The sequence below is a fragment of the Desulfuromusa kysingii genome, assembly GCF_900107645.1.
Taxonomy (GTDB): Bacteria; Desulfobacterota; Desulfuromonadia; order Desulfuromonadales; family Geopsychrobacteraceae; genus Desulfuromusa; species Desulfuromusa kysingii.
This window is the reverse complement of sequence record NZ_FNQN01000003.1, coordinates 230,686-455,816: the sequence shown is the minus strand read 5'-3', so window position 1 is coordinate 455,816 and position 225,131 is coordinate 230,686. Positions and strand designations below refer to the sequence as shown.

The 225,131-nt window shown below is 45.2% G+C and carries 192 protein-coding genes, 6 tRNA genes, 1 other RNA gene, 6 pseudogenes and 1 riboswitch; of the genes and pseudogenes, 57 read left to right on the top strand and 148 right to left on the bottom strand.

Annotated features, from left to right (window positions below; all coding sequences use genetic code 11):
* From BLU87_RS07385 to BLU87_RS07295, 19 genes and pseudogenes are all read right to left on the bottom strand, one after another.
* The coding region (locus BLU87_RS07385; protein WP_175498293.1) for a transposase at positions 1-272 on the bottom strand (272 nt) is incomplete at its 3' end.
* A 253-nt stretch (positions 273-525) separates the two neighbouring features.
* Entirely contained in the window at positions 526-1,446 is a 921-nt protein-coding gene (locus BLU87_RS07380; protein WP_092346241.1) for a tetratricopeptide repeat protein, read from the bottom strand.
* Positions 1,447-1,649: 203 nt separating this feature from the next.
* Positions 1,650-2,645, bottom strand: coding sequence for a tetratricopeptide repeat protein (locus BLU87_RS07375; RefSeq protein ID WP_092346239.1), 996 nt, complete (start codon positions 2,643-2,645; stop codon positions 1,650-1,652).
* Between the two features lie 46 nt (positions 2,646-2,691).
* Entirely contained in the window at positions 2,692-3,195 is a 504-nt protein-coding gene (locus tag BLU87_RS07370) for a hypothetical protein (protein ID WP_092346237.1), read from the bottom strand.
* Positions 3,196-3,750: 555 nt separating this feature from the next.
* Entirely contained in the window at positions 3,751-4,017 is a 267-nt protein-coding gene (locus tag BLU87_RS07365; RefSeq protein WP_092346235.1) for a radical SAM protein, read from the bottom strand.
* Positions 4,018-4,100: 83 nt separating this feature from the next.
* A complete protein-coding gene (locus BLU87_RS07360) occupies positions 4,101-6,353 on the bottom strand; it encodes a PDDEXK family nuclease (protein WP_092346233.1) in 2,253 nt (750 codons plus the stop codon).
* A 92-nt stretch (positions 6,354-6,445) separates the two neighbouring features.
* Positions 6,446-7,645 carry a DUF3322 domain-containing protein gene (locus tag BLU87_RS07355; protein ID WP_092346231.1) on the bottom strand — a complete coding sequence of 400 codons (1,200 nt, stop codon included), beginning with the start codon at positions 7,643-7,645 and terminating at the stop codon, positions 6,446-6,448.
* Positions 7,642-11,013 carry an ATP-binding protein gene (locus BLU87_RS07350; RefSeq protein ID WP_175498292.1) on the bottom strand — a complete coding sequence of 1,124 codons (3,372 nt, stop codon included), beginning with the start codon at positions 11,011-11,013 and terminating at the stop codon, positions 7,642-7,644. Before BLU87_RS07350 ends, BLU87_RS07355 begins: the two co-directional genes overlap by 4 nt.
* Positions 10,994-11,575, bottom strand: a complete 582-nt coding sequence (locus BLU87_RS07345; RefSeq protein ID WP_092346227.1) for a DUF4194 domain-containing protein — start codon at positions 11,573-11,575, stop codon at positions 10,994-10,996. Before BLU87_RS07345 ends, BLU87_RS07350 begins: the two co-directional genes overlap by 20 nt.
* Before the next feature lie 12 nt (positions 11,576-11,587).
* Entirely contained in the window at positions 11,588-13,018 is a 1,431-nt protein-coding gene (locus BLU87_RS07340; protein ID WP_092346225.1) for a DUF3375 domain-containing protein, read from the bottom strand.
* Positions 13,019-13,350: 332 nt separating this feature from the next.
* Positions 13,351-14,037 carry a DUF6338 family protein gene (locus BLU87_RS07335; RefSeq protein ID WP_092346223.1) on the bottom strand — a complete coding sequence of 229 codons (687 nt, stop codon included), beginning with the start codon at positions 14,035-14,037 and terminating at the stop codon, positions 13,351-13,353.
* Positions 14,038-14,059: 22 nt separating this feature from the next.
* Entirely contained in the window at positions 14,060-16,498 is a 2,439-nt protein-coding gene (locus tag BLU87_RS07330) for an AAA family ATPase (RefSeq protein WP_092346221.1), read from the bottom strand.
* Positions 16,498-17,745 (bottom strand): metallophosphoesterase family protein, encoded by a 1,248-nt coding sequence (locus tag BLU87_RS07325; RefSeq protein WP_092346219.1) that lies wholly within the window; start codon positions 17,743-17,745, stop codon positions 16,498-16,500. Before BLU87_RS07325 ends, BLU87_RS07330 begins: the two co-directional genes overlap by 1 nt.
* A gap of 108 nt (positions 17,746-17,853) precedes the next feature.
* Complete coding sequence (locus BLU87_RS07320) at positions 17,854-18,066, bottom strand: KTSC domain-containing protein (RefSeq protein WP_092346217.1); 213 nt, start codon at positions 18,064-18,066, stop codon at positions 17,854-17,856.
* Between the two features lie 20 nt (positions 18,067-18,086).
* On the bottom strand, positions 18,087-19,862 hold the full coding sequence (locus tag BLU87_RS07315) for an ATP-binding protein (protein ID WP_092346215.1): 1,776 nt from the start codon (positions 19,860-19,862) through the stop codon (positions 18,087-18,089).
* Positions 19,863-19,866: 4 nt separating this feature from the next.
* Positions 19,867-21,054, bottom strand: a complete 1,188-nt coding sequence (locus BLU87_RS07310; RefSeq protein ID WP_092346213.1) for an SIR2 family protein — start codon at positions 21,052-21,054, stop codon at positions 19,867-19,869.
* 51 nt (positions 21,055-21,105) lie between these two features.
* Positions 21,106-22,578 (bottom strand): DUF2779 domain-containing protein, encoded by a 1,473-nt coding sequence (locus tag BLU87_RS07305; protein ID WP_092346211.1) that lies wholly within the window; start codon positions 22,576-22,578, stop codon positions 21,106-21,108.
* Between the two features lie 201 nt (positions 22,579-22,779).
* Positions 22,780-23,382: a hypothetical protein gene (locus tag BLU87_RS07300; RefSeq protein WP_092346209.1), complete on the bottom strand. Its 603-nt coding sequence runs from the start codon at positions 23,380-23,382 to the stop codon at positions 22,780-22,782.
* Positions 23,383-23,584: 202 nt separating this feature from the next.
* Positions 23,585-24,641: pseudogene (locus BLU87_RS07295) on the bottom strand (IS3 family transposase).
* Between the two features lie 389 nt (positions 24,642-25,030).
* Between BLU87_RS07295 and BLU87_RS07290 the strand changes: the two are divergent.
* The 5 genes and pseudogenes from BLU87_RS07290 to BLU87_RS07270 all read left to right on the top strand — a co-directional run.
* Positions 25,031-28,213 carry a P-loop domain-containing protein gene (locus BLU87_RS07290; protein WP_092346207.1) on the top strand — a complete coding sequence of 1,061 codons (3,183 nt, stop codon included), beginning with the start codon at positions 25,031-25,033 and terminating at the stop codon, positions 28,211-28,213.
* Positions 28,214-28,222: 9 nt separating this feature from the next.
* Positions 28,223-30,010 carry a hypothetical protein gene (locus BLU87_RS07285; RefSeq protein ID WP_092346205.1) on the top strand — a complete coding sequence of 596 codons (1,788 nt, stop codon included), beginning with the start codon at positions 28,223-28,225 and terminating at the stop codon, positions 30,008-30,010.
* A 9-nt stretch (positions 30,011-30,019) separates the two neighbouring features.
* Positions 30,020-30,445 carry a PGDYG domain-containing protein gene (locus BLU87_RS07280; protein WP_092346203.1) on the top strand — a complete coding sequence of 142 codons (426 nt, stop codon included), beginning with the start codon at positions 30,020-30,022 and terminating at the stop codon, positions 30,443-30,445.
* 93 nt (positions 30,446-30,538) lie between these two features.
* Complete coding sequence (locus tag BLU87_RS07275) at positions 30,539-31,033, top strand: class I SAM-dependent methyltransferase (protein ID WP_092346201.1); 495 nt, start codon at positions 30,539-30,541, stop codon at positions 31,031-31,033.
* A 216-nt stretch (positions 31,034-31,249) separates the two neighbouring features.
* Positions 31,250-32,320 (top strand): annotated as a pseudogene (locus BLU87_RS07270) (IS256 family transposase); the annotation flags it as partial.
* A 180-nt stretch (positions 32,321-32,500) separates the two neighbouring features.
* On the opposite strand, the gene BLU87_RS07265 reads toward BLU87_RS07270, so the two are convergent.
* Positions 32,501-33,091, bottom strand: a complete 591-nt coding sequence (locus BLU87_RS07265) for a hypothetical protein (RefSeq protein ID WP_092346199.1) — start codon at positions 33,089-33,091, stop codon at positions 32,501-32,503.
* 436 nt (positions 33,092-33,527) lie between these two features.
* Here BLU87_RS07265 and BLU87_RS07260 point away from each other — a divergent pair.
* Positions 33,528-33,992: pseudogene (locus BLU87_RS07260) on the top strand (transposase); the annotation flags it as partial.
* A 72-nt stretch (positions 33,993-34,064) separates the two neighbouring features.
* Here BLU87_RS07260 and BLU87_RS07255 read toward each other — a convergent pair.
* From BLU87_RS07255 to BLU87_RS07245, 3 genes are all read right to left on the bottom strand, one after another.
* A complete protein-coding gene (locus tag BLU87_RS07255) occupies positions 34,065-34,316 on the bottom strand; it encodes a hypothetical protein (protein ID WP_092346197.1) in 252 nt (83 codons plus the stop codon).
* An 89-nt stretch (positions 34,317-34,405) separates the two neighbouring features.
* Positions 34,406-35,293 carry an AbaSI family restriction endonuclease gene (locus tag BLU87_RS07250; RefSeq protein ID WP_092346195.1) on the bottom strand — a complete coding sequence of 296 codons (888 nt, stop codon included), beginning with the start codon at positions 35,291-35,293 and terminating at the stop codon, positions 34,406-34,408.
* Between the two features lie 16 nt (positions 35,294-35,309).
* On the bottom strand, positions 35,310-36,800 hold the full coding sequence (locus BLU87_RS07245) for a DUF2779 domain-containing protein (protein ID WP_092346193.1): 1,491 nt from the start codon (positions 36,798-36,800) through the stop codon (positions 35,310-35,312).
* Between the two features lie 1,297 nt (positions 36,801-38,097).
* On the opposite strand from BLU87_RS07245, the gene mobF reads away from it, so the two are divergent.
* Positions 38,098-41,214 (top strand): MobF family relaxase, encoded by a 3,117-nt coding sequence (mobF, locus tag BLU87_RS07235; protein WP_092346189.1) that lies wholly within the window; start codon positions 38,098-38,100, stop codon positions 41,212-41,214.
* A gap of 180 nt (positions 41,215-41,394) precedes the next feature.
* On the opposite strand, the gene BLU87_RS07230 is transcribed toward mobF, so the two are convergent.
* The 6 genes and pseudogenes from BLU87_RS07230 to BLU87_RS07205 form a co-directional block, all read right to left on the bottom strand.
* A complete protein-coding gene (locus BLU87_RS07230; protein ID WP_092346187.1) occupies positions 41,395-42,078 on the bottom strand; it encodes a M48 family metallopeptidase in 684 nt (227 codons plus the stop codon).
* The gene (locus BLU87_RS07225; RefSeq protein ID WP_092346185.1) at positions 42,078-45,314 is read right to left on the bottom strand and encodes a type I restriction endonuclease subunit R; all 3,237 of its coding nucleotides are present in this window, start codon (positions 45,312-45,314) and stop codon (positions 42,078-42,080) included. The genes BLU87_RS07230 and BLU87_RS07225 overlap by 1 nt, the downstream gene beginning before the upstream one ends.
* Positions 45,315-45,340: 26 nt before the next feature.
* Entirely contained in the window at positions 45,341-47,188 is a 1,848-nt protein-coding gene (locus BLU87_RS07220) for a DUF262 domain-containing protein (protein WP_092346183.1), read from the bottom strand.
* A gap of 30 nt (positions 47,189-47,218) precedes the next feature.
* Positions 47,219-48,514: a restriction endonuclease subunit S gene (locus BLU87_RS07215; protein WP_092346181.1), complete on the bottom strand. Its 1,296-nt coding sequence runs from the start codon at positions 48,512-48,514 to the stop codon at positions 47,219-47,221.
* Positions 48,507-51,059 carry a type I restriction-modification system subunit M gene (locus BLU87_RS07210; protein ID WP_092346179.1) on the bottom strand — a complete coding sequence of 851 codons (2,553 nt, stop codon included), beginning with the start codon at positions 51,057-51,059 and terminating at the stop codon, positions 48,507-48,509. The genes BLU87_RS07215 and BLU87_RS07210 overlap by 8 nt, the downstream gene beginning before the upstream one ends.
* Before the next feature lie 143 nt (positions 51,060-51,202).
* Positions 51,203-51,901, bottom strand: a pseudogene (locus BLU87_RS07205) (integrase core domain-containing protein).
* A 106-nt stretch (positions 51,902-52,007) separates the two neighbouring features.
* Between BLU87_RS07205 and BLU87_RS07200 the strand changes: the two are divergent.
* Positions 52,008-52,214: a hypothetical protein gene (locus BLU87_RS07200; RefSeq protein ID WP_092346177.1), complete on the top strand. Its 207-nt coding sequence runs from the start codon at positions 52,008-52,010 to the stop codon at positions 52,212-52,214.
* Between the two features lie 344 nt (positions 52,215-52,558).
* Here the strand turns inward: BLU87_RS07200 and BLU87_RS07195 are convergent, their stop codons facing one another.
* From BLU87_RS07195 to BLU87_RS07120, 16 genes and pseudogenes are all read right to left on the bottom strand, one after another.
* Complete coding sequence (locus BLU87_RS07195) at positions 52,559-53,044, bottom strand: hypothetical protein (RefSeq protein WP_092346175.1); 486 nt, start codon at positions 53,042-53,044, stop codon at positions 52,559-52,561.
* A gap of 117 nt (positions 53,045-53,161) precedes the next feature.
* Positions 53,162-54,028, bottom strand: a complete 867-nt coding sequence (locus tag BLU87_RS07190; RefSeq protein ID WP_092346173.1) for a hypothetical protein — start codon at positions 54,026-54,028, stop codon at positions 53,162-53,164.
* Positions 54,029-54,205: 177 nt separating this feature from the next.
* Positions 54,206-54,511, bottom strand: a pseudogene (locus BLU87_RS17940) (tyrosine-type recombinase/integrase); the annotation flags it as partial.
* A gap of 103 nt (positions 54,512-54,614) precedes the next feature.
* Positions 54,615-54,680 (bottom strand): annotated as a pseudogene (locus BLU87_RS17850) (hypothetical protein); the annotation flags it as partial.
* Between the two features lie 772 nt (positions 54,681-55,452).
* Positions 55,453-55,599 (bottom strand): recombinase family protein, encoded by a 147-nt coding sequence (locus BLU87_RS17935; RefSeq protein WP_092346275.1) that lies wholly within the window; start codon positions 55,597-55,599, stop codon positions 55,453-55,455.
* Positions 55,600-55,729: 130 nt separating this feature from the next.
* Positions 55,730-55,921 (bottom strand): hypothetical protein, encoded by a 192-nt coding sequence (locus tag BLU87_RS07170; RefSeq protein WP_092346171.1) that lies wholly within the window; start codon positions 55,919-55,921, stop codon positions 55,730-55,732.
* Positions 55,922-56,020: 99 nt separating this feature from the next.
* On the bottom strand, positions 56,021-56,272 hold the full coding sequence (locus BLU87_RS07165; RefSeq protein WP_092346169.1) for a hypothetical protein: 252 nt from the start codon (positions 56,270-56,272) through the stop codon (positions 56,021-56,023).
* A 33-nt stretch (positions 56,273-56,305) separates the two neighbouring features.
* The gene (locus BLU87_RS17280) at positions 56,306-56,455 is read right to left on the bottom strand and encodes a hypothetical protein (RefSeq protein WP_175498291.1); all 150 of its coding nucleotides are present in this window, start codon (positions 56,453-56,455) and stop codon (positions 56,306-56,308) included.
* Between the two features lie 385 nt (positions 56,456-56,840).
* Complete coding sequence (locus tag BLU87_RS07155) at positions 56,841-57,602, bottom strand: metallophosphoesterase (protein ID WP_092346165.1); 762 nt, start codon at positions 57,600-57,602, stop codon at positions 56,841-56,843.
* Positions 57,599-58,378: a serine/threonine protein phosphatase gene (locus BLU87_RS07150; RefSeq protein WP_092346163.1), complete on the bottom strand. Its 780-nt coding sequence runs from the start codon at positions 58,376-58,378 to the stop codon at positions 57,599-57,601. The genes BLU87_RS07155 and BLU87_RS07150 overlap by 4 nt, the downstream gene beginning before the upstream one ends.
* The gene (locus tag BLU87_RS07145) at positions 58,375-58,575 is read right to left on the bottom strand and encodes a hypothetical protein (RefSeq protein ID WP_092346161.1); all 201 of its coding nucleotides are present in this window, start codon (positions 58,573-58,575) and stop codon (positions 58,375-58,377) included. Before BLU87_RS07145 ends, BLU87_RS07150 begins: the two co-directional genes overlap by 4 nt.
* Positions 58,572-59,078 (bottom strand): hypothetical protein, encoded by a 507-nt coding sequence (locus BLU87_RS07140; protein WP_092346159.1) that lies wholly within the window; start codon positions 59,076-59,078, stop codon positions 58,572-58,574. Before BLU87_RS07140 ends, BLU87_RS07145 begins: the two co-directional genes overlap by 4 nt.
* A gap of 8 nt (positions 59,079-59,086) precedes the next feature.
* Positions 59,087-60,832, bottom strand: a complete 1,746-nt coding sequence (locus BLU87_RS07135; RefSeq protein ID WP_092346157.1) for an AAA family ATPase — start codon at positions 60,830-60,832, stop codon at positions 59,087-59,089.
* A 5-nt stretch (positions 60,833-60,837) separates the two neighbouring features.
* Entirely contained in the window at positions 60,838-61,104 is a 267-nt protein-coding gene (locus BLU87_RS07130) for a hypothetical protein (RefSeq protein WP_092346155.1), read from the bottom strand.
* Between the two features lie 84 nt (positions 61,105-61,188).
* Positions 61,189-61,419, bottom strand: a complete 231-nt coding sequence (locus BLU87_RS07125; RefSeq protein ID WP_092346153.1) for a hypothetical protein — start codon at positions 61,417-61,419, stop codon at positions 61,189-61,191.
* 848 nt (positions 61,420-62,267) lie between these two features.
* Positions 62,268-63,092 carry a DNA-binding protein gene (locus tag BLU87_RS07120; RefSeq protein WP_092346151.1) on the bottom strand — a complete coding sequence of 275 codons (825 nt, stop codon included), beginning with the start codon at positions 63,090-63,092 and terminating at the stop codon, positions 62,268-62,270.
* A 511-nt stretch (positions 63,093-63,603) separates the two neighbouring features.
* On the opposite strand from BLU87_RS07120, the gene BLU87_RS07115 reads away from it, so the two are divergent.
* A complete protein-coding gene (locus BLU87_RS07115) occupies positions 63,604-63,900 on the top strand; it encodes a helix-turn-helix domain-containing protein (RefSeq protein WP_092346149.1) in 297 nt (98 codons plus the stop codon).
* 64 nt (positions 63,901-63,964) lie between these two features.
* On the top strand, positions 63,965-65,260 hold the full coding sequence (locus BLU87_RS07110) for a tyrosine-type recombinase/integrase (protein WP_092346147.1): 1,296 nt from the start codon (positions 63,965-63,967) through the stop codon (positions 65,258-65,260).
* Positions 65,261-65,281: 21 nt separating this feature from the next.
* Here the strand turns inward: BLU87_RS07110 and ssrA are convergent.
* From ssrA to BLU87_RS07050, 12 genes are all read right to left on the bottom strand, one after another.
* Positions 65,282-65,632, bottom strand: a transfer-messenger RNA (tmRNA) gene (gene ssrA / locus BLU87_RS07105).
* Positions 65,633-65,706: 74 nt separating this feature from the next.
* Positions 65,707-66,162 carry an SsrA-binding protein SmpB gene (gene smpB, locus BLU87_RS07100; protein WP_092346145.1) on the bottom strand — a complete coding sequence of 152 codons (456 nt, stop codon included), beginning with the start codon at positions 66,160-66,162 and terminating at the stop codon, positions 65,707-65,709.
* A gap of 32 nt (positions 66,163-66,194) precedes the next feature.
* The gene (locus BLU87_RS07095) at positions 66,195-67,469 is read right to left on the bottom strand and encodes an amidohydrolase family protein (RefSeq protein WP_175498290.1); all 1,275 of its coding nucleotides are present in this window, start codon (positions 67,467-67,469) and stop codon (positions 66,195-66,197) included.
* Between the two features lie 17 nt (positions 67,470-67,486).
* Positions 67,487-69,115, bottom strand: a complete 1,629-nt coding sequence (gene panP / locus BLU87_RS07090) for a pyridoxal-dependent aspartate 1-decarboxylase PanP (RefSeq protein WP_092346141.1) — start codon at positions 69,113-69,115, stop codon at positions 67,487-67,489.
* Positions 69,108-69,962: a pantoate--beta-alanine ligase gene (gene panC, locus BLU87_RS07085; RefSeq protein ID WP_092346139.1), complete on the bottom strand. Its 855-nt coding sequence runs from the start codon at positions 69,960-69,962 to the stop codon at positions 69,108-69,110. The genes panP and panC overlap by 8 nt, the downstream gene beginning before the upstream one ends.
* A gap of 8 nt (positions 69,963-69,970) precedes the next feature.
* Positions 69,971-70,789, bottom strand: a complete 819-nt coding sequence (gene panB / locus BLU87_RS07080; RefSeq protein WP_281242515.1) for a 3-methyl-2-oxobutanoate hydroxymethyltransferase — start codon at positions 70,787-70,789, stop codon at positions 69,971-69,973.
* A gap of 288 nt (positions 70,790-71,077) precedes the next feature.
* A complete protein-coding gene (locus BLU87_RS07075) occupies positions 71,078-75,844 on the bottom strand; it encodes an NAD-glutamate dehydrogenase domain-containing protein (RefSeq protein WP_092346135.1) in 4,767 nt (1,588 codons plus the stop codon).
* Positions 75,845-75,976: 132 nt separating this feature from the next.
* The gene (gene rsmA, locus BLU87_RS07070) at positions 75,977-76,765 is read right to left on the bottom strand and encodes a 16S rRNA (adenine(1518)-N(6)/adenine(1519)-N(6))-dimethyltransferase RsmA (protein WP_092346133.1); all 789 of its coding nucleotides are present in this window, start codon (positions 76,763-76,765) and stop codon (positions 75,977-75,979) included.
* Positions 76,766-76,863: 98 nt separating this feature from the next.
* Positions 76,864-77,415 carry a DUF2062 domain-containing protein gene (locus BLU87_RS07065; RefSeq protein WP_245706404.1) on the bottom strand — a complete coding sequence of 184 codons (552 nt, stop codon included), beginning with the start codon at positions 77,413-77,415 and terminating at the stop codon, positions 76,864-76,866.
* Complete coding sequence (tsaD, locus tag BLU87_RS07060; RefSeq protein WP_092346129.1) at positions 77,372-78,388, bottom strand: tRNA (adenosine(37)-N6)-threonylcarbamoyltransferase complex transferase subunit TsaD; 1,017 nt, start codon at positions 78,386-78,388, stop codon at positions 77,372-77,374. Before tsaD ends, BLU87_RS07065 begins: the two co-directional genes overlap by 44 nt.
* A 20-nt stretch (positions 78,389-78,408) precedes the next feature.
* On the bottom strand, positions 78,409-79,725 hold the full coding sequence (locus BLU87_RS07055) for a PhoH family protein (RefSeq protein WP_092346127.1): 1,317 nt from the start codon (positions 79,723-79,725) through the stop codon (positions 78,409-78,411).
* Positions 79,726-79,782: 57 nt separating this feature from the next.
* Positions 79,783-80,934 (bottom strand): aminotransferase class V-fold PLP-dependent enzyme, encoded by a 1,152-nt coding sequence (locus BLU87_RS07050; RefSeq protein WP_245706403.1) that lies wholly within the window; start codon positions 80,932-80,934, stop codon positions 79,783-79,785.
* Between the two features lie 343 nt (positions 80,935-81,277).
* On the opposite strand from BLU87_RS07050, the gene BLU87_RS07045 reads away from it, so the two are divergent.
* The 8 genes from BLU87_RS07045 (at position 81,278) to BLU87_RS07010 (ending at position 91,763) form a co-directional block, all read left to right on the top strand.
* Positions 81,278-83,497, top strand: a complete 2,220-nt coding sequence (locus BLU87_RS07045) for a vitamin B12-dependent ribonucleotide reductase (RefSeq protein WP_092346125.1) — start codon at positions 81,278-81,280, stop codon at positions 83,495-83,497.
* Positions 83,498-83,500: 3 nt separating this feature from the next.
* A complete protein-coding gene (locus BLU87_RS17930) occupies positions 83,501-83,758 on the top strand; it encodes a YkgJ family cysteine cluster protein (protein ID WP_092346123.1) in 258 nt (85 codons plus the stop codon).
* 232 nt (positions 83,759-83,990) lie between these two features.
* Entirely contained in the window at positions 83,991-85,274 is a 1,284-nt protein-coding gene (locus BLU87_RS07035; RefSeq protein ID WP_175498289.1) for an MFS transporter, read from the top strand.
* A 138-nt stretch (positions 85,275-85,412) separates the two neighbouring features.
* Entirely contained in the window at positions 85,413-86,294 is an 882-nt protein-coding gene (locus BLU87_RS07030; RefSeq protein ID WP_092346119.1) for a DMT family transporter, read from the top strand.
* Positions 86,295-86,451: 157 nt separating this feature from the next.
* Positions 86,452-88,458 carry a sigma-54-dependent Fis family transcriptional regulator gene (locus BLU87_RS07025; RefSeq protein WP_092346117.1) on the top strand — a complete coding sequence of 669 codons (2,007 nt, stop codon included), beginning with the start codon at positions 86,452-86,454 and terminating at the stop codon, positions 88,456-88,458.
* A gap of 347 nt (positions 88,459-88,805) precedes the next feature.
* Entirely contained in the window at positions 88,806-90,281 is a 1,476-nt protein-coding gene (locus BLU87_RS07020) for an aldehyde dehydrogenase family protein (RefSeq protein ID WP_092346115.1), read from the top strand.
* A gap of 98 nt (positions 90,282-90,379) precedes the next feature.
* On the top strand, positions 90,380-90,589 hold the full coding sequence (locus BLU87_RS07015; protein ID WP_092346113.1) for a DUF1858 domain-containing protein: 210 nt from the start codon (positions 90,380-90,382) through the stop codon (positions 90,587-90,589).
* Positions 90,590-90,932: 343 nt separating this feature from the next.
* A complete protein-coding gene (locus BLU87_RS07010) occupies positions 90,933-91,763 on the top strand; it encodes a pyruvate, water dikinase regulatory protein (protein WP_092346111.1) in 831 nt (276 codons plus the stop codon).
* A gap of 59 nt (positions 91,764-91,822) precedes the next feature.
* On the opposite strand, the gene mtaB is transcribed toward BLU87_RS07010, so the two are convergent.
* From mtaB to cysE, 6 genes are all read right to left on the bottom strand, one after another.
* Positions 91,823-93,115: a tRNA (N(6)-L-threonylcarbamoyladenosine(37)-C(2))-methylthiotransferase MtaB gene (gene mtaB, locus BLU87_RS07005; RefSeq protein WP_092346109.1), complete on the bottom strand. Its 1,293-nt coding sequence runs from the start codon at positions 93,113-93,115 to the stop codon at positions 91,823-91,825.
* Positions 93,112-94,206: a tRNA 2-thiouridine(34) synthase MnmA gene (gene mnmA / locus BLU87_RS07000; protein ID WP_139167490.1), complete on the bottom strand. Its 1,095-nt coding sequence runs from the start codon at positions 94,204-94,206 to the stop codon at positions 93,112-93,114. Before mnmA ends, mtaB begins: the two co-directional genes overlap by 4 nt.
* A 68-nt stretch (positions 94,207-94,274) precedes the next feature.
* Positions 94,275-94,643, bottom strand: coding sequence for a Fe-S cluster assembly scaffold protein NifU (gene nifU, locus BLU87_RS06995; protein ID WP_092346107.1), 369 nt, complete (start codon positions 94,641-94,643; stop codon positions 94,275-94,277).
* 38 nt (positions 94,644-94,681) lie between these two features.
* Complete coding sequence (gene nifS, locus BLU87_RS06990; protein WP_092346105.1) at positions 94,682-95,905, bottom strand: cysteine desulfurase NifS; 1,224 nt, start codon at positions 95,903-95,905, stop codon at positions 94,682-94,684.
* Between the two features lie 27 nt (positions 95,906-95,932).
* On the bottom strand, positions 95,933-96,370 hold the full coding sequence (locus BLU87_RS06985) for an Rrf2 family transcriptional regulator (RefSeq protein ID WP_092346103.1): 438 nt from the start codon (positions 96,368-96,370) through the stop codon (positions 95,933-95,935).
* On the bottom strand, positions 96,370-97,083 hold the full coding sequence (gene cysE / locus BLU87_RS06980) for a serine O-acetyltransferase (protein WP_092346101.1): 714 nt from the start codon (positions 97,081-97,083) through the stop codon (positions 96,370-96,372). Before cysE ends, BLU87_RS06985 begins: the two co-directional genes overlap by 1 nt.
* Before the next feature lie 342 nt (positions 97,084-97,425).
* On the opposite strand from cysE, the gene BLU87_RS06975 reads away from it, so the two are divergent.
* The 5 genes from BLU87_RS06975 to cfa all read left to right on the top strand — a co-directional run bounded on the left by BLU87_RS06975 (position 97,426) and on the right by cfa (position 106,607).
* Complete coding sequence (locus tag BLU87_RS06975) at positions 97,426-99,045, top strand: fumarate hydratase (RefSeq protein WP_092346099.1); 1,620 nt, start codon at positions 97,426-97,428, stop codon at positions 99,043-99,045.
* A 140-nt stretch (positions 99,046-99,185) separates the two neighbouring features.
* A complete protein-coding gene (locus BLU87_RS06970) occupies positions 99,186-101,693 on the top strand; it encodes an efflux RND transporter permease subunit (RefSeq protein WP_092346098.1) in 2,508 nt (835 codons plus the stop codon).
* 99 nt (positions 101,694-101,792) lie between these two features.
* Positions 101,793-103,541, top strand: coding sequence for a DEAD/DEAH box helicase (locus tag BLU87_RS06965; RefSeq protein WP_092346097.1), 1,749 nt, complete (start codon positions 101,793-101,795; stop codon positions 103,539-103,541).
* Positions 103,542-103,708: 167 nt separating this feature from the next.
* Positions 103,709-105,214, top strand: a complete 1,506-nt coding sequence (locus tag BLU87_RS06960) for a phosphohexomutase domain-containing protein (RefSeq protein WP_092346095.1) — start codon at positions 103,709-103,711, stop codon at positions 105,212-105,214.
* Positions 105,215-105,488: 274 nt separating this feature from the next.
* Positions 105,489-106,607, top strand: coding sequence for a cyclopropane fatty acyl phospholipid synthase (gene cfa, locus BLU87_RS06955; RefSeq protein ID WP_092346093.1), 1,119 nt, complete (start codon positions 105,489-105,491; stop codon positions 106,605-106,607).
* A gap of 64 nt (positions 106,608-106,671) precedes the next feature.
* Here cfa and BLU87_RS06950 read toward each other — a convergent pair whose 3' ends face one another.
* The 5 genes from BLU87_RS06950 to BLU87_RS06930 form a co-directional block, all read right to left on the bottom strand.
* Positions 106,672-107,736, bottom strand: coding sequence for a M42 family metallopeptidase (locus BLU87_RS06950; RefSeq protein ID WP_092346091.1), 1,065 nt, complete (start codon positions 107,734-107,736; stop codon positions 106,672-106,674).
* Positions 107,737-108,390 carry a histidinol phosphate phosphatase domain-containing protein gene (locus BLU87_RS06945; protein ID WP_092346089.1) on the bottom strand — a complete coding sequence of 218 codons (654 nt, stop codon included), beginning with the start codon at positions 108,388-108,390 and terminating at the stop codon, positions 107,737-107,739.
* Between the two features lie 16 nt (positions 108,391-108,406).
* Positions 108,407-109,735 (bottom strand): tRNA (N6-isopentenyl adenosine(37)-C2)-methylthiotransferase MiaB, encoded by a 1,329-nt coding sequence (gene miaB / locus BLU87_RS06940; RefSeq protein WP_092346087.1) that lies wholly within the window; start codon positions 109,733-109,735, stop codon positions 108,407-108,409.
* An 80-nt stretch (positions 109,736-109,815) separates the two neighbouring features.
* Entirely contained in the window at positions 109,816-110,319 is a 504-nt protein-coding gene (locus BLU87_RS06935; protein ID WP_092346085.1) for a hypothetical protein, read from the bottom strand.
* On the bottom strand, positions 110,316-110,849 hold the full coding sequence (locus BLU87_RS06930) for a tetratricopeptide repeat protein (RefSeq protein WP_245706407.1): 534 nt from the start codon (positions 110,847-110,849) through the stop codon (positions 110,316-110,318). The genes BLU87_RS06935 and BLU87_RS06930 overlap by 4 nt, the downstream gene beginning before the upstream one ends.
* Before the next feature lie 207 nt (positions 110,850-111,056).
* Between BLU87_RS06930 and amrA the strand changes: the two genes are divergently transcribed.
* Entirely contained in the window at positions 111,057-111,596 is a 540-nt protein-coding gene (amrA, locus tag BLU87_RS06925) for an AmmeMemoRadiSam system protein A (RefSeq protein WP_092346081.1), read from the top strand.
* 26 nt (positions 111,597-111,622) lie between these two features.
* Here the strand turns inward: amrA and BLU87_RS06920 are convergent, their stop codons facing one another.
* On the bottom strand, positions 111,623-112,540 hold the full coding sequence (locus BLU87_RS06920) for a YeiH family protein (RefSeq protein WP_092346079.1): 918 nt from the start codon (positions 112,538-112,540) through the stop codon (positions 111,623-111,625).
* A gap of 120 nt (positions 112,541-112,660) precedes the next feature.
* Between BLU87_RS06920 and BLU87_RS06915 the strand changes: the two genes are divergently transcribed.
* Complete coding sequence (locus BLU87_RS06915) at positions 112,661-113,596, top strand: LysR substrate-binding domain-containing protein (RefSeq protein ID WP_092346077.1); 936 nt, start codon at positions 112,661-112,663, stop codon at positions 113,594-113,596.
* On the opposite strand, the gene BLU87_RS06910 is transcribed toward BLU87_RS06915, so the two are convergent.
* The 3 genes from BLU87_RS06910 to BLU87_RS06900 are packed head-to-tail and all read right to left on the bottom strand — an operon-like array spanning position 113,593 to position 117,134.
* On the bottom strand, positions 113,593-113,751 hold the full coding sequence (locus BLU87_RS06910) for a rubredoxin (RefSeq protein ID WP_092346075.1): 159 nt from the start codon (positions 113,749-113,751) through the stop codon (positions 113,593-113,595). The two genes, BLU87_RS06915 and BLU87_RS06910, sit on opposite strands and share 4 nt — an antisense overlap.
* A gap of 33 nt (positions 113,752-113,784) precedes the next feature.
* Positions 113,785-116,214 (bottom strand): methionine synthase, encoded by a 2,430-nt coding sequence (locus tag BLU87_RS06905; protein ID WP_092346073.1) that lies wholly within the window; start codon positions 116,212-116,214, stop codon positions 113,785-113,787.
* Positions 116,211-117,134 (bottom strand): homocysteine S-methyltransferase family protein, encoded by a 924-nt coding sequence (locus BLU87_RS06900; protein WP_092346071.1) that lies wholly within the window; start codon positions 117,132-117,134, stop codon positions 116,211-116,213. The genes BLU87_RS06905 and BLU87_RS06900 overlap by 4 nt, the downstream gene beginning before the upstream one ends.
* Positions 117,135-117,300: 166 nt before the next feature.
* Here BLU87_RS06900 and BLU87_RS06895 point away from each other — a divergent pair, with 166 nt between their 5' ends.
* From BLU87_RS06895 to BLU87_RS06865, 7 genes are all read left to right on the top strand, one after another.
* Positions 117,301-118,464 (top strand): cyclic di-GMP-binding domain-containing protein, MshE-related, encoded by a 1,164-nt coding sequence (locus BLU87_RS06895; RefSeq protein WP_092346069.1) that lies wholly within the window; start codon positions 117,301-117,303, stop codon positions 118,462-118,464.
* A 20-nt stretch (positions 118,465-118,484) separates the two neighbouring features.
* The gene (locus BLU87_RS06890) at positions 118,485-119,264 is read left to right on the top strand and encodes a hypothetical protein (RefSeq protein WP_245706402.1); all 780 of its coding nucleotides are present in this window, start codon (positions 118,485-118,487) and stop codon (positions 119,262-119,264) included.
* Between the two features lie 493 nt (positions 119,265-119,757).
* Positions 119,758-121,302 carry a sensor domain-containing diguanylate cyclase gene (locus tag BLU87_RS06885; RefSeq protein ID WP_092346065.1) on the top strand — a complete coding sequence of 515 codons (1,545 nt, stop codon included), beginning with the start codon at positions 119,758-119,760 and terminating at the stop codon, positions 121,300-121,302.
* A 90-nt stretch (positions 121,303-121,392) separates the two neighbouring features.
* Positions 121,393-122,538: an MlaE family ABC transporter permease gene (locus BLU87_RS06880; protein ID WP_217637447.1), complete on the top strand. Its 1,146-nt coding sequence runs from the start codon at positions 121,393-121,395 to the stop codon at positions 122,536-122,538.
* Between the two features lie 8 nt (positions 122,539-122,546).
* Complete coding sequence (locus BLU87_RS06875) at positions 122,547-123,290, top strand: ABC transporter ATP-binding protein (protein WP_217637452.1); 744 nt, start codon at positions 122,547-122,549, stop codon at positions 123,288-123,290.
* A gap of 40 nt (positions 123,291-123,330) precedes the next feature.
* On the top strand, positions 123,331-124,398 hold the full coding sequence (locus tag BLU87_RS06870; RefSeq protein WP_092346063.1) for an MlaD family protein: 1,068 nt from the start codon (positions 123,331-123,333) through the stop codon (positions 124,396-124,398).
* Positions 124,398-124,976, top strand: coding sequence for a PqiC family protein (locus BLU87_RS06865; protein ID WP_092346061.1), 579 nt, complete (start codon positions 124,398-124,400; stop codon positions 124,974-124,976). Before BLU87_RS06870 ends, BLU87_RS06865 begins: the two co-directional genes overlap by 1 nt.
* 118 nt (positions 124,977-125,094) lie before the next feature.
* Here BLU87_RS06865 and BLU87_RS06860 read toward each other — a convergent pair whose 3' ends face one another.
* Positions 125,095-126,516 (bottom strand): phosphoglucomutase/phosphomannomutase family protein, encoded by a 1,422-nt coding sequence (locus BLU87_RS06860; protein WP_092346059.1) that lies wholly within the window; start codon positions 126,514-126,516, stop codon positions 125,095-125,097.
* Between the two features lie 86 nt (positions 126,517-126,602).
* Positions 126,603-126,878, bottom strand: coding sequence for a YkgJ family cysteine cluster protein (locus BLU87_RS06855; protein ID WP_245706401.1), 276 nt, complete (start codon positions 126,876-126,878; stop codon positions 126,603-126,605).
* Positions 126,879-127,010: 132 nt separating this feature from the next.
* Between BLU87_RS06855 and BLU87_RS06850 the strand changes: the two genes are divergently transcribed.
* Positions 127,011-128,165 carry an MFS transporter gene (locus BLU87_RS06850; RefSeq protein WP_092346057.1) on the top strand — a complete coding sequence of 385 codons (1,155 nt, stop codon included), beginning with the start codon at positions 127,011-127,013 and terminating at the stop codon, positions 128,163-128,165.
* A 90-nt stretch (positions 128,166-128,255) separates the two neighbouring features.
* On the top strand, positions 128,256-128,546 hold the full coding sequence (locus tag BLU87_RS06845; RefSeq protein ID WP_092346055.1) for a PxxKW family cysteine-rich protein: 291 nt from the start codon (positions 128,256-128,258) through the stop codon (positions 128,544-128,546).
* A gap of 64 nt (positions 128,547-128,610) precedes the next feature.
* Here BLU87_RS06845 and BLU87_RS06840 read toward each other — a convergent pair whose 3' ends face one another.
* Genes BLU87_RS06840 through gloA form a run of 4 tightly spaced genes read right to left on the bottom strand, consistent with a single transcriptional unit; the run spans position 128,611 to position 132,641 of the window.
* Positions 128,611-130,563, bottom strand: a complete 1,953-nt coding sequence (locus tag BLU87_RS06840) for a monovalent cation:proton antiporter family protein (RefSeq protein WP_092346053.1) — start codon at positions 130,561-130,563, stop codon at positions 128,611-128,613.
* A gap of 11 nt (positions 130,564-130,574) precedes the next feature.
* Positions 130,575-131,420 (bottom strand): YitT family protein, encoded by an 846-nt coding sequence (locus BLU87_RS06835; RefSeq protein WP_092346051.1) that lies wholly within the window; start codon positions 131,418-131,420, stop codon positions 130,575-130,577.
* Positions 131,421-131,469: 49 nt separating this feature from the next.
* Positions 131,470-132,240, bottom strand: coding sequence for a tetratricopeptide repeat protein (locus BLU87_RS06830; protein ID WP_092346049.1), 771 nt, complete (start codon positions 132,238-132,240; stop codon positions 131,470-131,472).
* Positions 132,241-132,257: 17 nt separating this feature from the next.
* Positions 132,258-132,641, bottom strand: a complete 384-nt coding sequence (gene gloA / locus BLU87_RS06825; protein WP_092346047.1) for a lactoylglutathione lyase — start codon at positions 132,639-132,641, stop codon at positions 132,258-132,260.
* Between the two features lie 72 nt (positions 132,642-132,713).
* Here gloA and BLU87_RS06820 point away from each other — a divergent pair, with 72 nt between their 5' ends.
* Positions 132,714-133,412, top strand: coding sequence for a UDP-2,3-diacylglucosamine diphosphatase (locus BLU87_RS06820; RefSeq protein ID WP_092346045.1), 699 nt, complete (start codon positions 132,714-132,716; stop codon positions 133,410-133,412).
* Here the strand turns inward: BLU87_RS06820 and BLU87_RS06815 are convergent.
* Genes BLU87_RS06815 through BLU87_RS06805 form a run of 3 tightly spaced genes read right to left on the bottom strand, consistent with a single transcriptional unit; the run spans position 133,405 to position 137,706 of the window.
* Positions 133,405-134,784 carry a YhjD/YihY/BrkB family envelope integrity protein gene (locus BLU87_RS06815; protein ID WP_092346043.1) on the bottom strand — a complete coding sequence of 460 codons (1,380 nt, stop codon included), beginning with the start codon at positions 134,782-134,784 and terminating at the stop codon, positions 133,405-133,407. The two genes, BLU87_RS06820 and BLU87_RS06815, sit on opposite strands and share 8 nt — an antisense overlap.
* A gap of 22 nt (positions 134,785-134,806) precedes the next feature.
* On the bottom strand, positions 134,807-136,225 hold the full coding sequence (locus tag BLU87_RS06810; protein WP_092346041.1) for a M16 family metallopeptidase: 1,419 nt from the start codon (positions 136,223-136,225) through the stop codon (positions 134,807-134,809).
* Positions 136,225-137,706 carry a M16 family metallopeptidase gene (locus BLU87_RS06805; protein WP_092346039.1) on the bottom strand — a complete coding sequence of 494 codons (1,482 nt, stop codon included), beginning with the start codon at positions 137,704-137,706 and terminating at the stop codon, positions 136,225-136,227. The genes BLU87_RS06810 and BLU87_RS06805 overlap by 1 nt, the downstream gene beginning before the upstream one ends.
* Positions 137,707-137,819: 113 nt before the next feature.
* On the opposite strand from BLU87_RS06805, the gene pfkA reads away from it, so the two are divergent.
* Complete coding sequence (gene pfkA, locus BLU87_RS06800; RefSeq protein ID WP_092346037.1) at positions 137,820-138,782, top strand: 6-phosphofructokinase; 963 nt, start codon at positions 137,820-137,822, stop codon at positions 138,780-138,782.
* A 16-nt stretch (positions 138,783-138,798) separates the two neighbouring features.
* Here pfkA and BLU87_RS06795 read toward each other — a convergent pair whose 3' ends face one another.
* The gene (locus tag BLU87_RS06795; RefSeq protein ID WP_092346035.1) at positions 138,799-139,689 is read right to left on the bottom strand and encodes a patatin-like phospholipase family protein; all 891 of its coding nucleotides are present in this window, start codon (positions 139,687-139,689) and stop codon (positions 138,799-138,801) included.
* Between the two features lie 159 nt (positions 139,690-139,848).
* Here BLU87_RS06795 and purB point away from each other — a divergent pair, with 159 nt between their 5' ends.
* Positions 139,849-141,207 (top strand): adenylosuccinate lyase, encoded by a 1,359-nt coding sequence (purB, locus tag BLU87_RS06790; protein ID WP_092346033.1) that lies wholly within the window; start codon positions 139,849-139,851, stop codon positions 141,205-141,207.
* Between the two features lie 43 nt (positions 141,208-141,250).
* Here purB and BLU87_RS17275 read toward each other — a convergent pair whose 3' ends face one another.
* A complete protein-coding gene (locus BLU87_RS17275) occupies positions 141,251-141,421 on the bottom strand; it encodes a hypothetical protein (RefSeq protein WP_175498287.1) in 171 nt (56 codons plus the stop codon).
* A gap of 149 nt (positions 141,422-141,570) precedes the next feature.
* On the opposite strand from BLU87_RS17275, the gene BLU87_RS06785 reads away from it, so the two are divergent.
* Entirely contained in the window at positions 141,571-141,807 is a 237-nt protein-coding gene (locus tag BLU87_RS06785; protein ID WP_092346031.1) for a FeoA family protein, read from the top strand.
* Between the two features lies 1 nt (position 141,808).
* Positions 141,809-144,007 carry a ferrous iron transport protein B gene (feoB, locus tag BLU87_RS06780; RefSeq protein WP_092346029.1) on the top strand — a complete coding sequence of 733 codons (2,199 nt, stop codon included), beginning with the start codon at positions 141,809-141,811 and terminating at the stop codon, positions 144,005-144,007.
* Positions 144,008-144,253: 246 nt separating this feature from the next.
* Here the strand turns inward: feoB and BLU87_RS06770 are convergent, their stop codons facing one another.
* From BLU87_RS06770 to BLU87_RS06755, 4 genes are all read right to left on the bottom strand, one after another.
* Positions 144,254-145,621, bottom strand: a complete 1,368-nt coding sequence (locus tag BLU87_RS06770; protein ID WP_092346025.1) for a sigma-54-dependent transcriptional regulator — start codon at positions 145,619-145,621, stop codon at positions 144,254-144,256.
* 43 nt (positions 145,622-145,664) lie between these two features.
* Positions 145,665-148,175, bottom strand: a complete 2,511-nt coding sequence (locus tag BLU87_RS06765; protein ID WP_092346023.1) for a PAS domain-containing sensor histidine kinase — start codon at positions 148,173-148,175, stop codon at positions 145,665-145,667.
* A 75-nt stretch (positions 148,176-148,250) separates the two neighbouring features.
* Complete coding sequence (locus BLU87_RS06760; protein WP_092346021.1) at positions 148,251-149,219, bottom strand: polyprenyl synthetase family protein; 969 nt, start codon at positions 149,217-149,219, stop codon at positions 148,251-148,253.
* 112 nt (positions 149,220-149,331) lie between these two features.
* Positions 149,332-150,246 (bottom strand): helix-turn-helix transcriptional regulator, encoded by a 915-nt coding sequence (locus BLU87_RS06755; RefSeq protein WP_092346019.1) that lies wholly within the window; start codon positions 150,244-150,246, stop codon positions 149,332-149,334.
* A 244-nt stretch (positions 150,247-150,490) separates the two neighbouring features.
* Here BLU87_RS06755 and BLU87_RS06750 point away from each other — a divergent pair, with 244 nt between their 5' ends.
* Both BLU87_RS06750 and BLU87_RS06745 read left to right on the top strand, forming a co-directional pair.
* Positions 150,491-150,811 (top strand): cytochrome c3 family protein, encoded by a 321-nt coding sequence (locus BLU87_RS06750; RefSeq protein ID WP_092346017.1) that lies wholly within the window; start codon positions 150,491-150,493, stop codon positions 150,809-150,811.
* 294 nt (positions 150,812-151,105) lie between these two features.
* Entirely contained in the window at positions 151,106-153,136 is a 2,031-nt protein-coding gene (locus BLU87_RS06745) for a thioredoxin domain-containing protein (protein ID WP_092346015.1), read from the top strand.
* Here BLU87_RS06745 and BLU87_RS06740 read toward each other — a convergent pair.
* Positions 153,106-154,761 (bottom strand): putative manganese-dependent inorganic diphosphatase, encoded by a 1,656-nt coding sequence (locus BLU87_RS06740; protein WP_092346013.1) that lies wholly within the window; start codon positions 154,759-154,761, stop codon positions 153,106-153,108. The two genes, BLU87_RS06745 and BLU87_RS06740, sit on opposite strands and share 31 nt — an antisense overlap.
* A 12-nt stretch (positions 154,762-154,773) precedes the next feature.
* A complete protein-coding gene (locus BLU87_RS06735; RefSeq protein ID WP_092346011.1) occupies positions 154,774-155,580 on the bottom strand; it encodes a DUF3108 domain-containing protein in 807 nt (268 codons plus the stop codon).
* 132 nt (positions 155,581-155,712) lie between these two features.
* Here BLU87_RS06735 and BLU87_RS06730 point away from each other — a divergent pair, with 132 nt between their 5' ends.
* Complete coding sequence (locus BLU87_RS06730) at positions 155,713-156,030, top strand: ArsR/SmtB family transcription factor (protein ID WP_092346009.1); 318 nt, start codon at positions 155,713-155,715, stop codon at positions 156,028-156,030.
* A gap of 74 nt (positions 156,031-156,104) precedes the next feature.
* Here BLU87_RS06730 and BLU87_RS06725 read toward each other — a convergent pair whose 3' ends face one another.
* Complete coding sequence (locus tag BLU87_RS06725; RefSeq protein ID WP_092346007.1) at positions 156,105-156,302, bottom strand: tautomerase family protein; 198 nt, start codon at positions 156,300-156,302, stop codon at positions 156,105-156,107.
* A 157-nt stretch (positions 156,303-156,459) separates the two neighbouring features.
* Entirely contained in the window at positions 156,460-157,356 is an 897-nt protein-coding gene (locus BLU87_RS06720; RefSeq protein WP_092346005.1) for a class I SAM-dependent methyltransferase, read from the bottom strand.
* Between the two features lie 107 nt (positions 157,357-157,463).
* On the opposite strand from BLU87_RS06720, the gene BLU87_RS06715 reads away from it, so the two are divergent.
* A complete protein-coding gene (locus tag BLU87_RS06715; RefSeq protein ID WP_175498286.1) occupies positions 157,464-158,309 on the top strand; it encodes a DUF3014 domain-containing protein in 846 nt (281 codons plus the stop codon).
* A gap of 62 nt (positions 158,310-158,371) precedes the next feature.
* Here the strand turns inward: BLU87_RS06715 and BLU87_RS06710 are convergent, their stop codons facing one another.
* The 9 genes from BLU87_RS06710 to xseA all read right to left on the bottom strand — a co-directional run bounded on the left by BLU87_RS06710 (position 158,372) and on the right by xseA (position 165,519).
* Positions 158,372-158,563 carry a GSU3473 family protein gene (locus tag BLU87_RS06710; protein WP_092346001.1) on the bottom strand — a complete coding sequence of 64 codons (192 nt, stop codon included), beginning with the start codon at positions 158,561-158,563 and terminating at the stop codon, positions 158,372-158,374.
* A gap of 97 nt (positions 158,564-158,660) precedes the next feature.
* Positions 158,661-158,846, bottom strand: coding sequence for a GSU3473 family protein (locus tag BLU87_RS06705; RefSeq protein ID WP_092345999.1), 186 nt, complete (start codon positions 158,844-158,846; stop codon positions 158,661-158,663).
* Between the two features lie 38 nt (positions 158,847-158,884).
* On the bottom strand, positions 158,885-159,979 hold the full coding sequence (locus BLU87_RS06700) for an AAA family ATPase (protein WP_092345997.1): 1,095 nt from the start codon (positions 159,977-159,979) through the stop codon (positions 158,885-158,887).
* A gap of 353 nt (positions 159,980-160,332) precedes the next feature.
* A complete protein-coding gene (locus BLU87_RS06690) occupies positions 160,333-160,737 on the bottom strand; it encodes a NifB/NifX family molybdenum-iron cluster-binding protein (protein WP_092345993.1) in 405 nt (134 codons plus the stop codon).
* Between the two features lie 34 nt (positions 160,738-160,771).
* Positions 160,772-161,125 (bottom strand): TSUP family transporter, encoded by a 354-nt coding sequence (locus tag BLU87_RS06685; RefSeq protein WP_092345991.1) that lies wholly within the window; start codon positions 161,123-161,125, stop codon positions 160,772-160,774.
* A gap of 46 nt (positions 161,126-161,171) precedes the next feature.
* On the bottom strand, positions 161,172-163,073 hold the full coding sequence (gene dxs / locus BLU87_RS06680) for a 1-deoxy-D-xylulose-5-phosphate synthase (protein ID WP_092345990.1): 1,902 nt from the start codon (positions 163,071-163,073) through the stop codon (positions 161,172-161,174).
* Positions 163,074-163,104: 31 nt separating this feature from the next.
* Positions 163,105-164,010, bottom strand: coding sequence for a polyprenyl synthetase family protein (locus tag BLU87_RS06675; RefSeq protein WP_092345988.1), 906 nt, complete (start codon positions 164,008-164,010; stop codon positions 163,105-163,107).
* Positions 164,003-164,230, bottom strand: a complete 228-nt coding sequence (gene xseB / locus BLU87_RS06670; protein ID WP_092345986.1) for an exodeoxyribonuclease VII small subunit — start codon at positions 164,228-164,230, stop codon at positions 164,003-164,005. The genes BLU87_RS06675 and xseB overlap by 8 nt, the downstream gene beginning before the upstream one ends.
* Positions 164,231-164,307: 77 nt before the next feature.
* Positions 164,308-165,519 (bottom strand): exodeoxyribonuclease VII large subunit, encoded by a 1,212-nt coding sequence (gene xseA, locus BLU87_RS06665; protein ID WP_092345984.1) that lies wholly within the window; start codon positions 165,517-165,519, stop codon positions 164,308-164,310.
* 132 nt (positions 165,520-165,651) lie between these two features.
* On the opposite strand from xseA, the gene BLU87_RS06660 reads away from it, so the two are divergent.
* Entirely contained in the window at positions 165,652-167,049 is a 1,398-nt protein-coding gene (locus BLU87_RS06660) for a ParA family protein (protein ID WP_092345982.1), read from the top strand.
* 16 nt (positions 167,050-167,065) lie between these two features.
* Here BLU87_RS06660 and BLU87_RS06655 read toward each other — a convergent pair whose 3' ends face one another.
* The 6 genes from BLU87_RS06655 to pta all read right to left on the bottom strand — a co-directional run bounded on the left by BLU87_RS06655 (position 167,066) and on the right by pta (position 173,503).
* Positions 167,066-168,253, bottom strand: coding sequence for a divergent polysaccharide deacetylase family protein (locus BLU87_RS06655; RefSeq protein WP_092345980.1), 1,188 nt, complete (start codon positions 168,251-168,253; stop codon positions 167,066-167,068).
* 26 nt (positions 168,254-168,279) lie between these two features.
* A complete protein-coding gene (locus BLU87_RS06650) occupies positions 168,280-169,575 on the bottom strand; it encodes a S41 family peptidase (protein WP_092345978.1) in 1,296 nt (431 codons plus the stop codon).
* A 14-nt stretch (positions 169,576-169,589) separates the two neighbouring features.
* Positions 169,590-170,795 carry a murein hydrolase activator EnvC family protein gene (locus tag BLU87_RS06645; protein WP_092345976.1) on the bottom strand — a complete coding sequence of 402 codons (1,206 nt, stop codon included), beginning with the start codon at positions 170,793-170,795 and terminating at the stop codon, positions 169,590-169,592.
* The gene (gene ftsX, locus BLU87_RS06640) at positions 170,746-171,738 is read right to left on the bottom strand and encodes a permease-like cell division protein FtsX (protein ID WP_245706400.1); all 993 of its coding nucleotides are present in this window, start codon (positions 171,736-171,738) and stop codon (positions 170,746-170,748) included. Before ftsX ends, BLU87_RS06645 begins: the two co-directional genes overlap by 50 nt.
* Entirely contained in the window at positions 171,713-172,387 is a 675-nt protein-coding gene (gene ftsE / locus BLU87_RS06635; protein ID WP_092345974.1) for a cell division ATP-binding protein FtsE, read from the bottom strand. Before ftsE ends, ftsX begins: the two co-directional genes overlap by 26 nt.
* Before the next feature lie 114 nt (positions 172,388-172,501).
* On the bottom strand, positions 172,502-173,503 hold the full coding sequence (pta, locus tag BLU87_RS06630; RefSeq protein ID WP_092345972.1) for a phosphate acetyltransferase: 1,002 nt from the start codon (positions 173,501-173,503) through the stop codon (positions 172,502-172,504).
* 159 nt (positions 173,504-173,662) lie between these two features.
* On the opposite strand from pta, the gene BLU87_RS06625 reads away from it, so the two are divergent.
* Positions 173,663-174,661 (top strand): energy transducer TonB, encoded by a 999-nt coding sequence (locus BLU87_RS06625; RefSeq protein WP_092345970.1) that lies wholly within the window; start codon positions 173,663-173,665, stop codon positions 174,659-174,661.
* A 47-nt stretch (positions 174,662-174,708) separates the two neighbouring features.
* Here BLU87_RS06625 and gcvPB read toward each other — a convergent pair whose 3' ends face one another.
* The 8 genes from gcvPB to BLU87_RS06585 form a co-directional block, all read right to left on the bottom strand.
* Complete coding sequence (gene gcvPB, locus BLU87_RS06620) at positions 174,709-176,166, bottom strand: aminomethyl-transferring glycine dehydrogenase subunit GcvPB (protein WP_092345968.1); 1,458 nt, start codon at positions 176,164-176,166, stop codon at positions 174,709-174,711.
* Positions 176,163-177,518: an aminomethyl-transferring glycine dehydrogenase subunit GcvPA gene (gcvPA, locus tag BLU87_RS06615; RefSeq protein WP_139167484.1), complete on the bottom strand. Its 1,356-nt coding sequence runs from the start codon at positions 177,516-177,518 to the stop codon at positions 176,163-176,165. The genes gcvPB and gcvPA overlap by 4 nt, the downstream gene beginning before the upstream one ends.
* A 57-nt stretch (positions 177,519-177,575) precedes the next feature.
* A complete protein-coding gene (gcvH, locus tag BLU87_RS06610; protein WP_092345964.1) occupies positions 177,576-177,959 on the bottom strand; it encodes a glycine cleavage system protein GcvH in 384 nt (127 codons plus the stop codon).
* Between the two features lie 37 nt (positions 177,960-177,996).
* The gene (gene gcvT / locus BLU87_RS06605; RefSeq protein ID WP_092345962.1) at positions 177,997-179,085 is read right to left on the bottom strand and encodes a glycine cleavage system aminomethyltransferase GcvT; all 1,089 of its coding nucleotides are present in this window, start codon (positions 179,083-179,085) and stop codon (positions 177,997-177,999) included.
* A gap of 152 nt (positions 179,086-179,237) precedes the next feature.
* A complete protein-coding gene (gene folD, locus BLU87_RS06600) occupies positions 179,238-180,089 on the bottom strand; it encodes a bifunctional methylenetetrahydrofolate dehydrogenase/methenyltetrahydrofolate cyclohydrolase FolD (RefSeq protein WP_092345960.1) in 852 nt (283 codons plus the stop codon).
* Between the two features lie 156 nt (positions 180,090-180,245).
* Positions 180,246-180,500, bottom strand: a complete 255-nt coding sequence (locus BLU87_RS06595; protein WP_092345958.1) for an FmdB family zinc ribbon protein — start codon at positions 180,498-180,500, stop codon at positions 180,246-180,248.
* Positions 180,501-180,595: 95 nt separating this feature from the next.
* Positions 180,596-181,126: a DivIVA domain-containing protein gene (locus tag BLU87_RS06590; RefSeq protein WP_092345956.1), complete on the bottom strand. Its 531-nt coding sequence runs from the start codon at positions 181,124-181,126 to the stop codon at positions 180,596-180,598.
* A 25-nt stretch (positions 181,127-181,151) separates the two neighbouring features.
* Entirely contained in the window at positions 181,152-181,436 is a 285-nt protein-coding gene (locus BLU87_RS06585; protein ID WP_092345954.1) for a YggT family protein, read from the bottom strand.
* Between the two features lie 192 nt (positions 181,437-181,628).
* On the opposite strand from BLU87_RS06585, the gene BLU87_RS06580 reads away from it, so the two are divergent.
* A complete protein-coding gene (locus BLU87_RS06580; protein ID WP_092345952.1) occupies positions 181,629-182,678 on the top strand; it encodes a 3-deoxy-7-phosphoheptulonate synthase in 1,050 nt (349 codons plus the stop codon).
* Positions 182,679-182,698: 20 nt separating this feature from the next.
* Here BLU87_RS06580 and BLU87_RS06575 read toward each other — a convergent pair whose 3' ends face one another.
* Both BLU87_RS06575 and BLU87_RS06570 read right to left on the bottom strand, forming a co-directional pair.
* Entirely contained in the window at positions 182,699-182,998 is a 300-nt protein-coding gene (locus BLU87_RS06575; protein WP_092345950.1) for a DUF3467 domain-containing protein, read from the bottom strand.
* A gap of 68 nt (positions 182,999-183,066) precedes the next feature.
* On the bottom strand, positions 183,067-183,387 hold the full coding sequence (locus BLU87_RS06570; protein ID WP_092345948.1) for a hypothetical protein: 321 nt from the start codon (positions 183,385-183,387) through the stop codon (positions 183,067-183,069).
* Positions 183,388-183,526: 139 nt separating this feature from the next.
* Positions 183,527-183,633, top strand: a riboswitch (TPP riboswitch).
* Between the two features lie 57 nt (positions 183,634-183,690).
* Here BLU87_RS06570 and thiF point away from each other — a divergent pair.
* Genes thiF through thiE form a run of 5 tightly spaced genes read left to right on the top strand, consistent with a single transcriptional unit; the run spans position 183,691 to position 187,274 of the window.
* Positions 183,691-184,497: a sulfur carrier protein ThiS adenylyltransferase ThiF gene (thiF, locus tag BLU87_RS06565; RefSeq protein ID WP_092345946.1), complete on the top strand. Its 807-nt coding sequence runs from the start codon at positions 183,691-183,693 to the stop codon at positions 184,495-184,497.
* A 7-nt stretch (positions 184,498-184,504) separates the two neighbouring features.
* Positions 184,505-184,705, top strand: coding sequence for a sulfur carrier protein ThiS (gene thiS / locus BLU87_RS17270; protein ID WP_175498285.1), 201 nt, complete (start codon positions 184,505-184,507; stop codon positions 184,703-184,705).
* 30 nt (positions 184,706-184,735) lie between these two features.
* Positions 184,736-185,512, top strand: coding sequence for a thiazole synthase (locus BLU87_RS06555; protein ID WP_092345942.1), 777 nt, complete (start codon positions 184,736-184,738; stop codon positions 185,510-185,512).
* Positions 185,509-186,633, top strand: coding sequence for a 2-iminoacetate synthase ThiH (gene thiH / locus BLU87_RS06550; protein WP_092345940.1), 1,125 nt, complete (start codon positions 185,509-185,511; stop codon positions 186,631-186,633). Before BLU87_RS06555 ends, thiH begins: the two co-directional genes overlap by 4 nt.
* Positions 186,633-187,274: a thiamine phosphate synthase gene (gene thiE / locus BLU87_RS06545; protein ID WP_092345938.1), complete on the top strand. Its 642-nt coding sequence runs from the start codon at positions 186,633-186,635 to the stop codon at positions 187,272-187,274. Before thiH ends, thiE begins: the two co-directional genes overlap by 1 nt.
* Before the next feature lie 70 nt (positions 187,275-187,344).
* On the opposite strand, the gene BLU87_RS06540 is transcribed toward thiE, so the two are convergent.
* The 13 genes from BLU87_RS06540 to BLU87_RS06480 form a co-directional block, all read right to left on the bottom strand.
* A tRNA-Asp gene (locus tag BLU87_RS06540) sits at positions 187,345-187,421 on the bottom strand.
* A 54-nt stretch (positions 187,422-187,475) separates the two neighbouring features.
* A tRNA-Val gene (locus tag BLU87_RS06535) sits at positions 187,476-187,551 on the bottom strand.
* A gap of 16 nt (positions 187,552-187,567) precedes the next feature.
* Positions 187,568-187,644: transfer RNA gene (locus BLU87_RS06530), tRNA-Asp, on the bottom strand.
* A gap of 123 nt (positions 187,645-187,767) precedes the next feature.
* Positions 187,768-188,040 (bottom strand): HU family DNA-binding protein, encoded by a 273-nt coding sequence (locus BLU87_RS06525; RefSeq protein WP_092345936.1) that lies wholly within the window; start codon positions 188,038-188,040, stop codon positions 187,768-187,770.
* 129 nt (positions 188,041-188,169) lie between these two features.
* Positions 188,170-190,542: an endopeptidase La gene (gene lon / locus BLU87_RS06520; protein WP_092345934.1), complete on the bottom strand. Its 2,373-nt coding sequence runs from the start codon at positions 190,540-190,542 to the stop codon at positions 188,170-188,172.
* A gap of 82 nt (positions 190,543-190,624) precedes the next feature.
* Positions 190,625-191,872 (bottom strand): ATP-dependent Clp protease ATP-binding subunit ClpX, encoded by a 1,248-nt coding sequence (gene clpX / locus BLU87_RS06515; RefSeq protein ID WP_092345933.1) that lies wholly within the window; start codon positions 191,870-191,872, stop codon positions 190,625-190,627.
* A gap of 16 nt (positions 191,873-191,888) precedes the next feature.
* Positions 191,889-192,482: an ATP-dependent Clp endopeptidase proteolytic subunit ClpP gene (gene clpP / locus BLU87_RS06510; RefSeq protein ID WP_092345932.1), complete on the bottom strand. Its 594-nt coding sequence runs from the start codon at positions 192,480-192,482 to the stop codon at positions 191,889-191,891.
* A gap of 1 nt (position 192,483) precedes the next feature.
* Positions 192,484-193,827, bottom strand: coding sequence for a trigger factor (tig, locus tag BLU87_RS06505; RefSeq protein WP_092345930.1), 1,344 nt, complete (start codon positions 193,825-193,827; stop codon positions 192,484-192,486).
* Between the two features lie 101 nt (positions 193,828-193,928).
* Positions 193,929-194,013 (bottom strand) — tRNA-Leu (locus tag BLU87_RS06500).
* Between the two features lie 93 nt (positions 194,014-194,106).
* Positions 194,107-194,182, bottom strand: a tRNA-His gene (locus BLU87_RS06495).
* 52 nt (positions 194,183-194,234) lie between these two features.
* Positions 194,235-194,311: transfer RNA gene (locus BLU87_RS06490), tRNA-Arg, on the bottom strand.
* 179 nt (positions 194,312-194,490) lie between these two features.
* Complete coding sequence (locus BLU87_RS06485; protein WP_092345928.1) at positions 194,491-195,213, bottom strand: hypothetical protein; 723 nt, start codon at positions 195,211-195,213, stop codon at positions 194,491-194,493.
* 80 nt (positions 195,214-195,293) lie between these two features.
* Positions 195,294-196,100, bottom strand: a complete 807-nt coding sequence (locus BLU87_RS06480; protein WP_175498284.1) for an energy transducer TonB — start codon at positions 196,098-196,100, stop codon at positions 195,294-195,296.
* 233 nt (positions 196,101-196,333) lie between these two features.
* Between BLU87_RS06480 and BLU87_RS06475 the strand changes: the two genes are divergently transcribed.
* The gene (locus BLU87_RS06475; RefSeq protein ID WP_092345924.1) at positions 196,334-198,838 is read left to right on the top strand and encodes a TonB-dependent receptor plug domain-containing protein; all 2,505 of its coding nucleotides are present in this window, start codon (positions 196,334-196,336) and stop codon (positions 198,836-198,838) included.
* A 2-nt stretch (positions 198,839-198,840) separates the two neighbouring features.
* Here BLU87_RS06475 and BLU87_RS06470 read toward each other — a convergent pair whose 3' ends face one another.
* Complete coding sequence (locus BLU87_RS06470) at positions 198,841-200,961, bottom strand: LVIVD repeat-containing protein (protein WP_092345922.1); 2,121 nt, start codon at positions 200,959-200,961, stop codon at positions 198,841-198,843.
* Positions 200,961-202,550 carry an ATP-binding protein gene (locus BLU87_RS06465; RefSeq protein WP_092345920.1) on the bottom strand — a complete coding sequence of 530 codons (1,590 nt, stop codon included), beginning with the start codon at positions 202,548-202,550 and terminating at the stop codon, positions 200,961-200,963. Before BLU87_RS06465 ends, BLU87_RS06470 begins: the two co-directional genes overlap by 1 nt.
* Before the next feature lie 181 nt (positions 202,551-202,731).
* Here BLU87_RS06465 and BLU87_RS06460 point away from each other — a divergent pair, with 181 nt between their 5' ends.
* Together BLU87_RS06460 and BLU87_RS06455 are read left to right on the top strand one after the other, a co-directional pair.
* Entirely contained in the window at positions 202,732-204,411 is a 1,680-nt protein-coding gene (locus BLU87_RS06460) for a DUF6178 family protein (RefSeq protein ID WP_092345918.1), read from the top strand.
* A gap of 104 nt (positions 204,412-204,515) precedes the next feature.
* Positions 204,516-205,079, top strand: coding sequence for an outer membrane beta-barrel domain-containing protein (locus tag BLU87_RS06455; protein WP_092345916.1), 564 nt, complete (start codon positions 204,516-204,518; stop codon positions 205,077-205,079).
* Positions 205,080-205,246: 167 nt separating this feature from the next.
* Here the strand turns inward: BLU87_RS06455 and BLU87_RS06450 are convergent, their stop codons facing one another.
* Positions 205,247-206,926 carry a B12-binding domain-containing radical SAM protein gene (locus BLU87_RS06450; RefSeq protein ID WP_092345914.1) on the bottom strand — a complete coding sequence of 560 codons (1,680 nt, stop codon included), beginning with the start codon at positions 206,924-206,926 and terminating at the stop codon, positions 205,247-205,249.
* Positions 206,927-207,162: 236 nt separating this feature from the next.
* Here BLU87_RS06450 and BLU87_RS06445 point away from each other — a divergent pair, with 236 nt between their 5' ends.
* The 3 genes from BLU87_RS06445 to cysK all read left to right on the top strand — a co-directional run bounded on the left by BLU87_RS06445 (position 207,163) and on the right by cysK (position 210,430).
* A complete protein-coding gene (locus BLU87_RS06445) occupies positions 207,163-207,606 on the top strand; it encodes a DUF3783 domain-containing protein (RefSeq protein WP_092345912.1) in 444 nt (147 codons plus the stop codon).
* 114 nt (positions 207,607-207,720) lie between these two features.
* Positions 207,721-209,058 carry a radical SAM family protein gene (locus tag BLU87_RS06440; protein WP_092345910.1) on the top strand — a complete coding sequence of 446 codons (1,338 nt, stop codon included), beginning with the start codon at positions 207,721-207,723 and terminating at the stop codon, positions 209,056-209,058.
* Positions 209,059-209,473: 415 nt separating this feature from the next.
* Positions 209,474-210,430 carry a cysteine synthase A gene (gene cysK, locus BLU87_RS06435; RefSeq protein WP_092345908.1) on the top strand — a complete coding sequence of 319 codons (957 nt, stop codon included), beginning with the start codon at positions 209,474-209,476 and terminating at the stop codon, positions 210,428-210,430.
* 933 nt (positions 210,431-211,363) lie between these two features.
* Here cysK and BLU87_RS06425 read toward each other — a convergent pair.
* The 16 genes from BLU87_RS06425 to BLU87_RS06335 form a co-directional block, all read right to left on the bottom strand.
* Positions 211,364-212,335, bottom strand: coding sequence for an alpha/beta hydrolase (locus tag BLU87_RS06425; RefSeq protein ID WP_092345904.1), 972 nt, complete (start codon positions 212,333-212,335; stop codon positions 211,364-211,366).
* A gap of 141 nt (positions 212,336-212,476) precedes the next feature.
* The gene (locus tag BLU87_RS06420; protein WP_092345902.1) at positions 212,477-213,037 is read right to left on the bottom strand and encodes a dienelactone hydrolase family protein; all 561 of its coding nucleotides are present in this window, start codon (positions 213,035-213,037) and stop codon (positions 212,477-212,479) included.
* 127 nt (positions 213,038-213,164) lie between these two features.
* Complete coding sequence (locus BLU87_RS06415; protein ID WP_092345900.1) at positions 213,165-213,725, bottom strand: hypothetical protein; 561 nt, start codon at positions 213,723-213,725, stop codon at positions 213,165-213,167.
* A 100-nt stretch (positions 213,726-213,825) separates the two neighbouring features.
* A complete protein-coding gene (locus BLU87_RS06410; RefSeq protein WP_092345898.1) occupies positions 213,826-214,707 on the bottom strand; it encodes a DUF4268 domain-containing protein in 882 nt (293 codons plus the stop codon).
* Positions 214,708-214,837: 130 nt separating this feature from the next.
* On the bottom strand, positions 214,838-215,311 hold the full coding sequence (locus BLU87_RS06405) for a hypothetical protein (RefSeq protein ID WP_092345896.1): 474 nt from the start codon (positions 215,309-215,311) through the stop codon (positions 214,838-214,840).
* Positions 215,312-215,802: 491 nt separating this feature from the next.
* On the bottom strand, positions 215,803-216,168 hold the full coding sequence (locus BLU87_RS06400) for a hypothetical protein (protein WP_092345894.1): 366 nt from the start codon (positions 216,166-216,168) through the stop codon (positions 215,803-215,805).
* 356 nt (positions 216,169-216,524) lie between these two features.
* A complete protein-coding gene (locus tag BLU87_RS06390; RefSeq protein WP_092345890.1) occupies positions 216,525-217,031 on the bottom strand; it encodes a hypothetical protein in 507 nt (168 codons plus the stop codon).
* A 156-nt stretch (positions 217,032-217,187) separates the two neighbouring features.
* A complete protein-coding gene (locus BLU87_RS06385; RefSeq protein WP_092345888.1) occupies positions 217,188-217,550 on the bottom strand; it encodes a DUF805 domain-containing protein in 363 nt (120 codons plus the stop codon).
* Positions 217,551-217,784: 234 nt separating this feature from the next.
* Complete coding sequence (locus BLU87_RS06380; protein ID WP_092345886.1) at positions 217,785-218,105, bottom strand: type II toxin-antitoxin system PemK/MazF family toxin; 321 nt, start codon at positions 218,103-218,105, stop codon at positions 217,785-217,787.
* The gene (locus BLU87_RS06375) at positions 218,092-218,322 is read right to left on the bottom strand and encodes an addiction module antitoxin (RefSeq protein WP_092345884.1); all 231 of its coding nucleotides are present in this window, start codon (positions 218,320-218,322) and stop codon (positions 218,092-218,094) included. The genes BLU87_RS06380 and BLU87_RS06375 overlap by 14 nt, the downstream gene beginning before the upstream one ends.
* A gap of 897 nt (positions 218,323-219,219) precedes the next feature.
* A complete protein-coding gene (locus BLU87_RS06360) occupies positions 219,220-220,392 on the bottom strand; it encodes a TsoY family (seleno)protein (protein WP_092345878.1) in 1,173 nt (390 codons plus the stop codon).
* A gap of 102 nt (positions 220,393-220,494) precedes the next feature.
* Positions 220,495-221,181, bottom strand: coding sequence for a CAAX prenyl protease-related protein (locus tag BLU87_RS06355; RefSeq protein WP_092345876.1), 687 nt, complete (start codon positions 221,179-221,181; stop codon positions 220,495-220,497).
* Between the two features lie 18 nt (positions 221,182-221,199).
* Positions 221,200-221,784 carry an acyl carrier protein phosphodiesterase gene (locus BLU87_RS06350; RefSeq protein WP_092345875.1) on the bottom strand — a complete coding sequence of 195 codons (585 nt, stop codon included), beginning with the start codon at positions 221,782-221,784 and terminating at the stop codon, positions 221,200-221,202.
* 12 nt (positions 221,785-221,796) lie between these two features.
* Complete coding sequence (locus tag BLU87_RS06345; RefSeq protein WP_092345873.1) at positions 221,797-222,915, bottom strand: tetratricopeptide repeat protein; 1,119 nt, start codon at positions 222,913-222,915, stop codon at positions 221,797-221,799.
* A 77-nt stretch (positions 222,916-222,992) separates the two neighbouring features.
* Entirely contained in the window at positions 222,993-223,640 is a 648-nt protein-coding gene (locus BLU87_RS06340; protein ID WP_092345871.1) for an L-fuculose-phosphate aldolase, read from the bottom strand.
* A 25-nt stretch (positions 223,641-223,665) separates the two neighbouring features.
* Positions 223,666-225,015 carry a peptidoglycan DD-metalloendopeptidase family protein gene (locus BLU87_RS06335; protein WP_092345869.1) on the bottom strand — a complete coding sequence of 450 codons (1,350 nt, stop codon included), beginning with the start codon at positions 225,013-225,015 and terminating at the stop codon, positions 223,666-223,668.
* Positions 225,016-225,131 lie beyond the last annotated feature (116 nt).

The following is a 225,131-nucleotide window of genomic DNA, read 5'->3' as shown; positions in this document are numbered from 1 at the left end:
AAGCTGGAATCACGATCACGGGGAACGGCAATATCAAGCTCGCCGAACTCCCCTTTGATCTTCTTCTGGTAACTGCCGTTGCGAGCGTTACCAGCTTTATTGTTCGAAAGAGCGTTCTTCTCATAACCAAGATGATCGGTCATCTCAGCCTGCATTGCGCGCTCCAGCAGTTGCTTGGTTAGTTGCTTCAGCAGCCCGGTTTCTCCGATGAGATCTTCAGGATTCTTGTAGTCCTTCATCAGGGTATCGAGCAAGTCTTTCGGTATGGTCATTAGTGCCTCCAGTGGTTACGAGTTGTAACCGACTGTGACCATTTACACAAAGTTTTTTACACCCTCACCCCCAGACTCAACAAGACTGCGTATCAGAAGAGGCTGATAGATATGACTCATAGTCATCTTATTGGAGATAAACTCTTCAAGTTCTTCGTAGGTCATAATACAAGTCTCTGTTCTCTAAATACATCCTTGGCAGTCATTCTATAAAATGGAACAGTCGCATCTTTTCACTGGAGAAAGATGAAGGCTATTTAAATTCTTCGGCGATATATATCAATCTTTCTCCTTCTTGGATTTCAACACCTGGGTTTCCTTTGACGTTTGGATTATCAATAATAAAAATTCTTTCTTTATCATACTCAACCCACTTTAAAACACTTCCCCTCCAAACTTTAAATTTACCAGTGCATTTAATGGTCTGTTTTTGGTTGTAAGCGTTAGGGTAATTAAATAATACGTGATATTTTTTACTATCATTATCATCCCAGCCAATGCCGATGTGTTCTTCCGTGTGGACTACTTTCCAACTTTTTGGTGGGAAATCTTTACTTACAACCTCTTCTCCGAGGAGCTTTATTGCTCTTTCACGGTAATCGTCGAAATGCTTGTTCCCTTTATTCTCTCTTAGAACTTGCAGTATTACCGTTTCAAAGTCTTTACTGCTCTGCCCGAACTTCATTCCGTCAGCAACTGCATTAAAAACCGAAGAGTAATCTTGTTTTGAAACATGATAGTTAGCTACTACTAGGTAGTGATTGTATATTCTCGAAACAGCACTTGGTTTTCTGGAGGGGGCGTAGGCAAAGGCCATTTCAAACGCTCTTGATGCTGCGTAGGTATCATTTCTTTGTTCAAGGAGATTAAACCCCATGTTGTAATAGGGTTCAGCTACTTTGGGGCAGTAAGAGGGTTTAAGCTTACAAGCATTTTTCATAGCCAGATCAAAATCACTGGTCATTCCCAACTGACTGTAGACCAGACCTGCTTCGTAATGAACATCAGCATCCAGTGGATCATCGAGAATGGCTTGATTCAACAACTGTCTTGCTTCAGAGGTTTTCTCGATTTTGGCGTAGTCTCTGGCCTTGTCTATATTGCTTTTAGCAAAAGCTGTCTGGGGCAGAAGCAAGGTGATGGCACATAGAATGACAATGAGTAATCTGGTCATATTGAAACCTCCTTTAAAACAAATCTAGGGCAAGCCCCAACAACATCTTCGTGGGAATAAACTCTTCAAGCTCTTCGTAGGTCACAATTTACCTTTGTTAAAAAATTTCTGTGAATTGACTCTTGTCCTGTAGCAGGAACATTTATCAAATTGGTCCATGAAAAGATGTGACCCTGAAATTACAGTGTGCCGCAAAATTGTTTTCATTTTCTTTTAAACCTTGCTGTTAATTTTAAATTATCAGCAAGTGCAATGAACTTGAAATCACGATATTTATTGTCTGGCATTTTTTCTCCTTTAAGTGTGTTGAATTTTTTTCCATCCCTTGTCTTAATCTTATAAAAATTATTAGAGGTAATAGACAGTATTGTGTTTACACCATAGGGTGATCTAATCCAAATATTCGTTTCTTCCCCTTTGTTAAGATTTGGGAATGAATAATCTTCATCTGGTGCTAGCTCAATGAAGTCAGGCGGAAAATGTTCTGCCATTTGAGCATCAGTTAGATACTTACCCGCTTCCCTTTTAAGCTTTGCTCGCATGTCTTCAGAGAAAGAGTCATTCTTTGCAAGGGAAGCTAAATCATCTCCACTTTGTTTTTTAAACTGGCTCGAATAGCTATTAGCAAGAGCGTAGGCTTCGTAAGTCAAAGGAGGCGATGCGTTTTTACCTATTTCAAATGACGATGCTGCAATTTGGCTTCGGTATGAGTTGTCAAACTGAGTTAATAAGGAAAAATAGACATTTGCTTTCTGAATTTTATTGAAACTTAAATGCCTTTTCCCTATTTCAAATAGCCGATTTAATACCTGTGTCTTTTTAGCTGGTTGGTACTGAAAAACATTCTCGAAAGCACTTTTAGCGGCTCCCGTTGATCCTTGCGCCAAACGGCTGAAGCCTTGACTAAAATAAACATCTCCTATCTTTGGGCAGTAAGATGATTTTAGCTTGCAAGCATTCCCCATGGCTTTATCGAAATCACCTATATAGCCAATCTCAGCAAAGACCAACCCTGCATCATAATGAGTATCTCCATCCATGGGGTCTTCGAGTATTGCTTCTCTCAGGAGCTGGTACGCACTGCTTTTTTCTCCGATGGTAACGTAATCCTTGGCTTGTTCAATCTTTGACTTAGCAAAAGTCGTTTGAGGCAGGAACAATGCAATAGCACAAACAATAACGACTATGAATCTGGTCATATTAACCCTCCATGCTGAACGGATAAATGGGTATTTAATTGATCATTTAATAGGGATAATTCTTCCCCTGTAATTTCTCATCGTATGTAAAGCACTGTTCCGCCTTTTCTAAGACATCTTTCTGGAAGAACTCATCAATACTGCCCCCCCGATATTTATGCATCGGCATATCGCATTGGTGAACATAGGCTTTGAGTCTCAGGGTTTCTTTGAGCTTTAGATTCATCCCCTTATCCAGTTCAAGTTCAATGAGTCCCGCATCAATGCTATCTACGTGCAGCATATCTGCCTTCTGCCAGCCGTTCTGTTTAAATACGGAGACAAGCTTGGCTTGGGTTTGATAAGCCAGCAGAACGGAATCTTTTATTCTGTCGCCAGAAATGTCAGGGATTTCTGTTTGAAGGGTAATGGTGGCAACGACTTCATCGTTGGGGTAGCTGATCTTTTTGAAGCGTTTAGTCAGGGTGTCAGAAAGGGTGGTTGCACTGGCTAGAGAGACCGACAGGAGTAGAAACGTAATGGTACAGAGTGATGTAAAGCTTTTTAGCATGATCATCCCCTCCAATAACAAATCAATTCAATGCAATTAATCTACAATTCGATCATTTTTGAGTCAACACTTTCATTAGAGAAGTTCAGATCAGCCTCTAGTAAAAGTTGATTCACGCCTAATTTTAAGTGCAGTTTAAGTTCAGTTCTGGAGACAATCTGAGACAATCAAAAATCCCACAAACTGATGTGCAATTAATTGCAAGACCCTAAAAACAAATAAGAAAAGGCCAGTTCCTGGGAACTGACCTTTACTGTCAAATGGTGGAGGTGGCGGGAATCGAACCCTAAGCCTCAGCTTTAAGAACATAGACACAACATACTGTTAACACATAGTTTTCAACAACTTAACTGATTTTCGTTTTTCTGGGTCTGTCCATATAATTAGGTTTAAAACGTATTACTAGACTATTATCCGCGAAAGTTTGGCGAAAGTTCCCCCACTAGAAAGGTAGGAAAATATTGACAATAATGAACTTCTTAAAATTGATTTTTTAAGAATCACTCAAATCATTGGCAACCTTAAAGCAGCCCCCCTTTATCCCGCCGATTATACCTATTTCAAAAACCACTTTGCGTCAAGGTGATCAAAGTGGACGACATCGTACAGGTGCGGATACAGAAGTGGTTCGCCACCAACAAAGGTGATCTTTTCGATCCCTACATCGTGACATTCGTTGATGATGCGCTCCGTCTCATCCTGCGGCAACGCTTGCGCATGACCGGATGGGGCAAAACAGAACTTACAACCCATATTACATTCACTTGTCAGGAACAAATTGACAGACGGAACGACAGTATTGACGAGCTCTTGATAATTCATGAGAAACCTCCTTGCTCGGGTTATGGTTTTCTCATGGCAAAAACCGAGTCGACGGGGGAATCCTAAAATCTTTAAATTGTCGTCTAAACTGAGTAGTTCGCTATAACTTCTCCATCAATTATCAAGGGAGCGAATTTTTCGGTATCAGGCATTGGTGCTTGAAGCAAGTGATTCCAAACTGCTCCAGACTGAATTGCATCAGCAACTTCCTCGGCATTAGCCCCTCTTGTAACATTTCTGATAGTGGCATCATTCATTATTTTGTCATGATCAGCTTCTACGTTAATTTTGGACATTGCTTCCAATAATACGTTCCACTCTTTCTCGGATGCGTATCCCGTCGCAACCTTGTCATATAAATCTTGCGGCAAGGCCTCACACGCAACCTCCTTCATCTCAAGCCAAACCTTTAGAAAAGGTGTCGTTCCCTGCAACAACAATTGAAGTTCGAACAGACTGACTTTACGGAATCCATTAAAGAAATGATGGTCATATTCAAATGACGAAGATACAATCAGGGGGACGATTCTCAACTGGTTATAGGTTTCATCAATATCAAACCAATCGCACACCTTAGAATAATTCATTTCTAAAGCGGTCATTGCACGCTCTATCTGATTTCCTGCCTTCTCCAATTGTGGTAAATGATCATGTATCTCCTTAATCGAAGTCCTAAAGTATGTCAATTTTGTTTCAATTAGAAACAGAATTCCGTCCTTGTATGCGAGAACGTCAATTTCAGACAAACGGCCATATTTACCTCTCAGTTTTTTAGAACTGATTGCTTTCCAGCCACCAAGCTTGAAAATTTCGGCAATTTTATTCTCCTGAAAAGTTGAATACTCTTTATTGCCATGCCTATTCTGCCGGACAATTGCGTTAAAGAGTGCCGTCTTGATATCCGGATGAAAATAACGCATCAAAAGCAGATACCCGGTAGGAGTCTTTAAAAAGGCTTGATTATCAATCTTGACCGGATACTGGTTAATATTTGCACTCCCCAAGTCAAATATCTGTTTCATATCCTCAAGTGAGGTCTCAATGTGATTACTTCTGTTAATCTCAAGAATCTGATGAATAGTTCTTATCTCTAACGGAGTACGGTGAGAAGTAGACAAAACATTCATAATAGCAGTAGAAACATCAAACCCGTCACGTTTCTGCTTCGCCATTTCATGCTGATACTGCACCTCATAACAACCACTGAACCGGTTGAGGATGAAAAGCGCATCCGTTAGGTCAATCTGGCCACTTTCAACAAAAATTTTATCATCTATGCCTAATTCGTCCCCGATAAAACGCTCTCCGAAGTAAATTCGTCGAACAACTTCTTTTGATATTTGATTTGGTGCGCCTTTAGCCAATCTTTTCACAGCTAAGGTATCACTTGTATCGAATCCAGAATAGTAATCATGAAAAATGCGATACTTGTCCTCTGTTTGTTCCCAAGCGGCTCTCCACGCATCGTTTCGTGGTTTAACAGCGGGTATTACCTGAGAAAAGTCAACAAGCCAATCATGCCATTGGAACATCTGGAGCAGATATTTAAACTGAGCACGCTGATCGAATTCTCTTAGCAGAGGAAAAAGATCTGGTTCTCGACCGTCGTATAAAATTTTCGATTGTCGGATCAGTTCTTTGCCAAGCTGTTTTTCATCAGGCCATTTATGTGAACCTTCTTTTTCTCCTTTGAATTTCTCATTCAGGAGTTCCTCAAGCAGTGACAACAGTGTCGGTCGTTTAGCCATAAAGGCGGCATCTGTTGGTGTTGAAAAATATATTTGCTCTGAAATGAGTACGAATGCACAAAGAAGCTCAGCAACACTCGTAGTTTTGATCTCCCACAAAAATTTCTTTAGTGAATCATTCAGTTTCGATTTTAAATCCCGGAAGAAACCTGCACCGGCTAAAAACTCCCGGGATTGCTCATCACACATTCCTTCGATAAATGGGCGAAACGATTCCCAATGGCAATCTTGGAGAAACCCCCCATAGAACCTAAAATTTTTCAGTATTAACTCTGGTTTATTCGCAAATCCAGTCGAGACGAAATCAGAACAAAATCTAGCTTGACGGAAATACCCCTGCCAGAATTCGGGGGCATTTGGAGATTGGCAGACGATTTTCCACCCATATTTTGAAGGTAATTCTGACTGCCAAAATCTCTTTTGAAAGCTCTTGTTCTTAAGAACAAACAAAGGACGGATATTGTGCTTTTTATCTCCGGAAAAAAGAATTCGATTTGCCAAATCAAAATCATCGGCAAATAAATCATCGAGCAATGCAATTCTTTTTTTAGGAGTACTCGCGGCAGATATTTTTTTTAACAACTCCATAAACTCCAAATTTCCACATCAGACAAGTGGCTCATCAACAGAATATTTCAATAAGTAGCTACATATCAAAAAAAGCTGGTCACTGAATCATATCAGTGCCTGATTTCATCAAGTTTTTCCAGCAACAAATAATACGGCACCCTCTCCTGCTCAATACGGACACCTTCGCAATCCCCACCGGGTAAGAGTCTGAAATATGCAGACTCTTCATCGGGTGTAAGATTCTCTAAGTTATCCAACCGTCTGGTGCCATTCGGTTCCACGACAGCAGCATTCCTATTCAAGTCGATGTCCTGGCTGGTCATCAATATAGATTCAACATGTGGGAGCTTGCCTCTCAACATAGACAAGATTCCATACCCATGAGTGTCAATATCCCCCCAGTAAATAACTCTCTTATTTCTAAGCCATGTGGCCGTTGCAATATCGCCGATTCCATACCCTAGCCCGAAAACAACCACTCCACCTTTGAATGTCGGGAAGGCAAGGCCATTCACCTTGTTTTCCGTCACAAAGACAGTGTGGCACCCAGGAATATCGTGCTCAGCGAACTCACTCAACGGCATACTGAGATCTCGATAAAACGAACCTGCTAGGATTCCATCGTCGAGGATGCGATACCTGATAATTGCTTCATCATAAAGAAAACCAAAACGCCTTTCAAAACCATAGCGAGAGAGTCCTGTAATGGAAGCATCATAAGCATCAGCTGTGAGGAGACAAGTCAACACATCAGAAAGAATCGACCGTTTGGCCTCAAAGAATTTTGTATCGATTCCAGAGAGGGTTATCTGCCGCAGATAGATTCCCGGTTTAGGGCGGGATTGGACAAACTTGCAGACGTCCAATATTTTGTTCCAGTCATCCAAGTGTGGGACAACTTTCATGGGATTTTCTGTCATCCATAAAGCGACTTCAGAAATCCGCTTTTTCGTTGTTTCCAACGCTTTCAAAAAAGCAGTAAACTCTCTTTGTTTACCAATAAAACGCACCAAATCGTCAGGCGTGTCGAAGCGAATATCGCTGGGCAAACGTTGGCGGCCTAGCTTGCGATGATTTACCTCGGAAAACTCTACGGTGAACCCAAAACCTCCGAGTTTTTTTGAAGAAGCATTAAGTTCAGAAAGCCATTGCTGCACTTCAACCAACGAATCAACCACTTGCTGGCCACTGGCCTTTTTAAAGCGCAACCGTAATGGGAATTGTGGCTCACCCGTGGCGGCACTACGCAAAACATCCCCACGGCTCCAAGCTTTACGAGCAAAATCTTTAATTTCTGCAATGCCTTTCATGACACGTTCCGCATTGTGTTCTGATCCAGACGCTCCTGATTAAGTTCCTCAATTGTCATATTCCGGAGTACTGAACAAGACCCTTCAGCATTATTATGCACGAAATTGACCGAACTAATGTATTTCTCGATTACATTGATTTTCTGCAAAGGAGTCAGGACAAGAAGCTGAAGATTCAGCATTTCAAACAGTTCCATACCGAAGCGAGCGCTCTCCTCTGAACCACGTCCAAAAGCCTCATCGACAATGACAAAACGGAACGAGCGAGCCTTCTCTGCACCGAATTGATACGCTAGCGCCGAAGCCAAAATCGTGTATGCCAGCTTTTCCTTCTGCCCGCCGGATCGCCCACTGGAACCTTCATAGACACATTTGACTTCATTCGTTTCACGGAATTTTTCGTGGGCCATAAAATCGAACCATTGACGGACGTCTGTGACTTTGTTACGCCATTCCTTGTCGATCGATGTGAAATCCCCCCCTCTATTTTTCAAACGTTCGACGATCTGTTTAACCTGGAGAAATTTTTCCTCCGTATAGAGCGTCCTTTCATCAAGGATATTTGAAAAGCATGTCTTAAGGTCTGCTTGAAATTGTCTGATTTCCGGATCTGAAACTAATTTTGGAGCAATCTCGATGTAAGTGCCTTTGACATAATCGATTTTCCTTAAGGACCAGTTGATTTGACTAAGTCGATCTTCAATATTCTTCTTCTCACGCCCAAGGGACTCTTCTAGACTGACGAGGCCTTGGATCGTATGTTCACGCAGGAGTTCTCGAAAGCGCTCCTGATGTTTCGGAAGATCTTCTGTCACTAGGCTATGTAAGATTCTGCATAGCTCAGGAACGGATCTTACATCGATATCAATTTCCTGCCCTTCGACCGGAAAAGAATCTCGATATTTCCCGATAGATTTCAGCAAACGCCCTTTAGAGTCATCTGCCGACCTTTCGGCGGCCCGTCGATAATCGTCCATTCGCTTCCAAATCTCACCAGCGATTTTTGTCGCTGTGTTAATTGTGATCTGCTTGCGACTTTCTTCCCAGCGTTCAATCTCTTTTGCTAATTGCGTAAAAAGCTCTGACCTGCCAGCCTCGTCAATAGCACTCAACAACTCATGCATCTCGGGCAGTGTTTCCTCTCGACGCATTTGGATAGTCTTCTCGTTTCCTACAACTTCATCACGAAGCCCACCACGAACACCCTCATTTTTATCCAGGAGCCTGTTCGTCGAATCCAGCTCTTCGCGAAGCTGCCGCAATCGATCCGAACTCTCCTCAATACGCCGCTTCTCCTCGGTGAGATCATCGATGCGTTTGACATCACCTTTCCAGTCAAGCCGCTCAAAGCTGTCATAATCTGCTATTTTCCCGGCTACCGAGCGCTTTTCCCGATAGTTGTCCTCCTCGACTTCAACCTTCCTGATCTCATCAGAGATCTTTGCCAATTCCACCTTTGCCCTGGAAAGTTCCTGGGCCAGTGCGTCGATCTTCTTCTGATTATTCCAACCAAGAACATAAGTTGAACGATCGTCGATATGACGGCGATCATCCTTTTCATGGCGATCTCCCCGAGTCTTGGAGAGACCACTCTTCATAACAGCATCTTGCTGATTCCTAAACTCTTCGATGCTGTCGCAGCATGCAATATCAAAGCGCTTTCCAAGATGTCCATCCAACCATCCCTTAAACTCAGCCCCCGATTTAATATTGATCTTATTTGTCAGAGATTTCTCAACCAATCTGCTGCTTGCCGTTACATGAACCCTGGGGATCTTATAGAACACAACCCGTCCAGCCAAATGGGTCTTATCAATATAGAGGCAAGCTTCCCGATACAGATCCTCTGGAACCAGGATACTTAGCGCGAAGTTATGGAGGATACGCTCAACGGCGCCCTCCCAGGCACTTTCCTCTTCCTTGACTTCTAGCAGCTCGCCAACAAATGGGAGCCTTTCGACATCTGCACCCACCGCATTTGCAATACCTTGCCGAATGGCCAGACTTTTGAGAGGAATGTTGCTCCGTCGTTTACGTAGCGAATCAAGTTCTCTGTCAATCCCTGTGATTTTCTCATCTCGCAGCTTTTCCTGTTTGACACGAAGATCAATCCGGCACTCTTCAGCCTTTCGTTTCAGCTGGTCAAAGTCTGCGATAATTTTTGTTGAATTAGTGCGAACCTCACGGAAGTCTGTCTCTGTTTCAGGAGGGACCATGCCGAGGGATCCACAGTTTTTTGAAAATTCGGCGTAGGCATCTATTTTCTGCTGCTTTGAAAGAATCAGTCGTTCAAGCTCAGATTCGATTGCCGTAATCCGACCACCGCCAGCGTCAACAATCGAATTACGAATCTCTTCGGCCTTCTCTTTCAGATGCGCTGATTCTGCCAACAAACCAGAGAGTTTCACCCTAGAACGTGTATTCTCACTTTCGAGAACCTCAATCCGCTTCTCAATCAGCTCGATATTGAGTGAGGCATAATACGGTCTGACTGCCCCCAGCAATTTCGCTCTATACACTACAGTTTGAAGGTATTCCTGAAACTTGATCGCCTCTTGGTCAACCGGTTGTAACAATTCTATTTTCTTTTGAGCTTTGGCAACTGATTCGTAAGCTTCCGACAAGCTATCGAACCCCTCAATGACCTCGTCGACAACGGTCGGTGTGTTCCCGACGTCAAGCATAAAGTCGCGGATAAAGGTTGTCAGGTTCGGAACCTGCTTCATCGACATGGTATGACAGAATAGGCTCAGCGCCTGAACACCGGGAATACCCATTTGGCGGCAAAAGTGTTTGGAATATTTTTCGAAGCTATCATGGAGATGAATGGCGCTATCCGAATCGAGCCGACGCTTCAACTCAGCAATCGTCTCAACCCCAGTAAAATGCGACTCGATACCAAGATCTTTTTCAGAAACGACATACAAGCGCTGTGGCGGCTCACCTTCATTTCGCACCCATAGAACCTGAACCAGAGTGACAACCTCCTTCAAGTTTCTGTTGCGAAACACCGCCAATATTGTCGTATACGTGTTGGTACCTCTAAGAAAAACCGGTTTGGCTTTTTTGGTCTTCTCGTCGATGTTATTAGAATATTGCCCTCGAACATAAGAAGCAACCGTACGTTCCCTGGCCGCTTCGTCTGCAGCCTTGTTATAAGCAACCCGTCGAGGAGGTACTAAAAGTGTTTGGAGGGCATCTCCCGCCGACGACTTACCGGAGCCAACATCTCCGGTCATCAAGGTTGTTTCGCCGTTAGCGACTATGGTCCAGACTCGCCCATTGAAAGTTCCCCAGTTAAAGACCTCAGCACGTTCGAGACGGAAACCATCATCGACCCCCTGAACGTCAAGCAGTTGCTGCTGCATAATTTCGATACCCCTCAAGTAAATTATCGAGATCCGCCAAAGCATCGGCATTAAAAGCGGCCTTGATAATCCGACGCACCTCGTAAGTAGTCTCCTCAGCTTTTTTCAACTCGTCAAGAAAACCCATCTCTGCAACCTTGGCAATGTTGCGCCGAATTTCATCGTGCAATTTTGCCTCGTTTGTTTTCTCTGGGATGAAAGCCTTGACCATATCAAAAACTTCTTCCTCGGTCATAATTAGACGTGGTTCAGAGGTTGAAGCATCGTGTTCAGCAAGACGTTTGCGTAATAAAACACAAATCAAACTGGTCTGAAAACCAAGCGGCCTTTTAGGAATCAGCCTTGGCAAAGGATCAGGATCATCTTCGTTAGGAATCTGTTTGAGAAAAGCAAACCCTTCGGCTTCGTCAAGAAAAAGTTCAAGTCCGACATAGACAAAATGTGAGTTGACTGCTGCAAATGAACCCAGAATGGTTATCCAGTGACGCGGGTGTTTGTCCTTGTAGACAACTCCTTTCATAAGGGCAACAATTGCATGAGAAATATTATTTCGCCTGTCCATACCGTAGTACTCCTATCGGGTAAAAATCAGCCTGGGTACTTTCAATTGCGTGTCGCGGCCATCGATGGAAATATTGAGCACATCCTTCTGGTCACCACTGACAACAACTTTTCCGCTGTCATGGCCCACCTCGAAATAAGCAACAATTTCACTGACGCCTTTGGTAATCGGATATCTGTTGATCACCTCAGGCAATGTGATCTGATCTTGATCACGTAAAAGCCCACCGATTCGATCGCTTAACTCACCGTAATCAATATCCTCTCGATTAAACAAGGCAGAAACATCAATGTCGACGACTCCATCCTCCAACACTACGCCGGAAAAATCTTCTGGCAGATTGGCCTTGTGTAGAGTTCTTGCCATAGTCAGATCTATTTCAGGTGAAATTTCATCAATTCCGAAGCAAAAATCCTGAGGCTGGTGTTCCTTAAGTTCAAGAGCCTTCTGCTCAATATCGCGGATAATCTCCATGATTCGCTTGTTTTCGAGATGAACACGATCATCAATGTAACGACGCAACTGGTCAGCGAGACGGTTGGTCGTCTTATAGACGGCACGTCCAGCATCCAGAAGCGCATACTTCGCATCTGGAAGGAATGACTCCTGAACCATATCTTCAAGAACCTCCAACGCAAGGATATTGTCGAGTAAATCAGCCAACTCCTGCTGGCGAACAGGATTCATCAAAAACTCCCAAAAAGAACGGAAACTACACCCCTGGTCAGATGTCGTAATACTTTCTCTCCGCTCAAAGACATCGTCCAGTACTGCGCCTTTGGGCGCATCAGCCGTCACAAAAAGCTGGCGAGCTTCTTTGTCGAGATCCCGCACGTTTTGCTCAACCTGGCGAAAGTCAGCAACCAAGCGTCGCGCAGTTTCTTCGGCTTCAATAAAACGCTCCCTGATCTGAGTTTCCGAAAAAGGCTTATACCCACCCTTGCTGATCAGGTCAATCTCCCGATCAATTTCATCTTTGGTGCGCTCCAGTTCCTGGATTCGACGCTCGGGGCTATCCGAAGCTTTGGAGTCGATTTCTCGGAGGATATTGAACACGGTCAGCAGACGGGATTCTGTGCCAACAAAAGCTTTCGGTTTCAGATCGGAGAGCCACTCTATGGCTTTAACAATTGAGGGGGTCAGATCGTAGATAGGCTCATCGCCCCGATCAGGATAACGCTTTGAAAGATAGGAGTTGCTGTCGCACCAAAGAGCCAGATACTGCTTGGCCGTCATCTTATGAACGTATTCCCCGTAGCTTTGGCGTAGATTGTAGAGTTCATCGTCAAGCAATGAGAGTAATTCCTGGTGAGGGATGGAACGACGATTCGGCTCGATGAAAACTTTGTGAAAAAACGACAAGGTCAGTGGGGCGCTGTCAGAGCTGATGGCTCTCAAAGCAGGATTATTCGTTTTCAGAGATTTTATATATTCGTAGTCCAAAGTAGTCCCCCGCCAAAACCTAGCTTACACTCATAATAACGCTATCCAATCTACTACTACGTAAACAACAAAGCACCATGACAGAATAAGTCACGTTCAGCCAGACAAAAAACCGAAAAAAATATCGCATCCACCCATTATCTCCCTCCGATTCAAACCATGTGGTTTGAACCGCCGATGATCTAGACTAAAACTTTATCTGTTATTTCTTAGGCGTAGGTGGAGGTGGCGGAGAAGGCGCTGCTGGTGGTCTACTTGGCGTACTTGGTTGATATCCACCCCTCCTGCCACCATCTCCAGGTGAAGGGGTTGGCCTTGGTGATGTTGGGGGCTTAGGACTCATCGTTTTCACCTCCTGAGAAAAGAGCTTCACCTATCGGAATAATACGTTTGTCAATCGTTGGTTCATTTACTGCTGCGATTGAATATAAAGCCCTTGATTTAATAAATATGTATTGGTAGGGAGTAGAAATATAATCACTTGATTCAGCGTTATATAAAGCAGGTTCTTCCAGTATAAGATCCCTTTCTTCCGAAGAAGCAGCGATATCTGCGATTTTCAACTTACCAGCGTATATTTCACCACTTTCCAGCCCTATAACAACCCAATGGTTTGGAACATAAGACCTTACAAACTGGTCCCATGCGCAAGGGAAAGCAGAGCTTGATGAAAATCTTGCCAACAGTTTCGCCCCCCAGGCCCCAAGAAAACCCGCAATCCCCCCACCTAGAAGATGTCCACTATATGGGATAAAGATACTAGGCAAAAAAGATGCTTGAGAAGAAATCTTTTCGTAGGTAGATGGCAGTATATGCACCGGGGGTGACCAATTAAAAAAATCTGAAACTAGAGCATATAAAGTAACGCCAACAACACTAAAACCAATCAACCTCAGAACTCCTTGCCATTCTTTCTCTCTCCAGTCAACTCCCACTAAGACTCGATAAATTTTCTCGCCTATTAATCCGGGGAAAATTGCTATAACAATGATAAGTAAACCAACAATCGTGTCTGGCATAAGGTCTCCGGTCTCTACAGATTTATTCCAGCGTCAAAATTTGGTCCGTAATTTCAGTAAAAGCTACATCATGGCTAATCAGGAACAATTGGTCATACCAGTGCTCGGTGACATCCTCCTTGCCGACATCAATGGCGCGGAAAGCGTGAGCCAGGTTCTCCCGGCGTGCTGCATCAAGGTTCGAGGTTGGTTCATCAAAGAAGGCGATCCGGGCACCAATGGTCTGTAACATCGCCAAACGTAACGCTACGACTGCGCTCATGGTCTGCCCACCGGAGAGCTGATCGTCGGCCCGCTCGCGCAATTCGCCACCAACCATGTCACGCAGAACGATTTGGTAGTTATCTCCCCAGGCCAGCTCTTCATCAACTTCGGCAATAATCCGGTAGATTTGGTTTGCTCTCTGGCTGATCTCCTCACGGAAACGCTCAGAAAGGAAAGTGGATACGTTACGGAAGACCCGATTGCGCAGGAATTTGACCAGTTCATCTTTTTCTTTAAACGATTTGATCTGAGCCTGTTTGACAGCGATATTTTCCTCGATCTTCTTGAGCTTGTCGATCTCGGCGGCAAGACGGAAAACATCGGCCATCAGCCCCTTGACCTTTTGTCCTAGTGCACCAACATCTCCCCCCAGCTCATCTTTCTGCTTGCGCAAAGCCTCGTGTTCGGCGGCATTATATTCCTTGCCTGCCATGCTATGGGCAGCTTCCTTGTCGGCCAGATTTTCCTGTAACTGTTTGAGATAGTTTTCGAACTTCTCAAGATCCGCTCGACGCTGTTCAAGTTCGGCAGCCTGTTGTTGATTAGCTACATATCGGTCTCGTGACTCCTGGTGTTGTCCTTTTACTTTTTCAGCCGCGTCAATATCTGCCTGCAATCGATCGTAGGATTCCAGAACCTTCTGTTTCTCTTCCAGTTGCTGCTGGACTGTGGCCTGCTCCTTCTGCAATCCGTTCAGGCTTTCAGCATTGGTTGCGTTATCTTTGCGACGCTCGGCTAACTTCTCCACCTGATCGTCAATCCCCTTAAGCTTGACAGCAACCTCTTTTAGAAGATCATTTGCCTGGCTGGCAGCCTTTTCTTCCTGTTCTAGCGCCTCAAACTCTCCAGTCAGTCGTTGTCGTTCCTTGTCCATATCATCGAACTTGGCAGAAAAGACATCACCCGGAGACTTTTCGGCAATATTGAGGCAAGGCTCCTGAAAGAACGGACAGATCCCCTCGGCGAGCTTTTCGCTCCCTTCTTCAAGGCCAGATCGGCGGCCTTCGAGCTGCCCGAGCTGCTTACGCACCTTATCAATCGCCGAACGGATTTCCGGGAGACGGACAGACAAAGACTTCTGCTTCTCATCAACAACCAACTCTTTCCGGTTTTCAGAAAGCTGACTCTCTTCTTCCGCAAGCTCCTGAGCGGCTTTCTCAACAGCTTTCGATTCGAGGTTGAATCTTTCCCCCAGAGTGCCAACCTTCGTCTTGAGATCGGCGACTTCCTGTTCAAGCTGGCGCTGCACCTTGACCTGCTCGCGCAGTTCGGTCAGCCTGGTCTCAGCCTGTTCAAAGGCTTTTTTACCAGACACAGACTCCTCAGTAATTTTGTGAGCTTTTTCCGCCTCACTAACCAGCACCTTCTGTTTACCGATCATTTCCTTACCGTTACCGATCCGCTCCTTGAGCGCATCGATCTCTTTTTCAAACTCTTTGAGGGTTTTTTCGCGCTTGTCAGCATCGACCAGCAGATTTTCCAGTTCCTTAAGTTTCTGCTGCTGAATTTTCAGATCTTTCTCAGTTTGCTCAAGGTTCTGCTTGGCCGTCTTGTGTTCGTCCTTTTTCCCTGGGAGTTCTGCGACTTGTTCTTTAAGTGGACCGATGGCACTCTCCAACGAATCAACCTTCGCCTTGATTGTACTGGCCAGCACCTTGGTCTCGTTGAAGGTCTTGCGCCAGCTGTCAATTCCGAGAATCTCATCGAACTTGTCACGCCGCTTGGACGGCTGTTTGATCACAAATGGCCCAAGAAATTCATGTTGAAACGGGCCAATCACCAACTCAAACTGTTCAGCCAAAGAACGTCCCGAGTTCAGCCCAAGCAGTTCTTTGAGTCGGGCCTCGGTTTCTTTACTGTCTTTATGCTCCTCTACCTCGAATCCGCCACCGACCTCCTTGGCTAGCAACCACTTTGATGGCGTACCAACAGTCCGGCTGACCCGATAACGCTCGTCATCCACCCGTTGAAAGACAACGGCAATTTCGCCCCGTTTAGCACCGATCGAGATAAATCGATCGACGTTGCCAACAAAGCTCTGCGCATCAACGCCAAACATGGCATAGCCGATCGATTCGAAAATGGTGCTTTTACCGACGCCATTGAGGCCAGAAAGGACATTGATGCCGGGTGAGAAATCCAGTTCGGTGTCGCGGTGTGATTTGATATTCTTGAGATGAATGGAGAGGATCTGCATTAGTTCCCCTCCGCATCAAGCAAGGCCAAGAGCTCATCACCATCGACGTTACCTTTTTGTACTGCTTTTTTCAGAGAGATCGAAAGCCGAATCAGTTCCTCCTCACGCCCCTGGTATTCGCTGCCGGACTTGATCAACTCATGCAGGACTTCATTTTCGATCTCTTCCAAACTCATTTTGGAGGACTCTCCCTCACCGGCGCTGCTGACCAGGGAAAGATGATTTTTGATCTCGACATGCAGCGGGTCTACCAGTTCCTCAAGAACGGCTTTCAACCGCTCACGCCCCAGCTCAAAGGGGTGGAAACCGACCCGACCGGTTAGCTTCAGTTCCAACAGAGGCTTGCGATCATCGTCCGAGGTATCGACCTTGTTAGCCACCTGCTCGTTGAACATGTCGAGAGCCTGTTCGGCATTCTCCGCGCCGTTTAAATCAATGGTTTCTACAAACATCGGTCGTGGTGACGTGTTTCTGAATTCTGGGATGAACTCGCCGTTCTCATAGGTGACGAAGTAGTAACCCTTGTCATACTTCTCTTCACCGAAGTTGACCCGTTCCGGAGAACCGGGATTGTAGGCGTAGGGTCTTCCTTCAGGGGTTTTGATGACATAGGGCTTGTGTCCGTGACCAAGAGCAACGTAACCGAACTTTTCAGCCAGCGGATGTGCCTCTTCAAGCTTCATGTTGCCGATCTCTACAGGGGAATAGCTCCAGATGCCAACGTGGAAAAGCAGCAGATTGTTTTCGGTAGTGACCGCCTCGCAGATACGCTCAACGTGACTGCCTGCCTGGGCACCGATGTAACCGAGGCCATAGATATTGACGCCACCGATCTCGATGTGACCACCCATGGCGGTCTCTTCATCGAAAGGGTCAAAGCTGTAACCGCCCTCTTCGGTGCGGGATGGGCGCAGTAGTTTAATGTAACCCATCTGCGACAGTGCTTCCATCCACGAGATGCTGTCGCGACGGTGAATCCAGTCATGGTTTCCTTCGATAGCAATGCAGGGGATGTTGGCTTCTTTTAGGGGTTGTAGGGTTTCTATGGTTTTAGCGAAGGTTTTCGGCAGGATCTGACCGACGTGGAATAGGTCGCCGCCAATTAGGACGAAGTCGACCTTTGCTTCGATAGCATCGGTGATGATTTCGGCCAGACAACGGAAGAAATCCTCGTAGCGTTCCGCTTCACCCGTGGAGGTTCGATAGGTTTTGCCAAGGTGGATGTCGGAGATATGGATGAAGCGCATGGTTAAAGTCTCGTTTTTTTTAAGATCTTATGACACTAAAAGTAATCCAGCCCTTTTTATTTAACTCAATTAAGTAGAATAAAACAGACCCTCCCGATATTTTCTCAACTATCCAATCTTTTCATACGGATATGACATCCGTATCTCTCTATTAAAATATGAGCCATGCGATGCAGCATTCATGAGCTCTTCATATACCACTGGGGTAACATTTCTATACTCATATACCGATCCATTCAAAAATTCTACTTCCAAAACTTCTGTAGCATTATCATACCCAATAGATGCAATATTTGAAGATGAAACTGACTGTCTTTCCATGACTACGCTCCTTAAAATTGTTATAAAAATTCGTTATTTCTCCACCCTATAATAACTTTATTATAGTTCTCGTCCTTAGGCGGGTCACCTTTCCACTGCACTGAGACAAGTGGATCTGTACTCTTAGAGTCTTTAGCTTTGCTAAATTTTGTCCGCATGGGCAACTTGACGCATTCACCCATTATCAAACCTTCACCTGTACGCAAACTGGGCAATAACTCTACTAAGTCATTTAATGAATCTTCTACTGCGCTTTTTATGTGGCTCCGGTCATTTGAATTAGTCATTCTAAGTGCTATCACCGACCCACATTGGCTCAACACCGTTTCATCCAGCTCCGACGGCCTTTGAGTCACAAGCAAAAGGCCTGCGCCATATTTCCTACCCTCTTTGGCAATCTTCTGGACAATGCGAGAAGATACGGAATTTTCACCAGATTTTAAATAGCTGTGTGCTTCTTCCAAGACAAACAATATAGGTGTTTGTCTTCCGCCGACGTCAAGGTCTTGGCCCCAGTAACAAAATTCATAGATGATTGACAATAACGACCCAGAAATAGAGCTCATAACTTCAGACGGGATACTTGAAAGGTCCAGAATTGTTATTGGCTTTGTTGACCCTATCCAATCCTTTATAAGTTGGCCTAAATCGCTTTCTATTTTTCCATTTAAATCTGGAGTGAGTGAGTCCAACTTATATAAGAACTTATACCTGTGATCTAACAACCGATTTCTCATTAAATTCAAGAAGCCAAGAATACCCTGTGCAGAATTATTCATAAATGGTGCTGCGCCCCCATTGCCAGCGGGGGTATATTTGTTTGACTTTAAGGTCTCTGCATCACCCACATCTATTTTATCAAGGGTGCTAGTTTCAGGGTTTCCTCTTTCTTGGTAAGTTTGTCGTTCAAAGTCATCTAATTCGAACCACAACTGCTTGACGCTAAATGGAATAGGACTATCTGCTGTAATGGCCTCCTCTTTCGAAATGGGTACTATACCCTTTGAGGCTTTGATCTTTTTTTCTAGAACTTTTTCTCTGATATATTCTTCTTGTTTTTCGTTTAACTTGCCTGGAAAGCTTCTTATAAACTCTTGGAATGTCAATGCCCAGTACGGAATATATAATTCCTTATCTCCCTTTGAGGTATTTGCACCTACTTTGAATATTTGACTATGATTCTTCAAAATTTCCCCATATTCACCATGAGGATCAATAAGGATAATTCTTGAGTTGGTAAGCCCCTCCTTGGTAGCAAGTGACTCTAAAACTACAGAAACCGTATTAGACTTACCACTACCCGTTGATCCGAGAATGGCGCAGTGTCTATTGACCAATCTGTCAATATCTATTCTTGCTGGCAACCCTTCAGAGGAACTTACATTTCCAACCACAATAGATTTATCTTCCTTCAATCCGCCATAAATCAACATCAGATCATTTGAACTAACTAAATGGGCTTCGTCATTAGCAATAGGAAACTGAACTACTCCACGCTCAAATTCCTTACCTGTCCTCTCTCCTATTAAAGTTGCCTTAATCCAACGAGCACCAAACTCGCTACCATTTTGTTCTATCAGTTTTTCGGGTATTGCATCTGCGCCTGCTTGGGTAACGACACCGAACAAATCGACATAGCCAAAGGGTATTTTTATAAACGAGCCTATCTGCCCTACTCTGTATAAGATCCCTTCAATGATAGGTAAAGTCGACCCAATATTTGCATCCAATTCTATGGCGAGAGTACTTCCCGTAACGCTCCGGACTCTTCCAATAAATGATTCACTGTGCTTCATTGGTCTATCCTTTTACAAAACGAGAATTTGTATAAAACAGGGCTAGGAAATCAGAGAATCTTTTAAAATCACCTAACACAAAGTCTCCTTCTCCACTCCACTCAGCATCCTTTAATACCGCATCTTCATCAAAACCATAATCTAAAAGATTATAGGATTCATTTCTATTAGGTTCATTTTCTAGTTTCCATGATCCAAACTTACCTCCGATAACAGCCGTCCTTTTCGCGTAAACAGATATTTTCGGGCTATCTTTTGCGTATTTTGATAAATCATCACTTTCTTCCATCTTGGATCTTTTAAGAACAAAGACATGAGATGATCTTGAATTTGTAAGTGCAGTTAAAATCATCCCATTAATATGATCGTCACCAAAAGAGTAACCACACACAAAAAGGACAGAATCTTCTTGTTTCAAAAACCAGGACAGCCTATCCATATAACTTAAATATGGTTGTTTTCTTGAGTGGTCATATTTTAAAAATGACGGGTAAATCATTGCACTTTCTTTTGCGTTTGACACTCTGATGATCTCGTCATTTTCGAGGTCCCATCCCAATGATCCATGCAATTTCCAAAGCTTTGTCCAGTCTTTAACTGGAAGACTATCTTCAATCCATTCAGGGTAAAAAAAAGCCTTGTTGCTTCCAATAAATCCATCGAAATATGGAGCCTTTTGCTTTTCCATCCCCGACTCCAAAAGATAGTCGTAATTTGTGGTGAATATCTCTACCGGAAATTTTCTGTCAGCATGTTTTACCCATTTTGCAAAATCATCATGGCTTAATTCTTTGCCTGGAAAATCAGTATGACTATGCACAGAAACTATGTCTTTAATTTTATTCTCAATGGATTTTCTTAATTTGGTTAATTCCTCTTTATTCAACCCACAAAGGGCTTCTTTACCTACTGCTTTTTCCTTTTCTGATATTTTAGAAAGTAACGTTTCAACATTGAAAGTTTCAGAATTACTTTTTATTTCATCTTCTATCTGGTTTACCGCACTTTCCATCTTTCCATCAAACTCGGCTACGACTGTTTTAGTCATTTCTTGGCTTGTTTTGATCAAGCTATGACCTTTTTTGTCCACAGCGGAAATACCCGCTCCAAATAAAAAACCAATTTTTTTTGAAGGATTACTTAAAACAACCTGAAGCTGTTCAATTACGTCTTTTGGGTTATGCGTTTTCATATTATTTATTCCTCCGCGTAAAATTATAACAAAGGTAGATAGGGGGGAGCCCTACTTAATTGCGTTCTCCAACTCTCCCAAAATCCTCACCATCGCCAATGTATCCAACCGACAATACTCCAACATCGCCTTTCGCAACTGTTCCAACTCCACACCATCCTCCAACGCACACATATCATGGTAGGCCTGCATCGCTGCCATTCCATCGGCAATCTCCATCCCCGAATAAGAAAGCTCAGGAACCATCGCCGGAAGCACTTCCTTGATCGAATAGGAGCCACGCATCTGCCATCGATAAACATCCCGTCTGCGGAACGGCACCATCAGATCACGCACATTCTCCAGCCGTTTATCAATCGCTCCAGCCAGATCAGGAAACAGCTCGGCCAGAGCACGAAGAACCCCCTTCTCAAATGTCTGGTTATAGGTCAGCACACAACCATCTTCGGGGATCAGATCAAGCAGTTGCTCGATCAGTTGACGCCGTGGGTCGACGTCTGGCTCGGCCAGAAATTCGTAGTGCTCCGGCTCAGCCCCGGCATCGTGCTGAACATGCAGTGAAAACTGAAACGGAACCTGCTGATATGGTCGGGTGTCGTTGAATTTTGGAATTGCGGAATTGAAGGTCTCAAAATCGAGATGGTAAAGCGGATACCAGAGGGTGTCGAGAAAGGCCTTAACGGCCTTAGGATCGGTCGAGTCTTCTTCGTTCAGGGTCGCCTCAACCTGCTGGCGCTGCGCCTTGTTGAGATCGTCAAGTGGGATATCCTCAAAATGGATTATGCCTCGGTCGTAATAGTCGAACTTTTTAATACCCCGACCCTTGAGATCAAAGACCGAATTATCCGGGATATGCTGCCAACAGTATGGGACAAAATCGCAGTCATAGGGGTCGCTGCAATGCGGGCCGATATCGATTTGCGGCTCATCGCCCTGCAAGGCGCTGCGGAGATCGTCAATGATCTTCGGCAGATTGGCCTGGCGCAGAAACGCTTCTTCCTGCACATCCACACCGGCAAAGAGTTGTTTGACGTCAATCTCCCCCTGTCGCACGTACTGGTTATTGATATGCACCAGATACGCCCCAGAGATCAGCAGCCCGCAATTGCCGAGCACGTAGAACTGGATCGCCGCATCGTCGAGATTGACCTCCTTGACCGAGGTTGACATTTTCACTTCATGAATCTGCCAGGCGTCGCCATCTTTAACAAGGATATCCACCTTGACGAAGATTCCGTCGTACTCGAATGAGGCCTCGTAGATGACTTCGGCACCGTCATCGATTAGTTGCCGTGTTTGCTCAATCTGCTCAAGAACTGAGAGTCCTTCAAATGGAACCTCTGTCCCACCGGGAAAAAGCTGTTGGGCGAGAATACCTACTTCGTTACCTGCACGGAACTTAGCTTCAAGATCAGGCTGCGGGGGGAATTCAAAAGCGGGCGGGTTCTTCTGTAGATAAAGTGCCTTAGGGCACTGCATCCCTTTGAGAATCAATGATTTGCTTAGAGCAGTTTTTCCTGACATTACCCCCTCCCAACAAAAAAGCCGCAAACCTGCATTCGCAGACTTACGGCTTGAAACCAATTACATTTTTTTTCCAGCAACCATTTCGCCTCCAGGAAAACACAATTAAATTAACACTTCCCAAAATACTAAAAACAACCTTTAAGGTCAACAGATCAATTGCTGGTCTCACTTTCGTAGTACAAGTACAGACATCCTTAATCAACCCTTCTTTTCTGGAACCATCGCCTTTAACAAGGCAAACCAACAAAAAACTACAGACAAGACAATCAGAGAGCAGACCGGAAAAACAAACCAGGAAGTAAAGAATCCATTTCCACGGTTAAAAAGTATCGACACAAAGCCAAATATTGTTGAAACCCATGCAATGGTCGAAAAACCAAGTATACCAAACCATATCGTATGAGTTTTTTGTTCAGCAGGAGCCTGTGCAACTACCACTTTTACTGTCTTGAGACCTAGAAACACTATGGGTAATAGGATCCAGGTTCCTTTTAAAAAAAGAAACAAAAATTCAAAAAGGTTTGACACAGGACGATCTTGTTTTTGCCGCAGAAGTTCAAAGTCAGCTAAAATTGAGAACCGAAACGATTCTATTTTTTCGGAGCTTTCAACCGACATGGCCTGAGACGGTATTTTGGCGATTAAGTCTGCTTGCTGATTGAGGTAGTAATATTCAATGAATTGAGTTTGCGATTCGACAACTATCAACAGACTCGCCAAACCAAGAAAAATCCAAAGTGCTCGTCGGTAGCTGTTAAGAGATAAGACTTCGATTAAAGACTTGGAAAAATTGCTAACCACAATGCCTCCTGTTTAATACAGCTCAATAATATTCCTTGATATACGCATAAGCCCGATCAAACAAAATCTGGTCCTTATGCAACTGGTACTTCAGCAACGCCTTCCGCAGCGATTTCTGCACTTCACGTTCGCCCTGGGTTGATTGTTGCCAACCAGGAAAACGTGGTAATCATCCCATTTTTAATAGCTATCAAAAGTAGACTTATGCTGCCATTGCCAGCTTTTGTTTAGGTGTAATTCCACCAATCGCCATATTGAGTCGTTCGTTATTGTGAAGCCAAAGCCATCGAGTCGCGTAATCTTGGACTTCAACAATAGAGTCAAATAGGTATTGTGACAGCCAGTCATAGCGAACGGTTCGATTATAGCGTTCCACATAAGCATTCATTCTGCTGTGGATTTCCTGGCTGAATATAGCTGATCTCTATATCTCTTTTCTTTGCCCAGTTCTGCAAATGGTGACTGATGTATTCGGGGCCGTTATCGCAGCGTATTGTTTGTGGCTTGCCACGCCATTCAATGATTTGATCCAAGGTACGAGTTACGCGTGCCGATGGTAATGAAAAATCAACATCAATACAGAGTCCTTCACGGTTATAGTCATCGAGGACATTGAACAATCGGTAGCTTCTGCCATTGGATAACTGATCGTGCATGAAATCCATGGACCATACTTGGTTAATCTCTTCTGGGACTTCCAATGCTTCAGGTTTCTCGCGAACAAGTCGTTTCTTAGGTTTTATTCTTAGGTTGAGTTCCAATTCCCGATAGATCCGATAAACATTCTTGTGGTTCCAGCCAAAGCCTTTGACGTTGCGCAGATACAAAAAGCAGAGACCAAAACCCCAATTACGCTGGTTGTGGGTTAAACGAATCAACCAGTCGGCTATCTCTTCATTTTCTGCTGACAGTTTAACCTGATAGCGACAGCAGGTCTCGCAGATGGCGAAACTCAGACACGCTAACCGAATGCTGATATTATTATATTGAACAACTTTCTTGGCCATCTCTCGGCGTAAAGATGGCCTTAATACTTTCCCTCCAACGCCTCTTTCCTGATTTCAGATTTGAGACGTTCTTCGGCATACATCTTCTTGAGTCGCCGTATTCAGCTTCCAACTCTTTTAAGCGAGCGACCATAGACGCATCCATACCGCCATATTTGGCTCGCCACTTGTAGAATGTGGCGTTGCTCATTCCGTGTTCTCGGCAAAGCTCCGCTACAGGAGTGCCACCCTCTGCCTGTTTCAAGATGCCATGATTTGGCTGTCAGTGAATCGTAATCTTTTCGTTGAGAATCTCCTCTTGGGTAATTTACGAGAAAATTCTACTTTTGACGACCTCTATTTTACGGGGGGATGACAAAAGCAACCAAAGATTGTACTAGTCGTAAAGCGACATAACTGGAATTATATTTTCTTGATTTTTTATTGTGAGTAATTTTAGGTGATTACAAAATTATCAACTCTAATGTTTTTAATGATTTCATGTCTAGCAGGATTTCAGCTTTGATGATATCATACCAAACATTAGAGAGGGCCAATCAATAAGAGGTATAACTTTTCTTCTCATTTACCCTCCTAAACTAAGCAAACATAAACTCTAAGCGCAATAATTTTATCCTCAAAACTTTTTAAGAGAGGCCTTCATGTGCAACAAAACATTCAGACTTTTTATTTCATCAACCTTCAATGATTTTCAAAGAGAAAGGGATAGACTTCAGACAGAAGTCTTTCCAGAAATTGAAATATACGCTCAGGAGAAAGGCTATAATTTTCAACCAATTGATTTGCGCTGGGGAGTGAATGAAGAAGCGCAGCTTGATCAGAAAACTTTGGCTCTATGTCTTGGAGAAGTACAGACGTGTAAAACCCATCTCCACCCAAACTTTCTGATCATGGCCGGCGACAGATACGGCTGGACACCCCTTCCTTATGCCATAGAGCAAAATGAATTTGAGACCCTGCTCGCCCTAATCGATCCAAAGGATCAAGAAGTATTGCTGGAATGGTACAAAAAGGATCTTAACCAGCTGCCTGCCAGTTACATTATAAAAGAGCGCAGTGGCAATTTCGTCGATCATGAAGAATGGGACAAGGTTGAGGAAAAGCTAAGAAGAATTCTGCAAACTGCGGTCGACATCGCAGAACTGCCGGAAGAAGATAAGAGCAAGTATATTCTTTCGGCCACCGAGGCCGAGGTTCTTGAAGGCATCTTTCCCTATCTAAAGCACACGCCTTTTCAAACATCCTTACTCAAAAAATCGCCGGACTTGGGCAACACTGACACGCAGCATATTTTTGGCTTTTTACGGGATATAGATATCGAGAGCCGTCAGTCAGATAAGTTTATCAATGGTGCTTCAGAAAAAACTGAGGGCAAAAGTGACTACGAAAAGGCTCAAGGTTTTAAGGCACGTATCAAGGAGGTCCTTCCTGAAAACGTACTTCAGGTAAAGACCACCCAGAAGGATAAAGAGAGTCTAAATGAAGCGTATCTTGATGAATTTGAAGAAAAGATAAAAACCTTTTTGCTGGGTCAAATTGACTCCCAAAAGGAACAGGATGAACAGTCCTCTCAACTCCTAAAAGAACAACAGGCGCAAACCTATTTTGCTCAACAAAAACGGCAAGACTTTATCGGCCAAGAAGCCACTCTTGCTTCTATCCGTGAATACCTAGGAAATGACGACACTAGGCCTCTCATCATCCATGGCCCTTCGGGTAGCGGCAAGTCCGCTATCATGGCCCATGCAATTAAAGAAACGACATCTGACAACAGGAAAATTCTCTATCGCTTCATCGGAGCAACACCTAATACCAGTTCCAGCAAAGAAATTTTGACTTCTCTCTTTGCAGAACTTAAAAGTATTCGTAACGAAAACGAGAAAAATGGAAAACCGGGCACATTACTGGATGAAATAAAAAAGGAAGAGAGCTTCGAGGATTTCAGTTATCGGATCCATTCAGAAATCATGAGGCTAAAAGAAAATATTATTATTTTTATCGATGCTGTGGACCAGTTGGCACATGACGACCAATTCATATGGCTACCAACAGATCTGCCAACCAATGTCAAAGTAATCATTTCTGCATTGGACGATAAAAACTATAAGGGTGACAGTCGCTACTTCCAAGCCCTAACAGCCAGAAGCTCAAACATTCAGGAAATTCCCCCTTTTACAGATGAAGATGCGCGCAAGCTTATTCGTAAGTGTTTGCAGAATGAAGGACGAAAGCTACAACAGCATCAGGAAGATTATTTTATCGAGCAGTTCAATTACTCATCGACGCCACTCTTTGTTGCAGTTGCAGCTCAAAACCTTAAACATTGGAGAAGTTTTGATGTTTATGAGGGTAAAGAAAAATCGGATGAGGGGATCACTAGGCACCTGCCTCGTGGGCAGCAGGATCTCATCAGCGACTTCATCAAAAACCTATGTGAACAGAACCATCATAAAGAAGAACTAGTCAATAAAGTTCTCGGCTACCTTCATGCTTCACGTGACGGCCTGAGCGAATCGGAGCTTTTGAACCTCATTGACGCTGATCCAACGTTTGTTAATGTGGTTGCGCCAGCTCCGCCCCACCCTAAGAACACAACAAAGCTACCCATAGTTATTTGGGCTAGACTACACACTCAAATCAAGCCATTTATTGGGAAAAGAAGAAAGGATGGCGATGAGCTCCTTTACTTGTTCCACCGAGAGTTTAGCGATGCTGTAGGCAAATTAAATGGCCAGCAAAATGAGCATGAGGCCATGATCACGAATACTCAGGAGATAATCCTGTGTAATCAAAATCTAGAGTTTAAGAAAAATCGTTGGGGAAAAATATATGCAGCTCTAATCACTGGACATTATTCGTTCTACAAAAAAAGATCTCTTCAAAAAATGAACGCAGAATTTATAGCGAATCTCAAAAGCAACGAATGGAAAAACAGCTATGTATCGTTTCTTCTCAAAAAGGGATCGACTTATGAAATTTTAAATAAGAGCCGTGATTCTATCAATTACCTTGAGAGCTGCAAGCTTACACTCTCGATGCTCTACAACGAAGATCATGAAAAATGGGTGAGCGAGTACACGGACGTGCTAGCAAATCTAGCGCACTCATATAATAGTGTAAGCAGAACAGAAGAGGCTATTTCCCTTGAAGAAGAGCGCTTAAAAATTATAAAGAAACTATATGAATCTGATAGCGATACTTGGGAGGAAAAATATATTGAGGCGATTATTTACCTTTCCCTTTCTAACTATCGCTTGAATATATTCACAAAAGAAGTTGACTCATTGGCTGAAATCTTACCAAGACTAAAATCTCTCTACATAGAAAACCAGATCAAATGGGCGAAGAAATTCACTAGAGCTTTAGGCACCCTTGCTCTCTTCATGAAGCGAATTGATCAAATTAAACTGGCCGCTCATCTGGAAAGGGAGTGTTACGAGGAATTAAGCAAACTCTACCAGTTAAATAAAGATCAATGGATCGATGATTTAATCAATCTGAAGATGAATATGGCTGAAACACACCACTTAATTGGGCAACCGGATATCGCCCTTCATGTTGATGAAGAATGCGTTGAACTTATAGAGCCACGCTATCAATCTTCACCAGCAAGATGGGGGAGACGCTACACTGACGCATTAACAAATCAAGCAACCTCATTGGCACTATTTGGACGTATCGATGCCGCTCGAGAAATACAGGAGAAAGCGTATGAGATCTGCCTGAAATCATATGGGGAGAATGATCCAAGATGTATAGAACTGGCAAACAAAGTAAAAATATCAAAAAAAGTCCAAAAACAGAAAAGAGAAGATTCTCTCTAAGGAGTTGATGTGCATCAGGAAGCTAAACCAAAACCTGTTTTCAGTATTTTAGTTGCAGGACATCGTGAAGACCGTCTAAACCGGATGAACTCGCAGGAGGCAATCTTCGCAAGCCTTAAAAAATCGCTGCTGGAACTCAAGGAACTGGCAAAAGTCCAGCTTGACAATGCGGCCCAACTATACAAACAGATACCTTCTAAAAATTGTGAATATCGCCTTCTTACCGGTTGCGCTCCCGGAGTAGACACAAAAGCTGCTCAACTCGCTACAGAAATCGGATATGAGCTACATCTTCTGACGCCCGGACAGGACAAAGTTACAAACGAAGCACAGAAAAATGCACAACGCAAAGTAACCTTGGGTGCTCCTATAACTCAGAGCACCGAACTCCCTGTAGAAGCCTTCGCAATACGTGATGAAATAGCACTGGCATATTCTGATGTCCTTACTGTTGTCTGGGACGGCAAATCTCCGCAAGGAATTGCTGGAGGAACTGTTCGATTGATTCGGGAGTCACTTCTGCAGCGCAAACCAGTCATCTGGATTGGCACTGGCGGCAACATTAAATATTCTCAACCACAACAACTAACCGAAAGCGAGCTGTCGATACTAAGAGCGGATGGATGGAGCCCCACACTGCTAAAGAAACATTTCAATGGCGACAACACCGAAGTCATGGGGCAACTTGAGTGTCTTTTAAACCCAGCCAAATCCGCAAATGGAGTAGAAATCTGCGACCAAATAAATCGCTTAACAGGTGTGAAGCCTTGCGGCGATCCTTGTTATGGAGTCTCTGCGAAAGAACTAAAACACGAGGACCATCCGATTGCAGAGCCTGATGGCATTAAAAATGCGTTCAGTATTTTCGACACTCAGGCCAATGCCTATGCAAAAAAACATCGCTCAAGCGTATGGGCTCTCTACCTATTGGCCACTTTTGCAGTTTTTTTTGCAGCTTGCGGTGCGTTGACATTCACACCCAAGTCATTATGGCCATACTCTGAATTGACAGTGCTTTCAGTGGTCATCGCCATATATCTAATTGCCGTCAAAAAGAAATGGCATGGTCTTTTTCTGAGTCATCGGTACCTTGCTGAGCAGTTACGTTACCTACGCTTCAGTTATCCTTTACTGGCAATCCCATCTGTATTCCTGAAATCGATATGGAAAATCCCCGAAAAACCATTAAGCGCCACCTCAACGGGAAAAACCAATCCTTTACGGATTAGTGGCGCTGAGATTTGGTTGTTGAACCGCACATTGATTTCGACTGGATTACCTACCGCTAAAACAGCTAACACCCAAAACTACAATCTTCAAAAATGCAACACCTCATCGCTAGCCCAAAACTACCTAAAAAAAATAACTGAAGGGCAACACGATTATCATGTAAAAGCAAATCACAAACGACACAGTGAACATCGCAAGTTACATAGATTTTCTGCAGGTCTTTTTATTGCCACATTCATAATGGTTGTTATGGAAATTTTTCACATTGGCCCGCATAGCATGCTTTCCCTCGGCACCATCGTCTGCCCCGCACTTGGCGCAGCAATTCATGGTATTTTGACTCAGAACGAAATAGCAAGAATCAGCGCAATGTCAAACCTGACTGCTGAACAATTAAAATCGTATATTGCCGCATTCGAAAAAATTAACAGCAAGGAGACTGACATGACATGGAACAACTTCTTGACCCTCCGCTGCCTAACAAATGATGCAGCAGAGCTCATGTCTGGACAAAACTCTCAATGGCAAGCTCTTCTCATTCACCAAAAAGAATCGCTTCCAGCTTAGGGGTCTTAATTGATAGATCTTGCGTCCCACCCACATGCCATCCGCGTACTCAAACGACCGATCCCAGTAAATGTTGATTTTGCTGATAAGGAGGGAGTTTGTAAAACACTGGAGGGATCAGTCCGCTATCAAGCAGGCGACGCAATACTCACTGGAAACCATGGGGATACCTGGCCTGTTGAACGAGACAAGTTTTTCTCAGCCTACCGGCCAGTGCCCCCTCTCGAAATGGGTAACTCCGGTCACTATACCAAGAAGCCTGCATCGGTATTTGCTCTACAGGCAAGTGAAGCAATAGAGATAGCAGTAGGTGAACAAAACGACCTATTACAGGTACAACCTGGAGACTGGATAATCGAATACAGCCCAGGTGACTATGGGGTTGTGAAAGCTGAGATTTTCTACGAAACCTATGAGCCCGTTACTGAGAAATAGTTCTTTGACCTCTTACCACTCACTTTCATGGTCTTACTTCGGACGGGTCGAAAAAAGGTTTCAGGCAACCTACCACTGATTGAGAGTGGACTGATGCTCGAGATCGGCTTTTCATGGGGCGAAACAACCAGTGAATTGCAATCGATTTATCCGGCAAGCAACATCATTGCGGTTGATGTAGACTTTAAATCTATCTCAGAAGGACCACCGCTAAATGATAGGGCATGCTTCCTAGTTGCAGATGGCTACAACCCGCCTTATTTGCCCGAGATATTCGACACAGTCTTCTGCATGAGCGATTTATATTACGAATTTAAGGCAAAAAAGGCTCAAGCTGAGCAGTACCTTAAATCGGTTGACACTCAAGTCAAAGATAGCGGATATCTTCTCATTTCCGGACGAGCAATAGATGCCGTGATATTCATAAGACAGGGAGATGTCTTCGTTCCAACCTACTACAATCCTCAGCTTTCAGATTTTAGCAATTTAACGGTATCAGACATAACACCAAACATGTCCTTGTCTGATTACAGCATCCAATTTATTTCAACATCCAATCTTTTTGATGTAAACAATGTCGGTGTTTAAATCTTGGTTGCTCATCGAGTCATCCAACACCCAGAGGAATGGAATCACCTCATGTCTTTTCAACCTCGAAGGATCAGTTGTTCTTATTGCGCTAGCAGAAACCAGCAGCTTCTCTATTGCATGATCGGTTTTTTCACCAAGATCAATAAGGAGGGTGTAAAAAACTTTGTGAAAATGGTCTCAGTCGGTTACAACCTGTAACCACTGGAGGCACTGATGACCATACCCAAAGATTTGCTCGATACCCTGATGAAGGATTACAAGAATCCTGAAGATCTTATCGAGGAAACCAGGCTACTACTGAAACAACTGACCAAACAACTGCTGGAGCGAGCCATGCAGGCCGAGATAACCGACCATCTTGGCTATGAGAAGAACGCTCCCTCGAACAATAAAACCGGTCATGCCCGAAACGGCAGTTACCAGAAGAAAGTTAAGGGGGAGTTCGGCAATCTCGACATTACCGTCCCCCGTGACTGTGATTCTAGTTTTGAACCGGTTATTCTCCCAAAGGGGCAGAGTCGCTTCACCGGGTTCGATGATAAGATTATCGCCCTGTATGCCAGAGGCATGACCGCCCGCGATATTCTGGCGCACCTGAAAGAGGTGTATGGTGTTGATATTTTACCGACGCTGGTCTCGCAGGTGACCAAGGCCGTTCAGGAAGAGATCAACCTCTGGCAGAATAGACCGTTGGATGAAGTCTGGCCGATTGTTTACCTTGATGCGATCCGAGTTAAAGTCCGTTAGGACAATAGAGTCATCAACAAAGCCGTCTATCTGGCGGTTGGTGTCAACATGGACGGGCTTAAGCAAGTTCTCGGGATATGGACCACTGAGACCGAAGGAGCCAAGTTCTGGCTTCTGGTTGTGACTGAGCTGAAGGACCGTGGTGTGAATGATATTTTTCTCGCTTGTGTCGATGACCTCAAGGGGTTCCCCGAAGCCATCGAGACGGTTTTTCCTGATACGCAAGTTCAGCTCTGCATCGTCCATATGGTGCGCCACAGCCTGAACTATGTATCCTGGAAGCAGCGCAAGGAAGTTGCCGCTGACCTGAAGGCAATTTACTCTGCTCCGACCATCGGTAAGTCTTGGCGGAACAACTGGGACCGGATAACGCCACTGTTTTCCTATCCACCAGATATTCGCAAAGCGATCTACACGACCAACGCTATTGAGTCGGTCAACATGTCGCTGTGTAAGGTGACGAAGAATCGGGGTTCGTTCCCCAATGGTGAATCAATGATCAAGCTGCTGTACTTGGCATTGCAGAATATCTCAAAGATTGGTTATGGGAGGCCGCAACTCTGACCGGCGGGCCATTTACACAAAATACCTTACAAGCTCTGGTTCGCACCCAATAAATCAGGAAATGTAGGGAATTCAGACAGTGCTAATATATATTTATGACTGCATTTTCACCTACATTTTGAATCAGATTCGAGTTTTCAATAAATCAGACCATTAACTGGAAAGTTTCAGAGAAACGTCATCTCTATATTTTTCTTTTCCAATGGTGTAATAGCTGCAATGTGTGACTTTTTTAATATTGTGACTAGAGCTCAAATTATCCGTCAAAATTTCATAAGTAAGATCCCCAAAAGCAATAATGAGTGGGGTTTTCACCTCTAAATCTCTTAATTCTTGGTGGAAAATTTGGATATTCTCGCTTACAAAAGATGGGTTCTTTTTCAAATATGATCTTACGTTTCCAGATATCTTGTCCTCAAAGTCTTTTATGATATCTGTCATGTAGGCACCCCAGAATGGTGTGTCTTGGAATGCATACCGAATTTTGTAATCCTGTGCAGAAGAGGAACTTGAATGGAAGTTTCCAAGAGGAATTCTTATTGGACCTGAAATATTTAGACCAACCATCACAACGTTGGGATTTAACAACCCCAATAGTTGGTCATTCTTGTCGGGATCAAGAATTTCAAGGTTTCCAACATTTGACTTTGGCCTATCACTCGCCTCGTCCCATACTGCCCAACTTGAACAATCCCCGTATTTAGACTTAATCAATTCAAATTTTTTCCTATCAACAGTAATCATATATTCTCCTATCAGAGTAGTAAATCAGTCTAAGTATGAATTTTCAAATGACCAATTGCGACTCCCCCTTCAGCTTTGGAGTTTTTATCATTTGCTATTGAGACATACCAAACAAGTGAAACATATTAAATCACACTGGTGTTGTATTCATTTAAGTATGTAAGTACCTTTAGAGATTGACCCCAAAACCGGCCTCCACATTTTGCGTGGCCATATTTTAGATGACAAGCCAGACTGCTGCCAAATTTCTGTTTACTGTCCTTACTGCGACCAAAACCACATTCTGGATGGCTTCTCCGATCAGCAAATCCAAAATACTTAGAGCACAGATTGACCCATTGCTTTGATACACAGACTGGAAACGAACTGAATCACCTCTTTATTCACGCGGGTATCTTATTAGATATATACGGAATAATCCAAACTTAATCGAAACACCCAAGTTCCACTCTGTATTGTTCACATGGTGCGCCACAGTCTGAACTATGTTTCGTGGATGCAACGTAAAAATGTTGCTACCGATTTGAAGTCTATTTACTCAGCTGCAAACCTCGAAGAAGCAGAATATCATCCTGAACTATTCGAGCAAAAATGGAACGGTAGCCATCCGACCATCGGCAAGTCTTGACGGAACAACTTGGAACGGATTACGCCCCTGTTCTCCTATCCGCCAGATATTCGCAAGGAGATTTACACGACCAACGCTATTGAATAGCGTTAATATGTTGCTACGTAAAGTGACGAAAAACCGGGGATCGTTTCCCAACGATGAATCGATGATCAGGTTAATGTACTTGGCGTTACAAAATATCTAAAAAAATGGACAATGCCGATCCACCATTGGCGATCGGCACTGAATCAGTTTTCAATTATGTCTGAAGAGCGGATGCCGCAACTCTGACCGGCGGGCCATTTACACAAAGTACTTTACAGGCTCTTGGTAATTGTCAGATCAAGTCGAGACACTTTCACATTATTTGTCGTTTTGTATGTTCTTGTCCGGTATTAACTGTTTTACCACTGGGTGGTCAACATAATCCATTTCCAGCTTTCCAGACTTGACAGCTCTATTGAGCTTATCAGATATCTCTTTGCTACCAAAACCAAGCCACTTGAGTTCACGAGAGTCTACTTCCTTACCATTCAATATGACTGTGTCCCTTTTTTTCCTTGAACCAGAATTTTTATCTCCTTCGGTACTGTTGTTATCTACTTTGTCAGACATTATTACCTCCTTCATGCTTTTGGCTTGTAATACTACAACCAGTGAAGTGCAAACGGGCTACCTCACTAGCTCTCTCGTAATTATATGTTTTATGCGGGATGAATTGACTCCTCAGAACTAACTCGGTCAAACTTTAACATTTCACAGGTGCTATCATCTTTGTTCCAGAGGAAGGTGCCAACATATCTTAATAAGTTAAACCCCAATGCATCTTTTGCCTTAGCAAAGACAACATATTTTCTATTTGGATATTTGGAGTTACTTTCTCTTTGCTTTTCGATAGAGCGTATTCCCTCTTCATAATGCTCCTTAGTTACATTTTCATAAATTGTCAGTCCATCAGCCGTAAGTACATTATCCCATATGCCGTGCCGATAAAGCCTTGGAAACCATATTATGTCCTGTGTCCTAGGGACAACCCAAGCCCCCCGTTGCCACCCTTTACCTTTAAACCCAAAGCATCTAAGTGCTTCTACTTGCGTCCGAAAAACGACATTATCTTCGATTGACAAATATCCTCGAGCTATAACGGGTTCAGAGGAATATCGACTTTCAAAATCCCAAGGGATGAACTTTTTTTTAGCTTTATATTCGGATTTCAGGTTAATTACTCGCTCTATAAAGCTATCTACTTCTTGACGGACCGTTTTTATTACGAGATCTGGACTTTCAGGGACTGTGATACGTTCAACCACATGATCAGTCATATTAACAATATCTTGCTCACGTCTGCGGTCTTCATCTTTCTGTTTTTCGTGGTGTGGTTCATCAATTTCCAGATGTAGATTAAACTGTGGAAAATACAAATCAGTATGCGCCCGACGACCATCGGGGCGTCTGACTAGCTGTTGTGTAACAAATTCAATTTCATCATCATCAAGACCATGCAATAGTCGTGATATTATAAAGAATTCCCACTTTTTCTTAGAAATCTTTTTTAAGCTTCTAAGTATATATTCATCTTTAGAAATAGCCATTAAGTTTCCTTCCTTTTTAATAGAGTAAATTCTCTGTGTTTTTGGCTTTCATCAACCACTGAAGCAACTTGACCATTGCCTCAGTGTCACGCTCGCAATACTTAAACAGGTTGTTTCTCAGCGATTTTAACTTTTGCGTATCCGTTTCTGCACACATCAGGTGATAAGCGTCCATCGCCATACCACCATGGGATATCTCAAGATCTTGGTAGGACATATCTGGGATAAATGCAGGCAGAACATTTTTAATCGAGTTAGATCCATGCTGTTGCCATCGATAGGCATAGCGTTTTCGGAACGGAACAATCAAGTCCCTGATCCGACCATGAATATTGCTCAGACCCTCAGCATATTCAGGAAAATCCTCGCTCATTTCTTTGATTCGTGTCTTTTCAAAAGCCATGTTATAGGCAAGAACGCAGGCATCTACAGGAATTTGCGCCAACATAGCCTTGATTAAGGTCGGCCGGGGATCGATATTCGGTTCCCCGAGAAATTCATAATGCTCAATAGGGGCACCTTCTTCTCTTTGGATATGCAGTGAATACTGGAAGGGGATCGCCTGATATGGACGCATTCCATCGTGTAGCGGAACCGGCGACATAAAGGTTTCGAAATCGAAATGACAAAGCGGATACCACAAGCTATCAAGAAAATCTCGGATGCCATCCGCGTCTATCTGCTCTCCCTTAGACAGGTGCATCTTCACCTGAAACCGTTGGCTGTTATTAAGTTCGCTTAGAGGAATATCCTTAAAATCAATCAGGCCACGTTGATAGAAGGAAAACTTGTCAACGCCACGGCCACGGAGGTCAAAAATGGAATCTTTTGGAATATGCTGCCAGCAATGGCCGTGAAAGTCGCAGTCATAGGGATCAGAACAGTGAGGGCCGATATCTGTAGTGGGCTGATCTCCATCAAGCATGTTGCGCATTTTGGTGATAACGTTCGGAAGGTTGTGCTGCATCCCGGAAACATCGTTGGTCATATCGTTGAACGTAAAGAGCTTGTCAACTTCAATATCGCCATTGCGAACATATTGGTTATTGATATGTACAAGGCAGGCTTTGCTGAGCTGGATTCCAGCACCAGCAACGACGTAGAACTGAAATGAAACATCATGGTAGTTAACAGTTTTTACAGATGTGGAGCTTTTCACCTCGTAAAGTTCCCATCCATTTTCGCCATGGTGCAGGATATCAACTTTGACAAACAGGCCATCAAACGCGAATGAAGCTTCGTAGATGTTTTTTGTTCCTTTGGCAATTTCATCCCTTGTCATTCGTACCTGCTCAGAAATCGACATCCCTTCATAGGGGACTTCTACTCCGTCAGGGAAAAGCTGCTGAGCCAGAACTCCAACATCTGTTCCACTGGCAAAAACAGCCTTTTGAGCGTTACTGATCTCATCCCGCAATTCCTTATGATATTTGTACAGGTAAAGAGACTTGTCGCATTGCATCCCCCGCACATATTGAGATTTACTTAAGAAATACTTATCAGACATTCAATCTCCTGATCGGTGTAGATGAATAATGTTTCTTAGTTTTTTCCATGTCTATATTTTTTAGCATGCAATCACGACAGAATATGTCACTCTGAATATTCATCACCTTTCTTAACATCACAACATCCCGCACAAAAGAGACATATTCTGTCGCAATGCCGTGTTTTTATCTGTTTACACATGCCAATGGAGTCGCTCTAAACTTTGAAAAAACAAAGGAGAAGCCATGACACAATTATTTTCAGAAATAGACCCCAAAACCGGCTTGCATATCCTGCGGGGACATATCTCAAATGACAGTCCAAATTGTTGCCAGATTGCTGTTTATTGCCCTTATTGCGGTGAAGACCACATCCATGGATGGCCTAGCCGTATAACAAATACAAAATATTTAGAACACAGATCAGCGCATTGTTTCGATACACCGACCCAAAGACGCACTGAATCTCCCTTTTATGTACAGGGCTACCTGATTGGAATTCAGCCATAGCAGAGGTTAGCGGATATTTACTAGAACTTCCAAAAATATAGTTTTAAATTTGTAACCAAAATAAAGCCCTAGCCATTGCCGGGGCTTCTTCAGTATTGGGTCTCAAAAATTGTTACCCGTCTACTATCTTTTTCTAGGCTAATTCAATCACTCTCTTTTATAAAATTTCAAAGACTCTCTGAACTTACTGGAGGGTCTTTTTCGTGTAAGCATTTGCAAGCATTTGCAAGCATTTGCAAGCAGATGCAAGCAGATGCAAGCAGATGCAAGCAGATGCAAGCAGATGCAAGCAGATGCAAGCAGATGCAAGCAGATAGATCAAGTGGGAACAGATACTTTCCTTCTAAGAAAAGATATAATCTAGCTCTAAATAGTATAAAAAAACTTATTCCCTCTCTAGATAAGAACAAAAAGCAAGATTTTATACTTATTAAGCGTCTTTTAATTCAGACCAACCCCAAAAAGAGCCCGGTAAAGACGCTCGCAAAGCTCGCTATTAATTCCTTTACTCCCTCCCCTAACGGTCGGTCATTTAGTAATCACACCACTGCACCCTAGGCCGGCGGCCTTTTCAGCTTTTGAGCGGTTTTATCGCTACAGAGATTTAAAAAAACCTTTAGTTTTAAATACTTGAGAATTTTAAAAAATTGTTATAAAATTATAAAAAATTAGAGATATTCAGAGTGTTAGGACTATCCAGTATTTTCAATAACTTAGTAAGACCGCAGGATTTGGCCTCAAAAGGCGCTTTTAGGAACAATAGAAAAGGAAAAAGAACTTTTATCTTAAACTTTTGGAGGTCACACCATGTTTAAACCCACCACCGTTGCCGCTGGCAGAGTTGGTATCTACTATTCAGACACTCGGCACGATCCAGGTTATTATCTCAGAAGCAATCAAGGCTATCAGATCTACGGCTCTGGCGTTCGTAAAGCAGGTTTTTGGGGTCCAGCTAAAGAATCTCATTTCCAAAGATTTGAAGAGCTGGCAGGAGATAAGCGCAAAACAAAATGCGTCGATCTTACTCTTTCTAGCCCTAAATCAGTTTCTATGGCCGTTGCTTATGGCAACCGAAAACAGCGAAGAGGAATTCTTAAAGGCAGAGAGAATGCTATTAAAAAAACTCTTAAATATCTTGAAAAAAATGGTTACATTCGAGTCCGGAGAAAAGAAAATGGGGTCGAAAAAAGCTATCCAGCCGAAGGAATTGTTTTTCTTGATGTACTTCACTTACTCTCAAGAAATTTAGATCCCCAAATCCACAATCATGTTTTGCTGGCTAATCACGGTTACGTTAAGGGCGATCCAAAATCTTATGCGCTCGACTTCACACCTCTTTATAAACACCAAAAACAAATCACCCAAATTTTTAGAAGCTTTGAGCGGGTCGAAATGGAAAAGCTCGGCTTCGGCACTCGAACAAAATACGATAAAAAAGAGAATGTTAGCTACGAGTTGGATTGTGTCACTAATGAGCAGATTAAAGCGGAATCCAGCCGTTCAAAAGATATTCTGGAATATCTGGCAAAAGACAATTTAACCAGAGAAACAGCAACCAGCGAACAACTACAAAAAGCCACGCTTAGAACGAGGAAAGCAAAAGTTCAAGTTGATCGGGAAACGATGGAAGTGGCTTTTGAAGCAAGAGCCAAGAGCCAGGGGTACGAGATCAAGGAGACCGAAGGTTTTACGCAGGTTACACAAATTCAAGCTGACCGTTTAACTCTCGCAGGCTTGGAAAAGCTGATTGATAGCCGAGTGACCTATACCCGACAAGATATTGTAAACGAAACAATTAAAGTTGCTGCTGCTGAGGGTTTGGCTGTTGATGCTGACATGATCAAGCGCAGCATGGCAAAGGCTTTTAAAAAAGCTGATGTTTTTAAACTGCCCGGTCAGCAGGTCCGGAAAGTCGCAACCGCCGAAGATGAATTTATTTCTCTACGTTTACTCCGTTCAGAAAATCGTAATGATCGGTGGATGAAGGACAGTCAAGGCACCCGCCCAACTCTGGCAAGCCGTCCAGAAATCGAATTTCAGGTTGATTGTGCTGCTAATCGAATTTTAAATTTTGTTTTTGAGGGGGAACAAAAAGAAGCTGCAATCAATATTCTGGAAAGTACAGATATGATCAGCGGAATTCAAGGCGACCCTGGAACCGGAAAAACAACATTACTCCAAGTTGTTGCAGAAGTATTTGGGCGCGATAGAATGCTTGGCTTGGCCGTTTCTGGTGTCGCGTCTAAAAAGCTTGCTGATGAAACCGGAATGCAGGGCGCAACCACCGCAAAATTTCTGACCGACTACGAAAAACGACAGCGAGCGCTAAAACTTGGTGGGTCTCCGGAAGCGAAATCAGACCTTAGAAAGACGACATATCTTGAATTTTTAGAGCAGCCATATTCTATGATTGTTGTTGACGAAGCAAGTATGGTTGGGGAAGTTCAAGCTGATAAATTGGCGCAGATTGCTAAAGAAACCGGGGCTCGGCTTATTCTTGTAGGCGATACTAAACAACTCCAAGCTGTCGCTCCAGGGAGTCCGTTTGAGCGTTGGCAACAACAAGGAATGAAAACAAGCTTTCTCCAAGAGATCCGCCGCCAGGAAAAAGAAGTGGATAAGAAAGCGGTTGAGGCTGTTACTCTCCGAGAGAGTGCTAAAGAAGCTGTTGAGATTATCAAAACGGGAAAAGGCCTTGAACAGATCGATGAGGATGAAAAAAGACTACAAAAAACCGTTGATTACTGGATGGAGCGCAGGGAAGCGACCGGCCGCGACCCACTACTTATCACAGGTTTAAACAGGGACAAGGACGCTCTTAACGAGGCAATCCGCGAACGTTTAGGCCTAGCCGGAACCGGCCAAACCTTTACTGTTTTAACCAGCGACGATAAAATTGTTGATCGTGAATTTGCTCCTAATGACCGGATTGTTTTCTTAAAAGCAGATGGTCTCAAGAGGGTCAAAACATCAGATGATCATAAAATCTTGAATGGCGAGCAAGCCGTTATTATGGATATTGAGGGGGATAAATTCAGGGTTGCTATGCTTGATGAAAATGGTAAGCGAAATGGCGTGACCGCATTTTTTTATATTAAGGAATATCAAAAAATTGACAGCGCATATTCTTTGACAATCCATAAATCCCAAGGGCAATCGATTCCAGATGCTATTTATTCTATCCGCAGCAATTCAGCTCTACTGAACAAAAATGAATTTCTTGTTGGAATCTCCCGGCATAAGCAGAACCTCAAAATATTTACTGACGATATCGAAAAAATGCAGATAAAAGCCGACCAGTGGGGAATCCGCGAATCTGGTCTAAATCGATTCTTGGCAGGGGTTAAAGCCGAAATGGGGGGTAGTCACTTTATTAATGGTTGTCGGGTTATTGTAGAGAGCCAGCAGATATTTATTGATGGAATCGAAAAAATTCGTAAGCAGTTGATTGCAGCTTATGGCTCACCTTATAAAGCGCCGAAGGTACAAAAAGAAGCTTTTGAGGGTGCATTAAACAAAGCGCGGGAAAATCTCCGCATAAACATGCAGGCATTACGCAAAAGAATTCCGGCCGAACCAAACCCTGTAGAAAATCGATTAACCAGACAGATCAAAGTATGGAGCGCTAAAATGCTGGAAATCGAGGAAATGCCGGCAATTAAAGGTCGTGAAATTGGCTTGAAGATGCAGAAGCTTAACGCAGCAGATCGAAAGCTGATTGAAGAGTTGACCAAAGCTTTACCAGAAAAAAACACAATCGACTTTAAATCCAAGGTGGCACTCAAGACAATCCAAGAAATCAGACAAACCGAAATTGATTTTAGTGAGATCCGGCTTGAGATGATAGAAGACGAAAGCGCCGAAGAGCTACTAATCGATGAGCTGGACAGTCAGGACGATGACTTAGCACCACGTTCACACTAATCCCCTCACCGCTAAAATTTAAAGTCTAGGCCTGAGAATCAACAAGGATAACCGCTTGTGCTGGCATAACCATGGCCGGACCGATAAAATAATTATCTCAAGAGATCCGTTAAAGTAATCTTCATAATATTTAACATTTTTATCGCACCGGCATCTATTGTTGGTGCATTTTTTATCTAACTACAACCCCATCCCAGCACCATTAACCTTTAGCCACTGCTTGCGCTCATGATGATCAGGTATCAGCTTATCTACCTCATTCCAGAATGCTGCGGTATGGTTCTTGTGAATCAGGTGCACCAGCTCATGCACGACTATGTAATCCAGTACTGTTAGCGGTGCCATCATGCACTTCCAGTGGAAGTTAAGGTTGCCCTTATCTGAGCATGAAGCCCAGCGGTTCTTGAGCTCCAGTACCCTCACTTCATGTGCCTTTACTCCCAGCTTACCCTGATAGTAATCAACACGCTCTCGGAGCTTCACATTGCCTTTGTGCCGATAGAACTCCTTAAAGGCACAGTCTGCCCTGGGTAGCGCCTGCTGACTTATACAGAAGTAACCGTTCTTCAGCATTAGCGGTTTATCTTGCTGTGCAACTATCTGCAGGCGGTAATTGCGCCCGAGATACAGGAACCCTTCGCCGTTAACATACTCGCGCTTAACTCGGGTAGCATTCAGGTCTTCCCACTCCGCTAGGCTCTTATAGATCCAGCCTCTCTTCTGCTCTAGTACCGCATTGATCTGCTCTGGAGAGAAGGTATTTGGTGCAAGTACAGACACATGACCATCACGTTCAATATAGATACTAAGTGTCTTGCGGTCACTGGTGGTGAGTGAATATGTAATATCCTTATAGGTCTGCATCAGGCAAGAATATCCTTGGTACGGTGTTTAGCCAGGGAAGTGATCTCTGTTACCAGCTGCTCTTCTGCGTTTATGATCTCATCTACGTTAGTCATGAGCAGCAGATCAGATAAATCACCCTTCATGCGGTCTATCTCGTAGCCGTTCTTCCAGAAATTGATGATATTTATGCGCTCTTTAACCAGCGCAAATGCCTCAATCACCATCTGCTTTATTTGTGCAGCTTGCTCTGGATTAACATCATCCTTACCAAAGGCTATCTGGATAATCAGGTCGTAGAACGGTGCCTGCTTAATATCGAGATCGCTATCACTTTCCTTGCGACCTTCTTTTACCTCGTCACGTAGTTCTTTCAGCTCAATAGATAGCTGATCCCAGTCCTCCTGATGTTTCTTCATCAGTGTCTCTAGCTTCTCACTTAACTTAGCGTAGAGGGCGGGATCTTCATCCCAGTTGACCTTGCAGTGTTTACGGATAGCGTGCTCCATCTCACTAGCTTTGGCCCTAGAGCTGGTATTTTTATCCAGCTCCTTGATGAAGGCGTCTGACATTAACTCTACAGGTGGTATCTTAGGGTTAATCCCCAAGCTAATCAGGTGCTCGCTAATCAACTTACGAACCTTTGCTCCTGCTCCAGAGATATCAATAGAGGCATCCTTATAGCGTTCCTTGACCTTATTGAGGATGTAGCCGAAGCGGTAGGCAGGCACCTTGTACGGGTTAGCTGCTGGTGCAGGGAGTATGATGTCCAAGCTTTGCAAGAACTTCTTAAAGTAGACCTCAAGGTTTGCCCTAAGCTTGATATCTTCCATCAGATCCACGGCCTTCTCCAGTGTCTGGTACTCTGTTGCGCTATCTTTTATCTGCTGGGTAACAAAGGCTTCGATATTGCTAATTTTGTTATCGGTAAAGAGCTGCAATAGCCGGTTATAGCGCTCCTCAATAATAGGGATCTCGGTATTGATATTCTTCAGCTGGCCAAGGATGTCTGCCTGATCGTCTTCCGAGTAGATAGACAGGGCATACTTGAGGTGGTTAGCGAGTCCGATGTAGTCAACGATGAAGCCTCGGCTCTTGTCCTTAGCGACTCGGTTAACCCTGGCAATAGTTTGCAGCAGGTTATGCTCCTTCACCTTTTTATCGATGTACATAACCTGCTCTATAGGCGCATCAAAGCCGGTCAGCAGCATGTCGCAGACGATCATAAAGGCAATACCGGTACCAGGCTTTTCATAGTCGAACTTCTTCTTGAAATTGTCGATAGCGTTCATCTCACGGGATGACTTCACCGCCTTAGTAACTCGGGCATCTTCGTTTACGTTATCCGAGGATAAAACAACAGCGGTCTTGATGAACTCAAGCTGCTTGATCAGTTCAGCATCAGGGCTGTCTAGCTGCTTTTCCTGTTCAAGGCGCTCTTGAATAGCTTGATCTATATAGGTCTGATAGTGGACTACGGCAATTTTAGAGTTGCAGACAACTTGAGCCTTAAAGCCGTTAGGTAGTATCTGTTCTACATAGTGGTTAACCATGTTGTTAGCGATGGCTTCTATGCGCTTAGGAGCATCGAGGATATTACCGGTACAACCGTACTTTTTCTTGATCTTGAGTATCTGCTCGTCCGTTAAAGTCTGGAACAGGTCATCAAACTTAGTATCAAACTGGTGCTTCTCATTGATAGCGGTATCTGCAGTCTTACCCTCATAGAGAATCTGGATCGTGGCACCATCGTCAACAGCATCCTGTAACTTGTATTTATCGATGTATCCACCAAAGCGCTCCCAGGTTTTCTTCTTATGCTTCTCAGTAATCAGCGGGGTGCCGGTAAAGGCGATACGGGCAGCGTTAGGAAAAGCCGCAAAGAGGTTATCCCCCAGCTCACTAGACTGAGTTCTGTGGGCCTCATCTATCAGCACAAGCATCTTTTCTGAGTTGTTTATGACACCAAAGAGCTCTTTTTTAGGTATCGGCTGATCTCCGTAGTCACTCAGCGCTTCAGCTACATAGTCGGGCAACATGGTCTCGGCCTCTTTGAACTTATGCACCATAACCATATTGAGATTAGATGAATCGTTAGCCAGATCGCTCTTGAGCTTAGTGGAGCTATTTATTACATAAACTTTTTCACCGGTAAGTGCCGCAGTTTTAGTCAGCTGCTCCTCAAGGTCTACGCGGTCATTAACCATCAGCACTTTGTAGTCTTTAAGGTCAGCACTCTGGCGCAGCTTACGCACCAAGAACACCATGGTTAGTGACTTACCACTGCCCTGTGTATGCCAGATAACCCCCGAGCGTTCCATAGAGGTGCTGCCAGTGCGTAGCTTCTCTATGGTTTTCAGCACAGCGCGGTACTGCTGATAGCGGCAAACAACTTTTATCTGCTTATCACCGGCATCCATGTAAAGCATAAAGTTACGCACAATATCCAGCAGAGTATCCTTAGGCAGCATTCCCTGTATCAGCACTTCCTGAGGCCGCTCTACACCTAATGGCTTTACATAATCTTGATACTTCGAGGGGTAGATGGTCTTCCAGCTGTAGTAGTAATCGCTGGTGGAGGTAATAGTACCAAACTTGGTCTCATCACCTGTGGTGGCAATCATCAGCTGGTTAAAGTGGAACAGGCGCTCTTCACCCTCTTTGAGCCCAGCCTCTATCGTATCTTCGCGCTGATCGCTGTAGCGCCTGAGCTGAGTGATGGCTTCATAAATAGGGTTAGAGGTGTAGATATTCTTGTCTTTGCACTCGATAACTACCAGTGGCAGGCCATTAACAAATAGCACCAAGTCTGGGATAATGAACGACTTAACTCTGCCTGGGGTGTCGATGCGGAATTGATTTATAGCGTGAAAGCTGTTGGCTTCGGGGTTATCAAAGTCGATGAGCTTAACAACCGGATACTCTTCTCCGGTAACCTCGTTAATATCGACCTGCTGCTTATAAAGCTGCTCCAGCACAGTCTTGTTAGCTTCCAGCAGCCCCTTAGCGGCCTGATCGGTAAGCTCAGCGTGCAAGTCATCCAGTTGTTTGTCGGTTAGCCACTGCCTACCATCATCAAGGGAGTTGATTGCCGCAACACTCTGTTTAAAAACAGCCTTAAGTGTTACCTCGCGGAAGTCAGTACGCAGACTACCAGCAAAATCACCAGGGATACCTTCCCCTTGGTTGACGATGATCCAGCCTAGCGCTTCTAGCTGATCAAGAAACGGCTTTTCGACGAACTTGTATTCAGACATTTAAATATTCCCTACCAAGGGCATCACTAGCACCAGATTAAGGATGATATGTCAAAAAGTAGCTTCTGGCGATACTCAAGCTCTACGGGCCCAAAAGTGTCGAGGGGGCGAAAGTCAAGGTTATGCTTTTCCATAAAAGCCTTTAAGTCCAACTTGGACTTATAAGTATCGGGCCTAAGTGTTTCATTCCAATAAAGGGTGGTAGCATACGATTTAAGCTTTTGAGTATACACTTCATTGTTACTGGAAATATTATCCCTACCCTTCAGCAACAAAATTCCGCCAAGTCTATTCCTCTCTTGTTCAAAACGCTCTTCATCGTTATTGAAGAGAGCTTGGTTCTCTGCGTTACGAGAAAGAATATGTTCTACATGGAAGCCAGTTTTAGCACCACTTTTCGAAACAAGATCTGACAGTGGGTGCCTCATCTTCACACTTGTCCCATCAGCAATAAACTGATCCACACGAGCGAAGAAGTAACGAACAAAACGCTTGTTAAGGTGTTCTATAGAGGCGTTCTTGAAATATGTGTAACTGAATGGCTGGTCAACTTTTGCTGCACGACGATCACTAAGAATCTCTATTAGATGCTTATCAAAAACAGTGTGGATAACATCTACAGGCTGCTCTCTTATTTCGTTAGAGATAAGGGAAAGTCTTGTTGCAAACTCATTACTGTCATAGCTATTCTGGAGCTGTAAAAGGGTAAAGAGCCTATCAAGCTCAAAAGAAATCATCCTGACCTTTTCAGCTTCTTGCGCATCATCAAGCTCACATGCTGAAAGAATAAGTAGAAACTGACCATCCATTTCGTTCAAGCTATTGAAGAAGACTGAAGGAGCGTTGCTATTCTGGTGCTTAGAGAGCTTCCAAATCTTTGCGTATAGATCAGTGTAATATCGAAGAGTGTCCTTTATGAACTTCTTTACAGAACCAGGGTCATGCTCAAGATTGAGCTGTGCAATCATATCCTGCTTGAACATTTCCCGGTGGTAGCCACCATCAAAGCGCTGGCCCTCTTTCCTTGATTTTGTATATTTTGCTTTTAGATAATACCTAAAGAAGGCATCAATCTCGTCATCTTTAAAGGCGTTGACCTTACCAACTTGCTTCTCCCATAACCCGTTGTAGTCATCCTTATCCATCTCAATCTTATCTATCTGTCCAAGTAACTTACCTTTTAATATCTCGTAAGGATGAAGCCGTACACCACGGTCATTGATTACCTCAAAGACCATAGGTACATCAGTTTGCTCAACAGCTAGTTTTATCAGAACTAAACGCTCCAAAAAATAAAAAACAAATGTTTCAAACTTATGCTTGTCTGGTAGTTTTTTATTCAGATAGGTACTTATTATTTGATAATTATCAACCATATTTACAGCGGTTACACCGCTACTGACATCGATATTTTTCACATCGTTTTCATCATCATAAAGAGCTTCAAGAACCTTTAAGTGACTAGCATGATGCATCCAAAACTCTAATTCAAAACCACTATGCCCAGCGATTTTCTGTTTCAACCAACCTTCTGCCTTCGGAGAAAAACCTATTGCAAGATGCCTGAGCTTTATCAATATAAGAGTCAATGTCGTTAATCTTTGCTGACCATCGACTACATAAACACGCCCATCAATTGTGTTCGTTACGTAGGTATTGAGGTAGTACCAAGGGTAGTGTGCTGAGATTGCTTCTTTACTAGCATCCACAGAAGTGTGCAAAAGGTAACTTTCTTCGAATTTGTAAAAAATATCATTCAGAAGCCGTTTTACTGGCTCCTCACTCCATTTATAATCTCGTTGATAAAAATCAATGTGATAAACAGTGCTAGAAAACAGGTGATCAATATTTTGGTTAAATGGTGATATATCCACGTGAACCCTCCACTAATAAAACCTATCAAATTAAATAGTTACTCGTACTTTACCGGTTAGCAGGTCTTGCATGAGACCTGCCTTAATTGTTTTATACTTTTCCAAGCATTCTTTTTCTCGGCTAACCTTCAAATCAAAAGACAGCAACATCTTTCCTATGCAGACCTGCTCTTTGTATGGTGCAAACTCGACAATAAAGGCTTTGATTTTTGTAAGTGTTAGCCGGGTAATTGCATTTCCTGACATCAAGTCTTTAAGTCTGTTTTGTCCGACAGGTGACAGAAGATATTGGACTATGTAGTTTGCATCTGAGACTTTGTCAGAGGCTCTTACAATAGCGACACTCGAGAGCAAGCTAAACTCTTCACTAACAGTGTTAATTGCAGCATTACCCGTATTTGCTCCATCTTTAGTCAGCAGAATGTCACCTTTTTTCACATCACATCTTCTGTAAATTTGTTCATGTTCGTACTTCGATATTCTCCCACAATTAGATAAATCCATATAACCGAACCTTATGTTTTTAGATGTAACATAGAGACATTCGCCATCAGTTGTCTGTGGTGAGAAGTGAGTCCCATCTTGAATTTTATCTGAGACTGTTCCAAGAGACTTAACCTCCCACCCCTTAGGTATCCACCCCAACTCAGACTCCTTATACAGGTGCGGAGCTTCTTCATAGCTTGGGCGCAGCTGTCCGTTCTCATCTATTCCACGAGTAAAGAGGTCGTGCATCATCCCTTGCTTGATGGACTGGTACTTGTCGATCAGGGCTTGGGTCTTTTCTATGAGGTTGTCTACGGTGGAGAAGATTTTGGCTATTTTGCGTTGCTCATCTAATGGAGGGACATCAATAAGTGTTCTTAGCAACAACTCATTTGTGAAGTTTAGCTGCGCATCTGCCATTCCAGTTGTTCGACTATCAATATATCTTTGAGATTTTTCTGAAGCCAATGAACAAGCTAGAATCACAGCATTAACTTTAGAGACATCCGGCCTTAAGAGGATCATCTTTCCCGAGACCATTAATCTTGGTGGAGTATCTGTCACATAAGCTGTTACTCCACATCGATCACGAGGCCCAGCTTTCGTGATAAGCACATCACCAGCCCGCACCTCTATGTTTTTATTTTCCCAAAACTCTTTAGGTGGTACTTTGTGGGCGGTAGGATTCCAGCCGCTCCACTTCACTGCAGTAGTTTTCAATAATCCCCATTCTACTTGTGAGGCGATATTCCTCTCCTCACAAGTAGGGCTCGGCCCGCTTGCATGATGAACTATTAAGTCTAGTATCTTTTTACGACTCCAGCCTTGAACACTACTCATACCCCAACTCCACCAGAAATTGGTTCAGCAACGCAGCCTCTTTATCCCGCTCCGCTAGTATCTCCTTAACCGTAACCGAGTACTTACTCCACAGGTTCTCTACCTTAGCAACAAACCCCTGGCGATACTGACGCAGATAACCCTGATACTCCCTCAGTAGTAACTGCCGGAAGCGCTCAAGGATCAGTTCTTTAGCCTCCTGCTCGGTTATCTTCTCTCTGGCTTTCTCTACCAGTTCATCCTTACGCTTTTCGGACTCGCGTATGTTAGCCTTGAGGTTTTTCAGCTCTCTATCCAGAGCAGAGTGTGCCTCCAGCTTGGCATCTATAGCAGCTATTTCTTTATTAATACCATCGGCCTGTTTAACTAGCTTGCCCTCGCGCTCTTGCAGCTCAGTGAGGTCTGTAGTAAAGCCTGAAGCTTTTGCCCGTTTAATATCCTGCCTAACCGCTTTTAACTCAGCATTCACCAGCTTCAGCTCACCTTTATGAGCTTTCATGTTCGCTTTGCACGACTTAACCACGGCCTTAGGCAATACACCACTGTCAGACTCTTCATCAGACTCATCATTGCCCTCATCGCTATCACCGGCAGCAAAGAGACCTTCCAGCTCCAAGATGCGCGCTTTATCCTGCTCCAGTTGTTCCAGCACTTCAGGGAACTGTGAGGCTAAAATATCTGCCTCAGGGATCAGCTCAGCATTCCAACCACTGGCAGCAACAGACTTAAGATCGGTGGCAATGCTATCCATGTAGCTAGCAACGGCACCCTGTACTTTATGCAGATCGAGCATGTTATGGGGCAGCAGCACATCCACAATACTCTGCATGAATAACCTTCTTACTCCAAAGATATTATGCTGCTCAGGTAACGATTCCAGGTGGGTAACATTATTTTCCCACCAACCCTGCAGCGCCTGCTCATACTGCTCATGCTTGGCAAGTACGCCAGGGTGTGACTCGATCAGCTGTTTAATATCTTCCTTGTTACTGATAGCTTCACTAAAGTCACTGTAGGTGGCATCACGCTCGATAAAGAGCTGCGCTTTTATACCCTGATAGTTATTAAAGTAGCTCTGCAGCTCGCTGATCTCGACAACAGGCACCCCGCCATTGAGGTGAGCTCTTACATCATGTGGCTCTGGTGGTGGCGAGTTATCTACGTAACGTCTGATATTGAGGTTGAAGTCTTCCTCTTCTAGCTCGGTAATTGGGACATTGCGCGAGTACTTATCGACATCAAGCTTCTGGCGGTAAACATAGGATATCTTCTCAATATCCTCAGGACGCAGCTGGTTCTGGTTCTTGCCTTCCTTGTACTCACGGTCAGCATTGATAAACAGGACGCTATCTCTTGCTGCAGTACCCTGCTTATTGATCACCAGCACACAAGCTGGAATGCCAGTACCGTAGAATAGCCCAGAAGGTAGACCAATAACTGCCTCCAGTATCCCTTGCTGGATAATCTTTTTACGCGCAGTCTTCTCTTCACCACCACGGAACAGCACACCATGAGGCATAACCACGGCCATCTTGCCATCGGCCTTAAGTACCGCAATCATATGCTGGACAAACATCAGGTCGGCCTTCTTACCTGATTCAGGCATGAAGGTGTGGAAGCGGGTGTCGAACTTCATCTCCTTGCGAGAGTAGTTTTGTGAGAAGGGAGGATTAGCTATGACCCGATCAAACCGTTTAAGCTCACCACTATCAGCTATATGCAGTGGATCTTTAATTGTGTCACCTTGCTTGATGTCGGCGGCATTAATACCATGCAGGATCATATTCATCTTACAGATAGACCAGGTGCCACCGTTATCTTCCTGCCCATACAGGGACAGGTTACGGGCGTTACCACCAATCTCAGCAACATACTGCTGCGACTGGATCAGCATACCGCCAGAGCCTACAGTAGGATCGTAGATCTCCATCCCTTCTTGGGGCTCTATCAGTTGTACCAGGGTACGCACCACCTCGGAAGGGGTATAAAACTCACCACCCTTTTTACCGGCACTATCAGCAAAGAACTTAATCAGATACTCGTAAGCAGCGCCCAGTAGGTCAGGGAACTCAAAATCTTCGTTACGCAAAGGGACATGCTCAAAGTGCTGAATAAACTGCACCAGAGTGTCGTCAGACATGGTGTTCTTGCCAACCTTGCGGTTAAAGTTGATAGTCTTTAGCACATCCTCAAGGGTGTTGGGGTTGGCATCTTCTATAGCTGCAAGAGCTTTATTGAGACCGGTACCAACATTCTGTTTTAAGTGACGCAAAGTTGCCCAGCGAGCATCTTCAGGGATGTAGAAACTATACTTGGTGGGGTTATTAAGCTGCTTCTCAATAAGATCAGCAACCATCCCCTTGCTGGAGAGCTCCTTCTTAAGCAGCTGACGATCCTCTTCAAACTGATCACTCATCCGCTTCAGGAACAGCATACCGAAAATGTATTCCTTGTACTCCGAAGCATCCATCTTGCCACGTAAGATGTCACAGGCTTTGAGTAGTAATGATTCTAGTTTTGCTAGTGTGAGGTTTTGAGTGGGCATTCAATTCGTTCCTTTACGCATCTAACTCAGAAATAACATCTATAGGGATAAAGCCATGTGCTGTTGTCTTGTTGCCATCGTCCAAGGACTCTGAGCCAGCGGTAGGGTAATCATCCCATTTTTAATAGCTATCAAAAGTAGACTTATGCTGCCATTGCCAGCTTTTGTTTAGGTGTAATTCCACCAATCGCCATATTGGGTCGTTCGTTATTGTAAAGCCAAAGCCATCGGGTTGCGTAATCTTGGACTTCGGCAACGGTGTCAAACAAATATTGAGTTAGCCAATCATAGCGGACGGTACGATTATAACGTTCAACGTATGCATTCTGTTGCGGATTGCCTGGTTGGATATATTGTAAAGTAATATTCCTTTTTTCTGCCCAGGTTCTCAGCTTTTCACTCATATATTCAGGACCGTTGTCACAGCGGATGGCTTGTGGTTTCCCACGCCATTCAATAACTTGATCCAGAGATCGAATAACGCGCTCTGCCGGCAATGAGAAATCAACATCAATCGAATGCTGATATTTTTATATTGAACAACTTTCTTGGCCATCTCTCGGCGTAAAGATGGCCTTAATACTTTCCCTCCAACGCCTCTTTCCTGATTTCAGATTTAAGACGTTCTTCGGCATACATCTTCTTGAGTCGCCGGTTTTCAGCTTCCAACTCTTTTAAGCGAGCGACCATAGACGCATCCATACCGCCATATTTGGCTCGCCTCTTGTAGAATGTGGCGTTGCTCATTCCGTGTTCTCGGCAAAGTTCCGCTACAGGTTTGCCACCCTCTGCCTGTTTCAAGATGCCATGATTTGGCTGTCAGTGAATCGTAATCTTTTCATTGAGAATCTCCTCTCGGTTAATTTACGAGAAAATTCTACTTTTGGCGACCATTACTTTCAGGGGGGATTACCCCCGAGTGCAGGTTTTGTTTCTTAGTGCCGCCTGGTGAAACCAGAAAAACAGTCCAATGGTAAAAGCTACGGTCATTCAGTTAAGCGGATCGGTAATGCGCACTTACGTTGGGCTTTTGGTGAAGCGGTGATCTTGATGCTCAAAGGTAATAAGCCGCTGCAAGCCAAACGCCAAAGGCTGGCCAGTAAACATGGCAAAGGGAAGGCTTTGGCGATCCTCTCACAAGCAAATGCGCGATGATCCAAAGGGATCATCGCCGGATTCTGCCCCTTCTCCGAGCCCGGCACTAACTATGGCCAGAGCTTACAACTGGGCCACGCTTTTTTGAATGGGACGGCACAAGGGTACGCAAGTGTTTCCAGGTGGCGAAGACAGTTCAGTCACAGATGACCGGCCCTTCGCATTAAGAGCATCGATAAGTGTTTGGAGCAAAATTCGAAATCTGCAGCCAGATCAGAAGCCCTAGTCAGAAACAGGATGATTCGTGGTTGATCAGTCGCTTGTCCAAGAACGAAAAGTCATCTTTTGCGTTAATGGCTATCTTTACTCTTGACGGCCGGGGGCCTGATAAGTGTTAGGTAGATTTATTCTATTTCTTTTTGGTTTTCAGTTATTGGGATGATTTTTCTTTTTCTGCGACCAACTAAAAAGTAAATACCTAGAACTATTAATGGTATCCAGAAAATCGGGTTGACTAAATGGTAAGAAGTACGCTCGAAACCAACACCTCCAGCAGAACTACCTATTAACCCGAAAACGCCGCCAATAATGCTCATTCCAAGTGCGCCAAGAGCAATTCCGACACCGCCAGTTGCTACGCCAACAGTGCCAATCACAACTGAAGTAAAGAACCCGACAGCAGCTCCAGCCCCTGTCCCTATGGCAATTGAACCTATACCTGGAAGCACAAGTGAGGTAACTGTCCCCGTAAGGGTAGCAAGGTAAAGTCCGTAACACATTGTCATTAGTCCAATAATTTTTTGGTGTAACCGGCTCCAGCCTCCTAAAAACTTCGCCCAAATCGCAAAAATTACGATTGCTACAGCTGCACCAATAATTATTGAATTCATTGTGCCCTCCAAACGTTCATTTTAATTTCGCTACCTAACGCCTGGCTAAGCCGCATTCACCGCTGCTTTTTGCGGTGAATGTCGGTCTTTAGCCTTTTGTTAGCAACACATTTTAGATTAGTCCTCATTTTTGAAAACAAGTCTAAATTTTGGTAGAAACTTGGTGTCCTTATGATCATCATTCGTAGCAATTTCCCTGGTTATACCTTCAGTTATTTCTACCGTTGAGACAATTGGTACAAATATCTCCTCTTCTTTATACTCAACTTTTTTTGTATCAATAGGAATCCAATCTTTGTTTTCTTCTATCTCACTAGTAGAATACACCTTCAAATCGGATAATTTCTCAACTGATGGATTGGGAAATAATTCTTTAAAAATCTTAGTTTTATCCCGTTCATTGTTTCCCAGACAGAATGGAATAAACCAAGGAATTGCTCGATTTGGATGTAAATCGAAGAACGATGGGATTTCCCACTTCTTGTTGCCATTTTTGTCAGTCCTTTTAAATGCGAAATTACTCATTAAGTAATCAGCGTCAATCAAAGAACAGCCGAAATCCAAACTAGAACAAGAAATGCCATTTATGCTGCTATTAAATAAGAATTCTGCTGAGTAGTTGTAAAGGAGATAAAAAGGCATTCCACCTTTGGTGGATGCATAATCTATAAGATCAATAATTTGATTCCCATGTTCCATTTTTGGGTAATCTTGGCCTTTATAAACAATTTTTGATTGAACAGGAAAAAATAGATAACCGTTTTCAGTTTGGATAAATAATTCAATGTCATTTCCATTCGTCTTCTCATTAGTAGCTTCGAAAATGGATATCATTGAATTTGATGTATTGCGATTGATTTCATATATGAGATTTTGAGTTATTGTAACCTCATATATTTTAAGACCATATCGACTCCTTGAAAATTGAATTCTTTTCCAAGTATCTTGAGATAATTCGCGTAGGAGTTTACATTGTTCTGTCATTTTTTCCTTGCTAACAATAAATAGACAGTCTGTATAAAACTGTAAATACAGACGGTCAGAGCTATATAAGATTCTTGACAGAATTACAGATGAATCGTACTTTTACCAAATACTTCAGTCGGTTACGAGTATCTTGATCTTAGCCAACTCGGTATATACAGACCTGCCTAAACTGTTTCAAAGTCCATCCATCGGACTTTTCACCCCTTTTCCGCCTTTATTGAGAACATGCGTGTAAATCATAGTGGTACTGACATCCTTATGTCCCAATAATTCCTGAATAGTGCGAATATCGTAACTCGCTTCCAACAAATGGGTGGCAAAACAGTGACGAAAGGTGTGGCAACCGGCTCTTTTGACCACCCCTGCTCTGGAAACCGCTTCCCGGACAGCTCGTTGCAGAAGAGTTTCGTGTATATGGTGTCGCCCCTCTTCTCCGGTCGTTCTGTTTTTCCAGCGGTTTTCCTGAGGAAATGCCCATTGTCAGCACCATTCTGCTCATACATTGGAATATTTTCGCTCTGGAGCGCCTGCCCTTTCCACCCTTGCCATTTCGGACCAGAAGTTCCCGTCCGGAAAAAACCAGATCTTGTACCTGCAATTGCAGACACTCCATCAATCGTAATCCGGCACCATAAAACAAACTGATCATCGACCATTTGTCGCCGCTTAAGTGATCAAGAACCGCCTTGACCTCTTCGCTAACATTGAACGCTAAAATAAAAAAAGCCGCCACACCGTTTGATATCGGTTCGACGACTTTCAAGTTTTATCTGTAATTTTTTCTTTCCACTGTCCCCCCTAAGCGAAATGTCATCACATTCAAACGCTATTCTACTTTTTTGTCAAGCTTCAACAAACTCGTATAGAAATGATGGAGAGTTTCGATATGAACCGAAATTCGAAAGCGAATCACTATTTACCTGGTATTAAAAGACACCCTATTTACCAAATCTTAGGAATTGCGACATGAAAATAATCCTCCATCAGCAAAGTCTTTACTTTTAATACCAAAAAATTGTTCGCAAGTTTCAATGGACGTCTGAACGTCTGAAGGACGGCTATTTTATGGTTTGACCCAGACTGTCAGATCAAGCATGAACTACTGCATTTGAGTTTTTTATTGTTACCTATTCGTATTTGTTGCAATCAGGAGCCTATATACACTGCTTAATCCGATTCGGAGTTCTTCGGCAATTTCTGCTTTTCGTTTGCCTTGCCCGGCCAGCTCAAAGACAAATTCAGATTTCGCCCAAGCAGTCGATTTACGACCTTTGTATTTTCCTGCAGCTTGGCTTTTTCTATCTGTTCACGCTGACGCTCCAACATCCAAACTCTGCGATAGCGCCCAGCATAGTCAGAATCAGCTCCCCGGTGGGAGTTGTTGAATCTAAATTGATATTCAGTATCTTGAACGCGATGTTTTATTTTTGTAGCTGATCGACAACCGATAATAGATGCTTGGTGGCTCGGGTAATAATGTCCAGTTTGTAACAGATTACTATATCGCCTTCTCGAAAGTAATCGAGTCGGCCTGAGAGTTTCGAGTGGTTCGATTTAACACCAGAAATTTTCTCCTTAGCCTCATGTTTCTGTGAGAATCTTTCCCAAAAGGTTTCAGTGGGAAAGAATTTCGCCCTGCACGTTTTCTCACACGCCCGTGAAGCGTCAGCTCGTAATCTTGCTCAAATTGAGCATTGGTCAGCCCTTTTTTTCCTCAGGGATTTCAATCCCACGCCGGTGGGCCTCGAGAATCAGATCAATTGCCCACAAATTTGCCTCTTCATTGCTCCTGAAATCCTCAGCCTGATTCGCGACGATCTTAAGGTATATTCGAATGTCATGGTCTGATATTTCAGAATTAATTTCCGGCAAATCGAGTTCGGAACCCATAGATATTCTCCTTTTTTTATAAGTCAGCGATTTTAAGAGAACCCTGCCAGAGGTGTCGTGGCTGATCCAGCGAGGAGTAGATAAGACACGAATGTATTTTTACGGCAATTCTTTTCCCAATTTCAGATAGACAATAATACAGGTCTCCAATGCATCCGTGGCCATCGCTTCGATCTGTTCAACCTCAATCGCTTGAGTGAATGCCTCCGGAATATTTTCAAATTGGATAAACCAGTATTCGCCATCATCATTCCTGTGTTCGGCGATATAGCCATAAGTTTTGTTGATCATATAGATCTGATCATTAACATTAACCTCATCAATAGTGATCTCACCTGTCCTATTGGTCATAAAGACCCCCTTCCTGCTTGAAAAAAGCTTCTTTTATTGCTCTGACGCATGATGGAGTTGCCAAGCGCCCCGCTGGATAATCTCTGATGGATTAGTCGCTTTATTGTAAAGCTCCTCGATCATCTGCCGATCCAGAGAGCGCACAAACACAACCCGGTTAAACTGGGGGCTAAGATCGTTCATTGACTAATCCAATGCCGGCAGACCGGCTTTCCAGATGTCATAGTCCCAGGGGTAATAAAAATTCTGTTCAGATACCAGCAGTCCTTCAATGCCGGGAATTGTTTGACCTCGGAGCCAAGCGGCAACAGGAACTCTTTCATACCAGGGCAGATCCCGTAGCCGAGGAAGCTGGTGAATAATATGCCCCCCCAAGCACGGATAATTTCATTCCGCCGGTCCTCCATGCTCGACCCGCAATCTCGATGATCGCAAGGTCCTGTTCGTGCGGATAAAGTAGATCCAGAAAAAATCAGGCTCACCTTTACCGTTGCAATGCACCATTGTCCTTCTCAGAAAGAACCCCGCCAGAAGCCGAATAGCCTGCTCCAGCGGGGAGTAAATCTGTTTAGATCTCCAACTCCAGCCAGGGATTGAACCCCTCAATCTTCTCTCTCGCATACCCTTTACAGTTCTGCCAAACCTCCGTCTCGCCAATCTTGAAGTGCTGACAGACATGACTATGTCCGCAAACCCAATATTTGGCGCCACTCTGCTCGACCAGATGATCGAGGTCACTGGCGAATCCGGCGCTTACAAGGTCGTCTGTGTAAGCCGGGTGAATGCATTTTGCCGATGGACCATGATGAGTCACAATGACCAGCGGTTTCTCCCGGTAAACCTCAAACTGCTCGATCAACCAAGCCTTGTGCTGTTCATGTATCTGGAGAGTCTGCAATGTACTGATCGGCCGGTAATCGTCGCGATCAAACCTGATGGCACGGTAATCGTTAAGATATTGACCAACCTGGAAACGGGCTTCGGCCTCACTGTCTTCACCAAATAACTTGTAATCTGCCCAAAGAGTGCACCCGGCAAAAGCGATGCCGTTAATTTCTACGGTGTCACATTGAAGAAAATTGACGCCTTGCCTTGTGCAAGCTTTGCGAAGTCTTTCATCCTCATCTTTAAGGACCGATCCATAATATTCGTGATTGCCAGCAATATAGACGATCTCTCTATCGCCAAAGATGCGTCTCAGTTCTGCCGGCCCGTCCGTTTTTGAGTGAATGTCTCCAGCAGCGATTACAACGTCCGCTGTTCCTTTGTATTTGCCGAGTTGCTGCCAGTGGCTTTCGATGTGCATGTCCGCAAGCGGTATGATTTTCATAATGTTTGTTGACCTTTCCCCCGTTTGTGATCTGACTGCCAGATTTCACCGGTTAGCAAATCCATAGCCGATAATGCACGGCCATATGCTGCCCCGGTATCCAGCATTATAAGGTCACCTGTAACTAAAGGGTGATTGTCTTCGGATGCAACAGGAGTATGACCGATAACCAGAGCACGCTCGTCATGATTCCAGCCATCAAGGCTGCGATCCCATAGGAGAGTGTGGATTTCCTGTTCCTCTAATTTATCCTTCCGAAAATCAACCCCAGCGTGAACGAAGATATAACCGGGTGTTTTAAAGTAATATTGAGTTGCTTGAAGAAACTCAATATGAGTCTGCGGAATCTCTCCCAGCATGATGTATTTGGGACAAAGCGTGTGTTCTTCAGAGTTATCCCGCACCACTTCTACTGCATAGCTTTTTAACGTCTTATCACCACCATTTCGTTTAAAGCAGGCCACATCTGTATCGCGCCTCATTTTCTGGGCCCATGACAGAGACATCTCTTCAAGCCTTTCTCCTTCAATGGCTCCGCAGTTAATCAGCGCATCGAGAAACAGTTGTTCATGATTACCGCGCAGAAAAACGGTTTTCGGGTATTCCATTTGTAGATCGATCAGTGCATCGATCACTTGCTTTGACTGAGGCCCACGGTCAATGTAGTCACCCAAGAAAACCAGCTGATCTTGGTCTGTTGGTTGGACCTGACTCAGCAGATGATCCAGTTTTGACAGGTGCCCGTGGATGTCGCCAATTGCAATTAGGCGTTTCATGCTTTGTGCCCTCCACTCCAACTTTGGACGGCCAGATCGTTACATTGGTTTACATTCCGCTCAGAACCGACAAGAAAAATCTTCGTTTTGGTTCCACAGGTGCACTCAACCCGACAACCCTTCAACAGTGTGCCGTGACGAAGTTTCGTGATAATAATTGTCTCTAGTTTAGGGGTGGCTCCGCATGAACAGTTCATAATCTTTCCTCCATGACTTTTTTCAAATCACTCCACGCAACCGGCTTAAAATCCCATGCATCTACGCCAATATCGATATATCTTTTATCCTCAATTCCTGCCCGACCGTGCATATGTCCGTGGACGTTAAAAAGGTAACGAGAGTTAAGTTGCTGGGGGTGGACCGGGATGTGCGACAATAACGCAGTCCCTTTAAAAAACAACGATCCGTGTAATTTTGCGAAAACCTGCAAATAGTCCTGGGTATCTAAAATGTCGTGATTGCCGAGGATCAATTTTTTGTATCCGTTCAACCGACGCGCAACATTGAATCCCTGATGACCAAAAGCAAGATCGCCCAAGTGATATACAGTATCGACAGGCCGCACGACTGCATTCCACTGTTCGATCAGAAACTCGTCATGCTCCTCAATACTAGAGAACCGGACGCCCCGCTTTTCTTCGTATTGCAAAATTTTGTGATGCCCAAAATGATGATCAGCGGTCAAAAAAATCTCTTTCATTATTTCTCCTACTTAACTGCAAAGCCGATTCCGATCGGGGAATGATATTCTTCTCTGCGCTTAGATAGAATTCGCTCAAGGCTCGGATACCGGCGCAAGTGCAACTCTCGTTTAACTTGATCTAAGATTGCCCGAACACTCGGTAAAGATCGGCCATCATATTGGTGCACTACTGAATCAGTGATACTTTCTACTGCCCGGGTGTCTGTAAAGATTTCAAACTGCTGACGCTTACAGACCAAGTTTGTCACCAGTTCAATGGCTTCATTGACGGTATATGGTGGCGTTTCGATAGGTGCCAGACGCGACCAAAGCGGAGCGGTGCCTCCCTTCCGGATAAGCTCAATATTATTGGCTGTACCAAAAAACATAACCTTTGATCGCATATCAATTTTTGCAAAAAAATCCCTCCAGAAAGCATCCTGAAGCTGCTGGCGAGGATCTAAAAGCGACACTAAATAATCGTGAATACCGCATTTATCCAACTCGTCAAGAGCGACTAAACCTAGCTTCATGGTCGGAAGAAAAATATTATTGTAAATAATACCGTGGCGACCGTTACCCCATTTTGACGTGGTCCCCTCCAGCGACATAGAGACATCGTTGGAGTCACTACGGAGGCTTCCGGTCATGGGCTGGTGGATATAGTGTGTTTTTAGCCCCGCTTCTGTAAAAGCATCTGAAAGTTGTTCAACGAGAAATGTCTTGCCGGTTCCAGGATCGCCATAGAGCAGCGGATAAACAGCGTCTTGATCGCCGGTTAACCGTCTAACAACCGTCAAAAGCAGTTCTGCAATCGGCTTTTCTCGATTTGGGCAAAGATCATTTAAGATCCGCATGACCTTATCAACAAAAGGCACCGATTCTGTTTGAGTCAAAACAGGCTTTCTGGCGAAGTCAAAAAACAATGCAGGATCCGCCCAATAAATCATCTGCCAGTTTGGCTTGTATCTATCGTAAATCGTCTGAATTGCGACCAACAATTCAGACGCAAAATCCGTAATTTCATTAAAGTCACTGGGGCTTTCTGCACAGCTAATTGCAGACTCAATAACATAAGGTAATTCTTCAAAGATTCCTTTTTTGTCAGTGTTTCGAGTACCCAGTTGAGCCTTTTTTACTTTTTTTACGTTTAAAATTTTTTCGCATTGCCGCCGACATTTTGCCTGGGGGGACATATCCGGAATTTCAATTGTTCCGGCTTTATTAAGCCTGAAAATCTCCCATGTTTCTTTTGAGTCGAAAACCATATCGAAATCAGAATCTTCTAAAGCAAACCCAAGATCTTTGAGCTTCCGATACGGGTTTTTAACCGGAGATTTTTTTCCAATAGAGATGACCTTACGCATGACTTCCTCAGTAACAATCTCAGTGTCCTCGGTCGACAACAGGTCATTACCTTCATCCAACGATAAACCCTGCCATGTTTCACTTGATACCAAAATAGTCCTTGTGATATCTGGAACAGCTAAAGAGTTTAAAACTTTCTCAACAACTTTCTGGACGATATAGTAAGGATAAATATCGTTGCCAAGAAACACCTCTTTTTTGACAATTGCGCAGAATTCCACCCAGACAGAACGCTTGATTAAATATTCCTCTCCGTCTTCCTCATGGCGCTGAAATTTTACTGGCAACAGCTTAGAGAGACGTACAGCTTCACTTGCTAACCAGTCAACCAGAGCAACCGCTGACAGTTCTTCAAGGACGACCCCTTTAGGGTATTTGATCGTTGGTAACTTTTTACGGTGCATAAGCCCTAACCTTTCGTGATCGTATAACCGGCATAGTTGATCTGTTCTGGAAGATCTACAAAAGGTACAACGTCAGTACCAGACAGCCAGAAACAGGCAACCATAGTCAGGAGGAATAGCGGTGAATAAATAACTAATCCGAACTTTAGGTTTCCTGCGCAGATCATAAAAAAACAGCCCGTTGTTATGACAATCCAGGCCAGAATCACGAGTCCCGGAAGACATGCACCAACTGCTGCGATTTCTACGTCTTCACTTGAACCATATGTCATATTAAACTCCTCAAGTTAATTGCTACATTTTCAATGCACTGAAATATCGCTTGAGTAACGTTTCCATCAAGGTCTACAAAATGTCTATTTTTTGCTGTTGATCTCCTGGATTACTTCACAAAGTTTTAAGGCAGCAGCATCATCATAATCTACTTCGCACTCTTTCATTCTTTCCTGCAATATCCCCATCTCCATCCGATTTAATTTCTTTGGCGGAATACTTATTCGAAATTTTCCACCTTGCTTTAGAGCCATGAGCCATTCATTCAAAGCATCACTAAAAACCTCAACTGTCTGCTCATTTTTTTTACGCACGAACACCTCCTTGCCATTGTGAATGACGAATTTTGAACGAAGCTATCCCTTTAAAAAAAATCCATTTTCAAAAGAGATTTCGATGGTACGCGGAATGCTTAATAGTAGTGCGGGTGGTACGCGAATTGATTAATAGTGGTGCAGTTATTGCTCTTTCGATAATCAGATTATAGCGAAGAGATAAGTGTTTATACTAGTCATAAAATGTCGATCCAAAAATTTTATTTATTATTGCTTCAGCAGAAGCTTCCATAGGAATAAATTTTCAATTCAATAAACGTCTAGTTCTGGCGATCGGATTGAACGTCTTTACTGTCCTCATTTAATCTTAGACGATGTTAGTGCTCAACAATTCTTCCCTCAAATCCCAACTTCGCTACTTCTGAAGTAAGAGAAACATTCTTACGCTCTAGACGACTGATCTTTACCTGTGATTGTTCTTAGCGTGTACTCAAGTCATTTACTTTTTCACTCTTTGAAGTTTAGGAACTCTACAGCTTTCGATTCTTTAACGATATGATCGCTAAAGAAAGATGAAGATCTCTGGAAGAGATAAAATTGGATGGCAAAATGCGTTGAAAATTGCTAGCCCTCCCAGAGAGGATTAAAATAAGTTTAGGTGTTACATCCCCCAACTGAATTTCGGAAGCTATTTTATACGACTGGGTATGTTACTCCCCCAACTGAAATGGCCCCAAAAAGGTCTTTTCTAATCTTTGAAAGTTAGCACCATTTGGTGTTTTTGGTGGTCTTCGATTGACGAAAATTTGAAGAGAACCGATTGCCAAGCAATATTAGATTTTAGCTCAAAAAACGACTATACATATCAATCTTGATAGACTTAAACTTTAGCAGTCTCTTTGCCCTTCTACTCGCTGCTGAAGTTTTTCTTCAAGCTCAGTAAATCTTTTCTCCAAGAAGGACGTAGAAACTCTAGATGAAAGCTCTGCATTGTCTGCGCTCAGTTGCTCAATTTTGTAGTCAGCTGTTTTTAGCTGAGATGTAAGATTTAAAATTTCCGTGTCTTTAATGGAAACCAGCCTTTCGAGCGAAATGTTTTTCTTTTGTAATGATGAAAGCTTTTCATTCTGACCTAACTCTCTTGTCTTAATTTCAGCTAATTCTTTTTCTAATCGGCTACAGAATAATATTGTTTTTTCCAAATTAAGTTCGCATTGGCCCAAGGATTTTCGTGTAGCATTCAATTCAAACTCAAGCTTTTCAATTGTTTCTTGCTTTTGCTGATTGACTGCTGACGCGGCAGAAACGTCTCTCTCTAAGCCAAGAATTTTTTGTTCAGCTGAATCCTTTTCCTGTTGACGGGACTGATTAAGTGACTCTATTTGATCTCCAAGCTCTGCCACTCCAGTCTCATAACTTTCTACCTCTTGAGTTAACTCGTCAATTCTCTCTTCTGCAGTAGAAAACCCCTCTTCTTTAGCCTGAGTCAAAGAGAAAGACATTGTATCAGCCAACGGTTTAGGGATATCTACTTTGTTGACTGTACCCAACAAATCTTGCTCACCAAGCCATCTCTTCCAATGAGCATGGGCAATATTTCGACTACCTTTAGTGCGAGCATATACTTCTTTAATCCTAGGTTTTTCCATACCCAACTTTAATAGTTCATTGCAAACGTTTGCGACTTTTTCATATGACGGTTCTTTTGCCATGATAATCAACCTTTCTTTGGTATTGAGGGTAATATTTAGTAACGTTACTAATGTTACTTAACATTGACTAATTTTATTTGTTTTCAGAATTATGACCTCGCAATGTGAAGTCTTTATTTTTCATAATAAGATCAAGATCGAGAAGATCGTATAAATTCCCAGATAGTATCTTTCAACGAAAACTACCTAAATGAAAAATTCTTTGTAAACATTATGAAACTATGTCTTATCAAAAAAGTCTTCTTCACGTTTTCGTTTCATAGAAATATTTTAAAAGATCATACTTTCTATCCTATTTCTAAATCCCTTTGTGATGATCATTTAAAGCGTACTGTAAATTGATTGTGATTTGCGTTTGAAAAAACCCCATTTTTGACCTTTTTCTATACAAAACCAATTTAGTTATATTATTTCGTCAGAAAAAGGTGCTTTTAGAGTGTTTTTCACCACCCAATTCTCTTAAAAAATATTTTATCCTTCTCCTATGGATGATTTTAAAGGATATAGAGCAGTGGCAATGGGATCACATATTAAGCCCGACTTCGACAACTGCGATCTGCTAACGGTTGAAGATTTTGCCGAAAAAATGAAAGTGGCAAAAAGCACCGCGCATGATTGGATTGCTAGCGGTGAGCTTGTTGACGGTAAGCACTACGTAAGAATCAGGTCTGTGATACGCATACTTTGGCCAACAGTCATCGAAATCCTTTACGCCGAAGCAAACGAGAAAAGGCTAGCAAAGCCAGAAGCACTCCAACTTCAAAAATCCACACTTCAGGAAGGAATTAATTTGTCTTACGGGAAATAATCTCCTGCGCTATCATTAAGGGTGGACAACCCAGAAACGAAAGGAGGTTTAGAAAGGAAGAATCATGGAACGAGGCAGTGGTATTGCCAATAGCAAGCGATGGAAGATAGCAAGAAAAAATGGCTCCAACATGCTGTATGTAACTGGCAGGTACTTTGGAAAACGTATAGAGAAATCCTCACGTCTGCCCGACACTCTAGAAAATAGAGTTGCACTTGACCAGCTTCTGGACAGAATTATGCGAGACATCGCAAACAGTACTTTCAAGTTTGCAGAAGCTTTTCCTTGTGCAAAGGAAGAAGAAAAAAAATATTTTGCGGAACGCGAGGGATGGGCGTACAGACCTCAACCTCATCAGGTTTTCGTGTCTGACTACGTTCAACACTGGAGAGACAACATTCTTTCAACCTCTCACTCAGAAGGGAAAAAGCGTGATTTCGAACAAGCACTTGATTGTAGAATCATCCCCTTCCTTGGCACAAAAACATTTTTTCAGTTCAACCGGGTTGAAGTTGAAAAGTTCATCAATGGCCTGAAACACCTTAGAGGGAAAAAAAGGGGAAAGCGATTGTCTCGTAAGAGTATTCAAAACATCATGATCCCACTTCGCGCAATTTGGGAAGACGCTTGTGATGAATACCGGTGGGATATGCCTGACCCATTTGGCAAGAAGGATAAGCACTTGCCACACGCTGAAAAGGTTCAGCGAGAAGTCTTTCGCTTTGACGACTGGATCGACTTGCTAAAGCACTTGGATCCTCATTACAAATGCGCAGCAGAAGTCATGATTATGACCGGACTGATCGCCTCAGAACTGGCCGGTCTTCGCAAAGAAGACATTGATGGTGATTACCTGATAATACGAAACTCCATTGTCCGTGCTCACGAAAAAGATGAACTTAAAAATGTTTACAGGAAACGCAAGATTTTCATCACGAAAGCTCTCCAGAAGCGACTGGATGAAGCCGTCTATCAGGCAACAGGGCCATATTTATTTACTACAAAAACTGGGGCAACTTTTCGCGAAGGATCGTTCCGGCAGAATTATTGGAAACCAGCTCTTGAAGTTGCTGGCCAAAGTTACAAGGTCCCTTATTCGATACGGCATTCATTCGCTGCATGGTCGTTGACCATGGGCATGGATCCGAATCGTCTCGTCAGCCTAATGGGCCACGGTTCCAAGAAGATGATCTATGAAGAATACGGGCACTATACCGAAGGTCTCGAAGAGGATCGAGAAAAAATGGTCGCCTATTTCGGACCAGACTTTTTGAACCGAAAAAACAAACGCCACCCTTCCACAACTGCGAAAGAATGGCGAAAGAATGGCGAAAGTCGCCACCTGAGATTAGTCAAGTAGCTGTTTTTACACCACTTTTACTGGTGGAGGTGGCGGGAATCGAACCCGCGTCCGAAAGCTATCCACGTAAGGCTTCTACATGCTTAGTCTGCATTTTAATTTAACTGGATGAGGCTCCCACAGACAGGATACTCACCAAGCGAGTCTGCTTTAGTTTCGCTATGAAGTCACAGTCAATCTTCATAACTAGCCTGCTAAATTAACGTCTCGGCACCCACACAGGCAATGAATGAAAAGACGTAGCAGCATTAAGCTGCTAGTGCGTAACTAACGTCAGTATCTGCGTTTAGTTAAGTTGGGCTTGTTACGGAGCCAGCCCACTCCGGCATGCGACACTTCGTTTCCTTCTCCCGTCGAAACCTTGACACCCCCTTATAAAAGTTATTGTTTTTCAGTTATTTAAACTGTCTTCTTAGAAGCATTATCTCATACTTAATCAGAGAAATCTACTGATACGATCTTTTAATCGCCTTGGCCATTTCTCGATCAGCTTCTTTGCGTTTTAGCGTTTCCCGTTTGTCGTGCAATTTCTTCCCTGGCCCAACACCGATTTCGATCTTAACATAATTTTTCTTAAAATAGATCTTCGTCGGCACCATCGCTAAACCTTTTTGTTCGGTTAAACGGATCAGCTTATCGATTTCAACATGGTGCAGAAGTAACTTACGCATTCGGGTTGGGTCGTGATTTTCCCGATTACCAAAATCATAGGCAGCGATATTCATATTATTGATAAATAATTCACCGTCTTTGATCCGACAAAAAGACTCCTTGAGGTTCACTTTACCACCGCGGATGGACTTCACCTCTGTGCCTGTCAGGACAATTCCAGCTTCAAAAGTCTCATCAATATAATAATCATGATAAGCTTTTTTATTGGTCGCGATAATTTTAATTCCCATAATGATACCAACAACTTAAATGAATAATTGAATCAGAGGTTTATGTTCGGCAACTGCGGTTGACCATGATGATACACTTGGATAATATCATTTGCACAGGCAGGAGATACAAAATAATCGAAAATTTCGTTCCTGGCAACACTTGTTTTTGGCCGGAGGACCTGGAATCCGGCTCTCATTTTTATATTTAGTGCCCCGACTTCCTTTTCCATCCCTAGCGCTTTTGCTCCCCCTCGAGTTGCCATATGGAATAATGTGGGTGCGTCAAGTTCCCCCTCAAACCACTGGTGGGCAAAAGCCATTTCGTCCCAAATAGAGAGACTGTCGCAACTGGCCAAGCTGTCGGTTCCCAAAGCTAAATTGACCCCGGCGCGATGTAAAGCTCCCGCAGGAGCTTTGCCCACATTGAGCTTTGCGTTTGAACGGGAACAAAGGGCCAAAGACATCTGATTTTTTGCCAATAGGGCAATGTCATCAGTGCTAAGTTGCACGCCATGGACAAGCAGGTTCTCCGGAAACAGTCCACCCTGTTGCTCAATATACTGAAGGGGCCGTAATCCGGTGGGTTGTGGCAGATATTGCTCCCAGCCAATATAGGGGTAGAGTCGGTGAGCCAACGACCCCGTACCTTGCTCAACAAAATCGACCTCATCAGGCGATTCAGCCACATGAGTTGTACAGCGAATTTTTCGTGACTGACAGTTGTGGTAGAGGCTCTGCAGATAATCTCGACTGATCGTGTAAGGGGAATGGGGTGAGATACCTAATGCCAGCGAGTCAATAGTTTCATCGTCTAACGCTTCATCCAACCCGTTCTTCAGCCGGAGGATGATCGCAGGATCCTGACCAAGAGTTTCAAGAAACAATACTCCCGATAAGGGACACCCCTTGAAGTTATATCTCTGCGCATGTTGTGAGAGGATGTCACCAACAGTTCCTGTCCCCGCAGCAATAGATTGAGCAATACCGTTGCGCAATGAATAACGATAGTGGCTCTCTTTAAGTTTTTGTTTAACCCCGATCAGCCGCAGAATCCAGGCAACAAAATCTTTGGGAGGTGGCTCCTCCCCTGCCCCAGCATTCCACAGAGGAAAATCAGTCAATTCGAGATGGGTGTGGGCATTGATCAGAAGCGGGACGATAAGAGCATCACCATAATCAACGACCTCTAAACCGGGATGATTTTTTATGACCTCAGAAAGAGGACCGGTAGTGACGATTCTCCCCCTATGGACAAGTAACGCGCCGCCCTCGAGAAGTGGAGCATCTCCAGAGAGCAGAAATTTTGCGGTGTAAATACATCCCAAGTTGGTATCCATAGGTTTTAGCCGCAAATTTGTTCTATTTCGGTCATCAGATTCTGGACTTCGGTCTCTTTGACGATTGCACACTGTTCTTGCAAAACGACCGACAGGATCTCATCAGTCGTCAGAGGGTTTGCCAATACGGAGCGAAATACGGAAATCTGTCCATCAGGATAGAGGGCAGAAAGGAGTCTTGTTCGGGAAACGAATGTCTTCCCTGCTTCACGCTGCCGCTTTTGAACTTCCTGAACGACTAAGTCCAACAAGCAATTCACCTTCTGCTGTTGATCCTTATCAAGCTGCCCCATTTTATCTTGTAACCATGCAGGGTTATAGCGATAGGTGAGAATATTTAATTCTGGAGCAGTGATGAGTTCAAAGTTGGGATGTTGGTTTATTAAATCGGCAAAATGGCGCGCCCTCTCGATCCCCAGATCAATCAGGAGTTCATAACCTTTGCGTCCAATGATTGACAATCCGGCATGGACCAACATCGCCATCCCTGGGCGTGACCCTTCGAGAGTATGACTGCCAAGATCTTTGGAACCATGGCGCAAAATGTAATTCGCGTGATGTTCAATCGCCGACAGAGCGAGTGGATCTTTAAACAGCACCATCCCGGCCCCCATCGGGACATACAGTTGTTTATGGGCATCAATCGTCACAGAATCGGCTCTTTCAATTCCAGCCAACAAATGCCGATGACGATCAGAAAACAGAGTTGGTCCACCCCAAGCCGCATCGACGTGAAAATGGCAACCAATCTCTGCTGCAAAATCAGCTAGTTCATTGAGGGGGTCGACATGTCCAGTTTCGGTGGTTCCGGCAATCCCCACCACAGCGAGGGGGCGGATATTCTGCTGTTGCAGTTTAAGGTACTCAGCCCGCAGGGCCTGCATGTCGATCCGGCTATCATAATCAATATCGACCAGCACCAAGTTGTCTCGACCGATCCCCAGCAGATCAACTGCTTTACCGAAAGAGTAATGGGCACGCCGTGACACCAGAATGGCAAGGCCATCACAACCAAGGTGTTGCAGCGACTTGAATAGACCGGCTTTGGCAATCCCGGAAAATTCACCGTCTGGAGCACACAGATGGTTTCTGGCAACCCAAAGTGCAGTGGTATTGGCGATAGTGCCACCAGAACAAAAGGCACCTAAAGCCGATTGACTGTCGTGGATCCACTGGTTATAAAAACCTTCAGTTTGACCATATATCAGGTGATGCATCATAGCCAGCACCTGTCGCTCCATCGGCGTAAACGCTTTTGAGGTTTCGACCTTGACCAGATTCTGATTCAAAGCGGTCATGATCCGCGATAACGGCAACATAAAGTAAGGGAGCGCTGAAGTCATGTGACCAACGAAACCTGGCGCCGCTGTGTGTACCGATTGGGCAACCAACTTTTGCTTAACAAACTCAGCATAGTCAGAAACAAAGGAGGGCTCTTCAGGGATCTTGGAGGCCGTGAAATCATTTTCGATGTCATCCAAACTACGCTCTAAAGCAACAATATGTTTTTGGAGAAAATCGGCAACATTTTCACTGATCGCCTGATCAACTGCCCCTAAAGTGGAATCTGGGGCTTCTGGTACCGTAAAGATACGATACAGATTTTCTAAGTTTGCGAGAGCAGTATCAGTCATGATCTGATACCAGATAAGCATTATCAATCAAGCGGGTCGTACCGATATAGACAGCGAGGAAAAGGACCGAGTCGGCATCCACAATCTCTTGATCTTTCAGGGTCAACTGATGACAAACTTTGATGTAGTCGATACGGGCATCGGGTTGACGCTCTATCTCTGCTTTTAATTGTGCAATAATAACCGCTGAATCGGTTTCTCCCTGCGCGACAAGCTCTTGTGCTTGCGCCAAAGATCGTGACAGGACTAGTGCTTGCTTGCGTTGTTGTGGTTGCAGATACAAATTGCGAGAACTCATCGCCAAACCATCTTCTTCACGAAAGATGGGGACCCCGACGATTTCTACCGGGATATGCAGATCCTTAACCATCCTCTTGATCACCGTCAATTGTTGAAAGTCCTTATTACCAAAGATGGCAACCTGTGGCTGGACAAGGTTAAAAAATTTGCTGACAACCGTACAGACACCTTGAAAGTGCCCCGGTCGACTTGCTCCACAGAGAGTTTCGGTGATCCCCTCAACATTCACATAAGTTGCATAGCCCGCTGGGTACATCTCCTTTGCCGTCGGAGCAAAGATAATATCGACACCTGCCGCTTGAGCGACAGCGCTATCCTGTTGCAGGTCACGCGGATAATCTTCAAAATCTTCACCCTCGCCAAACTGGGTCGGGTTGACAAAAATAGAGAGGATCAACAGATCACCCCGTTTACGCCCCTCTTTCAGAAGCGATAGGTGCCCCTGGTGGAGAAATCCCATGGTCGGCACATAAGCAATCTTTTGCCCTGCTTCTTGCGCCGCAACAACCCTCTTATCCAATTCATCAATGGTGTTGATAATATCCATAATAATCTCTACTTAAATGAATGTGCTGTGGTTGGAAACTCACCCTCTTTAACTTCTTTGATGTATTCTTCAATCCCCGCTGTAATAGTCGTCGAAATATCAGCGTAGCGTTTCACAAACTTAGGTGAATATTTATCGCAGAGACCAAGAATATCATGGATCACCAGCACTTGACCGTCACAGTCAGCACCAGCTCCGATGCCAATCGTGGGGATACTGACAGCATCGGTAACCATTTTTGCAAGTTCCCGGGGGATCGCTTCAAGCACGAGAGCAAAAGCCCCAGCAGCTTCAACAGCTTTGGCATCGGCAAGAATCTGTCGCGCTTGTTCATCTTCACGACCTTGAACTTTGAATCCCCCCATACGATGAATGGATTGCGGCGTCAAACCAATATGACCACAAACAGGGATATCAATATCGACTATGGCGCGGATTGTTGTCGCCATATGTTCACCACCTTCAAGCTTGACCGCTTGCGCCCCACCCTCTTTAATCAGACGCCCGGCATTTAAGCGTGCATCACGGATATCAACCTGGTAGGACATAAATGGCATGTCAGCAATAATCAGCGCCTGATGAGCTCCCCGAACAACCGCCCTGGTATGGTACAGCATCTCCTCAAGGGTAACCGGCAAGGTATTATCATAACCGGAAAATACCGAACCGACCGAATCACCAACAAGAATGGCATCAATGCCGACGCGATCCATAAGTTGCGCAAAAGGATAATCGTAGGCGGTTAAAACTGTAATTTTCTCTTGTTTCTGTTTCATCAATCCGATGTCGAGTATTGTATTGCGCTTCGTCACAGTATTTATCTCCATTAGAAATAAAAAAAGCCCTTCGCACGAACGAAAGGCAGACACAAAGCAAACATGCTTGTTTTTATTTACCTTCCGTCCCAGTCCATCGATCTAGGCGGTATTTACGTGTTTCCCGAAGACAACATCATCGACTCCAGTACGCGTCCCGGGTCTATTGCCTTCCAATTGGATATAACACAGCTACTTTCAAGTGTCCATGCAGAAAACCATATAGATATGTTCACAAGTTTTCTGTCAGCTCATAAAAGAAGGGCGAATGCTCTCCGCCCTTCTTTTATGTTTTCATCTTTAGGCCGTCAGGAGACTCTCCAATGAACGCAACAACACCGTAAACGGATGGAAATTGCGCGGCACTTCATTAATCAAAGATTGCCTCAACCCTTCAAATATCCGCATCTTCTGCCGCCGCTTCGAGAAGAAATTCTCTGGTTGTCCGGCAGCATCCAACGCAACTTGTTGAATGATTCTGACATTGACAGCATGCAGCGAACTAACGAGAGATTCTCGCGCACGACGATCCCAACTATCTACCACTGGAACTTTGTCCAATAACTGGTAGATCACTGAACTATTCACCTTGGCATCAACGAGAACTTTGATCTTGGCAAGTTGCTCGAGGTTTTGCCCTGACGTCTCTAACATACAAATAAGCGGTAAAAAGTCTGTCAAGCTATCAAGGACAGCAAACTTATAAGCAACCTCTTTAGCTAATCCACACTCCTGCAATTCTTTCTGGAATTGTTTGCATTGCTGCCAGGACTCAGCAGGGAGAACCTTGGACAACAACATTGCGTATTCTTGTAATTGTCCTGCAATACGTTCCAGATCTTGCTCTGATGATGGAATGGTCATGCCATTACTGAGCGCATAAGAGCAGAAGAAACTGAGCAAATCTTCGAGTTTCAGCAGCAGTTGATACTGCTTTTCTGCTGACATTTTATTGTCCAGAGCAAAAACAGCCTGTCGCAGCTCATGACCTGTCAACAGGTTGTCGAAGATCAGATAGGCATTAGCAACCTCGACCTGAGGACAACCGGTCATCCGACTTGTCGTTTGCAGGAAAGCGCTCCCAGCCTGATCAATCACCCGGTTGGTTAAAATGGTCGCGGATATCTCCTTCGCTAACGGGTGACGTTTCAATGAGTCTGAATAACGATCGATCACCTGTTGTGGGAAATAATCAAATAACAATTTTGAAACAACACTATTTTCCGGCATTTCAGAATCAAGCAGAGCTTTAAACAAATACATCTTGCTGTAAGCTAACAATACCGAAAACTCGGGCCGCAACAGGCGGTTGGGTTGTCGGTTCGAAACCTCTTTGCGACTGGGCAAGAATTCACCACGGCGGTCAAGCAATCCAGAGCTGACCAAACGGTCAATCAATTCCAGATAGGGTTCAACATCGTCACGACAACGCATCTCATCCAGAGAGAGGGAAAGGGTCTGGGTATAATTGTTAGCCAGAACATCCTGGCACACAGTCTCTTCCATCTCACCCAGTAGCTCGTATCCATCTTCCAAGTTTTTAAGGTGCCCTTCGAATCGCAACTGACGCAAGAGGATCTTCAGATTGACTTCGTGGTCAGAAGTATCAACACCGGCAGAATTGTCAATGGCATCAGTGTTAACACGCCCACCATTTAAGGCATATTCAATCCGTCCGAGTTGGGTTAACCCCAGATTACCACCTTCACCAACGACCTTGGCACGAATCTCAATACCATCAATCCGCACCGGATCGTTCGCACGATCACCAACATCTTCATTACTTTGCAGTGAAGATTTAACATAGGTGCCAATGCCACCATTCCAGAGCAAGTCAACTTTTGCCCTCAACAGCAGCTTGATTAATCCAGGAACGTCGATACTCCCCTGGCGAACACCAAGCCACTCGGCAACCTCGGGAGATAAAGGAATTTCTTTTAACTGACGAGAATACACCCCACCGCCAGCAGAGATAAGCTCCTTGTTATAATCATCCCAACAGGAACGGGGCAGATCATATAAACGTTGCCGCTCTTGATACGAGATCTCTGTATCGGGATTAGGATCGAGGAAAATATGGCGATGATCAAAGGCAGCCAGCAACTTGGTTTGTCGTGAACACAACATCCCATTACCAAAAACGTCACCACTCATATCACCAATCCCCACAACGGTGAATGGCTGTGTCTGAATATCATGCCCCATTTCCCGGAAAGAGCGTTTGACACTTTCCCAAGCACCCCGTGCAGTGATCCCCAACTGTTTATGGTCATAGCCATGAGAACCGCCACTCGCAAAGGCATCGCCCAACCAGAAATCATAGGATTCACTGACGGCGTTGGCTGTATCGGGAAGATGAGCCGTCCCTTTATCAGCAGCAACAACCAGATAGGGGTCAAGATCATCATAAGTTATGAGCCCTTCGGGCTGGATGATATCTTTCTCTGTCCGGTTGTCAGTCAGATCCAACAATCCACGCATCAGCGTCTGATAAGCCTCCTTGACAATCTGTCCCATCTCATCCCGGTCAGCACTGTATCGCTTGGTGAAGAAACCCCCTTTGGAGCCTTCTGGAACAATAACAGCATTTTTAGTCATCTGTGCCTTGACCAGACCAAGGACTTCGGTTCTGAAGTCATCAGGGCGATCGGACCAGCGGATTCCGCCACGAGCAACCTTACCACCACGCAGATGGAGCCCTTCCATCGTTGCAGAATGGACATACACTTCATAAAGTGGTCGCGGTGATGGCATGTCAATAACGCCCAACGCATTAACTTTAAAGGAGAAAAAGTAATCGTCCTGTTGATAACGGAGGAAGAAGTTGGTTCGTATGGTTGAATCAATCAGGTTAAACAGTGTCCGCAGGATTTTATCTTCATTGGGATCACTGACAACCTCAAGAGCTGTCACCAATTGCTGCCGGATGGGGGAGAGAACTTCAAGTTCGCGAGTCATCGGATCGGCAAGCTTTGGAGAGGGTTTGAAACGCCCTTCGAAATACCGGTACAACAGCAGTGCCACTTTGGCATTATTCACCAACGCATCGGCAACCCGCTTCTTGGTAAAGGGGCTCCCCAATTGGAAATAATAGTTTCGATAGCCGCGGAAAACATCGATCTCTCGCCATGAGAGCCCTGTCAACGGTTGCAGACGATGGAGATAATCATTCTCTACCTCCTGGTTGCGCATCGCCCGCAGCGTTTCTAACAATAAGGATTTAATCTGTTTAAACGGCAAGCTGTTTTCAGCGTTAGGCTTGATGGCAAAACTCTTAATATAGATTTTTGATGTATCTACCAGAAGATCTGAATCGACCTCATGTAAAACCCGCAGATCCAGATTTTGCAAGAACGGCATCAAATCATTCAAGTAACTGCGACTGAAGCTATAATATTGCAGCCGATAGTAATCGTCATCTTCGTGAAAAGGTCCCCAAAGATCAAAAGCATCACGTTTGTCATGCAACAATTTTTCAATGTTATAGACATCGCGAACGGCAAACCGAGGATGAGTCCGAGCACGATAATCTTTATTGAATGCCTTGCTGTAGCGTTCCCAGGTAGAGAAAGAATCTTCGGCAAAATTTTTCTCAAGTAAAGCTCTGAACTTCAACTTCCACGGCATCGTTACCTTGGTTAAGCCTTGCTCCAGTTGAACCAAATCAATCTTGATATCTTTGTCCTGCAGCTGCAGATTGACATGGAGGCTCAAATAGTCAGAAGCGAGATGAATCAAGCGGGATTCCACCGAGAGTGCACGGAAGTAGCGTCTTAAGTAGAGCTCCATCCGTTCAATATGTTCCGGCAGATAGTAGTCATTGGGCATGATCAACATCAGGGTTAAAGCGACCTCTGACGCGCTGGGAGCGACAACTACTTTGACACCGGCTTGACGGTGCATCTGGGTGAATGAACGGAGCATGCGCCGCAGCTCTACATCCCCCATCAAAAACAGTTCAATTTTCGGAAAACTGTTGATAATTTGTATCGTTTTCAAATAATTATGACAGGCTGGAGGGATATTCAGTTGTTGTTGTGCCAGCTCAATTCGTTGCTTCAGCGCTGGAATAGCAAAGGTGTTTTCATCAATACTCTTCTGGGTATAAAAGCCCCAAAAGCAGTGTTCACGATACTGGTCATCGCCTAACTCTTCACGGAAGCCAAGGTAGGTCAAGCGCTCAAATCGGTGCAACGGGCAACGTAATTCGGTCGTCTCCAGGTCAACATTCTTGCCATGACCCAAGAGAGGAAAAACATTCTCCGGAGTTAAAGTAACTGACTGATGATCCTTATAAAAAGCCCGATCGTAGAATTGCTCTAAACCTAAAGCTTCAGATTTCTCCTCGTAAAAATGGCTGGCATCAGCACCTTTGGCATAGGTGTAGCTGCGACTGGCAACTGGGATGAAATTTTCTTGTTGTAACCATTGATAAAGATCTTGATATTGACTCAACCCAGCAATTTTCCCCAGATCAGTAAGCTTCTGCAACATCGCCGGTCGATGTTGATGAATGTTGACGGCTGAGGAGATAATAGTCCGAATGGCTTGCTCCAAATCAGCAACTTTATGGACAGGAAGACGCTCCAATTCCATCCAGATAAATGATTCCTGCGGTAGGTTATTTTCCCCTTCAGAAACCCTTTTCAGGAGACCGTCTTCACGCACGACAGAGAGAATGGGGTGACAAAACACCCGGAAGTGTAAGGAACGACGATGGAGGTATTCCTGAAGCGAGAAAAATATGTGATTAGCATCTGGTGAGTTCGTAAAAAGATAATAATGACCAGGCGTCTCCTGAGCCTGTAACTTAACGACAATTTCATCCGTACGATGCGAAGATAGAAACTTGCTCGCTTGCAGAAGGTTCGCCACCAGATCAGACAAAGAGAGAGAAGATAAATAATTTTCCGGAATCTCTTGCCGCAAAATATTAGCCAACGCTAAATCTACAGAAAGGCCAGCTTCTTGCCCCTGGCGGATCAACTCTTTTTCAATCGTTTCGGATCGAAGAAGAATCTCTCTCTCCTCTGACGTTCGACCACCTCGGGTCACAGTCACTTTCATGTTTTACTCCCCAAAATTAACAACAAAGAATAAACTTTCAGACTCAACCACAGACAGAATTATCAGTGGCGATTTTAAAAAAGAATAAACCACGTATCCGCGGTTATCAACCCCGTTTTATAAATTTTTAATTTATTTTTCAAAGAAAAAACGAGTCAGATCTGAAAAGTTTTGCAGCGACAATGTTTCGCCCCTGCAACCGGGAGAGATAGCGGCTTGTTGGAGGGCAGAATCGATATCAGCAGCACTAAAGCCACTGGCCAGAAGACTGTTCCGCAAGGTTTTCCGCCGTTGCGTAAAAGCACCCTTGACAACTTTTTTAAACATCACCTCATCAACGACTGCCACTCGCGGAGTTGGTAGAGGCTTGAAGCTAATAACAATGGAGTCCACTTTCGGAGGTGGAGTAAAGGCACCGGGTTTAACCAGAGTCACGGTTTTCATAGCAAACCAGAGCTGAGTAAGGACAGACAAGATGCCATAATCTTTGCCGCCAGGGGGGGCCACGAGACGTTGTCCAACTTCACGTTGAAACATCAGCACCATACCTTGAAACAGGTCACGGTGCTCAATAAGGCGAAAAACAATCTGACTGGAGATATTATAGGGAAGGTTCGCAACCAGCGTATAGGGAGGTTGTTTGAGATATTCCCGCCAAGGGAGTTTGAGAACATCTCCCGCATGCACCGTTAATTTGGGATCATTCCGAGCTTCCAACAGAGCAATCAAATCACGGTCAATTTCCATGACCCGAACATGAGCAGAGCGTGGCAACAGTTGATCGGTTAAAACTCCAAGGCCAGGGCCAATTTCAACAACTTGCGTCTGCGTGGTCAATTGAGCTGCGGTTATAATTTTATCAATAACAGATCGATCATGAAGAAAGTGCTGACCAAAACGTTTTTTCGTTTGATAGTTCATAGTTTCCTTGAAAGAAGGTGTGCAACAAGCTGGGTTAACTTAAAAAATAACCGTTCGTGGGTCATGGATAATAAGCGATAGAGAGCAACTCAATCGCTTTAAAGTGACTTGTTGCGTCGACGCGGCCAACGGGGAATTTTCCACAGGCGTAGGCTGGGAATCAGCCGCACCGTCACCGAATAGCCAATAATAGCGACAGGGACCCCCAAGACTAAACTTCCAAGCAACAGAGGGGTGCCAACACTCATCCCCATAGACCAACTTAATTCACCTGCAAAGTGATTCATCCCCAGTGGTGGCATGCCAAGTAACATCCGGCCAATTTCATACTCTAACCCGTAGATTATCGGAGCCGTAAAAGGGTTAGTAATCCAGACACCGATGAATGCGGCAATTTTATTCTGACGAAGTAGAAACGCAAACAAAATGGCTAAGAATATTTGCACCCCGAAGGTGGGCGTAAACCCGATAAATAATCCCAACGCCATTCCACGTGCAATCGCATCAGGCTCTGAACGGAGTCGAGCAAGTTGAATCACATTCAATTTAAATTGCCTGAAAAAGCCCCAGCGACGCCACATAAACAACCCTTGCGATGCTCTCACATCAAATGCTTTTAACTTGTTCCAACGGCCAGTTGGATACTGCATTCAAATCAAGCCCTGAGAAAGAACCATGTGCGAGATAATAGTCTCCAGCAACAGCGAGCATCGCGGCATTATCGGCACAGAAAATAGGTGAAGGGAAGTAGACCCTAATATCACTGGATTTTTCCAGAGTTAGAAATTTTTTCCGCAACCCTGAGTTGCAGGCAACCCCTCCAGCGACGACGATACGATTTAAATTTTCAGCTTTAGCCGCACGCATTGCTTTCTGGGTCAGAACGTCAACAACGGCAGTTTGAAAAGCACAGGCAATTTGACGGGTTGTCACTTCATCCGGTGCCACTTCAAGCGTATGCAAATAGTTCAAAACAGCTGTTTTCATCCCTGAAAAGCTGAAGTTAAAATTATCTTTTTTCAACATTGGCCGAGGAAAAACAATTCCACCATCGTCATCTGTCGCTGCAAGTTTATCAATAACAGGGCCACCTGGATATCCAAGGCCCAGCATTTTGGCTACTTTATCAAAAGCTTCACCTGCCGCATCATCAACGGTTCGGCCTAGCAGCTGATAGCGACCAATACCATCGACCCGATATAAATGAGTGTGTCCCCCTGAGACCGCTAAAGCCAAAAAAGGATATTCAACCTTTTGTTCCAGTTGGACAGCCTGAATATGCCCTTCAATATGATGGACACCAAGCACCGGAATATTGAGGGCATAGGCATAAGCTTTGGCAAAAGAGACGCCAACCAAAAGGGCCCCCACGAGTCCCGGTCCGCGTGTCACCACGACTCCCTGCAGGTCTTGCGGTTGTATTTGTGCTTTATTCAAGGCATCTTCAACGAGTGGGTTAATCACTTCAAGGTGACGTCGTGACGCCAACTCGGGGACAACGCCACCGTAGACAGCGTGGAGATCGACCTGTGAGGAGATAATATTAGAGAGGACGTGACGACCATCCTTAACAACTGCAGCAGCGGTCTCATCACACGAACTTTCAAGGGCAAGTAACAACATAATCAACCATCATCAAAAGATTAAAGGAGGTTTGCAGCCAATTCAGCAAGTAACGAACGTTCCCCTTTACTTAAGGTCATATGGCCGGTTATTTCCTGCCCCTTTAGACGCTCAACAGAGAAAGATAAGCCATTGCTGGCTGAATCGACATAGGGGTTGTCGATCTGGTAGGGGTCACCTGTCAGGACGATTTTCGTCCCCTCTCCTGCTCGGGTAATTATCGTTTTTATTTCATGTGGAGTCAGATTCTGAGCCTCATCGACAATCATATATTGCTTAGGGATTGAACGGCCACGGATATAAGTCAGGGGTTCAATCTCCATCAGTCCCATGTCAATCAATTCCCGGTAACCACGCTTCCGATTGCCCCCCTCATCATATGAAGACAATAACAGTTCAACATTGTCAAAAATAGGTTGCATCCACGGGGCGAGTTTATCCTCTATATCTCCGGGCAAGAAACCGAGATCCCGTCCCATTGGATAAACGGGGCGCGACACAAGGAGGCGAGTGTAGGAATTTTCATCTGCTGTTTTAACCAGACCTGCAGCAATTGCAAGGAGAGTCTTACCGGTACCGGCCTTCCCCACCAGAGAAACCAGCTGAATATCATCATTAAGAAGCAGATCAAGGGCAAACTGTTGCTCCCGGTTCCGTGGATATATTCCCCAGACGCCTTCTTTGGGGACCTTGATCAAGTTGACAATCTGCTTGTTGATCGAATCATAGCGTCCAATCGCAGTGTGCGATGAATTCGTTTCATCAATGAGGGTTAGCCCCTGATTAGCAAAAAAATCTCCCTCTATAGACAAAGCCCCTTGCTCATAAAATTGATCAACTTGTGCCTGCGAGACCATGATCTCACTCGCCCCAGTATAAAGATCTTCGATTGGAACCTTATCGCTCTGATAGTCTTCAGCACAAAGGCCTATCGTGTCGGCTTTTATTCTGAGATTGATATCTTTGGTGACAAAGAAAACCGTCCCTTGCGGTAGATTATTCTGAAGGTCCTGGGCGACAGCGAGGATACGATTATCCCCTTGATCGTTCCGCAATTCCGGGGGCAATTTTTGTAAAAAATCCTGTTTATAAATGGCAACTTTGAGAATGCCCCCATTCTCAAGAGAAACCCCCTCAACCAATTTAGCCTGGGCACGGAAGCCATCAATCATACGAGAAATCTGCCGGGCATTCCGACCTGTCTCACTCTGATCTTTTTTAAAACGATCAATTTCTTCAATAACAGTTAATGGTAAGATGACGGTGTTATCTGAAAATTTAAATATTGCCTGAGGGTCATGCAATAAAACATTGGTATCGAGTATATAATTTTTCATAACCAGCTCCTCTCTATAAGGAATTTATACCCAGTTAACGGTTGAATTCATTTCATCTCAATTGCATAGACCTTGAATGACCTGCAAGAAACTTTCAACCTCGGCATCAGTCGTAAAATAACCGGGACTCACACGGACCGTTCCGGTCGGATAAGTCTCGATCGACCGGTGGGCATCTGGAGCACAGTGCAAGCCGACCCGCACTGAAATTTGTTGCTGATCCAGCGCAAAACCGACCTCTGCTGGATCCCGATCAGCAATATTGAACGAAATAGCGCCACCTCTGAACATAGCATCATCAGGGCCATAAAGCTTGACCCTTTCCAGACTCGCGAACCCTTTGATAATTCTATCGGACAACGCAACTTCCCGGGCACGAATTGTGTCTACGCCGGTCTCAACTAAAAATCTCAAACCCGCAAGTAATCCCGCAATTCCGGGCAGATTTTGAGTGCCTGACTCAAATCGTTCCGGTAAAAAGGGAGGTTGCAAATCAGAGTGAGAATTGGCACCAGTCCCACCATAGATAAGAGGCGTTAGCTCGATATCCTCTTGAACGTAGAGAAACCCAGTGCCTTGAGGCCCCAGCAACCCTTTGTGCCCCGGAGCCGCAAAGAGGTCGATATGCAGAGCCTGAAAATCAATCGGTAGATATCCGGCGCTTTGCGCTCCATCAAGCATAAAAAGAATACCATGATCATGACACCAGCGTCCCAGATTTGTTATAGGCTGAATTGAGCCAATAACATTGGAGCAATGATTTACCACCAATAATCGCGTTGGTTCGCTTAGACACGCTTGTTGCAATGCCGATTCAGAGACGCTACCGGACTGTGGATCAGCCGCAACTTTGACAACGACAACACCGCGATCCTGCAACGCCCGGAGCGGGCGACTGACGGCATTGTGCTCAACCATGGTCGTCACAACCCGATCACCAGGCTTCAATAAACCAAACAAGGCCTGATTGATGGCGGTCGTAGCATTTGCTGTAAAGACAAAGCGATCAGAACTTCCAGCGTTGAAAAACTCAGCAAGAAGCTCTCGTGTCTCAAAAACCAGCCGTTCCGCAGACATGGCCTGCTGATAATGACCGCGACCAGGACTGCCGCCCGATCGTAGCGCCTCAGCGACGGCAACGTAGACAGAGTCTGGCTTCGGATGACTGGTTGCCGCATTATCGAGATATATTGGTTTCATTTTATCCATAAAAAAGCCCCCAAGCTGTGGTTGAGCTGCGAAAGAATACTCAATATTGATAAGAACGACAAGCACAACCCATAAATAGGTACTTTTGACCGAACTGAAGAAATAAGTCTACTTCGATATTAGACCGTTTTCACCATATTTGTCATTTTTTATCTTCTATTTTACATCCTCCTGATTGAACTTTTCTCACTTGACACATACTAGATGTAGTGGTCTATATTCTTGAACTACAAAATATAGTGCCAAATTGAAAAGTAAAAACAGTTATAACTCAGGCACTTGTTTATCTTTTAACAATGCGAACTCATAAATAATTCAATTTGAGTCGTGAAAGGAACCACACATGTCTAGAGGCAAAATCTCTATCGCGCCAAAACTCTCTAAGAATGCACGTACCGTCCTTGCAAAACGCTATTTAAAACGTGATAGTGCGGGACAACCGACTGAAACCCCTGAAGACATGTTTCGCCGAGTTGCCAAGACCATCAATGCCGCAGAGACCGGCACAGAAAAAAACAAAACGAACTACGAAAAACAATTTTTGCAAACAATGTCAAATCTCGATTTCTTACCGAACTCCCCGACACTAATGAATGCAGGGCGTGAACTCGGTCAGCTATCGGCTTGTTTTGTCTTACCCGTCGGCGACACCATGGAAAGTATTTTTGAGGCTATCAAAAATACCGCTTTAATTCATAAGAGTGGCGGTGGTACAGGATTCTCATTCTCCCGTATCCGTCCTGCAAACGATGAAGTGCGCTCCACGAGCGGAGTATCATCGGGCCCAATTTCATTTATGCGCGTCTTTGATGCGGCCACTGAAACCATCAAGCAAGGCGGGACTCGCAGGGGGGCGAACATGGGAATCCTGCGCGTTGACCATCCAGATATTATGGATTTCGTCATGGCTAAACGTGACCTGACAATCCTCACCAACTTTAATATCTCTGTGGGTGTGACAGAAGCCTTTATGGATGCCGTCGAGAAGAACCAAGATTACGACATCATCAATCCACGTAACGGTAAAGTTGTAAAACAACTCAACGCGACGAAGGTTTTCAACCAGATTATTGATATGGCATGGTCTAACGGTGAGCCTGGGATCGTTTTTCTTGACCGCTTGAACCGTGACAATCCGACCCCACATGTCGGTGAATATGAGAGCACTAACCCTTGCGGAGAACAGCCACTTCTTCCGTATGAATCTTGCAACCTCGGCTCTATCAATTTAGCGAATATGGTTATTGAAGGTGAGATAGACTGGGACAAACTTGAACTGACGGTTAAATTGGCAACCCGTTTCCTTGATAATGTCATTGAAGCCAACAAGTATCCCCTCCCTGAAATCGATGAGATGACCAAAGCTAACCGGAAAATCGGTCTTGGGGTTATGGGTTGGGCAGACATGTTAATTCTTCTCAATATTCCATACAACAGCCAGGACGGGATTGCCCTTGGGGAACAAGTCATGCGCTTTATCAATGAAAAAGCCCATGAAGAGTCGAAGCAACTGGCTAAAGAACGGGGACCCTTCCCTAATATCACGGGGAGTATCTACGAAGCGGATCCAATCCGCAATTCGACCTGTACGACAATTGCACCGACAGGAACGATATCCATCATTGCAAATTGTTCCAGCGGTGTCGAACCCCTGTTTGCAGTCTCCTATATTCGTCAGGTTCTGGATAATAATAAACTGATTGAGGTACATCCTCTGTTTGAGAGAATCGCTAAAGAGCGAGGTTTTTATTCACCTGAGTTGATGCAGGAAATCGCCGAAAAAGGGACCGTCCAAGACATTGAGGCGATCCCGGCAGATGTACGTAGAGTTTTTGTCACCTCTCATGATATCACCCCCAACGATCATGTTTTGATGCAGGCGGCGTTCCAACGTCATACCGACAATGCGGTGTCCAAAACGGTTAATTTCAGTCGCGAAGCAACCCGTGAAGACGTAGCCACCGTCTATCGCCTGGCCTACAAAGAAGGCTGCAAAGGGGTCACCATTTATCGTGATGGTTCCCGGGATATGCAAGTTTTGTCAGTCGCCGGAAAGGATGATACCGAAGAGAATCAGGATGCCTCAATTCCCATGGAGAGCAAAAAACCTTCTCGCAAGCGGGAGCGGCCACGGGCATTAACCGGCTCCACCTACCAGATGGAAACCGGTTGTGGACCTCTTTATATCACCATTAATGAAGATGAAAACGGGCTTTTTGAGTTGTTCACAACCATGGGTAAAGCCGGTGGCTGCGCGGCCTCTCAGTGTGAAGCGATTGGTCGGCTGGTCTCATTATCTTGGCGCAGCGGTGGTCAAGCCCGACAAACCGTTAAGCAACTAATCGGCATTACTTGTCATAAGCCTGCCGGATTCGGCGAAAATAGAATTACATCTTGCGCCGATGCTGTTGCCAAAGCGGTTCAATTGCATATGCTCAATGATGATGAAAGTCCGACCCAATTTACTAATAATGGCGGTGCTTGTCCTGATTGTGGTGGCCCTGTTGAGCATGAAGGTGGTTGCTGTGTTTGTCGTGCCTGTGGGTTTTCCGAGTGTGCCTGATTAATGGAATCTGAAAGCTGGGAAGCTCTCTGCAACCGTTGCGGTGCCTGCTGTTTTGAGAAGAAAATAGACCGACAAGGTAACATCTTAACAACATCAATTCCTTGTCGGTTTCTCGACATTCATAATCGGACGTGTCGCATCTATGCGCAGCGTCTAGAAGTCGAAGAGGATTGCATCAAGCTCACCCCAGAAATAATTACTGAGATCAGCTGGTTACCTGAAGAGTGTGCTTATCGTAATTTGATCAAAGAATCGTAGATATCGATATCAGGTGTTCATATATTCGGTTTTTAATATTATATTGCTGGACATCTTCAAAATTTGGATTAAAATAAGTTTTTTGCTATTTGCCTCGAATCTTATCCCCCTCCTAGATTCGAGGCTTTTTTTATTATTTATTTACTCACTGCAATATCACTCACTACATACAGACTGGGTAATTTGTTACACTCAAAGTTCTCTCTATATGGCTTGAAGAAGGATGCTCACTTTGACTCATCAGCTGCGCAAATCTCGCTTTGGATGGTGCCTTTACGATTGGGCAAACTCTGCCTTCGCTACAGTTGTTCTTGCCGCTGTTCTTCCGGTGTACTTTGTCTCTCTGGTCCCGGAAAATGGCGCGATCCTCCCGTTCATAAGCAATCATAGATTTTCAGCCGCCAGTATTTGGGGTTACAACGTTTCAATATCCATGCTGATTTTAGCTGTTGCCGCACCTATCTTAGGCGCTCTTGCGGACCGAAATGCCTGGCATAAGCGCTTGATGATACTGTTCTGGTTGCTTGGCTGCCTAGCCACAGCGTTACTTGCAATAACCACCAATAATTATCTGACGACTTCGCTGTTGTTTATCCTCGGCAACATCGCCTTTGCCGGGGCCAATATCTTCTACAACGCCCACCTCCCCTTTCTAGCACCAATCGATCAAGTCGACAAACTGTCTGCACGCGGATTTGCCTTTGGTTATATTGGGGGAGGAATTTTATTAGCTTTAGATTTTCTGCTGATTCTCAATTTTGATTTTTTCGGCTTTCCTGATCCGGGGGCAGCAACCCGTTTTGGCTTTTTACTGACGGCGAGCTGGTGGTTTATCTTTGCCATCCCAACGTTCATTTATTTGCCTCCGACCACAAAACGGTTGCAACCAGGGTACCGTTTTAGCCTGCGTGGTTACTTTCAACAGTTCAAACAACTCCTTGATTATCGCGATCTTACAGTTTTTCTTGTTGCGTTCCTTTGCTACAACGACGGCATCCAGACTGTCATCACCGTTTCGGCAATCTACGCCCGAGAAGAACTTCAGCTGGGACAAGGAACCATTATTGGGTGTTTTTTGATGATTCAGTTTCTGGCGATGCCAGGAGCTTTACTTTTTGCCCGTATCGGAGAAAAGACCGGCACTGCCCGAGCCATTTTTTTTAGTCTGATTATCTTTGTGTTGGTCTGTTTTTTCGCATATAGAATGACAACCCCCTATGAATTCTGGATTCTCGGTGCTGTGATTGCCCTCATTCTCGGAGGGAGTCAAGCCTTGAGTCGATCTCTCTTCTCCAGCATGGTACCAAAACAAAAGAGTGCTGAATTCTTTAGCTTTTTTTCCATTAGCTCCAGATTTGCCGCTATTTTTGGACCGCTCCTGTTCGCTTTGATCGCAGATCTGAGTGGTAGCTCCCGCCATTCAATTCTAGCACTGAGCATCTTTTTTATCATTGGCGGGATTTTACTGCTGCGGGTTAATGTGAAGCGGGGGCAAGCCGTGGCTAACAGCGGATGATGTTGATTCAGTAGTCAGGTTTCCATTTGAGTGATAACAACCAGAATAAAAGTGACTGGTTTAGGCTCAGAAAGCAGGTTATAAATAATCCGTGCTCAACAGATGCATCTTACAACTTTTGCTACCATGTGATGAGATATGAACAACCAATTACCCAACTTTTATTCTGAGACATCCCGCAAAACTCTTGGCTGGCTTGCGGTTTTCGGCTCTGCATTCTTTTTTTATCTGGCAACCCTCATCATTCGCTGGGCTGAACCTTACGTAACAATTGAATCCGCTTACTTTGTATTTGCCCGACTTTTTCTCGGCTTCATCATCGTTTGCATCACCATGGCTTTCCAAAATAAACGTTTACACCCGCGCAAATATCACTACCTCATCGGCAGAACGCTGGCTAATACTGTTGCGGTGTTCTGCTTCTATAAAGCCGTCGAATTGGGATCTGTCGCCGAAGCGAATATCCTCAACATGACCTATCCCCTCTTTGTGGCGATATTCTCCTGGTTTTTTCTGCGCGGGCAGCGTGACCTACTCTCTCTGCTGATAGTGGCAATTGCGTTCTGCGGTGTGTGGCTGGTGCTTTCACCTGGAAAAATAACCCCAGATCTGGGCAACCTTTGGGGCCTTTGTTCTGGAATCACAGCGGCAATCGCAATCATTTACCTCAACATCAGCAGGCGCTACCATGACTCACAAACGATCCTGTTTTTCATGTTTGGTTTGGGGACAACGTTGATGCTGATTTTTTTTCATGACAGTATCTTTATCCCCAACACAAAAGAATTCTTCTTCTTGTTCAGTTGTTCCGTTGCCGGCGTTCTCGGTCAATATCTGATCACTTACGGCTTTTTGTTTGTTACCGCAGTTGAAGGCTCAATCATATCCTCTAGTAGAATATTGTTGGCAGCTATCCTCGGTCCCATTCTTGTGGCCGGACCGTCATTGACAATTTCAGGCTGGTGCGGTGCGCTACTTATCTTTGCTGCGAATACTGGACTTGCATTAAGGAAGGTCTGAACTGAACTGTTATTTCAAACTCAACGGACGATTCATATCGATCTCAGCAGCTTTATTTATCAAGATGGACAGAGGAAGTCTTTTTGCTTTGCATAAAAGCGCTCCCCGATATTTTCGCCCCAAATGCGGGACCAAGCAGCTTTCATAAGGATGCATCATGCCACTGACAGACGACAACATAGACGATAAAGCAAAGATCTGGCGTGAATTCATTGTCTCCGGACGTATACCTGATAATACGTTACGTCCTGAAATCTACTCTTCCTGGCAACGTTGTCGCGAAGCTAACATCGATCCATATGACGGCGTCAGTCACGAATTGCTCACTGAGGAAGAGATTGGGGAACTCCTGCAAGCCCGCAAAACACAAATTGATATTATACGCCACTTCATGGGCAATCTTTATGATTTAGTCAAAGGTTCAGGGTTCATCCTATTTTTTGCCGATGAACGGGGCTACATCATGGAAATTCTCGGAGATCCTGATACGTTAAGTGATGCGGAGAAAGTCAATCTGATTCGTGGCGCTTGTTGGATAGAAGAGGCTGCCGGGACAAATGGTATCGGCACCGCATTAACCTTAGGGAAACCGTTTCAAGTATCGGGACAGGAACATTTTTGCCAGAAACTTCACTCCTGGACCTGCTCCGCCGCTCCATTTTTCTCTGAAACAGGAGATCTCATCGGGGTGCTGCAAATGTCCGGTCCTTCGCATACCGCGCATCAGCATACCCTTGGTATGGTTGCCGCTTCTGCCGAAGCGATTCATGAACAGATGCGAGTGCAACATCGCAATCGAGAGCTCTCAGTTCTCAACGGCCAACTCAACAACATCTTCCAAACCATATCTGACGGCGCAATTATTGTGAACAAGCAAAGGAAGATCACTCAGATCAACCCCAGCGCAAAGAAACTGTTCGGCGACAATATTATTGGATCGACAGTTGAAGATCTCCTCGGCAAAGACACCAACATCAGTAAAATTGTGCGCGAAGGAAAAGCCTGCAAAGAGATGGAAGTCATGCTGGATACATCCTTTGGGCGACTACATGCGCTGGTGACAGTGAAACAATTTCTTGACCAAACAGGCGCCTTTGGCGAAGAGGTTATTTTTTTCAACCCGATCAATAAAATGAAAAAACTGGCTAACCACCTGGGTGGGGCACGAGCAACTTTCACCTTCGACAGCCTCATCGGTCAAAGTGACAAGCTCAATCGGACGGTTAACGCAGCGAAACAGGCAGCCTTAAGCAATAGCCATGTGGTGATCCAAGGTGAAAGTGGTACCGGGAAAGAACTTCTGGCTCAGGCTATCCACAATCTAAGCTCACGTAAAAATGGCCCTTTTCTTGCCTTAAATTGTGCAGCGCTACCACGAGACTTGATTGCGAGCGAACTTTTTGGTTATGTCCCCGGGGCTTTCACTGGAGCCAGTTCTAAAGGGCGACCAGGTCGCTTTGAAATGGCATCGGGAGGAACCCTCTTTCTTGATGAAATCGGTGATATGCCTCTGGACCAACAAGCATCATTGCTCCGGGTTATCCAGGAAATGAAAATCATTCGTGTCGGTGGAGAACAGGTTATTCCAGTCGATGCTAGAATTATCTGTGCGACCAACAAAAACCTTTTGAGGGAGGTGGATAAAGGAAACTTTCGCCAAGACTTATACTATCGTCTCAATGTCATTCAGGTCCACGTCCCTCCACTGCGTGAGCGAGAGGATGATATCCGCATTCTCTTTACCCACTTTCTCGATAAAATCGGGGGGAAGCTGAATTGCAAAATTCAAAAAGTAGAGGCGGATGTTTTAAACAAGCTGCAAAATTACAACTGGCCCGGCAACGTCCGCGAGTTGGAAAACGTTGTGGAGAAGATGATCAACGCAGCCAACTGCAAAATTATCACAACAGACCATTTACCCGTAGAGATAACGTCGCCACAACCAGAGAAAATCTTCCAAACCTCACATTTGCACATGGAAAAGAACCGGGGGAAAACCTTGAAACAGAGGGTCGCTGTCAACGAACGTCGCATCATCCTCGAACTGCTGCAACAATACCAAGGAAATATCAGTCAAATTGCCAGGATTATGGAGGTTTCACGCAATACCCTCTACCGCAAAATCAATCAGTACGGGATCTCAAAAGATTACCGTTTCGACTAACTGCAAAGTTTCCTTGACTTCGAAGCTGGTCGTGACAGCTGTCAGCGACTATTTTTGACTCACAGATTGGTGATCACAAAGAGTAAAATATGACATACTCAAATTGTAATATTTATGTGACAACTGTTCATTCGATATAACATCTGTCCTCATTTCCATCATTCCTAATATTAAAACCATCGTCCTCTTCTACAAGAAAAATCCCGCGACAACATCAGCTTACAACTAGCTGTCAAATTTTTCCGCTTCTGGCATGCAGGTTGCTATTGATTTGTTATAATAAGTGTATCTTAGCGTTCATATTAAAACCGGGCTGTGATTAGCCCACAACGAGAACGGAGAGTCACATGAGGAATCAAATCGACAAGCAGTACAAACTCTACATTGACGGAAAATGGGTCGACGCTTCAGATGGTAAAACCTTTGAAGCTCATTGTCCGGCCGACGGGAAACTACTGGCTACCTGTGCCAACGCAACCAAGCAAGACGTTGATGATGCGGTTAAAGCAGCATGGAAAGCCTTTCCTGAGTGGAAAGACATAAGCCCTCAAGATCGCTCCATCATTTTGCTAAAGATTGCAGATCTTATCGACGAAAATGCTGAAAAACTGGCCATGATCGAATCGATCGACAACGGTAAGCCACTCCGTGAAACAACCGCTGTAGACGTCCCCTTGGCCAGTGACCATTTCCGCTATTTCGCTGGCGTCATCCGTGCCCAGGAAGGGCAAGCGGTGATGATCGATAAAAACACCATGAGCATCATCCTGCGGGAACCAATCGGCGTTATTGGCCAGATTATTCCGTGGAACTTCCCACTTCTCATGGCGGCCTGGAAAATTGCCCCTGCCCTTGCAGCTGGTAACTGCGTCGTCTTAAAACCATCATCGACGACGTCACTTAGCCTGTTAGAATTCGCAAAGCTTCTGGATACGGTTCTGCCTCCAGGAGTTGTCAATGTCGTGACCGGGAAAGGTTCAAGTACCGGCAACTTTGTTTTGGAACATGAAGGTTTCTCCAAACTTGCATTCACCGGTTCTACTGAAGTCGGCTACAACATTGCCGATGCAGCAGCTAAAAAACTGATCCCTGCAACTCTGGAACTCGGTGGCAAATCGGCTAATATCTATTTTGAGGATTGTCCTTGGGAGAAAGCCATTGAAGGAACTCAGCTCGGCATCCTTCTGAACCAAGGTCAGGTCTGTTGTGCTGGTTCTCGAGTTTTTGTGCAAGAATCAATCTATGACAAATTTGTCGAAGCGATGGCAGAAGCCTTCAAAAAAGTCAAAGTCAACCTCCCATGGGCAGACGGCACAATGATGGGAGCCCAGATTGATGAAGTCCAGTTGAACAAAATTCTTGCCTATGTCGAAGTTGGCAAGCAGGAAGGGGCTAGACTGGTTACTGGTGGTAAGAGAATAACGACAGGCGAACTCGGTAAAGGATATTTTATGGAGCCAACGCTGTTCGCTGATGTCAACAATGATATGCGTATCGCCCAGGAAGAAATTTTCGGCCCCGTTGTCTGTGTTATCAAGTTTAAAGATGAAGAAGAAGTCATCAATATGGCCAATGATAGCGATTATGGCCTTGCGGGTGCAGTCTGGACTAAGGATATCAACCGAGCTCTGCGTGTCGCCCGTGCGGTTCAAACTGGTCGTATGTGGGTCAACACCTACAATCAACTGCCGGCTCACACTCCTTTCGGCGGCTACAAAAAGTCCGGGATTGGACGTGAAACTCACAAAATGATGCTTGAGCATTACACCCAAACTAAAAATATTTATATCAGTATGACGGAAGATAAAATCGGGCTCTACTAAAGGTTGATTGAAGTTGCATGCTCGAAGCAGGAAATAGTTTCGAGCATGCGCGATATCTCATTTTCGAGATAATCACGAAAAAAGGTTAAGGAAACGTAATGCAAATATCAAAAGAGACATTGGTGGAGGATATACTTGATGCTTATCCGCAATGCGTCAGTTATTTCATTATGAACAAAGTCAGCCCTTTTTCCTGTGCAGGCGCCTTCCCGTCAACTCTGGGTGAAATGTTGAAATCACGTAAAGTTGAAGATATTGAAGGCTTTATCCATGGTCTGAATGAAGCTATTTCTAAAGATAACTCATAACGACGATCCTTGATGCGCTACGCAGAGCAAGAAGGATATAGACGATCAGGACAAAGCGGCTCTCTTATCAAGTTTAACAACAAGAGAGCCGCTGACGTTCTGAGATTGATTTCATTTTCATCGACCCATAATACCGTCCTCTTTTTCCACACGCTATCATTGTAAAAAAGTGGCGATCTTGTTCAAAAACCAGATCAAACTAATCGACATCATTCATGCATCGCGATTCCGGTGTGGACACTTGTTAAAAAGATAACTCTTGCGCAATAATGTAAGCTGCGCAAGAATCACGACAAGAACGATAACATTATCTATTCCTCGACATCACGAACGGTGAAAGCTCATGGGCGAAGTAAACGATCAAGAGCACAAAAAAGTGTTTATTATCTCTGACGGTATTGGCCAAAGCGCAATGAACGTCTTGAAGGCCAGTCTGATCCAATTTGATGTTCCATCTTCGGTTCTGCGAGTGTTTTCACGCATTGATAGTCCCGCCAGGATCAGAGGTATTCTGGAAAAAGCCAAAGAGGTCAATGCGTTTGTTGCATTTACCATTGCCAAACACGAAACACGCGAACTGGTTCATCAAACCTGCCAAGAGATGGGACTTTTCTACCATGATATTCTCGGTCCCCCCATTGAAAAACTCTCCACCTATCTCGGTGTTAAACCTATGGAGAGCGCCAATCTGCTGAGAAAAGTGGACAGTAAATACTTTGAACGAATCGATGCGATTGAATTCACCATGAAGTACGATGATGGTCAGGATGTCCACAAGGTCTTTGAAGCTGACATTATCATTCTGGGATTATCGAGAACGTCCAAGACACCAACATCTTACCTGCTTGCCCAACAAGGCTACAAAGTGGTGAACATTCCGTTGATGCCCGAAGTTCCAATACCGAAGGAAGTTTTCGAGGTTGATCAAAACCGGATTGTCTGTCTGATTATGGATTCGGAGGTGCTACAAAAAATTCGGAGAACCCGGATACAACATTATAAAACCGAAAGTACTTACACGGACCTGCGACGTATTTTCGATGAGATGGAAATGGTCTACGACCTGACCAAAAAAAATAAACAGTGGCACATTGTCGACACGACCAACAAATCGGTCGAAGAGACCGCCAGAGAGATTATCAGCATGGTTTTCGGACATTCGCAGGAGTTCTAATCAACCGACACAACATGCTGATATCATGACGTGTTAACCGCATCGATAGGAGAATTAATTTAGGGACTTCCTAGCAGCCCATCTTTGTGCATGCCACTGACTCTTACCTTCAGCAATTCTCCTGGTTCAACAGAGGTTGCAGGGACCCAAACAGGGAGATAATTTCGAGACAGACCTTTACGCAAGTCATCGTCCTCCCCTCCTTCAATAACAATTTCCAGCTCTGAACCAACAAATTGTTGCGCGAAGTTGCGATTTTTCTCTCTCCCGATTTGCCGCAACTGCGCTGCACGTGCTTTCATAACATCGCCAGGGACCTGATCTGGCATCTCTGCTGCAAGGGTTCCAGCGCGCTTACTGTAGGGAAAAACATGCAAATGGCTAAACGGAAGCTGTCGCAACAACTGGCAAGTGGCCTGAAACTGCACATCCGTTTCCCCTGGAAAACCGGTAATCACATCCAAACCAATAGCAGCATCTGGTTTGATTTGCCGCAAACGATCCAACAAGTCAGCAAAGAAGGTCGTGGTATAATGGCGATTCATCCGCCGCAAAATCTCATCATCTCCTGCTTGCAAAGGAATATGAAAATGGGGGCAAATCCAATCGGCTTGAGCGATGTAATGCGATAATTCCTCAGAAAGCTCAGTCGGTTCTATTGATCCCAACCGGAGCCGCCCAGAGAAGTCGGATTTCTCAATCTTTTGCAGTAAGGTCAACAAATCGGTGCAGGGGACAAAATCCTGACCATAGCGGCCGATATGGATCCCGGTTAATACAATTTCAGGATAACCATTCGCACAGAGCCTTTCAATTTGACTGATAACCGCCGCGACAGGAACCGATCGACTGCGGCCACGGGCATAGGGGATGATGCAGTAAGAACAAAAAGCGTCGCAACCATTCTGAATTTGGACAAAAGCCCGGCTGCGCTGTTCAAATCCAGTCAGAACTAAAGGTTCAATCACGCTGCTAGCACGAATATCAGAGACCTGAATCTGCCCGGTGTCATTGTTAGCGACAAGATAATCCAGCAGTTGACCTTTTTCATTATTGCCAACAACCAGTGAAACACCCGGCATCTGCTTCAAACTGTGGGGATCAATCTGGGCATAGCATCCGGTGACAACAATGCGTGTATTCGAGTTAAAACGTCTGGCTCGTCGAATCAATTTGCGAGATTGGGCATCAGTTGCTGCGGTGACGGTACAAGTATTCACGATAACCAGATCTGCACCAGCCTCAAAAGAAACCTGCCGATAACCTGCCTGTTGCAATTTTTCAATCATCGCCGCAGATTCAAACTGATTGGTCTTGCAACCCAGGGTCACAATAGAGACAGTCGTCTTCATTGAATCCAGCCACCACCGATGACCCGGTCATCAGCATAAAAAACCGCAGCTTGCCCAGGGGTAACTCCATCCTGAGGGGTCGCGAAAACAACCTTCACAACACCATGACCGCAAGGTTCAACCGTGACCGGAACTTCTGTATGTCGATAACGAATGCGACAGGTTGTCGAAAAGGTTTCCTTGGGTTCAGCTATTGCCCAGCAGCACTGTTCAACGGTCATTTCGGGACAACTGAGGTGCTCTTTTTCACCAACTATCACCTGTTGCTTTGAAGCATCAATAGCGACCACATACAGAGGCTCTTTCCAACCAATGCCTAGCCCTTTACGTTGACCAATGGTATAGCGGTAAGTCCCCTGATGTTTTCCAAGAACGTCACCTGAGACATGGACAATATCACCACTTAGAGTTTCAAAACCTTCTTCTTGTTGCAAAAATTTGACATAATCACCATCAGGGATAAAACAGATATCCTGACTCTCCTCGGTTTTAGGGATTTGCAAACCAAATCGGGCGGCATGTTGGCGGACGTCATCTTTATTCAGTTCTCCCAGGGGGAACAGGCAATGGGAGAGTTGCTGCTGATTCAAAGAAAAAAGGAAATAACTCTGGTCTTTATTCCGATCGGCCCCTTTACTAATAAATAATCGACCATCAGCATCGACGAGGGAGACATAATGACCGGTAGCAAGGAAATCGGCTCCCAGCTCAATGGCTTTTTCTAACAGCAAACCAAACTTGATCTTCTTATTACAAACAGCACAAGGATTAGGTGTCTTCCCGGACAGATAGTCAGCACAAAAACGATTGATAATCTGCTGGCGAAAATCAGTTTCAAAATTGACTGAGTAAAAGGGAATCTGCAAATGCTCAGCGATTTTCTGCGCTTTAGCGACAGCCGTATTAGACTGACACATCTCAGCCGTAGCTTCTTGCGCACAGGCATCCCAATGGTGCATTGTCAAACCGATAACCTCGTAACCTTGCTCTTGTAACAGTGCTGCAGTCACGGATGAATCAACACCGCCACTCATAGCAACAACGACTTTTCTTTTCACAAAATCCTCATCAAGAAAAAAAGGGTTCCACATCAAGAAAAAAAGGGTTCCACATCAAGTAGAGCCCTTTTATAAGTTAAATCAAACTCTGGTCAGTAGTTTTAAGAGTTTTGTTTTCGATAATCTTTTATCGCCTCATGCAGAGCATCGGCTGCGAGATTAGAACAATGCATTTTTGCAGGCGGTAAGCCGTCTAATGCTTCAGCCACAGCTTGATTCGTGAGGATCAAGGCTTCATCAATGGTTTTTCCAATCGCCATTTCAGTCACCATTGATGATGTCGCAATCGCAGCGCCACAACCAAAGGTCTTGAACTTCACATCTTTGATAATATCATCTTCGACCTGAAGAGATATTCTCATGATATCGCCACAGGAAGCATTGCCAACTTCACCGACACCATTCGCATTTTCAACTTCACCGACATTACGCGGATTGGAAAAATGATCCATTACTTTTGCTGTATACATCTGTTTCTCTCCTTATTTATCAGTCTATTTGTGGATGATTAACCGCAAGCTTTTGTCACCATGCGACACTCATCGCAGGACAGAGGAGTTGGGTTATCACGTCCATATAAAGGACTCATTTCTCGCAACTTCTGCACAATCGGTGGAAGTTCTTGTAGAATGTAGTCGATTTCTTCATCGGTATTATCTGCACTCAAACTAAATCGGGTGCTTGAGTGGGCAAGGACAATATCAACCCCCATCGCCCCCATGACATGAGAGGGTTCCAAGGAGCCAGAAGTACAAGCGGATCCGGAAGATGCTGCAATTCCTTTCATATCGAAAAACAGCAACAAAGACTCGCCTTCAATATAATTAAAACTGACGTTCAAAGTATTTGGTAAACGTAGATTGGCATCAGGATGGCCATTCAACTTAACATCTGAAATGGTCGACAGAATCCCAGCCTCTAACTTATCGCGTAAATGACGCACATAAGCATAATCTTTATCCATATTTTTTAATGCAATATCACAAGCTGCACCTAAACCAACGATACTGGGGACGTTATGGGTGCCTGCACGCCGATTCCGCTCTTGATGTCCGCCATGCATAAAGCGAGATATTTTGGTGCCACGGCGAAGATACATAGCTCCGATCCCTTTTGGAGCTCCGATCTTATGACCTGAAATGACCACCATATCAACATTAACTTTGCGGACATCGATCGCAATTTTACCAGCCGCTTGAACTGCATCGGTATGGAAACGGACCTTATGCTTCTTAGCGATCTCGCCAATTTCTTCAATCGGAAAGATATTACCTGTTTCATTATTAGCCCACATCACCGAGATCAGAATGGTCTTATCAGTGATAGCAGCTTCAAGTTCCGCCAGATCTAGCATCCCGTTATGATCAACTTTGAGATAAGTCACCTCAAAACCATCTTTTTCAAGTGCTTCACAGGTTTCCAACACGGCTGGATGCTCGACTGAAGTGGTAATAATATGATTGCCCTTGTGCTTTAATGCATCAGCAGTCCCTTTAATGGCATGGTTGTCACCTTCGCTGCCACAAGAGTTGAAAATAACTTCCGCAGCAGAACAATTAAATAACCTTGCAACCTGCTCTCGCGCTTTCTCTATGGCCCCACCAACCATCCGGCCAGCCCAGTGGACACTGGATGGATTACCAAATTGTTCACAGAAATAGGGCAACATTGCCTCTAACACTTCGGGCTTAACAGCTGTCGTTGCATTGTTGTCCATGTAAATCTTTTTCACGAAACTCCTCCGATTAAACTGAAAAAATTAGTTATTGGCCACTCGACGACCGAGTTGTTGTCGCCCCTGCTCAGTTAAATCCTCAAGGGACACAGAAGCTAAAAAAGAACGGATTTGCATCCCCAACCCATGCCAGACAGATTGGGTTGTACATTCATCACCACAACCACAACTGCCGTCGGCATTCATGCAGGATAACGGCATCAGAGCTTCTTCGACAGTATCGATAATCTGGTCAATTCTGATCTCTGTTGCAGATCGCGCCAGAAGATACCCACCACCTGGACCACGGACGCTCCTGACGATGCCGCCACGCCGTAACTTAACAAACAGCTGTTCCAGATAGTTCAAAGAAATCTTCTCTCGCGCCGCTATCTCTTTTATCGATACAGGTGCGAGATTGCCTGATAAATTCAAGCTGACAAGTGCGCGGACGGCATACTGAGCCTTGGTCGACATTCTCATCAGTTAACTTCCTCTTTGGCAGCCTCAGCTTGATCCGACAGATGGTAATGAGCAAGCTCAGCTTTCAACCGCGTCTGCTCCTTTTGCAACTCTTCAACCTGTTCACCTAAACGGTGGATTTGTTCAAAAACGCAGCTGACCGCCTTGGCAACGGGATCTGGAAGCTTATCGTGTTCAAGGTCAAAACCAACCCTTTTTTCACCCGATAAAACCACCCGTCCAGGGATGCCAACCACAGTAGCGGTTGCTGGCACTTCCTTAACAACCACGGAGTTAGAACCAATTTTACTATCATCACCAACGGTAAAGGGGCCAAGAATCTTTGCACCGGAGCCAATAATAACGTTATTACCTAAGGTAGGATGGCGCTTCTCTTTCGCCCAAGAGGTCCCGCCAAGAGTCACACCATGATAAAGGGTACAGTTGTCACCAATTTCAGCCGTTTCGCCGATCACAACCCCCATCCCATGATCAATAAAAAAACCACGGCCAATCGTAGCCCCAGGATGAATTTCAATCCCGGTCAGAAAGCGACCAAAATGTGAGATTAATCGGGCCAGAAATTTAACTTGATTGATCCATAACCAATGAGACAAACGATAAAAAAGGAGAGCATGAAATCCGGGGTAACAGAAGATGACCTCGAAAACGCTCCGTACAGCCGGGTCACGCTCAAAGACAACCTTAATATCTTCCTTGAGTTGAGAAAACATCCGCTATCACCTTCCATCTTTATCCACAAGGCTCAGAACCTTGCACGACTACTAAGCTCAAGTACTACACACTAATTGTTATAAATTATCACTACCTATTCAAAGTAGAGCAAGAATTATCATACCCGACCTTTTCTGTCAATTATAAACAAACATTTTAGTCAGGTATTATTTAGCTGTAATTACTTGGATAGTCTAGACAATTCACATGCTGGATCGCTTGCATTGTTCTCTATTTTTTTACCGTTGTTATTAGTCGACAACAACATAACAATCTCCTATAATAGATGGGTTTTTATATGTGTTATTGATTTATTATTCTAACCCATAAGGAGTGAGAAAATGCCAGATTTCAAGTATCAGGAACCAATGCCACTCGGTGCTGACACAACTAAGTATTACAAAATCGAAGGTTCTGAGACATTTGTCTCTACCGAAAAGTTTGCCGGTCAGGATGTCCTTAAAGTGGACCCGCAAGCCTTGACGGTGCTTTCAAATACTGCCATGCGGGATGTCTCTTTTCTCCTTCGTCCAGAGCATAACGAACAAGTAGCAAAAATCCTCAGTGATCCAGAAGCTTCAGAAAATGACAAACTTGTCGCTATGGCATTTCTACGTAATGCTGAAATTTCGGCAAACTTCGAACTTCCATTCTGCCAGGACACCGGGACCGCAACAGTCGTTGCTAAAAAAGGGCAACAAGTCTGGTCCGGAAGCGATGATGAAGAGCGGATCTCTGAAGGCGTCTACAAAACCTATACGGAAGAAAATCTCCGTTATAGCCAAACTGTCGCCCTTGATATGTATAAAGAAAAGAATACTGGCACCAACTTGCCAGCACAGATTGATCTTTATGCGACCGCTGGAGATGCCTATAAATTCTTGTTCATTGCTAAAGGTGGCGGCTCAGCCAATAAAACCATGCTGTTCCAAGAGACCAAAGCTCTCTTGAACCCGGAGAAACTTGAAAGTTTCCTCCTTGAAAAAATGAAAACTATCGGTACCGCTGCTTGTCCGCCGTACCATCTGGCATTTGTTATCGGTGGCACCTCCGCTGATGCATGCTTAAAGACCGTTAAACTGGCCACGGCACATTACCTTGATGAGTTACCTACCCAGGGGAATGAACATGGCCAGGCTTTCCGTGATATTGAATTGGAAGCTAAAGTTCTTAAAATGGCACAGGAGATTGGTATCGGGGCACAATTCGGCGGTAAATATTTTGCCCATGATGTCAGAATCATCCGCCTCCCCCGCCACGGTGCTTCCTGTCCAGTCGGCATGGCTGTTTCCTGTTCAGCTGACCGGAACATCAAAGCAAAAATCACCAAAGAAGGCCTTTTTGTTGAACAAATGGATCGCAATCCAGGCCGTCTGATTCCAGAAGAGTTACGCAGCCAGAAAAGTGTCGGCACGGAGATAGACCTGAACCGTCCCATGAGTGAAGTCCTCGCAGACTTGAGCAAGCTTGAAGTTGGAGCACCGCTACGACTCAAAGGGACCATCGTCGTCGGACGCGACATTGCGCACTCTAAGTTCAAAGAGATCATCGACAGCGGAAAACCACTGCCAGAATATTTAAAAAATCATCCAATCTACTATGCTGGCCCGGCAAAAACACCTGCAGGGAAACCCTCGGGTTCCTTTGGTCCAACAACTGCGGGACGGATGGACAGCTACGTCGATCTGTTGCAGAGCAATGGTGGCTCTATGATCATGATTGCCAAAGGCAACCGGAGCCAACAGGTGACCGATGCCTGCGCCAAGCATGGTGGTTTTTATCTCGGTTCCATCGGTGGTCCAGCAGCTGTTCTTGCTGACCAAAACATCAAAAAAGTTGAATGTATTGACTTTGAAGAACTCGGAATGGAAGCGGTCTGGAAAATCGAAGTTGAAAATTTCCCAGCATTTATTTTGGTTGACGACAAAGGGAATGACTTCTTCAAAACACTCGGTCTTTAATTTAACCTGCTAAACCTATATATTTGATGCATATTTGCCCCGGCTCAGTAGCCGGGGCTTTTCTTTTGCTCTAAAATGGGTAATTATCTGTCAAGTTCAACTCAACCAGACAACCTTCTATTATTTAATACGGGATATCCATGGGCGACAAAATTGCTACCTATTATGATCGACTTGTTCTGAAACACCCATTACTGACAATTCTTCTAGTTATTCTACTGGTCACAGGTGTTGGCAGCTTCGCCCAAAACTTCAGACTTGACGCCTCAGCCGATTCTCTTTTGCTGGAAAACGATCAGGATCTTAAATACTTTCGTACGATCAATGCGGAATACGGTAACACCGATTTCCTGATCATCAGCTATTCGCCTAAACAGGACCTTTACAGCGCCGAGACATTAAACGACCTTCGCGAATTGCGTAACAGTCTGCTTCAATTTGAAAGGGTTGACGCGGTTCTGAGCATCCTTGATGTCCCTCTGATTGACAGCCCCCGCTTAAGCATGGGGGATTTAACCAATGGCATCCGCACGCTTGAGACTCCCGGGGTCGATACAAACCTTGTCCGTAAGGAATTCCACACTAGTCCGTTCTATAAAGATTTGCTGGTCAGCGAAGACGCGAAAACAACAGCCCTGCAAGTCATCTTTAAACGCGACACAACATTCCACTCGCTGTTGCAAGCCAGAAATTCACTGCGCGAAAAAAGGTCGACAGAGCCCCTCACGGCGACGGAAACCACTGAGCTTGAACAGGCTAGCAAAAAGTTTGATGAATACACCGCGGTTCTGGCAGATCGAGAGGCAGAAGATATCGCTAAAATCCGCGTCATCTTGAAACAACATCAAGATCAGGCAGAAATCTTTTTGGGTGGCGTCCCGATGATTGTTACCGACATGATCAGCTTCATTCGCCACGACTTGGCAGCGTTTGGGCTTGGAGTCCTGATATTTCTCGTCGCCATGCTGTTCTTGATCTTCCGTAGACCGAGTTGGATCATTTTGCCCATGGTCTGCTGTTTTGCTTCTGTCCTCTTTATGTTTGGCTTCCTCGGGTTGGTTGGCTGGAAAGTGACGGTTGTTTCCTCTAACTTCACATCATTGCTTTTGATTATCACCCTCTCCCTCTGTGTTCATCTGGTTGTCCGCTATAACGAACTGTACGCCGAAATCCCCGGAGCAGATCATGCCACAATGGTTAAAGAAATGGTGCGCAGCAAGGCCATTCCCAGTATTTATACTTCGCTGACAACTATTGTTGCCTTTGCCTCCCTCTTAACCAGCGATATTCGCCCGGTCATTGATTTTGGCTGGATGATGGCCATAGGAATCAGCTTCGCTCTGATGATCTCCTTTGCCCTCTTCCCTGCGGGGTTGATGCTCTACAAAAAGCCTCTTCACTTTACTCCTCACTTTGATATCACTGGGACAATTACCCATACTTGTGCTCATTGGGTTGAAAATCGGCGGAAATTGACTCTTGGCATCTTTGTCACCCTAACAATTATCAGTGTCATCGGTATTTCCAAATTGACGGTTGAAAACCGCTTCATCGATTATTTCAAACCCACAACTGAAATCTATCAAGGGATGGAATTAATCGACAAGCAACTGGGGGGAACCACACCGCTTGACATTATCATTGACGCCGATCCAGCTTTTTTTACGCCCAAAAAACAGACCCAAACGGACACGGATGATGATCCCTTTGAGGATGATTTCTTTGCTGATGAAAAGGCTGACGAGGGCCTTTCTGGTAGCAGCTATTGGTATAATAGCTATCAAATCAGCACCTTGGAAAAAATTCATCAATACCTCGAAGACCTTCCCGAGACGGGTAAGGTCCTCTCCATCGCCACAACTATGATGTTAATGCAACAACTGAATAACGACCTTCCTCTTGACAATATCTCTTTGGCCGTTATCCATAAAAAGTTACCCGATGTCATCAACGATTCCCTTTTCCGCCCGTATATGTCTGCTGATGGCAATCAGGTCCGTTTTTCGCTGCGCATCATTGACTCAAACCCAAACCTGCACCGTAACAATTTTTTAAAACAGATCCGCCTTGATTTAACTGAAAAATTCAATATCAAACCGGAACAAATCCATCTGACGGGGATGTTCGTTCTCTATAATAATGTCCTTCAGAGTCTTTTCAGTTCCCAAATCATGACCATCGGTGTGGTTTTTCTCGTCATTATGATGATGTTCATCCTCCAGTTTCGGTCGCTGCGTTTGGCCATTATCTCGATTATCCCCAACCTTATCTCAGCCGGAATGGTTCTCGGCTTGATGGGGTTGCTGAAAATCCCTTTAGATATCATGACCATCACCATTGCCGCGATCACGATAGGCATTGCCGTTGATGACACCATTCATTATGTCCACCGTTTTAACAAAGAAATCGCTATTGATGGCAACCACCTGGCCGCGATGAGACGTTGCCACAATACTGTCGGACGGGCGATGTATTACACATCTATCACTATTATTGTCGGTTTCTCAATTTTGACCCTGTCAAATTTCCTCCCGACAATTTATTTCGGTCTCTTTACCGGGCTAGCCATGTTTATCGCCATGCTTGCTAACCTGACCCTGCTCCCATTATTGCTCATTATCTGGAGAGCAAAAACAACAACCAAGTAAATACACTTGCGACAATAAAATAACTGGCACTAACCGGCTAATCAGTCTAAGATACGTGTCTTTTGTCAAAATTCTTTTATAAATGCTAACAGGAAATCTATGCCCGAAGAAAATGAAGTCACCTTTAAAGACCTTTGTCTTGCCCCCAATGTTTTTAAAGTCATCAAAGAAATAGGTTATGAAACACCAACACCAATCCAGTCACAAAGTATTCCACCATTATTAGAGGGTCGTGATCTTTTGGGGCAGGCGCAGACCGGCACTGGAAAAACCGCTGCGTTTTCACTTCCACTCCTCAGTCGACTGGATCCAAAACTCAAAGCACCGCAGATTCTAGTACTCACACCGACCAGAGAACTTGCTCTCCAGGTTGCTGAAGCCATGCAGACCTATGCCCGTCATCTGAAAGGGTTTCAGGTTTTACCTGTCTATGGTGGCCAGAATATGGGACAGCAGTTACGCCAACTTCAACGTGGGGTTCAAGCTGTAGTTGGAACTCCGGGGCGGATTCAAGACCACTTACGTCGCAAGACTTTAAAACTCGATAAATTGAGTTGTGTCGTCATTGATGAAGCTGATGAAATGTTAAAAATGGGCTTTATCGAAGAGGTAGAACAAATCCTCAGTCATGCGCCGGAAGGTCGTCAAACGGCCTTGTTCTCCGCAACAATGCCAAAGGAAGTTCTGAATGTTGCCCGCAAACATTTACAAAATCCGCTGGAAATTAGAATTAAGAGTAAAACCTCAACGGTCGATAAAATTTCGCAAAGATTCTGGCAAGTCAAAGGTCTGCATAAACTTGACGCTCTGACCCGCATCCTTGAAGCTGAAGAAATCGACGGTATGCTGATTTTTGTCCGCACTAAAGTCGCAACCGTAGATCTGGCTGAAAAGTTGGAAGCTCGCGGTTTCTCCAGTGCAGCACTGAACGGTGACATGACCCAGATGTTGCGGGAGAAAACGGTAGAACGCCTCAAGGACGGATCGCTAGATATTGTTGTCGCAACGGATGTTGCTGCACGGGGTTTAGATGTGAAGCGCATCAGTCATGTCGTCAATTACGACATTCCTTACGATACCGAATCCTACATCCACCGTATTGGCAGAACCGGTCGTGCAGGACGCGAAGGTAAAGCCATATTATTTGTCGCTCCACGAGAAAAACGGATGCTTGTAGCCATTGAAAGGGCCACTCGCCAGCCGATTAAAGCCATGGCATTGCCAAGTCGTAAAGATATCACCAATCGGCGTATCAATCAGTTTAAAGAACAGATTTCCGCAGCAATGGAATCTGAAGATATGGAATTCTTTGAAGAACTGATAGATGAATACCAAAGTGAATATGATGTTGGTCATCGCAAAATTGCGGCAACTCTTGCTTACCTGCTGCAAAAAGAGCGCCCTCTTAATCCAGAAGATCAGCTTCCCGAAGAAATCCCGGTTGAACGCCCCGAACGAAACGTAAGACCAAGGCGCGAACAAAAAACCAGTGACGAACAGATGCAGACATATCGCATTGAGGTCGGTCGCAAGCATGGTGTAGAACCTGGAAATATCGTTGGCGCAATCAGTAATGAAGGTAAACTCAACAGCCGTGATATTGGCAGGATTCGCCTGTTTGATCAGTTCAGCCTTGTTGATCTTCCCAAGGACCTGTCGCAGGATGTCTTACATAAATTAAAAGGGGTCTGGGTTTGTAATGAACAACTGCAGATCAGTCCAGATTCAGGGTCACAAAAATCTGCTGCAAGTGATTTTTCCAAACGTAAAAGATTTGGTAAAACAGCGGGAGGATTCAAGAAATACGGTTCTCGCTCCAAGAAACCGACAACCACAAGACGCAAGTAAAAAACAGTTGGATTCAGTGGCAAAAAAACGTTCCATAGCTATTATGGGGCGTTTTTATAATATCCCCCACACATAATCCATCTCTTTAATCACATAAGGTTGCGCTATGATGGAGCAAGCGCTCAACAATAAACGCTATAGAGTATACGGTTCACGAGGGATTTTCTGTGAATGAATGGTCACAATTGCAAAATGGCAGTGATATCCGCGGAGTCGCTGTCGATGGCGTTGCAGGTCAACCTGTAACCCTACACGATTCCGTTGTCCGTGCAATTGGTTGTGCCTTTGCTCAATGGTTGGCACAGCGCTTGGAAAAACCGGCCCGTCAATTGCAAATCTCAGTGGGTCATGATTCACGCATTTCAGCTGAAAAAATCAAAGGTTCCATCTTTCAAGGGTTAACGCACGCCGGTGCCTCGATATACGACTGTGGCCTCGCTTCTACTCCGGCCATGTTCATGTCGACCATATTTACACAGCACAGCTATGATGGTGCCATGATGTTGACCGCAAGCCATCTCCCTTTTAACCGCAATGGAATCAAGTTCTTTACGCGTCATGGTGGGCTTGAAAAACGGGATATCACAAAAATTCTCAAGATGGCTGAAACCATCAGTGATGGTGTTGCCCCAACCTCGGTCACGGTAACCCCAGTGCAACTGATGGACGATTATGCCGCCCATCTGGTGAACATTATTCGGCTTGAATCGGGATCTCAGACTCCCCTCAAAGATTTAAAAATTATCGTTGACGCAGGGAATGGTGCGGGCGGATTTTTTGTTGACAAAGTTCTTCAACCCCTCGGTGCAAACACCACCGGAAGCCAGTTTCTGGAACCGGACGGGATGTTTCCCAATCATGCCCCTAACCCAGAAGATCCAAAGGCAATCGCTGCAATCGTGACTGCGGTCAGAGAAAACGCCGCTGACTTTGGGATTATTTTTGACACCGATGTTGATCGTGCTGGCGCGGTCGATAAAAATGGAACACCGATTAACCGCAACCGCTTTATTGCACTGATGGCAACCATCGTTCTTGAAAAACACCCCGGTTCAGTTGTGGTCACCGACTCGGTCACCTCTACCGGACTCAAATGGTGGATTGAGGAACATCTAAGAGGCAAACACCACCGCTTCCAGCGTGGCTATCGCAATGTCATCAATGAAGCGATTCGGCTTAATTCAAGCGGCAAAGAGTCTTATCTGGCCCTTGAAACCTCGGGTCATGGAGCCCTTAAAGAGAATTACTTTCTCGATGACGGTGCTTATCAGATTGCCAAAATACTGATTAAAATAGCGCAACTGAAAATGGCTGACCAAGGGACAATTGATGAGCTTATCGCCGGATTGCCCGAACCGGTTGAAGCCAAAGAGATTCGTCTCAAGATTAAAGTCGCTGATTTCAGCGCCTATGCTGATCAGGTTCTTGCCGATTTTGCCACTTTCGCTGCGCAGACACCTGGATGGAGTCTCACCGCGGATAATTATGAGGGGGTTCATGTCACCTGTGACGCTACAGCCGGCAATGGTTGGGCCCTCCTGCGAAAATCCCTCCATGATCCGCAACTGCCACTTAACATCGAAAGTGAGCAGATTGGCGGAGTCGATCAGATCAGCGCACAAATTAAAAGCTTTCTCTCCACTTATGTCGGTATTGAACTTCCAGATGAATAGCTCTTTTTAAAGCGTTAACAATTCACTTCTCAATCCAAATCACTGACACCATACAGGCGAAAGTCATTATCAATCCATATTGGCCTTTTTCTGATCCAAGATTCTTGACAATCCCTTAAAACCGCAGTAAACCTTTAAATTATAAGGTTTATTTATATCATTCTTTTCTTTAGATTGGTGACTTTCTGTATCTCAGGAGACTCTCCACTCTCCACCCTCTCAAGTTCTCCTGCCATACAACCGCCACCGCGTTTGTATTTTCAGGAGGATAGTCGTGTCATATACCCATTTAAAACAGTGGACAGAAAAGTTACTCCGTCATGCTGATGTCTCCATTGACGGAAAACGCCCCTGGGACATTCAGGTTAAAAACAAAAATTTATATCGTCGCGTATTTGTACATGGCAGTCTGGGGTTTGGTGAGGCATATATGGATGGCTGGTGGGATGCTGAATCTCTCGATGAACTTGTTTCCAGACTGATGAAAGCCCAACTTGATCAACATTTCAAATCTATTGCCTTGATGATCACAACCTTGAAAGCAAAACTCTTAAACTGTCAATCCCCAAGACGTGCCTATCAGGTTGGAGTGAAACATTATGATATTGGCAATGATCTTTATATCAATATGCTTGATTCAAGAATGATTTATAGCTGTGGCTATTGGAAAAACGCTCAGACTCTTGAGGAAGCTCAGAGAGACAAGCTAGATCTTACGTGCAGGAAACTACATCTTAAAAAAGGGCAACGGGTATTGGATATCGGTTGCGGATGGGGCGGATGTGCCCGTTATATGGCTGAAAACTATGGAGTTGAAGTTGTTGGCATTACCATTTCAAAAGAGCAAGCCGCACTAGCGAGAGATAACTGTCGACAATTGCCAATCGAAATTCTCGTCAAAGATTATCGAGAATTGCAAGGCCGTTTTGACCGGATTGTCTCTATCGGTATGTTCGAACATGTTGGTTATAAAAACTACCGTAACTATTTTAAAACCGTAGAAAAGCTTTTAGCGGATGATGGGTTGTTCCTGCTCCATACCATTGGTTCGAATACTCCTACTGAGCATACCGACCCCTGGATTGACCGCTATATTTTCCCGAATGGTATGCTCCCATCTGCCCAGCAGATAAGCTCAGCTTTTGAGGATTATTTCATTCTCGAAGATTGGCATAGCTTTGGCCCGGATTACGATAAAACGTTATTGTCCTGGTACGATAATTTCAATGAAGCCTGGTCAAGGATAAAAAAGAACTACGATGATCGCTTCCGCCGGATGTGGAACTACTACTTACTTGCCAGTGCAGGATCCTTCAGAGCCAGAAAGAATCAGCTCTGGCAGATCGTACTCTCAAAACAGGGGCTCACAAGCAACTATCGGTATCCGCGCTAGAACGCAGAGTGACCAACTTATGACTCCGATCTGAAAGGCGGAACTTCAGTCCAAACCTGTATCTTCACTCAGGGATAAACGAGGTTCCGGCATTTATCCGCTGCACAACGGCGACCAACAAGCTGATAGCCTGATCCAAATCGGAAAGAGAGAGGGTCTCTACCGGGGTATGCATGTAACGCAGAGGAATCCCCAACAATGCAGTCGCAACGCCACCACGTGACAGCTGCATAACATTGGTGTCATTCCCAGCGGCTCGCGGCAGACCAATAATCTGAACTGGTATTTTTTCTGCGGCAGCAGTATCGACCAACAACTTAAATAGCATCGGGTTGATATTTGCCCCACGCGCAAGAACCGGTCCCTTACCGAGCTCTACCCTGCCAATTGCAGAAGGTTCGACATCGGGATAATCGGTGGCATGGGTCACTTCAACCACAATACCGACATCGGGATTCACATCGTAACTGCTGGTGACTGCTCCGCGCAAACCAATCTCTTCTTGAACCGTCGATACGGTGTAAAGATCAGATGCGATCTCCCCGGATAATTTGACCCGTTTCATCACTTCGGTGATGATAAAAGCCCCCATCTTGTCGTCAAAGGCTCGAGATGTGGCGCGGTTGTTTTGCAGGCTTTGCACCCCCACGGCAAAAGTGACCGGGTCACCAATCTGAACGAGGGCTTCAACCTCCTCACGACTGGCACAGCCGATATCAATAAACTGTTGCTTTAACTTGATAACAGTATCTCGATCTTTTGGCTCAATCAGATGGATTGCTTTTTTACCGACCACTCCAGAGACATCACCCTGTGCCGTATGGATCTTAATCCGCTGCCCCGGGGAAAGATGTGGATCAACCCCGCCGATGGCGCCAAAATAAATAAACCCCTGCTCATCGACGTACTGAACCATAAAACCAATTTCGTCACAGTGACCGGCGAGCATGATCTTTTTTTCCCCCAGACCATCAAGTCGGGCAATCAGGTTCCCCATAACATCAGTTTTAAGATCATTAGCGACCCCTTGAAGCTGAGTCTTTATCAGCCGTTGCGCGGGCTGTTCAAAACCAGAAGGGCTTGGGGTTTCAACAAGTTCTTTTAAAAATTTAAAATCTTTCTGTTTCATCTATAAGCCCTTGGCTTTAGCAACCAGCTCAGCAGAATTTTTTTGTGCCTGTATATATTGCTCTTCTGTCATCCCGGCACCTAAGGCAATTTTATGAATCAACTCTGGGGCGAGAATATCTGACGGGGCATGAGCGTCATTATTGACGACCAGCTTTGCCCCATATTCAAGAGCAAGCTTAACCACGTGACCGTTAGTGAGAGAATTGCCTTTCCGGGTTGTGACCTCCAAGCAGACTCCCAGTTCTGCAGCGAGTTTCACCTCTTCCACAGTTATGAGTCCCGGATGGGCGAGAATATCGACCTGCGCTTTGATTGCAGCCATGTTTGTCCCCGGCATCACCGGATCAATGATTGCCTCACCATGGACGACGACCAGCTCAGCACCATGATCACGGGCCATTTGAGCAACTTCAGCAATAGATTGTGGCGGGACATGAGTCAACTCAACTCCAGCCAAGACAGTGATATTATTTGCGGCGCCAATTTCATCAACCACGCCAACAATATTATCCAGTAACCATTTGGTATTACTTTTATCGGCATGATCAGTGATCGCTATAGCTTTATAGCCCGCAACAGATGCACGACGAATTAATTCCGTCGGGACAAGTTCACCATCACTAAAAAAAGTATGTGTGTGCAAATCTATCATGATCTCTTCCTACTTCCTATTGAGCTTCAACCAATTCCCCGATGTGGGAATTTCTGAAGACTCCGGTTATTTTGACAGTGACAGTCTGTCCAATAAGATCCGCTGGCCCCTGAAAATTGACAATTCGATTCCAGGTTGTGCGGCCAAACATCTGCCCTTCCCCCTGCTTACTTTGCCCTTCAACCAAAACCGCTAACACCTGATCAGAATCCTCTTGCCAGACTTCCGCACTGATCTGTTGTTGTAAATCCAGCAACCGTTCAAAGCGTTTCTGCTTCTGTAAAGCCGATTGACCATCCGGCATCTTTGCCGCTGCGGTCTCGACACGTGGGGAGTACAGAAAGGTAAAAGCGTCAGCATACCGGACCTGTTTAACCAGATCGAGAGTCGCCTGAAAGTCGTCCTCAGTCTCACCGGGAAAACCGACGATTATATCTGTCGTCAGACGAATTTGCGGACAGACCTGTTTTAATCGTTCGACCTTATCAAGATATTCTGCGACGGTATAACAGCGATTCATCAGTTTAAGAATGCGGTCCGAACCGCTTTGAAATGGCAGATGGATATGTTGACACAATTTATCCAACGAACCAAAACAATTGATCAGCTCGTCGGTCAAATCCTTAGGATGCGACGTGGCAAAACGTAACCGTTGCAAGCCTTCAATCGCATCTATCTGTTCCAGCAACTGAGGAAATGTGACGTCTTCATCACTTTTCAGATTGTACGAATTTACATTCTGCCCCAACAGAGTTATCTCCCTGACACCCTGGGCGACCAAACCTTTGACTTCAGTCAAAATATCAGCGCTGGAACGACTGATTTCACGTCCACGAACATGGGGAACAATACAGTATGAACAAAAATTATCGCACCCTTGCATGACGGTTACAAAGCGGGTTACAGATTCCTGCACCGTCCGCTCAGGGAAAAGGTTCAAGCGGGTATCCCGGTCCTGAAAAGTCGTAGCGCAGCCCCGCTTGCGGTTCTGTTCAACGTCCTGAATCAACTCTGGCAAACGATGAATATTGTGCGTTCCGAAGACCAGATCAAGGAAAGCCACCTTTTCCAACATCTTCTCACCTTCTTGTTGAGCGACACAGCCTCCCACACCAATAATCAAGTCCGGTCGTTTATCCTTGATCGGCTTAAATCGACCCAGATGACCATACACTTTGCGTTCAGCTTTATCGCGAACCGAACAGGTGTTGAGCAGGATCACGTCAGCCATTTCGGCAGATCCAACTTGAGAATAACCCAGTGAAGTCAATGATGCCGCTATCTGCTCGGAATCAACCACATTCATCTGACAACCAAATGTTTCCAGGTAAAAAGCCTTATTCATTTATCACCATCATAGTTAGATATTAAAAGGTCACGCATCATAGCGATCTGTTTCTTGCCATGTCAAACACAATCCACAGATCAGGAATCGCCCTGCGGTAGTAAGTTAAGAAAGTTTTCAGGATGTTCTATGCACTCTAAGGTCACCGGCTGAGTCTCTTGAAAAGATAATCGCAAACTGGATAGATGCTCACCGTAATGTTTCTGCTTCACTTTCTTGAAATGACACAGAGGATAAGAGTTGGTGGTCGTCTTAAACATGCGATTACGCACTAACAACCTCTGATCAGTCAGCGCGTAGAAAACCTTTTCCCAGCGTAATCGAGCCATGATCAACTGCCCCGGTCCCACCGCAAATGCCGCGAGAGCAATCAGAAAAGGGGCAATAGCGAGCCACCAGGAATAACCTTGGCTACGGACCAGTTCCACACCCACCATCAACCAGAAGCAGCTGGCCAAATAGAGAATTGTCCCGATTGTCGCCTGCAACCAGTGCCGAAAAGTGTAACAACGGGGTGCTGGTCGCCCTTGCCAGAGAATGGTCTCTCCATCCTGCAAAGACCAATTAAAACTTCCTTGAATCATCTTGGTAGACTCCTTAACCGGGACGCTGCTGCTGTCCCCAACTTGCCATCCCTGTCAGCTTGGACCACCGCTAGATAAAGCTCCCGAGCTTTGGTTAAATCCTCCTGTGCCTCTTTCACTTGACCCAGTAAAAAAGCCGCTTCCACTGTTGCTAGCTGCTGCAGAGACTCTTCCAATTGGGTCACAGCCTGTTGGTATTGTTGATTCTGCAAGTAGATATAGCCTAAGCCTAAGCGGGGTTTATAATAACCAGGGTCAACGTTTACCGCTTTAAGTAAATAACGCCGCGCCGGGATTGTATCCTCAATCCGCAAATAAGCCAAACCCAAGCTGGTCAGCAAAAAACTGTTGTCAGGAGTTTGTTGCATTGCGGAGTGATAAAGTTCAATAGCCACCTGCATATCTCCCCGGACTTCAGCAGCATGTGCTTGCTGATGGAGAAGATAGGCTTCAGGTGCGGTATCACGCAACTGCTGTAAAGACTGCTCATAGAGCACTTTCCCGAGTCTGGCTTCCTGACCTAGGGGCACTTGAGTCAACGATTCAGCATCCCTATATTCAGAGGGAGGAGGACCCGCACAACTACTTATTAACAGCGTAAACAGCAAAACCAGAAGATAGTTCATAGCCACCAAGACCATTGAGAAAATGATAAAATTATTGCATACCCGCAAAAGGATGATTATAAATGAAGCGCCTAGGGGGTGACAAGAACCGAGTACATTTAAGGAGGATTTATGCTTGCTAAAACTGATGCAACAGAGTTGTTGACAATTGCCAGAGATGCCATCACTCACCAGATCAACAATGAAGCCTATCGTCTGGAACCCCGAAAAGAAGGACCACTTACGACTCAATCTGGCTGTTTTGTAACAATCACCCAACAGGGTCGATTACGTGGTTGTATCGGTCATTTCCAAGCACAACAACCCTTATTCAAAGAGGTTGCAGCCATGGCTGTCGCGGCGGCATGTCATGACCCACGTTTCAAACCGATGGATAGGGCCGATCTGGACAACTTCGAGCTGGAGATCACCATCCTCTCCCCTCTTGAAAAAATATCAGATATCAATCAGATTATCGTTGGAACCCATGGGATCTACATCATCAAAGGGAGCAACCGGGGGGTATTACTGCCACAGGTAGCGACAGAATATGGATGGGATCGGGAGACTTTTTTACAACAAACCTGTATCAAAGCCGGTCTCCCGGAAAATTCATGGCTACACCCAGAGGCAGAACTGTTTATTTTCAGTGGTGAGATTATCCACGAATAAAGGTGGGCGCCCCCCTCCGTTAAAAGCTACTGGATCAAATGCTGGGTAATCCCCAACAACGTTAACGAGCTGACAAAGATCCACAGTGTGACCCCGTGTAACAATGGACGTGGACCAATCCGCTGCAAGACACTGCGACTCAAACCGCAGCCCACTAAAAACAGAGTGATAACCAGACACTGTCTGGCAATAGCGCTCAATATTTCCCAGAGACCAGCCAACTGCGGCACCAGACTATGGAGAATGGCAGCGATTACAAATCCAGCGATAAATAAGGGAAACTTGGCTTTTTGCTCCGACCGCAACCACAATCCGGCAGCCATCGCGATAGGAGCAATCCATGCGGCCCGAGTCAACTTTACCGTGGTCCCGGTACGCAATGCTTCAGCGCCATAACTTGCTGCAGCACCAACAACGCTGCTGGTGTCATGAATCGCCATTCCAGCCCAATAGCCAAATTGATGCTGAGTCAAACCGACCAATTCACCGACAAAAGGAAACAACAGCAATGCCACGGCATTCAAAGAGAATACCGTTGCCAGAGCCACAGCGATTTCATCATCCTTTGAACGCAATACTGGAGCCATTGCTGCAATAGCACTGCCGCCACAGATAGCTGTTCCGCACGAGATGAGCGCTGCGGTGTTCCCTTTCAGGTGCAGCATACGGCCAAGAAGCAGGCCAACACTGATCGTCATCACAATTCCCAAAATCGTATAACCAGCAGAATCTTTCCCGACCAGCCAGACTTCCTGAATGCTGAGTCCGAATCCCAAACCAATCACTGATAACTTTAAAAGGACCTGACTGGCTTTGGTTGACTCCTTGGGCCAAGGGTTACCAAACACAAGGCTGAAAACAATTCCACCCGCTAGAGCCATCGGTGTTGTTACAACCGGTGCCATGCACAGCGCCAACAAACAGATAAAAATGATCTTCGTCATCGAAAGTTTCTCCACTGAAGTTATATGGTTCAATTCGTGGTTGGCACACTAGTGCTTTTCCTATATAAATAAAAATATATAATTCTTCTCTTTTGCATCAATTTTTTTGATGGAGCACCTATGAATATCAGCCTCAGGAAGCTAGAAATTTTTACCACGGTCGCCCTTTCAGGCAGCGTGACGAAAACCGCAGAAAAATTACGCCTCAGTCAATCCGCGGTCAGTATGGCCCTCAGCGACCTCGAAAGTCGTTACGATGAACCACTATTCGTTCGTCAAGGGCGGAAACTCTACCTCAACGACAGAGGTCGTTCACTCCTGCCACTTGCCCAGGAAATACTGACGCAAGCCGTTGCCATAGAGCAACTTCTTGCCGATTCAACCGCTGAGCCCATGGGTCAGTTGCAGATCGGCGCAAGTACAACCATCGGCAATTATCTGTTACCCTTGCTGATGGGGAAATTTTCTAAGACTTACCCGAAAGCCAGCATTGCGATGCAGGTGGCAAACAGCGACGTTATCAGTAATATGCTGGATAAAGGGGAATTAGATTTAGCTCTGATTGAGGGCCCCTGCCATTTAAACCGATTGGAACAACACTTTTGGAGAGACGATCAACTTGTTGTTATTGCCGGGCAGAAACATCCTTGGACAACCCGGAAAGAGGTGCAACATCAAGATCTAATTCATGCGGATTGGATTGTTCGCGAGGAAGGGTCGGGAACACGAGAAGTGTTTGAGCAGGCCATGGACCGAAAGGTTCCCAGCTTACCTGCAGTCATCGAACTAGGTCACACCGAAGCGATCAAGAAAGCGGTCGAGGCGGGATTAGGTGTCAGTTGTCTTTCACGCCTGGCAGTACAAAGAGAACTGGATCATGGTTGGCTGGTAGAAATTAAGACCGTTTTAAAGTTACAACGCCCCTTAACCTTGTTGTTAAGAAAAGATGAAAGCCGCAGCCTCCTGCTGAAGGCTTGCCTGAAAATTTTACAGCCCGCCTGGGATGAGCACGATGAAACGGCGGCAATCACAATTAAAAACAACTCACAGGGTTAATCCAACGGGTCAAACTTGTCACGTTCAGCGTAGCAAAGAGGGCAAACCCAGCCCTCTGGCAGATCATCAAATGCTACACCCGGTTGAATCTTGTTCATCTCATCCCCTTTTTCGGGGTCATAGATATAACCGCAACACGTACAGATATAGCGCATGGTAAAACCTTCCTCGCAAAGATGCTGTTGTGATTAGATGGCAAAATATTTGGCTTGTGGATGGTGAGCCACAATCGCCGAAGTACTCATCTCTGGAACCATTTCAAAAGATTCGGTTAAACTGACCCCCATTTCTTCAGGCTTTAATAGTTCAAACAAGGGCTGATGGGCGCTCATATCCGGACAGGCAGGATACCCAAAACCATAACGTGAGCCCTGGTAACCTTGGGCCACATAAGCTTCCATACTGCCACGCTCCTGTTGAATACCCATCTCAACTCGCATCTGTTCGTGCCAGTACTCAGCCAGAGCATCGGTCAACTCAACACCAAGTCCATGGATCATCAGATAATCGTGATAACTATCTGCTTCATACAACTCCTTGGTGCGTAAAGCCAATTGATCACCGATCGTGACCACAAAAAAGCCGACTTTGTCTCCCCCTTCGCTGGCAGTACGGAAATAATCGGCAATGCACAAACCGGGAGCACTAGACTGACGGGGGAAACTGAAAACCTTGGTTCCAGAATCACTCGCAATCAACAGTTGATCACCCTCACTGACACAATCAAAGTAGCCATAAGTCACCTGCGGTTGTAACCAACCTTCGTTCAATGCTTCGTCTTTTAAGCGCTGAAACAAAGGACGAACTGTCTTCTCGTTGAGTTGGGCATAATCCTCTTTTGACATTTTTCCACGGCGATAGCCCCAGCGCCCGCGAAACAATGCTGCTTCATTGAGATAACTGAAAATCTTTTCACCATCAATATCTGCCACCAGTTTGCGACCGACAAAGGGGACAGATGGTGGCTCAAAAGAGCGATCCAGAACCTCATGCTGTGGACTGGGACGGTTTTTATTGACACCACTCTCTTGCCATTGCGTGGAGATCAGTGTTCCTGATTCAAATTCACGAATCGCCTTCAGACCGGCAAAGGCATCGGCACAGTAGATCACCTGTTGGTGATAGTTGGGAACGCAATCAACAGCGACAAACTTTGTTGTCAATGCCGCGCCTCCAAGGAGAACCGGTTGAGTCAGCCCTGCAGACTTAAACTGGTGCAGATTATCTTTCATTAACAGCGCTGATTTCACCAGCAACCCGGACAACCCAACAACATCAACCTGAAGCTCTTTAGCTTTGGAAATAATCTCTTCAGCGGAAACCTTAATACCAATATTGTAGACCTTGTAACCATTATTGGTCAGGATAATATCAACCAGATTTTTGCCAATATCATGGACATCGCCCGCCACAGTTGCCAGCAAGATAGAGGTTTTCCCCTCATCTTCCAGTTTTTCCATATAGGGTTCGAGCAAAGCGACACTCTGCTTCATTGCTTCGGCAGATTGCAGGACAAAAGGCAACAACAGCTCGCCACGACCAAACAATTCACCAACTTCACGCATTGCTGGAACCAGCAAATTGTTAATAATATCTAAAGGCTGCCAACGGCCACGCAAGGCGGTCAACAGATCCTCCAGGCCCTCTTTATCACCTTTGAGAATTTTCTGGTGTAAGATCTCTTCGGGTTTCAGCTTGTCTGCATCGACACTATCATCCTCTTCGACCACTTGTTCAAAATGGTCAATAAATGTCATCAAGGCATCCGGGTGGCGGTTAAACAATAAATCAGTACTAACTTTACGGTCTTCTTCACTGATGCTTGCATAGGGGAGCACTTTGGCCGCATCGACAATCGCAGTATTCAGACCAGCGTCCACGGCTTCATGAAGAAATATTGAATTTAATACTTTGCGTGCCGCAGGGCGTAGACCAAAACTGATATTGCTGACTCCCAGGGTAAATCCAACCCCCGGAAGCTCCTGATTGACTCGTCTGATCGCCTTTAAGGTTTCAATCGCGGCATCACGCATGGATTCATCACCTGAACCGACGGTAAAGGTGAGCAAATCAAAAAGAATATCCTGCGGACGCAATCCATGTTTCTCAACTGCCAGAGCATAGATATCTTTCGCCACAGCAAGTTTTTTTTCACAAGTCAACGCCATCCCTTCAAGATTTATCGTCAGAGCGACAACTGCAGCGCCATATTTTTTGGCCAAACGACAAATCCGATCCAGGTTGGCGCCCCCATCCTCCAGATTGATAGAATTGATAATCGCCCGCCCCGGATAAAGGGGCAACACCAGTTCTAGGGTATCGGGACTGGTGGAATCAAACATCAGCGGGGATTTACAGGAACCGGCAAAAAGTTTGGCCAGTTGCACCATATCTGCAGCTTCATTGCGACCGGCGTAGGCAACACAAAGGTCCAGCACCTGGGCACCACGTGCTTCCTGATCCAGAGCCACTTTAAGACAGGCATCCCAATCTTCAGCCAGCAGAGCCTCTTTAAAAGCTTTGGATCCATTCGGGTTACAGCGCTCACCGATTAACAATGGCGGGATCTCCTGATAGAGCTCAACGGCCTGATAAAGACTGGCGACAGAAGCTTTCATACTAGCACCTCCCGTTGCTTAGGTTTGGCACCAGCAATACGTTTCACCAGCGCAGCAATATGGGCAGAACTGGTTCCGCAGCAACCACCGACAATACTGACACCCTGGTTGACAACAAATTGGTACATCTGCTCCGCATAATCTTCTGGGCTGAGGGGATAACAGGTTTCGCCATTGACAACTTCCGGGAGCCCCTGATTGGGGATAACAGAAATACGCTTTGGCCAGTTTTCACTCAGATAGTTGATGTGGGAAATCATATCCTGAGGGCCGGTAGCACAGTTAAGGCCAAGAGAAAACAGCGGAAAGGGTTCTAATGCCGCCACCACAGCAGCGATATCAGAACCAACCAGCATGGTCCCCTGCTGCTCAATGGTCACGGACGCCATCACCGGGACCGGTTGGCGACAATGCTCCAGAACTTCAAAGGCTGCAATCAGGGCTGTCTTTGTTTGCAGCAAATCCTGACAGGTCTCGATAATCAGACAATCCACCCCAGCTTCCAGCAAAGCTTCTACCTGTTCTCGTGTTGCAGAGGCAAGTTCAGATACTTCAATATGCCCCAAGGATGGCAGCTTTGTTCCCGGTCCAACCGAACCCGCAACATATTTATTCGCCTGACCTGCAATCGCCAATCGCGCATTCTCAACGGCACGAGTATTAATTTCCTTAACCTTATCTTGCAAATCATACTCTGCGAGGACAATCCTTGAGGCACCAAAGGTGTCGGTTTCCAACACCATCGCTCCAGCGTCGAGCATGCTTTTATGAAAGTTGATAATATGCTCAGGTGCCGACAGATTAAGAACCTCGTTACACCCTTCGCATCCAGCCCAATCGGCTTCAGTAATATTCATCAACTGGAGACTGGTTCCGCAGGCACCATCAAAAATCAGTAGCGGTTGTTCAGAAAAGGTCATTTTTATTCCTGTAATTATGTCGATATTGATCAGATATTAGTACTTAAGAACTAGCTCACATTAGCCTAATGTTCAAACAGCTGTCCAGTTACAAAGCAAAAACCATTACCCTGTTTTTACAAAAATTTGTTAATATTCATGTTACACCTTTCACATTGGGGGCTTTATGGATTCTATGTCCGCGAGATCTAAACAAAATCCGGCAAAACCTCGCCTCGGCGACTGCCTTTTGGCGGAAAAACTGCTCCAGGTTCAACAACTTGAAGAGGCCATCGAACATCAGTGTATTTATGGAGGGAAGCTCGGGACAAGTTTGATCGAACTCGCCTTTATAACGGAAGAACAACTCGCCCGTACGCTCAGTCAGCAGTTGCAACTCCACTACATTAAGCCTGAACGGTTAATGGCTGTTTCCAAGCGCATACTTGACCTGGTGTCTACAGAGATCGCTGTCAAGCACAAGATTGTTCCCTACCATAAAGATGGTAAAAAGCTCTATGTTGCCATTAAGGATGCGACAGACTTAGCCAAGATTGATGATTTGTCGTTCCAGCTGAATCACATTATTATCCCTCTGGCAATTCCGGAAATACGTCTGATGTTAGCCCTCGAAAAGCATTATGGACTGATTCTTTCTCCCCGTTTTGAGACGCTCGCCAGACAGATAAATAGAGGGAATCTGGATGGCCAAAAAGAGGTTCAACAGAAGCAACAGAAAACAGAATCAGCAACAGAAAAGCCCCATATTGAGGATAATCAACCTTGGCCGCTACTCGGGGACGAAGAGTACGAGGGAGAAGAGCCGAACGATGAAAACTACTTTGCCCGTAAGGCGTCAAGCAACCACCTGAATCCAATCAACTTGCGACAACATCTGGCTGAGGCAAAAGGGCGTGAGGATATCGCCACAACCATCATCAACTATATTAAAAGCGACTTTCCAAACTCTGGGTTGCTGATGGTGCGGGCCAATATGGCAACAGGGTGGCTGGCAGGAAGCAATCCAAGGTCGCAAGATTTCGGACAACTCAGTATTCAGATGCAGGAGAGTTCGGTCTTTAATCTGGTCGCGGCCAACGGCTCCTGTTATCTGGGGCCGATGACTGAATCATTACAAAATCAAAAAGTCCTTTCTTATTTCGACACTTCCCTCCCTGTTGCTGCTCTGGTCTGTCCATTAAAAGTGAAAGATCGACTGGTCAGTTTGCTCTATATTCAAGGGCAACATCAAGATTTAACAGCACGTTTGCTGGAGATACAAGATATCGTCAAAAAGGCGGAAATGGCCTTTAAACTGTTAATTCTTCGAAATAAAATTCTGGCATCCTGATTTCACCAATGAAAAATGCCATGGCACAAACCGATCGGAACACTCTTAAGAAATTGCAAAAAGGGCTGACAGCTGGAAGCGAAGAGCTTTTCCAACTGGTGCTGGATCCTGATTGTGATTTTCTTCATACCTTACTGAAAAATCCGCAGCTGAATGAAGAACATCTGTTAGTTCTCTTAAAGCGTCGCGATCTAACCACTGAGCTGGTCAGTGCTCTCTATAAAAGAAACAAGCAAACCCTCAGCCATCGCACGCTGCTGGCACTCGTTAAGAATCCTTCGGCCTCTGGATCTCTTGTCCGCAATCTCCTGCCGCAGTTACGCTTATTTGAATTGGTCGACCTGTGTCATCTCCCCGGAGTCACCCCCGATCAAAAATTAGCTGCAGAGCGTGCCATCATTCAAAGGCTGCCAACCACACCTCTGGGGAGCAAAATCACCCTGGCCCGACGTGGCACAGCAAATGTGGTCGGCGAATTGATGAAGGAGGGACAGCCACAACTGTTTGAAGCCTGTCTTGGCAGCCCCCGACTCAGAGAGGCGTCAATCTACCAATTTTTGCGCGGACCGGCAGCCAACGCCGAGACCATCTCAATGGTGGCCCGCCATAATCGCTGGAAGCAGCGACCAAACCTTCGCCTTGCAATCTTGAAAAATTTTAAAACTCCAGATATTTGGTTCACTCTCTGGCTCCCCAAAATGCAGACCCATATGATTAAGCAATTATCTGCAAGCTATCGATCAAATCCCAAACAGAGACGGCTACTCGACGCAGAATTAAGAAAGCGCACGGGCTTATAAATCGATAATGTTGTGAGTTAAATAACTCCTTTTTAAACTGCCCTGCCCTCTCCATGCTAATCACTGGCTTATGTTTGTATCAACGTCTTTACTCTTATTAAACCGTCATAGAGCAGTATAAAGACTGATGATCTCTTCTCACCCTTTGTCGTTTTTTTTTGACAGATAACAATGAATAGCCTTGCAATTACTCGCATTCCATAATATTGTTAATGTCTAATGTTACAAGACTAAGATAAACTATCCAAACATAAGACCGATAAGTTAAGACAAACTTCAATGGACAAGAGAAGGGGAGAAGGAGATCACTTCGTAACAGTCAATTTGGAGGGGGATAATATTCGACCCACAACAAACGCGAAACAGGAACAGTATTTCGTTGCGGACCGTAGATCGTGGATTTTCCTGATCCAAAAATAAGGGTCCAAATCAGGTTACTATTCTGGAAGCTGAAACGGCTCCTTCACCCTGAAAATGGTAAAGTAGAATTATTATGCAAACAAATGAAAATTATCGCCTCATACAACAATTGATCAGTAAAGAACTAAACCTCCCGTCACCTCCAGCGATTGCCGTACATATTCTGAATGCGGTGCAAAAAGATGATGCCGCGCTAACCACTTTGGGCGACATCATCGCTGCTGATCCGGCCTTAACTGCAAAAATGCTCCAGGTAGCAAACTCATCCCTGTTTGCCCGTAATGGCAAGGTCACCAGCATCAACCGAGCAATGTCTGTACTCGGAACCAATACCATCAAAAATATCGCCCTCTCATTTGTGATTGCCGCTGAATTTAATGAAATTGATGCTGGCGGATTCAACCATGATCTCTTTTGGCGTCACTCTGTGACTGCAGCTGTCGCGGCAGAGTTACTATCAAAAGCAGTGCAACTCCAATATCATGACATTTTCGTGACCTCTCTACTGCAGGACATTGGCATGCTGGTGATCAGCATGACCAAAGGAGAGGAGTACGGCGCCATGCTTAAAGAGGCGCAAGCCTCCAATTTGAACTTATTGATGTTGGAGAGCAAAAAATATGGATTTGACCATCAACAAGTCGGTTATGCTCTGTTAACAGACTGGCACCTACCCGAGTCGATATGTACCCCCATCCTTTACCATCATCATCCGGAAAAAGCCCCTGAACCTGATGATCAAGTTGCAGCAATCTTGCAATTGAGCGACCAGATGGCTTCCGTCTATACAGGGGCAAAACCAGCAGAACTGGCACGCGACTGTCAACAGAATCTGCAAGAAAAATTTAACTTTACTCGCGTTCAGGCGCTTGATTTTCTCGATTCCGTAGCGGTTAATAGTAGTAAAATGATTTCAACTTTCGAACTGGGCTCCGAAGAAATCAAACCTTATTCAGCCCTACTCCAGCAAGCAAACGCCGAACTGGCCAAGTTAAACATAAGCAACGAACAGTTAATTCTGGAGATGTTGGAAGCCAAAGATAAAGCTGAAAAATTAAATTGTGAACTTCAGGACGCTAACACTCGGCTCAAAGAGCTCGTTTATCGTGACGGCCTCACCGGGCTCTACAATCATCGTTACTTTCAGGAATCGTTAGCAAATGAAATTGCCCGGGCCAATCGTTATCAATCATCGGTCTCACTGATCATGTTTGATATTGATTTCTTTAAAAAGGTCAACGATACCCACGGCCATCCCGCTGGAGATCTGGTATTGATGAATATTGCAAAAGCTGTCACCAATGCTGTCCGCCCTTGTGATATTGTCGCCCGTTACGGTGGAGAGGAGTTTGCTGTTATTCTCCCGGAGACCAATGCCGCAGGCGCCAAAGTCTTTGCAGCCAGGCTGAGGCGATGTGTTGAAGGGATTGCAACACTGGTCGAAGGACAATATATCTATGTGACAGTCAGCGCGGGAGCAACGACATTTTCCCCCAAAGGGGCTATTTCTAGCAAAGATGCCTTAATAGAAACGGCTGACCGGGGTCTCTATCTGTCAAAACAAAATGGCCGCAATCAAATTACAGTGTTGGAACCGGAAAAAACCCTCAATGGCTGAAGGGTTTCCATAAAAAACCGTTTATAACCCACAATGACTAGATTTAATTAAAGCTGTCATGCTATTTTTTTTAATCTCTCATGGAGGGGGATGCAATTTATCATGACAGCCAACAATCCAAAGAATTATCAGCTCACAACCGATGCAAATCTACTGACCCTCCATTTATCCGGAGATTGGTTATTTCAATCCGGCATCCCTGATATCGAATCATTCTTGCAGCAACTCCCAGAGTCCCATCCACAAAAACTGACCTTTAACTGTGATCAAATGGGTCGTTGGGATACTGGGTTAATGATATTTCTCGTCGATTTAATCCAGAGCAGTCGCAAAAACAATATCGAGGTCGATCGTGAATCCCTGCCCAGTGGGGTGCAGAAGCTGCTGCAACTCTCTTTAGCGGTACCGGAGCGTCGGAGTGAACGTCGGGCACGGCTCGGTCAGCCAATCCTGGCAAAGATCGGCAATGTCACCATCGAAATGCATCGCAGTTGGACTGAAATGCTGACATTTATTGGTGATGTTTTTATCGCGTTCATCAATTTTCTGCGCGGTCGCGCACATTTTCGTGCTTCAGACTTACTGTTTCAGATCGAAGCAGCCGGCCCCTCCGCGTTGTTTATTGTCACCCTGATTAGCGTTTTAGTCGGCATGATTTTAGCTTTTGTCGGGGCAGTTCAACTGCGCTTATTCGGAGCAGAAATTTTCATAGCCAATCTTGTCGGACTGGGAATGGCGCGCGAAATGGGGGCGATGATGACTGCAATTGTCATGGCTGGCCGTACCGGAGCCGCTTATGCCGCCCTGTTAGGAACGATGCAAGTCAATGAAGAGATTGATGCGCTGAAAACTATCGCGGTCTCCCCTATCGAATTTCTCGTCCTGCCACGTTTAATTGCGCTGGTCATCACAATGCCGTTACTTTGTGTCTACGCCGATTTTATGGGAATTATGGGTGGCGCTATTGTCAGCGCTACCATGTTGGACATTTCTTTCTTCCAATATTTTCAGCAGATCCAGGGTTTTGTCGGCCTCTCTCATTTTATTATCGGGATTGTTAAAGCCATTGTTTTTGGAATCTTGATTGCGTCTGCGGGCTGTTTTCGCGGTCTACAGTGTGGTCGAAGTGCCTCCGCAGTCGGTTTTTCTGCAACCAGCGCCGTTGTCACATCAATTGTCCTCATTATCGTCGCCGATGCGATCATTACGGTTCTCTGCCAGGTTCTGGGGGTTTAATCGTGAGCATGACTCCACATCTGGAAATCAACAATTTGACCATGGCCTACGGCGATTCTGTTATCCAGAAAAATCTTAACTTTACCGTAAAACGGGGAGAAATTTTCATCATCATGGGTGGCAGTGGTTGTGGTAAAAGCACCCTGCTGAGACATCTCATTGGCCTCTTAAAGCCATCCGAAGGAGAAATTCTGGTTAATGGCGTCAGCCTCTGGAATACGTCGTTCGAAGAACGTAACAAAATCATCAGCCGCTCTGGAGTCCTCTTTCAAGGTGGAGCTCTTTGGAGTTCGATGACTCTGGGTGAGAACATCGAACTGCTACTCACAGAATATACCCAGCTTAACAATAAACAACGACAGGATGTTATCTCTTATAAGCTCTCTTTGGTGGGACTGTCACGCTACAAAGATTATTACCCTTCAGAAATCAGTGGTGGGATGCGTAAGAGAGCCGGCCTGGCCAGAGCCATTGCGCTTGATCCTGAAATTCTTTTCTTTGACGAACCCTCTGCTGGCCTTGACCCGGTCAGCTCCAGATTATTAGATAATTTAATCCTGGAGTTGCGTGACAGTCTCGGCGCAACCATCGTCATCGTCAGTCATGAGTTGGCCAGTATTTTTACGGTTGGAGATAACGCTATCTTTCTTGATCCGACAGAAAAAACCATCATCGCAACCGGAGCGCCCAAGCATTTACTTGAATCTTCTGAAGATTCGCGCGTTATCCAGTTTTTAACCCGGACGATTTGATATGTTAAGAAAACAATAATGGTATTCCTTAGAGGTTTTTATGAGTCTACGTAAAAGAGTTGATCCACGGGTTATTGGCAGTTTTGTCGTCGGCGCAGTCATGCTAACAGTCGCAGGACTGATGTTTTTCGGTCCAGGCGGTTTTCTATCTGAGACCCGCAGCTATGTTATTTATTTCGACAGCTCAGTGAAGGGTCTTAATGTGGGTTCTCCAGTACGTTTTCGCGGAGTTAAAATAGGTCAGATTAGAGAAATAAACGTCAGAGTCCAGCCGGAGGAGTTCAAGTTTTACATTCCCGTGGTGATTGAAATTGAACCTTCCAGATTTAAAGCAGAAGGGACAGACCAGGGGTTACTCGATTCGATCAAGACAACCGTGAAAGGTGATGATCCCATGATCTCACTGGTCGACAAAGGCTTACGAGCACAGATGCAGTTGGATAGCCTGGTGACAGGGCAACTCTATGTCAACCTTGATATGCTTCCCGCAACGCCGCTCGTTCTCACCGGCTACCCACATGAATATCCAGAAATCCCTGCGATCACCTCAAGCCTTGAAGAATTGACCAAAACTTTTTCTGACATCCCTCTGCAAGAACTTGCAGATAAATTAATCCACTCTGCCGAAGGTTTTGAAAAGCTTATTAACTCTCCGAGTCTTCACAGTGCTCTATCAAAATTTGACGACACAACGACACAACTCAATCAATTATTACTGAACCTGAATGAACAGCTGTTCCCAATTGTCACCTCACTCCAGGAAACGCTGACACAAAGTCAGACAACCATCACCAATGTAGACATGAAAATCAACCAAACATTGCAACACGCACAAACCACAATCGCCCACATTGACGCCAAGATCGACCCTCTCTCTGAGCAATTCAGTGCTGCAGTATTAGCGGTCAACGAGGCTTCAGTCAAAACAGAGGAAGCTATGCAGCAGATCAAGGGACTGACGAAAAACGATTCACAAATATTGCAACAACTTGGGACCACTCTTGAAGAGGTAAATCGGACCGCACGCTCCTTGCGCTACATGGCGACAGAACTCGATCGTGACCCCCAGATACTTTTACGTGGCAGGGTTGACGGAGGAACAAAATAATGCGCTACCTGATTTTTACCCTTCTGTTCCTTTGCTCTGCCTGTATCCAAATCGGTAGCGCGCCTCAACCAACCAATTACTATCTTCTGGAACCGATGCGCGACGCACAAGAAATTCGCCTTGATAGCAATTTAAATATTCACCTGGAACTCATCAGTTTCCCAGAATATCTAGATCGATACCAGATCGTCACAAAAGGCGGAAAAAATGGAATTGTTTTTTCTGACTCCGAACGTTGGGCAGAACCAGTACGTGATAACTTGATGAGGGTCATACGTGAGGATCTGATGCTGCTCATACCAAACAGTACAATTACTCTTGGACCTTGGGAGAGTTCTAGTTCTAGTGCCAGTGCCATCAAAGTCAAGTTGATCGTTAATCAGTTTTCAGGAGAGCTTGGTGCATACGCTCTGACAGATATTCGCTGGAAAATCAGGCGGGAGATGGAACCCATGTCACAGGGACATTTTACCGACAGACAAGATGTTGGTGAAAATTTTTCCGATTTTATCGTTACCCTGAACCGAGAGATAAACAATTTCAGTTCTGAACTTGCGATGAAACTACGGGAACATTGATCAAGGAAAAGATAACGCCCTTATCATCAAGAGTGGTCAAAAATACGCCCCCATCAAAGACAGACAGGGGCGTAAGACAATATTCAGTGAGCTAATCACGATAATATTAGCACCGGGATCATTCGAGGATAAATTTTCGACCCAGCTCAATTAACTTATCCAGAGAGGCATAACTCTTAGTTTCTGCATACAATCTCACCACCGGTTCGGTTCCAGACTTACGGAACAAAACCCAAGAGCCGTCTTCCAATAAGTATTTATTGCCATCAATGCGGATAATATCAGTGATCTTCAGCTCTCCAATTCTTTCTGGAGGGTTGGCAAATTTGTCTGGCAAGGCGGCTTCAAGCTCTGGAGATAACTGGATATTGATTCGTTTCGTGTAAATTTCCCCGACCCGGGAATAGAGGTCAGTCAGTAATTCTTGCAGGTTTTTTTTCTCAACAGCCACCATCTCAGCAACTAACAGGCAAGCCAGAATTCCATCTTTTTCCGGAACATGCCCCTTGATCGTCAAACCAGCGCTCTCTTCACCCCCGATGAGGATTTTATTTTCACTGATATATTCACCGATAAATTTGAAACCGACTGGGGTTTCAAGAACCTTAACACCGTGATATGCAGCCACAGCGTCAATCAGATGTGAAGTTGCAACACTGCGGGCAGCATCCCCACGTAAACCCTTACGGCGGATCATATAATCAAACAGCAAGGCAAGAATATAGTTGGGTTCAATATAGGTTCCATCGCTATCGATAATTCCAAAACGGTCTGCATCTCCATCAGTTGCTAAACCAAGAGCGATAGAGTCATCCCCTTTAATCAAGCTGATAAAGTCCTGGATATGCTCCTCAGATGGCTCCGGGGGTTGGCCACCGAAATAAGGGTCGACATGATCGTTGATTCTGACAACCTTGACACCCGCTTCATCCAAGATTCGATCCAGATAGCCGCGTCCACAGCCATAAAGGGGGTTGACTGCAAGTGTCATCCCCGCTGCAGCTATCGCTTTAAGATCAATCAAACTCTTTAAGGTCGTAAAATAATCCTCGCGGGGATCAATTTCTTCAAACAGCCCTTTTTCTGCTGCTGTTTTTAAATCCATCCCCTTAGAGACAGACTCAACAGTCATTGTATTCGCCCGCTCCTCAATATCATTTGTTGTCGCTGGCAGTGCAGGACCACCGGAGACAGGCGAAAACTTGATGCCACTGTAATTATAAGGATTATGACTGGCCGTAAAATTAATCGCTCCGGCAGCTTTTCTCCTTAACAGCTCATGGGAAATAACAGGTGTCGGTGTATCACGCTGACAAAAGAAACCTTTGATCCCCGTCCCAGCTAGAATCCGAGCTGTCTCACGGGAAAAATCCGCCCCCATAAAGCGCGCGTCGTAACCAATCACAATTCCTTTGTCAGCGAGACCCTCTGCATGTAAATGATCAGCAATCGCCTGCACGACAATCCGGACATTCTCGAGAGTAAACTCTTCACAAAAAATAGCACGCCAACCGGATGTTCCAAACTTTATGTGAGCCATAAAAATCTCCTCTTGTTGATTAAAACCACTGCCGAGATATTATCATACTGACGCGGTGTCAAGGTTGCAATTCTACGGCTGAGCGGTTATTTAATTTTTTTCACGTAAGGGCAATCATCGGGCAACACTCCGCTCTGCACCAGATCTGGAGACAATCGGACACATTCAGGATTTAGCTCAAATCGCTGCGGATAGATCCGGCATAGCTTGGTTTCAAGATCCAGGTATTCACACGGGGTATCTGAATAAAAGATTTTACCCCGGTACTCATACTTTTCGAAACAACAACGTCCGCAGCGTTCACAGATATTTTCCCACTGCTTCGAATTTGCCATCATAGGCTCTTGATTATTTTTGGTCACCAGTTAAACCTCTCCAAGTTCTTGGCTGATCGAAACAGCCTTATATGAATAATAGCAAACCTGGGCAATTGACAATAATTAAAAATGTCCTTAGTTTGATGAACTGTCATTCGTTCATATACGGAGCGCCACATGCGAATCATGATTATTTTCTCCGCCCTTTTGATGCAAATATGCCTAGGGGCAACATACTCCTGGTCTGTCTATGTCCAACAGATAAAAGCGATCGCCGCCATTTCCCAGACCCAGGCACAGATTCCGTTCTCTGTTTTCTATTTTGTTTTTCCACTGACAATGATTTTTTCAGGATCATTGGTTGACAGAATCGGGCCAAGACGCGCAGCCATCGGCGGTGGAATTTTATTTGGCGGCGGCTGGATAATTTCTTCATTCGGGATGGATAATTTCACCTATACGATTTTAGGCAACGGAGTGATTGCGGGGATTGGAGCTGGCATTGCCTATATTGTTCCAATCTCAACCTGTATCAAATGGTTCCCTGAAAACAAGGGACTCATTACCGGAATTGCGGTGGCCGGGTTTGGTGGCGGAGCTGCCCTTGTCAGTACCGTTGCAGGATTTCTGCTGAAACTTGACATGACACCCTTCTCTCTCTTCGGCTATTTCGGACTTGTATTTACCGCTTTAATCGTCTTTGCGGGTTTTTTTATGCAGAACCCACCAGGTTTTTCGAAAGTAGCGACTGTGAAGGTCGCATTTTACAAAACCATCACCGACAAGCGCTTTATCATTCTTTACTTTGCCATGTTTACAGGACTAGCCGCGGGATTTGCGGTCAATGCGAATATCAAAGAACTTTACCAATCAGCAACCTTAATGAGTGGCGTCAGCGCTGTTTCTTTCTTTGCTTTGGCAAATGCAGCCGGCAGAGTCATCTGGGGAGGCATATTTGACCGCTTCAATACTAGTACCGTCATTCAACTCAACCTCATCTCGCAAGCGATTCTGCTATTTGCAGCACCCTTTATCCTGATATCTTCAACTGGCTTACAAATGTTTGCCATCCTGACCGGATTTAACTATGGAGGGATTCTGGTGATCTATGCCGGATCTGTTGCCCGTATCTGGGGCGCCGATAAAGTTAACTCTATCTATGGATGGATGTTTTCAGCAAATATTCCAGGTGCTGTTGCTCCACTTTTTGCCGGTTTTTACTATGATCTGAGCGGCAGCTTCACGATCCCCATGGCGGTTATTGGAACTATTATCATGGTGGCCTTGATCACTATGAGATTGAATAAAAATAGTTTTACAACGGGAGGATAGAAACAAATAAGTGTTGACTCCAGACCATAAGTTCGTTACTAATGCTTGTTCTGAATCAGCATCATAAGGATAATATAGGAGGAAAAAAATATGCAGTGCCAAACGGTTCTCGCAGGTACCGAATGTAGTTTTTGGAAAAAAAATGGTTGTTCCGCCCCAACTGGCAGCTGTCAAGTCATTGTTGAAGAGTGTCAAGGATGCGACCGCGTAACCAAGGGGAGCATTGGAGATGTTTGTAGCGCTTATCCTGATCCCGCAGCAAAGTGGGTGAATGGCCTGTGTAATTTTGCAACGCACAAGAAAATCGACCTTAAGGTTGATGATGTTCGTGTCAATCCGCTTAAAGCAGCAAAACGGGCGGCAGCAGGTAAAGGCAAATAAGCATTACTTGGCAACAAATGTTTGTATCAAAAAGGCTACCAGGTTTCTGGTAGCCTTTTTGTTGTTACTCTATAACGTTTTGCGGCCAATGACATGATTGTGGACTGCCGATCGAAGCGACCATATCTTCTTCCTGAAAAACAAGATCCGCCGATGGGTTGGCAATGAACTTGCCATCACGGAGCACACCAACAACAGATGCTCCGGTCTTTTTTCGGATATCAAGTTGGCGTAAACTTCGGCCAACTAACCAGCTATCTGCGCTTAAATCCTGCCAATTTAATTCCAGTGAATCACGCGCTTTTTGTAACAACCTGATATTGTTCAACCCATCTTGATCATCGTAGAGTTGTTGATAATGGTCTTGCCGGGCACTATCGGTAAATTTCTGAATGACAGGCACGGGAATATTCAAATTCAGAAGAACCTGTCGTGCAATTTCAAGCCCACCCTCCAGTTCTGGTCGGATAACCATATAGACACCATGATCATAAAGAGATTTCATTTGTGCTTCTCCAACAGAGCGCACCACAATACTCAAATCAGGATGATGGTTGCGAACAAAACGGACAATTGTTTCTGTTGTTGTAATATGGGGAACCGTGATCAGTAGCTGTTTTGCTTCGGCTAAATTGGCCGCCTCAAGGACAACAGGTTGACCGGCATCACCATAAATGGCGGAATAGCCATGTTGCTTACAATCATCAATAACCCGATGTCCCAGATCAATAACCACAAACGGAACTTCAAGTTTCGCGAGAAGATAGGCGACGTGCTGACCGACCCGACCTCCACCAGCAATAACAATGTGATCATGCAGCCCACCGGCGGGGATATTTATAGTCTCCAAGAGCTCACTTTTTGAATAACGCTTCTGTAACCCATAAAGTGGAGCCGTCAAGGCAGATACAAACGGCGTGATCAACATACTGATAATTGTTGCTGAAAGAACGTATGAATATTGATCCAGATTCAAAAAGTTGCCTTCGAGACCAACTCGCCCCAAGACAAATGAAAATTCACCGATTTGAAACATCCCTAACCCGACAGCCAGTGGAATCACATTTCCATAACCAAAGCTGCGTACGATACCTGCCATAATCAGACTTTTACCAACAGCGACCAAGAGGACCAGTTGCAGGACGCCGACCCAGTGTGCAAATAAAAACAATGGATCTAAAAGCATCCCCACGGAAGTAAAGAAAAGCAATCCGAAAAGATCCCGCAGAGGGATAATATCGCTTAACGCCTGATGCCCGTAATCAGATTCACTCAGCACCATGCCAGCAACAAATGCTCCGAAAGCAAAAGAGAGATCAAGGAGATAGGTCGCGTAGCCAATCCCCAAACCAATCGCGATAATGGTCAACAAGAACAGTTCACGTGAATTCCAGTTGGCAATTAAGGTCAATAACCGGGGCAATAATCGCGTCCCCAGCAAAAGCATGAAAGCAAGGAAAAGAAATGACTTAAGCAAGGCCATGGCAATCACAGGCATGCCCGCAGAAGGGTTGGATAATTGCGGCAAGAGGATTAACAATAAGACGACCGCAAGATCTTGTACAATCAGGATGCCAATCATCACCCGACTAGACAGAGTCCCTATCATTCCTTGAGCCATCAAGGTTTTAAGGATGACCATCGTGCTTGAAAGGGAGATAAGTCCCCCCAACCAGAGGGAAGGACCACTCTCCCAGCCAAGACCAAGACCAATGAGATAGCCGTAGCCAATCGTTAAAAGGATCTGGATGGGAGCCCCGATCAGAGCGACATACTTAACCGGCTTCAAATCTTGCAGAGAGAACTCTAATCCCAGGGCAAATAACAGCAATGCCACCCCGATCTCAGCAAGTTTCTCAACGTCGTGAGGATCAGAGACAAGGCCACTGGAAAAAGGACCGATCACTACCCCGACAAGGATATAACCAAGCAACAGAGGTTGACGGATCTTTTGTGCAATGAGGCCACCCAGCAATGCGGCGACAATGATAATAATAATATCGGAAGCAATACCCATAAACCTGAAACCTACCCTCCATGCCCTCGCCCGAGCATTTCTGCTGCATCCATAACAATCATGAAGGCATCTGCATCATTATTGCGGACAATATCACGCAGCACCGTAATTTGCCGCGCTTCAACTGTCACAAATATCAGTGTTTTCTGTTCATTTTCATAAAGACCTGATCCCCGGAGAATCGTCCCCTGTTGCCCAAGATGCGCCACAATTTCCTGGCTAAGTAGGTCGGCTTTACTTGTGGTTATATGGACAACTTTCTCTGGCAAGGTCCCCGTCAAAATCATATTAATACATTTAGCTGTCACGTAAATACTGATCATACTCCAAAGGGCTCGCTCAATATCTACAAAAACAAATCCCGATGTAACAATAATAAAAACATCAAAAATCAGTATCACCTGCCCAGTCTTATAGTGGCTGCGCGCAGCAACCAGACGCGCAATGATCGTTGTTCCACCAACCGAAGCATGGCCACGTAAGACCAAGCCAACGCCGCAACCAACCGCAATCCCACCATATAAAGCCGCTAACAGAATATTTTGACTGATGGCCTGCAAGTGAAGAATTTCGGCTAATAAGTCGACAAGAAGTGAGGTAAGCAAAATAGCGACGATGGAACGAAGAACAAAGGCCCTGCCCAGCATCTTATGACTGATCACCAATAGTGGAAGGTTAATCAGCAACATCAAGCCGCCAATGGGCAGATGGAGCAGATGGTTTAACAGAATAGCCATTCCGGGGGTTCCACCCGTAGCAATCTGGTTAGGGACCAGAAATAATATGATCCCGAATGCTAGAATAACCGTTCCAGAGGAGATATAGAGGAAGTTTTTGATTTCGCCCTTTAGAGTCATTAAAATTCCGCAGTTATCATCCACTATAAAGACAGACGTGTTTTTATTGTTACTTAAGACCATCGATGACAGCAGCAACCTCATCGCGAATATGCTTGGCCGTGGCACTGGTTTCTAAACGCAAAAACTGCTGAAAGTTATCAATGGCTTCCTGGGTCCGATCCTGATCAAGACAGAGATAACCTAGGGTCAGATAACCTGGTGCCAAACTTGCGTCCAACTCTAAACCTTTTTGACAATATTCTTCAGCTAATTCCAGTTGATCATCATCATAATAAAGCTCAGCAAGACTGAGATAAGGTTGAGGATCGGAGGGATCCAACTTCAAGGCCTGGTGAAAGCATTTCATTCCTGCTGCGACCTTGTCCTGAGCGATATAAATATCGCCCAAAGCGTTATGCGCAAAAGCGAGTTCGGGATCAACGTCCAGTGCTTGACGACAGGTCTCTTCTGCTGCACTGAGGTCATCGTTGTTCAGCTGTGCGACAGCTTTACTCACTCGGGCATCGGCATCTTGCGGGTTAAGATCGATAATCTGCTGATAACTGGCGATCGCCTGATCAAACTTCCCTTCCTCAAGGTAAAGATCCCCCAGAATAAAAAGGAGATCAACGTTATCAGCCTCCAAAAGCAGCCCTGCAGCCAGGCTCTTATGGGCTTTAGCATAGGTTCCACTTTCAATCTGGACTTCGGCCAGCAACGACCAAATCTCAGCCGTTTTCTCCGTTTTCAAAGCTTGCTGAAAAAAGTTTTCCGCGGCGATAAGATCACCCTGATCTTGCGCTTGTACCCCTTTTTCCAATAGATCCTCAATGGACATCTTCTTTTCTCCTCGATTTAAGAGCTACGGACGACTTCAACCAAAAAACCGTCGGGATCGGTGACAAAATAAAACCGTGGCTTTCCAGCGACAAGTCCCTTTAATGGCGTTACCTGAAGCCCCATTTCTGTATGACGCTGGTGTGATGCCTCCAGATCGGTGGTCCCAACAGCAAGATGTGAATAGCCATTGCCCATTTCATAAGGTTGATCCTGATCATAGTTATAGGTTAATTCCAACTCAAAAGGGAGCCCCACAGAAGTCATATAGCTCAGGGTAAAGCGACCATCAGGGTAATCTTTTTTTCGTGACACTTCAAATCCGAAAGCGTCATGATAGAATTTTTCTGAAGCTTCAAGGTCCATAACGCGATAGCAAATGTGAATCATTGGATAGTCCATATATCTCTCCTTGTTTGTTGGTCGTTTGTTTGTAAATTGACAACAGCTAGTCAGCTCTTTATAGTCGCGAATATGAAAGCAATATTTTTATCAGATGCTCACTTGCGCCATCCACAGGATAATAACTACCTGAGGCTACTTGATTTTTTGGATCAACAAAAGGACCTTGATGCCCTCTTTTTGTTGGGTGATATTTTCGAGTTCTGGCTAGGCTATAAACATCTCGCTTTTACCGTCTACATTCCCCTACTGGAAAAGCTGCGGCAGCTATCAACGGCAGGGACGCAACTTTACTTTGTCGAAGGCAACCACGACTTCAATCTCGGACCGTATTTTACTGACACTCTCAATTGTACAGTCATTCCAGATCAACAAAAGATCAGCTGGGACGGAAAAAACATCCTCATCAGCCATGGAGATCTCGTCAAAGCAGACCGCAACTATCAACGACTCCGTTCATTCTGGCGCAGCTGGCCCATTAAGGTACTGGCAAAGATTATCCACCCAGATATGGTTTGGTCTTTTGCCCTCTGGCTGAGTAATAAGAGTTCCAAGAACAACCCAGATAGAAGCCACTATGACCCTTCTGACTACTTAATACCATTTGCAGAGACCAGTCATAGCGATATCGTTGTTTGTGGACATTTTCATTATCCATTAGACAAACAGCATCAAGGTGTCAGAATTATTGCGTTGGGTGACTGGATTACCCAGTTTTCCTATGCAGAGATGCAAGATGGTGAGATTTCGCTAAAACAATACGTCAAATGATCCCGTTTTCCCCCTCAGTCAACGGGGTTTCAGCGATCTCCTGACTGCGTATAACTAAATCCTTCAACGATATCCCCTGCAATGTCTCGCCGACCAGATCTTCAACCCGCTGATAGGTTTCCAGAGCAATCAACGTTTGCGGATGGGGATGGAGGTGGAGAGGTTGTTCACCAGAATCGCCCATTTTTTTTAAGATCTCCGCCACATTGAGGTTTTCAGCTGAGCGCCCAAGCTGGTATTGATATCGACCCGCAAGAGTACAAAGCTCCGAGATAAAACCCAATTTAAGCAGCAAGCTGACAATGCTTCGACACAGACGTGGAGGGATGTAGAGATACTTGGCCAACTGATCAATGCTTAGAGCCGGTTCTCCCTTGGAAAACCGATCAGCCAGAGTGACCAACAACGCCAGGGCAATCTGCTCAAAACTGTTGCGACTCACCTCGGAACCACGCAGATCTCGACCACTGGTACGCAAATTTTGTTTCGCGTAACAGACCCCGAGACCAAACAGGACAATCACCCAGGACAGATAGAGCCAGACCATAAAAATCGGTAAAGCGGCCATCGTCCCATATATGGCATTATAGCGCCCAACCCCAATCTGAAAGTGGACATAGCCGACCTGAGCGATCTGCCATAAAGTCCCCCCGACGATCCCACCAACAAATGCCGCACGCCACTCCACTTTGATATTAGACATAAAAACATAAAGACCGGTAAATGCGAGCCACATAAAAATAAAAGGGGTCACCTTGAATAACAGTAATATCAGGTTACCGATCATTTCCATCTCAATGAACTTCTGTACCAGACTGTTGCTGGCCAAGGTCGAGGTCATGGAGATAGCGCCAATAATCAACACTGGGCCTGCCAAGATGACCGAAAGGTAGTCAGAAAACCGCCGCAATAGCGGACGAACATTCTTCACCCCCCAGACATGATTGAATGACTTTTCAACATTAGTCAGCAGTGAAATGACAGCAACAAGCAGGAATATCAACCCAACGGCCCCCAATTGGGTCACCTGGGTATTATTAATATAACCTAAAATAATATCTGCGACTCGAGCATCACCCACATTAAGTTGCTCTATAATCAAAGGTTGCAGTAAGTTCTGAACCCCGAAGGCTTTTAACAAGGCAAAGGTCAAAGCGAGTAATGGGACCAACGACAACATCGTATAATAGGTCAGAGCTGAAGCACGCAGGAGACTCTGATTAATGGCAAAGTCCCTGGTCACCAGAGCTACGGTTTGAATCTGACGCAATACGATGCGTTGCAAAAGCGATAAATCTGCAGGATTTTGTTCCCAAAGAAGATTTTTTAATTTCTCGCGCAGTTGCAATTGTCGCCCCTTGATTGTTGTCATCGTTACTGCCCCCCTCAACGCTTCATTCTAGCGATAAATCAACTTTCTCAACGGGTAACCCCAAGGAGCTCACCGCATCAATATAACGATCACTATCACCGACAAGGACAATCTGTAATTTATCCGGATGCAGATATTGTTGCGCGACCCGTTGCACATCAGCGATGCTGACCGCCGCAATCTGCTGCTGATAATGTTCCAGATAATTTTCGGGATAATCATAATAATCGAGACGCACCTTGCGACTGACAACGGAGTGACTGTCAGAAAAAGCAAAAACAAAGGAGTTGATAAGACTCTTTTTCGCCAGATCCAGTTCGGCGACGGTGACAGGCTCATCGCGCATCTGATTTATCAGTTGCTGCATCAAGCTAACGACTTCAACCGTCGAGTTACTTTTGGTTTCACTTTTGGCGATAAACAATTCGGGAAGTTGCCGACCGACTTGGAAATAAGAGTAAACAGAATATGCCAAGCCTCGATTTGAACGAACTTCACGCATCATTCTTGAATTGAAACCACCACCACCTAAAATATAGTTCGCAACCTGTAATGCATACAGATCAGGATTATCCTTGTTGATTCCCGGATGGCCCATCAAAATTGTCGTTTGCGGAATATCCTTGTCAACCAGATAGATTCGGCCTTGAGGTGCTGGAGGCTCTAGTGGCATCTCACGCAAAAAACTTTCACTTGATTGCCAATCGCCAAATTGTTGTTCAAGCAGACGGACCAATTCACCTTGATGTACGTCACCTGAGACCGCTAGCCAGAGATTCTGTGGTTTAAAGTAACGGCTATGGATCTCCAACAGATCCTCTCGGCTAAAGCCAGCGACACCAGCAACCGTTGGATAGGCTCCAAACGGATGACTTTGATAGACCGCCTCACTGAGGATCCGGCCAGCGATTGAACCTGGATTATCATTTTGACGATGAATACCTTCGAACATTTGGTTGCGCACCAACTCCATCCGTTCTGCATCAAAACGGGGGCGACGCAGCAAATCTGCCAGGATTTCAATCCCCCGCTCTAAATCTTTACGCTGCAAGGAGAGATCAATCTCATAGGCATAAGAGGAGCTGGAAACGGTAAGGATCGCAGCCATGGCTTCAAGTTCCGCTTCTAGCTCAGCAGGAGACAAGTTTTCACTTCCCCCGGTTGAGAGTGTCGTCGCAAAGAACTGAGACAAACCCGTCTTATCAGGAGAATCATAGAGACTCCCTCCTTCAACCAGAACCGTTAACTCAACCAAAGGAAGTTCATTATCTTCTTTTAAATAAAGTTTCATCCCATTCTGCAATTGTTGTTCAGCAACCTCAGGAAAACTGAAATCTAAAGGGGGAAAGCTCAATTGATCTGGGCGCTCCTGAGAACTCAAAAAGTTCGGACTACAGCCAAAAATGAAAAGGCTAACCAATAAATAGAAGAGATAACGCATTAGTTCTGCTCCTCACGCATCAATGTCACCACGGTTCGGTTATCTGCTTGGAGATAACGTTTTGCAACAGCCATAATGTCCTCAGGGGTAATCGAATTGAGTTGATCTTCATACTCAACCAGATAGTGCCAGTCACCAAGGGTTTGATAAGAAGATAACATCCTCGCCAAGCCACTATTACCCTTTAAGCTCCGCAGGATAGAGGTCAAAATTTGATTGCGGGCGACCTCAAGCTCGCCCGGGCTGAGGAGTTCTGACCTGAATCGTTCTAATTCTGCATAAACAGCAGCTTCAACCTCTGCTGACGATCTGCCATTGCGCGGGGTTAAACTGACCACCATCAAATTGTCATACCGCGACCCCGGTGCTCCAAAAACATTGACATCCGTTACCAACTGTTTGTCGACAACCAAAGATTGATAGAACCTTGAGGTTCTCCCCTCAGAGAGGACCTGCATTAACAGATCAAAAGCATAATCATCACGATGGGGCATCGTCGGTTTATGGTAGGCGATCATCAACTGCGGCTCAGCATCAAAATTAATCGTAACTCGACGCTCCCCATTCTGCTCAGGTTCCCTGTCAACAACTGGGGGGACTGGGACTCCTGGCTTCAACTTGCCAAAATACCGCTTAACCATTTCTAAGGTGGCTTCACTCTCAAAATCACCAACCAGAGTAATCACCATGTTCACAGGGGTATAATACTTATCAAAAAATTCCCGAATCTGGTCTGGATCAAGACTATCTATATCAGAATTCCAGCCGATGATAGGGTTGCGGTAAGGGTGAACCTTATAGGCCGTCGCCAGCAGGGTTTCATACATCATTCCGTCAGGGCTGCTTTCATAGGAGCGACGCCGCTCTTCATGAACGACATCACGCTCAGTATAAAACTCGCGAAACACAGCATTTTGTAGTCGGTCTGACTCAATGGCTGCCCAGAGTTCTAGCTTGTTAGCTGGCAAATTTATCAGGTACGTGGTTGCATCTTTGCTGGTATAGGCATTATAGCCGACACCACCATTTTCCCCATAAATTCTCGAAAATTCATTTTTGACGACCAACTTTCGATGTTCCGCTTGCACCTGAGCCAGGCTCTCTTGAAGTTGCTGCAACCGTTGCGGATCGGTATCAGCTCTGAATTTTAGGGCATCAATCTCTTTCCCTATGGTTTTGATCTGCTGCAGAAGTTTTTTTTCAACCGCATAATTTTTGGTTCCCAGAGTTTTTGTCCCCTTGAACAACATATGTTCAAGAAGGTGAGCGACTCCGCGCTCTTGGCTGGTCTCATTGACACCACCGACACGAAAACTGATGTAAGCAGCAACAGTTGGAGAGGCATGGCGCTCAACCAAAAGGACTGTTGCGCCATTATCCAGCTTGTATTCCTGAACCTTATCCGCTAGCGTTTGTGCCAGTATGGTCTCTGGTGTGATCCACAAAAACGCAAACAAAGCTATTATAAAAAGACGTGACATTTGTTGACTCCCCTTACGCAATGATTAATTTTAGAAATCGGTTTATAATATCGCATTGTCTTGTAGAGATACTACCCAAAGCACATAATTTTTTTCAATAAAGGTCAATATATATGAAACGCATAGCGGTCTTAACTAGCGGTGGAGATTGTTCAGGGATGAATGCGACATTACGCGCTGTCGTTCGTGCCGGTTTAGTCTCAGGATTAGAAGTTATTGGCATCCAGAAAGGCTATCAAGGCCTAATTGATCGACTCTACGAACAGATGTCAACCCGATCCGTGAGTAACATTCTCCAACGTGGCGGAACTTTTTTACAAAGTGCCCGCTGTAAAGAGATGCGGACAGCGGCCGGTCTAAAATTGGCCAGCGACAATCTCAAGGGGATGGGTGTTGAAGGGCTTATCGTGATTGGCGGCGATGGGTCACTGAAGGGAGGCTACGCTATTCAGCAGCAGGGAATCCCAGTGATCGGCATTCCAGCTTCGATTGATAACGACATCCCCTTCACTGATTATTCACTTGGAGTTGATACCGCTCTGAACAATATCGTCCACGCTGTTGATAACCTCAAGGACACAGCGTCATCCCATGATCGAACCTTTGTGGTCGAAACCATGGGGCGCAGTTGCGGATTCCTTGCTGTCGCCGCAGCTATCGCAACCGGGGCGGAATACAGTCTTATCCCCGAAGAGCCTTACAACCTTGATCAAATTTGCGCAGATCTACGTAACCGCTTTCAGGAAGGTCGGACGAACTCCATTATCATGGTCGCTGAGGGAGCTGGCAAAGCGGCAGATATTGCCGACCAAATCAAGCATCGGATCGGATTTGAAACCAGGATTATCGTCCTCGGTCATTATCAGCGTGGAGGCTCTCCATCGGTCTTTGACCGCATCCTCGGGGCCCGCTTTGGACAGGCCGCCGTCGAAAGTCTACTTAAAGGTGATGGAGGGATGATGGTTGGTCTCCAAGGTGCGGACATCGTCCTGACTGACCTGACCAAGGTCACCTCTTCCGGGATCAGACCGATCAACCCGATGCTGCCAAGACTCGCAAATCAGCTCCTCGCCTAAGGTCCTGATTCACACCCTAAAGGGGGTAATCAAACTCATTCAGTCTAGCCGTTGCTTCCTGACGCCCGATCTCGATGAGTTCTGCAGCTCGCTCAAATTCATAGATCGAGCAAACATTTTTGGGAATTTCAATCACAATATCGGGAGAATATGCCGCTAATTTAAAACTGGAGATTGTCGATTGCATGGCATCGATGCTCTTGGAAATAATGTCAAATATCCCGGTATCCTCTTCTTTGGAACCGTTCTTACGTTGCAGTCCGTCGATGTAATCGATGATTTTCTGTTGATATTTATTGCGCTTCTCCGATGTTTTCTGAACTGGCACAGGCTGATCAATCAGGTGTCTCGCCTTGCCACACAAACCAACTGCAATTGTCAGGCTCGTCTCATCTCGCAAGGTGGGTGCAATCGGGATCGGATTCAATAAACCGCCATCTACCAGAGTTTTTCCTTTATGGGGGAAGGCGGAAAAAATTGTCGGAAAAGCGATGGAAGCTCTGATTGCATTAAAAAGGGGACCACTGGACAACCAGACCTCTTTACTTTCCTCAAGATCTGTGGCAACAGCTGTAAAGGAGATGGGCAGATCTTCAATATTGCGATCACCAATCAGTTCACGCAGGGTATTGATAATTCTGTCCCCTTTAAAAATAGCTGCTCCACTAAAAGAGAAATCAAGTAAACGGAGAACGTCGAGGCGGTCCAGAGCACAGACCCACTGCGAATAAGTATCCAGCTTTCCAGCAGCATAAATACCACCGATCAGCGCCCCCATAGACGACCCGGAGATTGACCGGATCAGATAACCGCGTTCTTCCAACACTTGAATCACACCAATATGTGCTAATCCGCGCGCGCCACCACTGCCAAGAACTAAAGATATGGTTTTATTTTCAATGTTCATTCAGGCACCAATCCTTTCCAAAAGACAATGACGGGATTATACCTGAGGTCGCCCTTGTTCAGCCAATTAAAATCGGAACAAAAAGGGGGCATAAAGAACTTGCAGGGACATTCCGCCACGGCTATAGTGCCTTTTCCAATCATATTAAAGGAGTCAACAATGATTACTGCTATCAGCCCAATTGATGGTCGCTACGCTTCAAAGGTTAGTGAATTAAGTGAATGTTTTTCAGAATATGCCTTGCTTAAAAATCGGGTAAAGGTTGAGATAATGTGGTTGATCGCCCTCTGTAGTGAGCCTGGCATCACGGCATGTCGGTCCCTTACAGAGGTTGAAGAACAATCATTATATAAAATCTTGCAGGACTTCACCCCAGCTGAAGCCGAAAAAATTAAAAAAATAGAGATGGTGACCAACCACGATGTCAAAGCTGTTGAATATTATTTAAAGGAGCAGATCAATGGCACCTCCTTAAACGACGTCACTGAGTTCATCCATTTTGCCTGCACTTCAGAAGATATCAATAATTTGTCTCATGCCCTGATGCTTAAGGATGGCTTGACCAAGCTGATTCCTCAACAAGAGCAGATAATCCACAAAATCAGTGAGATCGCCAGAGAATTCAAAACCGTTCCCATGCTTGCCCGCACACATGGACAAACGGCCTCCCCCACCACTATCGGCAAAGAGATGGCGGTGTTTGCCCAGCGGTTACAAAAACAAAGCGATAAACTGACAGCGATTGAACTGCTAGGAAAGCTCAATGGCGCGGTCGGGAATTTCAACGCCCACATCTCAGCATATCCAGATATCGACTGGATGAAACTCACTAAAAATGTTATTGAACAAAACTTGGGCTTAAAACAAAATTTATTTACAACCCAAATTGAGCCCCATGACTATATGTCTGAATTATTTGACACCTTGACCCGTTGGAACACCATTCTTCTCGATTTTAATCGCGACATATGGACCTATATCTCGATGGGGTATTTCGGTCAGAAAACCATCAAAGGTGAAGTCGGTTCATCAACAATGCCCCACAAGGTAAATCCCATCGACTTTGAAAATTCCGAAGGGAACTGTGGCCTTGCAAACGCCATTTTCCACCACCTCTCGACCAAGCTCCCTATTTCGCGGCTACAACGAGATCTGACAGATTCAACCGTGTTGCGCAATATGGGGGTTGGCTTTGGCTATAGTATGATCGCCTACAAATCAACCATCAAAGGCATGGGAAAACTGAAATTAAACGATCAAAATCTGGCAAATGATTTAGATAACGCCTGGGAGATCCTTGCCGAGCCAATTCAGACTGTCATGCGCAAAGCGGGAATTGAAAAACCCTATGAGAAGTTGAAAGAGCTGACGCGAGGTCAAACGATTAACCGGGAGACAATTCAGGACTTTGTCCAGAATCTGGAGCTTGCACCAGAAGATAAGCGACGCTTACTGGATATGACGCCATCCGGTTATACAGGGATTGCAAATAAAATCGTAGATCTGCTGAAACCATAACCTCCAGAGCATTTATGGCGGTGAAGCACTATAAAATGAGAAGTCATAGTGCTTCACCGCTATTTTCATCATCTGTCCTTGACTTCAATTGCAGATCAATCCAAGTAAAATAACAAGGGGCAATATAGGCATCGACAACCTCATGTTGCCCGTAATTTTCAGGTGCAGCTAAGACCACGATAGTCACCAGCCACAGAACCTTCACCTTCGCCATTGACCATGACGCATATTATCTCTCAAACCTCCGTTTAGCCGGCTTTCTCTCTTGACAAAGATGGACATTTCCCTCTATTTTGATATTAGTTATCAAGTTCGTTTATCACCATCATTTGCGATCAACTCACCCATAAGGGATAGGTATCTATGTTAAAATCTCTACGCCAAATGGCCACAGGCGAAAAGGCAAAAATAATGACGGTCAATGCTGTCGGAGAAATTGGACGGCGGCTCCGAGATATGGGACTTTCCCCCGGCACAGAGATTGAAATCCTTGGTCGAGCGCCCCTGAAGGATCCGGTATCCATCCGCCTTAAAAACTACACCCTGACCCTGCGGAATAGTGAAGCTGATTTTATTACCGTCGAAGGTTTGGAGAATTAAGATGACAACCGCTGAAGCATTCTGGAAGCTCGAAGCTAAACCCAAGACGATCATTGCCCTTGCAGGTAATCCGAATTCAGGGAAGACAACCCTCTTCAACGCAATTACAGGGGCGCGTCAACATGTCGGGAATTACCCCGGCATCACTGTCGAAAGAAAAGAAGGGACGATCAATCTTAAAAATACCCACGTTAAACTTATTGATCTACCAGGCACTTATTCTCTCTCCGCTTATTCTCAGGAAGAGCTTGTTGCCAGAAATTTTCTAATTGACGAAAAGCCTGACATTGTTGTCGATATCGTCGATGCCACCATGCTTGAGCGCCATTTGTATCTGGCGATCCAATTCTTCGAACTTGGGATACCTGTCGTTTTAGCATTAAACATGATGGATGATGCCAAAAAACAGGGGTTGCGAATTAACAGAAAAAAACTCTCTGAGCTTCTTAACTGCCCGGTTGTTGAAACCGTTGCACGCAACGGTCAGGGGAAAAAAGAGCTCATAGATGTTGCCATCAAACAGGCACAACTCAAAAACAAAATCTGGGCACCATTAGATATATCCTATGGCACCGATATCGATTTGGCCTTAGATGAAATGGAAGAAATCATCCAGGCAGAAGATTTCATGACAGTCCGTTATCCGGCGCGTTGGATTGCGTTGAAATACCTCGAGAATGACCAAGAGATCATCACCTTGGGGGGGCAATTTACTGACATCAGCAAGAGGCTGACAGAAATTGTTGAACAAACCAAAGAACACTGCTTAAAGACCCTGAATATTCCCCCTGAAGCCATTATTGCCGACTATCGATATGGGTTAATAAATTCTATCCTGAAACAAAACATCATCATTCAGGAAAAACCGCAACAGGAGCGAATCCAGATGACCACCCGGCTGGACAGGTTTCTGGTTAACCGTTACTTCGGCCCGGTATTGATGATCGCAATTCTTTATGGCATGTTTCAAATCACCTTTAGCGTTGGTGCCATCCCCATGGGTTGGCTGGAAAACCTGTTCGCCTGGATTTCACAAACAGCAACACTATTGATTCCAGCTGGGTATCTGCAATCTCTTGTCGTTTCGGGAATAATCGATGGTGTTGGTGGCGTATTGGGCTTTGTCCCGCTGATTGCCATCATGTTTCTGATGATCTCTTTTCTTGAAGATTCAGGCTATATGGCACGGGTCGCCTATATGCTTGATCGGATCTTGCGGATTTTCGGCCTGCATGGCTACTCAGCTATGCCGTTCATTATTTCCGGTGGAATTGCCGGAGGCTGTGCTGTTCCGGGAGTTATGGCAACAAGGACCTTACGTAGTCCCAAAGAAAAGCTAGCGACATTATTAACTGCTCCTTTTATGCCCTGTGGGGCAAAGTTGCCCGTTTTTATGCTCCTGGTCGCGGCCTTTTTTTCAGAACATCAACCGTTGATGATGTTTTCAATCACCCTATTTGCATGGATTATGGCGTTACTGGTGGCCAAATTTGTCCGCTCGACGGTTATCAGAGGTAAATCTACCCCCTTTATCATGGAACTTCCCCCCTACCGCTTGCCAACATTACGCGGCATCTTTATCCACACGTGGGAACGGACTTGGCAGTACATAAAAAAAGCCGGTACCGTTATTCTGGCTGTTTCAATTTTGCTCTGGGCGGCAATGACATTCCCTTTGCTACCTCAGCAACAGGTGAGTCAATTTGAAATGGAGCGCAACGTCGCACTCAACACGTTATCCGACAGCTTAGAACGACAGGAAACCTTAACAGCAATCAATAACCGTGAGGGGCAGGCATCGCTACAACATTCCTTAGCAGGACAGGTAGGAACAGCATTAGAGCCGGTGAGCAAATGGGCTGGCTTTGACTGGCGGACCAATATTGCTCTTGTGGGAGGTTTTGCAGCAAAAGAAGTCATCGTCTCGACGTTTGGTACAGCATATTCATTAGGGGACATAGATCCGGAAGCCGCGGACACCCTTTCCAGCCGAATAGCCTCTGATTCCAGCTGGAATAAATTTACCGCGTTGGCGATGATTGTCTTTGTCTTACTCTATGCCCCTTGCGTTGTTACGGTGGTTGCTATGGCTAAAGAATCATCTTGGCGTTGGGCTTTTTTTGCAACAATTTTTAACACCATGCTTGGCTTCGGAATGGCCGTTTCTATTTATCAGATAGGGACAAGGTTGTTTGCTTGAATCGTTGCCCGATATTATCGTTTAACCCTTAGAGAGGTTTATCCTCAAAGAGAGGCACAATGATTTCTCTGGATAGCTCAGTCACTCTGATTATCGTTGCGACAGCATTATATTATGTGGCGCAGAACATCTACAAAACCATCAAACTCGCACCAAAAGGGTGCTCAGGGTGTTGCTCTGCCTGTTCTCATTGCAATATAGATATTCCAGCGGGACAGAAACCCACTAAAACTCAGTGAATTGACCTCAATCACTGGTCAGACAATATTTTTCCAACTTATAGCGCAGCGTTCCCCGAGGGACATTCAAAATTCTGGCGGTTTTAGCAACATTTCCGCCAGTAATTCTAAAGGCCTGTTCTATCAATTTCTTTTCGATCTGACAGACAACGTCATCTAGAATGATCCCTTCCGGTGGGATCTCATACTTGAACGGCATTTCACTCTGCGGAGATTCTCCCCAGATTTCTCGCGGCAGTTGTGCTGGTGTTATCTTTTCAACGTTATACATAATGCAGATTCGCTCAACAACATTGAGCAGTTCCCGCACATTGCCTGGCCAGTGGTAACGCTTCACCAGGTCGATAGCATCGCGACTGAAACCCCGCATTGATTTATTAAATTCTTTACTGAAGCGTTGCAAAAAATATTCAAGTAAGATCGGAATATCTTCCCGCCGCTCCCGCAGTGGTGGAATATGAATGGGAAAAACATTCAACCGGTAATAGAGATCCTCACGAAACTCTTTACGCTCCAAAGCCCCCTTTAAATCGGCATTCGTCGCAGCAATAATCCTGACATTGATGTCGATATTACGGTTACCACCGAGTCGACGAAGTTTACGATCCTCAAGAACTCGCAACAGCTTGACCTGTAGGCTGATATCCATCTCGCCAACTTCATCAAGAAAAATAGAACCACCATCAGCCTCCTCAAACAAGCCGACTTTACGATTTTTTGCATCGGTAAATGCCCCCCTTTCATGCCCAAATAACTCCGACTCCAAGAGATTAAAAGGCAATGAACCACAGTTAATTTCAACAAAAGGTTGTTCGCTACGGGGCGACAAATTATGGATTGCCTGAGCGACCAACTCTTTGCCAGTACCACTGTCACCGGTGATTAAAACGGTCGCCGTTTCATGTTTTGCAACTTCTCGAATTTGCTGGAAAATATGCATTAATGCCGGACTATTCCCGACCATATTGATGCCATCGGAATCACGCGAAAGGCGTTTAACCTTGCGGCGTAAATTCTGGGCTTCTAATGCCAGTTTAACAATTAAGTGGATCGCATCAGCCTTAAACGGTTTCTTTATGTAATCATAAGCGCCAATTTTTAACGCTTGGACAGCACTTTCAACCGTTCCATAACCGGTAATAATAATGACGAGTATTTCTGGATCAACATCACGCATTGCCCGTAATACGTCCAGCCCACTGCTACTGCCAAGATTCAGATCCAGTAACACCAAGCTGATATCTTCTTCGGCAACAATACGGATAGCCTCATCTGGAGATTCAGTTGAAATGGGTCTGTATCCATCCTCAGAGATAATCCTTTCCAGATTTTCCCTGATAAAGGCTTCGTCATCAACAATAAGAATTTTTTCCATGATTCTTGCTCCTGGTACGCAAATTTATCTCAGCGATACAGCTCTACCCGACAGGGATAACAGGCAAACTGATGAATACTGTGGTCCCCTCACCTAAGGTGCTCTCAATTTTTATTTCGCCGCCACGATCCGAGATAATATTATAGCTTATAGCTAATCCTAATCCTGTTCCATGCCCTTTACTGGTAAAAAATGGTTCAAAGATCAGAGGGAGTTGATCTGCAGCTATCCCAACTCCAGTATCAGTAACACTGATTAAAATATGATCATTTTGTCTGGTAACGCGAAGTCTTAATTCCCCTCCATCCGGCATGGCATCCAGGCTGTTGTTGAGCAGATTCAGCATCACTTGCTTTAACCTGTCGGCATCCATCAGGATTTCAGGGAGATTATCATCGATATGTTCAATCAGTTGTAATTTTTGCCGCTGACACTGCTTGCGGATTAAAAACAAAGAATTCTGCACCACATCTGCAACGTTAACGGCGCATAATTTGGGTGCGGGAAGAGCCGAAAAATGGAGCATTTCATTGACCAAGGACTCCAACCTTTCAATCTCACCTAACGCACGGCGTATAAGTTGTTGGTCTGATTCCTTGCCAAGCAAGCGGTCATGAAGTTCATCCAGTAACAGACTCACCCCCGTTAAAGGGTTACGCACTTCATGAGCAATACCAGCAGACATTCTGCCCAGTGACGCTAAACGGTCCATCCGCGCCATTTGCTGCCGCATATTGACACGTTCAGTCAGATCTTCAATGGTTAACAACCAACCACCTTGTTGTCGAAAACTCAACGGGAACATCGCCATTCGATAAGTCAGAGTTCGCCCCTTTCTTTCCAGAGGGACATATTCACGAAAGGGTTTGTCTATTCCCGATTGACTCAAGGTAAACCACTGGTCAAGCACATCGTGCATCTCAGGCCACTCGGCAAGGAGCTTTTTCCAGTTGCAATCCTTGCCGGGTCGTTCTATGGCCAATATCTGACAAGCTGATCCATTTGCCGACGTCACGATATTGTCCATATCAATGGTAAGAACCCCAGTTTCAATGTTCTCAAACACAGTGTTCTTAAAGTTTCTTTCGCGGATAATTTCCTTCCGTGAACGCCTTAAAGCCTGCAGCGTCTGCAGTAAGCGTTGACGCCGATGATTCAACTCTTCCACCATGGTATTAAAAGAATCGGCCAAAACCCCGACTTCATCATTTGATTTAACTTTGACCCGGACGGAGAGATTTCCCCGAATCATGCGCCGAGTCCCCTCCGTCAGTAAACGAACAGGGTTGACAATACTGTTCGACAAGAAATATGCGGTCGCAATCACCAGCATGATGGTGATAGAAAGAACCAGCAACGACTCCTTTAAGTAGTTACTGATTTCTTTCTGAATCAGGTGAGAGGTGGCAAGTGCGGGCTGATGAAATCTGTCAATTTCGGCACCGATAGTGATACCACCAAAAATATGATACTTCTGGTATTCCCCTTGACCGTAAAAGATTGGGGCATAAGCCATTATCTTATTCGAGCCACCAACGTTTACCGTTTCCACGACCCCAGAATTCCCCATTAAAACCTCTTCAGCAACTCTGGGATAATTGGGGTGCACAAATCCGGCAGCCAGGAGATTGAATGGAATCCGCCCAGACAGGACATCTTGTTTCGGAGTATTCGCGCTGTAAGCGGGGACAAGCTCTCCGTTGCGATCATAACCACGGATATCCCAGAACTTCGGGTGTGCGATCATCCACCCCTGATCATCGAACATAAATGCATAGTTACCACTGGAATATGAAGGAAAGACAATATCCCGATCTCCAAAGGGTGAAATGTGTTGGGTATATTCCATCAAATGGCGATGATCGAGAGATAAAACAACCACACCTTGTAATTCACCATCGCGCCAAATCGGGGTCGCAAACCTTATCACACCACGATACAACCCCCCTTGTACCGCCTCTAAAGGGGTCGCAGCTCCCTGCAACTGTTCATTGCGACTGACATACCAACCATTTAAACGCGACACCCAGATTTGCCCGGTTTTTAATTGAGCGGCCCGCTTAAAGTAAGGTTCCGTTTTATAAGTCGTGTGTGCCGGATTAGAAACATTGCGCAAATCAGAAGAGGGTTGCCCCGCGACAATCCGGAGCAATTCGTTGCCGCGTGCATCGACGTAAGCTAGTTCACTGTACAGAAGAGCATTCTCAATGATTTCAGTTGGCTTCTCATTTGTCCCTCGGCGATACCAAAGCTCTCGTTGGTGGTTCTGACAAAAGGTCAGATAAGACTCTTCGGTCACTGGCAGCAATGATAAATCGAAGAGGTCACCTTCGACTTCCTGCAAGAAAGATGAGACCTGCCCAGCCACCATTTTTGCCCGAAGCTGAAGGGCTCTTGCAGCTTGGGTATCCAAGGCTTCAGTCGTACTTTGACGCAGCAAATCCTCTACCAAGCGTAAGCTATGCTGAGAGTTGAACAACAAAATACCCAGCGGCACCAAAGAGAGAAGTAAGAAAGCACCAAGAACTTTTTTATGTAAATTAAAACGCACCATAAAACCAACTATAGATGAAAGTCGGTGACGGGGATAGCAAAGCGAATGATGTGAGGAGAATAGTTCAAGGAATAATTACTTATTCCTTGAAACAACATAATCAGCGAGAGTAAAGAGTGCCTGACGCGCTTCACAATCGGGAAAAAGGGCAAGACGCTGCTTCGCTGATTCAATGCGTTCAGTCGCTTTTGTATGGGTATAACCGATACCACCCTTCGCATCAATTAAAGCACAGATAAATTCAAGATCTTTTTCGGGGAGTTCATCCGCATCAATAATTCTGGAGATCTCTTGACGTTCATGAGCAGAGGATTTGGAATACGTATGAATCAGAGGTAAAGTCATCTTGCCTTCAAAGAGATCATGACCTTTTTCTTTCCCAAAATCTTCTTCATCGGCGACATAATCGAGGGCATCATCCATCAACTGGAAAGCGGTTCCGATTTCCAGACCAAATTCTCGCAACGCCATCTCGTGTTCTTCATCAACGCCGGCAAGAACCCCGGCAACCTGACAAGCCGCAGCGATCAATATTGCTGTTTTGTCACGGACAACCTGTAGATAGCGTGGCTCATCGACTTCAAGGTCGCAGGTGTTGATAAGCTGTAAGATCTCCCCTTCTGCCAACTGAGTCGTCGTATCGGAGAGAATCTGTAAAATTTTAAAACTCTCCGAACCGACCATAACGGAGAAAGATTTGGCAAACAAAAAGTCACCAACAAGGACAGAAGCCTGATTCCCCCAAACCGAATTTGCAGAACGATTACCGCGCCGTAAATTCGCACTATCGACAACATCATCATGCAGCAATGTTGCGGTATGGATAAATTCGACAACCCCGGCCAAATCAATATGCTTGTCTCCCTGATAACGACAAAGACGCGCACAAAGAAGCAATAACATCGGGCGAATCCGCTTCCCTCCACTTGAAAGGACATAATCACCGACTTGACTGACCAACTGGACATCTGAAGACAAATTCTTCTTGAACTGGTTTTCGACCGCCAGCATGTCATCTTTAAGTAACGCTATTACAGTATCCATATCTTCAACATTTCCTAAAAGTGAGGCGTCTCAAAACTGCCTATATAACTGATATGAGGGGTCTTAATACTAGAAAGGACCCCATCTAAAGTCAACACTATCCTCTGTGCAATTAGCCTTGTGGCAACCGAACAGCAACAAATTGTTTTTTCTCGACCTGCCACCGGTAAGAACCTGCTTCCCAAATACTTTCGAGGAGATCCCAGTTCAAGTCCAACGTTTTGGCCTCATCGGTTAAATCTGAAGCTTCCAGGATCTCCACATCGTCAATGACAAAATCACCATTCTTATCCGCCCAATGAACAGCCTTGATTTGCATCTCTCCTGCAGCCTGCACGACGACAGCAGAACCTTGTCCCTCAGGATTAGCAATTAACTCACCGACGATAGTGGTATCAGCATCAGGATCAATAATATCGGGCACCTTAAGGAGATAGAAAACATGTGTCAACAATGGTGGTTTTCGAAAAATCCATTTAGCGACTCTGCTATCAGAATCAACATGAGAGATAGCGGGCTCAGCTGCGGTCAAAAGCCAGCCATCAGGAAATTTTTCTTTAAGGATCATCCCTTTCAGTGGGGTCTCTGTAGAAAGTTCAATCTGAATCAATACACGACTCCCAGGAGCTGCAAAAGGGGGTAAGATTCGTTTCGCTTGCAACACCGGAACCAGTTGGGCACTGAACTTGAACCAGAGAAAGAACAGCACAATGACGCCAACACAGGCCAACAATAGATAAGGGAACCAATGGATCCCCTTACTTTGAGGGTGCGGATCTTCCGCTTCAAAAGTTTCGAGAGCTTCGTGCTTGAGAACATCCTCAATATCCACCTCAAGCGCTTCTGCAAGTTTTAGGGCGTTATCGCGCATAATTGTCGGATAACGATTGTTTTCCCAACGTGAAACAGTATCCGTCGTTACGCCAACAACCTTGGAGACATAAAGTTGAGTTAAACGTTTTTTCTCTCTGATTTTGCGAATAGCATTTCCGTCGATCGCAACAGAGGGGGCTTCAAGAGTATCCATACCACATCCAAGAAAGGGATTCAGTCCATGCGGGAGTCTAGCAGAGAGGCTGTAACGCTGTAAACAACGGATTGAAGGATCTTAAAACGAAGCTATCTCTAATTCAATCACTCCTCATAACATCTTGATATTGCACAAATACAACTAGACATCTTTCGATATTTCAGTCGATGTCGAATGAATTCAGCAGATAAAAATGCAACCATCGCCGACAAGAACGAACCCATTCAAAAGGAGGTGTACCATGAATAAATTATTCACCCTACTCACTGCCACAATCTGTGTAGCAATCATTGCAACATTTGCTGTTGCGGAAACCAAAGGTCCCGACGAAATCAAGTTCACACCCAAATTCGGAACGGTGACATTCAACCATGTCGCTCATCAAGGAAGGGCTGATTGCGCCACCTGTCACCACACTGGCGATTACACCCAGTGTAAGAGTTGTCATGGCGTTGATGAAAACGCCCCTAAATCCAAGGTTGCCTTTCACAACCTGTGCAAAGACTGTCATAAAGAATCCCAAAAAGGCCCGAACAAGTGCAAAGAGTGTCATATAAAGTAATCACGACTGAAACATAAGTAACCCAAAAGGGGGGTTCATTGGTAACGACACGGCCTTTTCCCTCAGAGAGAAATTAATTTATTTTTTTAGTTGACTTTAATGTTTAGACGTTTATAATCTTCTTAAGAGCTTAAGATAAATCCTTCAACACGGAAAAACCTTCGCCCCGCGTTCCCCCTCCTGACGCGGGGCTATTTTTGTGCCCCCCCCCCCTTGCGTCAGCACATCAGACTCCCGATAATAAAGAGATTCAACACCTCAAATCTCAGACCTTTAACAACTGGGGAATCACAGATGAATCATTTACACTATGAGAAGAGTCCTTACCTGTTACAGCACGCCGAAAATCCGGTTGACTGGTTTCCTTGGGGCAAGGAAGCTTTGGCGAAAGCACATCGGGAACAAAAACTCATCTTTGTTTCCATTGGCTACTCGACTTGCCACTGGTGCCATGTCATGGCCGAGGAGACATTTTCGGATCAATCGGTCGCGGAAAAATTGAACAGGGATTTTGTCTGTATCAAGGTTGACAGAGAGGAGCGACCAGACATTGATACTGTTTTTATGCACGCGTGCCAACTCCTCAATGGTCAAGGTGGGTGGCCACTTAACCTTTTCCTAACGCCTGGTGCACAACCATTTTATGCCCTGACTTATGCCCCTAAATTGACTCAAGGGCAGCACATCGGCTTTACGGAACTTGTCGATAAAATCAATGCACTCTGGCAGCAACAACCTGCAAGTCTACTTGCGAATGGAGAACAACTCTCTGCAGCAATTCTGCAAATGGAGCAACACCAGGAACATACTGAAGTCGATACAGCTCAATTGTCCTTAGTGGCCGATAAATTTAAAGAACTCTATGATGATGACTATGGTGGCTTCGGTTCCCCTCCCAAATTTCCGCAACCCCAGAATCAATCCCTTCTCCTCCGCTTAGCGCAACGATTAAATGATGCGGATTTACAGAAAATGGCACTGCAAACCTTACAGAAGATTGACCAAGGAGGGATAACGGATCAACTCGGCGGTGGAATCCACCGTTACTCTGTCGATAAGTATTGGCGGGTCCCACATTTTGAAAAAATGCTTTATGACCAGGCACTGATTTCAAACTCCTACTTGGACGCTTGGCAGACAAGCGCTGAACAACAGTTCAAACAGGCAACTGAAAGCGTCCTCAATTATACGCTGAGAGAATTGAGAGATCCACAAGGGGGGTTTTACTGTGGTGTCGATGCTGACTCTGAAGGAGCAGAAGGGACCTATTACTTGTGGTCTTCAGAACAGCTCAAGCAACACATGAACATAGATAAATACAACTTATTTTCAAATAGTTATAACATAACAGTTAAAGGTAATTTTGAAGGGAAAAACATCCTCAATAGAAACTCCAGCTCGTCTCCACATGCAGAGCAATTAGATGAAATAAAAAACCAATTACTAAAAATCCGCAATCAACGTCCACATCCCCACCTTGACGATAAAATTTTAACCGGATGGAATGGCTTAATGATTGCTTCACTTGCCCGCGCCGGTTTCCTGTTTCAAAAGACCGAATACATCGTCGCGGCTGAAAAAGCAGCTCTGTTTATCGGTGATCAGCTGACGCCAAAGGGTGTGTTAAAGAGACGTTTCCGCGATGGGGAAGCTCTCATAAACGCATTCCATGAAGACTTTGCTTACTACATTTACGGACTCATAGAATTATTTCTGGCAACTTTCAATCTCGACCACTTGAAGCTCGCTATAGCATTAACAGAGCAGTGTGAGCAGCTCTTCAGCGATGGTTCTGGTGGCTATTATGATGCTGCGGAACCTTTTGTAGCAGGGCAAGGAGTCGGACGGACCCGACAGGACGGTGCTATTCCGGCAGCAAGCTCTATCACTGCGCACAACTTGATCAGACTGGCAAGGTTAACCGGAACGCCCTCTATGGAAGAGCAAGCATTGAAGTTGCTCCGCGTAACTTTAGCTCACGCCTATGACTATCCAACATCTTTTTCCAGCCTGCTTCAAGCCCTGGATCTGAAAATGGTCAAGCCACTCACTTTAGCTATTATCTTACCCAAAGCGGAAAAAGATCTCGGAAAAGAGTGGCGACAAAAGTTACAGCCACTTCGCCATCAACTTCTCACCGTCATAACCGCCTCGCCAGAATTATATTCAGACATCATCCCCTTTGTCTCGGGCAAAACCACAATTATGGGCAAAACCACAGCATGGTTATGCACCGAAACAAGCTGCCTGCCACCAATCACTGAACCATCATCTTTAGAAGAGATTCTTCAGACTTATGCCCCTTTAAACACTTTTAACAGGTGAGGAACCAGTTGTTTCTTACGTGAGAGGACCCCTTTGAGACGATAAATATTTTCACTTTCCTGCGGATAACTAATAATATAAGGAAGCTCACTTGGACCGGCTGTCAGCAACAGACTGGTTCCCATGACGATGTCGGTCACCAGCAGTGCTGCAAGCTCATACCCCTTCTCTTTTCTGATTTTCTGGAGTTCAACCATCAACTCATCTTTACGTTGATGAAAAGAATGGAAATTGACCACCTCAACCTGTCCCAAACCAAGAACAAGAGGGCCGACGCCATACTCTTTGAAGTCAGTATAAATCAATTTACGGGCTGGGGCACCACTCGCCATAGGACTTCCGGCAGCGAACAACTTGGAGCCAAATTGTTGATGGTCCAAACCTGAATACTTTTCCAACCATGGGATCAAGTTACGATCAATATCGGTCGTCGTCGGAGATTTCAAAATAACCGTGTCTGACAGCAACCCGGCGAGAAGCAGACCAGCATTTTTTTTCGTCGGTTCAATGCCAGCCTGTTGGTAAAGCGTTGCAACCAGTGAGCAGGTACTCCCGAGCGGTTGATTGATAAATCGGATCGGTAAGTCGGTATGAAAGTTACCCAGCCGGTGATGATCAATAACCTCGATAATTTCAACCTTGTCAGCCCCCGGAACTGCTTGCGATAACTCATTATGATCAACGAGCACCAACTTTATAGGGGAATTTTTAATTAAGTGACTTTTTGTTGCAACCCCGGCAACGATCCCTTCTGCCGAGCAAACAATGGCTCCAGGCTGCTTTCCATGGGTCAACTTGAGACGCAAATCATCAAGCAGATCGTTCGGCTTGACAAGCATAAAATCAGATTCAGCCAAAAGTCCTACGGGCGTTGCGATCCGCGTCAACCAGACGCAATTGGCCGTATCCAAATGACTGACAAGAATTGATACATGATTCTTCCGGGCCGTTTCAAGGAGAGCTTCATCAACCGGGACATTGCCAGAAATAATCAATAGACGGACACCAGCCTCAACAGCAAGCCGTTGAATTCCAGAGCGATCCCCGGTAATGAGGATGGTTTGCCCCGGAACAACGGTATCAACCCAACGACTGAAGCTTACTTCGCGTCTGGCACCGACATGGAGATTAAACTCCTCCACCTGATCAGGATTGAACAGATGCTGCGCAGTTGCACCAAGACAACGTTGAATTGAGCTGATAGAAGCATTGACGCGACGTAGTTTTTCGGGCTCGGTGGGAACCAGGAAAAATTCCGTTGCCCGTTCTAAGAGCAGCAGGCCGACAGCGTGACCATCATCATCAACGACTGGAAGCGTCCTGATATGATGTTGATGGTAAAGCTCAATTGCCTTTGACATTGGCTCTGATTGGTGAATTGTCACAACTTGTTCAGTCACCACATCTTTGATCCGGGGATAGACATCAGCAAGCAGCTGAGGAACCTCGACTTCCAATGAATCCAGAATAAATTGCGTCTGTTGGTTGACAGTCCCCGCTCTGGCAGCTATCACACCAGCAAGTCCTTGCTGACGTCGCAGTTCCGCATAAGCAATGGCGCTACAGATTGAATCTGTATCAGGATTTCTGTGACCTATGACAAAAATCTTTTTTTCTTCCGGCACCCTATTCTCCCTTCAATTCACACGAGTACGTAACTTTCCGCGAACATCTCCCAAACCGATAACATCCTTGATAATCCCTTTGTCTGGTCGCATCTTAGCATCAAAAGAGACAAAAATATCGCGTCCTTTGGTGCCAAAGACCGATGGATCAACCAGAACCCGCCCCCTGATAGAATCCCTTGAAAAATATTTCAGATCTCGAGAAGTTAATCCTCGCAAGGGCTCAACAACAATATCTTGAGTCCCTTTACGATGAAAAGTGGGGATATGGATAGTTTCTTCTCCGGGCTGACCATAAAAACCAAGACGCAAATTATATAATGCACTTAAAATATCATAAAGGGGTTGTCCTTTATCCATCGTAAAAAACTGGTCGGTATAAGTTTTATGGTTTTTAATTTTTTCATATCTAACCCTTCCGGAAACATAATCGAAGGTTTTTTTAGTAATTTTTTCACTGCGTGACTCTCCTTGCCCACGAATGGTATGAGAACTATGCCATAGAGGACGCAATAGCCCCGAAGGACCTATTTTCATCAAGGTTTGATATTTTTCAATGCGGTGTCGGGTAAAGAATGCTGCTGCCCCCAAAGTCTTCGCCTGCATAACCACAAGATAAGTCCCGGGTTGATCTCCTTGAGTCAGTTGGATTGAACCTTCAGCGAGGTGATCAAACCAAAGGAAAGATATGTCGTAAACAAAATGTTCCCCGAGAAGAGAATCAACAGGATGATGCGTTGGAACGTCACTGGAATATGAAAAAGTTGGCAACATGAGCAGCAAAAGCCAAAAAAGGGACATTTTAGCCAAATTTTTCATACTAAAACTCCAAATCAATTCTAATTAAAACTATTTTTTATGAGTTTAGCCAAGATAAAACATTCCTTTCTTGACGAATAAACTTCTTACCATTAATATCCAAAGATTCAAAATATACTTGAGGAGACCAATATGACCACGCCACACGACACATTACCATTCGACGTTCACCTGGATTTTGATCGCGAATCAGAAATCCTGAAAGTACTTGGTCACCCCATCAGACTAAAAATTGTTGCCGGACTGATGTCCCAGTCCTGTAATGTGAAAAAAATATGGGAATGCCTTTCACTCCCACAAGCAACGGTTTCACAGCACCTTGCGCTTTTAAAAAACAAAAACATTATCACGGGACGTCGAGAAGGGGTTGAAGTCTACTATCAAGTCACTTCGCCCGAAGCGGAACGTATTGTGACGGCCATATTTGGTGATAATATAATCTGTAGTTAACAGCTAATTATGGTTCCAATGTAAAAAACGGTCGCCTGTCGAAACGACCGTTTTTTACATTGGAACCATGACATCTACTTCCCTGAACGAATTGCGGCAACTGTTTTTCCCCGAATTCCCCAATTTTCTGGTGCCACTTCTTCGATAATGACATGAGTCGCTTCAGGATTTTTACCGAGGACTTCCTTCATCACGGTTGTAATTCTGTCCATCAACTCCTCTTTTTTTTCGGCACTGACTCCTTCAATGACACGAACAGTAATAACTGGCATCTGACAACCTCCTTTTCAATAAAGGATAAAAAGCATATTTTCAGTATAGCCTGACAAAACAAAAATCAATAGTCCAATTGTACTTATTTATGGATGTTAGAAGACGTCTTTAACAAAGACGTCTGACAGCAATCAAATCCCGGTAGTATCCTCAAAACTATACCGTCTTATAGTGCAAAATACTTAAACCCTTCTCTTGATCTAATTCAGGAAATTCCTCTCCAGCGTGCAAGATATTGAACAATTCAGCCTGAGGAAATAATTCCAACATGAGCTGCTGCAGATAGCCTGGAAAGAGATGGGGGCTACTTGCACAAATCAAGATATCGCCGCCAGATTGGCTCAATGTCGGTAATTTACGAATAAGCTTAGGCCAGTCCCGCTGGGGCTGAAAATTACGCCCCTGGTCAGCGGGTGGGTCACAAATAATAACGTCAAATGGGGCCAGTTTCTTCAGCTTACTAAAACTGCGGAACAGCTCCAATGGCATAAAACTGGCTTTACGCAGATCTAAATCATTGATTTGATGATTGATACGTCCCAAGTCCAATGCGCCACGATTCATATCCAAGTTGACAACATGTTTCGCCCCGGCAGCAATGGCTGCCACCGAAAAGCTGCAACTATAAGCAAAGAGGTTAAGGACTGTTTTATTGGCGGCTAGCGTCTCTACCAATCTGCGTCCCTGAAACATATCGGGGAAAAAACCAATATTCTGTGATCCATTGAGCCGCAGTCGATATTTCAAACCAGCCTCAAGGGCATTGACCTCTGCAGGTATCCTCCCCGACAATATCCGACTGGGACTCCCCTTAAGAAACCTTTCCTGTAGAATAATCCCTTCCGTTTCAACAATGATTGAACGTAACAAATTAGCTAACTGCGTTAACCAAAGCTCATCACGCTGGCGATATAAGGTTATAAATACGACCGGGCTGAACCAATCTATCAACAAATCCTCATAACCGGGGAAGCAATGACCTCGACCATGAAAGAGGCGATGTACGTCATCATCTGTAAAATTTTTTCTAACTTCTGTTTCAATAAAATGCATAGAACCTCGACTGAAGCATCTTTTTCCCTACTAAATCAAATAACTGCTGGAAATCATAGATGGAACTCGTCATAATGATGAGCAATGTTAATATAGGAGAGCAGTCAATGAATAGAACAAATCTGATCATCTTCGTTTTAGTACTGGTCGTCGGCGCTTTTGGCCTGAATATGTACTTTCAAAGTAAACCAACTCAGGAACAGATAACTCAAAATGTCATACCAGTACTACCACCAGAACCAATAAAAAAACCGATTGTCCATTACCCTGTGCTTGAACCAAAAGAGGAACCAGTCTCCCCGGCAGTGACAGAAGAAGCACCAGAGGTACAAGCTGTGGCACCGCAACTGCCCGAAGCCCTCCCACCGGTTCAAAAAAGTGATCAGAGCATCAAAACAGCTCTTAACGGTTTATTCGGCAAAGACAATCTCAATAAATTATTTTTCAACGAGAACTTTATTCAAAAATTTGTCGCAACAGTTGACAATTTACCTGAAAAAAAATTACCCCGAGCCCTTTTGCCAATCAAAGCGCCAGAAGGAAAGTTCCTGGTGTCAGGGACTCAAGAAGCACCCCAGACCAGCAGCAGAAACGAGCAACGCTACAGTGCTATTCTTCATTCATTGGAAGCTATTGATGCCGAGCAGGCGATTAAAACTTACACCTATTTTTATCCATTATTTCAAACAGCTTATGAACAATTAGGTTATAAAAATGCCTATTTTAATGACCGGCTGGTCTATGTGATCGACCACCTTATCGAAACCCCGAATCCTCCCGATCCGATTCAATTAGCACAACCAGCGGTACTTTACACCTACGCTGACCTTGGTCTGGAGAACCGCTCTGCCGGCCAGAAAATATTGCTGCGCCTCGGGCAAGAGCAGCGAACCAGAATGCTTAAACTGCTTAACAGCTATCGTCAAAAACTTACCAATCTGCACCCGGAATAAAAAGAGGCTCAACATAAAAATGTTGAGCCTCTCCGAACTCCAAATATCAGCGGTCAGGTTTATTATTGCAAACGGCGCTCTTCTCCCTGATAGCAAGAGGGAGTTGTACTTCGAACTTGGTCTATCTCTGGATAAACCCAGCCGCTGGAGCGTTGAAATTTAATGATATTATCGGTATCAATAAGTCGTTGTAACACGGTAGGCGTGACCATATCCATCATACCATCTTGATAAATAACTGTAACTTCTCTCATGCGCAATCTCCCTTGTTTTACAAAGGATAACACTAAACAACCCCGATGTAAAAACACATCAGATAGCTTTATAGCAGATCGTGGAATTAATATTAAATTAATCCCTCCGTTCAGCACCCGTATAGTAGCCACGCAACGTACTTCTTATCGGATCTTTTCCAGCTTTGACCCAACCAGATGAGCGTTCAAATTGTTCGATATCGCTCATCACAATCAATTCTTCAAGTCTTTTCGAAGGTATTAAATCAATACGACCATCTTTATAGCGGACACGAATCAACATGGTTATGCTCCAGATGTTTTCTGTTGGAAGTGACTCATTTAATCAAGTAAGGCATCAATGGACTCAAAGTCAAAGCGTTTTTCCGCCAGATCAGTAACTAAACGAATTTTATGCGTGTCTTCTGCCGTCAATTTCGAGACGTCATCTCTTATAATTTCAAAGACATTTGACGAAGTCAGTTCAGCTCTAATGTAAGGAATACCACTACTGTTTATAATTTTCTCAGTAATATGGCTGATCTCACCTATTCCAGGAATAATAATTCCAGCGATTTTATGCCGGTATTCATCGAGTTGATAGAGGTTTGAGAGAGTGACCAGCAATTCATCTCGACTTCGATTGACGATAATCAACGTCGAGGGCTCCAGCAATTCTACAACGCGCGGCGCCGAGGCGGCACCGATCTGAACATTATGGACAATGCGCTGCTGCTGCTCTTCAGTAGCGCGCATTTTAGCCTCAAGGACGGCAGCAATCCGACGCATGGTTGGATTAGCAAGGATCGGCTGATAGTTAAAGCCACCGATAACTTGAATATCCTCTTCGGCAAAAGCCATCTGTAGATAACGTAATGTTTGATCCCGTTTCTCAGCGATAATCTTATTGACAAGTATCGCTTTGACTTTCGCGCGTTCCTTTTGAAACAACGCCAAGTTAGTCTGCGCAGTATCAACAACGTTCCCCAAACCACCACCGGTCACCATTAAAACCGTTGCGTTCGTTTCTCTGGCAATTCTGGCATTATTACATCCGAAAAGAGTACCGACCCCAGTATGTCCCGCCCCTTCAATAATGAGAAAATCATTTTTAGCGTCCAATTCTGCAATCGCGTCTAGCATTTTATTGGCGATTTCATCTTTATTGATGATTCCATCCATAATCCGCTTAGTGTCCCCTTTCTGGAGGACAAATGGAGACATGAGCGGTAGATCGTCAACAAGGTTAAAATATCGCGCCATAACAACTGCATCTTTGTCGGCAATCACCCCTTCATACTGCATAGGCTTGGGGCCAATTGGTTTAATAAAACCGACCCTGGCATATTTCTTTTTCGCCATATGCATCAATGAAAGACTTGTCGTTGTCTTGCCACTATTCATTCCGGTTGCTGCGATGAACACTTTACGTGCCATATCTGTTATCTCCTTTGATTCTTCTCGGCTCCATATAGAATATATTAAGGAGAATGTCACGTTCTGTTTACATAGAAACGAAAAAAGAATCATCTGTTCAGATATATAACCACATTAATCATATTAGTACCAGAATGGTTGTGAATAAAAAAGGGATGAAACAAGATCCACTAGTCAGGAGATTCGCGGGCTACCGAACAGTGGGGAAAAGGGATAAAAAGAAACTGAAGCCGACAATATGCTAAGAAGAAAAAGCGAAAAGAACATTATGATATAACTGAAAAAATCATAAGATAGAGGGCTTTTGATCTGCATCCAAGCCGCAATAAATGAATTTCCGTGTGAAGATATTTTCATCCGATAACGGGGATAGTAGCAAAAACTTCCCCTGTTTTCCTGCGCTCGACATGCGCATATATCTGTTCTAAATCAGTTTGTAGCAGAGCAAGAACATCTTGAAGATTATCATGTTTGACGACAACCGGTTGGTATCTTGTTTGCGTGGCAATCTTGACAAAGTTCGGGCTTTTCTGTCGCGCAACCAAGACGTCCACATCGTGAATCAAGGTGATGATAGCTTGCATTTTATCAGCACCATCATGCTGCATATTCTGAGCAACATTCGCCCGTTTTTCGACAAAAACCGGCTCATGATTGAAACTCAGGTCGTAGAGATAAAAACATTCTGTATCCCCCATATGCGTTGGGGATATGGTCTCTCCATCAATGGAGCCGATACAAACGCGTATTTTCTGCATAGATCCAACCTCAGATAAAACGCTCAAATGAGCTTCAACTGAAAAATATTAACTTCAACCCCATCAGCAGCAGGATAATACCAACCATGGTTCGCAATAATTCACTGGGTAATTGGGTCGCAAATTGAGCACCGATTAAACTAAAAACTAAAAAGCAGACCATCACGACCAAACCCGCTTTTACATCAACATAACCCTGACGATAGTAGCGCAGAGCGGCTAATAAACTGATCGGTGCGGCAACAATAAACAAGGTAGTTCCCTGGGCCAATTTCTGTGGAAACTTTGCAAAAACGGAGAGGGAGAAAATGATTAGTGCGCCACCCCCCACACCAACCGTCCCCATCACCAAGCCAGCAAGAGAGCCGATGAGAACCAGCTCAAACATTTAAATACCTTTGGAAGAAATAGCTATTGTCAAAAATCATAAGGATCTAGCTTACCTGGACTTTAGGGGTGTCAATTGGGGTTAATTGCAAAACTCTTTTAACAATTTCTGCAGAACTAAGTCCAAGCTGTGTTCTCAATTCAGCTTGGGTCCCCTGACCGATAAAACGATCGGGAATACCAATCCGCTCGACGGGGAGAGTCATCCCAGCGTCACTTATCAATTCGAGAACAGATGACCCAAATCCCCCCTGAAGAGAGTTTTCTTCTGCAGTAACAACAAAAGGAGCTTTTTGTACTTGGGATAGGATCAAATCTGCATCCAGAGGCTTAATGAATCTGGCATCAATAACTGCAAGATGAAGACCTCTTTCGGACAAATTCTGCGCTGCGATAAGAGCCTCATTCACCATATCACCCACAGCAATAATCAAACCGTCGGAACCATCACAGAGCAATTCTCCCCTGCCGACATCCAGCACTTCAATTTCATCAAGCAAAGGCAAGCCAACTCCGTTACCTCGCGGATAGCGATAGGCAAAAGGACCGTCTACCGTACTGGCAGTTTTCATAATTCGCTGCAGTTCGACCTCATTTCTCGGGGTTGCGAGAATTAGGTTTGGAATATGACGCAAAAATGAGAGATCAAAAGAACCGTGATGGGTTGGACCGTCTGCACCCACAAGACCGCAACGATCCAGAGCAAAGGTTACGGGGAGGTTTTGTAGACAAACATCATGAATCACCTGATCGTAAGCACGTTGCATAAAAGTTGAGTAAATTGCTACGACCGGGCGCAATCCCTGGCAAGCTAATCCGGCGGCAAAAGTAACTGCATGCTGTTCTGCGATGCCAACATCAAAAAATCGCTCGGGGAAAGCCTCCGAAAACTTTTTCAGACCCGTCCCTTCGGCCATTGCGGCAGTAATACCAACAATGCGTTCATCCTGCTGAGCTAGAGCGATCAGGGTATCACTAAAGACTTTCGTATACGCAACAGCACTACCAGCCTTGCCTCCGTTAGTCTCCCCGGTCGCGGGATCAAACGGACCAACGCCATGAAACTTGGGTGGATTGAGCTCTGCCGGCTCATAACCTTTACCTTTTTTGGTTAAGATATGCAGCAAAACCGGCCCATTAATCTGGGCAACATTGCGCAAGGTGGCGACCAGTTCCTCAATATTATGACCGTCAATGGGGCCAAAGTAATCGAAACCAAACCCTTCAAAAAGCATCCCCGGAGTCATAAAACTCTTGAGAGATTCCTCGGCACGTTTAGCTAAGTTGACAAGATCACGTCCAATCCCAGGGACATAGCCAAGAAGATTTTCAGTCTCTTTTTTAAAGCGGATAAAAGTATCAGAGGTCATCTTACGACTTAGAAAGGAGGAAAGCGCCCCGACATTCGGAGAAATCGACATTTCGTTGTCATTTAAAATAACAACTAACTTTTTCTTTAAGTCCCCTGCGTGGTTCAGCCCTTCAAAAGCCATTCCTGCCGTCAATGAACCATCACCAATAACAGCAACGACCTTATTATCATCGCCACAGATATCTCTCCCTGCTGCCATCCCTAACGCAGCAGAAATTGAGGTACTGGAGTGCCCAACGCCAAAAGAGTCATACCCACTCTCTTTACGTTTGGGAAACCCACTCATGCCATTGAATTGACGCAATGATCCAAACTGATCCTGCCGCCCGGTCAGTAATTTATGCGCATAAGCTTGATGACCAACATCCCAGATGATGTGATCACGAGGAGTATCAAAAACCCGATGCAGTGCAATCGTCAACTCGACAACCCCAAGAGAGCTCCCAAGATGGCCTCCATTTTTAGCAACAGTGGCGACAATCTGTTCTCGGAGTTCTGCCGCTACCTGTAAAAGCTGTTTCTTTTCAAGCTTTTTCAGATCGGCCGGAGATTTTATTTGTGAAAGCAGTGTTTCCATTTATTTTCCTACTCTGAAATATGGGAAACTATCAGCAAGAACGATTGACGATATAATCAGCAATTTCACGTAATGGACGGCAATCATCAGCACTAAAATCAGCCAACGAGGAAAAAGCCATGCGCCGCAACTCATGAGCGCGGGAGCGTGCTTCGGACAAACCCAGTAACGCAGGATAAGTTGCTTTCCCCCGTTCCTGGTCACTCCCAACATCCTTACCCAACTGGGACTGGTCGGCAACGATATCAAGGATATCATCGGCAATCTGAAACGCTAATCCAGCCGCTTCCGCATAGCGGCACAGGGATTGACGCTGTTGTTCCGTTGCCCCGCCAAGCAGAGCACCAATCTCAACGGCAGCCACGATCAGCGCACCGGTTTTATGCGTATGGATATATTCAAGAGTTGGTAAATCAATCGGCTGCTGTTCCGCCTCCATATCGACCACCTGTCCACCTACCATACCACGAGAGCCAGCACTTTTGGCCAGAAGATGGATCACCTCACGGGAACAGTCAGCAGGGACGTCCTTCGATATCTCCGGATCAGAAAGGAGAATAAAGGCTTCCGTCAATAAGCCGTCTCCAGCCAATATTGCCGTCGCTTCACCATATACTTTATGATTCGTCGGACTTCCCCGTCGAAAATCATCGTCATCCATCGCCGGAAGATCATCATGAATCAGAGAATAACTGTGAATCATTTCAATAGCACAGGCTGCTGGCAACGCGGTTTTAATATCACCACCAACAGCTTCACAAGCGGCTAGCATCAAGATGGGACGGATACGTTTTCCTCCAGCAAAAACAGAATAACGCATCGATTGATGTAAAGCTTCGGGGAGAAGTGCAGATGCCGGCAAATATCTGTCCAGCGCCGAATCAACCAGCTGCACCCTCTCCTGCAAATATGACTGCAATTGCCAATCCTCACTCATTATCAAAAGGCTCCCGCTGTAAAGTTCCATCGCTATCCTGCAATAGCTGTTGCACCTGTAATTCAATGTCTTTTAAAGAATTACGACAGGTTTCTGTCTGCTTAACCCCTGCTGAAAAGACCTTGAGAGCCTGATCCAGGGACAGATCGCCTGATTCAAGTTGCTCAACCGCGTCCTCTAATTTTTGCAAGGACACTTCAAAACTGTTTTTTGTTGCCATAATTTGTAACCCACCTCAATAATTGATATTAACTATAGATTATCAACAGCACCTTGACCCTCCGTCAAGAGGTTATGCTATTTTTCGCAATCTTTTCCTTGCTGCCCCATCACAGCTGCAACGACTTTTCCGTCAGCCAGTTGAATTTCTAAACCATCTCCAGGAGCTAATTGCGTTGAGCTATGCACTACAGCTCCGGTCTGCAGATGTTTAATAATGGCGTATCCACGTGACAACACCGCAAGCGGCGACAGTGATTCCAAGCGACCGGCACAGATAGCGACCTGATGATTTTTCTGCTCGATAATGGTATTGATTGCCTGACGCAGACGGAAAGCAAGCTGTTGTAATTGCAGACGTTGCACCCTCAACTGCTCTTGAGGCCCCTTCAATCTCTTTTCCAGACCGTGCAAATGGCTTTTGAATAAGGATAAACGGGAACGCATTTGCGCAGCAAGTCGAAGCGTCAACTGATCGAGGTGGCGTTCCAAATCAAGTCGATTTTGTACCACCAGTTCCGCGGCCGCACTCGGAGTCGGAGCCCGCAAGTCTGCAGCTAAATCCGAAATAGAGATATCAACCTCGTGTCCTACGGCTGAGATCACCGGAATTGTTGATGCAACGATCGCCCTAGCGACCACTTCTTCATTAAACGGCCAAAGATCTTCTCGAGACCCTCCTCCACGCCCCACAATAAGGACATCGATGTCAGATTCCCGGTTCAGCTCAGCAATAGCAGTCGCTATTTCTGCCCCCGCCCCAACGCCTTGAACCCGCACTGAACGGAGTAAAACCTTAACCCCTGCGGAGCGTCGCCGCAAAACATTGAGAATATCCTGAAAGGCAGCCCCGGTTGCAGAGGTGACGACTGCGATTGTTTGCGGAAACGGTGGAATTTGTTTTTTTATCTTCAGATCAAACAATCCTTCCCTCTCCAACTTTGCTTTCAACTGTTCAAAAGCGAGTTGTAAATCGCCAACTCCGACAGGTTCAATCGCCTCGACCAGCAGTTGCAGATCACCTCGTTGTGGATAAATCGACACCCGCCCCCGGCAAATCACTGCCAAACCATCACCCGGTTTAAACCTCAGCGCCCGGGCATGGCTTCTAAACATAGCGCAACGAATTTGTGTTTTGGCATCTTTTAAAGTGAAATAGTAGTGCCCCGATGCTGGTTGAGAAACATTACTAAGTTCTCCTTGCACAAAAACATCGACAAAATTATCCTCGACTAAGTCTTGCAGTAATTCAACCAATGTTGTGACTGAAATAGCGGTATTATTTTTCATTCTCTTTGCACCTTAACTCTTACATACAGAGTGGTTATTAAAATCCCAGCATCTTGCCAACAAGATTGACAGGTTTGCACGAATCCCCTATAAATAGTTAGTTTTTTTTAAATATTCACGATTGAGGGACACATGGCACGTGCATATGTTATCGCTATTGCCAGCGAAAAAGGTGGCGTAGGAAAAACCACCCTGGCAACAAATTTAGCCATCTATCTAAAAGGGTTATCTGAAGATCTTCCGGTGACCCTCTTCAGCTTCGATAATCACTTTACTGTTGACCAAATGTTCCAGCTCAGCAAAACAAAGAGCTCACACCATGTTGGACAGCTCTTTAGTGAAATGAGCGCGGTTGATCTCCTGCAAGATGGGCAGTACGGTGTTAATTTTATCCCATCCAGTCGGGATCTCTTCGCCTACCAGCAACAAGTCAGAAGCATAGACCAACTGGCTAAAGTTATCAGCCGTTCCTCATTACAAGGGATTGTCATCATCGATACCAGTCCAATCCTGGACATCTATACTCGCAACGCTCTCTACGCTGCCGATCGTGTCATTGTGCCAATAAAAGATACTCCCTCGCTAGAAAATTGTCGCAACCTCGCCAATTTTCTCAGTGAGAACAATCGCTCTAAGTCCATATTAAAACTGCTTCCCTGCCTCATAGACACAAGAATCCACTTCGATGGCCCATTCCGTAACTCCTACCAGTTGCTCAAGGCCTATGCCATCAATCGCGGCTATCGCTGCTTTGAAGGATTCATTGCCAAAAGTCCCAAGGTCGAATCGTTGGCGACGAACCCGGCAGGAAAAATCTATCCTGTCATCACCCATGGTCGCAATACAGAAGTGCACCTGCAATTGACCCACTTAGCCAGACAAGTCTATCTCGACTACCTGGAGCATGGCCCAGTCAGAATCAATGAGATCGCCAACAACCTCTATGACCAAGAAGAGTGGTTCCTTAAAGAATATAAGGCCCGCGTGGATAAACTTCAACCTCACTGTCTGTTTTGTGACGCTCCCATTTCAATAGAGGATATTGGTCCGCAAGACTACTTCCTGGAGAATGATACAGGCAACTTCAGCGGATTTATCGAAGAAGAGTGTCTCTTGACCTTGCTACTCCAGGAGTGTTACCCGGAACTCAACGGCAAAGGACAACAAAAGCTCCTGTTAGAGATATTAGGTAGTACGGCCAAAAAGAGTTATCTGTTACTGCAAAAAACCGTCATTGATGCAGAGCAAAACCAAGTCGAAATCTTTCGACTTGACCAGCAAGGTGATAAAATTTCCGGACGAAGTGTCATTCTAAAAAATCGCAGTCGCTCACAGCGTCAAGGTAAAAAGAACCTGCTGCAACTGTTTAATCTTGCCGCTAATGGAGAGCATGAGAAACGCCAGCAACTGCTATTGCAACAATCTGGCGATAATCCTCTGCAGACCCTGCAGCATCATAACTATCTTGAATGGAAGACGGTCTTTAATCGCGCCCAGATCGACCTTCAGCTTGAGTCCAACAGCGAATAATCACAGTGCTGAGGGATCAATAAATATGCACAAGTTCTGAAGCAGAATAAAATTGAACAGCTTGCTGCTGCAACCATTCCTGCTCCAACCTAAAAGCCTCCAGCGTTTCCTTATGGGGATGGCAAATAGCGATAACTTCCCGATTTGTCGCAGCAAGCTTAACCATCTTGTGAATCTGCTGGCGAATATAGGTAACGTCATCTTCGTTATCTAAAAAAATATTTCGTGTTGCCGTCTTCAGCCCCATTTTTCGAGCTTCAGAAAAAGCGACCGAGTTACCAATGGTACGACTGTCGATAAAAAACAGGTCGCGCAATTTCAATTCATCCAAAACAATCCGCATTGCCGCAGCATTTTCAGTGTAACGTGATCCCATATGATTATTGCTACCAACAGCACCAGGAACGCCGTCCATATAGGATTGGACCAGACGCCGTGTTTCGTTTTCAGATTGCCCGAGCAACAGAGCGTTCTTGCCCGGATTTGTACGCGGATAACTGCGTGGTTGCATAGGAATATGAATCATATATTCGCGCCCCTCTTTCTGCAGCAAGGTTGTTGCCGCCAACGCCTTGCTTGTTCCTGGGAGGATTGAGGGGGTAATAGTAATGTGCAAGCCCAACAATTCGTGGATGGTCGAAAGGGAACTCCCCATATCGTCCATGATAACAGCAATTCGCCCTTGCTGACTTCTGGTCACTTTGGGAATCTGATATCTGAGCTCTAATTTAAGCTCGTCCCCCCAAAAGAGGTGGATAATCCCATCTTTGCGGCTGACTTTCAGTTGTGCATGGCTGTCAGCCTGCTCTATGTGATCTGCTAATTCAGCCAAAAAAGCGGTCGAAGGAAAATCACCAAAGATCTGCTTGACTTGGACATTGTCACGCTGAGGGAGTTTACGCCAACCCATTGAATCGGGACCGTTAAGGAGTTGATTTTCGATCAGTTCACGAATATCAGCATAGCTGTATGCCTGTAAATCATGAATGACATCAGCAGGTTCTTCATAGGTAAAAACGCCACTCTCGGGGGGAATATCTGTCAAAAAAAAGGAGCGCAAGTTAACTAACGCCACCAGACAAATAGCAACAAAACCCAACAGGAAACCAGCGGCCAGAAGAATTCGCATATTCTGGGTCAGTTGCTTTTTTTTCGATCGTTTACGGGGCTTTTTAGGCGCCGTCTTTTTTTTATTTATAGGCATCAGACAGTCAGTCTTTCTGGGGACGCTTAATTATTATTTTTGAGGATGTTAATCCCTTTAAGCAAATCAATAGCGCGCTGCAATTGATTGTCTCTTATTGACGGTGAAATCAAAGATTCTGTCTGGCTGTTGTTATTCTCAACAGGTTGCTCTACAAGAGGCTGAAAATGATTTTCCAGATCTGCCTCACGTAATCCACTTTCTGCCGGACTCAGGGGTTGATTTTTTAATTGTGAAACCATGATATCAGGAGTGATCCCCAGAGCCTGAATGGATCGCCCCAAAGGGGTAAAATAACGCGCTGTTGTCAACCGCAACCCTGAGTCGTCGTCGAGGGAGATAATCGTCTGCACTGACCCCTTACCAAAGCTCTGTTCACCCAGAATAATTGCCCGTCGATGATCCTGCAGTGCACCAGCGACAATCTCAGCCGCACTGGCACTGCCACCATTAATTAAGACGATGAGCGGATATTCAGGCTCGGTTCCCTCTTCTTGCGCTGAAAAAGTCATTTGTGCTTCCGGCTCACGGCCATCAGTATAAACGATCAGCCCCTCACTCAAGAACAGATCAGCAACAGCGACAGCCTGCTCTAAAAGACCACCAGGATTGTTGCGTAAATCAAGAATTATCCCTTGCAAATCAACATCAAGGGTACGACGTAATTCACCAAGTTGCTCTTTCAGGTCACGACTGGTTCGATCCTGAAATTGCGAAACCCGAACGTAACCATAGTGCTCTTGAAGGTCACGACTCTTAACGCTCTGCACCTGAATAATGTCACGAATAATGGTGACATTCAGCAATTCTGCAACGCCAGAGCGTTTAACGCTGATGGTAATGGCCTCCCCCTTGGGACCACGCATCATCCGCACCGCCTCCATAATTTCAATATCGCGGGTCGCTTGACCATTAATCTTAACAATTTGATCACCAGCTTGAATTCCGGCCGCATCCGCCGGAGTGTCTTCAATCGGGGAGACAATGATCAAATCCCCATCTTTTACGGTTAGCTCTATCCCCAGTCCTCCAAACTCACCATGGGTGTCAACTTCCATCTCCCGATACATCTCAGGGGTCAGGAAGCTACTATGGGGATCCAAAGTACTCAGCATTCCGCGAATGGCTCCATAAATTAATTTTTCCATGTCGACATCTTCGACATAGTTACTACGAACCAAGGAAAGAACGTCGGTAAAAATTTCCAGTTTTTTATAGTCATCTTTCTCGTTTGCTGAGGCATCGCCACTGAAAGCCACCGCACTCCCGCAAAAAATGAGAATAAAGATAAAGAGTTTAATAAGTTGTCTGGCCTTAGGCATAAAACCTCTCGCACTCAACGCGGTTGCAACCACGATAAAGGATTAACAGGAACTCCCTTTGAACGAATTTCAAAATAAATACTGTCACGCCCCCCCAACCCACTATATCCAAGCAAATCACCTGCAGCGACTTGTTCACCGAGTTTTTTATGCATGCGATCAACCTGAGCGTAGAGGGTATGATAGCCACCAGGATGGCTGAGAATAAACAGATTTCCATACCCTTTAAAATAATCGGCGAAAACGACCTTGCCAGAAGCGACAACCTGAATAGGAGAACCAACAGCAGTCGCTATTTCAATACCGTTACTCTCATAATAGGTACCAAGCTTATCATCTTTTTGTTTCCCAAAGCCAATCACGACACGTCCATTAACAGGCCAACTTAATTTCCCTCGCCCGCTTATAAAATTACCGGCAGCAGGAGCCGAGCTCACAGAGGCGTTCTCTTCAACCTGAAGCCGGGAAATTAGCGCTTTTAGTTTCCGTGCATCTTCTTTTAGTTGGGCCAATTCAGAAGATAACTTCTTCTTATCAGCCTGAGCCTGCTTCAATAACCGAGATTGAAGCTTTTGCCCTTTTTTGACCGCAAGTTGCTGTTGATGTTCGCTTTCAAGCAGTTCGTTTTTTTGCAACCGCAATGCTTCCAATGTTGCCAGCTTCTGCTGGTGGGCCTTGACCGTTTCCCGATATTCAGCCAACAACTCTTTATCGTATTGAAGAACCTTGGTAAAATACTGATATTGTTGCACCATCTCCGTTGGAGATTCAGCAGAAAAGAGAATTTTCAAAACCCCGGTGTCCCCCTCTTTATATAACGCTACCAACCTTTTTTCTAATTTCAGGGTCACCTTCTTAACCCCGGTTTCATTCTCTCTCACTTGTCTACGCTGTTGTTGAATCTCCTTCTCCAACTTTTTGACATTGGCTTTTAATGCCGTTATCCGCTTTTTGACCTGCTCTAGGTTTTTATTAATTAACGCCAACTCTCTGCTGATACTTAGCTCTGACTTCTTTTTATTCTGCAAGTCAGCCTCAGCACGATTGATTCTCGCTTCAACATCCTCCAATTGTGAGTGGTTGTTGCTGAGATCGGCCAAAGATGACGTAACCAGCAGAATAAGGAGCAGACAGCAAGAGACCAGAAAGGAGAAGGATCGGTTCATAGCATTAAAAACGGACGAAACGACGTAAAGAAGAGAGGCTGCCAAGAACCCCAAGAACAACTCCGGAAAAGACCATAATAATTTGCTGATTCATGCTTAAAAACTGCAGATTAAAATCGGTCGGGGTCAACCAGAAAGAGTTCAAACTTGGCGAGAGGATAAAGACAAAAGAGATGGCTAAAAAGGCCAGCGAGAGAACACCACCCAACACCCCCTGGATCGCCCCTTCGAGCATAAAAGGAATCTGAATAAAGCGCATTGTCGCACCCACAAGGGCCATAATCTCCAGCTCATCCCGCCGCGCATAAAGGGTCAACTTGATCGTATTGGAGACAATAAACAGCGCCGCAAACAATAAAAATCCACCGAGGAGAATACCGATGAATCGCAACGATTGAGCAAACTTGTTGAATTTCTCCAACCATTGTTGACCATAACGTAAATCATCAACATCCAGATAATTTTCCAGCTGCTCAATGACCGAGGCGATTCCAGCTTGATTGCGGTATTGCGCCTGCAAGCCCAATTCAAAAGAAGCTGGGAGTAAATCGGCATTGACACCTTCCAGCAAACTGGCGTCTTCACCTAAATGCTTCTTGAAGCGTTTCATAGCATCGGCCTGAGAGACATACTGAACAGTTTCAACTTCGGGAATATCTTTCAGTTTTTTGGTTAATCCGGCAAGACTCTGCTGATCTGGTGCTTTTTGCAGATAGGCGATAACCTGAATCTCTTTCGTCCAGCGCAGCGCTAACTGTTCGGTATTGACAACAACGAGAAAAAAAGTAGCCACCGTAGCCAGAGCCACGGCCATGGTCAGAATCGAAGCTGCACACAGAAGCGGCCACTGACGCATGTTGCGCAGGGCACGCATTATAAAATAACGAATTTTATCCAGCACTGCTGGGGCCTCCAGTTCAACCAACTTGGTCTCTAACAATTTTAAACGTAAACAACCACAGATGGAGAGTTCAACCCTGTAGTGGCCGCTGATCACCGATCAGCTTCCCCTGATCAAGAGTCAGGACCCGTCGAGGAAAGCGCTGATTCAAACTGTGATCATGGGTCGCCAACAATACCGTTGTTCCACGGGCATTGGCTTGCTGGAACAGCGCCATAATCTCAAACGTAACCTCTTGATCCAAGTTACCACTCGGTTCATCGGCAAGTAAAATCAACGGGTCCACAACCAAAGCTCGGGCGATGGCAATCCGTTGCTGCTCACCACCAGAAAGTTCCAGAGGTTTCCGTTGTAACCGATGTTCAAGGCCAACCTCCTTTAACGCCTGATAGACTTTTTTACTCACTTCATAACGTTTTTTACCCTGAGCTTCTAAAGCAAACGCAACATTTTCAAAAACAGTTCTGCTCTGCAACAATTTAAAGTCCTGAAACACAACCCCGACCTTACGGCGCAAAAAAGGGATCTGCCGGCTGCGGATACGGGAGATATTTTTCCTGTCGACAAGAATCTGTCCCTTGGTCGGTCTTTCCGCGGCGTAGAGCATCCGTAGCAACGTTGTCTTTCCCGCTCCAGAGGCACCGGTGATATAGACAAATTCACCCTTGCCGATCTGCAGGGTCATATCCTTAACCGCAGCAGACTCTCCCCCGTACTTTTTGGTCACATTATATAGTTGTATCATAGACCTTCACTAACAAACGCTGGAAGCTTCACTAAGCAACGCAAAGCGGCGATGCAAAGATGACGTCATAACTGGTGTTATCATATCGCTATTTCAAAATATTGAAGGACAACCTTAACCTTGAGCCTGAACGGCCGTGATTGCGGCAACACTGACAATATCTTCAACGGAACATCCGCGTGACAAATCATTTACTGGCTTGGCTAACCCTTGAATGATCGGCCCCACAGCCTCCGCTCCAGCAATCCGTTCAACCAGTTTATAGCCGATATTGCCCGCATCAAGGTCCGGGAAAATCAACGTGTTAGCATGACCGGCTACCTTGGACCCCGGCGCTTTTTTATTCCCGACGCTAGTAATCAAAGCGGCATCAAGTTGCAGTTCGCCATCAATAGCAAGCTCTGGCGCCAGCTCCTTAGCAATGTTCAAGGCGGTCAGAACTTTATCACAATCTTCGTGAACAGCACTCCCTTTCGTGGAGAAACTGAGCATTGCCACCCGCGCATCAACACCGAGGAAGCTCTTACAACTAGCTGCCGTACTCACAGCAATTTCGGCTAAAGCATGTGCATCAGGATTAGGGTTAACCGCGCAATCAGCAAAACAGAGGGTGCCACTTTCACCGAGGTCGGGATTATCCGTCACCATCAGAAAAACTGAGGAAACCGTATTCATCCCCGGAGCTGTCCCAATCACTTGCAATGCTGATCGCAAAACATTGCCAGTGGTATTATCTGCTCCAGCTACAGCCCCGCCAGCATCTCCCTTACGTACCATCATCGTGGCAAAATACAGATTGTCACCAGCCGTCAACAGAGCAACAGCCTCGTCATAGGTCAAGCCTTTATGCTTACGCAACTCCATCAATTCATTGGCATAAGCATCAAGCCGCGCATCAGTTGCAGGATCAACAATCTCAACATGAGCCAGAGAGACCCCAAGTTCCAGCGCTTTAGCATTTAAAGTTTGTGGATTACCCAGTAACACGACATGCGCTAACTTGGCAACGACGATCCTGGCGGAAGCTTCAACCATACGATCATCATATCCCTCGGGCAAGACAACTGTTTGCAGATTAGCACAGGCTTTGGCTTTTATCTGATCGACTAAATGCATCTTTTCCTCCCTTAAATATGCTAACATAACATGTTGAATATGATATAAAAGTTTCCCGATGGATACTACCTAATGGCAAAACCAAGGGTCAATCCTTTTTCAGTTATTACCACAATCAAGCTAGCCGTCGTTGCTGACACTGGCTATACTCAATAGACTATGAATTTCCTGTATCCACCTAAACCGAAGCGCTCCAAGACACCTGCACGGCTCCTTATTGTCTGTCTATTTTTTTCCATCCTCTTTCATATTGCGGTCATCCTCCTGCTTCCCTTGTTACAACCAGAGGAGCAAGCGCCCCTACTGCAACAACAACCAACGCTTGTCCAGTTGGTCGACCTGCCGCCTAAAACTGAAAGGCCTCAAGCGGACAAACCTCGCGAGTTTGAGATTGATCCAGTCCCCATCAAACCACAACCGCTGGAACCGGTGGAATCTTTCCGCAAGGCGGATCGGGATCAAAAAGTGGATCAGGAACAGGCTCCCAAGGGGGATGATGTCCGCGACCAGTCAACGCAAAAGCCACAACTGCCGTCACCAGCTCGCCCCCAACCAATGCCTCAAAGCAAACCGGTTCAGGAACCGCAACCGCAACCACAGCAACAATCACCACGCACTGAAGCAACGTCCTCGCAGCAACAAGCGGCCAAAGCCTCTACACCTCCACCTTCTCAACCGGATCCAGTCTCACCGCCACAAAAACAATTATCGCCGCAGCACCTGTTTCCTGACGCCAGGACCTTAAGTGAAATCGCCCGTGGCAGCCATGGAGACCGCAATCGGGTGAAACAACGTCAAGATGTGGAAATCGGTGACGAGGTCTGGTTGAACTTGCAGAATGACCTGCTAGTCTCGTTCTTCCGTCGTTTTCACGACAAGATCGAACTTGTCTGGAATTATCCCATCGAAGCGGCCAACAACGGAATTGAAGGAACATTACAATTGATGATTATCGTTAATCCCAAAGGTGAACTCCTCGATGTCGACGTGAAACAGTCTAGTGGTTCCGACCTGCTTGATTATGAAGCCATTCAGGCTGTCTACCGGGCTGCCCCCTTTGGCCCGCTGACGAAGCACTATCCTCACGACAAACTCAAAATCAACGCCTACTTCAGTTACCGACTCAGCGGCAAGATCATCTACGGTCGCGGCTATTGAAACCAAAAGTGCCCGGCGATACCGGGCACTTTAAAATAAAAATAATATTATTCAGATTCCCAGCGTAACTTGGGTTTCCGCGCCGCCATCGCTTCATGCAGTCGTTTGACTTTGGCCCGCACCGGTGCCTGCTTAAGCAGTTCAGGATTGTCCTTAGCTTCCTCGGCAATAGCCAACAGAGCATCACAAAACTCATCGATAGTCTGTTTACTTTCCGTCTCGGTCGGTTCAATCATCAAGGCACCATGAACAACCAGAGGAAAGTATATTGTTGGCGGATGGTAGCCGTAGTCAATTAACCGCTTGGCAACATCGAGAGTATGACATTCATTCTGTAGGCCATCTTCAGAAAAAACCACTTCGTGCAGAGAACGCTGCTTGTTGGGCAGAGTGTAGACAGGCTCAAGACGGGCGCGAATATAGTTGGCATTTAAAACCGCCAGTTCGGTCGCACGTTTTAACCCTTCTCCACCCATAGAGAGAATGTAGCTATAAGCCCGCACCAGAACCCCGAAATGGCCATAAAATGATTTCAAGCGGCCAATGGATTGCGGTCGATCATAGTCCAGTTTATAGCCATCAGCATCTTTAGTGACAACGGGAAGGGGGAGAAACGGTTTTAATTTCTCAACCACGCCAACAGGTCCTGAGCCTGGCCCCCCCCCACCATGAGGCGTCGAGAAAGTTTTATGCAGATTAAAGTGCATGACATCGATCCCAATATCACCAGGACGACTGATTCCCATCAATGCGTTGAGATTGGCGCCATCGCTGTAGACCAAACCGCCACGTTCGTGCACAAGGTCACAAATGCCACGGATATCGGCTTCAAACAGGCCGAGGGTATTAGGGTTGGTTACCATCAATGCCGCGACATCATCGTCCATCACCGCCGCGACCGCTTCTTTGGTTAAAATCCCGTTGGAGGCAACCGTGACAACTTCATAACCAGCCAGAGCTGAAGAGGCTGGATTCGTTCCATGAGCCGTATCTGGAATAATAACCTTACGACGCTTTTGACCATTGGCCTCATGCCAGGCATGGATCATCAACATCCCGGTAAACTCCCCCTGGGCCCCTGCTGCCGGCTGCAGAGTCATCGCCGGAAAACCTGATATTTCACCTAAGTCACGTTGCAGATTATACATTAATTCCAAAGCACCCTGATTCAAAGCTTCTGGTGTCTGCGGATGAATATCAGTAAAACCCGGTAGACGTGCCGCAGCTTCATTCACTTTCGGATTGTACTTCATCGTGCAGCTACCGAGAGGGTAAAACCCGCTATCGACTCCATAGTTCCAGGTCGATAGGCGGGTATAATGGCGGACCACATCAACCTCTGAAAGCTCGGGGAATCCTTGAATTTCAGTACGCGTCAGGGCCGCGTCAGGGACTGTCATCGGGACGTCTGGAGCGGCAAGACTGTAACCGACCCGACCCGGCTGGGATTGTTCAAAGAGCAAGTTTTCTTCCAAAACTAAGCCGCGACCTTCTGTACTCATCATGCCTCACCTCCTGCCAATGCAAGCACCAACCGGTCAATCTGTTCCCGACTGTTCTGTTCAGTGACACAAATCAGTAATCCATTTTTCAGATCAGAATAATCTCGTCCGACAGAGATCCCCGCCAAAATCCCCTGCTGTTCCAGACGCTTTTTCAATCTCGCAACAGGCTCAGGACAGGTGACGACAAACTCGTTGAAGGATGTTCCGGCAAAGGGGATTGCAAACCCTTTTAACTGACTGATTTGATTTTTGGCATAGGTCGCTTTTGCATAGTTGAGCTCTGCCAGTTTACGCAGCCCCTGTTTGCCATACAAAGCCAGATAAATGCTGACCATCAGAACACACATACCTTGATTAGAGCAGATATTGGAAGTGGCCTTTTCGCGACGGATATGTTGCTCACGGGTTGCCAGAGTGAGGACGAAACCTCGCTTGCCATCCTGATCGACAGTTTCACCGACTAAACGGCCAGGCAAAACTCGCATATCTTTTTTACGCACCGCAAAAAAACCGATTCCAGGCCCCCCATAGGAGAGTGGAATACCAAAACTCTGCCCTTCGCCAACAACGACATCAGCACCAAGAGCGCCGGGAGCTTTGAACAATGCGAGGGACAATGGCTCCGAAACCGCAGTCACCAGACGAGCTCCTGCGGTATGGGTCAACTCTGCAATAGCGGCCAGGTCTTCAATCTGACCAAAATAATTGGGATAGCCGACGATCACGGCGGCAGCCTGCTCATCAAGCAACGCGCTCAACTCCTGTTGACTAGTGACCCCGTCCTGAAGCGGGACATCAATCAAATCGACATCCAGATAACGGCAGTAAGTTGCAACGGTCTCTCGATACTGTGGTGGCAGCCCTTGCGACAACAATACTTTGTGACGTTTTTTCCCGGCACGGATAGCCAGTAAAGCTGCTTCAGCGCAGGCCGATGCTCCATCGTACATAGAGGCATTAGCAACATCCATCCCGGTTAATTGGCAGATCATCGTCTGGTACTCAAAGATTGCCTGTAACGTCCCTTGGCTGATTTCTGGTTGATAGGGGGTGTAAGCGGTATAAAATTCACTGCGACTGACCAACTGATCAATAACAGTAGGGATAAAATGGTTATAAGCTCCCCCTCCAAGAAAAGAATCCCAGTCAGAAGTTTTACTATTTTTTTCGGCCAATCCCTTTAAAAATAGCAATAGTTCAGATTCTGATTTTGCGTCGGAGATCGCCAGAGGTTTTTTCAGCCGGCAATTCTCCGGGACTCCAGAGAACAGCTCTTCGATGCTAGAAACGCCAATCTGTTCCAGCATCTGCTGTACATCGACATCAGTATGAGGCAGATAACGCATAATTATCCTTTCAACGACTACGCTAACTTTTAGTAGATAACAGTCCTTATAATTTTTATTTTATTAATCTTTTTCGACAAACTCCTGATAGCTGGAGACATCCATTAACCCCTCCAGAAGCTCTGGAGCAGACAACTTAATCTTCACCATCCAACCCGCATCATAGGGAGAATTATTTATAGTTTCCGGCTCATCCAGAAGATCCTCGTTTATCTCAATAACTTCGCCGCTCACCGGCGCATAAACATCTGATACCGCCTTGACGGATTCAACCACCCCAAAGGTTTCCCCGGCTTCAACATTGTCACCCACCTCAGGAAGCTCAACAAAAACAACATCGCCTAGTTGATCTTGAGCAAAATCGGTAATGCCAACCGTAGCGATATCATCTTCAACCAAGATCCACTCATGCTCTTCGGTGTACTTTAATTCCTCTGGAAAATCCATCATCTCCTCCTAGGTCAGATAGCCCAATGGGCGTGTGTTATTGAACGAAAGGCAGAACAGTACGTTCAGCTAAAATCCGATGGTTACGAATACCGATATATAAAGGTTGGTCGCTGTCGGCAATGGTCGCAGGAACTATAGCCAGGGCAATCCCTTTTTTCAGACTGGGTGACAAGGTACCACTGGTGACATGACCGACTTTTTCGCCTTGGCAGAAAACCGGATACCCTGCACGCGGAACTCCAGAGGTCGTTAATGTCAAAGCAATCTGCTTGCGCAGTAACCCAGCTTGTTTTGCCTTGATGATGGCAGCCTGGCCGACAAAGTTGCGTTTTTTCAACTTGGTGATCCAAGCCAATCGTGCTTCAAGAGGCATTATCTCTGCCGTAATTTCATGACCATAGAGTGCGTAGCCTTTTTCCAGCCGGAGAGTGTCGCGGGCCCCAAGACCGATCGGCTTTAGACCAAAGGGGAGACCAACTGACATTAATTCTTGCCAGAGCTTGACCCCTTCAGTTGCAGGACAATACAGTTCAAAGCCATCCTCACCGGTATATCCGGTACGCGAGATGATGGTCTGAATACCGGCGACATCACCTTCCGCAAAGTGATAGAATTTTATTTCGGCAAGGTTCACCGTGGTTAATTTGGAGAGGATCTTTGTTGCAACAGGACCTTGTAATGCCAACTGTGCATATTCAGGACTCCGGTTAACCAAGATCAAATCAATAAAATCTGACCCTTTTTGTAACCCCTGCAACCAGGAAAAATCCTTATCACTGTTAGAAGCGTTTACACACAACAGGTAGCGATCGGCAGCAAACCGGTACAAAGTCAGATCATCAACGACACCGCCAGTCTCATAACACATAGCCGTATACTGCACCTGACCATCAACTAAGGTGGAGACATCATTGGTCATCGCATACTGGAGAAAATCAAAAGCTTGTGGACCGGAAACCTCTATTTCGCCCATATGAGAAACATCAAAGAGGCCCGCAGCAGAGCGTACTGCCTGGTGCTCCGCGATAACACCGGAATATTGTACGGGCATATCCCAGCCACCGAAATCAACCATACGTGCATCCAATTGACGGTGAATCTGATTTAAGGGTGTCGCTTTCATTCGCAAACTCCTTATGAGATTAGTCTATCAACTGGTTTTTGGACGGATCGAGATAAAAGCCAACCAGCAGTTAAAAAGAATCAGGACTCTACAAGCTTTGTAGCAAATCTTGGCCAACCGGCACAACAAGAATATTGAAAATCATATTCCTCTTATTGAGCGGCGCGGCGCTTAGCACTGACAATGGTATTGTAGAGCAACATCGTAATCGTCATCGGGCCAACGCCACCGGGGACCGGTGTGATTGCAGCGGCATTCTCACTAGCAGCTTTAAAATCCACATCCCCGACTAATTTTTTTTCACCGACACGGTTTACACCGACATCAATAACAATCGCCCCCTTTTTGATCCAATCCCCTTTTATCATTTCTGGACGTCCTACTGCGGCAATGACAACATCAGCAGCAGCAACTTTTTGCGGGAGATCAACCGTTCTGGAGTGACATATTGTCACGGTTGCATTTTCAGCTAAACACATCAATGCGACCGGTTTACCAACAATATTTGAACGGCCGACAACAACGACCTCTTTGCCATTGAGATCGACACCATGATGTTCAAGCATCTTCATGACGCCATAGGGAGTGCAAGGTTGAAACAGAGGATTACCCGTCATCAATCGACCGACATTATAGGGATGAAAACCATCAACATCCTTAGTGGGGTCAATGGCCTCCAGAACCTTTGACTCGTCGATATGTTCAGGCAGTGGCAATTGCACCAAAATGCCGTCAATATCAGTGTCGTCATTTAAATTGGTAATCAACTTCAGTAAATCAGCTTCACTGGTTTCAGCCGCCAATTTATGTTCAACAGAATAAATACCTGCCGCAGCACAGGCTTTTTCTTTCATTGAGACATAAACTCGACTCGCCGGATCTTCTCCAACCAGAACAACGGCTAACCCCGGAGTGATCCCCTGAGCGATCAAAGCCTGTGTATCTGCAGCAATGTCTTGCCTTATCTCAGCAGCAATTGCTTTTCCATCAATAATATCAGCCACTAGAAAACCTCCAATAAAAAGAATCCATTCTCACAATTCAAAGACTATACGTAAGCATAAGGTGTTTGTAAACCAAGGATTATGTTAGCTAAATACAAACAAAAAGCCCTCGTCAGATTTTCTCCGACGAGGGCTTTGAAACACGAATAAGGCCACTTAGCTATTGACGGCCTTAGGACATGAAGCACAAGCGCTGCTACTTGCTTTGGACGCACTGGAATGACAGCTTTCTCCATGCGTATAGCCTTGATCATACCAACCTCCGCCTTTCAGCGTAAAAGCAGTTTGGGAGATCTGTTTTTTAACAGCGCCTCCACAACGACCACAGACTTTAATCGGTGCATCTGTAAATTTTTGCCGAACTTCGAAATTCAGCCCACACTCTTCACATTGATATTCATACAACGGCATGATTACGACCTCCATCGTTACGATACTAGACAACTTATAATTTTAATTTGTGGAACAAATTTCTGTCAAGAAAAGTTTTGAGAGATGATGGGTTGTCAGGGGAAATTAAAGGGATCATCAATGTCGTCATCGTTGATGAGTGGTTGCAGTAACCGGGCCTGATAATCGTCCTCCTCAATTTGCAGCATATCTAAATCCATAAGCTTCAAATGATTTTCTATAAGTGCGCGTAAGCCACCTTCAAAGGCGATTTTTTGCCGTCTTATCTCTTGAACCTCATTAAGTAACTGAATCCGATGTTCATTTGCAGCCCGAATCACTCGCTCACCTTCAAGGTGTGCCTCCGCAACAACAATCTCAGCCTCTTTCCGGGCATTCGTTTTCAATTCATCGGTCACCTGATGAGCCGTCATCAACGTTTCCTGTAATGCCTTTTCTCTATCGCGCATCTGTTCAAGTGAGATTTGCGTCCTCGCCAAAGACTCTTTGATCTCATTATTCTGCTTATGCAAACGCTCCAACTCATCAGCCAACATCTCCAGAAAACTGTCAACAGCCGTCGAATCATAACCAAACAAACGGGTTTTAAATTGGTGTTGCTGAATCTCAATGGGGGTAATTCGCATAATCAAACCCTCTACAAGCGCCCTGTTACCGAGCCAGTTGATACAAGAATGAAACCAAAACCTGCTGGACAACAGAAAGAAGTATTAACAGTGCTATCGGTGAAAGATCCAGAGATCCAGCCTGCAAAAAAGGGATGAGTCGGCGCAGGCGATAGAGAGCGGGATCAGTCGCATTGTGCAGAAAGCGGACAATAGGGTTATATGGATCGGGATTCACCCATGAGATCAAAGCCCTGGCGATAACGATAAACGTATAAATAGTAAAAGCCAGGTCAATAATTCTGGCGATAGCAATCAACAAAACACTCATATCTTATATACCTTTCGTTTTCCATAAAAATCACTGTAATTCTTGATATTTATACAGAAGGGCCATATAGGTGTCAAATAATTACCTCTGCGGACCAGCGCTAGATGATTTTGACATAGAAGACAAAACCAGTTAGATTGCTCAGATCAATGAATTAAACCCGATAAAATGTCCTGATATGAGGTAATAATAATGGTTCAAACCAACAACCTGAATGTCCTCGAAGTCTCTCCAATTATTGCACCGATGGAGCTGAAACAGGTCTTCCCTCTGCCTCTTGCAGGGGCCAGCTTTGTCAACGACTCTCGCAACACCATCAAATCGATACTCAAAGGAGAAGACAAGCGCCTGCTTGCAGTTGTCGGTCCCTGCTCGATCCATGACCCCATAGCTGCACTGGAGTATGCCCGCAAGCTGGCTCATCTTGCTGAGGAACTTAAAGACCAATTATTCATTATCATGCGCGTTTATTTTGAAAAGCCGCGGACCACAATTGGCTGGAAAGGGCTTATCAACGACCCGGACATGGATGGAACCCATCTCATTTCAAAAGGTCTGGGGATAGCCCGACAACTCTTCTGCGCCATAACTGAAATGCGGTTGCCAATTGGAAGTGAAATGCTCGACCCCATCACGCCACAATATTTATCAGATATAATCAGCTGGGGCGCTATTGGTGCTCGAACAACGGAATCACAAACACACCGCGAAATGGCCAGCGGCCTCTCTTTTCCTGTTGGCTTTAAAAATGGAACTGATGGCGGTCTCAAAATAGCCATGGATGCAATCGCTGCAGCCTGCCGGGAACATAGTTTTTTGGGCATTAACAAGGACGGCCATTCATCAATCGTCCACACTGCGGGAAATCCTGACGTACATCTGGTTCTGCGTGGTGGTGACAATGCGCCAAACTACTACCCTAAAGATGTTCAGAGAGCAGCCAGGCTGTTAAGTAAAAAAGCACTTCCGACATCGATTATGGTTGATTGTAGCCATGCAAACTCTTATAAGGACCACGATCGTCAAAGTGAAGTCCTTGATAATGTTGTTGACCAACTCATCGCCGATCCTGGGTCAATCACTGGAGTTATGATTGAGAGCAACATCCATGCAGGAAACCAAAGTATCCCGGAAGACCTCAGAGATTTAAAATATGGGGTATCAATTACTGACAAGTGTGTCAGCTGGGAAACAACAGTAGAAATGTTGACTAAAGCACATGACCGATTAGCAGGCAGATAGGCAGTCGTCCCATTACAAGCCTAATGGATGGGACGATCAACCGGGCTGTTTGCATTTATTTCAGCGAGATCAATGGTGCCGTGCTGCTGCTCATATTTATAAATATTATTTTGTAACATCAACATCAGCCGCTTCGCATGACGCGGAGAAGTTATTAATCTGGACTGGACCGTTGCCTTGGGAGCCTGAGGCTGTATATAAATACAGTCAATAACAAATTCATTATCGTTATGGTTCACAACAGCCATATTAATATACTTCCCGACAGCGACATCATCGTTCATCTGAATTTCAAGCTTTATCTCTTGCTTCTTTTCCATATCAGCCTTCCCAGCAGTTAAAATTTCATTGGACCCACTTGTATGATCGCAGCAACAAGAAGGTGAGATTATAAATCATTGAGGAGACGATAGACCCCCTGCTCTAACTCCCAAATAGTTTCACTGGCTTTTTGATGGTCGTTTTGTTCTAACCAGACCCGGGCCCGATCAAGATCAGCATGGGCTTTTAACAGCACAGGCGAGAGCTTTACCTCGAGTTGAAATTGGGGTATTTCTCCGACCGACTCAACCCAATCCTGCAGCTCTTCGGCGGCGATATCGACCAATCGTAATGCGCTTACAGTACTTTCCGGTAAGGTTTCATAAAGACGATCAGATTGGTGATCTATCTGTTCTAACAGTTGTCTATATCTTTCTGAGATGGTCATAATTGGTCCCTTTGCAAGTGAAACTTTCTTTGCTGCGCATCCTATGTAATGAGACCGAAAAGATCAAATACTAAGATGAACATTTCCAGCTTATTTCTTGACTTTCTTATATTCAGATTGCTATTTTCAAAAAAGAGACATTACACGCTAGGGGCGTCTTAGTTACTGAGAGTTCCATTTTTTTTGGAATAACCCTTGGAACCTGATCCGGTTGATACCGGCGTAGGGAAGCGGCAATGAAAACCGATAATAACTATCGGTAGCCGCCTTTTGGCGGTTTTTTTTTGAGTTTTTACAGACGCGATGTTGATATACCTCAATGAAATTCCTCAACAAATAGAATCAGGTAGACAGCTTTATTCACTGCGCGATCAACATAAACCTGAAGCCGACATTCTGATTGTTAACGGTCACCCTGCCAGTTCAGATATGGAACTTAATGCAGGAGATCATATCGTAATGATCTCCCGGGGAGTACAACCTTCGGCAACAGAGCTCGAAGGATTGATGATGGCACGTCACACCCCCGGCGTCCACCAGAAGGTTAAAGGTGGACATATTGGTATAGCAGGGGTTGGCGGGCTGGGTTCCCTGGTCGCTTTAGCCTTGGCAAGAACAGGTATCGGCCAGTTAACCATTGCCGATTTTGACATTGTTGAACCATCAAACTTGAACCGGCAACAGTACTTTATCGATCAAATCGGACAACCCAAGGTTAGCGCCTTAGGTGACAGCTTAAAACGGATAAACCCTGCGATAAAGATCAACTGCTTTGAGCAGAAAGTCACACCTGAAAATATAGCTGAAATTTTCGCGACCGTTGATATCCTCGTAGAAGCCTTTGATGGTGCAGATCAAAAGGCAATGTTGAGCAATCAATTTCTCTGCCTCTTTCCTGACAAAATACTCGTTGCAGCATCAGGAATAGCCGGCTATGGAGCATCCAACAGCATCCGCACAACTAAGATTTCGGATCACTTTTATCTTTGTGGCGATGGCATCACCGCAGCGGAACCAGGGTGTGGACTCATGGCACCTCGCGTTGGGATTGCCGCAAACCACCAAGCCAACGCAGTGCTGCGCCTGCTCCTCAATAAGGAACCGGAATAATATCACTATGGACCTTTCAATTAACGGCCAAATAAAACAGTACCAAGATAAAATCACAGTAGAGCAACTGTTGCGGTTGTCAGGCATCTCCCCTGGGCAGGTTGTCATTGAATTAAACGCCTCCATTCTTTCTCCGGATCTGCACAACAAAACAGTACTCAAGCATGGAGATACAATCGAGCTCATCCAATTCGTGGGTGGTGGCTAAATTTCTCTTTCATTGCAGGATATATTTAACATGGATCAATTAGTTATTGCCGGGCGTCCATTTGACTCTCGTCTACTCGTAGGAACTGGAAAATTCTCTTCAAATCAGGATATGGTTGCAGCAATGGAGCAATCAGGGAGTGAAATTGTCACGGTCGCTTTGCGTCGCGTTGATATTGACAATCCAGATGACTCCATCTTATCGCATATCGACACCGATCGATATCTCTTGCTCCCCAATACCAGCGGAGCACGTGATGCCGAAGAAGCCGTACGACTGGCACGTCTGGCCCGAGCGGCGGGTTGTCTCCCATGGATTAAGCTGGAAGTGACTCCCGACCCATATTACCTCTTACCAGACCCGATCGAGACCTTTAAAGCCGCGCAAACTCTGGTCAAAGAAGGGTTTATTGTCTTGCCTTACATGCCCGCAGATCCAGTCCTCGCAAAAAGATTGGAAGAAATTGGCACAGCCACAGTGATGCCCTTAGGTGCACCAATTGGTACCAATCGGGGAATTCGCACCCGCGATCTTATTGCTATTATCATTGAGCAGGCAAATATTCCCGTCATCGTTGATGCCGGACTCGGAGCCCCTTCCCATGCGGCTGAAGCAATGGAGATGGGAGCAGATGCAGTCCTTGTCAACACCGCTCTTGCCGACACCCCAAATCCAGGCGCAATGGCTCAAGCCTTCCGTAAGGGAGTTGAAGCGGGTCGAGAAGCTTACCTGGCCGGACTTGGTTCTCAGAGAGACAAAGCAGAAGCCTCCAGTCCACTGACTGGCTTCCTAAGGAACGAACAATGAACTTTCAACAACAACTAGAACGCTATCCACAAAACGAGATACACGAGAGAATAGCGACAACCACACCAGCACAAATTGATCTCGCCTTACAACAACAACGCTTAAGTGTTGACGATTTTTCCCGTTTACTTTCTCCGAACATCACCGATGCGCAGTTGGAACAGATGGCGGCAAAAGCGCACAAAATAACTCAGCAGAGATTTGGCAGAACCATCCTTCTCTACGCTCCTATCTACCTATCCAACGAATGTTTCAATGGTTGTAAATATTGCGGTTTTAGTGCCGACAACCACCTGTCACGTAAGACCCTAACCATGCAAGAGGTTGAACAGGAAGCTAAAATTCTGCGCAGCCATGGTTTTCGCCACATGCTGCTACTCACCGGAGAAGCGCCTAAAGTTGCCGGGATCGATTATCTTGAGAACGCGGTTAAAATCATTAAAAAATATTGCGGATCGATATCGATAGAGGTCTTCCCGATGGACATTGATGGATATCAGCGCATGGTCGATGTCGGAGTTGATGGTTTAACCGTATACCAGGAAACCTACGACTCTGAACTATATCGGCAACTTCACCCTTACGGACCCAAAAGCAACTATAGTTATCGACTTGCAGCTCCTGAAAGAGCTGGAGCAGCAGGTATGCGAAAAATTGGCATCGGCTCTCTCCTCGGCTTAGGTGACAGTTTAAGTGATGTCTTCTACAGCGGCTTACATGGTCTGTATTTAGCCCGTAAATTTTGGCGCTCTCAAGTCACCCTCTCCTTTCCACGCCTTTGTCCTGCTGAAGGTGGATTTCAACCCAACAGTATTGTTGATGATCGCCAACTCACCCAATTTATCTGTGCATTGCGACTCCTTCTGCCTGACGCAGGCCTTATCCTTTCAACCCGCGAAAAAGCAGCACTACGCAATAATCTATTACCCCTTGGTATCACCCAGATGAGCGCAGGATCCAGCACCTCACCCGGCGGTTATAGTGAAGACAGTCACGATGGAGAACAATTCACCACCAGCGATGAACGATCTCCAAGTGAAGTCGAAAGTTATTTAAAATCAAGAGGATATGATCCGGTTTGGAAAGACTGGGATGGCGCATTTCTGAGCAAAGCGAACTAATGTGTCGATCTCTTCCAGGTGTCTACTTGATTACAGATCGACATCAAATTCACAAAAAAAAGACACTCCTTGAAACCGTTGATGAGTTACTACAAGCTGGATTACGAATGATTCAGCTACGTGAAAAGGATCTATCAGCAGCGGAACTCTATCCCCTAGCGAAAGAACTCCGCTGCCTGACTCACCAATACCATAGCCTACTATTGATCAACGACCGGGTGGACTTAGCGCAGGCGGTCAATGCAGACGGTGTCCACCTTGGTCACCACTCCCTGCCAATTGATGTCGCACGTAAAGTCATTGGCTCAAAATTGCTAATCGGCGCGTCAACCCATTCGCACTCTGAGATAACACGCGCCTATGAACAAGGTGCCGACTTTGTGACTTATGGTCCGGTTTACTTTACCCCCTCAAAAGCCCCTTACGGCAAACCTGTTGGCCTACAATCGTTACAAGACATTTGTAAATACGCGCCTCTACCCGTGTATGCACTGGGTGGAGTCAAAACAGAAAATGCCCTGGAAACTTTGCAATCTGGAGTTGCAGGGATTGCAGCTATTTCAGCGTTACTTTCAACGCCCTCACCTGCTCAAGCATACGCAAACTTGACTAAAGTCCTGATTCAACACAAAAAGAGCTGATCCTAACAAATAAACCCTCAAGACCAATAAAAAAAGGTTTCTACAAATTAATGTAGAAACCTTTTTAAAATGGCGGGAATGACGAGACTTGAACTCGCGACATCCTGCGTGACAGGCAGGCACTCTAACCAACTGAGCTACATCCCCAAACTTTGTTCTTTAGGCACTTCAAAATCTTGAGATCATGAAGAACCTTTTAAATGGTGGGCGAAGAGGGGTTCGAACCCCCGACATCCTGCTTGTAAGGCAGGCGCTCTCCCAGCTGAGCTATTCGCCCTGGGCTTGCATAAAAATGGCGGGAATGACGAGACTTGAACTCGCGACATCCTGCGTGACAGGCAGGCACTCTAACCAACTGAGCTACATCCCCTAAACTTATTACCGTGTTACAGATAGAAATAGGAAGTTAACCTGGGGCTTAAAGAGGTTTGAGGAGATTAGCCCTGAACTTCCTACTTCCGATAATCTATATAAAAACAAGAGTACTTATATATTAATTTACAGCATCTTTCAATGCTTTACCTGCTTTAAATTTTGGTACTTTAGCAGCAGCAATTTGAATTTTTTCACCAGTTTGTGGATTCTGACCAGTGCGGGCAGCACGATCACCTACACTAAAAGTGCCAAAGCCGACCATAGCAACTTTTTCTCCAGCTTTCAATGCATCAGTTACAGCTTCTGTGAAAGCCTTAAGTGCACCTTCTGCATCAGTTTTACTCAGCCCCGCCTTTTCTGCCATTGCATTGACCAGATCTGCTTTAGTCACAGGATACCTCCTCATAATGTTTTAAGTAAATTCAGCTACGCGAAAACGCGTTAAGATATATCAGGTTTACGAAAAAACTGTCAAGTTGTTTTTCCCCATTTTTCGGGCTTTAGAGCAATAAAAATCGGTTTATGACTTTATGCCTTCTGAGGCTTTTTTTTCATCTGAAATCAAAGCGAACTCAAGAACCGTATCGACATGTGCGACAGCTTCAATATTCAATGATTTCATCAACAGCGGTGACATTTCAGCCAAATGCTTTTTATTATCCATTGGAATTAAAACCTTGGTAATTCCACCACGTCTGGCAGCAAGAAGTTTTTCCTTTAAACCACCGATTGCCAGTACCCTGCCACGCAGAGTCATTTCACCAGTCATCGCCAGATCTTTTCGTACCGGGAGACCGGTAAAAGCCGAGGCCAAGGCTGTTGCCATGGTAATCCCTGCCGATGGACCGTCCTTGGGGACAGCCCCTTCTGGCACATGGATGTGAACATCTAACTTGGAGTAGAAATCTTCCTCAAGATGCAACTCTTTCCAGCGAGAACGGATGTAACTCATCGCTGCCTGAGCTGATTCCTGCATCACATCGCCCAACTGTCCAGTGATGGTCAGCTTTCCTTTACCAGGTAGCACGGTGACCTCAATCGTCAGCAACTCACCACCCGTTTCAGTCCAAGCCAAACCGGTCGCAATTCCAACCTGATCTTTCTCTTCCCGCACGCCATACTGATACTGCTGAACCCCCAGATACTTCTGGATTTGTTTTTCTCCGACCTTAAATTTCTTCTCTTTGCCTTCTGACAATGATTTTCTTGCAAGTTTTCGCATGACCGCAGCGATATTACGATCCAGGCTGCGAACCCCGGATTCCCTTGTGTAGCGGCGGATAATCTCGTAGATTGCGCGATCAGAGATAAGAATCTGCTGGTCGGTCAGACCGTGTGCCTCAATCTGCTTTCCTAACAGATAACGCCGCGCAATATGCAGCTTTTCTTCCTCTGAATATCCTTCGATTCTAATCACTTCCAAACGATCGTGCAGAGGACGGGGAATAGACTGAAGATTGTTTGCCGTTGCAATAAACAGAACCTGCGACAGATCATAATCAACATCCAGGAAGTGGTCCACAAAACTATTGTTCTGTTCAGGGTCGAGAACCTCAAGCAGTGCTGATGATGGGTCACCACGGAAATCGGTACTCATCTTATCAATCTCGTCCAGCATAAAAACCGGGTTTTTCACTCCAGCCTTGCGTAACCCTTGAATAATTTTTCCTGGCATGGCACCGATATAGGTGCGCCGATGCCCACGAATTTCAGCCTCATCACGCACCCCACCAAGGGAAATACGGACAAACTTTCTTTGCAGAGCTTTGGCAATGGACTTTCCAAGTGAAGTTTTACCCACGCCAGGGGGGCCAACAAGGCACAGAATCGGACCTTTGATCTTCTTGACCAGAGCCTGAACAGCCAAATATTCGAGCACCCGCTCTTTCACCTTCTGTAATCCGTAGTGATCTGCTTCGAGGATCTCCTCAGCCGTTGTTAGATCATGCCGATCACTCGTCCCCTTCTGCCACGGCAACGATAACAACCATTCAATATAATTACGCACGACAGTGGCTTCAGCTGACATTGGCGACATCATCTTCAACTTGCGCAATTCCGTATGCGCTTTTTCAGTCGCCTCCTTAGACATTTTCTTTTTCTTTATCTGTTCTTCAAAATGGAGGATTTCCTGTTTGAACTCATCTTGACCACCTAGTTCCTTCTGGATCGCCCTCATCTGCTCGTTCAGATAGTACTCTTTCTGGCTGCGCTCCATCTGGCTTTTAACCCGACTGCGGATTCGTCCCTCGACTTGTAAAATCTCAATTTCTTGTTCAAGGAGCACCAATATATGCTCCAGACGCTGAGAAGGATCAACATCTTCAAGCATTTCCTGCTTGTCAGCGATAGGAACTTGAAGATGCCCAGCCACGGTATCAGCCAATCGAGAGGGGTCATCAATACCAGAGAGGGTTGAACTGACTTCAACCGGCACTTTTTTACTCAAGCCGACATAAGTCTCAAAACTTGATTTAATAGCCCTGATAACGGCCTCAACCTCGGAAGAATCCGCGATTGACTCATCTAACGGTTCGACCAGCGCTTGAAGTAGCCCATCACCCTGTTCGAATGAGAGCATTTTCCCCCGCCAACACCCTTCGACCAGCACCTTGACCGTTCCATCGGGGAGTTTAAGCAATTGCACAACCTTACCAACAGTTCCGAACTCATGCAGATCATCAGCGTCAGGCAGATCAACCTTGGGATCCTTCTGACTCACCAGAAAGATCAACTTATCCCCTGCAGAGGCCATCTCAAGTGCACCAATAGACTGGGCCCTGCCGACAAACAAGGGGGCAACCATATAAGGGAAGATAACAATATCCCGCAAAGGCAAGATAGGCAGAAGTCGCGTCACTAAATTCATGGGATTTTCAATAGAGTCAGGCATAGATCTAGAACCTACAAAGGAAAAAGGAGCGTCTCGCCCACAGACAAGTTAACGCTCCTTTAGATTTCAGGATAAATATAATTTATGCACTTTCAGCAATATCATAAAGGATAATTGGTTTCGCACCTTCAGTTATCACATCTTCATTCAGAACCACTTCTTTAACCCGATCTTGAGAAGGAATGTCATACATGACATCCAACATTGAATTCTCAAGGATTGACCGGAGTCCACGCGCACCAGTTTTACGCTCTAAGGCTTCTTTCGCAATCGCAACCAAAGCACTATCAGTCACCTTCAGGTGAACGTCTTCCATCTCAAAAAGACGCTGATATTGTTTGATCAGAGCATTTTTGGGTTCACGCAGGATCTGAATAAGAGCCTCTTCATCCAACTCAGAAAGTGTGGCGACAATTGGGATCCGTCCGACAAATTCTGGGATCAAGCCAAACTTGAGGAGATCAGCCGGTTGGACTTTCTTAAGCAATGAGCCAAGATCTTCCTCTTTAATCGACTTCACTTCTGCACCAAAGCCCATTGTTTTGGAACTAATCCGCTTGTTAACAATTCTTTCTAATCCAGAAAAAGCCCCGCCACAAATAAATAATATGTTCGTGGTATCGACCTTTAAAAATTCTTGTTGCGGATGTTTTCTCCCCCCTTTAGGTGGCACACTCGCAGTCGTACCCTCAATAATTTTTAACAGTGCCTGTTGCACCCCTTCACCAGAGACATCGCGCGTAATTGAAGGTGACTCCGATTTCCTGGCTATTTTATCAACTTCATCAATATAAATGATCCCTTTTTGGGCCTTTTCCAAGTCGTAATCGGCAGCTTGCAGCAAACTGAGAATAATATTTTCAACATCCTCACCAACATAACCAGCCTCGGTCAAATTGGTTGCGTCAGCAATAGTAAAAGGGACATCAAGGACCTTTGCCAGCGTTTGGGCCAATAAAGTCTTGCCACTTCCGGTGGGTCCTAACAGCAGGATATTACTTTTCTGGATCTCGATCCCATCGGGATGCTCGATCGCCTCAATCCGCTTGTAATGATTATAGACGGCAACGGACAAAACCTTTTTCGCCCATTCCTGACCGATGACATATTCGTCGAGAACATCTTTAATTTCAGCGGGTTTAGGCAACTGTTTAAAATTGGGGCCTGGTGTCTGCTCAAGTTTTGATTCTTCGTCAATGATATCATTGCAGAGTTCGATACACTCATCACAAATATAAACAGTTGGTCCTGCAATTAACTTTTTAACTTCATCCTGAGACTTACCGCAAAAAGAACAAGTCAACTGGCTGCTTTCATCCTTTGGACTCACGTGTTACACCTCCGCGCTATACAATATTAAGTTTTCTTTCAACAATAGAATCTATAATACCATAGCTACGTGCTGTTTCGCTATCCATGAAGAAATCTCGTTCGGTATCAGCAGAGACCTTCTCAATCTTCTGCCCTGAGTGATGAGCTAGAATACCATTCAATGATTCGCGCATCCGCAAAATTTCTTGGGCATGAATACTGATATCTGTTGCTTGACCTTGAAATCCACCGAGGGGTTGGTGAATCATGATCCGTGCATGTGGCAGGGCAAATCTTTTCCCCGCTTCTCCTGAGGCGAGGAGGACTGCTCCCATACTGGCCGCCTGTCCAACACAAATCGTCGACACCGGTGCCTTTAAATACTGCATGGTGTCATAAATTGCCATCCCGGCAGTAACAACACCACCGGGAGAGTTAATATAAAGATGGATATCCCGATCAGGATCTTCTGATTCAAGAAACAATAACTGGGCAATAATCAAATTGGCCATATGGTCTTCGATCTCGCCCCCAAGGAAGATAATCCGGTCTTTTAATAAACGGGAATAAATATCATAGGCCCGTTCACCACGCCCGCTATCTTCAACAACCATAGGCACAAGACTCATATCAGGACTCCTCTGTTTCGCTGTCATCAGCAACAGCTGGTTCAGCTTGCTCAGCTGGTTTTGGCTCGACTTCAGTGATGGTTGCCGAATCAACTAAAAACTTGGATGTTTTTTCTTGCAGAATCTGCCCTTTGAGTCCAGCGATAGCCTGTGCATTTTCAAAATATTTCTGCACCTGCTCTAAAGGAATATTGTTTTGATCAGCGATCACTTGCATCTTTTCTTCGACCAATGATTCTTCAACGACAATCTCTTCTTGAGCCGCGATTGCGTCAATAATCAGCTCACCCTTGATCTGCTGTGCAGCCATATCCCGATAAGTCGTGGCGAAGGTTTCATCGTTCATCCCCAACATTTCAAGAGTCATCCCCTGGGCTTTCAATTTCTGCGTAAAACTGTCTTTCAAATGAAGCAATTGATTCTCAATCATCCCTTCAGGAACGTCAAAAGGATTACTCTCGATCAGAGCATTCATCATATCCTCATGCATTTGTCCTTCAATGCGCTGCTGCTCCTGAGCAATAGAGTTCTCTTTAATCTGTTCTTTAAGCTGATCTAAACTTTCAGCATCAAATTCTTTTGCAAAAGCATCATCTATTTCGGGAATATTTTTTTCTTTTATCTCTTTCACCAGGACTTTAAACATGGCGGGTTTTCCAGCTAAGTCTTTGGCACCATAACCTTCAGGAAAAGTCACTGCGACATCTTTTTCCTGATCACGCTTCATGCCGACTATTTGTGCCTCAAATCCAGGGATAAAACTATTTGACCCCAGAGCAAGTTCGAAATCTTTCGCTGATCCATTTTCGAAAGGGGTGTCATCAATAAAACCTTCAAAATCGATAACAACGGTGTCTCCATCGCGAGCCTTCTTGCGACTGGTCACTTCAAGTTGCATCTTGGAGTTTGCCATTTGCTCAAGTTGCTGATCAACAACACTCTCGTCAAAAGTAAATTTTTCTTTTTCAAGACTGAGATTTTTGTAATCCTTCACAACAATTTCAGGACGTACTTCAACTTCAACATCGTAACTGAAAGGTTCGCCTTCTGCGACGGTACCGGAATTAACAACTTCCGGTTGCGAGACAGCCTCAATCTCGTTATCCAACAAAGCTTTATAAAGAGTATTATTAATCAATGGTCCGGTGGCATCATATTGTGCGCGTGAACCATAATGCTGCTTCAAGATTTCCTTTGGCACTTTCCCCTTGCGAAACCCTTTAATATCAGCTGTTTTAGCTATTTTTTTATAAGCATTTTCGAGTTCAACAGCAACCACATCTGCAGCAATCTCGAGACTGAGCTTCTTTTTAATCGGACTTAAATCTTCAACGGTAACTTTCATTGTTTTTCCTTCCTGATTTTTAAATATGGGTTCACGGTTAACGTGAGAGTCGTGTCTGAATGATTTTTTTATTAAAAGGCCATGATGACCAGAAAGTTTCATGGTGCGAGAGGGGGGACTCGAACCCCCACATCATAGGATACTGGTTCCTAAGACCAGCGCGTCTACCAATTCCGCCACTCTCGCAGGAGAAATAACTACAATTAACAATGCTCACCCCCCAAACCCACCCGTTTAACGGGCTAACTGAATATGGAAGGTGAGCATAGTCCATTTGAATGGGGTGAGTGAAGGGGCTTGAACCCTCGACAACCGGAGCCACAATCCAGTGCTCTACCAACTGAGCTACACCCACCAGAAAAACTTGGTCATACTACGGAAACCATCGTTGCTTGTCAAACTAAAAATGGCGCGCCAGGAAGGATTCGAACCCTCGGCCTACGGATTAGAAGTCCGTTGCTCTATCCAACTGAGCTACTGGCGCAAACACGCAAAGAAAGTGACTTTAAAATCGCTTACCAAGCATAAGAGCTAGAGTTTCTAGCATGCGTTAAAAAGATTTGCAAATAATAAATTATAGCGACGGCCCATCCAAGCTAAAAGAGCGGGATAGAAAGACGAAAAGACCCGAAAATAAAGGATTCTCAGGATCCAATTTTTCTGTCAATCACCTAACGGAGGATCACTGGCAAAGAGATCATAGGGCTGTTTTGAAAGCACTGCAGGCTCCAGCTGAGTCGTTTTCACATCGCCTTCGCACGATGCAATGGCAGGGTCCGCACTAAAAGGATCATCCCCGAGACTCTCTGTCTCGACCAGATAATGAACTGTCCGTTGCAGAAGGTCAAATTCCAAACCAAAGCCTGGATCCTCGGCAAAGGGGTCACGATAAGCCACAACAGCGCAATCCCGGACATTGACTTCGGGATCCTCTGAAAATGGGTCTGTGGGTTTATTGGCTCTTGCTTCCGTGTCGCTGGCAACCAACTCAGCCAGAGAGACAGCATCATGAGAGCGCTCAACAAGATCAAAGGTATAGAGTAATTCGGTCACCAAAGATCCCGGTTCCGGAAAATCCTCTTGATGGAGAAAAGCAAGCTGATCGAGCCAGTCGACTGCAAGTTCGATAGTCTCAATTTCAATCGCGGTTGGTTGTGTGGCTGCAGCGGCATGTCGCCCGATAACAGTTTCCAACCGTTCGGTTATCAAACAAAAAGAGACCATTTCAGTTGCAGCAGCAAGCTCCTTAAAACGGACAAGGGCCTGAACCAAATCGGCCAATAAGGACGGGGTGGGATGCTGCTCACAAATTAAGTGCCGAATGTTTTGGCTAAAGGCCTTTACCTCAGAATAAAACAATTGTGATGGATCTCTCATCTCAGCCATTAAATTAGCCTCCACGTCAGTCAGAACAAGAATCCGTTAATGATACCACAAATAAATGAAAGTGTTAATCATGGTTTAGACTAGAGATCTTTGAGTGAAAAAGAGATTGGAATTTCAACCACACTCTCAACAGCGACTCCAAAGGTCGTTGCCGGTGTAAACGTCCATCTTGAGATCGCTTTTCGTGCAGCACTATCCAGACTCCGGTAACCAGACGACGTCATAATTTTTAAACGCTCAACACGACCATTTTCGAGGATAGTCGCCTTGAACACAACAGTCCCTTCCCAACCACGGAGTTTGGCAACATCAGGATAACGGGGAGGAGGATTATCTTCATAATGAGGCAACGCATCGGTGAAACCTTGCGATACCTGGCTCTGGTTCAGGTCTTTAGTGCCAGAGGAGAGGTTCTGGCTGTCAGTTGAAGTCTCACCCGAGTTCGATATTCCTTCAGATGAAGCGGTATCTGTTGTCAAAGACGATTCGAGTACAGCAGATTGGGGCTGCAGAGGTTGAGCAACTGCCCCCGCCGGTGGAACAGGCTGAGGGTCTTCAAAGTTCTGTTCAGCAATAAGTGGAGCGGTTTTATACTCGATAGGATCAAAATCTATCGTCTCCTTCTCAATTGCATCTAACGGAAGTTCTACAACCGTATCCGGGGTTGTTTTCGGTGGCAAAAATGAACGCTTGCTCTTCGGCAATTGCATCACTGTTTTACGCTCTACCACAGGAACGGCAGAATTGTTCTGCGTTTTTTGCGGGACCATGGGTTCAACTCGTGGCAGATTCTGAGGCGAACGGGATGCCGTCTGCCCCGATTGTCCTTCGGCAGCTAATTGCGGACGCACAGAGTCGAGCGATCGGGAGATATAAGTCACTCCCATCGCCCTCGAATCAGGAGATGTGATCCCTCGCATAAAATCAAAAGGAAACAGCAACAAATGTAGCGCGAATGAGAAAGAAAGAAACAATATCATGTGAACAGAGATATTCAACGATAACCTCAAGAGATAAAACTGTTGTTCTATAACAACTTGTCTTCACTTTAATTGATCTGCTATGCTGCGCAGGTTTTTAACAAGCCACCGACTAACGCCACCGACAGCAGACAATAAAAATGATGAAACCAACCAGCGTATTAAATCAATGGCAACATCAGTCCGCATTGCTCCTGTTGCTTTTCATCCTCTTATTACCGCAAATAGTGACTGCGGACAATAGTAAAGAAATAGTTTCAACCGTAGCTGAAACTCACCCCGTGATGCCAACTGTCCACGTTGAAGCGGTCAGAGTCGCTCCGACAACCGGAATGACAATTATCGATAGAGAGATGATTGAAGCCCTGCCAATGCGCAACGGCAGCATCAACGAGGTGATCGGTATCGTTCCTGGGATTCAATACAGTGAAGAGAGTCTCAACTCTTCGACAGCTGGAGAAATTACCCCACCGGTTATTTCTATTTCTGGTAGCCGCTACTATGACAACAATTTCACCATCGAGGGCATCAGCAACAACAACTCGTTGGATCCCGCCTTCATGAAGACGAGTGATGCTTCTAAGCTTCCCGGTCATTCGCAAATGCACTTCCTAAGCCCTGAGGTTATCGAGCAGATCACGGTTTATAATAGCAATATTCCTGCGAAATTTGGCGGCTTCATTGGTGGGCAGATCAACACTGAGATCATCAACCCAACCTCTGATTTCTGGGGCAAAATCAACTATCGGATGACCAACGACAACTGGACGTCCTTCCATATCGACCCCACAGATCAAGAAGATTTTGATCATTCCAACAATTTAAGTATGCAACCCGAGTTCAAGAAACAACAATTTGGTTTTATACTCAATACTCCGTTAAAACTTGGCACCAACCTTATTACCTCCTACCAACAACAATACGCCGAGATCCCGCTTCAACATTTAGGGGGAGTCTCAACCCAAACCCGTAAACAGGAAACGTTCCTGGCAAAGTTAGAGCATGAACTTTCCAGTCAGTCAAATATCTCTGTCACTGCCCTCTACACCCCCTCGTCATCTCAATATTTCGGCCCTTATAACTCTGGGACATCAGATCATAAAAACAGTGACTATGAAATTGACAGTGAAAACTATTCTATTCTGGCTCAGGTCGAAAAAGAGCTCAGCAACAGTCAACTGAGCTTTACCTTAGGGTATACGGGGCAAAAGAATAGACGAGATGCCCAGGAAAATCGTTTTGCCTGGAGCTCTGCAACAGATTCAGTCGATTGGTCAAACACAACCTATGCGTATGAAGGGGGGATGGGCGATTTAGAAACAGGGCAAGATCAACTCAGTGTGAAAACCGAAGTGACAGTAGATGATATCAATTGGGGAGAAACTATCCACATATTTGGTCTCGGGGCAGAGGCAAACTATGCAAACAAATACTATAAGCGTCCACAAACGAATTACTACTACAACGGGCCCAGAATAGATAATTCAATTGTATGTGACCCAGAAGACTTAGCTTGTATAGATAATGAACAATACCTGTACAAGAGGACAAAATACTCACAAGCTGATACGGATGTAGAAATAGCTGATATTTCAGTATTTATCCAGGATTCTATCCTCTGGAAACGTCTGGAGATTGTTCCCGGAATCAGAATTTCTTATGATGACTACTCTGAGAATATAAATTATGCCCCCAGATTTGCCGCGTCACTTGATCTTTTCGGCAATCAATGGACGACTCTATTTATAGGTAGAAATCGCTATTATAGTGGAACACTATTGACCCATGCACTTTACGAAGACATCATTGTTATCAAACAAGAGAGAGAAGATAACACCAGTGACTGGATTGATGTTGCGAATCGACCGACGACTTTTCTGTATAAAGATGGGGAGATAAAAACTCCCTACAGTGATGAATTAACGGCAGGGATCATTCAAAAAGTTTTGGGGGGAAACCTCAAATTTCAATACATTAAAAAAAGCAATAAAGATGAATTAGCACGAGGAAAAATAACCAATCCAGGCGAACCCGACATTTATATATTCAATAACTTGGGCCGCTCAGAGCACAAAAGTTACCAGCTAAGTTGGCAGCGGTCATGGATGAATCATTTCCTCGAGATCAATGTCACCTGGCAAGAGACAACAACCAGCCATGAAGGATATTTTGATTCCCTTGACGAAGAGGATACGGCTGAAACCATCTGGTATGAGGGAAAAGAAATTTATTATTATGAAGTTCCAAGAACCGACTTCAACCGCCCTTTTGTTGCTAATCTCATCTATGTTGCCCAACTCCCCTACGGCATCACTTTCACCAATACGACAAAATACCGTGGCGCATACTGGCGCCATTGGTTAGCCAGAGACGAAGACAACAACCTGATTCGACAACCGAGCATCATCAACCCGGAGCAATCAGATCCATTCGTCTACGAGAAAGTCAAAAGCAACCGATCGATCTATTTTGACTGGCGCTTCAGTTGGAAATCAGCAGAAGTTTTAGACCAGAGCGTCCTCCTATCTCTGGACATCCTCAACGTTTTTAATCGTAAAATGAAATATGGTTATGATTCAGGTAATTATGGCTACAACTACGAACTCGGCCGACAAATCTGGGCAGGGGTAGAATGGCATTTTTAACCTCATTGATAATCAACCACGCCACCAACGACAACTGACTTATCTTGATTAGCAACCTGCAAGCTGAAACGCCCGGGAATTTTAGGTGAGGATAGAGTCACTTGCAGTTGTCCCTCAGAGACAACCTTGACCTTATGTGCCATAACCGGGACTGGAACAGCAGCGACCCCCCTTTCCCGCTGACCAACATAAATAATATCATCGATAACCCGTACCCCTCGCGACAACCCTGAAAGCGGGATATTGTTCATCAAGATCGGTTTTTTCGGATGTTCAACATTGATAACATTGATTCCACCACGATGGCTGGTGACAAAAATCTTAGACCCGATAATGTGGATATCTTTACAACTCCCAGGAAGAGCCATTGAACTGAGGATCTTTGGCTTATCCGGTTTCTTCACATCAATAATTAACAATCCAGATCGGCCATTGGCAACATAAGCAATATCACCATGGACCTGAACCGCAACGGCATAATCAAATTGATTCATGGGAAAAGGGGTCTGCAGTTGGCCAACTCGCTGAAGCTGACCAGAGTTCATTAGCTGATAAATAATCAAACCCTCATCTTTGCTGGCGACATAGACATGGTTCCCCTGAGCGGCAACATCTAACACATGCACAGCAGCAATCACATCCACGATAACAGGATTTTGCAGGTCAGAAATATCCACCAGATTAAGACCAGAGGCCCCATTGGCCGATAAAAGGTAATTGTTTAGAATGGCCAGACGCATCGAGGGGAGATGATCCCAAACGGCAACAGGTTGAGGAGTTGCGGGGTCGGAGATATCAAGGATTTCAATCCCCATTTTATCTTGGGCGATAAACAGCAGATTGTCCTTTGCAGCAAAAGATTCTCCCCAACGCGAACTGATGGTGGTGGCTTTATGACTCGTTTCATCCAGATTTTTCAGTAATACTCCCCCGCGGCTATCGGCGACATAGAGCCATCGTTGCTTAATAAAGAGGCCGTGAACACTGCCAGAGGTATTGATTGTCGGGATCAACGGCTGTGTCGATAACTTTCTCTTATCAACAACCAATAAGCCCCGGTTGCTCCCGGCAATATAAAGATAGTGAGACGTTTCAGAGAAGGTTCTGGGGTCGATATTCAAACTGAAGTAGGCGGAAGATTCATCTACCCCGGGGACAAGAGCACGCAAGCCGGAAAAGCTATCAGAGACATAGATCTGCTCTATCCCGGTGAACAGTTTTCTTGCCGAACCAAGTTCAACCCACTGTTGCAAAAATTTCGGTTGTGACGGCACCGCTAGATCGTACAGCGAAACCCCGGACCCGTTGGCAACATAAAGGAGTTTTTGCTGAATACTCAAGTCAAATATTTTTCCAGATAGTTGCAAAGATCCGACCAGCTGGGGCCCTCCGGATTTAGCCAATTGATAGATATCAACCTTCGCTTCGTCGACAATCAGGTATAAATAACCATGAGCAATCAACACCTTGGAGACAAACGCCCCCGGCGCTAATGTCCTCTCCAAGGTTGCGTACTTAGGATCGTGCAGATCATAGACAGATAAGCCACTCTCCCCTTCGGCAACCAATAGCTTTCCCGCTGAAATTTGGCAGTTGAGTGCCCGCACCTTTACGGCAATATCGGATACGTGCAGCAACGTTCCATCCTTTTGAATCGCCATTATCGTCAGCCCCGACTTGCCACAGCTAAGATAGAGGTGGTCTTTATTACGATAAATATCAACGATCGTGCGACCATTCAGATACTCCGCAAACAATCTGGGCTGATATGGATCTTTGATATCGAGAACCTTCAATCCTCCGTAAGAGTTTGCTAAATAAAGATAATCACCTGAGAGCAAACTATCGTTGTAGACCCCTTCTAGAGGCAGTGAACCAATGATAGCTCCACGACTGTTAACGTCCATGGATAAACTCACGCTGGTTTTGCGATCAAAGCCACTGCCATGTAAAGTCATCATCGCCTCAGAGCCGAGAGATAACGTTTGAGACGGGGGTCTTTCCACGCTCAAAACAGCGGGTGAGGAGAGATAGTCAATAAAATAATGACCAAAAAGAACCAGAGCCAAAAGTCCGCTGACTAACAATAGTGTGAACACCACAACGACAGATACTGGTTTCATCAGCCCTCACCTTCAACAACCGTATTTTTATCAACTATGGGCAACTCAACCCGCACCTGAAACCTGCTTCCTTGACCGGGAGATGAGATCAGATTCAATTGACCGTTCATCAAATCAACCAATTGTTTGACGATCGCCAGCCCTAAGCCGGTACCGATCATCGCCCCTGAACCGGTTCCGTTCACCTGATAAAAAGCGTCATAAACCTGCTGTTTAACCTCTGCTGTCATGCCAACACCACTGTCTACCACTTCAAGGAAAAATGAGCCTTTTTGATGGAGACATTCTGGACATTGCAAACGGACAGTAATCGTCCCACTTTGGGTAAACTTGATCGCGTTGCCCACCAAATTCGTCAAGATCTGCCGAATCCTGACTTCATCAGCCTTGACAGTCTGACACGCATCCAAGGAGATATCGGTCTGCAGAGAAAGTCCCTTCTCTTCTGCTTGTGGCCAGAGCAGAGCGGCAACATCTTCAACCACCTGATGCAGCGGAAAAGTCGTGAGATTTAGAGTCAGTTTCCCAGCTTCAATCCGTGAAAAGTCAAGGACTTCATTCACCAGTTGGAGTAATTGTTGAGCCGACTTTTGCACCGTGCCAGCAAGCTCTTGCTGCTGTGATGTCAAAGGGGTCCGCAGTAACAGTTCATTCATCCCCAGAACACCAATGAGCGGCGTGCGCAGATCATGTGTCATCCGCGACAGAAAGTGAGATTTTGCTTCATTCGCAGCATCTGCCTGTTTTCTGGCCTGCTCCAAAGCCACCACCGCAGAACGCAACTCTGAGGTGCGGTCTAAAACAGTCTGCTCCAAGTAAAGTTGATGTTCTGCCAGACGCGCTTGGTGCAGTTCAATCTGATCCAACATCTGATTAAAACCATCAACCAGTGCACCAATTTCATCATCACTGACTTTTTTTGCGCGGAGAGAATAATCTTTAACCGCCGAAATGTTTCCCATCAACTGCACGAGTTGTAAGATGGGGGTACTAACTGGCCTTTGTAAGCGATCAGCAAGAAACCAGGAAAACAGAATCATCAGCAACAAAGAGAGGATTATTCCGAAACCGACACCAGCGAGATGACTGTAAAGACGGGTTAAATCACCTAAAAGATAGAGAGTCCCGACCGTCTTTCCATCATAGACAATGGGAGTGAAAAGGCTTAAATGGTAAACATCAAAAAGCGGTTTTTCTGCTACGGGTGCAGACCATAAAGTAGAATTTTCGGGCTTAAAATCAGCCTTCAAGCTCTTAAAAAGAAAGTGGGAATTCTGCTGAGATAGGTACTCAGCAACGGGGGCCCCATTGCGATCAAAAACATAAGCGGCATGAATATTTTTCTGCTGTGTCACCGATTTCAGAATCGCCTCTATGCCCGTATACTGTTCCAAAATCAGAGGATGTCGACTATTGGCAGAGAGGGTGTTCGCCAGAATTCTGAGTTCTTGAAGGACTGTGCCCCGGGCTGAATAAACTTCCACCACCAGAACAATACTGCCGATAAGAAACAGCAGAACGGTACTAACCAACATAATAACAAGAGTTAATTTGGTTTTAATTGATAAATTCTTAAAGATTTGGGTCACATTTCACCTGACGTCAATCAATGGATGCGAAGCCATGAGAACGCAAGAAACTTCCCGCCGCAAAAATAACGCTTCAGACTAACAATTATTCCGCAGAAATTGAACCTGATTGCACATTTTGTCCGTCTGCTTTAGAGTATCTCTTTTTCGCAACAAATTTTAAAATGGGAGCAATAAGAGTATGACAAAAATCACCCTACCCTCAAAACGTCAAGTCGGCCACCTGACCCTCTTGCGCCAAGGCCGAAATATCTCCTTGGCAGAATACAACGCCCTGACCGCAGATGAACAACTCAGCATGATTCATCAGGCCCAGGGGAAGCAAAAATATGACTTAATTCTCAATTCCAAGAATAATAAAAAATTGGTACCAAAACTTCACCCCCAAGAACTTTATCTCATGGTCAACGAACTTGGGGCTGAATATTCAACTGAATTATTGGCGCTGGCGACTCCAGAACAATTAACCACCTTGTTGGATCTCGATTGTTGGGATCACGATAACTTAAGCCCGATTCTTTCTCTGCATTGGCTGGAACTGCTTCTTGGTACGGGAGAAGAGAAGGTCTGTCAACTTGCACGCGAAATGGATCCTGAAATCTTGGCCCTGTTCCTCAAAAAACATCTCTTCATCAGTCGCGGCTTGGAAGCGTATGACGACGACGATGCCGAAAATGCCAAACGGTTGGAAGGGGTCTATGACATTCAATACAGCAGCGAAAATGCCGCAAAAGTAATTGGGGCTATTCTAAAAATATGGATGGAACTCGAGCAGCAAAGCTACCTTTACATCATGGAGAAGATCCGTGGTGAAAATGCTACAGTCTTAGAAGAAGAGGTCTATCAGGCCCGTAGCAACCGTTTACTTGACCTGGGAATTATCCCTGCGATTGAAGCCAAAGAAATTTATAGCTACAGAGATCCTGACACATTTGTCCCAGGTGGAAAAAGTGACTTCCATCTTGAAGCTGAGGACCTGCAACACCCGGCAGCTTTACTTGCCTGCGCTCACCCCAATAACCTGCTTGCCGAACTCCTTAGCGGTGGAATTGATCACGCAACAGCCAGCGAATTACTCTTCCTGGCTAACCGTAAAATGAGCGCAGACAACATTGATGTTGCTGAAGCAAAATATGTCTCTACAGCTTTTCAATCGACCTACGACACCCTTAACCTGGCTCTGGAGTTTCTCGCAGGGAGCGATATTGACAAAGCTGAAGAAATATTTAAAACCACCTACTTGCTCCACCTGTTTCAAGTAGGTAACAGTCTGATCAAAAAACTGCAAGACCAGGCAGAGAAAATACGCCTTAGTTCGATCTACCCTTATCTTGACTATCCAGAATTACTATTTATCGATTCTTTATTGCAAAACCCGCCCTATTTCTATCAAGAGGCGTTTGAAGAAAAGTCGAGTAATCTGCAACCAATTACGACAACCAAAGAGCTAAAACGAATTGAGCGTCGGTTGGCACAAGTTGAGTCGTTGCAGGAATTATTTACCACGATACTCCCCTTTAAACTGCCAGCTGTGGCTGCAGAAACAGATGATGACGAGCGACCTTCCCTGTCGGGAATATTCTTGACTGCGGTCGCCAATCAACTATTGGAGAGGGAGTTTACCCCTGCCCCCCTAACCACAGCAGATCTTCCTCTGTTAAGGGAAAAGTCCATTGTTGATGATCAGATCAGTGCAACCTTTTGCGCAGACATCAGTGAGTCAATGCATCAACTTGCTCCCGAGTGTGATTTCTTTGTCCGCTTCTGCCTCGATGTCTGGGATCAGATCTTCCTTGATTTAGAACCGCTCACAGAACAATCACCCGTATTCAACACGTTGTTAATAGCAGACCAGGATTAAATTGCATTGCGTAGCCCTTCAGATCTGGGCCATAAACCCTGAAGGACCACGATTAAAACGGGATAAACATTTATCTCATCTGAAAATCAGGAGGAGGTCTCAATATGCTTAAGAAATCGATCTATCTGGCTCTCTCTATCTGTTGTTTTGCACTGCCAGCCGCAGCAGCCAATCTTTCCGGCGCTCTCAGTCTCACCCCTTTTCTAGGTCACCACATCTTTGAAGGAAATCAAGCGTTAGAAACTTCCACACTCAAAGGCATTGGACTGGGTTACAATTTCACAGATAAGTGGTCCATTGAAGGGGTTTATAGCAAAGCAGATGCGGATTCAGAGAATCGGTCAACAACAGATACCAAGGTTGAAACTTATCACCTGGATCTCCTTTACCACCTCTGGCCCGAGAAAAAGATTGTCCCCTATGTCGCAGTTGGTTTAGGCGCCATCTACTCCTCCCCGGATGTCGGTGCAGATCGAGACCATTTGCTCGTCAATTACGGCGTTGGTTGCAAAGTTTTTATTCTTGATGACTTGATCGCTCTGCGGGCTGATGTCCGCCATTTAATTGATCTTCCTGAACCGGACAATAACCTGCAATACTCAGTGGGATTAACCTTTCAGCTTGGAAAAGCAAAACCAGCATCCGAGCCAGTTACAGAATTAAACTGACAGCATAATCGAGATAAAATGGCTGAAGTAGAAATCCCCAAAAGGGTAACTTGCGGGACTTAATCGGTGGTGCGAACACTACAGAGGATAAGGGTCAGGGTTTATTAAGCCGTTATCGGGACCAAGATGAAGCAAAGGTCCCGATAACGGCTTTTAGATTTTAGGACTTACAGCTGCAACTCTTTCACCTGCAACCCCGTCGCATTTTTAACCGGATAAAGAAATATCAACACAGTGCGACCAGGATAATCGGGCAGCGAGTAAAACACCGCGGTAAAATATTGAACCTTCCCTTTCCGATTCAACGCCTCCCACTCCTGCTTCACCCGCACCCGGGCAGCTTTGCTCTCTTCTGCAGACAAATCGGTATTAAAGAATTCAGGGGCTGAGCCAGCAACGACACGCTGATGATGGGCATAATCACGCCCCAGCAGCTCACGGTACGCCAATAATTCAGCACCACTGAAACTTTGTTGCAAGTAACGATCAAACGCCAGACATTGTCCCGTCAAAGACAGACTTTGCGCATAAAGACCACTTTGGCGCCAGAACCGGTCCAGATCCTCCAAGAGCAGAGATAGCCGGGAAAAATGGGTGATTAATTTTTGCAGTACAAACGCAAAGCGACCACTGTTGACAAACAGATCCAACAAACGGCCAATACCGCGCAATCGCTCCAGATCATCAAATCCAAGCTGTTCTGATTTCAAAATTGTATAAGGTGGACTGGGATCATATTCTATTCCCCAATTCTGTGCCTGCAATCTCAAAGGGGCTCCGGGTAACAACTTGACCGGTTCAATCTGCAGATGGTGAGCATTTAAACCAATGACCCAATCGATCGAGTGCAAGAACTGTAGGTAAGATTCCCCCGGCAGACCAGCGATCAAATCCAAGTGGAGATGGATGTTGGTTTTGCTGCGTAAAAAATGAACATTATCAGCCAGACTTTGTAATGAGGCATCTCGACCAACGCGCTGCAAGGTTTCCGGCAGGGTCGATTGCACCCCGATTTCAAACTGAAAGGTCTCCTCTGGCACCTGCTCCAGCAACTTTAACGCCGCTTCATCCAGTAAATGTGCGCCAATTTCAAAGTGGAAATGGCTACAGATATTATGCTTCAGGATAAAACTGAAGATTTCCAGGGTCCGCTGCTTATTGTAATTAAAGGTCCGGTCAACAAATTTTATCTTCGCCACTCGGCCGTCCATCAATATTTGCAGATCAGCCTTAATCCTCTCAAGGGAAAACGATCTGACCCTGTCATCCAGCGAACTCATACAGAAACTACAGGTATAAGGACAACCACGGCTGCTTTCGTAGTAGACCAACCCGCGAGTTAAATCGACCAGTCCAGCAGCGAATGGCGAAGGGATCGCATCCAAGGATTCGAGTAAATCCAGATCTTTATGCTCTGGATGCTCAGGCGTCTGAATCCCCGCAACAGGTGGCAGAGTCTGCCCCTGTTGCCAGGTTGACAATAATCTCCGCAAAGGGATCTCACCTTCGCCGCAGATCAGGGCATCGACGGGATGATGTTGAAAAAATTCACGCGTTTCAAAAGAGACCTCGGGGCCGCCAAGGACAATTTTCAGTTGTGGATTAATCCGTTTAAGACAGGCAACCAGTTCCAACGTTTCAACCCGATTCCACAGGTAAACCGAAAAACAGATCACTTCAGCTTCGCAGGCGACAATTTGCGCTAACACAATCTCTTTGGGTTCGTTGACGGAATATTCGCGGATCATAATTTCACCGCAGGCATCGCCGCAATACGCGGCCAGACAAGGCAATGCTAGGCTGGCGTGGATATATTTGCTGTGTAAGGTGGTCAGTAAAGTTAACATAGCGGGGAGGATATCCTATTCAAAGGACATATCCAAGCAAAGTTTCATCGTCACGTTGTGGACAGATAAATAATGCTTTTCGCAGCGATAAAAAGGATAACCAGATCGCGAACGAAATTTATAGTTGAACTTTTGACACGCAACTCGGTGTACGTTTACACTGTCGTCAGTGTCACAACGAGGGGCGTTTGAGACGAAATTTATGACCATTTAACTCAACATAAAAGGATCAAGTTATGAGTGAAGAAGGAACCTTCAAAAAGGTCGAGAAATCAGCAGAAAAAATGTATGGCCCGAAAGGACTTTTGGTCTGTGGTTATCCAGAACCGGAGCAACACAAGCTCCTTGCAATCCTGGAAGAGAGTAAACTAGGCGAGTTCCCTGTCATCTTTGCTACGAATAATGACATAAAAAGATCTCTGAAAGAAGTTCTCGAGTCCGATCACAAACACGGTCATGGAGAAGCCTCGGAGATGAAAAGAGCCGCCATCATGTCTGGTTTTACCCACGAGGAGCTGCATATCTTAATGGAAGACTACCGTAACTCCGAACTGCCGACGCAACATTGGGCCGCTCTGACCCCCGTATCGGAAAAATGGGCAGTCGGGGCATTACTGAATGAACTTGCGGCTGAAGCCGCCGAGATAAAAAAAGAGTTGCAAAAGAATAAGACCAAATAGATCTTTTGAACCACAATTTTGAACCATTGTTTATTGCAGGGTGCCCCAAGACTTATTGCTCATTTTTTCATATGAATGTGCTATCTTCTGCGCCGCGAAAGGAAATAATTCAAAATGAGCAAACACAAAACAATTTTAGCCGTTATTGCGGATGAAAGCGGTGAAGTTTTTGAGCACCCCGAACTGTTATTGGCAGGAATGAATGGGATGACCATTCGCCAGCCTGACGCTGATGAACTGATTCCACTCCCTGAAGGGAGCCGTCTGTTTACTATTCCGGGGACTCCCCCCATTGGCTTTGACCGCTACGACGGCAAGCAAGTGACGGTTAATTCTCTTCCTGACAGTTGGGGTGGAGGGGCAGCTCAAGCCGTCTCAGCTTTTACCAATCCGGCATTCACCAGAACCCTGCTGCCAGCTGCTGATTACCAGCAAAAGCATGTCGACCTCACCCTCTGGTCTTATACCGCGGTTGGTTGGTGTGTTGAAGAAGAGCGCTTTTATGTCGCCGCGGTACGGGTTGATCGGAATCAACAATGGGAACCTAAACATTTTGATGATCGGATACTTGAACCCCTGGTGCGTAAGCGGGTTGCCGCACAACCCGATAATCGTTTAATAAAGCAACTCTCCCGTTGTGCCCTTGATTACCACTGCTTTGCCGCCAAGAATCTCTTCTTTGGGCGCTGGGAAGCTCCCCTGCCCTCGTCTCCAGCCTGTAATGCCCACTGTCTTGGATGTATTTCGCTACAGGATGAACCTACCTCCTGCCAATCAAGTCAGGACCGTTTAGACTTTGTCCCCACGGTCGAAGAGCTCTGTGAAGTGGCTGTTCCCCATCTGAAGACGGCAGAAAATGCTATTGTCTCCTTTGGCCAAGGGTGTGAAGGCGACCCGATTCTGCAAACCGACAGGATTGCCGAGGCGGTCAAAGAGATGCGCCGTCAAACATCCAGAGGGACGATCAATTTCAACTCCAATGCCTCCATTCCAGATGCCATCGACAAACTGGCAGAAGCGGGCATTGACTCCATCAGGATCTCACTGAATTCCGTTCAAGAGCGCTTCTATAACGCCTACTACCGACCGGTCAAATATTGCTTCGATGATGTCCTTGAGTCAGCCCGTCGGGCCAAACAACATGGCTTGTTCACCATGTTCAACTATCTGGTCTTCCCCGGAATTACCGACCGGGAAGATGAAATTGAGGCGCTGCTGAAACTTGTTGATAGCCTCGGTATTGACCTGATCCAGATGCGCAATTTAAGCATTGATCCCCAACTTTACTGGAAGGCTATGGGAGCTGAAGGTCCCGGAGTCGGGATGAAAAAAATGCTCGATCGGGTTAAAAAAGAGATCCCACGGATTCAGTACGGTTATTTCAATCGCACCAGTGAGAACTTCTATCCCCAAGGGTATGAAACTGATTGGCCGTTGCCCGCAATCCTCTGATTTTACCATTTCTGTCGAAACTCAAATTCCCTATAAAGTCGCGGGGTTGCGACCCCGCTCGACGCCTCACTTTCTTGTTATGTGACAAGAAAGTGAGCAAAGAAGCACACCCGAACTCCTTGCCCTTCGGGTTCCCTCCATTTCACAGCGGCTTTGAGGAGCGGCAAAAACTCGCTTCGCTCAAACATTTGCCGCTCTGTTTCTCAAATCAGCTGCTCCACTCCGGTGGCGTCACACGGGATCACAGTCATCACAACGAGAGCCTTACGAAAGACCTCGCACTCTTTATCACTGCAAAGATAAACAATTAATTATTTTATTCTTGACTACATTACTCATGTTAAACATAATAACAAACAACCATAACAAATATATTTAACTTTCAGATTCAGATAATCCGCTAAAGGAGCCACTGATGAGCAACATTTACACTGATAATTCCCTGTCGATCGGCAACACCCCATTAGTTCGCTTGAATCGTGTCATCCCGACAAGCGGAGTCAATGTCTATGCTAAAATAGAAGGTCGGAATCCAGGATACTCTGTCAAATGCCGGATCGGCGCTTCGATGATCTGGGATGCGATCAAAACCGGGACCTTGAAACCAGGGATGGAACTGATCGAACCGACCAGCGGCAATACCGGAATTGCTCTGGCCTTTGTCGCTGCGGCTAAAGGGATTCCTCTCACCCTGACCATGCCCGATACCATGAGTAAAGAGAGGCGTAGAGTGCTCAAGGCGCTTGGGGCCAACCTCATCCTCACCCCCGGTGCCAAAGGGATGGCCGGCGCTATCCTTGAAGCCGAACAGATTGCAAACTCGAAACCCGAACTTTATGTCCTGCTGAACCAATTTAAAAATCCAGCCAATCCTGCAATCCACGAACAGACAACCGGACCGGAGATCTGGAATGATACCGATGGAAATTTCGACGTGCTTATTTCTGGTGTTGGAACCGGTGGAACCATCAGCGGAGTGACCCGCTACATCAAAAAAACCAAGGGCAAACAGATTATTTCGGTTGCGGTCGAACCCACAGACAGCCCGGTTATTTCTCAACATCTGGCGGGCGAACCCTTGCAACCAGGACCACATAAAATTCAGGGGATCGGAGCTGGATTTATTCCCGCCAACCTCGACTTGGATGTGATTGATCGTGTTGAAAAAGTGACCAATGAAGAATCGCTTGATTTTGCCCGACGTCTGGCAAAAGAGGAAGGTTTGCTCTCTGGAATATCCTGCGGCGCGGCTGTGGCTGTGGCTGCACGTCTAGCGGCAGAAGCGGAATTTAGTGGTAAGAACATTGTCGTTATTCTGCCGGATTCAGGGGAGCGTTATCTGAGCAGTGTGTTGTTTGACGAATCGGCATAAGACGGTTTATATCGAAGCAGAGTGTAGATTTGGGGCTGTAAGCATTGATGCAGGATAGTTAAGGTCGTGGGGTTGCGGCCCCACTCGCCGCCTTACTTTCTTGTTGTGTGACAAGAAGGTCAGCAAAGAAACACACCCGAACTCCTTGCCCTTTGGGTTCCCTTCATTCCACAGCTAATTTGAGGAGCGGCAAAAACTCGCTTCGCTCAGACATTTCCCGCTCTGATTCTCAAATCAACTGTTCCACTCCGGCTGCGTCACACGGGACAGAGATTCATTATTAAATCTTGAGTCGTTTTTCCTGTTTTTTGCTTCAACCGCAAGATTTTGACAGATCATAAGGTCGCGGGGTTGTGGACCCGCTTGCCGCCTTGCTTTCTTGTTGTGTGACAAGAAAGTAAGCAAAGAAGCACACCCGAACTCCTTGCCATTCCGGCTACGTCATACGGGACAGAGATTCATTATGAAATCTTGAGTCGTTTTTCCTGTTTTTTGCTTCAGCCACAATATTTTGACAGATCATAAGGTCGCGGGGTTGCGGCCCCGCTTGCCGCCTCACTTTCTTGTTGTGTGACAAGAAAGTAAGCAAAGAAGCACACCCGAACTCCTTGCCATTCCGGCTACGTCATACGGGACAGAGATTCATTATGAAATCTTGAGTCGTTTTTCCTGTTTTTTGCTTCAGCCACAATATTTTGACAGATCATAAGGTCGCGGGGTTGCGGCCCCGCTTGCCGCCTCACTTTCTTGTTGTGTGACAAGAAAGTAAGCAAAGAAGCACACCCGGCCTCCTTGCCCTGCGGGTTCCCTCCATTCCACAGCTGCTTTGAGGAGCGGCAAAAACTCGCTTCGCTCAGACATTTCCCGCTCTGATTCTCAAATCAACTGTTTCACTTCGGCTGCGTCACACGGGATATATTGGTCCAAAGCAGATTAACGGATAATCGAAGATCTACGATACTCATCATCCGGGTAAACCCGTCCGGATTGCAGTGACGCAAAAATATGTTCAAATACCTTTCCTGGGACTCCATGTTTCTCACCTGAGCGAAAGTAGGAATGTCCTTTGGGTCTATCATAGATGTTATTGACGTCATCACAATCGACCCGATAAACGTTGCGTGGGGTTTTATCCATGTTTTCCGGTCCTGTATGTCCCAGACGTCGGGAAGCGATGTTATTCTTAAGATTTGAGGCCTTGCTGGCCCTTAATGCCAGGTCATCTGATGCGTGGTAAACGGTCACATTGCGTGACGCATGACAGATGAGCTCACCTCGCTCCCCTTCCTGCAGGGTTTCATTAACAACATCGGCAGCAACCAGAAAAGTATTTCGAAAGATCAGCGGGAGTCCTTTGGGCAGATCGTATTTGTTCCACGCCACCAGAGTTTCGCGCAGAACCCGATTGCCCATCGAGTGAGCTAAAATATTGATCCGTTTCAAACAGGGATCATCTTGCGGGTTATATTTCTCTGAATTGCGCCAAGCCATGAATTTTTCCAGCACCCGGGAGAAAGAATAGGCACTCTGGTCAGCCGCTTTCTGATCGTCCCAGTAATCCTGAACGATGCCCAGATCGTTATCACAAGGCCAGATGATGGGAACCACCAGCACTTCATTTTTCTTCCTCTGATCACACAAGGCTTGAAATTCCGCAACTGCGGGAAAAACATCCTCAGGCAGATTGGAAAAGCCGTGAATATAAATAAGAATTTGCCGACAGTTGCTATTTTTAAGTCGATTCAAAAACTCTTTATTCCCGATCTCCGTGTGTTGTTTCTCCCCCGTCCGCTCACAAAAATAGACCGAATTACTGGCACCATTATTATTCAAATCAAAATCAAATTTACGCCCGATGCGGGTACGGATGCTCTGTTTTGGAAAACGATTGGTGATGAATATCATTTTGTATTCCCCCTCCAAGGTTAGATTTGAGATTGTGAGCGGTTCATGATAACCGGCGGCAAGGCGAAGGTACGACCACCACCGCAATTTTATTTTGCCTATTGTGAAAGATCGGTTGACAAGCCTAAAGTCATTAAGTTGTTAGGCAGCTTTTTTAGCCAACCAATCGCTGAAATATTTGTAACCCGTTTCTGAGAAATTTTTTGATTCTCTGTTCATAAAACCGTGAAGATAGTTTATCCGAATGACTTCAACGTTTTGCTTGTTTTCAACTGCTTGAATAACCGGTCCCAGCTCGAAACTTTTTTCTACTGCTGGAAAGATTACGCTAGTTGGATATTGGGGGGAAATATTCGTTTTTTCCCGAATTCTTGAGCCGTAGAAAGACACCACATTTCTTATGTTTGTTGAAATGTCTTTTCCTGAAATTTCCCACGCTGATGATCCGCCGACACTGAAACCGATTATGTCTATTTTTTCTTTTGAATTTATGACTTCATTTTCGAGGTGGGCCGTCAGTTTTGTGATCCCGCAATTTTGCTGAAAATACTGATATGCGTGTTCTTCATTTTCGAAACTGATATTTTGCCCCTCGTACGGATCAATAACCGTCACTTCGCTATAAAATGGCGATAGTTTGGCTATTAATTGGTTTATCGATTCCGTTTTTCCGAATATGTCCGAAACGACGATTAAGTTCATTTCTATTTTTGCTGCCTAACGTTTTTGATAACCGGCGGCAGGCAGGCTTATGCATACCACCAAATTATTTGAATTAAATAGCAGACGTATTATTCCGTCCGGTTAATACTATTGTTGGGCTCGGTCACTATGGGAGTTGCACCGATGAAAACATAGGCTCTTGGTGAACCGGATACTTTTCTAAAAAGGGCCTATACTTTGATTGGTTACCGAAGTGTGTATAGAGAGCTTTTGTTCCCTCTACAGCTGAATACAATGCTGCCCTAGCCATTTCGACAGTGGCTATAGCTGATGATTTATGGACAGTATCGTTTCGCCGTTTTCGAAGTAGCTCTGTTGATAAGAATGGTTCAGCGCTTAAGTCCAATGGTGACCCGGTAATAGGCTCGACCCAGTTGGTAAGAGCTTTGTGATATCCCCCATTATCGAACTGCTTTTGGGTAATAGAAAAGTCCGGTAATTGGCTTCCGATATGTGGTCGAATCAAACCAAACAACGCCACTTCCATCATATGGTTTGCCCCAACTACTGCTAGCTGACAAAGTGCTGAAGTTTCCTCAGTAAGGTCGTTGTTCTTGGCGGGAAGAACTTCGTAAACCAATTTTCTAGTGCCTATATATGATTCTGTCCATGAGTCATGGTTGAGCCACGCTATTTTAAAGGTTTTATCTAAAGGTTGAAGTGGCATTTCCCTGCTCCCCAATTTTCGGTCATTCCGGGGACATAATACCAATTTCAGGAAATAAGTATTATGTCCCCGGAATTCTCTTTTCTGGTGTTAGACGGATTTATAAGCTTTTTATGTATGGTGTAAATACCGTGACCATGTTTTTCATTTTCTCGATAAGTCTATTCTGTAGTTCTTCCCATTGATCGATATTTTCCACGCCATACTTTTCTCTCGGGTTTGTCTGAATACGACAGGATTTTCTACCTTCAATTTTTTCCCATCTAAGGCTTTCACCCAATGTCCTTTCAATCTCATTCCTCGACAGGCTAAGCTGAGAAAATACATTATGGGATTTAGATTTGTCACCAGGTAGCATTATCTCTAATTCAACCCATGACTCGTTTTGTTTGATGGCAAAGGCCCATTTTAACCCAGTTTTTCCGGCTGAGGCATAAACTGCATTTGGCTTTGAAGGCGAAGGAAAGTTGAGGGGAATTAGTGATTGTGCCTTTTCGAGCAAGGTAGACCAAAAAGACTCTCTCGTACCTGATAAGGTAAAGTTTTTTTTCGAAGCCGTGTTGTTCTGAAGAGAGGATTCACGAGCACTTTTCGTTTGCGTAGATTTTTTTTCTAAAGAGGACAATTGCTCTTTATTCATGTAAGGGGATAAATCTTCTAGAGCAAGCTCTTTCCATTCAAAACCATGGTGGTCCAATGAACGTCTGAAGTTTTCGGGGACTCTTGTTCCAACAAGCATAACGCGAATATCTGGTGTTCCTTGTTTCAGAAAATGGCCTTCATAGTCGAGAATTTGAGCAATGTCTTTTCTTACGATTGTTCCTCTTTTTAGTTCGACAATTAGCTGATGACCATTCTTGTCGTGAAACAAAAGATCAACAAATTTGCCACTTACGTATATTTGACGCCCTTTAAAAGTGAGACCATCTTCTATTAAGGAAGGAACTCGGCAAATGATATCTTCAATTTCCTTTTCTTTCATCTAGTCTCCTTTTCTGGTGATAGTCTAACGGTAGTGATAAGCGGTGGCGACGCGAACTTGCGTTTACCACTGAATTATTCGTGAACAACAAAGCTATATTCCATCCGCTTTATTATATGGTTAGGTATTTTTATGTTTTAAATGATCCATAAGCTGCGCCAATCATTGTACCGTTTACCATAGAACCTAAAGCAAATATTGAAGCGTTTATTACATTGCTACCGTCAATAAAAATTATTGCAAGCGACCATGGGGTGCTTATAACAAAATTAAATAACAACAACGGTAAGTAAAAAAGAAACGTAGATTTATCACCGCTTAATACTTGTGAAAAACCTAAAGAACCAAGACTTAAACCAATTAATGCCCCCAAAAAAGAGTAACGAAATATGTAATTATATTTTTTTCTGCAACGTAACTTATTATTAGTATCATCTACAGAAGTAAAAAATAAAAATATCGGAAGAACAATTATTCCGAGTCCAAGGGTAAGAAGTAGCCATAAGTGTATATTTGCATTTCGTTTTTCAGATAATCTTATAACCAGAAAAATTGCAGCAAAATGAAGTATAAAAACAGAAACAGCAATTAATTCTTGATTCATCTTGATACCTAACGGCTTGGATAACCGGTGGCGATGCGACCTAAGCAAACCACTGAGTTATTCGGATTAAAAAACAGAAGCATCTTCCGTCCGGTTGATTCTGTGGTTAGCAGTTTTGTGGCAGCCTGAGCCACTTAACCACAGAGATTAACTTAACTATTTCCAACATCACCACAATTGCGATAGTGAAAACGATGGCCGGTTTTTCACATAATTTTAGTGGCCAAAGAAGGAAGAATGCTGAGGGCACGAAAAAACCCAAACGTAAGGGGAATTGCATGTAAGCCAAGAGCGCTACCTTCTTGTTTCTTTCGTAATTCCGAGGACATAATACTTATTTCCTGAAATTGGTATTATGTCCCCGGAAATCGGTTTCTTAAACATAACGGGTGAAGATAACCGGCGGCAGCCTACGCAATGCGACCCACCGAGCTATTCAAATTTTGTCAGACGTATTTTCCGTCCGGTTCATTATCTGCTTAGCTGTATTTCTATTTTGTGGCAGCAAGCTTCAATATATTTGCAATGTTTTGAAGTGCGGCTTTTCTTGCTTTTATTTCAAGTTCCTTGTTCCCGTCACTGATGTAGTCAACAAACGGGCAAGGCGCACTTTCTGGTTCACCATTTGGATATTGATATTTGCACCATGCTTTTTCGAGACAGCTGCTTTCGCCATTTCCCAAAGTCGATTTGAACACGGAAATAGCTCTTTCGTGCTTTTCTCTACTGGCGGTGAGAACGTCGAACGTATTGGTCTTGAAAATGGTTTCTTCGTTAATGGTTTCACCGAGGAAGGCAATTTCGTCAGCGAAGGCATTTCTGAATGTGGCAGCAGATGTGTTGAGAGTTTCAATCATTCTCTTATGTTTCCAATTGCCTCTGCGGACGGACCACCCAATGATGATAAGTACCAAGACGGAAACGATACCGAGAAGGTTAATTGTGCCAATTTCTACCTTAAAACCGAAAATGCTCATAACACCGCCACAGAAATAAAGGTATTCATTATTCTGTTAATTTGGGTTTTCAATTTCGCGGGAATTCTTTACCTAATATGGCTGAACATTAAGCGAAAGTTTTTCTTTTAAACGGCTAACGGTTCATGATAATCGGCGGCGACGCGAAGTTATGGCCACCACCACAATGTTGTTTTGCCTATTGTGAAAGAACGATTGACTAATAGCCTAAAGACATTAAGTTGTTAGGCCGCTTTTTAGTTTTCGAAAGTTGTCTTTAAGTTCAATAGCTCACCAACTTTTTTTATTGCCCTTGTGTTTGTAAATCGAAAGTTAGTTTTTTGACCATTGTAGGAAGGACTATCTTCAAAAACTTTACTTGTTTCACGCATTCCGTAAGAAATACGATTTAGTTCTCTTGACGCTAAGTGGATATTTTCTTTAGAAGGCAATTTGAAAAGTTTTTGTACCAGCCTGTAGCCTACAATAATTGTTGAGGTTGAAATGATTTCTGCTGACTTTGTTTCAATTTCGCGAGCGATCTCTGTATTGAATGAAGCGTTTGTAATTTGGGCTTGGTAGAGAAGTAATTTATTGCTGACACTTCCCAGTGATTTTTTAAGTTCTTGGGCTGGCTCGATCACCAATTTTAAAAGTATTTGTCCTGTCGCAAAAATAAGGACGCCACCAAGTACAGTCAGGGCAAAGGTAATCATTTGACTTTCTAGTAATGCTGACTGAGTTACTGCTGCAGAACTTGCCATTAAATTTTCCTTTTTCGGCCTAACGGTTCATGATAACCGGCAGCGACGAACTGTTCGAGCACCACCGCAACTTTAGACATTTTGCTTTCCAATTTAAAACAGATGTATTTTCCGTCCGGTTGATTAAGGTAAAGGGGTCAAATCTTTGCTTACTTCTTATTGAACTTCAGGCCTATTTCGTCGATCCGTTAGCGTAGCTTTAGATGAAAAACGATTTGGCTCTTTGCCATCCTGTATCGCCCACACAACCAAGATAATCCACCCGATAACAGGGATAAACCAGAGGAGAAGAAACCAGCCACTTTTATCAACGTCATGCAACCGCCGCACTCCAACGGCCAAAGACGGGAGGAGAACAGCTAACGAAAACAACCCTGACAAACGGTCGCTGAACATGCCGAGTGCCGCTGATGCGAGAAATGTAAACAGGAAAAACCACCAGTACTCTGATCTGGTGGCGCGGCCGTCAAACATTGCATATTTTGAGAAGCAAGTGCGAATGGATTCGCTAAAGGTCATTATGTCTCTCCTTATTTTGTTAGGGATATCCTCTCAATCCCCACTTAAACAAAAAACGCCATACCCCTGAAATGATTTCAGAAATACGGCGTTTAATTTATACTTATTTTTTGTTGTTTCGCACGGCCCCACCCTCCTGCATAAAAACAATTTATCATTAATAACGGCAGAACCTGTTTTTGTCAAATACTTCTATTGCCTGGCAAAGCTAAATCATGATGCGATATCGCTAATTCAAAATCCCAACTGGACAGAAATCGCTTGAACGACTCCCTCCATCTCTGCGGTGGAAATCGTACCAGCACAAGCGACAAGCCTTTGCTTACTCACAGTCGTCAATTGATCAGCCATCGCTTTGGATTTTTTATCCTTGAAGGTGACATAGGCTTCGCTGGGATATAAGCGCCCCGTGTTACTGGTCAGTGGAACAACCTGCACCCGGTTCAAAAAACGATTAGCGGCATCATTGCTGACAATGACAGCTGGTCGCTGTTTGCGGATTTCTCCACCGACTGAAGGGTCAAAGTTGACCCACCAGACATCACCCCTCTTCATGATTCACATCTCCAATGGTCCCTTCAGACCACTCAAGCGCTTCGGTCTCCCTGACGTGATCAGCCCCCATAGTTTCGTACGCAGCATACATATCCTTTTTAATCACATGTGGCCGTACCAGATCCTCTATGAAGCGACTGATCTTACCCGGACCAATAACCGTGCGCAGTCCGTCGTAGACTTCCTCATCAATGGTGACTGTTAATTTTTTTTGCATATGAGTACCTCCAAACACTTAACACGTATTCTACACGTGTCGATGTGACCTGCCAAGAAGCAACTGAGCAACGTCAGTAATAAAGAATTGATTTCTGAACGCCCCCTCCCCCGTGTGACGCTGCCGGAGTGGAACAGCTGATTTGAGAAAAAGAGCGGTAAATGTTTGAGCGAAGCGAGTTTTTGCCGCTCCTCAAAATAGCTGTGGAATGGAGGGAACCCGCAGGGCAAGGAGATCGGGTGTGTTTCTTTGCTTACTTTCTTGTCACACAACAAGAAAGTATGGCGGCAAGCGGGGCCGCAACCCCGCGACCTTATGATCTATCAGAATCTTGCGGTTGAAGCAAAAACGGAAGAAACGATTCAAAATTTCATAATGAATCTCTGTCCCGTATGACGCTGCCGGAGTGAAACAGCTGATTTGAGAAACAGAGCGGTAAATGTTTGAGCGAAGCGAGTTTTTGCCGCTCCTCAAAGCAGCTGTGGAATGGAGGGAACCCGCAGGGCAAGGAGGTCGGGTGTGCTTCTTTGCATACTTTCTTGTCACACAACAAGAAAGTATGGCGGCAAGCGGGGCCGCAACCCCGCGACCTTATGATCTGTCAAAATCTTGCAGTTGAAGAAAAAAGAGGAGAAACGACTCAAAATTTCATAATGAATCTCTGTCCCGTGTGACGCTGCCGGAGTGGAACAGTTGATTTGAGAAAAAGAGCGGTAAATGTTTGAGCGAAGCGAGTTTTTGCCGCTCCTCAAAACGGCTGTGGAATGGAGGGAACCCGCAGGGCAAGGAGGTCGGGTGTGCTTCTTTGCTTACTTTCTTGTCACACAACAAGAAAGTATGGCGGCAAGCGGGGCCGCAACCCCGCAACCTTAACAACAGTCAGTCAAAACCAAACAACTAAGATTTCAAAAACAACTTCTTATTCAAACGAAACATCGTCTTGATCGTCACATATTGCAAGTAAACCAACGGAATCTGTAGCAAAAAATAAACAACGCTAAACTGGGTTAAAATCCCATTGCTGACCAACCCGTGATGAAGAAAAAATTGACCAAAAACAAACAATGCGACACCGGGACAGATCAGCGCCAAACTCCCTGGACTGATAACCGTCCCGCTGACATATTCATCAAAATAATTAAGCCTCTTCATCGCCTTGTATCCAACCAGACCAAACATCAACTGCAACGATAAAAAAGCCCCGGTTAAAATCAGATACGAGGTATGCGTAGAACTGGTATCAAAATTGTGATCAAGTCCATGCATCAACCGTACAGCACTGATCCCCATCAGGGTAATAATCGGAATGCCAATCCACAAGCTGGCACTCGACTCTTTATCAATCCCGTTCTGAAAAATCGATGACATCCCCAGAACGATTTTTATAAAAGCCAACCCCAGAGCAACAACAAAGAAAAAAGTGGAAAATAAAAAACCCAATCCCGCCGTCAACTTGAGATGTGACATCGCAGTCGGCGCTGCCAGTCCGACCGACACCATAGCAAAGGCAAAGATCCCCAAGAGTTGGCTGAGATTGTTGTTCTGGGCGTAATCGTAGTTACCTTGAATAATAAAATCGGTGAAATAGCCGAGAAACAGTTTCAAAGCATAGATGCCGATAAGGAGAAAAGCAATCATGGCAAAGGGTAAGAGATACTCGATAATTGTCCAGAGTTTCGGGACAAAAACCGCCCCGAGAACAAACGCAACATTGACTGACATGGAGTAGGTCAACGGCACAGCCATAAAACTGACAGCCTTGTGACTGGAACGCATTGCAGCGGCTTCTGGGGTTTTACAAAACGCCCGATACTGAACAATATTCCAGGTCAAATAGCGATAATGGAGAATCGCAAAGAAAATGATGCCTGCAAGGGCAACAACAATCATCGCCTGGATCGGCACAGCCCCGCCGGTCAATTGTGGGTAGAGGAGGTCAAACGTGGGCATCGGCAAGCCCTTGTGCTCAACCATGAACATCAGGTACATAAAAAATGAGACGGAGAGCCCCCCACAACCAAGGCTAGCCAAGAAATAGATCGGTGTGTAGTTTTTTGATGCTGGTTTCATCCTTAATATCCCCTATATATATTTTTTTACAACATATATCATTTAATACGACCATTGAAATAATATCAAGGGGGCAAGGCAATCAATTTATAGATTTATCCCCTACCAGAATTGCCAGTGCCCCGTTTGCAAAACATAAATGCCCAAAATCAGGTTGGTGACCGCATGGGCGAGCACACACTGATAGATACTTTTGGTCCAATAAAGCAGGCCACTGTAAGCTGCTCCGGCCATGATGCCAGCCAGAATCAGGTTATGTTCCAGACCAAACAGGACCGCACAAATCAAAAAGGAGGTCAGGGTAAATGTCCCGATACGGACACTGCTGAAATTTGCAGTGATCACGTAGCGCAACATAAAAGAGCGCCAGAACAGCTCTTCCATGATCGGGACGACTAAGGCCGCTCCAAACAGACGGGAAAAAATCAGCAGGTTTCGAGAGGTGGCACTTTCAATCAAGAAGGGATCAAACCCTTTACTTTCACCGAGAGCAGTGAAGCCCCAATCCATATTGATCCAGAGGATAAACACCAACAGGCCGATGCCGATACTGGCGATGCTGTGGCGAAGATTCTTAAAGTCACTGAGCTGTAACTCGGTATATTGACGCCAGAAAAACAGGATCAGACCGAGCACGAGCACGGTTTTGAGCGGATAGAGATAGAGCATTTGTTGTGCAGTCAGATCAAGCCACCCTTTGCTGACTGACAATTCCAGAAGCTGCTGCACGCCAATAAAAGCCATAAACGTGGCGAAAGGGATAATCCGTACCCAACCTGCTTTACCCATGGTTCCCTCCAGATTTAATCAATGAATTTGCTTCCACGCTGTGGTGACCTGCTGCGCTTCCAGCATAAAAGCAATAGAGTCCGTTTCCAGTTCAGCACGCCATAGCTCCAACTGAGAAAAACCTGCTGCCAGTGGAATTTTATGCTGAATCCGCTCCTCTAAATGTTGTAATACTTTTTGTACGGTCTCCACCTTGCGGTAAGAGGTCAACCAGTCATATTGGATCATCCGTGGCAACTGTTGCTGTAATCCCGGGCTAAGATATGGGTAACAAGACTGCAAGCCACGATAGACATCCTGAGAAAAATCGGCAAGCGGTTGGTCAGAATATTCATCCCAGCGACAGGCCAAAAAATGGTCATAGAAGACATCAACCAGGACACTCCGGGCAAAACGGAACCGGGGATCGAGTCGACGACAACTGATCTGAAACAGCTCACTTGTCTGGGTCAAATGATCGATATGGCGGTGGAGTTTCACGTGCCGGGAAAGTTCATCAGGCAATGCTGCAGGGACAGCACCCTTAACAAAATCCCCCATCAACGAACCAGACCAGGCCAAAGGTTCCGGGTCCGAAAAGTAGAGATGAGCAAGATAATTCATCGGCGGATCAGATCAGGAAAGCCGCTTAAGCTGTGCGTCAATCTCAACCAGCACCTGCTGATCACCCTCTCCTGTGGAGACCAGATAGCGAAATAATTCGCGCATGACATCTTGCCTGTCAGAGCGGCTAAACCGTTGTACCAGCGTCTCAATCGAATTTGAGATATCGCTTGCAGATGAGAACAGTGACCAGAAGAAATGGGCCGCCTTGTTCCACTCTTTGCGCTCAGAAAAGAGACATATCAGCCCCGCAGTGGCATAGGGTTCGTCTCCAAAGGTCAGAGATTTCAGATAGCTCGTCTCCGCAGCCTCAAGTTGGTCCAGATGAAAATAGGCATCACCCATCCGTGTATGCAAGGCCTGGGTTCCATCTGAGTGGGGAAGAATCTTCTGCCAGACCTCGAGAGCTTTATCATACTGTCGATACCAGCGAAAACAGTTACCCAACCCATAAAGAGCGTAAGGGTTTTTTGGATCAACCTGAAGCGCCCGACGAAAATAACGCTCTGATTTTTCAAAGTCGGAGATTCGCCAGCAAAGTTTACCGATGATGGTTAAAATATGCAGTTCATTCGCGTCAAACTTGAGGACCTTCTCATAGGCCTCAATGGCTTCGGCATCTTTCCCCAGACGGTGCTGCAAATCAGCCAAGCCGGTCAAAGCGAAGCGATCACCAGGAGAAGACTGCAGGATCTGCCGGTAAAATTGTTCGGCGCGCTCAAACTGCAATAAAATCTTGCAACTCTCGGCAATCCGGGTCATGACAAATTTATCTTGTGGTCTTAAAACAAGATAGCGATCCCAGAGATGCACAGCGTCCTGATGACGATTCTGTTTCTTGCAGATATCGCCTAAGCCACGCAAGGCAAACAAATTTTTGGGGTCAACCTCCAACAAATTTCGGTAACAACGTTCCGCTTCTTTAAAGTCGCCAATTTCACGACATGCGTCCCCCATCCCCGATAATAAATAGGGATTTTCCGGTTCTCGTTCCAAACCCACAGCAAACAAATCTTTCGCTTCAAGATACTGTCGGGAACGCAGTTTCTGCCGTGCTTTCTTGGAAATATCAATCACAGAGGGTTGTCGTTGCTGATGGTCTCGAATCGTAGCGCTTTGAGGCTGGGTCACAATAGCTCCTGACTTTACATTTTTAAAAGGTAGAGATTACGCATTACATTGCTGTGTTGTTAATGCTGATGACAATATTATTTGTCCTGTTGCCCATAGCTGCAGAATTTTTCGCTGACGACTTTCATCTCCTCTGCATCGACGAGAACAGGTTCACCGATTGATTTTGCCTGATAGTAGATTCTGGCAACAAGTTCAATTTCCTCTGCCGTGTTAAAGGCTTTACTCATACCATCACCGACAGCCACAAGGCCATGGTTTGCCAATAGCACAGCATTGTAAGCGCCAATACTGGCAATGATATTGTCAGCCAGAGCAGCACTTCCAAACGTTGCATAGGGGGCCAAAGGGACTTTATCACCAGAAAAGGCAACCAGATAATGCACCGCCGGAATCTCCCAATGGAGACAAGCGATAGTCGTTGCGTAAACCGAGTGTGTATGCACGATAGAGTTGATATCTTCACGAGCAGAATAGAGAGCAAGATGGAAACCTAACTCACTCGATGGTTTCAACTCCCCTTCAACCCGCTGTCCGCTACGATCGACGATAACAACGTCGGCAATCGTCATATCATGATAATTGATGCCACTGGGGCTGATCGCAATCAGGTCATCTTCTCTACTGAGGATACTCAGATTCCCGCCGCTGCCTGTCGTCAAACCAGAACGGATCAGCTGCATACCATAGTCAACAATCTGTTGTCGCTCCTGCAACATCAACATAATAATCTCCCGAACCTGTTTCTCATTACAGATGATCCGTAGCTGAGGTCTCTTGTGAAAGGTCAAGTTTGGCCACTTGTTGATGATCGCGTTTGTCCTCTAATTGTGCCAGCAGAGGGGCCGCAAGGGCTTGAAATTCGGCCAGATGTTCTGCACTGACAGACTTGGCTGCCGGAGCCTTGAGCTTGGTCGGATTGACCGGAGCGCCGTTATGTCGCATCCGGAAACAGAGATGCGGCCCCGTCGCCATACCGGTACCACCAAGATAACCGATCACCTGCCCCTGACTCACTCGGGTCCCCTTTTTCAATCCTCTGGCGAACCCTTTCATATGCAAATAAATCGTTGCATAACCATTGCTGTGACGCACTTCGATAAAATTACCATTGCCTTTGGTATAACCAATCCTGTAGATACTCCCATCCCCTACCGTTTTGATCGGCGTCCCCACCGGAGCAACGTAATCAATCGCTGGATGAGATTTCCATGATTTCAGAATTGGATGGAAGCGGTGCATGGTGAAACCAGAGGATATCCGCGTAAACGAGAGAGGAACCTTCAAAAAAGTCTTGCGCATATTCTCACCCTTCTCATTGTAGAAGGATGTCGCCTGATCACCGTCCTTAAAACGGATGGCCTTGAACGTTTCACCCTGATTGACAAATTCTGCCGCGAGAACCTTACCGTAACCGGCCCATTGACCTTCGCGAAAGCGTTTTTCCACCAGCGCCTGAAATGTGTCACCAACGCGAATATCAAGGATAAAATTAATATCCCAGCCAAAGATATCGGCAAGCACGTAGGCCAACTCAGGTGATTCGTCGATGGCAGCTATGGCATCGAAAAGACTACTCTCGATGGTGCCGTGAATGACCTCGGTGACAACATCATAAAGAATCGGTTGACGTTCCATATTGATCTGATCAGCCTCACGACTGATGACCAATTGCTCTTCAGCGTCAATTTCATAGATAAATGAGCTGAACTCCCCATCCAGAGTCACAATTTTATAAGGGTTTCCAGCACATATTTTTGTGAAGGGGAAGACAGCATCACTTTGCTGATTTAAATGATAAATTTCCTGGTCAGTGAAATATTCTCCCAGCAGTGCAGTAATTGAAGATCCTGATGGAACCGTATTTTTTATTTCAGCATAAACGGGTTCAGGAGGAGCGGGAGGAACAACAGGAGCTGCCACAGGTAACGGTTCTTGTTTGCCTTCCGGACTGAAACTGGCTCCACCACGCAACAACAAGACACTGAGAACAACGCACACAGCCACTGCAAACAACGCAACCCAACGCCCCGGTTTCAATTTCTTTTTAAATCCAACCGCCGATTTATGCGGGGGTTGAAAATCTGTGTTGGTAGCCATTGATCAATCCGCAAACAATTATTAGGAATAATTCATATCTTGATATTTAATTTGAATATTATAACAGTTTCCCCTTTCTCCTGTCCAGTCACTGATTATTCGTTTTTCAGATATTG

Excerpts from the sequence above, each read along its gene's own strand:
- BLU87_RS07380 (WP_092346241.1), bottom strand. The coding sequence starts at position 1,446 with ATGACCAGATTACTCATTGTCATTCTATGTGCCATCACCTTGCTTCTG.
- BLU87_RS07375 (WP_092346239.1), bottom strand. The coding sequence starts at position 2,645 with ATGACCAGATTCATAGTCGTTATTGTTTGTGCTATTGCATTGTTCCTG.
- BLU87_RS07370 (WP_092346237.1), bottom strand. The coding sequence starts at position 3,195 with ATGCTAAAAAGCTTTACATCACTCTGTACCATTACGTTTCTACTCCTG.
- BLU87_RS07365 (WP_092346235.1), bottom strand. The coding sequence starts at position 4,017 with ATGAATTATCAAGAGCTCGTCAATACTGTCGTTCCGTCTGTCAATTTG.
- BLU87_RS07360 (WP_092346233.1), bottom strand. The coding sequence starts at position 6,353 with ATGGAGTTGTTAAAAAAAATATCTGCCGCGAGTACTCCTAAAAAAAGA.
- BLU87_RS07355 (WP_092346231.1), bottom strand. The coding sequence starts at position 7,645 with ATGAAAGGCATTGCAGAAATTAAAGATTTTGCTCGTAAAGCTTGGAGC.
- BLU87_RS07350 (WP_175498292.1), bottom strand. The coding sequence starts at position 11,013 with ATGCAGCAGCAACTGCTTGACGTTCAGGGGGTCGATGATGGTTTCCGT.
- BLU87_RS07345 (WP_092346227.1), bottom strand. The coding sequence starts at position 11,575 with ATGGACAGGCGAAATAATATTTCTCATGCAATTGTTGCCCTTATGAAA.
- BLU87_RS07335 (WP_092346223.1), bottom strand. The coding sequence starts at position 14,037 with ATGCCAGACACGATTGTTGGTTTACTTATCATTGTTATAGCAATTTTC.
- BLU87_RS07330 (WP_092346221.1), bottom strand. The coding sequence starts at position 16,498 with ATGCAGATCCTCTCCATTCATCTCAAGAATATCAAATCACACCGCGAC.
- BLU87_RS07325 (WP_092346219.1), bottom strand. The coding sequence starts at position 17,745 with ATGCGCTTCATCCATATCTCCGACATCCACCTTGGCAAAACCTATCGA.
- BLU87_RS07320 (WP_092346217.1), bottom strand. The coding sequence starts at position 18,066 with ATGGAAAGACAGTCAGTTTCATCTTCAAATATTGCATCTATTGGGTAT.
- BLU87_RS07315 (WP_092346215.1), bottom strand. The coding sequence starts at position 19,862 with ATGAAGCACAGTGAATCATTTATTGGAAGAGTCCGGAGCGTTACGGGA.
- BLU87_RS07310 (WP_092346213.1), bottom strand. The coding sequence starts at position 21,054 with ATGAAAACGCATAACCCAAAAGACGTAATTGAACAGCTTCAGGTTGTT.
- BLU87_RS07305 (WP_092346211.1), bottom strand. The coding sequence starts at position 22,578 with ATGTCAGGAAAAACTGCTCTAAGCAAATCATTGATTCTCAAAGGGATG.
- BLU87_RS07290 (WP_092346207.1), top strand. The coding sequence starts at position 25,031 with ATGTGCAACAAAACATTCAGACTTTTTATTTCATCAACCTTCAATGAT.
- BLU87_RS07275 (WP_092346201.1), top strand. The coding sequence starts at position 30,539 with ATGCTCGAGATCGGCTTTTCATGGGGCGAAACAACCAGTGAATTGCAA.
- BLU87_RS07265 (WP_092346199.1), bottom strand. The coding sequence starts at position 33,091 with ATGATTACTGTTGATAGGAAAAAATTTGAATTGATTAAGTCTAAATAC.
- BLU87_RS07255 (WP_092346197.1), bottom strand. The coding sequence starts at position 34,316 with ATGTCTGACAAAGTAGATAACAACAGTACCGAAGGAGATAAAAATTCT.
- BLU87_RS07250 (WP_092346195.1), bottom strand. The coding sequence starts at position 35,293 with ATGGCTATTTCTAAAGATGAATATATACTTAGAAGCTTAAAAAAGATT.
- BLU87_RS07245 (WP_092346193.1), bottom strand. The coding sequence starts at position 36,800 with ATGTCTGATAAGTATTTCTTAAGTAAATCTCAATATGTGCGGGGGATG.
- mobF (WP_092346189.1), top strand. The coding sequence starts at position 38,098 with ATGTTTAAACCCACCACCGTTGCCGCTGGCAGAGTTGGTATCTACTAT.
- BLU87_RS07230 (WP_092346187.1), bottom strand. The coding sequence starts at position 42,078 with ATGCAGACCTATAAGGATATTACATATTCACTCACCACCAGTGACCGC.
- BLU87_RS07225 (WP_092346185.1), bottom strand. The coding sequence starts at position 45,314 with ATGTCTGAATACAAGTTCGTCGAAAAGCCGTTTCTTGATCAGCTAGAA.
- BLU87_RS07215 (WP_092346181.1), bottom strand. The coding sequence starts at position 48,514 with ATGAGTAGTGTTCAAGGCTGGAGTCGTAAAAAGATACTAGACTTAATA.
- BLU87_RS07210 (WP_092346179.1), bottom strand. The coding sequence starts at position 51,059 with ATGCCCACTCAAAACCTCACACTAGCAAAACTAGAATCATTACTACTC.
- BLU87_RS07195 (WP_092346175.1), bottom strand. The coding sequence starts at position 53,044 with ATGAATTCAATAATTATTGGTGCAGCTGTAGCAATCGTAATTTTTGCG.
- BLU87_RS07190 (WP_092346173.1), bottom strand. The coding sequence starts at position 54,028 with ATGACAGAACAATGTAAACTCCTACGCGAATTATCTCAAGATACTTGG.
- BLU87_RS07170 (WP_092346171.1), bottom strand. The coding sequence starts at position 55,921 with ATGGGTTCCGAACTCGATTTGCCGGAAATTAATTCTGAAATATCAGAC.
- BLU87_RS07165 (WP_092346169.1), bottom strand. The coding sequence starts at position 56,272 with ATGACCAATAGGACAGGTGAGATCACTATTGATGAGGTTAATGTTAAT.
- BLU87_RS17280 (WP_175498291.1), bottom strand. The coding sequence starts at position 56,455 with ATGAACGATCTTAGCCCCCAGTTTAACCGGGTTGTGTTTGTGCGCTCT.
- BLU87_RS07155 (WP_092346165.1), bottom strand. The coding sequence starts at position 57,602 with ATGAAAATCATACCGCTTGCGGACATGCACATCGAAAGCCACTGGCAG.
- BLU87_RS07150 (WP_092346163.1), bottom strand. The coding sequence starts at position 58,378 with ATGAAACGCCTAATTGCAATTGGCGACATCCACGGGCACCTGTCAAAA.
- BLU87_RS07145 (WP_092346161.1), bottom strand. The coding sequence starts at position 58,575 with ATGAACTGTTCATGCGGAGCCACCCCTAAACTAGAGACAATTATTATC.
- BLU87_RS07140 (WP_092346159.1), bottom strand. The coding sequence starts at position 59,078 with ATGAAAGAGATTTTTTTGACCGCTGATCATCATTTTGGGCATCACAAA.
- BLU87_RS07135 (WP_092346157.1), bottom strand. The coding sequence starts at position 60,832 with ATGCACCGTAAAAAGTTACCAACGATCAAATACCCTAAAGGGGTCGTC.
- BLU87_RS07130 (WP_092346155.1), bottom strand. The coding sequence starts at position 61,104 with ATGACATATGGTTCAAGTGAAGACGTAGAAATCGCAGCAGTTGGTGCA.
- BLU87_RS07120 (WP_092346151.1), bottom strand. The coding sequence starts at position 63,092 with ATGGCAAAAGAACCGTCATATGAAAAAGTCGCAAACGTTTGCAATGAA.
- BLU87_RS07110 (WP_092346147.1), top strand. The coding sequence starts at position 63,965 with ATGGAACGAGGCAGTGGTATTGCCAATAGCAAGCGATGGAAGATAGCA.
- smpB (WP_092346145.1), bottom strand. The coding sequence starts at position 66,162 with ATGGGAATTAAAATTATCGCGACCAATAAAAAAGCTTATCATGATTAT.
- panP (WP_092346141.1), bottom strand. The coding sequence starts at position 69,115 with ATGACTGATACTGCTCTCGCAAACTTAGAAAATCTGTATCGTATCTTT.
- panC (WP_092346139.1), bottom strand. The coding sequence starts at position 69,962 with ATGGATATTATCAACACCATTGATGAATTGGATAAGAGGGTTGTTGCG.
- panB (WP_281242515.1), bottom strand. The coding sequence starts at position 70,789 with ATGGAGATAAATACTGTGACGAAGCGCAATACAATACTCGACATCGGA.
- BLU87_RS07075 (WP_092346135.1), bottom strand. The coding sequence starts at position 75,844 with ATGAAAGTGACTGTGACCCGAGGTGGTCGAACGTCAGAGGAGAGAGAG.
- rsmA (WP_092346133.1), bottom strand. The coding sequence starts at position 76,765 with ATGAACTATCAAACGAAAAAACGTTTTGGTCAGCACTTTCTTCATGAT.
- BLU87_RS07065 (WP_245706404.1), bottom strand. The coding sequence starts at position 77,415 with ATGCAGTATCCAACTGGCCGTTGGAACAAGTTAAAAGCATTTGATGTG.
- tsaD (WP_092346129.1), bottom strand. The coding sequence starts at position 78,388 with ATGTTGTTACTTGCCCTTGAAAGTTCGTGTGATGAGACCGCTGCTGCA.
- BLU87_RS07055 (WP_092346127.1), bottom strand. The coding sequence starts at position 79,725 with ATGAAAAATTATATACTCGATACCAATGTTTTATTGCATGACCCTCAG.
- BLU87_RS07050 (WP_245706403.1), bottom strand. The coding sequence starts at position 80,934 with ATGGATAAAATGAAACCAATATATCTCGATAATGCGGCAACCAGTCAT.
- BLU87_RS07045 (WP_092346125.1), top strand. The coding sequence starts at position 81,278 with ATGTCTAGAGGCAAAATCTCTATCGCGCCAAAACTCTCTAAGAATGCA.
- BLU87_RS17930 (WP_092346123.1), top strand. The coding sequence starts at position 83,501 with ATGGAATCTGAAAGCTGGGAAGCTCTCTGCAACCGTTGCGGTGCCTGC.
- BLU87_RS07030 (WP_092346119.1), top strand. The coding sequence starts at position 85,413 with ATGAACAACCAATTACCCAACTTTTATTCTGAGACATCCCGCAAAACT.
- BLU87_RS07025 (WP_092346117.1), top strand. The coding sequence starts at position 86,452 with ATGCCACTGACAGACGACAACATAGACGATAAAGCAAAGATCTGGCGT.
- BLU87_RS07020 (WP_092346115.1), top strand. The coding sequence starts at position 88,806 with ATGAGGAATCAAATCGACAAGCAGTACAAACTCTACATTGACGGAAAA.
- BLU87_RS07015 (WP_092346113.1), top strand. The coding sequence starts at position 90,380 with ATGCAAATATCAAAAGAGACATTGGTGGAGGATATACTTGATGCTTAT.
- BLU87_RS07010 (WP_092346111.1), top strand. The coding sequence starts at position 90,933 with ATGGGCGAAGTAAACGATCAAGAGCACAAAAAAGTGTTTATTATCTCT.
- mtaB (WP_092346109.1), bottom strand. The coding sequence starts at position 93,115 with ATGAAGACGACTGTCTCTATTGTGACCCTGGGTTGCAAGACCAATCAG.
- mnmA (WP_139167490.1), bottom strand. The coding sequence starts at position 94,206 with ATGTGGAACCCTTTTTTTCTTGATGAGGATTTTGTGAAAAGAAAAGTC.
- nifU (WP_092346107.1), bottom strand. The coding sequence starts at position 94,643 with ATGTATACAGCAAAAGTAATGGATCATTTTTCCAATCCGCGTAATGTC.
- BLU87_RS06985 (WP_092346103.1), bottom strand. The coding sequence starts at position 96,370 with ATGAGAATGTCGACCAAGGCTCAGTATGCCGTCCGCGCACTTGTCAGC.
- cysE (WP_092346101.1), bottom strand. The coding sequence starts at position 97,083 with ATGTTTTCTCAACTCAAGGAAGATATTAAGGTTGTCTTTGAGCGTGAC.
- BLU87_RS06975 (WP_092346099.1), top strand. The coding sequence starts at position 97,426 with ATGCCAGATTTCAAGTATCAGGAACCAATGCCACTCGGTGCTGACACA.
- BLU87_RS06970 (WP_092346098.1), top strand. The coding sequence starts at position 99,186 with ATGGGCGACAAAATTGCTACCTATTATGATCGACTTGTTCTGAAACAC.
- BLU87_RS06965 (WP_092346097.1), top strand. The coding sequence starts at position 101,793 with ATGCCCGAAGAAAATGAAGTCACCTTTAAAGACCTTTGTCTTGCCCCC.
- BLU87_RS06950 (WP_092346091.1), bottom strand. The coding sequence starts at position 107,736 with ATGAAACAGAAAGATTTTAAATTTTTAAAAGAACTTGTTGAAACCCCA.
- BLU87_RS06945 (WP_092346089.1), bottom strand. The coding sequence starts at position 108,390 with ATGATAGATTTGCACACACATACTTTTTTTAGTGATGGTGAACTTGTC.
- miaB (WP_092346087.1), bottom strand. The coding sequence starts at position 109,735 with ATGAATAAGGCTTTTTACCTGGAAACATTTGGTTGTCAGATGAATGTG.
- BLU87_RS06935 (WP_092346085.1), bottom strand. The coding sequence starts at position 110,319 with ATGATTCAAGGAAGTTTTAATTGGTCTTTGCAGGATGGAGAGACCATT.
- amrA (WP_092346081.1), top strand. The coding sequence starts at position 111,057 with ATGCTTGCTAAAACTGATGCAACAGAGTTGTTGACAATTGCCAGAGAT.
- BLU87_RS06920 (WP_092346079.1), bottom strand. The coding sequence starts at position 112,540 with ATGACGAAGATCATTTTTATCTGTTTGTTGGCGCTGTGCATGGCACCG.
- BLU87_RS06915 (WP_092346077.1), top strand. The coding sequence starts at position 112,661 with ATGAATATCAGCCTCAGGAAGCTAGAAATTTTTACCACGGTCGCCCTT.
- BLU87_RS06910 (WP_092346075.1), bottom strand. The coding sequence starts at position 113,751 with ATGCGCTATATCTGTACGTGTTGCGGTTATATCTATGACCCCGAAAAA.
- BLU87_RS06905 (WP_092346073.1), bottom strand. The coding sequence starts at position 116,214 with ATGAAAGCTTCTGTCGCCAGTCTTTATCAGGCCGTTGAGCTCTATCAG.
- BLU87_RS06900 (WP_092346071.1), bottom strand. The coding sequence starts at position 117,134 with ATGACCTTTTCTGAACAACCGCTACTGATTTTTGATGGTGCCTGCGGA.
- BLU87_RS06895 (WP_092346069.1), top strand. The coding sequence starts at position 117,301 with ATGGATTCTATGTCCGCGAGATCTAAACAAAATCCGGCAAAACCTCGC.
- BLU87_RS06890 (WP_245706402.1), top strand. The coding sequence starts at position 118,485 with ATGGCACAAACCGATCGGAACACTCTTAAGAAATTGCAAAAAGGGCTG.
- BLU87_RS06885 (WP_092346065.1), top strand. The coding sequence starts at position 119,758 with ATGCAAACAAATGAAAATTATCGCCTCATACAACAATTGATCAGTAAA.
- BLU87_RS06880 (WP_217637447.1), top strand. The coding sequence starts at position 121,393 with ATGCAATTTATCATGACAGCCAACAATCCAAAGAATTATCAGCTCACA.
- BLU87_RS06875 (WP_217637452.1), top strand. The coding sequence starts at position 122,547 with ATGACTCCACATCTGGAAATCAACAATTTGACCATGGCCTACGGCGAT.
- BLU87_RS06870 (WP_092346063.1), top strand. The coding sequence starts at position 123,331 with ATGAGTCTACGTAAAAGAGTTGATCCACGGGTTATTGGCAGTTTTGTC.
- BLU87_RS06865 (WP_092346061.1), top strand. The coding sequence starts at position 124,398 with ATGCGCTACCTGATTTTTACCCTTCTGTTCCTTTGCTCTGCCTGTATC.
- BLU87_RS06860 (WP_092346059.1), bottom strand. The coding sequence starts at position 126,516 with ATGGCTCACATAAAGTTTGGAACATCCGGTTGGCGTGCTATTTTTTGT.
- BLU87_RS06850 (WP_092346057.1), top strand. The coding sequence starts at position 127,011 with ATGCGAATCATGATTATTTTCTCCGCCCTTTTGATGCAAATATGCCTA.
- BLU87_RS06845 (WP_092346055.1), top strand. The coding sequence starts at position 128,256 with ATGCAGTGCCAAACGGTTCTCGCAGGTACCGAATGTAGTTTTTGGAAA.
- BLU87_RS06840 (WP_092346053.1), bottom strand. The coding sequence starts at position 130,563 with ATGGGTATTGCTTCCGATATTATTATTATCATTGTCGCCGCATTGCTG.
- BLU87_RS06835 (WP_092346051.1), bottom strand. The coding sequence starts at position 131,420 with ATGACTCTAAAGGGCGAAATCAAAAACTTCCTCTATATCTCCTCTGGA.
- BLU87_RS06830 (WP_092346049.1), bottom strand. The coding sequence starts at position 132,240 with ATGTCCATTGAGGATCTATTGGAAAAAGGGGTACAAGCGCAAGATCAG.
- gloA (WP_092346047.1), bottom strand. The coding sequence starts at position 132,641 with ATGGACTATCCAATGATTCACATTTGCTATCGCGTTATGGACCTTGAA.
- BLU87_RS06820 (WP_092346045.1), top strand. The coding sequence starts at position 132,714 with ATGAAAGCAATATTTTTATCAGATGCTCACTTGCGCCATCCACAGGAT.
- BLU87_RS06815 (WP_092346043.1), bottom strand. The coding sequence starts at position 134,784 with ATGACAACAATCAAGGGGCGACAATTGCAACTGCGCGAGAAATTAAAA.
- BLU87_RS06810 (WP_092346041.1), bottom strand. The coding sequence starts at position 136,225 with ATGCGTTATCTCTTCTATTTATTGGTTAGCCTTTTCATTTTTGGCTGT.
- BLU87_RS06805 (WP_092346039.1), bottom strand. The coding sequence starts at position 137,706 with ATGTCACGTCTTTTTATAATAGCTTTGTTTGCGTTTTTGTGGATCACA.
- pfkA (WP_092346037.1), top strand. The coding sequence starts at position 137,820 with ATGAAACGCATAGCGGTCTTAACTAGCGGTGGAGATTGTTCAGGGATG.
- BLU87_RS06795 (WP_092346035.1), bottom strand. The coding sequence starts at position 139,689 with ATGAACATTGAAAATAAAACCATATCTTTAGTTCTTGGCAGTGGTGGC.
- purB (WP_092346033.1), top strand. The coding sequence starts at position 139,849 with ATGATTACTGCTATCAGCCCAATTGATGGTCGCTACGCTTCAAAGGTT.
- BLU87_RS17275 (WP_175498287.1), bottom strand. The coding sequence starts at position 141,421 with ATGGCGAAGGTGAAGGTTCTGTGGCTGGTGACTATCGTGGTCTTAGCT.
- BLU87_RS06785 (WP_092346031.1), top strand. The coding sequence starts at position 141,571 with ATGTTAAAATCTCTACGCCAAATGGCCACAGGCGAAAAGGCAAAAATA.
- feoB (WP_092346029.1), top strand. The coding sequence starts at position 141,809 with ATGACAACCGCTGAAGCATTCTGGAAGCTCGAAGCTAAACCCAAGACG.
- BLU87_RS06770 (WP_092346025.1), bottom strand. The coding sequence starts at position 145,621 with ATGGAAAAAATTCTTATTGTTGATGACGAAGCCTTTATCAGGGAAAAT.
- BLU87_RS06765 (WP_092346023.1), bottom strand. The coding sequence starts at position 148,175 with ATGGTGCGTTTTAATTTACATAAAAAAGTTCTTGGTGCTTTCTTACTT.
- BLU87_RS06760 (WP_092346021.1), bottom strand. The coding sequence starts at position 149,219 with ATGGATACTGTAATAGCGTTACTTAAAGATGACATGCTGGCGGTCGAA.
- BLU87_RS06755 (WP_092346019.1), bottom strand. The coding sequence starts at position 150,246 with ATGGATACTCTTGAAGCCCCCTCTGTTGCGATCGACGGAAATGCTATT.
- BLU87_RS06750 (WP_092346017.1), top strand. The coding sequence starts at position 150,491 with ATGAATAAATTATTCACCCTACTCACTGCCACAATCTGTGTAGCAATC.
- BLU87_RS06745 (WP_092346015.1), top strand. The coding sequence starts at position 151,106 with ATGAATCATTTACACTATGAGAAGAGTCCTTACCTGTTACAGCACGCC.
- BLU87_RS06735 (WP_092346011.1), bottom strand. The coding sequence starts at position 155,580 with ATGAAAAATTTGGCTAAAATGTCCCTTTTTTGGCTTTTGCTGCTCATG.
- BLU87_RS06730 (WP_092346009.1), top strand. The coding sequence starts at position 155,713 with ATGACCACGCCACACGACACATTACCATTCGACGTTCACCTGGATTTT.
- BLU87_RS06725 (WP_092346007.1), bottom strand. The coding sequence starts at position 156,302 with ATGCCAGTTATTACTGTTCGTGTCATTGAAGGAGTCAGTGCCGAAAAA.
- BLU87_RS06720 (WP_092346005.1), bottom strand. The coding sequence starts at position 157,356 with ATGCATTTTATTGAAACAGAAGTTAGAAAAAATTTTACAGATGATGAC.
- BLU87_RS06715 (WP_175498286.1), top strand. The coding sequence starts at position 157,464 with ATGAATAGAACAAATCTGATCATCTTCGTTTTAGTACTGGTCGTCGGC.
- BLU87_RS06710 (WP_092346001.1), bottom strand. The coding sequence starts at position 158,563 with ATGAGAGAAGTTACAGTTATTTATCAAGATGGTATGATGGATATGGTC.
- BLU87_RS06705 (WP_092345999.1), bottom strand. The coding sequence starts at position 158,846 with ATGTTGATTCGTGTCCGCTATAAAGATGGTCGTATTGATTTAATACCT.
- BLU87_RS06700 (WP_092345997.1), bottom strand. The coding sequence starts at position 159,979 with ATGGCACGTAAAGTGTTCATCGCAGCAACCGGAATGAATAGTGGCAAG.
- BLU87_RS06690 (WP_092345993.1), bottom strand. The coding sequence starts at position 160,737 with ATGCAGAAAATACGCGTTTGTATCGGCTCCATTGATGGAGAGACCATA.
- BLU87_RS06685 (WP_092345991.1), bottom strand. The coding sequence starts at position 161,125 with ATGTTTGAGCTGGTTCTCATCGGCTCTCTTGCTGGCTTGGTGATGGGG.
- dxs (WP_092345990.1), bottom strand. The coding sequence starts at position 163,073 with ATGGAAACACTGCTTTCACAAATAAAATCTCCGGCCGATCTGAAAAAG.
- BLU87_RS06675 (WP_092345988.1), bottom strand. The coding sequence starts at position 164,010 with ATGAGTGAGGATTGGCAATTGCAGTCATATTTGCAGGAGAGGGTGCAG.
- xseB (WP_092345986.1), bottom strand. The coding sequence starts at position 164,230 with ATGGCAACAAAAAACAGTTTTGAAGTGTCCTTGCAAAAATTAGAGGAC.
- xseA (WP_092345984.1), bottom strand. The coding sequence starts at position 165,519 with ATGAAAAATAATACCGCTATTTCAGTCACAACATTGGTTGAATTACTG.
- BLU87_RS06660 (WP_092345982.1), top strand. The coding sequence starts at position 165,652 with ATGGCACGTGCATATGTTATCGCTATTGCCAGCGAAAAAGGTGGCGTA.
- BLU87_RS06655 (WP_092345980.1), bottom strand. The coding sequence starts at position 168,253 with ATGCCTATAAATAAAAAAAAGACGGCGCCTAAAAAGCCCCGTAAACGA.
- BLU87_RS06650 (WP_092345978.1), bottom strand. The coding sequence starts at position 169,575 with ATGCCTAAGGCCAGACAACTTATTAAACTCTTTATCTTTATTCTCATT.
- ftsE (WP_092345974.1), bottom strand. The coding sequence starts at position 172,387 with ATGATACAACTATATAATGTGACCAAAAAGTACGGGGGAGAGTCTGCT.
- pta (WP_092345972.1), bottom strand. The coding sequence starts at position 173,503 with ATGCATTTAGTCGATCAGATAAAAGCCAAAGCCTGTGCTAATCTGCAA.
- BLU87_RS06625 (WP_092345970.1), top strand. The coding sequence starts at position 173,663 with ATGAATTTCCTGTATCCACCTAAACCGAAGCGCTCCAAGACACCTGCA.
- gcvPB (WP_092345968.1), bottom strand. The coding sequence starts at position 176,166 with ATGATGAGTACAGAAGGTCGCGGCTTAGTTTTGGAAGAAAACTTGCTC.
- gcvH (WP_092345964.1), bottom strand. The coding sequence starts at position 177,959 with ATGGATTTTCCAGAGGAATTAAAGTACACCGAAGAGCATGAGTGGATC.
- gcvT (WP_092345962.1), bottom strand. The coding sequence starts at position 179,085 with ATGAAAGCGACACCCTTAAATCAGATTCACCGTCAATTGGATGCACGT.
- BLU87_RS06595 (WP_092345958.1), bottom strand. The coding sequence starts at position 180,500 with ATGCCGTTGTATGAATATCAATGTGAAGAGTGTGGGCTGAATTTCGAA.
- BLU87_RS06590 (WP_092345956.1), bottom strand. The coding sequence starts at position 181,126 with ATGCGAATTACCCCCATTGAGATTCAGCAACACCAATTTAAAACCCGT.
- BLU87_RS06585 (WP_092345954.1), bottom strand. The coding sequence starts at position 181,436 with ATGAGTGTTTTGTTGATTGCTATCGCCAGAATTATTGACCTGGCTTTT.
- BLU87_RS06580 (WP_092345952.1), top strand. The coding sequence starts at position 181,629 with ATGGTTCAAACCAACAACCTGAATGTCCTCGAAGTCTCTCCAATTATT.
- BLU87_RS06575 (WP_092345950.1), bottom strand. The coding sequence starts at position 182,998 with ATGGAAAAGAAGCAAGAGATAAAGCTTGAAATTCAGATGAACGATGAT.
- BLU87_RS06570 (WP_092345948.1), bottom strand. The coding sequence starts at position 183,387 with ATGACCATCTCAGAAAGATATAGACAACTGTTAGAACAGATAGATCAC.
- thiF (WP_092345946.1), top strand. The coding sequence starts at position 183,691 with ATGTTGATATACCTCAATGAAATTCCTCAACAAATAGAATCAGGTAGA.
- thiS (WP_175498285.1), top strand. The coding sequence starts at position 184,505 with ATGGACCTTTCAATTAACGGCCAAATAAAACAGTACCAAGATAAAATC.
- BLU87_RS06555 (WP_092345942.1), top strand. The coding sequence starts at position 184,736 with ATGGATCAATTAGTTATTGCCGGGCGTCCATTTGACTCTCGTCTACTC.
- thiH (WP_092345940.1), top strand. The coding sequence starts at position 185,509 with ATGAACTTTCAACAACAACTAGAACGCTATCCACAAAACGAGATACAC.
- thiE (WP_092345938.1), top strand. The coding sequence starts at position 186,633 with ATGTGTCGATCTCTTCCAGGTGTCTACTTGATTACAGATCGACATCAA.
- lon (WP_092345934.1), bottom strand. The coding sequence starts at position 190,542 with ATGCCTGACTCTATTGAAAATCCCATGAATTTAGTGACGCGACTTCTG.
- clpP (WP_092345932.1), bottom strand. The coding sequence starts at position 192,482 with ATGAGTCTTGTGCCTATGGTTGTTGAAGATAGCGGGCGTGGTGAACGG.
- tig (WP_092345930.1), bottom strand. The coding sequence starts at position 193,827 with ATGAAAGTTACCGTTGAAGATTTAAGTCCGATTAAAAAGAAGCTCAGT.
- BLU87_RS06485 (WP_092345928.1), bottom strand. The coding sequence starts at position 195,213 with ATGGCTGAGATGAGAGATCCATCACAATTGTTTTATTCTGAGGTAAAG.
- BLU87_RS06480 (WP_175498284.1), bottom strand. The coding sequence starts at position 196,100 with ATGGGAGTGACTTATATCTCCCGATCGCTCGACTCTGTGCGTCCGCAA.
- BLU87_RS06475 (WP_092345924.1), top strand. The coding sequence starts at position 196,334 with ATGATGAAACCAACCAGCGTATTAAATCAATGGCAACATCAGTCCGCA.
- BLU87_RS06470 (WP_092345922.1), bottom strand. The coding sequence starts at position 200,961 with ATGAAACCAGTATCTGTCGTTGTGGTGTTCACACTATTGTTAGTCAGC.
- BLU87_RS06460 (WP_092345918.1), top strand. The coding sequence starts at position 202,732 with ATGACAAAAATCACCCTACCCTCAAAACGTCAAGTCGGCCACCTGACC.
- BLU87_RS06455 (WP_092345916.1), top strand. The coding sequence starts at position 204,516 with ATGCTTAAGAAATCGATCTATCTGGCTCTCTCTATCTGTTGTTTTGCA.
- BLU87_RS06450 (WP_092345914.1), bottom strand. The coding sequence starts at position 206,926 with ATGTTAACTTTACTGACCACCTTACACAGCAAATATATCCACGCCAGC.
- BLU87_RS06445 (WP_092345912.1), top strand. The coding sequence starts at position 207,163 with ATGAGTGAAGAAGGAACCTTCAAAAAGGTCGAGAAATCAGCAGAAAAA.
- BLU87_RS06440 (WP_092345910.1), top strand. The coding sequence starts at position 207,721 with ATGAGCAAACACAAAACAATTTTAGCCGTTATTGCGGATGAAAGCGGT.
- cysK (WP_092345908.1), top strand. The coding sequence starts at position 209,474 with ATGAGCAACATTTACACTGATAATTCCCTGTCGATCGGCAACACCCCA.
- BLU87_RS06425 (WP_092345904.1), bottom strand. The coding sequence starts at position 212,335 with ATGATATTCATCACCAATCGTTTTCCAAAACAGAGCATCCGTACCCGC.
- BLU87_RS06420 (WP_092345902.1), bottom strand. The coding sequence starts at position 213,037 with ATGAACTTAATCGTCGTTTCGGACATATTCGGAAAAACGGAATCGATA.
- BLU87_RS06415 (WP_092345900.1), bottom strand. The coding sequence starts at position 213,725 with ATGCCACTTCAACCTTTAGATAAAACCTTTAAAATAGCGTGGCTCAAC.
- BLU87_RS06410 (WP_092345898.1), bottom strand. The coding sequence starts at position 214,707 with ATGAAAGAAAAGGAAATTGAAGATATCATTTGCCGAGTTCCTTCCTTA.
- BLU87_RS06405 (WP_092345896.1), bottom strand. The coding sequence starts at position 215,311 with ATGAATCAAGAATTAATTGCTGTTTCTGTTTTTATACTTCATTTTGCT.
- BLU87_RS06400 (WP_092345894.1), bottom strand. The coding sequence starts at position 216,168 with ATGATTGAAACTCTCAACACATCTGCTGCCACATTCAGAAATGCCTTC.
- BLU87_RS06390 (WP_092345890.1), bottom strand. The coding sequence starts at position 217,031 with ATGGCAAGTTCTGCAGCAGTAACTCAGTCAGCATTACTAGAAAGTCAA.
- BLU87_RS06385 (WP_092345888.1), bottom strand. The coding sequence starts at position 217,550 with ATGACCTTTAGCGAATCCATTCGCACTTGCTTCTCAAAATATGCAATG.
- BLU87_RS06380 (WP_092345886.1), bottom strand. The coding sequence starts at position 218,105 with ATGAAGAGGGGTGATGTCTGGTGGGTCAACTTTGACCCTTCAGTCGGT.
- BLU87_RS06375 (WP_092345884.1), bottom strand. The coding sequence starts at position 218,322 with ATGCAAAAAAAATTAACAGTCACCATTGATGAGGAAGTCTACGACGGA.
- BLU87_RS06360 (WP_092345878.1), bottom strand. The coding sequence starts at position 220,392 with ATGAAACCAGCATCAAAAAACTACACACCGATCTATTTCTTGGCTAGC.
- BLU87_RS06355 (WP_092345876.1), bottom strand. The coding sequence starts at position 221,181 with ATGGGTAAAGCAGGTTGGGTACGGATTATCCCTTTCGCCACGTTTATG.
- BLU87_RS06350 (WP_092345875.1), bottom strand. The coding sequence starts at position 221,784 with ATGAATTATCTTGCTCATCTCTACTTTTCGGACCCGGAACCTTTGGCC.
- BLU87_RS06340 (WP_092345871.1), bottom strand. The coding sequence starts at position 223,640 with ATGTTGATGTTGCAGGAGCGACAACAGATTGTTGACTATGGTATGCAG.
- BLU87_RS06335 (WP_092345869.1), bottom strand. The coding sequence starts at position 225,015 with ATGGCTACCAACACAGATTTTCAACCCCCGCATAAATCGGCGGTTGGA.